This window comes from Nocardiopsis sp. NPDC057823 (assembly GCF_042797335.1).
Lineage (GTDB): Bacteria > Actinomycetota > Actinomycetes > Streptosporangiales > Streptosporangiaceae > Nocardiopsis > Nocardiopsis changdeensis.
Genome location: NZ_JBHVLR010000009.1, coordinates 54,892 through 235,072, shown reverse-complemented (window position 1 = coordinate 235,072; position 180,181 = coordinate 54,892). Strand labels below are relative to the sequence as shown.

At 73.7% G+C, this 180,181-nt stretch carries 135 protein-coding genes and 3 tRNA genes (1 of these 138 cut by a window edge); 66 read left to right on the top strand and 72 right to left on the bottom strand.

The genetic code is table 11. The annotated features are described in order from the left end of the window. The first annotated feature begins 188 nt into the window (after positions 1–188). From ACFVNO_RS17350 to ACFVNO_RS17315, 8 genes are all read left to right on the top strand, one after another. The gene (locus tag ACFVNO_RS17350) at positions 189–800 is read left to right on the top strand and encodes a hypothetical protein (protein WP_378893705.1); all 612 of its coding nucleotides are present in this window, start codon (positions 189–191) and stop codon (positions 798–800) included. Between the two features lie 98 nt (positions 801–898). Next, entirely contained in the window at positions 899–2,737 is a 1,839-nt protein-coding gene (locus ACFVNO_RS17345; protein WP_378893702.1) for a DUF2510 domain-containing protein, read from the top strand. Between the two features lie 85 nt (positions 2,738–2,822). Then, the gene (orn, locus tag ACFVNO_RS17340; protein WP_220562754.1) at positions 2,823–3,461 is read left to right on the top strand and encodes an oligoribonuclease; all 639 of its coding nucleotides are present in this window, start codon (positions 2,823–2,825) and stop codon (positions 3,459–3,461) included. 67 nt (positions 3,462–3,528) lie between these two features. Continuing rightward, a tRNA-His gene (locus tag ACFVNO_RS17335) sits at positions 3,529–3,604 on the top strand. A gap of 210 nt (positions 3,605–3,814) precedes the next feature. Next, on the top strand, positions 3,815–4,189 hold the full coding sequence (locus ACFVNO_RS17330; protein WP_378893698.1) for an ArsR/SmtB family transcription factor: 375 nt from the start codon (positions 3,815–3,817) through the stop codon (positions 4,187–4,189). Further along, complete coding sequence (locus tag ACFVNO_RS17325; protein WP_378893695.1) at positions 4,144–4,629, top strand: SRPBCC domain-containing protein; 486 nt, start codon at positions 4,144–4,146, stop codon at positions 4,627–4,629. Before ACFVNO_RS17330 ends, ACFVNO_RS17325 begins: the two co-directional genes overlap by 46 nt. Continuing rightward, positions 4,626–5,249, top strand: a complete 624-nt coding sequence (locus tag ACFVNO_RS17320) for a dihydrofolate reductase family protein (RefSeq protein WP_378893692.1) — start codon at positions 4,626–4,628, stop codon at positions 5,247–5,249. Before ACFVNO_RS17325 ends, ACFVNO_RS17320 begins: the two co-directional genes overlap by 4 nt. A 124-nt stretch (positions 5,250–5,373) precedes the next feature. After that, positions 5,374–5,799 (top strand): SRPBCC family protein, encoded by a 426-nt coding sequence (locus ACFVNO_RS17315; RefSeq protein WP_378893689.1) that lies wholly within the window; start codon positions 5,374–5,376, stop codon positions 5,797–5,799. A 32-nt stretch (positions 5,800–5,831) separates the two neighbouring features. On the opposite strand, the gene ACFVNO_RS17310 is transcribed toward ACFVNO_RS17315, so the two are convergent. Continuing rightward, positions 5,832–6,092: a hypothetical protein gene (locus ACFVNO_RS17310; protein WP_378893686.1), complete on the bottom strand. Its 261-nt coding sequence runs from the start codon at positions 6,090–6,092 to the stop codon at positions 5,832–5,834. After that, positions 6,089–6,856, bottom strand: a complete 768-nt coding sequence (locus ACFVNO_RS17305) for a thioesterase (RefSeq protein ID WP_378893683.1) — start codon at positions 6,854–6,856, stop codon at positions 6,089–6,091. Before ACFVNO_RS17305 ends, ACFVNO_RS17310 begins: the two co-directional genes overlap by 4 nt. Before the next feature lie 226 nt (positions 6,857–7,082). Between ACFVNO_RS17305 and ACFVNO_RS17300 the strand changes: the two genes are divergently transcribed. Then, positions 7,083–7,952, top strand: a complete 870-nt coding sequence (locus ACFVNO_RS17300) for a DUF3592 domain-containing protein (RefSeq protein ID WP_378893680.1) — start codon at positions 7,083–7,085, stop codon at positions 7,950–7,952. A 166-nt stretch (positions 7,953–8,118) separates the two neighbouring features. On the opposite strand, the gene ACFVNO_RS17295 is transcribed toward ACFVNO_RS17300, so the two are convergent. Beyond that, complete coding sequence (locus ACFVNO_RS17295; protein WP_355265408.1) at positions 8,119–8,880, bottom strand: TetR/AcrR family transcriptional regulator C-terminal domain-containing protein; 762 nt, start codon at positions 8,878–8,880, stop codon at positions 8,119–8,121. A gap of 487 nt (positions 8,881–9,367) precedes the next feature. On the opposite strand from ACFVNO_RS17295, the gene ACFVNO_RS17290 reads away from it, so the two are divergent. Together ACFVNO_RS17290 and ACFVNO_RS17285 are read left to right on the top strand one after the other, a co-directional pair. Continuing rightward, the gene (locus tag ACFVNO_RS17290) at positions 9,368–10,492 is read left to right on the top strand and encodes a hypothetical protein (RefSeq protein WP_355265411.1); all 1,125 of its coding nucleotides are present in this window, start codon (positions 9,368–9,370) and stop codon (positions 10,490–10,492) included. A 422-nt stretch (positions 10,493–10,914) separates the two neighbouring features. Next, complete coding sequence (locus ACFVNO_RS17285) at positions 10,915–14,082, top strand: NB-ARC domain-containing protein (RefSeq protein WP_378893675.1); 3,168 nt, start codon at positions 10,915–10,917, stop codon at positions 14,080–14,082. 87 nt (positions 14,083–14,169) lie between these two features. Here ACFVNO_RS17285 and ACFVNO_RS17280 read toward each other — a convergent pair whose 3' ends face one another. The 5 genes from ACFVNO_RS17280 to ACFVNO_RS17260 form a co-directional block, all read right to left on the bottom strand. Further along, a complete protein-coding gene (locus ACFVNO_RS17280) occupies positions 14,170–14,883 on the bottom strand; it encodes a DUF2071 domain-containing protein (RefSeq protein ID WP_355265417.1) in 714 nt (237 codons plus the stop codon). A 161-nt stretch (positions 14,884–15,044) separates the two neighbouring features. Further along, positions 15,045–15,968: an ornithine cyclodeaminase family protein gene (locus tag ACFVNO_RS17275; RefSeq protein WP_378893672.1), complete on the bottom strand. Its 924-nt coding sequence runs from the start codon at positions 15,966–15,968 to the stop codon at positions 15,045–15,047. Continuing rightward, positions 15,965–17,317, bottom strand: a complete 1,353-nt coding sequence (locus ACFVNO_RS17270) for an MFS transporter (protein ID WP_355265423.1) — start codon at positions 17,315–17,317, stop codon at positions 15,965–15,967. Before ACFVNO_RS17270 ends, ACFVNO_RS17275 begins: the two co-directional genes overlap by 4 nt. 169 nt (positions 17,318–17,486) lie before the next feature. Then, entirely contained in the window at positions 17,487–18,179 is a 693-nt protein-coding gene (locus ACFVNO_RS17265) for a GntR family transcriptional regulator (RefSeq protein WP_378893669.1), read from the bottom strand. Between the two features lie 159 nt (positions 18,180–18,338). Continuing rightward, positions 18,339–19,286 carry a helix-turn-helix domain-containing protein gene (locus ACFVNO_RS17260; RefSeq protein ID WP_378893666.1) on the bottom strand — a complete coding sequence of 316 codons (948 nt, stop codon included), beginning with the start codon at positions 19,284–19,286 and terminating at the stop codon, positions 18,339–18,341. Between the two features lie 646 nt (positions 19,287–19,932). Between ACFVNO_RS17260 and ACFVNO_RS17255 the strand changes: the two genes are divergently transcribed. Then, positions 19,933–20,148: a hypothetical protein gene (locus ACFVNO_RS17255; protein ID WP_220562777.1), complete on the top strand. Its 216-nt coding sequence runs from the start codon at positions 19,933–19,935 to the stop codon at positions 20,146–20,148. Positions 20,149–20,295: 147 nt separating this feature from the next. Here ACFVNO_RS17255 and ACFVNO_RS17250 read toward each other — a convergent pair whose 3' ends face one another. Next, positions 20,296–21,306, bottom strand: a complete 1,011-nt coding sequence (locus tag ACFVNO_RS17250; protein ID WP_378893663.1) for a hypothetical protein — start codon at positions 21,304–21,306, stop codon at positions 20,296–20,298. A 379-nt stretch (positions 21,307–21,685) separates the two neighbouring features. Between ACFVNO_RS17250 and ACFVNO_RS17245 the strand changes: the two genes are divergently transcribed. Both ACFVNO_RS17245 and ACFVNO_RS17240 read left to right on the top strand, forming a co-directional pair. Continuing rightward, positions 21,686–23,707 (top strand): acyltransferase family protein, encoded by a 2,022-nt coding sequence (locus ACFVNO_RS17245; protein WP_378893660.1) that lies wholly within the window; start codon positions 21,686–21,688, stop codon positions 23,705–23,707. A gap of 128 nt (positions 23,708–23,835) precedes the next feature. Beyond that, a complete protein-coding gene (locus ACFVNO_RS17240; RefSeq protein ID WP_378893657.1) occupies positions 23,836–25,104 on the top strand; it encodes a helix-turn-helix domain-containing protein in 1,269 nt (422 codons plus the stop codon). A gap of 125 nt (positions 25,105–25,229) precedes the next feature. On the opposite strand, the gene ACFVNO_RS17235 is transcribed toward ACFVNO_RS17240, so the two are convergent. From ACFVNO_RS17235 to ACFVNO_RS17225, 3 genes are read right to left on the bottom strand one after another with little or no spacing between them, the layout of a single operon-like run. Beyond that, positions 25,230–26,396: a hypothetical protein gene (locus ACFVNO_RS17235; protein ID WP_378893654.1), complete on the bottom strand. Its 1,167-nt coding sequence runs from the start codon at positions 26,394–26,396 to the stop codon at positions 25,230–25,232. Beyond that, positions 26,393–28,405, bottom strand: a complete 2,013-nt coding sequence (locus ACFVNO_RS17230) for a hypothetical protein (protein WP_378893652.1) — start codon at positions 28,403–28,405, stop codon at positions 26,393–26,395. The genes ACFVNO_RS17235 and ACFVNO_RS17230 overlap by 4 nt, the downstream gene beginning before the upstream one ends. Further along, on the bottom strand, positions 28,402–29,109 hold the full coding sequence (locus tag ACFVNO_RS17225; RefSeq protein ID WP_378893650.1) for a toll/interleukin-1 receptor domain-containing protein: 708 nt from the start codon (positions 29,107–29,109) through the stop codon (positions 28,402–28,404). The genes ACFVNO_RS17230 and ACFVNO_RS17225 overlap by 4 nt, the downstream gene beginning before the upstream one ends. A 405-nt stretch (positions 29,110–29,514) precedes the next feature. Here ACFVNO_RS17225 and grpE point away from each other — a divergent pair, with 405 nt between their 5' ends. From grpE to ACFVNO_RS17185, 8 genes are all read left to right on the top strand, one after another. Further along, on the top strand, positions 29,515–30,072 hold the full coding sequence (grpE, locus tag ACFVNO_RS17220; protein ID WP_378893648.1) for a nucleotide exchange factor GrpE: 558 nt from the start codon (positions 29,515–29,517) through the stop codon (positions 30,070–30,072). Then, entirely contained in the window at positions 30,069–31,700 is a 1,632-nt protein-coding gene (locus ACFVNO_RS17215; RefSeq protein WP_220562781.1) for an Hsp70 family protein, read from the top strand. The genes grpE and ACFVNO_RS17215 overlap by 4 nt, the downstream gene beginning before the upstream one ends. 68 nt (positions 31,701–31,768) lie before the next feature. After that, a complete protein-coding gene (locus ACFVNO_RS17210) occupies positions 31,769–34,714 on the top strand; it encodes a fibronectin type III domain-containing protein (RefSeq protein ID WP_355265440.1) in 2,946 nt (981 codons plus the stop codon). Beyond that, positions 34,711–35,916, top strand: coding sequence for a hypothetical protein (locus ACFVNO_RS17205; protein WP_355265443.1), 1,206 nt, complete (start codon positions 34,711–34,713; stop codon positions 35,914–35,916). Before ACFVNO_RS17210 ends, ACFVNO_RS17205 begins: the two co-directional genes overlap by 4 nt. Continuing rightward, positions 35,916–38,330: a GTPase-associated protein 1-related protein gene (locus ACFVNO_RS17200; RefSeq protein ID WP_355265446.1), complete on the top strand. Its 2,415-nt coding sequence runs from the start codon at positions 35,916–35,918 to the stop codon at positions 38,328–38,330. Before ACFVNO_RS17205 ends, ACFVNO_RS17200 begins: the two co-directional genes overlap by 1 nt. Further along, the gene (locus tag ACFVNO_RS17195) at positions 38,327–39,847 is read left to right on the top strand and encodes a hypothetical protein (protein ID WP_355265449.1); all 1,521 of its coding nucleotides are present in this window, start codon (positions 38,327–38,329) and stop codon (positions 39,845–39,847) included. The genes ACFVNO_RS17200 and ACFVNO_RS17195 overlap by 4 nt, the downstream gene beginning before the upstream one ends. Then, complete coding sequence (locus ACFVNO_RS17190) at positions 39,844–40,014, top strand: hypothetical protein (RefSeq protein WP_378893642.1); 171 nt, start codon at positions 39,844–39,846, stop codon at positions 40,012–40,014. The genes ACFVNO_RS17195 and ACFVNO_RS17190 overlap by 4 nt, the downstream gene beginning before the upstream one ends. Before the next feature lie 129 nt (positions 40,015–40,143). Further along, the gene (locus tag ACFVNO_RS17185) at positions 40,144–40,446 is read left to right on the top strand and encodes a YciI family protein (RefSeq protein WP_355265455.1); all 303 of its coding nucleotides are present in this window, start codon (positions 40,144–40,146) and stop codon (positions 40,444–40,446) included. 53 nt (positions 40,447–40,499) lie between these two features. Here the strand turns inward: ACFVNO_RS17185 and ACFVNO_RS17180 are convergent, their stop codons facing one another. Together ACFVNO_RS17180 and ACFVNO_RS17175 are read right to left on the bottom strand one after the other, a co-directional pair. Further along, positions 40,500–40,772, bottom strand: coding sequence for a hypothetical protein (locus ACFVNO_RS17180; RefSeq protein WP_378893638.1), 273 nt, complete (start codon positions 40,770–40,772; stop codon positions 40,500–40,502). Positions 40,773–40,879: 107 nt separating this feature from the next. Next, entirely contained in the window at positions 40,880–41,302 is a 423-nt protein-coding gene (locus ACFVNO_RS17175) for a VOC family protein (RefSeq protein WP_355265461.1), read from the bottom strand. A 111-nt stretch (positions 41,303–41,413) separates the two neighbouring features. Between ACFVNO_RS17175 and ACFVNO_RS17170 the strand changes: the two genes are divergently transcribed. Next, positions 41,414–41,992, top strand: coding sequence for a TetR/AcrR family transcriptional regulator (locus tag ACFVNO_RS17170; RefSeq protein WP_378893634.1), 579 nt, complete (start codon positions 41,414–41,416; stop codon positions 41,990–41,992). Positions 41,993–42,050: 58 nt separating this feature from the next. Here ACFVNO_RS17170 and ACFVNO_RS17165 read toward each other — a convergent pair whose 3' ends face one another. Continuing rightward, the gene (locus ACFVNO_RS17165) at positions 42,051–42,533 is read right to left on the bottom strand and encodes a YkvA family protein (protein ID WP_355265467.1); all 483 of its coding nucleotides are present in this window, start codon (positions 42,531–42,533) and stop codon (positions 42,051–42,053) included. A gap of 649 nt (positions 42,534–43,182) precedes the next feature. On the opposite strand from ACFVNO_RS17165, the gene ACFVNO_RS17160 reads away from it, so the two are divergent. From ACFVNO_RS17160 to ACFVNO_RS17125, 8 genes are all read left to right on the top strand, one after another. Further along, the gene (locus ACFVNO_RS17160; protein WP_378893630.1) at positions 43,183–44,958 is read left to right on the top strand and encodes a hypothetical protein; all 1,776 of its coding nucleotides are present in this window, start codon (positions 43,183–43,185) and stop codon (positions 44,956–44,958) included. Positions 44,959–45,015: 57 nt separating this feature from the next. Beyond that, complete coding sequence (gene cpaB / locus ACFVNO_RS17155) at positions 45,016–45,798, top strand: Flp pilus assembly protein CpaB (RefSeq protein ID WP_220562794.1); 783 nt, start codon at positions 45,016–45,018, stop codon at positions 45,796–45,798. Then, complete coding sequence (locus ACFVNO_RS17150; protein WP_355265473.1) at positions 45,795–47,150, top strand: AAA family ATPase; 1,356 nt, start codon at positions 45,795–45,797, stop codon at positions 47,148–47,150. Before cpaB ends, ACFVNO_RS17150 begins: the two co-directional genes overlap by 4 nt. Before the next feature lie 37 nt (positions 47,151–47,187). After that, a complete protein-coding gene (locus ACFVNO_RS17145) occupies positions 47,188–47,577 on the top strand; it encodes a pilus assembly protein (RefSeq protein ID WP_220565297.1) in 390 nt (129 codons plus the stop codon). 104 nt (positions 47,578–47,681) lie between these two features. Further along, positions 47,682–48,005 (top strand): TadE/TadG family type IV pilus assembly protein, encoded by a 324-nt coding sequence (locus ACFVNO_RS17140; protein WP_220565298.1) that lies wholly within the window; start codon positions 47,682–47,684, stop codon positions 48,003–48,005. Between the two features lie 99 nt (positions 48,006–48,104). Beyond that, positions 48,105–49,427: a CpaF family protein gene (locus ACFVNO_RS17135; RefSeq protein ID WP_355265475.1), complete on the top strand. Its 1,323-nt coding sequence runs from the start codon at positions 48,105–48,107 to the stop codon at positions 49,425–49,427. A 46-nt stretch (positions 49,428–49,473) separates the two neighbouring features. Beyond that, the gene (locus tag ACFVNO_RS17130) at positions 49,474–50,406 is read left to right on the top strand and encodes a type II secretion system F family protein (RefSeq protein ID WP_220562797.1); all 933 of its coding nucleotides are present in this window, start codon (positions 49,474–49,476) and stop codon (positions 50,404–50,406) included. Between the two features lie 11 nt (positions 50,407–50,417). Next, entirely contained in the window at positions 50,418–51,326 is a 909-nt protein-coding gene (locus ACFVNO_RS17125) for a type II secretion system F family protein (RefSeq protein ID WP_378893625.1), read from the top strand. Here ACFVNO_RS17125 and ACFVNO_RS17120 read toward each other — a convergent pair. The 4 genes from ACFVNO_RS17120 to ACFVNO_RS17105 all read right to left on the bottom strand — a co-directional run bounded on the left by ACFVNO_RS17120 (position 51,323) and on the right by ACFVNO_RS17105 (position 57,195). After that, complete coding sequence (locus tag ACFVNO_RS17120; protein ID WP_378893622.1) at positions 51,323–51,970, bottom strand: hypothetical protein; 648 nt, start codon at positions 51,968–51,970, stop codon at positions 51,323–51,325. The genes ACFVNO_RS17125 and ACFVNO_RS17120 overlap by 4 nt on opposite strands. A 147-nt stretch (positions 51,971–52,117) precedes the next feature. Continuing rightward, positions 52,118–53,980, bottom strand: coding sequence for a protein kinase (locus ACFVNO_RS17115; RefSeq protein WP_378893619.1), 1,863 nt, complete (start codon positions 53,978–53,980; stop codon positions 52,118–52,120). Between the two features lie 189 nt (positions 53,981–54,169). After that, the gene (locus ACFVNO_RS17110; RefSeq protein ID WP_355265486.1) at positions 54,170–55,945 is read right to left on the bottom strand and encodes a S8 family serine peptidase; all 1,776 of its coding nucleotides are present in this window, start codon (positions 55,943–55,945) and stop codon (positions 54,170–54,172) included. Positions 55,946–56,214: 269 nt separating this feature from the next. Next, on the bottom strand, positions 56,215–57,195 hold the full coding sequence (locus ACFVNO_RS17105) for a nitroreductase/quinone reductase family protein (protein WP_378893615.1): 981 nt from the start codon (positions 57,193–57,195) through the stop codon (positions 56,215–56,217). Positions 57,196–57,728: 533 nt separating this feature from the next. On the opposite strand from ACFVNO_RS17105, the gene ACFVNO_RS17100 reads away from it, so the two are divergent. Together ACFVNO_RS17100 and ACFVNO_RS17095 are read left to right on the top strand one after the other, a co-directional pair. Continuing rightward, the gene (locus ACFVNO_RS17100) at positions 57,729–58,985 is read left to right on the top strand and encodes a DUF418 domain-containing protein (RefSeq protein ID WP_378893613.1); all 1,257 of its coding nucleotides are present in this window, start codon (positions 57,729–57,731) and stop codon (positions 58,983–58,985) included. 113 nt (positions 58,986–59,098) lie between these two features. Continuing rightward, entirely contained in the window at positions 59,099–59,734 is a 636-nt protein-coding gene (locus ACFVNO_RS17095; RefSeq protein WP_378893611.1) for a DUF998 domain-containing protein, read from the top strand. 48 nt (positions 59,735–59,782) lie between these two features. On the opposite strand, the gene ACFVNO_RS17090 is transcribed toward ACFVNO_RS17095, so the two are convergent. The 3 genes from ACFVNO_RS17090 to ACFVNO_RS17080 form a co-directional block, all read right to left on the bottom strand. Continuing rightward, positions 59,783–61,891, bottom strand: coding sequence for a protein kinase (locus ACFVNO_RS17090; protein WP_378893609.1), 2,109 nt, complete (start codon positions 61,889–61,891; stop codon positions 59,783–59,785). 335 nt (positions 61,892–62,226) lie between these two features. Next, entirely contained in the window at positions 62,227–64,461 is a 2,235-nt protein-coding gene (locus tag ACFVNO_RS17085; RefSeq protein WP_378893607.1) for a protein kinase, read from the bottom strand. Positions 64,462–65,549: 1,088 nt separating this feature from the next. Next, a complete protein-coding gene (locus ACFVNO_RS17080) occupies positions 65,550–65,939 on the bottom strand; it encodes an ArsR/SmtB family transcription factor (protein WP_378893605.1) in 390 nt (129 codons plus the stop codon). A 90-nt stretch (positions 65,940–66,029) separates the two neighbouring features. On the opposite strand from ACFVNO_RS17080, the gene ACFVNO_RS17075 reads away from it, so the two are divergent. The 5 genes from ACFVNO_RS17075 to ACFVNO_RS17055 all read left to right on the top strand — a co-directional run bounded on the left by ACFVNO_RS17075 (position 66,030) and on the right by ACFVNO_RS17055 (position 70,442). After that, on the top strand, positions 66,030–67,019 hold the full coding sequence (locus tag ACFVNO_RS17075; protein ID WP_355265504.1) for an LLM class flavin-dependent oxidoreductase: 990 nt from the start codon (positions 66,030–66,032) through the stop codon (positions 67,017–67,019). Positions 67,020–67,909: 890 nt separating this feature from the next. Beyond that, positions 67,910–68,110 carry a hypothetical protein gene (locus ACFVNO_RS17070; RefSeq protein WP_220562807.1) on the top strand — a complete coding sequence of 67 codons (201 nt, stop codon included), beginning with the start codon at positions 67,910–67,912 and terminating at the stop codon, positions 68,108–68,110. A 68-nt stretch (positions 68,111–68,178) separates the two neighbouring features. Then, complete coding sequence (locus ACFVNO_RS17065) at positions 68,179–69,222, top strand: OmpA family protein (protein ID WP_378893603.1); 1,044 nt, start codon at positions 68,179–68,181, stop codon at positions 69,220–69,222. 45 nt (positions 69,223–69,267) lie between these two features. Further along, entirely contained in the window at positions 69,268–69,759 is a 492-nt protein-coding gene (locus tag ACFVNO_RS17060; RefSeq protein WP_378893601.1) for a hypothetical protein, read from the top strand. Positions 69,760–69,959: 200 nt separating this feature from the next. Further along, positions 69,960–70,442 carry a hypothetical protein gene (locus ACFVNO_RS17055; protein ID WP_355265516.1) on the top strand — a complete coding sequence of 161 codons (483 nt, stop codon included), beginning with the start codon at positions 69,960–69,962 and terminating at the stop codon, positions 70,440–70,442. A gap of 319 nt (positions 70,443–70,761) precedes the next feature. On the opposite strand, the gene ACFVNO_RS17050 is transcribed toward ACFVNO_RS17055, so the two are convergent. From ACFVNO_RS17050 to ACFVNO_RS17035, 4 genes are all read right to left on the bottom strand, one after another. Further along, positions 70,762–72,750, bottom strand: coding sequence for a tetratricopeptide repeat protein (locus tag ACFVNO_RS17050; protein WP_355265519.1), 1,989 nt, complete (start codon positions 72,748–72,750; stop codon positions 70,762–70,764). Between the two features lie 190 nt (positions 72,751–72,940). After that, positions 72,941–73,480, bottom strand: a complete 540-nt coding sequence (locus ACFVNO_RS17045) for a hypothetical protein (protein WP_378893598.1) — start codon at positions 73,478–73,480, stop codon at positions 72,941–72,943. Beyond that, positions 73,470–77,255: a tetratricopeptide repeat protein gene (locus ACFVNO_RS17040; protein WP_378893596.1), complete on the bottom strand. Its 3,786-nt coding sequence runs from the start codon at positions 77,253–77,255 to the stop codon at positions 73,470–73,472. Before ACFVNO_RS17040 ends, ACFVNO_RS17045 begins: the two co-directional genes overlap by 11 nt. Before the next feature lie 160 nt (positions 77,256–77,415). Next, positions 77,416–78,309 (bottom strand): aldo/keto reductase, encoded by an 894-nt coding sequence (locus ACFVNO_RS17035; protein ID WP_355265528.1) that lies wholly within the window; start codon positions 78,307–78,309, stop codon positions 77,416–77,418. A gap of 44 nt (positions 78,310–78,353) precedes the next feature. On the opposite strand from ACFVNO_RS17035, the gene ACFVNO_RS17030 reads away from it, so the two are divergent. Continuing rightward, on the top strand, positions 78,354–78,731 hold the full coding sequence (locus ACFVNO_RS17030) for a MerR family transcriptional regulator (RefSeq protein WP_355265531.1): 378 nt from the start codon (positions 78,354–78,356) through the stop codon (positions 78,729–78,731). 183 nt (positions 78,732–78,914) lie between these two features. On the opposite strand, the gene ACFVNO_RS17025 is transcribed toward ACFVNO_RS17030, so the two are convergent. Further along, positions 78,915–79,358, bottom strand: a complete 444-nt coding sequence (locus ACFVNO_RS17025; protein WP_355265534.1) for a hypothetical protein — start codon at positions 79,356–79,358, stop codon at positions 78,915–78,917. Positions 79,359–79,738: 380 nt separating this feature from the next. Between ACFVNO_RS17025 and ACFVNO_RS17020 the strand changes: the two genes are divergently transcribed. Next, the gene (locus ACFVNO_RS17020; RefSeq protein ID WP_378893593.1) at positions 79,739–82,156 is read left to right on the top strand and encodes a glycosyltransferase family 4 protein; all 2,418 of its coding nucleotides are present in this window, start codon (positions 79,739–79,741) and stop codon (positions 82,154–82,156) included. Here the strand turns inward: ACFVNO_RS17020 and ACFVNO_RS17015 are convergent. After that, a complete protein-coding gene (locus ACFVNO_RS17015; RefSeq protein ID WP_355265539.1) occupies positions 82,137–83,108 on the bottom strand; it encodes a hypothetical protein in 972 nt (323 codons plus the stop codon). The genes ACFVNO_RS17020 and ACFVNO_RS17015 overlap by 20 nt on opposite strands. Positions 83,109–83,481: 373 nt before the next feature. On the opposite strand from ACFVNO_RS17015, the gene ACFVNO_RS17010 reads away from it, so the two are divergent. The 3 genes from ACFVNO_RS17010 (at position 83,482) to ACFVNO_RS17000 (ending at position 86,950) form a co-directional block, all read left to right on the top strand. Continuing rightward, positions 83,482–84,558: a pilus assembly protein TadG-related protein gene (locus tag ACFVNO_RS17010; protein WP_378893590.1), complete on the top strand. Its 1,077-nt coding sequence runs from the start codon at positions 83,482–83,484 to the stop codon at positions 84,556–84,558. Positions 84,559–84,630: 72 nt separating this feature from the next. Further along, positions 84,631–85,521: a hypothetical protein gene (locus ACFVNO_RS17005; protein WP_378893588.1), complete on the top strand. Its 891-nt coding sequence runs from the start codon at positions 84,631–84,633 to the stop codon at positions 85,519–85,521. 646 nt (positions 85,522–86,167) lie between these two features. Further along, the gene (locus ACFVNO_RS17000; RefSeq protein ID WP_378893586.1) at positions 86,168–86,950 is read left to right on the top strand and encodes a hypothetical protein; all 783 of its coding nucleotides are present in this window, start codon (positions 86,168–86,170) and stop codon (positions 86,948–86,950) included. Positions 86,951–87,217: 267 nt separating this feature from the next. On the opposite strand, the gene ACFVNO_RS16995 is transcribed toward ACFVNO_RS17000, so the two are convergent. From ACFVNO_RS16995 to ACFVNO_RS16970, 6 genes are all read right to left on the bottom strand, one after another. Continuing rightward, on the bottom strand, positions 87,218–88,264 hold the full coding sequence (locus ACFVNO_RS16995; RefSeq protein ID WP_378893584.1) for a polysaccharide lyase family 1 protein: 1,047 nt from the start codon (positions 88,262–88,264) through the stop codon (positions 87,218–87,220). A 202-nt stretch (positions 88,265–88,466) separates the two neighbouring features. Continuing rightward, positions 88,467–90,179 carry an ABC transporter family substrate-binding protein gene (locus tag ACFVNO_RS16990; RefSeq protein ID WP_378893582.1) on the bottom strand — a complete coding sequence of 571 codons (1,713 nt, stop codon included), beginning with the start codon at positions 90,177–90,179 and terminating at the stop codon, positions 88,467–88,469. A gap of 77 nt (positions 90,180–90,256) precedes the next feature. Beyond that, positions 90,257–92,458: a dipeptide ABC transporter ATP-binding protein gene (locus tag ACFVNO_RS16985; protein WP_378893579.1), complete on the bottom strand. Its 2,202-nt coding sequence runs from the start codon at positions 92,456–92,458 to the stop codon at positions 90,257–90,259. Positions 92,459–92,471: 13 nt separating this feature from the next. Further along, entirely contained in the window at positions 92,472–93,383 is a 912-nt protein-coding gene (locus ACFVNO_RS16980; RefSeq protein ID WP_378893576.1) for an ABC transporter permease, read from the bottom strand. A gap of 79 nt (positions 93,384–93,462) precedes the next feature. Continuing rightward, the gene (locus tag ACFVNO_RS16975) at positions 93,463–94,443 is read right to left on the bottom strand and encodes an ABC transporter permease (protein WP_378893573.1); all 981 of its coding nucleotides are present in this window, start codon (positions 94,441–94,443) and stop codon (positions 93,463–93,465) included. A gap of 579 nt (positions 94,444–95,022) precedes the next feature. Continuing rightward, entirely contained in the window at positions 95,023–96,660 is a 1,638-nt protein-coding gene (locus tag ACFVNO_RS16970) for a family 2 glycosyl transferase (protein WP_378893570.1), read from the bottom strand. A 600-nt stretch (positions 96,661–97,260) separates the two neighbouring features. On the opposite strand from ACFVNO_RS16970, the gene ACFVNO_RS16965 reads away from it, so the two are divergent. Further along, positions 97,261–97,686: an ATP-binding protein gene (locus ACFVNO_RS16965; protein WP_355265680.1), complete on the top strand. Its 426-nt coding sequence runs from the start codon at positions 97,261–97,263 to the stop codon at positions 97,684–97,686. A gap of 7 nt (positions 97,687–97,693) precedes the next feature. On the opposite strand, the gene ACFVNO_RS16960 is transcribed toward ACFVNO_RS16965, so the two are convergent. From ACFVNO_RS16960 to ACFVNO_RS16950, 3 genes are all read right to left on the bottom strand, one after another. Then, positions 97,694–97,873, bottom strand: a complete 180-nt coding sequence (locus tag ACFVNO_RS16960; RefSeq protein WP_355265567.1) for a hypothetical protein — start codon at positions 97,871–97,873, stop codon at positions 97,694–97,696. Between the two features lie 147 nt (positions 97,874–98,020). Beyond that, a complete protein-coding gene (locus ACFVNO_RS16955) occupies positions 98,021–101,227 on the bottom strand; it encodes an efflux RND transporter permease subunit (RefSeq protein ID WP_378893565.1) in 3,207 nt (1,068 codons plus the stop codon). Between the two features lie 554 nt (positions 101,228–101,781). Further along, the gene (locus tag ACFVNO_RS16950; protein WP_355265573.1) at positions 101,782–102,138 is read right to left on the bottom strand and encodes a metalloregulator ArsR/SmtB family transcription factor; all 357 of its coding nucleotides are present in this window, start codon (positions 102,136–102,138) and stop codon (positions 101,782–101,784) included. Positions 102,139–102,248: 110 nt separating this feature from the next. On the opposite strand from ACFVNO_RS16950, the gene ACFVNO_RS16945 reads away from it, so the two are divergent. From ACFVNO_RS16945 to ACFVNO_RS16925, 5 genes are all read left to right on the top strand, one after another. Continuing rightward, entirely contained in the window at positions 102,249–103,169 is a 921-nt protein-coding gene (locus ACFVNO_RS16945) for a cation diffusion facilitator family transporter (protein WP_355265576.1), read from the top strand. 119 nt (positions 103,170–103,288) lie between these two features. Further along, positions 103,289–104,743 carry a potassium transporter TrkG gene (locus ACFVNO_RS16940; protein ID WP_355265579.1) on the top strand — a complete coding sequence of 485 codons (1,455 nt, stop codon included), beginning with the start codon at positions 103,289–103,291 and terminating at the stop codon, positions 104,741–104,743. Between the two features lie 25 nt (positions 104,744–104,768). Continuing rightward, positions 104,769–105,440, top strand: coding sequence for a TrkA family potassium uptake protein (locus ACFVNO_RS16935; protein ID WP_220562830.1), 672 nt, complete (start codon positions 104,769–104,771; stop codon positions 105,438–105,440). 66 nt (positions 105,441–105,506) lie between these two features. Beyond that, a complete protein-coding gene (locus ACFVNO_RS16930) occupies positions 105,507–106,559 on the top strand; it encodes a metal ABC transporter substrate-binding protein (RefSeq protein WP_355265583.1) in 1,053 nt (350 codons plus the stop codon). A 281-nt stretch (positions 106,560–106,840) separates the two neighbouring features. Further along, positions 106,841–107,074, top strand: coding sequence for a DUF397 domain-containing protein (locus ACFVNO_RS16925; protein WP_220562832.1), 234 nt, complete (start codon positions 106,841–106,843; stop codon positions 107,072–107,074). A 235-nt stretch (positions 107,075–107,309) separates the two neighbouring features. Here ACFVNO_RS16925 and ACFVNO_RS16920 read toward each other — a convergent pair whose 3' ends face one another. Together ACFVNO_RS16920 and ACFVNO_RS16915 are read right to left on the bottom strand one after the other, a co-directional pair. Beyond that, positions 107,310–108,188, bottom strand: coding sequence for a helix-turn-helix transcriptional regulator (locus tag ACFVNO_RS16920; protein ID WP_355265683.1), 879 nt, complete (start codon positions 108,186–108,188; stop codon positions 107,310–107,312). Positions 108,189–108,408: 220 nt separating this feature from the next. Beyond that, positions 108,409–108,906: an ATP-binding protein gene (locus ACFVNO_RS16915; protein WP_220565305.1), complete on the bottom strand. Its 498-nt coding sequence runs from the start codon at positions 108,904–108,906 to the stop codon at positions 108,409–108,411. A gap of 279 nt (positions 108,907–109,185) precedes the next feature. On the opposite strand from ACFVNO_RS16915, the gene ACFVNO_RS16910 reads away from it, so the two are divergent. Continuing rightward, on the top strand, positions 109,186–109,944 hold the full coding sequence (locus ACFVNO_RS16910) for an SDR family NAD(P)-dependent oxidoreductase (RefSeq protein ID WP_355265586.1): 759 nt from the start codon (positions 109,186–109,188) through the stop codon (positions 109,942–109,944). Here ACFVNO_RS16910 and ACFVNO_RS16905 read toward each other — a convergent pair. From ACFVNO_RS16905 to ACFVNO_RS16890, 4 genes are all read right to left on the bottom strand, one after another. Further along, positions 109,941–110,927, bottom strand: a complete 987-nt coding sequence (locus ACFVNO_RS16905) for a serine hydrolase (RefSeq protein ID WP_355265589.1) — start codon at positions 110,925–110,927, stop codon at positions 109,941–109,943. The genes ACFVNO_RS16910 and ACFVNO_RS16905 overlap by 4 nt on opposite strands. A 143-nt stretch (positions 110,928–111,070) precedes the next feature. Beyond that, positions 111,071–111,685 (bottom strand): energy-coupling factor transporter transmembrane protein EcfT, encoded by a 615-nt coding sequence (locus tag ACFVNO_RS16900; RefSeq protein ID WP_355265592.1) that lies wholly within the window; start codon positions 111,683–111,685, stop codon positions 111,071–111,073. Continuing rightward, complete coding sequence (locus ACFVNO_RS16895) at positions 111,682–112,377, bottom strand: energy-coupling factor ABC transporter ATP-binding protein (RefSeq protein ID WP_220562836.1); 696 nt, start codon at positions 112,375–112,377, stop codon at positions 111,682–111,684. Before ACFVNO_RS16895 ends, ACFVNO_RS16900 begins: the two co-directional genes overlap by 4 nt. Further along, complete coding sequence (locus ACFVNO_RS16890; protein WP_220562837.1) at positions 112,377–113,033, bottom strand: biotin transporter BioY; 657 nt, start codon at positions 113,031–113,033, stop codon at positions 112,377–112,379. Before ACFVNO_RS16890 ends, ACFVNO_RS16895 begins: the two co-directional genes overlap by 1 nt. Before the next feature lie 274 nt (positions 113,034–113,307). On the opposite strand from ACFVNO_RS16890, the gene ACFVNO_RS16885 reads away from it, so the two are divergent. Beyond that, complete coding sequence (locus tag ACFVNO_RS16885) at positions 113,308–114,291, top strand: hypothetical protein (protein WP_378893555.1); 984 nt, start codon at positions 113,308–113,310, stop codon at positions 114,289–114,291. Positions 114,292–114,330: 39 nt separating this feature from the next. Here ACFVNO_RS16885 and ACFVNO_RS16880 read toward each other — a convergent pair whose 3' ends face one another. After that, positions 114,331–115,530 carry a lactonase family protein gene (locus tag ACFVNO_RS16880; protein WP_355265600.1) on the bottom strand — a complete coding sequence of 400 codons (1,200 nt, stop codon included), beginning with the start codon at positions 115,528–115,530 and terminating at the stop codon, positions 114,331–114,333. Positions 115,531–115,914: 384 nt separating this feature from the next. Here ACFVNO_RS16880 and ACFVNO_RS16875 point away from each other — a divergent pair, with 384 nt between their 5' ends. Both ACFVNO_RS16875 and ACFVNO_RS16870 read left to right on the top strand, forming a co-directional pair. After that, positions 115,915–116,475, top strand: coding sequence for a globin domain-containing protein (locus tag ACFVNO_RS16875; RefSeq protein ID WP_355265603.1), 561 nt, complete (start codon positions 115,915–115,917; stop codon positions 116,473–116,475). 61 nt (positions 116,476–116,536) lie between these two features. Beyond that, positions 116,537–117,181 carry a pyridoxamine 5'-phosphate oxidase family protein gene (locus ACFVNO_RS16870; protein ID WP_355265606.1) on the top strand — a complete coding sequence of 215 codons (645 nt, stop codon included), beginning with the start codon at positions 116,537–116,539 and terminating at the stop codon, positions 117,179–117,181. Between the two features lie 386 nt (positions 117,182–117,567). Here the strand turns inward: ACFVNO_RS16870 and hrpA are convergent, their stop codons facing one another. Continuing rightward, the gene (gene hrpA, locus ACFVNO_RS16865; protein WP_355265609.1) at positions 117,568–121,512 is read right to left on the bottom strand and encodes an ATP-dependent RNA helicase HrpA; all 3,945 of its coding nucleotides are present in this window, start codon (positions 121,510–121,512) and stop codon (positions 117,568–117,570) included. Between the two features lie 172 nt (positions 121,513–121,684). Between hrpA and ACFVNO_RS16860 the strand changes: the two genes are divergently transcribed. After that, positions 121,685–122,248, top strand: a complete 564-nt coding sequence (locus ACFVNO_RS16860; protein WP_378893549.1) for a TetR/AcrR family transcriptional regulator — start codon at positions 121,685–121,687, stop codon at positions 122,246–122,248. 96 nt (positions 122,249–122,344) lie between these two features. After that, positions 122,345–122,707 (top strand): cupin domain-containing protein, encoded by a 363-nt coding sequence (locus ACFVNO_RS16855; protein ID WP_378893546.1) that lies wholly within the window; start codon positions 122,345–122,347, stop codon positions 122,705–122,707. Here ACFVNO_RS16855 and ACFVNO_RS16850 read toward each other — a convergent pair. The 14 genes from ACFVNO_RS16850 to ACFVNO_RS16785 all read right to left on the bottom strand — a co-directional run bounded on the left by ACFVNO_RS16850 (position 122,694) and on the right by ACFVNO_RS16785 (position 155,549). Further along, the gene (locus ACFVNO_RS16850) at positions 122,694–129,863 is read right to left on the bottom strand and encodes an SDR family NAD(P)-dependent oxidoreductase (RefSeq protein WP_378893543.1); all 7,170 of its coding nucleotides are present in this window, start codon (positions 129,861–129,863) and stop codon (positions 122,694–122,696) included. The genes ACFVNO_RS16855 and ACFVNO_RS16850 overlap by 14 nt on opposite strands. An 83-nt stretch (positions 129,864–129,946) precedes the next feature. Beyond that, positions 129,947–134,686, bottom strand: a complete 4,740-nt coding sequence (locus ACFVNO_RS16845) for an SDR family NAD(P)-dependent oxidoreductase (RefSeq protein ID WP_378893538.1) — start codon at positions 134,684–134,686, stop codon at positions 129,947–129,949. Beyond that, positions 134,673–142,763, bottom strand: a complete 8,091-nt coding sequence (locus ACFVNO_RS16840; RefSeq protein WP_378893708.1) for an SDR family NAD(P)-dependent oxidoreductase — start codon at positions 142,761–142,763, stop codon at positions 134,673–134,675. Before ACFVNO_RS16840 ends, ACFVNO_RS16845 begins: the two co-directional genes overlap by 14 nt. 495 nt (positions 142,764–143,258) lie before the next feature. Then, entirely contained in the window at positions 143,259–144,524 is a 1,266-nt protein-coding gene (locus tag ACFVNO_RS16835) for a styrene monooxygenase/indole monooxygenase family protein (protein ID WP_378893535.1), read from the bottom strand. Positions 144,525–144,591: 67 nt separating this feature from the next. Continuing rightward, entirely contained in the window at positions 144,592–145,149 is a 558-nt protein-coding gene (locus tag ACFVNO_RS16830) for an ATP/GTP-binding protein (RefSeq protein WP_260697157.1), read from the bottom strand. A 22-nt stretch (positions 145,150–145,171) separates the two neighbouring features. Then, positions 145,172–145,531 carry a DUF742 domain-containing protein gene (locus tag ACFVNO_RS16825; RefSeq protein WP_220562849.1) on the bottom strand — a complete coding sequence of 120 codons (360 nt, stop codon included), beginning with the start codon at positions 145,529–145,531 and terminating at the stop codon, positions 145,172–145,174. Positions 145,532–145,577: 46 nt separating this feature from the next. Further along, entirely contained in the window at positions 145,578–146,003 is a 426-nt protein-coding gene (locus tag ACFVNO_RS16820; RefSeq protein ID WP_073375556.1) for a roadblock/LC7 domain-containing protein, read from the bottom strand. Positions 146,004–146,086: 83 nt separating this feature from the next. Further along, positions 146,087–148,663, bottom strand: coding sequence for an ATP-binding protein (locus ACFVNO_RS16815; protein WP_378893530.1), 2,577 nt, complete (start codon positions 148,661–148,663; stop codon positions 146,087–146,089). A gap of 808 nt (positions 148,664–149,471) precedes the next feature. Then, on the bottom strand, positions 149,472–151,283 hold the full coding sequence (locus ACFVNO_RS16810) for an ABC transporter substrate-binding protein (protein WP_355265632.1): 1,812 nt from the start codon (positions 151,281–151,283) through the stop codon (positions 149,472–149,474). Continuing rightward, the gene (locus ACFVNO_RS16805; protein ID WP_220562854.1) at positions 151,280–151,468 is read right to left on the bottom strand and encodes a hypothetical protein; all 189 of its coding nucleotides are present in this window, start codon (positions 151,466–151,468) and stop codon (positions 151,280–151,282) included. The genes ACFVNO_RS16810 and ACFVNO_RS16805 overlap by 4 nt, the downstream gene beginning before the upstream one ends. Before the next feature lie 4 nt (positions 151,469–151,472). After that, positions 151,473–152,510 carry an ABC transporter ATP-binding protein gene (locus ACFVNO_RS16800; protein WP_378893525.1) on the bottom strand — a complete coding sequence of 346 codons (1,038 nt, stop codon included), beginning with the start codon at positions 152,508–152,510 and terminating at the stop codon, positions 151,473–151,475. After that, entirely contained in the window at positions 152,503–153,567 is a 1,065-nt protein-coding gene (locus tag ACFVNO_RS16795) for an ABC transporter ATP-binding protein (RefSeq protein WP_355265638.1), read from the bottom strand. The genes ACFVNO_RS16800 and ACFVNO_RS16795 overlap by 8 nt, the downstream gene beginning before the upstream one ends. A 5-nt stretch (positions 153,568–153,572) precedes the next feature. Next, positions 153,573–154,454 carry an ABC transporter permease gene (locus tag ACFVNO_RS16790; RefSeq protein ID WP_355265641.1) on the bottom strand — a complete coding sequence of 294 codons (882 nt, stop codon included), beginning with the start codon at positions 154,452–154,454 and terminating at the stop codon, positions 153,573–153,575. A gap of 6 nt (positions 154,455–154,460) precedes the next feature. After that, on the bottom strand, positions 154,461–155,549 hold the full coding sequence (locus tag ACFVNO_RS16785) for an ABC transporter permease (protein WP_355265644.1): 1,089 nt from the start codon (positions 155,547–155,549) through the stop codon (positions 154,461–154,463). Positions 155,550–155,955: 406 nt separating this feature from the next. Between ACFVNO_RS16785 and ACFVNO_RS16780 the strand changes: the two genes are divergently transcribed. Further along, complete coding sequence (locus ACFVNO_RS16780) at positions 155,956–157,593, top strand: alpha/beta hydrolase (RefSeq protein ID WP_378893520.1); 1,638 nt, start codon at positions 155,956–155,958, stop codon at positions 157,591–157,593. A gap of 64 nt (positions 157,594–157,657) precedes the next feature. Here the strand turns inward: ACFVNO_RS16780 and ACFVNO_RS16775 are convergent, their stop codons facing one another. From ACFVNO_RS16775 to ACFVNO_RS16755, 5 genes are all read right to left on the bottom strand, one after another. After that, positions 157,658–158,248 (bottom strand): septum formation family protein, encoded by a 591-nt coding sequence (locus ACFVNO_RS16775; RefSeq protein ID WP_355265650.1) that lies wholly within the window; start codon positions 158,246–158,248, stop codon positions 157,658–157,660. A gap of 140 nt (positions 158,249–158,388) precedes the next feature. Then, positions 158,389–158,937: a septum formation family protein gene (locus ACFVNO_RS16770; protein ID WP_378893516.1), complete on the bottom strand. Its 549-nt coding sequence runs from the start codon at positions 158,935–158,937 to the stop codon at positions 158,389–158,391. A 275-nt stretch (positions 158,938–159,212) separates the two neighbouring features. Then, a tRNA-Lys gene (locus tag ACFVNO_RS16765) sits at positions 159,213–159,285 on the bottom strand. A 170-nt stretch (positions 159,286–159,455) separates the two neighbouring features. Beyond that, positions 159,456–159,528, bottom strand: a tRNA-Lys gene (locus ACFVNO_RS16760). Positions 159,529–159,639: 111 nt separating this feature from the next. Next, complete coding sequence (locus ACFVNO_RS16755) at positions 159,640–159,825, bottom strand: hypothetical protein (RefSeq protein WP_220562860.1); 186 nt, start codon at positions 159,823–159,825, stop codon at positions 159,640–159,642. Between the two features lie 416 nt (positions 159,826–160,241). On the opposite strand from ACFVNO_RS16755, the gene ACFVNO_RS16750 reads away from it, so the two are divergent. Then, positions 160,242–161,216, top strand: a complete 975-nt coding sequence (locus tag ACFVNO_RS16750) for a MurR/RpiR family transcriptional regulator (RefSeq protein WP_220562861.1) — start codon at positions 160,242–160,244, stop codon at positions 161,214–161,216. A 106-nt stretch (positions 161,217–161,322) separates the two neighbouring features. Then, the gene (locus tag ACFVNO_RS16745) at positions 161,323–162,306 is read left to right on the top strand and encodes an N-acetylmuramic acid 6-phosphate etherase (protein WP_378893511.1); all 984 of its coding nucleotides are present in this window, start codon (positions 161,323–161,325) and stop codon (positions 162,304–162,306) included. A gap of 82 nt (positions 162,307–162,388) precedes the next feature. On the opposite strand, the gene ACFVNO_RS16740 is transcribed toward ACFVNO_RS16745, so the two are convergent. Beyond that, on the bottom strand, positions 162,389–163,117 hold the full coding sequence (locus tag ACFVNO_RS16740; RefSeq protein ID WP_378893508.1) for a vancomycin high temperature exclusion protein: 729 nt from the start codon (positions 163,115–163,117) through the stop codon (positions 162,389–162,391). An 87-nt stretch (positions 163,118–163,204) separates the two neighbouring features. Between ACFVNO_RS16740 and ACFVNO_RS16735 the strand changes: the two genes are divergently transcribed. Then, the gene (locus tag ACFVNO_RS16735; protein ID WP_378893505.1) at positions 163,205–164,770 is read left to right on the top strand and encodes a DUF885 family protein; all 1,566 of its coding nucleotides are present in this window, start codon (positions 163,205–163,207) and stop codon (positions 164,768–164,770) included. 229 nt (positions 164,771–164,999) lie between these two features. On the opposite strand, the gene ACFVNO_RS16730 is transcribed toward ACFVNO_RS16735, so the two are convergent. From ACFVNO_RS16730 to ACFVNO_RS16720, 3 genes are all read right to left on the bottom strand, one after another. Further along, entirely contained in the window at positions 165,000–166,427 is a 1,428-nt protein-coding gene (locus ACFVNO_RS16730) for a hypothetical protein (protein WP_378893502.1), read from the bottom strand. A gap of 19 nt (positions 166,428–166,446) precedes the next feature. Then, positions 166,447–167,046 carry a vancomycin high temperature exclusion protein gene (locus ACFVNO_RS16725; RefSeq protein ID WP_220562865.1) on the bottom strand — a complete coding sequence of 200 codons (600 nt, stop codon included), beginning with the start codon at positions 167,044–167,046 and terminating at the stop codon, positions 166,447–166,449. Positions 167,047–167,146: 100 nt separating this feature from the next. Continuing rightward, positions 167,147–167,773, bottom strand: a complete 627-nt coding sequence (locus tag ACFVNO_RS16720) for a DUF1707 domain-containing protein (RefSeq protein ID WP_355265669.1) — start codon at positions 167,771–167,773, stop codon at positions 167,147–167,149. Positions 167,774–168,587: 814 nt separating this feature from the next. Here ACFVNO_RS16720 and ACFVNO_RS16715 point away from each other — a divergent pair. Next, a complete protein-coding gene (locus ACFVNO_RS16715; protein ID WP_378893498.1) occupies positions 168,588–170,417 on the top strand; it encodes a UvrD-helicase domain-containing protein in 1,830 nt (609 codons plus the stop codon). A gap of 68 nt (positions 170,418–170,485) precedes the next feature. Here the strand turns inward: ACFVNO_RS16715 and ACFVNO_RS16710 are convergent, their stop codons facing one another. Then, the gene (locus ACFVNO_RS16710; RefSeq protein WP_378893495.1) at positions 170,486–171,829 is read right to left on the bottom strand and encodes a DUF6114 domain-containing protein; all 1,344 of its coding nucleotides are present in this window, start codon (positions 171,827–171,829) and stop codon (positions 170,486–170,488) included. 4 nt (positions 171,830–171,833) lie between these two features. Beyond that, positions 171,834–172,481, bottom strand: a complete 648-nt coding sequence (locus ACFVNO_RS16705; RefSeq protein ID WP_355268972.1) for a DUF6230 family protein — start codon at positions 172,479–172,481, stop codon at positions 171,834–171,836. 219 nt (positions 172,482–172,700) lie between these two features. Between ACFVNO_RS16705 and ACFVNO_RS16700 the strand changes: the two genes are divergently transcribed. Next, positions 172,701–174,560 carry a GMC oxidoreductase gene (locus tag ACFVNO_RS16700; RefSeq protein WP_378893491.1) on the top strand — a complete coding sequence of 620 codons (1,860 nt, stop codon included), beginning with the start codon at positions 172,701–172,703 and terminating at the stop codon, positions 174,558–174,560. 15 nt (positions 174,561–174,575) lie between these two features. Here ACFVNO_RS16700 and ACFVNO_RS16695 read toward each other — a convergent pair whose 3' ends face one another. Then, entirely contained in the window at positions 174,576–175,106 is a 531-nt protein-coding gene (locus tag ACFVNO_RS16695; protein WP_355268974.1) for a MarR family transcriptional regulator, read from the bottom strand. Between the two features lie 84 nt (positions 175,107–175,190). Between ACFVNO_RS16695 and ACFVNO_RS16690 the strand changes: the two genes are divergently transcribed. Next, a complete protein-coding gene (locus ACFVNO_RS16690; protein WP_355268976.1) occupies positions 175,191–175,724 on the top strand; it encodes a cupin domain-containing protein in 534 nt (177 codons plus the stop codon). Beyond that, positions 175,721–176,839: an NAD(P)/FAD-dependent oxidoreductase gene (locus tag ACFVNO_RS16685; protein WP_378893486.1), complete on the top strand. Its 1,119-nt coding sequence runs from the start codon at positions 175,721–175,723 to the stop codon at positions 176,837–176,839. The genes ACFVNO_RS16690 and ACFVNO_RS16685 overlap by 4 nt, the downstream gene beginning before the upstream one ends. Positions 176,840–176,925: 86 nt before the next feature. Here the strand turns inward: ACFVNO_RS16685 and ACFVNO_RS16680 are convergent, their stop codons facing one another. Further along, positions 176,926–177,714 (bottom strand): MerR family transcriptional regulator, encoded by a 789-nt coding sequence (locus ACFVNO_RS16680; RefSeq protein WP_355268980.1) that lies wholly within the window; start codon positions 177,712–177,714, stop codon positions 176,926–176,928. Between the two features lie 380 nt (positions 177,715–178,094). Between ACFVNO_RS16680 and ACFVNO_RS16675 the strand changes: the two genes are divergently transcribed. The 3 genes from ACFVNO_RS16675 to ACFVNO_RS16665 form a co-directional block, all read left to right on the top strand. Beyond that, positions 178,095–178,949 (top strand): SDR family NAD(P)-dependent oxidoreductase, encoded by an 855-nt coding sequence (locus tag ACFVNO_RS16675; RefSeq protein ID WP_355268982.1) that lies wholly within the window; start codon positions 178,095–178,097, stop codon positions 178,947–178,949. Positions 178,950–178,960: 11 nt separating this feature from the next. After that, positions 178,961–179,875 (top strand): diiron oxygenase, encoded by a 915-nt coding sequence (locus ACFVNO_RS16670; RefSeq protein ID WP_378893481.1) that lies wholly within the window; start codon positions 178,961–178,963, stop codon positions 179,873–179,875. Between the two features lie 257 nt (positions 179,876–180,132). Further along, on the top strand, positions 180,133–180,181 hold the 5' end (the start) of the coding sequence (locus ACFVNO_RS16665; protein WP_355268986.1) for an NAD(P)/FAD-dependent oxidoreductase. It continues 1,463 nt past the right edge of the window; the window shows 49 of its 1,512 coding nt (coding positions 1–49); it begins with the start codon at positions 180,133–180,135; its stop codon lies beyond the right edge, outside the window.

Below are 180,181 nucleotides of genomic sequence, written 5' to 3'. Positions count from 1 at the left end.
GTTTTTGTTTAACACCCCCTGCGGCGGGGCTCGGGGGGGGGGCCCCCGGGCCCCGGGCGGGGGGGGGGGGCGGCCGCGGCCCCCCCCCCCCCCTCCGGGCTTCCACGGGTCCGGGGACTCCATGGACTTCTCCGACCGTCCGGCGTACACAGAGAGGGCCGGGAACGACGGACCCCTGGGGGAGTGCGATGCCCGAGGCGTGGATGCCCGAGGCCGAGCGGATCGACGGCGGCCGGGCGCACTCCCCGCCCGGGACCGGCGCCCCGCGCGCCGTGTGGACCGTGACCGGGACGGATCCGGCCGTGCGGTCGGCACGGGCGGAGGCCGGGCTGCTGGTGTCCGCGGGGCGGACCGTGCACCTGGTGTGGAACCCGCTGACGGGCGACACCGTCCAGATCCTGCCCGCGACCCGGCGGGCCTCCCCCTCCCCCGGCTCCACCCACCACTACGGGCTGCGCGTGGACCACGGCGACGAGGGGCGGGTGTGCCTGGTCGTCGCCGTGGTCGCCCACCGGTCCGCGCCCTTCACCCGCGGCCCGATGCGCGGCCGGGCCGCGCTGCTGGCCTGGCTCGGCTCCTGGGGTGTTCCGCGGACCTGGCCCGCGGGAACGCCCGGCGCCGGGGCCGCCCCGCCACCGGAGCGGGAACGGGCCTGGGCCCGGGGCGGCCACTTCGGCCACGACCAGGTACCGGGCTCGGCCGACCCGGGGCCGGGCCGCCTGGACACCGCCCGGCTCCTCGCCGGGGACGACCGGGTCCCCTCCCCGCGACCGGAGCCGGAACACCCGGTCACCGACTGAACACCCGGGGCGATGGCCTGCGGCGGGATGCCCCGGCGGACCCGGGAATCGGGATCCACTGGTCGAGCAGAGTTCCGAAACCCCTTAGTCTGACCCCCATGGGTGGATCTATCGAGCCGGGTTGGTACGCGGACCCGCAGGGCGACGCGCGAACGCTCAGATGGTGGAACGGCGACGAGTGGACGCGGCACACCCGCTCCCTGGATGAACTCCAAGGTGGCGGGGCCGACGACGACGAAGAGGCCGCCACCGCCTACCTCGGCGGGCCCGGCGGCCCCCCGTCCGACGACGAGCCCGGAACCGTGCGCCTGGGCCCCTCCCCCGGGGCCGTCGACGACGATCTCGGCACCATGCGCATCGACCCCTCCTGGGGACGGGACGCGGCGCACCCCCCGGTCGACGACGAGCCCGGAACCGTGCGCCTGGGCCCCTCCACCCCCGTCGGCCCCCCGCCGAGCGCCCCCGTGGACGACGAGCCCGGCACCGTCCGCATCAACCCCGGCCGGCCCTCCACCTCCGACGAGGAGCCCACCGCGGACCTCAGCGACGGCGCGACCATGCGCGTCACCCCCGGCACCGCCTCCCCCCGCCCCCAGGGGGGCGTCAACGACGGCGCCACCATCCGCGTGTCCCCCGGCGACCTGCCCGGCCGCGGTGAGGAGCCCCCCACCGCCGACCTGAGCGACGACCTGCCCACCGCCGACCTCACCGGTTCCGGCGCGGCCCCCGGCACCGGCTCCCCGGGCGGGACCCGGGTCTTCGAGCCCGGGGAGATCGGCGAAGCCCCGGGCACCCGCGTCTTCGACCCGTCCGACGCCGGCGGGACCTCCGGCACCAGGGTGTTCACCCCCGGTGGCGGCGGCGAGCCCGGCGGCACCGCCGTGTTCGACCCCAACGACCCGATGTTCTCCGGCGGCGCCCCCGAGGGCGACGAGGACGAGGGCGGCAAGAAGGGCGGCCGCTTCAACAAGCTGCTGGGCAGCCTCAAGGAGGGCTGGAGCGACCTCTCCGAGGAGCGCCGCGAGCAACGCCGCGTGGCCGAGGAGGAGGCCGCCAAGCGCCGTGAGGAAGAGGCCAAGCGCCAGGCCGAGGAGGCCGCCAAGCGCGCGGAGGAGGACCGCAAGCGCGCCGAGGAGGAGGCCGAGCGCCAGGCCGAGGAGGCCGAGCGCCGCGCGGAGGAGGAGCGCAACCGCCCTCCGGGGGCCGCGCCGGCCGCCCCCGCCGCGGGGACCCCGGGCGTCCCGCTCCCGGGAACCCCGGCCCCCGGGGCGCCCGTTCCGGGAACCCCCGGGCACCCCGCTCCCCCGGCCTCCCCGCCGGCTCCGGCCGAGGGCACCCCGTGGACCCCGGGCCGCCCGGACGCCTCCCGCCAGGCTCCCCCGCCGCACGCCGCACCGCCTTCGGGCCCCCAGCCGGGGTACCCGCCGACCGGCGGCCGCCCGGGCTACCCGCCCTCGGGCCCCCAGCCGGGCCACCCGCGCCAGTCGGGACCCCAGCAGGCGTACCACCGCCCGCCGCAGCCGCCGCCGGGCGGCTACCCGCCGCCGTTCCCGCCGCCCCAGCAGATGAACCGCCCCCCGGGGCGCCCGCCGCAGGGCCCGCCCCCGATGAACCGGCCCGGCCCGCCCCCCGGCTACCCGCCCGCGGGTCCGCGCGCCGGGGTCCCGGGCGGTCCGCCCGCGCCCCACGGCGGCCCCCAGCCCCCCTGGGGCCCGCACCCGGGCGCCCCGGGCCACCAGCCCTACCCGGCCCCGCCGCCCCAGCCCCAGCCGCCCAAGAAGAAGGGCGGCTGCGGATGCGGCTGCTTCACCTTCCTGCTGATCCTGCTGGTGGTCCTGGGCCTGGTCGTCGTCCAGTTCTGGGGCATCTGGGACTGGCTGTACCTCATCGGCGTCGGTGAGCCCCCGGGCGTCTCCGACCCCTTCATCTGGGACTGACCGCGTCCCGCCGCGGGGCGGCCTCCGCCGGAGGCCGCCCCGCGGCGTGTCCGGGCCCCCGCCCCCGAAGCCCTAAGCTGGCCGTATGAACGACAGTTTGGTGTGGATCGACTGCGAGATGACGGGCCTCGACTTCGAGAACGACGCGCTGATCGAGGTGGCCTGTCTGATCACCGACGGGGAGCTCAACATCCTCGACGAGGGCATCGACGTCGTGATCAAACCCCCGCAGGCCGCGCTGGACGCCATGGGCGACTTCGTGCGCGACATGCACACCACCTCCGGGCTGCTCGCCGAGCTCGACAAGGGCGTGACCCTCCAGGAGGCCGAGGACGCCGTCCTGGAGCACATCCGCCGCTACGTCCCCGAGCCGGGCAAGGCCCCGCTGTGCGGCAACTCCATCGCCACCGACCGCACCTTCCTCGCCCGCGACATGAAGCGGATCGACGAGCACCTCCACTACCGCATGGTCGACGTCTCCTCCATCAAGGAGCTGCTGCGCCGCTGGTACCCGCGCGTCTACTACGCGAGCCCGGACAAGAACGGCGGCCACCGCGCCCTCGCCGACATCACCGAGAGCATCCGTGAGCTGCGTTACTATCGCGCCGCCGCGTTCGTCCCCGAGCCGGGCCCGAACTCCGCCACGGCCCGCGCCATCGCCGCCGACGTGGTCGCCGGCGGCACCGGCCGCGTGGAGCCGCGCGAGGACGCTCCGGAAAACTGATCGAAGCACTCCCGGGAATCCGCTAAGATCTCATACGTACGCAGGGCCGCGAGGCCCGGCGCACATGGTGGGTGTAGCTCAGCTGGCAGAGCACTTGGTTGTGGTCCAAGAAGTCGCGGGTTCAAGTCCCGTCACTCACCCCACGAGCGAAAGCCCCTGACCGGCGCGAAAGCGCAAAGGCCAGGGGCTTTCGCGTTCCCGGGGTGCACCGGCGCGCGGGCCTCCATGCCGGGAAGGCCCCGGAGCACCGCCCACCATCCTCCCCGAGTCGGCCTCCGGAACGGAACCGAAGGCCGGCCTCCACGAAAGGTCTCCTCTTGAGCCGGGTCCTCCGTCTTGCAATACTTAGCCACATGGCTAAGTATGGTGCTCTGGACGAGGTCTTCGCGGCACTCTCCGATCCGACCAGGCGTGCCGTGATCCGGCGCCTGGGCCGAGGTCCTGCGAGCGTGGGGGAACTGGCGGAGCCGTTCCCGATGACGCTGCCGTCGTTCACGAAGCACGTGCGCATGCTGGAGAACAGCGGGCTGATCCGCACACACAAATCCGGCAGGGTGCGCACGTGCACACTCGACCGCGACCGCCTGTCACTCGTGGAGGACTGGCTCACCGAACAGCGGGCCCTGTGGGAGCGGCGCACCGACCGCCTCGAACAGTTCGTCACCGACCACCAGGAGGACCGATGCCCCCGATCGACGCCCGGCTCGACCTCGAACTCGACCGGCTGATCCGCGCCCCGCGCGCCGACCTCTGGCGCGCGTGGACCGAACCGGCACGGCTGGAGCGGTGGTGGGTGCCCGCGCCCGCCGTCGCCCGCGTCGACCGCCTCGACGTCCGTCCCGGCGGCGCGTTCGTGACCAGCATGAGCGATGACGGCCGGGCCTTCCTACCGCACACGGACTCGGTCTTCCTCGTCGTCGAACCGCAGGAGCGGCTCGTCTTCACCAATGCGATCACCGGTGCCTGGCGTCCCGCCGCGCCCGCGCCCGTGGCGATGACCGCCGAGATCACGTTCACCGACCATCCCGAGGGCACCGACTACAGAGTGGTCGTGCGGCACGGCGACCCGGCCGACCGCGACCGCCACGAGGAACTCGGCTTCTTCGACGGCTGGGGGTCGGTCACGGACGGACTCGCGGCACTCACGGAGAAGGAGGCGGCGGAATGAGGATCGCCATCACCCAGTTCGTCACCCTCGACGGCGTTTCCCAGGGGCCGGGGTCGGCCGATGAGGACCCCAGCGGCGGGTTCGTCCGCGGCGGCTGGTTCGTTCCCTACCTGGACGAGGCCTTCGTCCGACAGGCCTCGGACTGGCTCGACCTCGCCGACGGGCTGCTGCTCGGCCGCCGCACCTACGAGGCGTTCGCCCGCGACTGGCCCGAGATCGCCGAACCCGACCCGTTCACCGGGCGGATGAACGCCCTGCCCAAGTACGTCGTCAGCAACACCCTCGGCGAGGCGGGGTGGAATCCGACCACCGTCCTGCGCGGCGACATCACCGAGACGGTCGGCGCGCTGAAAGCCGGCCCCGGCCGCGAGGTACAGGTGCACGGCAGTGCCCGCCTGGCCGCCTCCCTCCTCGACGCCGGACTCGTCGACACGCTCCGCCTCGCCGTCGCCCCGGTGGTCATCGGCCAGGGGCGGCGTCTCATCACCGGGGACGCGGACCTCGGCCTCCGGCTGATCGGACAGCGGACCACACCCTCGGGGCTCGTGATCCTCGAATACGAGGTCGCCGGTCGCGCGCCGCTCGCCGACTACCCGGGCGTGGAGCCGCTCACCCGGTAACCGACGGCGGGCCCGGGACCCGCCCCGCCTCGGGCCGGAGATCCCGGTGCCGTCACCCGGACCGGCGTAGGGTCGGTGTACACCGGGTCCGGAGGATGCGGGTCCCCGGCGAGGAGGCTCCGACATGCGGTTCGAGAAGTCCGTCGAGATCCAGGCGCCCCGGCAGCGCGTCTGGGACGTACTGAGCGACATCGAGGCGTGGCCGCGCGTCGTGCGGCTGGTGGAGGTGGCCGAGATCGTGTCACCGCCCCCGCTGGCCAGGGGCGGCACCGTGCGCCTCCGGGAGCACCGGCTGCCCGAGGGCCTGTGGGACGTCACCTCCTGGAACGCCCCCGTCTCCTTCGAGCTGACGCAGCGGGCCGGCGGCGTCACGACCGTCGCCCGCCACCGCGTCGACGCCCTCGGCGCGGACCGCTCCCGCCTGACCCTGGACCTGGAGATGCGCGGGCTGATGGTGTCGATCGTCGGCGTGTTCTTCCGCAAGGCCACCCGGAACCACCTGGACCAGCAGGCCCAGGACCTCAAACGCGCCGCCGAGGTCACCCCCTAGTCACCGCACCGCCGCACCGCGGCGCGGCGGGGCTACCCCTCCGGCGTTTCGGCGGGGTCGGTGAGGCGGGCGGCGAGGCGGTAGTCCACGCGGACGTCGCGGTAGACCGTGCCGGTGCGGACGCCGTACGGGACGCCCGAGCGGTCGCTGCCCGCGGTGCCCTCGCCGTCCGGTTCGGTGCGGGTGCGCGACACGACCTCGGGCACCTCGTGGAAGGTCAGCTCGTCGGCGCGGACGCCGGCGGTGATCTCCACGTCGGGGTCGGGTACGGCGTCTCCGCCCGTGCCGTTCACTTCCGGCCCCCGGAGCCGGAGGACTTCCCGCGGGAGCCGCCCCTGCCGCCCTTGCGGCCGCCCTCCCCGCCGTCCTTGTCGTCCTTGCTGTCCTTGCCGTCGCCGCCGACCGCGTTCCCGGCGGCCCGGCCCGCCTCCTTCAGGGTGTCCCCCGCGTCGTCGCCCACGCCTTCCACGGCCTTCCCGGCCCCGCCGCCCACGTCCCGGACGGCGCCGCCGGCCCCTCGGCCGACGTCCTCCACCGCGTTGCCGGCGCCCTGCCCGACGTCCTCGACCGCGCTCCCGGCGCCCCTGCCCACGGCTCCCACGGCCTCGCCCGCGCCGCCCGCCACCTGTTCGAGCGAGGACCCCACGCCCCGCGTCACCTGTTCCAGGATCTGCGGGTTGGCGTCGATGGTCTCCAGCACGCGCGTGATGATGTCGCGGACGTTGTCGAGCCGGACCTTGAGCAGGGCCTGGGCCTCGACGCCCTTGATGGTGAGGTGGACGCGGCCGAGCCCGACGTCCGCGCCGACCTTGAGTTTGAGCAGGTCCAGCACCTCCGCGTGGAGGGACACCGAGGCCACGAGGTTCTCCACCTCGAGGTCGATCTCGTCGACCTTCACCACCGGGACGTCGAGGAGCACGTCGGTGTCCTCGGGGTCGCGGGCGGTCACGGCGTCCTCCGTGCGGTCGGCGTCCTCCGCCGTGTCGCGTGCGGAGGCCGTCCCCTTCCCGGTGCTCCGACCGCCGCTCTTCCCGCTCCCCTGCGTACTCCGGTTCATCGCTCCCGCACCTCCCGGACGGCCCGGCGCGTTCCCGCGGCCGCCCTCGCCCGAACGGCATCCCGTGTGTTCCGTTCGGCCCCGTGGGCCATGGGCGCCCTCTACCCCCAGCCCTCGGCGGGAAACGAAACCCCAGTTCAGGCCGGACCAAAGGCATACATAGGATGTTTCGGTCCCACTTTCTCGCGGGCGCGGCGCACCGCGTCCGCCCACTGCGGAGGCACCGGTGAGCACCATCGACCCCTCGGCCGCGCGCGAGGACCGCCGGCGCCGCCAGGCCGGGAGCGCGGGCTCCCTGGCGGGCACGGTGGCCGCCGGCGCGTTCCTCACCGCCTCCGGAGCGGTGGCCGGGTACGCCGCCGCGGCGTTCTGCGACCGGTTCCGCGTGATGATGGTCAACAGCGTCTTCTCCGACACCGAGTCGACCATGGCCGTGTGGACCACCCCCTTCGCCGTCGTCGGCTCCCTCGTCGCGTTCGCCCTGTACACGCGCTGGAACCACCGTTACTCGGGGTCGACGGCCGGTTTCGTCGGCGCCGGCCCCGCACCGCTGTGGCTGCTGGGCGCGGCCGCGGCCCTGTGGTGGGCGACCACGGCGGCGTGGGCGCCGGCCGATGTGGTGGGCACCGCCTACGACCCGGTGTTCGGCCGGCACGAGGAGTGGGGCGTCGGAGCCTGGGTCTGGTACACCATGCGGTGGTGGCTCCCGGGGACCGTGACGCTGCTGCTCCTGTCGTCGGCCGCGGTCGGCGTCCGGGCGCGGATGCGCGAGCGCGGCCGCAGCAGGACCCTGGTCCGGATGCTGGCGGAACGGGAGCCCGTGGCGGGCGAGGTCACCGCGGTCCGCGGCCCGGCCTCCTCGAACGCCGAACGCGTCCCGGTGCGCTGGACCTTCGCCTTCACCGACGACCGGGGGCGGCGCCGGTGGGTGGAGCGGTCGGAGGTGTTCCCCCGGAACGCGGCGCCCGTGGCCGGCGCCCCCGTGCGGGTCCTGTTCGACGCGCGGAACCCGGACGACACCTCCCGCATCTTCGCCGCGGTGCGGGGCGGCACCGCGGTCGCGGACTACCTCCGGCCCCGGATGCCGACCGGCTGACGGCCGCGGTCGGCGTGGGCGGGGCGGGCGCCGTCGCCGTCCGCGCGGGCGCTCCCCGCCCGCGGCGAGGCCCGCAGGGCCCGGTCCCGTGTCACGCCGAGGACCCCGCCCCGCCCGGCCGTCCACTCCCGGGCGGGACGGGGGGCTCTGTCCCCGGGTGGCGCCGTCACCGCGTCTCCGCCGCCACGGCCCCCGGACCGGTGTCCCGGCCGGGGGAGGGCACCAGGCCGCCGCGGCGGCCCAGCTCGGCGATGATCTCGTCGACCGGGCGGCCCACGGGGGCGACGGCGACCAGGCCGCCGATGGCCGCGGTGAGCAGGAGGTGGGTGAAGACCTCGCCGGTGACGTAGGGCATCCGCGTGTAGGCGGCGCCCAGGGCGGGGTGTTCGGCGACGATCCGCTCCGCGGCCTCCTCCCGGCGCCTCCGGCCCTCGGGGTGGTCCTCGGCGGAACGGTGGTCCTCGGCCGCGGCCAGACCGATGGTCAGGGCCGCGGCGGCGTTGGTCAGGACCAGCGCGGCAGAGGTGTCGTAGCCGCGCCGTTCCAGCGCCGCCACCTCGGACATCATCAGGGCGGCCCCGGAGTCCCCGCGCGGGAAGACGCTCTGGAGGTAGTCGGCCAGCCCGGGGTGTTCGAGGGTGAAGCGGCGCAGCTGCGCGGAGAACCCGACCAGGTGCGCCTCGACGCCCTCCTGCGGGTCGTCGTCCAGCTCGAGGTCGGCGAGCAGGCTCTCGCCGACCAGCTGCTCCAGGCCCCAGCGGCCGTCGACGTGCCGGTACAGCGCCGCGGGCGTCACGCCCAGCCGGGCGGCGACGGCGCTCAGGCTCAGGTCCCGCATGCCCAGCTCGCGGCCGGCCGCGGCGATGTCGGCGACGTCGATGGTGGCGGGGCGCCCGCCGTTGCGGGCGAGGGGACCGCTACCGCTCACGAGTTCCGCCCTCCTGGCGCACGCCATTAGTGAAGCCCCTTAACAAAAGGGACTCTACCAAGCGCGGAACCCCGCGTCGAGGGCGTCCGGGACGGAACGAACATGAAGGAACCTCATATCCGGGAGGTTCCCGCACATGACGGAACCGGGTGGCCCGCTTCGGGGATCGGCGAACGAGGAAATCGAGAATCTTCCGAGTGCGCCCAAGGCTCCCCCGCTACCCGGGCACCCCCCGGCCCCACCACCCACACACGACCCTGACCTGCGGCGATACACCCGCCGCGCACGGGGCTCCGGATTACCGGGAACGGGCGACCGGTTCCGGACAGGGCCCCTGACCGGCGGATTCGAACTTTGCGTACCCGTACCCTTACAGAATGTCGTAGCCCTCGGGCATACTCCTTACCGTCGGGTCCCCCGTATGAACGAGACTCTCTCCCTCTGAAAGGGTCATGTGACTTCCGCGAGCGCCCTCCCCACATCCGCCGTGTCCGCCGAGTCCCTCGCCTTCCTCGACCGCGAGATCCGGAGGGCTCTCGCCGCCCGCGCGACGAACGGGGAGGAGTTGCGGCTCCAGGACGGACGGCGCATCCGCGGCGGCGAGGGCCCCCACGAGTACGTGTTCACCTGCCACCACTGGCGGGTCTCCCCCGACTCCGCCGGTTTCCTCGTCCGGTCCCCGGGCTCCACGGGGCCCTGGCACCCGGCCGAGGCCGTCCCCGCGCTGGGCGGGAGGGTGCACGTCACGACCACCGCGGACCTGGGCCCGCAGCCCGGTGACCTGCTGCTGCGCGACGCCGCCGTCCCCTCCCCCGGGGGGCCCGCCGAGCAGTCGGCCGAGCGGATCGAGGCGGCCGCCCTGCACCGGCGCTTCGGGGCGCTGGTCCCGCCCGAGACGCTCGCCGAGCGCCTGCACGAGGGGGTGCGCTCCCGCATCGAGGAACTGGACTCGCTGCTGGCCACCGCCCGGGGCCAGGCCGCCGCCCGCGACCGCCTGGCCAGGAAACAGGTCGCCGTCGACCGGGTCCGGTCCCGGCAGGAACGGGCCTCGGCGGAGGTGGCCCTGCGGGAGGCGGAGGCCCGGCGGGCCCGCCGGGCGCTGGAACGGGTGGAGAGGGGGCTGCGCTCGGTGCGCGCGCCCTCCGGTCCGTTCGCGGCGCGCCGGGCCGCCCGGATCGACCGGACGACGGCCCGGGCCCGGGAACTGCGTTCGACGCTGGTCACCGCCCTGCGCGAGTGCGAGACCGCCGTGGAGCGCCTCGCCGAGGCGTCCGGGGCGGTGGCGTTCCGCGTCCGGGAGCGCGACCGCGCGCTGGAGGCGACCCGCGGCCTTCCCCCGGCCCGGGTCCTGGCCGAGCGGATCGCCCGGGTGGAGCTCGAACTCCGGCGCCTGCGGCTCATGGAGGTGCCGCCCGCGCCGCCGCGCCCCCGCCCGCCGCTGGAGGACGCGCCGCGCCGGCCCGCGGTGCCCGAACCCGGCGTCCCGCTGGAGGACTACGCCCCGGTGCCGGCCGCCTACCGCCCGGCCCAGGACCCGCACCCGGTGGGGCACCCGTCCCGGCCGGGGGGCGTCCCGCCCGCGATCGAGGAGGACCCGGCGGCCGCCGCCTGACCCGCCGGGCCCGGACCACGCCCGCCCGTCCCCGGCACGCACCCCGGTGCGGATACGCGGGGACGGTGCCCCGGGCCGCATCCGCCCCTCCGCAGCGCGCACCTCGGTGAGGAGGCGGAGGAACGGCGCTCCGGCCCACGCCCACCCGGCCCCGGCCCGCGTCCGCCCCCGGGAACCTCCGGTGCGCCCCTGCGCCCCTGCGCCCCTGCGCCCCGTGGCCGTCCCGCCCCCGTGCCCGCTCCCGGCCGCCCGGCGCGACCGCACGGTTACCGCGCGGGGACGGGTCGGTGAACACCGCCCGCGCGCCCTTTCCCGCTCTGGACACCGGCCCGCCGAGCGCAGCAGGATCGGTTCCCCGGCGGCCGCCCGGACCCCGCGATCCCCGGCCCACAGAGGAATCCGGTGTCTTCGGGAGGGCGGACGTGGACGGCGAGGACCCCGCGGGCACGGTCGGCGCGCCCGGCCCTCGCCGCTGGCGGCCGATCGGGACCGGCCTGGGCGTCGGCGCCCTGCTGGCCCTGGGCCTGGGCACCGCGCTGCAGGGGTTCCCCGACCTGCTCCCGGACGGCGGGTGGTGGGTGGTGGCGCTCGCCATGGCCGGCAGCGGCGTGGCGGCCTCCGCCCAGGCCCTCCTCGACCGGCGGCCCGCCGCGCTCGAACCGCCCCGGGAGCCACCGGTGCGGCCCCGCCTGCCCGCGCCCGTCGACCACTTCACCGGGCACGCCGACCTCATGAAGAAGGTCCTGGACGCGTTCTCCCGCTTCCCCCGGCGCCGCGGCCGCCTGCGCCGGCGCCGGGGCGGGCCGCTGATCATCGCGATCACCGGGGAGGGCGGCACCGGCAAGAGCCAGTTCGTGTCCCAGGTCGTCTCCCGGGTGAGCGGCCGCTTCCCCGACGGGACCCTGGAGTTCGAGCTCTACGGCCCCGCGACCGAGCACCCGGATCCGGGCGGCGGCCCCGGCAGCGGTCCGGTGGTCCGCCGACCGGCGGAGATCCTCGCCGAGATGCTCCGCAAGGTCGGGGAGCGGGTGCCCGACGGGGCCTCCTCGGAGAGGCTGTCGGGACTGTGGAAGGACGCCTGCGGGCATCGCCGTGTGCTCCTGGTCCTCGACAACGCCAAGGACTTCGCGCAGGTGGAACCGCTTCTGCCCACCGGACCGGGGTGCGCGGTGCTCATCACGAGCCGCCGTGCCTTCCCGTCGTCCCCTCCCGTGGACATCCGGGAGCACCCGATGGGGAAGCTCTCCGACGAGGAGGGGCTGCTGCTGCTCGAACGGCTGGTGTCCGCGCGGTCCCGGCCGCTGTCGGACGAGGACCGCGCGGCGCTGCCGGAGCTGGCGGCCAGGTGCCACGGGTTCCCGTTCGCCCTGTGCCTGGTGGGGGCGCAGGCCACCGAGGCCACGGGGCCCGGCGCCGCCGCCCTGCTCCGCCGGATGAACGACCCGGAGCAGACCCTGACCGTGGCGGGGCCGGAGTCGATCGTCCGGTCGCTGGCGTTCGGCCTGCGCGAGTGCACCGAGGAGCAGCGGCGGCTGCTGTGGCTGCTGGCCGGCACCGGGGCCGCGACGTTCACGCCGTGGGTGGCCGCGGCGCTGCTGGACGTGGGGCCGGGCAGGGCGGTCGGCGTGCTGGACGAGCTGCGGCGCCGGTACCTGGTGACGTACCTGTACTCGGCGGCCGGACACGAGCACTTCCGGCTGCACGAGTACATGCGCGACTTCCTCGTGCGGCAGGGACCCCGGCTGTTCGGGGTGGCGGACGCGGACCGGGCGGCCTGGTCCCGCGCCCGGCGCCGCGAACTGGAGGAGGCGGTGCTGCGGCTGCTGCACGCCTACACGGAGAGGGCCGAGGAGGCCGCGCGGCGGGCCTCCCCGCACGAGTGGTCGTTCGGCCCGCCGCCCGGCCGGGAGGCGCCCGCGCCCGCGCCGGCGCACCCGCCCCTGTCCTGGATCCCGGATCCGCCCCCGCCCCCGGCCTCCCCCGAACCGGTGGCCTGGCTGGAGAGCGAACAGCGCGGCTTCGAGCTCTGCTTCTGGTGGACCGGACAGGGGCGGTTCTCCTCGGACGTCGCCGACCGCCGCGGGATCGCGGCGTACGGATGGCGGCTGCACCGCGCCTTCTCCCTGCTCTGCCGCACCGGCCGGATCCACTGGGATTCGATGCGGGACTCCACCGCCGGGGCGGTCGCCCTGGCTCTGGAGACGGGCGACCCCCTGGCCTGCGCGATCGCCCTGATCGACCGCGCCGAGGTGACCGGCGGGCACGGCGACCACCACACCGGGTACGAGCTCGCCCTGACGGCCTCGATGATCCTGGACTCCCTGGACGGTCCGGGGGTGGACCCGCGCTGGCGGGGCCGGGCCCACCGCGCCGTCGGCGTGAACCTGTACCGGCGCGGCGACCCGGACGACGGCCGGGCGGCGATCGACGCGGCCATCCGGGTCTTCACCGAGCACCGGGACACCTGGTGGCTGGTGCGGTCGCTGTGCAACCTGGCGGAGCTGTACCGCTTCCAGGGGCACCTGGAGGAGGCGCACGGGCGGCTCGCCCTCGCGGAGCGGGAGCTGCGGGGGCGCCCGGAGGACCCGGAGCAGTGGACCCGGGTCCGGCTCCAGCAGGGAGAGGTGCTGCGGCTGCGCGGCTTCGAGCTGCACGCCTGGTTCGTGCTGGAGCGCGGACGCCGCCGGATCGCCGACTCCCCCAACGGGGACTGGTACCACGCCCGCTACCTGCGGGCCCTGGGGCAGCTGCCGTCGCACTCCCTCAACTCCCAGGCCGGGGTGTGCGAGCTGTGGCTCGACCCCCGCCGTGAACGCGAGCGGCGCCGGATGGCCGCGAGGGACGGGCGCCGGCCGCGGGAGCAGGAGAAGCGGGTGTCCGCGCTGTTCTCCGGCGGGGTGCCGCCCGCCGCGGACGGGTCCGCGCAGGAGGGCGGGGCGTCCCTGCGGACGGTGTTGGAGGGGTGGTTCGGCTTCGACCGGGCCGGGCCCGGGGACCGGTCCGGCCCGGTCCGGTGGCTCTCCCGGTTCCGCCGCGGCGAACGGCTGCGGGACTCCTGGCAGGTGTCCGACCAGATCCTCCGGCTGGAGAGGGCCGAGCGGGTGTTCGGGGAGCTCGGCGACACCTGGGGCGTCATGCGCACCCGGCTGGTCCGGGGGCAGGTCCTGATGGAGAGGGACCGGGACGAGGGGAAGGAGGAGATGCTGGAGGCGGCCGAGGGCTTCCGGGAGCTGGGCGACAGGTGGTGGCACGCCCGGGCGCACCGTATGGCGGCCCAGGCGCTGCTCCGGGTCCGCCGGACGGCCGAGGCCGAGGAGTCGGCGCGGGTGGCGGTCGAGGGCTACCGGGGGCTGCGGCACCGCTCGGGGCGGCTGCGGGCCATGAAGGTCCTGGCCCAGTCCCTCGTGGGCCGCGACCCGCTGGCGGCGTGGCGGACCCTGAGGAGGGCCGAGCTGATCGCGGAGGAGGGGGCGCGGCTCGGCCACGCGGTGCCCGAGGGCCTGGTCAGGGAGATCCGGGACATGCTGGACGCCCTGGAGCACGGCTCCGGTCCCGCGCTGGGGAGCGCACCGCCCGACCGGGCCGCCTGACCCGCCGCGGCCCCGCTCCCCGGCCGGCGCCGGCGGCACCGCCCGCAGTGGTCGTGCCCTCTGCGCCGGTGGTTCCCGCCGCGCCGGTCACACCAGCGACACCGTGAACCCCGTGTCCGTGCCCGGCGACCACAGTGCCGAGACCGGCCGCTCGGTGAGCGGCTCCAGGCCCACCGCGCCCAGCAGGTCGCCCTCGTAGTGCAGGAACTCCGCCCGGTGCAGCGTCCAGGGACGGTGGTCGGCGCGCAGCCACCAGGTGCGTCCCAGGTGGCGGGTGTGCAGCCCCCACCGCGCGGTGAGGAAGTGCTCCAGCGGATCGGGCCGTTCCAGCGGTCCCCCCGCCCGGACCGCCCAGCGGCCGCGGGCCCGGCCGGGGGCGCGCCTGCGCACCGCCCCGGCGCGCAGGCCGTCCCGCCCCCGCACCAGGGAGATGTCGGACCACATGTACGGGAGCCCGGTGAGCACCCGCGCCGCCGCGACCGCGTGGGCGGCGTCGGCGTCCATGCTCAGGAACACCACTCCGCGGCGGCCGTGTCGGTCCACCGAGTACACGCGCACGTTCACCTCGTCGAACCCGCCGACGGGCACCGCCCCCGCCACCGAGTTGACGGGCATCCGGAAGGCGACCAGGCCCACGTGTGCGGTCCCGCGGAACAGGTCGGGCCGGGTGCCGGCGGGCAGCAGCGGGGCGACCCGCGCGGGATCCACCGGCCAGTGCAGGAAGACGACGTCGCTCCAGCGCTGGCGCAGCAGGACCGCTCCGGAACGCACCGGCGGGGAGTCCGGCGGCAGCTCCGGCACCCCGGCCGCCGCACCCCGTTCTCCCCGTTCTCCTCCGCCACCGCGCACAGGACCTCCCCGCCTCCAATGTGGCCCCTCCGGGACGCCGCGGCCCCGGACCGCCCCGCCCGGGGACGGCACCGGGACCGTACACCGGACGGCGGCGGGCGGCGCACCGGGGGTCAGAGCGCGGGGGCGACCCCCACCGCGACCGCGAGGTCCTGCCAGGACATCCCGGCGCCCTTGAACACGTTCGGGCGGTCGGTCGCGCGCCGCACCTCGCCCCGCACCAGCGGGGCCAGGCCGACCAGCGCGTCCTTGGAGAGCGCGCCCTCCGCGACGGCCATCACCACGTCGCCGCACTCGCGCATCGCGGTCCCGTGGTCCTCGACCGCCACCAGCGAGCGGCCCATCAGGGCGCCGTCGAGTTCGCGCCGGTCCGGCTCGTGGGAGCCGATGGCGACGACACACGCCCCGTCGCGCACCAGGGCGCCGTCGAACAGGGGCTCGGCCGCGGAGGTCGCGCACACGACGATGTCGGCGTCGGCCACGTCGGCCGCGGTCCCCGGCACCGCCGGGACCCCCCGGCCGACCAGTTCGGCGGCGGCCGCCGCGACCCGGCCGGGGTCGCGGCCCACCAGGCGCACGTCCGCCAGGTCGCGGATGCCCGCCATGGCCACGGCGTGCTCGACCGCCTGGGGCCCGTTGCCGAACACCACCAGCCGGGACGCCCCGGGGGCGGCCAGCCGGTCGGCCGCCACCGCGGAGGTGGCGGGGGTGCGCAGCGAGGTCAGGGCGACGCCGTCGACGAGCGCCCGCGGGGTCAGGGTGCGGGCGTCCATCAGCACGTAGACGGCCTGGATGCGCGGCAGTCCCAGGTCCGGGTTGCCGGGGGCCACGGAGGCCACCTTCACCCCGACCCACTCCCCCAGCGTGGAGGGCATCAGCAGCAGGTGCCCGGAGCCCGCGCCGGTGTTGGAGCGGGCGGGGTCCCCGGCGGGGTCGAACCCGTCCAGCAGGGCCCGCTCCACCAGTTCCCGGGCGCGGTCGGGGCCGATGCGGCGGGCGACCTCGGCGGCGTCGACGAAGGGCAGGCCGGCGGTCATGCCGCGGCCCCCTCTCCCTCGCGGGCCTCCCGCTCCTCGCGGGCGGTGATCGCCGCGGTCTCGCCGCGCACCACGCGGCCGGACACGGACACGGCGGCGATGGAGATGACGGCCAGCACCACCAGGTAGGAGGCGATGGGCCACCAGGCGCCGTCGAACCGGGAGAGCAGCCAGGTGGCCAGCAGCGGCGCGGTGCCGCCGGCCAGGGCGGCGCCGATCTGGTAGCCGAGGGTGACACCGGTGTAGCGGACCCGGGTGGAGAAGATCTCCGACATCAGGGTGCCCAGCGTGGCGGTGACCGGGGGCCACACGACGCCGAGGCTGATGACGACGGCGGCGTACACGGCCCAGTCGACGCGCAGGTCGAGCAGCATGAAGAACGGCGCGGCGAACAGGGCGATCAGCAGCGAGCCGACGAGGAAGACGCCGGGGCGGCCGAACCGGTCCGAGAGCGAGCCCATGAGCAGGATGGACAGGGTGCTGACGAAGGCGCCGACGCTCACCGCGTTCAGGACCGTGGCCTGCTCCATCTGCAGGGTGCCGGTGGCGTAGCTGACGACGAACGTCGCGAAGATGTAGAACGGGGCGGTCTCGACGACCTTGGCGCCGACGGCGACCAGGACGGAGCGCCAGTGGTCGCGCAGGGTGTCCTTGATGGGCAGCTTGGCGACGTTGCCGGTCTCCTTGGCCTCGCGGAAGGCGGGGGTCTCGTCCAGGCCCTTGCGGATCCACAGGCCGACGAACACCAGGATGAGGCTGGCGATGAACGGCAGGCGCCAGCCCCAGGACTCGAAGGCGTCGGCGGGCAGCATGCTGACCAGCGCGAACGCGATGGTGGACAGGAGCATGCCGATGGTGACGCCGGTCTGGGGCACGGAGCCGAAGAAGCCGCGGCGGTTCTTCGGGGCGTACTCGTAGGCGAGCAGCAGGGCGCCGCCCCACTCGCCCCCGATGGCCAGCCCCTGGATGACGCGGCAGGCGATGAGGAGCACCGGGGCCAGCACGCCGACCTGCGCGTAGGTGGGCAGCAGGCCGATGGCGACGGTCGAGGCGCCCATCAGGGAGAGGGTGATGACCAGGGTCTTCTTGCGGCCGATGCGGTCGCCGATGTGGGAGAAGACCACGCCGCCGAAGGGGCGGATGAAGAAGGTCAGGGACAGCGACAGGTACGACAGCAGCAGCGAGATGACGGGGTCGTCGCTGGGGAAGAACTGCTTGTCGAAGATCAGGGCCGCGGCGGTGGCGTACAGGAAGAAGTCGAACCACTCGATCGCGCTGCCGCTGAGGCTGCCGATGAGCACACGGCGGTTGGTGGCGGATCCGCCCACCACGCTCTGTTGTGAGGACACGCGGTCACTCCTCGGGTCGGGGCCCGACGTCGCGTGGGCCGATCAACCTGTGCAACGTACAATTGTACGTTGCACAAACGCAAGACCTGGGCATTCCCGACATGATGACAGTCCTGTGACGGTCGTATGACGGCCCGGCCCCGACCGCCCGGGCCGCGCCGTGCCGCCCTCAGTCCTCGTCGCGCCCGGCCCAGATCCCGCGCACGTGCCCGAGGTGGCGGCGCATCAGGTCCTCGGCACCCGTGCGGTCCCGGGCCTCGACCAGGTCCAGCAGCAGGTGGTGCTCCCGGGCCGTGGCCTCCAGGCGGCCCTCCTCGTACAGCCGGTGCAGCGCCGACAGCCGGGACAGGCCGCGCAGCCGCCGCACCTCCTCCACCAGCCGCCGGTTCCCGGCGATGGACAGCAGCTCCAGGTGGAAGGTCATGTCGGCGGCGATGAACTCCCGCAGCTCCCCGGTCCGGGCGGTCTCGTCCAGCCGGTCGGCGACCGGCCGCAGCGCGGCGACCTGCTCGGGGGCGGCGATCTCGGCGACCCGGCCGACCGTCGGCACTTCGAGGAGGGAGCGCAGCTGGAGGATCTCGTCCAGGTCGACGTCGCCCAGTTCCACCACCCGGTACCCGCGGTGGCGCAGGGTCTCCACCAGGCCCTCCTGGGTGAGCTCCATCATCGCCTCGCGCACCGGCGTCGCCGACACCCCGAGCCGCTCGGCCAGCGCGGGCGCGGAGTAGATCCGGCCCGGCTCCAGCTCTCCGGCCACCATCGCCTCGCGCAGCACGTCGACCACCCGCGAGCGCAGGCTCGGACGCGCGGCGAGCGAGCCCAGGACCGGGTTCCCGCGGCCCTCGGGCAGATCGACGCTCATGCCGTTCCCCTCAACTCGACGTCCGGGCTCCCAGGATGCCACTCCCGGCGGGGCCCCGGTCCGGAGGGGAGGTTCGCGGACCGCCCGGGAGGGCGCACGGGGGCACCGCCGCAAGGGCGGACACGGGCCCCGCGGCACCGCCCGGGGAGCGCGCCGCGCTCAGCCGCCCATCCCGGCCGCGGCCTCCTCGATGAGGGCCAGCGACTCCGCCGGCCCCAGGGCGTGCCCGGCGACGAGGTCGTCGAAGGCCGAGGCGTACTCCGCCACCGGCGCTCCCCCCTCCACGAGGCCGGCCCCGCCCGCGCCCTCCAGGTAGAGGACGTCGTCGAGGGGCCCGTCGAACGACATCAGGGTCATCGGGCCGCGCATCCCCGGGTGCACGCCCCTCCCGAAGGGGACGACCCGGACGTCGACCCCGTCCAGGGCGGCCTCCGCGGCCAGGCGGCGCAGCTGCGCGGGCATCAGGCCGGGGTCGGTGCCGGCGCCGACCCGGCGGCGGATCACCGCTTCGTCCAGCACGTGGACCCGGCGGGGCGCCCGGCCTCCCTCGTCCAGCCGCTCCCGGCGTTCGCGGCACAGGTCGGCGAGCGCGGCGGCGCCGTCCGCGCCGTTCCCGCCGCCGGCCGCGGGGTCCGCCCCGGGGCCGGCGTCGTCGCCTCCCGGGTACAGCAGCGGGGCGACGGCCCGGGCGTAGGCGGGGGTCCGCAGGAGGTCGGGGACGAACGCGTTGTGCGCCTGCCGGATCAGTGCGGCGCCCGCCTCGAAGCCGACCATGCGCAGGTGGTCGGCGGGCACCCCGGCGGCGCGGTACCGGCTCCACCAGCCCTCCCGGCCGGCGCACCGGTTGAGCGCCACGAGCCGACGGACCCGCTCCCCCTCGCCGAGCCCGTACAGCCGGAGCATCGCCTCCAGGTCGGTGCGGCTGATGGACTGCTTACCGCCCTCGATCCGGATGACCTTGGCCTGCGACCAGTCCAGCCGCTCGGCCACCTGCCGCTGCGTGCGCCCGCTCTCCCGGCGCAGGCGCACGAGCTCGCCGACCAGCAGGGCCCGCTGCACGACCGGCCCCTGGTCCGCGCCCGCGGCGCGCGCCGCCTCCTCCGCCACCCGGTGGAACCCACTCCCGAGAAAAGACCGACACCCTCACCGGAACGGGGTCCCCATCCCGTCGACATTGTTAACCGAACAACAAAAGTGACTGATGTCTGATTCTGCGCAAGTCGCCTTCTCCAGAGACATTACCGGACGACATTCACCCATGCCACCCCGCCATCCGCGACCTCGAATAACACTTCCCGGCATATCGGCATCACATGGAGTGATTGCACTCAGTCTGCGGGGTATCAATTTGTCAGCAAACATCACCGGAAGCGAAAATCGGAAAGGAGGTGGGCAGTGGGCCGCCCGACCGCGGCCCGCAGACACAGGAGGGCCGCCCCGGCGGACCCCGCGAACCTCTGCCTGCCCAGCGAAGGGTGTCGCGGTGACCCGCAGCGAAGCGGCCCCGCCGGACCGGTGAGGGTCCGGGTTCTCACAGGTTCCCCGGTCACGGACCGTCTGACAAGGGTGAGGACCGTTCCGCACGAGCGCGTCGGCCGACCGTCGAGGACACCCCCGTGCATTGCCGTGCCTCCAGAGACCGCCCCAGCCCCACCGGCCCCACGGCTCCCGTCGGGATCGAGGACCGTTATCAGTCCCGAACCGAACACGGAGCGCACCCCTGTCCAGCACGAGCAGTCCGAAAGGGGCGACCATGACCGAATCGCCGCCCGTCCCGCCACCCGAGCGGCCCGACTCCGAGGACCGGATCAGCCTCCGCGTCGCCGTCATCGCGACGCTGGGCGTCCTGTCCGGGGCCGTGGCCGGGTCCCTGACCTGGCTCGCCCACGGCAACGTCGCGAACGCCGCCCTCGTGGGCCTGGGCACCGTCGCGGCCGCGTACGTGTTCTTCCAGCGGATCATCCACTGAGGAACCGGAGCGGAGAGCCGGGCCCCGGCGCGGACCGTCCTACGCGCCGGGGCCCCTCCGCGTCCGGGGTCGGGAGCCGGGGGCCGCGGTCGGGGGGACGAGACCGCGGGACGTGAGTCGCGGGGCGGGCTGCGAACGCGGGCGGCCTCAGGGGCCGTCGGCCTCCAGGGACTCCGGGTGCCCGGCCCGGATGCGGCGGGCCACCTCGTCGAACCCGCTCCGCTCCAGGACCGCCACCTGGTCGCGGACGAAAGCGTCGCGCTCGGGCCCCGGGGCGAGGGAGTCGATCATCCCGCGCAGGATGGCCACCTGGACGTCCCGCTCGGCACCGCCGTGGTCGCCGTCCTCCTCGGCCGGCCACCAGTAGCTCTCGTACCCCTCGCCGTCCACGTCGCTGCCCGGTCCGGCGCCCGGGGCGTCCAGGTCCTCGTCGCCGTCGTCCTCCAGGTCCGCGGGCGGGGGCAGGGGCGCGTCGGCGGCGCGGGCGGGACGGACCGCGGGCAGGGGCGCCAGGTCGTCCTCGGCGACCCGGGCGGCCTCGCGCACCACACGGTCCTTGCGCAGGTCGGCCATCCGGCGCAGCCGGCCGGCGTCGCCCTCCGACAGCCGCAGCTCCACCTCGTCGGCCCACACCACGATCCCGCTGCCCAGGACCGCGTGCTCCACCGCCAGCCGGGCGGCCAGCTCGCACTCGGCCATGCCCTCGTCGGCGGGGTCGGTCTCGCGCACCAGCTCGGCGGCGCGGGTGACGACCGCCAGCACCGCCGGGCCCATGGGGTTGCGCAGCCGCAGGTCGACGGTGTTGGACCAGCGCCAGTGGACCACCGCGGAGAAGTGCAGGTCGTAGTCGTCGGCGGCGCTGGGCAGGGCGACCGGGCGGATCCGCCGGCCGTCCCGGGGGCGGGCGGGCGGCGCCGCGGCGGACCGGGTCCGGCCGCCGTCCCCGTCGGGGTCGGCCTCGGGTCCGGCCCCGGGCCCCTCGCCGGAGCGGCGGCCGGGCCGCGCGCCCCGGGCCGGGAGGAGGGCGCGGAGAGAACGGAGGGCGCGCGGTTCGAGGGCGACCGCGACCGCCAGGGACACGGGGATCCACAGCAGGCCCCACAGGCCGGTCAGGGGGTAGAGCGCCGCCGGGACGAGCACCGCGGCGATCGCGAGCACGACGGGACGGACGCGGATGACGGGGGCTACGGTGGGCCTCCTCTCGCACACGGCCGCTGGGAAGGGACGCGGGCCCGGGGGTAGGGTCACGGAACGCGGGCCCCGGGCCGTGCGCGCCGCCGACCGGGGACGTTCTCCGTATCGGACCAGTCTGCCCGAGATCCGGAGCGCGTGCGCCGCCCTCCGGGGTTCCGGCGCGGGTGTGGCGAACATCCGGCCACGGGAGGATGTCGCCGCGACCGACATCGGGGGAACAAGAGGGCGCGTGTCGGCCTTCTGTGATCCGGCCCCTCGCATGACATAACAGAATGCGGACACACCTTCCCCCAACGACCGTTCCCCCGCACCGACCCTGTTCCCGCTCCCGGGGAGTCCCGCGATGTCCTCCGCTCCCGCTTCCACCGCCACGGAACGCCGTTTCCGTCCGGAGGTGCAGGGACTGCGCGCCGTCGCCGTCCTGCTCGTCCTCGTCTACCACCTGGATCCGTCGCTGCTGCCGGGCGGCTACGTCGGCGTCGACGTGTTCTTCGTGATCTCCGGCTTCCTCATCACATCGCTGCTCTACCGCGAGGCGTCCGGGCAGGGCCGGGTCTCCGTGGCCCGGTTCTACGCCCGCCGCGTCCGGCGGCTGCTGCCGGCGGCGACGGTGGTGCTGGTGGCGACGGGGGCCGCGTCGTACTTCCTGCTGCCGGTGACCCGGCTGACCGACACGATGTGGCAGCTGGTCGCCTCGGCCGCGTACGTGGAGAACCTCTACCTGGCGCGGCAGTCGGTGGACTACCTGGCGTCGGAGGTGGCGCCCTCCCCGGTGCAGCACTTCTGGTCGCTGTCGGTGGAGGAGCAGTTCTACCTGGTGTGGCCGCTGCTGTTCATCCTGTGGGCGGCGCTGCGCCGCCGGGGCGCGGGCACCGGGACGCTGGTGGCGCTGCTGGGTTCGCTGCTGGCGGCGTCGCTGCTGTGGTCGGTGGCCACGACGGGCGGGGAGCCGTCGGCGTACTTCCTGCCCACGACCCGCGCCTGGGAGCTGGCGGTGGGCGGCCTGCTGGCCGTCGGCCTGGCCCACGGCCGCCTGTCGGAGCGGGTGCGCCTGCCGCTGGGCTGGGCGGGGCTGGCCGCCATCGTCGCGGCGGCCGTGTTCTACGACGAGGCGACCCCGTTCCCGGGGTGGGCCGCGCTGCTGCCGGTGCTGGGGGCGGCGGCGGTGATCGCCGCCGAGCACGTGCAGGGCCCCCTGTCGGCGTCGGCGCCGCTGAGCACCGCCCCGGCGCGCTGGGTGGGCGACGTGTCGTACTCGCTGTACCTGTGGCACTGGCCGCTGATCGTGCTGACCCTGGCGGTGACCGGCCGCGACGAGCTCGGCTGGGCCCTGGCCGCGGCCGTGGGCGCGGCCTCGCTGCTGCTGGCCTGGGCGACCAAGGTGTGGGTGGAGGACCCGGTGCGGGACCACCGCCTGGTCCGCGGCGGCCGGGGCGCCCTGGCCGCCGCGGTCTCGGGGGTGCTGGTGGTGGCCGCGGTCGGCGCGACCCTGTACGTGCGGGTGGACCGCGTCGAGTCGGTGGAGTTCGACCCCAACGTGCACGTGGGGCCGCAGGCCCTGGGGCAGGCGCCCACCGGCGACCCGGTCTACCCGCCGCCGGTGCGGGCCGAGGACGACGCCCCGGTGCTGTACGACGACGACTGCCAGGCGTCCCAGACGGCGACGGCGCCCGAGGACCCGTGCGTGTACGGCCCCGAGGACGCCGACCGGACGGTGGCGGTGGTCGGGGACTCGCACAGCGCCCAGTGGGTGCCCGCGCTGATGGGCCTGGGCGAGGAGCGCGGCTGGCGGCTGGTGCTGTACACCAAGTCGTCGTGCGCGTTCACCGACACCATGACCAAGGGCCCCGAGGGCGGCCCGTACGAGTCGTGCCAGGAGTGGAACCGGGCCGTGGTCGAGGAGCTGGCCGAGCTGCGGCCCGACCTGGTGGTGACCAGTTCCTCCACCTCGGCGGTCCCGGCGCAGGGCGGCGAGGAGGACCGGGTGCCGATGCTGGCCGAGGGCATGACCCGGCTGTGGGGCGAGCTCGGCGAGGTGTCGGGGCCGATCGTGGCGCTGCGCGACACCCCGCGCCAGCGCCGCGACGTGGTGGAGTGCGTGGCCCGCAACCCCGAGGACCCCGGGGAGTGCACCATCCCCCTCTCGGAGGCGTTCAAGCGCGACGACCCCCAGGAGCGGGCCGTCGACTCCCTGCCCGGCGAGACCGCCCTCGTGGACATGAGCGACCTGTTCTGCGCGGGCGGCGAGTGCCCGGCCGTGATCGGCAACGTGATGGTCTACCGCGACTCGGGGCACATCACCAACACCTACGTCTCGCTGCTCACCGACCACCTCGGCGAACGCCTCGACGAGGCCCTCGCCTGATCCCGACCGACCATGGTCCCGTTTCCCCGCCCGTCGCGTCAGGGCATGTCCGTGAACGCCCCGTTTCCCGTCCTCTTTCCCCGGCGGGGACGGGCGACACGGGTCCCCCCGGGCGAAAGGCGGCGAGAATGTTCGGCGAAGAACTCCGCAGACTCCGTACACAGGCCGGTCTGTCCCTCAACGAACTGGCGGGGAAGGTCCACTACAGCAAGGGCTATCTGAGCCGGTTGGAGAACGGCCGCCAGGCCCCCTCCCGGGACATCGCCCTGGCGTGCGACCACGCGCTGGACGCCGGAGGCGCCCTGGCCCGCCTCGGCCCCCCGCAGACCCGCCGGGCCGAGGACGACATCCCGACGGAGCCGGAGAGGACCGGTCCGGAGGTATGGATCATGGCCATGAACGACGACGGCGGAACACACTTCACCGGGCTCGACCGGAGATCCGCCCTGTCTCTGGGAGGGGGCGTCCTGGCGGGGATCGCCATCCCGCCCCCGGTCGGCAGGGCAGGGTTCTCCGAATCCTCCCTGGCCGGCTTCCGCACCCAGCTCGCCCACCTGCGGGGCCTGGGTCAGCACACACCGCCGGCGATGATGGTCCCCCTCGTCATCGCCCACACCAACGCCCTGCGCCGACTGGCCCGGGACGCCCCCTCCCGGCACCGGGCCCCTGCGATCCGTCTGGCCGCCCGGTTCGCCGAGTACACCGGATGGATGGCCCAGGAGGCCGGGAACGACCAGGCGGCCCTCTGGTGGACCGATACCGCCGCGGCCATGGCCCGCGAGTCGGGGAGCCCCGACTTGGACCGGTACGCGCTGGTTCGCCGGGCGCTCGTCTCCCTGTACGCACAGGACGGGGAACGGACCGTGGAGTTGGCGGCCGCGGCCGACGATCCCGCGGCCTCACCCCGGGTGCGTGCCCTGGCCGCCAAACGGGAGGCCCAGGGGCACGCGCTTCTGGGCGACCGGACGGCATGCGAGCGGGCCCTGAAGCGGGCGCGAGACCTCCTGCCCCCGGTGTCCTCCCCCGACCCCGAGATCCTGGGGTCGTCGCACGTGCCCGACCCGGTCGGGGTGACCTGGGGCTGGTGCCTGGTGGACCTGGCTCTGCCCCGGGAGGCCGCCGAGATCCTGGACCGCGAGACAGCGCTGCTGCCCCCGGATGCCGTCCGATCCCGCCTCCGTTTCGGGGTGCGCAGGGCACTGGCCCATGCCCTGGCCGGCGAGATCGACCACGCCTGCCGGATCACCGGGGAACTCCTGGACACTCCGGGTACGACGATGACCGCGACCGTGGTCGCGGACCTGCGCCGCCTCGTATGGGCGCTGAACCGGCACCGCGGGCACCGGTCCGTCCGCGACCTCTCACCCCGGCTGGCCGCAGCACTGCGACAGGGCTGAGACGAGCCGGGGACCGGAGACCGGCCGGTGGGCGGGAACAGGTCCCGCCCACCGGAGCCGGATGCCGGATCCGGTCGCCGAAGTCGGTCGACGGGATCCGGCCGCCCGGGCTCGGTCGGCGGGGATCAGCGGACCGGTACCCCGTTCACCGGACCCGGCGACGGCACGGTGGGAGCCCCATCCGGATCCCCGCCGGGCGGACCGGCCTCGGGGTCTGGGGCGGGGCCGCCGCCGGGGTCGTAGTGCACGCGCAGACGCGCAGCCAGCGGAGCCTGGGCCGTCTGGGCCAGCACGTCGGAGATGCGGTTCGCCACGGCCAAGCGGATGTGCTCGTCCCCCGCCTCGTCGATAACGGCGGCGAACACGTCCAACGGGTCCTGGTCCCGGTTCTGCTGCCGGAGCCCCTCCCACTCCTCGTCGTCGCCGCCCTCCTCCATCCAGGGGGGAACGACCCTTGAGACCGCGGGCGCGGACCCGAACTCCTGCAGCGCCTCGGCCAGTTCCGGCTCCCACCCGCGCAGCCGTTCCCGCAGGTCTTCCAGGTCCGTTCCCTTCCCCGCCTCTGAAACGTAGGCGAGGATGTCCACCAACCGCGCCGTCCTGGTGACATCGGCGCCGTTGCGCACGAGGTCCCAGATGACGGCGTTCCCGGGGGTGGAGAACACATCGTCGGAGAAGTGTGCGCGTTTGCGGGCCTCCAGTTCGCACTCCATCTCCCACTCGTCGCACTTCTTGCGGAGTTCGGCGAGCCTCGCCAACCGTTCCGCGTCCTCTTCGGTGAGGCGGACGACGACGTCCTCGGCCCACACCTCCATCGTTCCGTCACCGGTGACCAGCGCCGTACCCAAAAGCTCGGCCAGGGTGTGCCGGACGAGGTCGGCCTCCGCGGCGGCGTGGGTTCCGGCGACCCTCCGGGCGGTGGAGACGACCAGGTTCTCCACCCGGCCCGCCGGGTTGCGTACCTCTGGTGCCTCCCCCCGCGTCCACCGCCACCGCACCGTGGCCGAGAAGAGGAACATGTAGTCGGCCTCGGCACTGGTCAGCCGGGCGTCCCGGACCCGCGTCGTCTGCACCGGTCCGGGCTCGCTCCGGGGCGCGGTGCCGTCGGCTCCGACGACCGGCGTCCGCTCCGCGGCGAAGGACGAGGACAGGAGCAGGAGGACTCCCACCAGGGCCCACACCAGGGGCGTCCATACCAGGGTCCACCCCTGGGCGAAGGGGTAGAGGGCGGCAGGGGTGACCACCACAGTCACGGCCATGATGATGACCCGTTTACGGGCGGGACCGCTCATCGTGTCTCCTTTTCTTCTTCTCGGGGGACGCGGATCTCCAGATCCAGGCCCTGGGCCCGGTCGATCCGCCGCAGGAGCTCGCGGGACCGCTCGGAGCGCAGGGAGCTCAGCTCGGTGTCCCGTGCCCGCCCCGGCCAGCGCAGAGCGGTCGCGTAGAGCAGGCAGGCACGGCCGGTGCCGTGAGCGGCCTCGACGAGGAGCCCCGGCATCGGTTCGGGGGCGTCGAACAACCGCTCCGCGTGGGCAGGGGCTTCCTGTGGAGCGTGTGCGAAGATCCCCTCCAGGCCGGCTCTGATCCACGTGCGGACCTTCTGCTCCGCGAGCGGCCCGGACCATGAGGAAACGAGCCGTTCGGGGTCGGTCAGGAGGGCGAACAGCTCCCGGTCGACGGCCCGGTCCCTGCGATCGGATCCGTGGAGCTTTCCCGAGACCCTGCGCAGCAGGGCGCGGTACAGCTGGGGGTCCTCGACGAGGGCGGCGAGCACGTCCACGGCCTCCGCCGCGACGACGGGGTCGCTGTTCTCCGCGAGCAGGTGCAGGCGGACGAGCGCTCCGTCGGGGTGGGTGGCCACTAGGTCCCGGGCGCAGACGGCGATCAGCACTCTGGCCGTATTCCGGTCCAGCCTGGGATTGCGCGCCCACTGGTAGATCGCTCCGCGAGCGGCCGCACCCTGCCAGGCGTCCTTGAGCGCCTCACCCAGAATCAGTGCCGCCTGGGAGGCACGGCGGTCCTGGGACCAGCCGGGCACCCGTGCCAGCAAGGCGTCCGAGCGGCGGGTCCGCAACACCTGGGCGGCCCAGAAGCGGGCCATGTCCTCGCGCTCCGGATCGGACATGCCGGGGTCGGCCGTGCAGGTGTCCACCCAGGCGGCGAACTCCCCCTGGAGGTGGGGGTGTGTGTCCCAGAAAGCGTTCCTGACGGCCTGCGCACGGCCGGGGCTGCGGAAACGGACACGGCGTTCCGCGTCCACGCGGAGCCCCACGCTCTTCAGCTCATCGGTGAAGGAGCGCCGCTCCAAGGGAGGTGTGTCGTCCTCGGGAGAACGGACCTCGGCCATCAAGCGATCCACGGCGGCCACGTGCTGTTCCACCGCGGCGCCTTCCAGGAAGGCTCCGGTGAACAGGACGGCCCGTCTGCGCCCGCTGTATCCGGCGATCTCGCGTATCACGTCGTCCGTGTCGACGCCGAGGGCGGCGAGAAGGCGGTCCGCGCACTCCCCTTCCTCCTGTTCGGCACGCCGTACCAGAGCGGTGATGTCGGCCATGGCCGCGTCCCGCGCCCAGGCGTCCACGGCGTCGGGGATCAGATGGGGCGGGGGTATCCGCGTACCGCGCACATGCCGGAGGATGACGCTGCGCGGTTCGGGTCGGCGTACCCGTACACAGCGGTCCCGCAGCTCACCGGGGAGTTCGGCCTCGTCCTCGGTATCGACGAGGACGATCATCCAGGCCCCGGCCGTGCGGACCTCGGAGACCAGGAACTCCAGTTCGGAGCGAAGGCGTCCCGGACGCGTTCCCGGGGATCCGCCGAGGTCGAGGAGAAGGAGTTCGTCGGGGTCGACCGTTCCAACGGTCAACGCGGGCCGGGGCCATTCCTCGGCGTCGACACGGCGCAGGTCACGGCGTCCCTCATGGCCCGCGGGGATCAGCGTCATGTGCGCGACCGTGCCGAGCCCCGCCCCGGGATCGCCGGACAGCGCGACGGTCCCGTGCCGACGCAACTCCTCCCGTACCTGTTCCTCGTCGTACCCCTGCGGGGCGACGTAGCGGGCTCGCAGCTCGGCCAGCCGGTCTTTGGTGACGGAGATGCGGGGGCGCTTCGCGCGCGTCAGCGGTTCGATCAGCAGCGCGGAGGCCTCGGCTCCCAGGGCGCCGGTGAAGACGTACTGGGCCCCGGAGCCGTGGTGCGCCGCGGAGCCCTCGTAGCTGTCCCGGCCGGCGACCGGCCCTGAGTTCCCGGCGATGAGCGTCCCACCGCCCTCGGTCGTCAGCGGGCCGTCCACGGTCACCGGCGCTCCTCACGGCGGGTGCTGCGGTACTGGGTTCCGAGGATCTGGTCCCCGGAGCCGTGGTGCACGGTGGAGCCGCTGTAGGAGTCCCGCCCGGCGACCGGCCCTGAGTTCCCGGCGATGAGCGTCCCACCGTCGCCGATGTCGCGCACCTGTACCCCCGTTCCCCCCACATCGCGCATGGTGTTGCCGATGTCCTCGGGCCGTGGCTCCTGCGCGGGTCCGGCCCCTTCCTCCAGGCGCGGGACCGCGATGGCGATCGCGTCGGCGATGTCGTCCAGGCCGCTCTGTGAGGTCCGGTGGTGATAGCGGCGGTACTGGCAGCGGGCCAGCCCCTGGATGTCCTCGGGGAGGTCGGCCGCGCGCAGCCGAGGGGCATCGCCGAACAGGACGGGGATCACCGGGGTCCCGGCATCCAGGGCCATGGCGATCTCCCGGCGCGTCCAGTCCGCGGGGTCTGAGAAGGCGGGGGCGGTGCCGCCGGGTCCGGGGACCCGGGTCCACTCGGGTCCGATCACGGCGATGAGAACGTCACAGCGTCGCACCGCGTCGACCAGGGCCCGGGTGAAGTCCTCACCCGCCTCGATCGACTTGCTCGCCAGGAAGACCTCGTGCTCACCGAACCTGCGGGACAGGTCCCGGTCCAACAGGGCGGCGATGTGCTCGCCATCGCCTGTGCGGTAGTTGATGAAGCAGCCTGCCATGGGGGTCCTCTCCGTCACGTGGGGGCGGGGCGGAGATGGACGGGGGCACGGTTCCACCTCCGAGACAGATCCTGTTCCGGACGGACCCGTCAGGAAAGGCCGAATGGTCCTGTTTCCCATCTCCTGTTCCAGGGGACACGGGAAACCGCGCAGTACCACCGGGAACTCCGGGCACCCCGGGGATCACCGCAAATCCATCGGGAAACCAATAAGTCACTCCCGACCGCATTTCGGTCGCATTCCGGAAAAGTTCTCCAGAGAACAAAAGGAGACGAATGTGACCTGGGACGCCACACCCTCCACGGGTTGACGTGTTTCCCTTTTTCCGCCACCTCCGCCGGAGTATCCTCGGCAAAAGGAGACCGGTAACGCCACTCGTGGAAATCGGCGGTGAAAGGCGGCCCGATGACGGCGTCCGACGACACGGCAACCCCCGACTCCCCCCGCCCCCTGGAACAGGTCCTCGCCTCCCTCGACGACCGGCTGGCCGCCCTCGACGAGCGCGCCCGGCACCGGGAGGCGGTCATCGACCGCCTGCACGCCGAGAACCGTGAGCTGCGCGCCGGCCAGGACCGCACCCTCTTCGACCCCGTCGTCACCGACCTCGTCCACCTGCACGACCAGCTCGCCCGCGAGGCCCGCGGCCTGCGCGAACGCGGTGAGGAGCGGCTGGCCGACCTGCTGGCCGGGTTCGCCGACGACACCCTGCTCTCCCTGGAGCGGCTGGGCGTCGAACCCGTCCACGCCGACGTCGGCGACCCCTTCCGCGCCGACCTGCACCGTCCGCTGGCCACCGTCGACCACCCCGACCCGGAGCGCGACGGCACCGTCGCCGAGATCACCGCCCCCGGCTTCCGGGACACCGTCACCGGGCGGATCCGGCGCCGGGTCCACGCCCGCTTCTTCCGCCACGTCGGCCCGGCGTCCCCCGAGGGGGCCGCCACACCTGGGAAAGGCTCATGACCACCTACGGAATCGACCTGGGCACCACCTACTCCTGCACGGCGTTCGTGGACGGCACCGGCCGGGCCACCGTCACCAAGAACGCCATGGGCAACGACACCACCCCCTCCGTCGTGTACTTCGAGTCCGCCCACAACGTCGTGGTCGGCGAGGAGGCCAAGAACACCGCCCTCCTCTTCCCCGACATGGTCGTCTCCCTGGTCAAACGGCAGATGGGCACCGACGCCCGCTACGAGTTCCACGGCCGGGCCCACGACCCGGAGTCGGTCTCGGCGCTGATCCTGCGCGAGCTGGCCCGGGCCGCCGGCGAGCACACCCGGGACAAGGTCGAGGACGTGGTCATCACCGTGCCCGCCTACTTCGGCGTGCACGAGAAGGAGGCCACCCGCCGCGCCGGGCTCATCGCCGGCCTGAACGTGCTGGACGTGGTGCCCGAGCCGGTGGCCGCCGCCCTGCACTACCAGAGCCTGGACTCCGGCTCGGGCGTGCGCCACCTGCTGGTCTTCGACCTGGGCGGCGGCACCTTCGACACCACGGTCATCCGGGTGGAGGACGAGGACGTGCGCGTGGTGTGCACCGACGGCGACCACCGGCTGGGCGGCGCGGACTGGGACCACAAGCTCGCCGACCTGCTGCTGGAGCTGTTCACCGAGCACCACCCGGACCCCGACCCGGCCGGGGACGAGCAGTTCCTGCAGGACGTGGCGTCGGCGGCCGAGCAGATCAAGCGCTCGCTCAGCACCCGCGAGCGCGCCCGGCACAACCTGCGCTTCGCCGGGTCGACGGTGCGCGTGGAGTTCACCCGCGGCGACCTGGAGGCCCTCACCTCCGACCTGCTGGAGCGCACCCTCACCATCACCGAGCGCACCCTGGAGGCGGCCCGCGAGCGCGGGGTGGAGCGGCTGGACGACGTCCTGCTGGTGGGCGGGATGACCCGCATGCCGGTGGTGGCGCGGTCGCTGCGCGAGCGCTTCGGGTTCGAGCCGCACCTGCACGAGCCCGACCTTGCGGTGGCCAAGGGCGCCGCCCTGTTCGCCCTGGTCCGGCAGGTCAAGAACGTCATGGAGGCGCCGGACCGCGACCCCGCCGAGCGCGCCCGCCGGGCCGAGGAGGTGGGCGCCGCCCTGGGCATCACCCGGGAGGAGGTGGAGCGGCTGGCGAACAAGACCGTCACGGGCGTGTCGCCGCGCGCCTTCGGGGTCAAGGCCACCGACGGCTCCGACCCGGTGTTCGCGACCGACCCGGGCCGGGCCCGCCAGTACATCAGCCACCTCATCCGGGCCAACACGCCGCTGCCGGTGACGGTGGAGGACGGGTTCGCGACGGTGTGGCCGGACCAGGAGCAGGTCGAGATCGACGTGTGGGAGCAGGCCGGCTCGGTGGCCTCCGAGGAGCTGGAGCACAACCTCCGGATCGGGGACGCCCTGCTCACCGGGCTGCCCAAGGGTCCGGCGGGGACGCCGTTCCGGATCGAGTTCAGCCTGGGCGCCACCGGGATGCTCGCGGTGCGCGGCTGGGACCCGGCCGGCGGCAGCGAGATCCGGTTCGACATCCGGATCGGCGGGATGGGCGAGGAGGAGGTGCGCCGGGCCCGGGACGCCATCGCGTCGATCCGCACCTCGGGGTGACCCCGGGGCCCGCCGGACGCGGGCGCGGGGACGGTGCGGAGCGGACTGCGGCGAGGGAGCGGACGGCGGTGCCCTGGGACGTACGGGAACGGCGGCGGTACGAGGACGAGGTGCTGGCGGCGGCGCGCACCGGCGGGCCGCCCGCCGACCTGTTCGTGCGCTACGGGGTGGGCCCGGAGCTGGAGCGGCGGCTGGCCGCCGACCCGGGGGCGTTCACCGCGCACGTCGCGGCGGTGTGCACCTACTGGCGGGGGCTCCAGGCGCGGCGCCGCACCCTGCGCCGGGTCCTGGTGGACCTGGTGGCGGCGCACGAGCGGCTGGACCGGGAGGGCGCGCTCACCCACGCGCACTTCTCCCGGGTGCGGGACGAGACCGCGCGGCGGGCGCTGGCGGAGTGGTCCGACATCGTCGACGGGCTCGCCACCTCCCTGGTGGACCGCTGGTCGCTGCGGGCGATGGCCGGGTCGGTGGGCCTGCCCGAGGCCGAGGCCGAGCGCCTGCTGCGGGAGCGGGGCGTGCGGGTGGTGGAGCGCCTGCCGGAGCTGCCGGTGCAGCCGCCGGTGCGGACCTTCCGCAGCCTGCGCGACAACCTGCGCACGCGGGGCGCGGTGTTCTCCCCCGAGGTGGTGTTCGGGGCGGGGCGGCTGGCGGGCGGGTTCACGGTGGTGGACGGGTTCCGGCTGGCGGACGGCGGCGTCCTGGACGACGCGGCGCTGGACGAGGCGGTGGCGCGGGTGCAGGTGGAGCCGCTGACCGAGGGCAAGGCGGCGGCGGAGAGCGTGCTGGGCGTGCTGCGCTCCTGCGGCTCCCGCGCCGGGCGCGACGCCGTGGTGCTGTGGGAGGTCGCCGAGGACCTGCGGGCGCGGCCGGCCGAGGTGGGCGAGGCGGCGCTGGCCCGCCCCTGGGTCCGCCGGGGGCTGCTGGAGTCGGAGGCGGCCCTGCTGGCGGCGGCGGTGCGCCGCCGCCCGGCGGGCTCGGACCGGATCGCCCGCGCCGAACGCGAGGTGCGCGACCTGCTCGCCGACGACCAGCTGCGCCAGGCCCAGGCCGCGGCGGCGGACCTGCCCGCCGACCACGGGCTGGCCGCCCAGGTCCGGGAGCGCGCGGCCCGGGTGGACGAACTGTCGGCCCGGGCGGAGGCGGCGCTGCGCGAGGGCCGCGACGAGGAGGCGGCACGGGCGCTGGCCGACGCCTGCGCGCTGGCCGCCGACGACGAGGCCCTGGTGGCGCGCCTGGGCGAGGTGCCGCCGCTGCCGCCGCGCGAGGTGCGCGCCCGGGTGGAGGGGCGCGGCGCCGTGGTGGTGTGGCGGCCCAGCCCGAGCCTGGTGGGGCGGATCGGCTACCGGGTGCTGCGCCGGGTGGGCCGCGGCGGCCGGGAGGTGCCGGTCGGGGAGGTGAACGGGACGGAGCTCATCGACCCGGGGCTGCCGGTGGGCGCGGAGGTGCGGTACACGGTGGCGGCGGTGCGCGAGGGGCGGGGCCTCTCCGAGCCGGTCGCGACCGACCCGGTGCTGCTCGCCCCGGAGGTCGCGGACCTGTCCGTGCACGCGGGCGAACGGGACGTGTCGGGGTCGTGGCGGGTGCCGCCGGAGGCGGTCCGGGTGGAGGTGGTGCGCGGCGAGGGCGCCCCGCCGCGGGGCGGCGACGGGGTCCGCGTGGCGACCGACGGGATGGGGTTCCGGGATCCGGACGTGCGGCCGGACGTGGAGTACTACTACCGCGTGCGGGCGGTGTACCTGACCTCGGGGGGCTCGGCCTGCGGCTCGGAGGGACTGGTGCGCCGGGTGGTGCCGGGCCCGCCCCCGCCGCCGGTGGAGGACCTGCTGGTGGTGCCGGACGACGAGGGCGGGTTCACCGCCTCCTGGACCCCGCCGGCCCGCGGGCGCGTGTCCCTGCGCACCGCGCCCGCTCCGCCGCCCTGGCCCCCGGGCGCCCGCGTCCCCCCGGCCGACCTCGCCGCGCACGGTGACCCCGTGCCCTTCACCGACCCGCCCGCGCCCCCCGGTCCCGGCGGCGCCGACACCGGTGGTGCCGCCGGGGCCGGAGTGGTCCGCAGCGGACGGCGCACCGGCCGCCCGCCGGCGACCGCAACGGTGACGCCTGTGTCCCCCGAGACCCCTGATGCCCACGAGATACGGGTGACGCCCCCACCGGCGATGCCCGAGCCCTCCTGGGCCGCCGGTGCCCCCGGGACGGCTGGAAGCCGCGAGACGCTCGATGCCCACGAGGCGATCGAGGTATCCGGGACGACCGGGGACCGAACGGCGGCCGAGGGGTCCGGGACGGCCGGCGCCCCCGAGGGAACGGGCACCGCGCGGCCGGAGCGGGTGCGGGTGGGCGTGGCGCTGGGGGCGGGGACGCACCACGTGGTGGCGGTGACCTCGTGCGGCGACCAGGCCGTGGTCGGCGGTTCCGTGCGGGTGGTGGCCGTGCCCTCCGTGACGGGGCTGCACGCACGGCGGTTCGGCGACCTGGTGCGGCTGGGCTGGACCTGGCCCGAGGAGGCGGCCGCCGCCCGGGTGTCCTGGCGCTCCTTCGGCTCCCCGCAGGGCGGCGAGCGCCTGTGCGAGCGCCCCCGGTACGAGGCCGGGGGCGGGTTCGAGGCCCCCATGGGCCCCGGCCCGGTGCGGGTGGCCGTGCGCGCCGTCGTCGGCGGCGTCCCGGGCCCGCCCGCCGCCCTCACCGTCCCCGGCGGCCCCGTGCTCGACTACCACGTCGTCCCCGCCGGGCTGCTGCGCCGCGACCGGCGGGTCACCCTGGCCGCCCGGACCGACTGCACCTCCCCGCGCGTCGCCGTCGTCTACGCCGAGGGCGGGTTCCCGCCGGACCGCGCCGACCAGGGCCGGGTGCTGGCCGTGTTCCCGTCCCAGCGGCTCACCGCGGGCCGGCGGCTGTCCCTGCGGGTCCGCCCGCCCCGGCCCTCCGGCCCCGCCTGGCTGGTGTGCCTCCCCGTGGGGGACGACCCGCACGGCACCCGGCTGTGCCAGCCCTCGGTGAAGGAGCTCCGCCTTTGACCGCTCTCGACCTGCTGCGCCCGGCGCGCGCCGACCGCCTCGTGTGCCCCTACTGCTACACCCGGCTCACCGAACGCCTCATCCTGTTCCGCTGCACCGGCCGCCCCGGCCCCGACGGCTCCCGGTGCGCCCCCGTCGACGACGCCGCGGTCCGCGCCCACCTGGGCCGCCGCGAGCGCCTGCCGCCGGTGTTCGCCGCCGACGGCCGCCGCCCCCGCGCGGTGTGCCCCGACTGCGGCGCCTCCACCGCGACCCGGGTGTGCGTCACCTGCCACGCCCGGCTGCCGGTGAACTTCGGCCGCATCCCCGGCCGCCTCATTGCTCTAGTCGGCGCCCGCGAGTCCGGCAAGACCGTGTTCATGACCGTGCTCATCCACGAGCTGATGCACCGGGTCGGCGCCCGGTTCCAGGCCTCGGTCGGCGGGTCCGACGACCACACCCGGCACCGCTTCCACACCGACTACGAGTCCCCGCTGTACGACGACGCCCGCCTGCTGGCCGCCACCCGCCGCACCGGGGCGGCCCGCGAGCCCCTGGTGTTCCGGTTCACCACCCGCCCGCGCGGCCCGTGGTCGCGCCGCCCCCGGCACACGCTGCTGTCGTTCTTCGACACCGCGGGCGAGGACCTCACCACGCAGGAGAGCGTGGAGACCAACCTGCGCTACCTCGACAACGCCGACGGGGTCATCCTGCTGCTGGACCCGCTGCGGATGCGGGGCGCCCGCGCCGAGGCCGCCCCCGGCACCCCCCTGCCGCCGTCCGAACGCTCCGAGCACCCGCCGCTGGACATGCTGAGCCGGGTCACCGACCTGCTGCTGCACCGGGCGGGCTCACCCTCGCGGCTCATCCCCGTTCCGATGGCGGTGTGCCTGACCAAGCTCGACGTGTTCCACGACGCGCTCGACCCGGGCTCGCCACTGCGCCGCCCCCAGCCCGACGCCCCCTACTTCGACGAGTCCGACAGCCGCGACGTGCACGTCCAGATCCGGCGGCTGCTGCACCGGTGGGACGGCGGCCGCATCGACGCGCACATCACCAACCACTACGCCGACGCCCGGTACTTCGGGGTGTCGGCGCTCGGGCACGCCCCCGACGCCGAGCAGCGCCTGCGGGGCGGGGTGCGCCCCTACCGGGTCGCCGACCCGTTCCTGTGGATGCTCGGCGGCTTCGGGGTGGTCCCGTCCCGCGAAGGGCGGTCCTGATGGGTTTCGCGCAGCTCTACTACACCTCGTGCGAGCACGGGCTGTCGGGGTACGCGGGCTACCAGTTCAACGCGGCCACGCCGGGGGTGGACCAGCGGGTGCTGCAGGAGGTGGAGCGGTTCACCGTGTACGAGCCGCCCGGCGGCCGGGTGGAGGAGCACCCGGTGAACCTGTGCTACTCCCCCGACCTGGGCGGGTACCCGGTGGTGAGCCGGATCGTGTCGTGCGGCCCGGACCCGTCGGGGCGGCCGGGCAACTACTTCGCGCACAGCCTGGTGGGGGCCGGCGGACCGCTGGCGGCCGAGCTGTGGGACGCCGACTTCTGGGTGTCGGCCCCGGTGTCCGACCGCGACCTGCCGGTGCTGGAGGTGCCCGGCGGACCGCTGGGCCGGGCGCGCACCGACTCCTGGGTGCGCCGCCGCCCGCCGGAGCTGGTGGTGCGGCTGCTGGCGGCGGTGGACGCCGCGATCGCCGGGGGGCGGCCGGTGGTACTGGTCGCCGACAGCGCGACGGTGGCGCACTGGGTGGCGGCGCTGGCGCACCTGCTGCCGCCGGACCGGGCCCGGGCCATGGCGTTCTCGACCTACTGCGCCAGCCCCCAGGAGACGTTCGCCCACGTGGTGGGGGTGCCGCCGGGCGTCGACCCGGAACCGCTGCGGGGCCGGTTCACGGTGGTGGACCCGGTGGTGGGCGCTCTGGACGCGCTGCCCGCCCCGCCGCCCGCGAGCGGGGAGGCGGCCGCCCGGGCGGTGGCGGCGGGGACCGCGGGGGCCGAGCGGCTGTGGCGGGCGGCGGAGCGCCGCGCGGGCGGCCGGGAGGCCTCCCTGGCGGACTGGCACCCGGTGCTGGTCGCCACCGAACTGCTCGCCGCCCCGTCCGGCGCTCCCTCCACCGGTGTGACGGCGGCGGAGCTGCGCGCGGTGCGCGCCTGGCTCCCGGCGGCCGTGGAGTGGCTGCCCGCCCGGGACGCCGCGGCGCTGGCCGACCGGGTGGTCGACGACGGGGCGGCCGACGCCCGCGTGCTGGCCGACCTGCAGAGGGTGGCGCACCGGACGGGTTCGCCCGCGCTGATCGGCCGGCTGGACCGGCTGGTGGTCCACCGCTGCCTGGACGGGATCGTGGCGGGGGCGGCGGCCCCGGCCGCGCTGCCGACGCGTTCCGAGCCGGTTCGGGAGGCGGCGCGGGAGCGGATCGCCGACCTGCTCTCGGCGCCGTTCCCCGGATCCGCCGCGCCCGGCCGGGACGGCGTTCCGGAGTGGACGCCGCCGGAGCGGGCGGTGGAGCTGCTGCGCTGGTCCCGTGCCTGCGGTCTGGTCCCGTCGGCCCTGGCGCTGGAGCGGTACGGGCACGGGGTGGTGGGACCGCTGCTGGCGGCCGCCCCGCCGGGGGACGCCCCCGGACCGGCGGTCGAGGCCCTGCTCTCCGCCCACCCGGAGGTGCGGCGCGGGGCTGCGGCCCGGCTGGCCGACCTGCCCCGGGACCGGCTGGGCGAGCTGGCGTGCGGCCCGGTGGGCGCGCTGTTCACCGGGGACCGCGACGGCGGGGCGCTGCTGCGGGAGCTGCGGCGGTTGGGCCTGGACGGGCGGGAGGACCCGGCCCGGCTGCTGGAGGAGGTGGCCGTGATCCGTGTCGGGGGCCGGGCGGCGGGATCCCCCGGGGTGCCGGCGCACGACGTGGACGCGTCGCTGCTGGACGAGGTGTGGGGGCGCGGGCACGGCCCCCGGGCCGCGCTGCGCACGCTGCGGGTCCTGGGGACGGGGGTGCGGACGGCCCCGGACGTGGCGGGGTGGGTGTGCGCGCCGCTGCTGGCCGCTCCCCCGGTGGGCGCCGAACCCGCCTGGCACGCCCTGGCCGAGGAGGTGGCGGGCCACGCGCTGCGCGGGGGGATCCCGGCGGAGGCGGAGCGGGTGCTCGGCGACCGGGCGGCCCTGGAGGCGGCCCTGGACTCCTGGTCGCGGACGGTGGAGTCCGGCGCGGCCGACGCCCCCGGCCCGTGGGCCCTGCTGGCCCGGTCGCACCCCACCCCCGCCGACGTGTCGCTGCGGGCCGTGGCCGCGCTGCTGCTGGACCGGTGGGGGCCGCCGACCGCGGCGCGGGTGCTGCGGGACTGCCCGGAGGAGGTGTTCGTCGCCTACCGGGAGGCGGCCGCCCACCGCCTGTGCGACGACCCGCCGGACACCGGCGCCGCCGCCCGCGTGTACCTGGCGGCGCTGCGGTCGGGGCTGGGCCCCGGGCGGGCGGCGGTCGTGGAACAGGAGGTGCTGCTCCCGGCCCTGGCGGGCTGGGGGCGGCGGAACACCGGACGGGTGCGGCGGCGGCTGCCGCGCGAGGAGGCCGCCGGGTTCGACCTGTGGGTGCGCGGGCACCGGTCCCGGCGCGGCCTGTTCGGGGTCCGGGGAGGTGACCGGGTGTGAGCGGCGTCCGCGGACACGACGGCGGTGCGGCCCGGCCCGAGGCCGCCCTCCTGGGCGTTCTCCTGCTGGTCTCGGTGGGCGCGGTCGTGGTGCTGCTGCGCTGGTGGATCCTGGCGGCGGTGGTGAGCCTGCTGGTCGGCGCGGGGGTGCTGGCCGCGGTGGCGGGCCTGGTCGTCCTGACGTGGCTGTACCTGCGGGAGGTGCACCGGGTCATGCTCGGCGGCGACCACCCCGCCGAGCCCGTGCCCGACGGCCGCGAGGAGCCGGCCCACCGCGGGTACCACGGCGGCCCGGCCTGGTGGGACCTGTGCGCGGCGGTGCGGCGGACCTGGCGGGCGTCCGCGCTGTGGGGCGTGCTGCTGCTCCCCCACGTCACCGCCCACGCCCTGGTGGTGGGCGCCTACCTGGCGGCCGCCTGGTCCCTGGCCGGGGCGCTGCGGCTGGTGGACACGGGGCTGCGGACGGTGCGCCGGATCCGGATGGTGTGCCCGGAGTGCTACCGGCGGCTGCCCTACCCGGCCTACCTGTGCGGCCGCTGCGGGCGGCGGCACGACCGGGTCCGCCCGGGCGCGCGCGGCCTGCTGCGCAGGCGCTGCCGCTGCGACCGCACCCTGCCCACCCTCATCCTGCTGGGCGCGGCCGACCTGGAGACGCTGTGCCCGCACTGCGACCGGCCGCTGGAGCACCGGCCCGGGGAGGCGCGCGAGTTCCTGCTGCCGCTGTTCGGCGGCACGGGGGCGGGCAAGACCCGGCTGGCGGCGGGGCTGCACCTGGCCCTGGAGCAGGCGGCCCGGCACGGGCCGGACTCCTACCTCGAACCGCTCGGCGAGGAGGCGGCGCGGCTCTCCCGCGAGGGCGCGCGCGTGTCGGCCCCCGACCACCGCACCCGCCCCACCCCGCCGGGCCGCAAGGTGCGCGCGGCGACGGCGCGGCTGGGGGCGGGGCGCCGGGCCCTGGTCCTGCAGGTGTTCGACGCCGCCGGGGAGCGGTTCAACCGCTCCGCCACCACCGAGGAGCTCGCCTACCTGGGTGAGGCGTCCACGTTCGTGCTGGTGGTGGACCCGCTGGGGATCCCGGCGGTGTGGCGCTGCCTGACCGCCGCCGAACGCGACCGGCTGGCCGGGGAGCGCTCGCACACCCGCGACCCGGAGCTGGCCTACGGCACGGTGCGCGACGAGGTCGAGCGCGGCCGGCGGTCTCCCGAACGCGGCCCGAGCGGCCGGCTCGCGGTGGTGGTCACCCGCGGCGACCTGGTGCGCGGCACCTCCGTGGACCCGGGCGCGGTCCCGGTGCGCGAGTGGGCCGAGCACCGCCTGGGGCTGGGCAACCTGCTGGCCCGGGCGGAGGCGGACTTCGGGTCGGTGCGGGTGTTCCTGACCTCGGCGGTGGCCGGTCCCGACGGGCGGGCCGACCCCAGCCTGCACGGGCTGGCGGCCTGGCTGCTGCTCCCCGAGGGCCGGGCGTTCGCCGAGCTGGCCTGCGGCCCCGCGCCCGCAGCGGCGGGCGGTGCCCGGTGACCCCGCCGCCGGTCCCGCGCGGCCACCGGGCGGCGCGCCGGGCCATCGCCGCCGCCGTGTACGTGCTGGCCGTCGCCCTCACCCTGGTCCTGGCCGCCGCGCTCGTCCGCTCGGGCGCCGACATGGTCGTGCGCACCTGGGAGTACGCCGCCCACCGCGCCCGCTGACTCAGGCCGTCCCCGGTCCCCGGGCGGTCCGCGGCGCGCAACGGGGTGACCCGGCGCCCCGGCCGCGCGCGGGCGCGGCCGGTCCGGGATCATGGGGCGGTACAACCCAGCCACCAGGAGGGACGCCCCATGGCCGTCTACGCCGTCACCTACATCTACGCCGAGAACAGCACCGCCGCCCGCGACGAGCACCGCCCCGCGCACCGCGAGTACCTGAACGGGCTCTCCGAGCAGGGCGTCAACCTGGTCTCGGGCCCGTTCGGCGCCCAGGACGACCCGGGCGCGCTGCTGCTGTTCCGCGCCGGCTCCGCCGAGGAGGTGCGCGCCCTGCTGGAGAAGGACCCCTTCGTCCTGGAGGGCGTGGTCGCGGAGACCCTGGTCCGCGAGTGGATCGCGGTGCTGGGCCCGCTGGCGGAACACCTCCGGCCGTAGGACGCGGGACCGTCGGGGCGGCGGCGCGTCCCGCGCCGCCGCCCCGGCGCGTGTCAGAGCAGGCCCTGCTCCTCGTAGTAGCCCCGCACCCCGGGGTGCAGCGTGTCGGGGTCGATCCCGACCAGCGCGTTCTCCACCCGGACCCACTCCCCGTGGGCGGCCTCGGCCGGCCCCGCGTACATGGTCTCCACCGGCAGGCGGGCGAGTTCCCCGTCGAGCCCGGGCGGGGCGTAGAGCGTGTCCCAGGTGCTCACCAGGGTGATCTCCTCCTGGCCGAGGTAGGTCCGCGCGTCGACGGCGACCGGGGAGTAGAAGGAGTCCTCCACGGCGACCTCCTCCGCCGGGGAGGACTCCGCGGTGCAACACGTTCGAGGGCACGAGCACCCCGGCCTGGACCGGGGTGCGGACGGGGTTCACGGCGGAGCACCCCGGATCACTCCGGGAGGAACCCGTTGTCCTTCAGCCACTGCGGGTCGGGCTCGACCATCTGGAGGATCTCCACGAACAGCCCCTGCGGCCCGGCGACCTGGAAGCGGTACTGCCCCCAGGGCTCGCGGCTCAGCGGCAGCGTGACCTCCAGCCCGGCCTCGCGCAGGCGCTTCTCCTCCGCCTCCACGTCGGGGACGAGGAAGGCCACGAGGGCTCCGGAGACGGCCCGGCCGCGCAGCCCCTCCGGAGAGGAGTCGTGGTCGCGGGCGACGAAGTCCAGCGAGAAGTTCTTGTGCTGCGGGTGCTGGGTGTTGATGTACCAGCCGATGTCGATGCCGAGCTCGAAGCCGAAGTGCTCGACGAACCAGTCGGCGGCCGCGCGGGGCTCGTCGCACAGGTAGGCGGTGCCGATGAGGTTCACATGCATGGTGTCTCCCTGGGGTAGGCTGTTGACCACTGCATTTAAAGTACTACACCTGAAGTTGTCCGTGCAACACGCTTCCCCACCCCAGGGGAACGCAGAGAGAGGAGGCGGACGATGGTCCGCAGGAACCCCGAGCGCCGCCGCGCCCTGCTGGACGCCGCCATCGACGTGCTCGCCGAGGAGGGCGCGCGCGGGCTGACCTTCCGCGCCGTGGACGCCCGCGCGGGCGTCCCCACCGGCACCGCGTCCAACTACTTCAGCGACCGCGCCCAGCTGCTGCTGCAGGCGGGCGCCCACGTCCACGTGCGGCTGACCCCCACCGAGGAGTTCATGGCGTCGTTCGCCGACACCGCGCCCAGCCGCGAACAGACCCGCGTCGGCATGCACGACCTGCTGCGCCGGATCCGGGGCGACCGCAACGGCTACCTGGCCCTGCTGGAACTGCGCCTGGAGGCCAACCGCCACCCGGGCATCCGCACGGAGCTCACCCGCACCATCCGCGACACCCTGGAGGACAACGTGCGCCTCCACCTGGAGGGCGGCTTCCCCGGGGACCGTTCCACCGTGATCACGCTCTACCTGGCGATGACCGGCCTGTTCCTGGAGTCCCTGACCCTGCCCGACGTGCTCGGCGACGAGGACCCCGGGGTGCTGGTGGACCGGATGATCGACACCATCGTCCCCCCGGGCTGACCGGGGCCGGACGCGCCGAAGGCGGGCCGCGGCCCGCCTTCGGTGTCGTCTCGGGTGTCTAGCGCGGGGCCTTGCCGGGCTCCCGCCGCGGGGCCGTGCGGCCGGCCTCGGCGCCCTGCGGGGGCACGCCCGAACCCTGGGCACCCGCCCCCGGGCCCGCCTGCCCCCGGGCCCCCTGCCAGCCCGCGTTGGCCTGGGAGAAGGCCTGCTGCGCCCGCTCGTCCCGCTCCTTGCGGAGGAAGCGCTCGCTCTCGCCCAGCAGCATGGTGGTCAGCCACACGGCGGCGCCGACGTCGTCGGTGAGGCCGAGCAGCGGCACGAACAGCTCGGGAACGAAGTCGATCGGCGAGACGATGTAGAGCGTCAGGGCGATCATGCCGAGCATCTTGGCCGCGCTCATCTCGGGGTAGCGGCCCCGGACCTTGGCCCACATCATGCGCGGAACGGCTCCGGCCCGCTGCCACACGGAGATGTTGCCGTCCGTGTTCTGGATGACCTGCCAGGCGGCGGCGCCCGCGGCGGCGCGGTTTTCCTTGCGCATCGTTCGTCTCCTCTGGGGGGCGCGTGGCTTCTCAAGATATGACGCGAAACCCGCTCTGATCGTTCCCGGTGGGACGGCCGTCAACCGCGAAGAGACGAATACGACACCCGACCGTGCACCTGGGGCAACACCCACCCCTGCGCCACCACCCTCCACGTCCGCCCCAGGGTGCGGGAAAAACGGGAGTGCGGTTGTCCACAACCGGGCCCTGGTCCCTGGTGACGAAAGAAAAAGGAGGGCATTCTAGGGGGGTCGCCAGAACGCCGCACACACGCGAACGCAGTACCAGAACAACGGACACCAGCCCAAAAAGGGGACACAGCAGACAAAAAGCCCAAGAGTCGACGACCAGCACGGTGACCCGGCGCCCCTCGTGGCCGCACGCGGTCGCCGGGACCCCCGGATCCCCCGCGTACCAGGGCCGCCGGAGAACGACGGCCGCCCCGCGGCCCGCCCCCACGTGCCCCGGGGTCCGACCCCGCCCTCCCCCGAGACCGAGATCAGCGCCCTTCCCCCGTCGATCGCGGAAAAACGCGAGGGCTCCCGCGCCCTGGCACACATTCGTTACGATGCGACCGAGTGGGGCATTCCACACGGAACGCCATCCGGCACATCCCACCCCAGGCGCAGAACCGATGGAGCTTGCCCAGTGTCCACAGCCCTACCTCGGTCGGCGACGGCCGTCGCCCTGTTGGCGGACATCCCCAGCACGGGCCACGTGGGCGAGGTCCGGGCGCAGCGCTTCACGATGCACGGCGACGGCATCGGCGAACGCAGCGCCGCGTTCGTCGCCTTCGCCCGGCAGCAGATCGCCGAGGACCGCAAGGTCGTCGCGCTGTACCCGTCCTGGCGGGAGGACGACGCCCGGCGCGCCGTGAACTTCGCCCGCGGGGCCCTGCGCACCGACCACATCGCCGGCGTCCCGCTGGACCTGGCGCCCCTGGCCCTGTCCCTGGTCGCCGACCAGCTGGCCTACCTGGCGCCGTACCTGCCGCCGGGCATGGTGGCCGCGCTGTCCGCCGAACTGCCCCGCCACCTGCTCGCGGGCGCCTGGCTCAAGACCGTGTCGGGGCTGGAGACCATCCCCACCTCGGTCCGCCAGCACATGGGCTCGTACGCGCCGACCGTGTCGTTCCTGGCGTACTGCGCGCCCATCCTGCGGGTGGAGCGGCTGCGGCCCGCGGAGGTGGCCCGGCGGCTGCCGTTCCGGCCGGTGCAGCCGGTGCAGCTGCTGTGCTCGACGCCCGACCCGGCCATCACGGCGGTGTTCGACGACAACCTCCCGCAGGCGATCCAGCCGGTCGCGACCCGCTCCCTGCCCGCGCAGCCGCTGGGGCCCGTGTACTGGGGCACCTCCAAGTACGTGGAGTTCGTGGCCCTGAGCGCGCACCCGCAGGCGCTCGCCTACGCGGCCGGGGCGGTGCGGGCCTCGGCCTGCTCCTGGTGCGGCGAGCCCATGACGGCGGCCCCCTGCCCGTTCTGCGCCTCCGGCTCGGCCCGCAGCCCCCTGCGGACCCGGATGTCCGGGCCGGCCGACGCGCACCCCCCGGTGACCGACACCGGCACCTGGACCCGCCCCGAACCCCGCCCGAACGGCGGTCGGCAGGCCCCGTCCCCGGACGCGGTCTCCCCCTGGGCCGCTCCCGGCACCGGCGGCCACCGCACCGCCGACCCGGCACCGGACACCCGCGGCGCGGCCGCGCCCCTTCCGGACGCCGGCCTCCCCCCGGCCGCCGCACGCCCGCGCCCGCCGGCCCCCGCCTTCGGCGACCGGCCCACGGGCGCACCGGCCGCGCAGGGCCCGCCGGCGGCACCGGGCACCCCGGCCCCGGCGGCCCCCTCCGGACGTCCGCCCGCCGACACCGCCGCCGCGTGGGCCGCGCGGACCGGCGACGGCCACCGCACCGCCGCCACGGGCCCCGACCCCGTCCGCGCCCCGGGGTCGCAGACCCCGCCGGCGGACGGCCGCCGGCCCGTCCGGGAGCACCGGCCCGCCGACGACGGGGTGTGGGTGCGGGGCGAGCCCGTGCCCGGCGACACCGCGGCGGCGTGGGCGGCCCGGGCCGCCGGATCCCCGCGGGGCGCCCGCGAGGGCATCGCCGCGACCGGGCGGCGCGACGAGCACGACCGGCCCCCGTACGGCGACCAGCACCTGTCCCTGGAGGCCGAGGCCCTGCCGCCGGTCACCGTGGACGAGGACGCCTGGCACTCCACCGTCGACGGCCTCCCCCACGGCGCCCCGCGCCCCACCGCGCCCCGACCACCCGCCGACCCCGACCCCGGGGACCGCGGCGGAGCCCCCGCTGCGGACCCGCGGACCGCCGGCGGCCCCGACCCCCGACCACCCGCCCCCGACCGACCCGAGAACCCTCCGCTCGCGGGACGCGCGCCGCGCCCCGAAATCCCCCGGACCTACTCCCGCTAGGACCCCGGCCCCGGACGGGTCGCCCGCAACGAGCCTGGAAACGGAAACAGACCTCCCATGAACCCCCGTCAGCGACGCGGCGTCCTCCTCATGGTCGTGGCCGCCCTCGGAGCCGTCGCCGTGTTCTTCTCCGTGTTCGCCTACCTCGACTCCAGGGAGTCGCAGCTCGGCGACTTCGAGACGGTGCTGCGCCTGACCGAGGACGTGGACGCCTACCAGCCCCTGGGCCCGGACTCCGTGGAGACCGTGCAGGTGCCGGCCATGTACTTCGACCCCGAGGTGTTCCTCTCCGACCTCTCCGAGATCGAGACGCCCGCCGACCAGGAGCTCGTCGCCGCCTCCCACCTGGAGGCGGGCGTCTACCTGCAACGGGGCATGGTGCAGCCGCAGCCCACCCTCACCACCGGCGAGCGCGAGATCGCGATCATGGTCGACGCCGAGACCGGGGTGGCGGGCAAGGTGCAGCGCGGCTCGTTCGTCGACATCTACGCCACCTTCCAGCCCCGCGACCACGGCGAGGCCTGCGCCGTCCGGATCCTCACCGAGGTCGAGGTCCTCGACATCGGCGAGCTGCGCACCCAGGAGACCGAGGCCGGCGGCGTCGCCGGGGTCGTGCCGGTCACGTTCCGACTGGACCCGCAGGCCGCCCTGCGCCTGGCCTACGCCGAGGACTTCTCCACCAAGATGCGGCTGGCCCTGGTCAGCGCGGCCGGGGGCGGCTCCCCCGGCGAGTCCGAGTTCTGCAGCCAGGACATGGACGACCTCGTCGGCCAGGGTTCCCCCGACGAGGGCAACGAGACCGGCGGGGACACCCGCCGCACCCCCGGAGGCGACCGATGAACTTCCGCGTCCTGGCGGGCATGCCCACCTCCGAGACGGAGATGGTGCTGGCCGCGCGCTTCGACGAGCTCACCTCCGCCGACCTGGTCGCCGTCCGCTCCACCAGCGCGGCGCTGATCGACGCCGCCGGCGAGTTCCCCGACCTCGACGTCGTGCTCATCCACCAGGACCTGGGCCCGGCCCCGGTGTTCGACGCCATCCGCGACCTGTCCCACCGGCACCCGCAGCTGGCGATCCTGCTGGTGTCCTCCGCCATGGACGCCGACACCTTCACCGGGGCCATGGAGGCGGGCGCCCGCGGCGTGCTGGCCGCCGACTCCGGCATCGCCGAGCTGGAGAACCGGATCGCCCGGGCCGCCGACTGGTCGCGCACCCTGCGCCGCCACCTGGAGTCCGCCTCCCTCGACCTGCCCGCCTCGGGTGTGCGCGGGCGGGTGCTGGCGGTCAGCGGCGCCAAGGGAGGGGTGGGCACCACCACCTGCGCCGTGCACCTGGCCTTCACGGCGGCCGCCGCCGGCCGGGTCGTGTGCCTGGTCGACCTGGACCTGCAGACCGGCGACCTGCCCGCGTTCCTCAACCTGCGCCACCGCCGCTCCATCGGCGACCTGGTGGGGGCCGGCGACGAGATCACCCCGGGCATGCTGGCGGAGACCCTGTACGTGGACCCGCGCGGCCCGCACGTCCTGCTCGCCCCCGAGCACGGCGAACGCGGCGAGGACGTCACCGCCCGGGTCGCCCGCCGGGTGCTGACCGCGCTGCGCTCCCGCTACGAGCTGGTGGTGGTGGACTGCGGCACGATCATGAACGAGGCCACCGCCATGGCCGTGGAGCTCGCCGACCGCGCCGTCGTCGCCGTCACCCCCGACGTGCCCTCCCTGCGCGGCGCCCAGCGGCTGATGGGCATGTGGGAACGCCTCCAGGTCCGCTCCCAGCAGGACGTGTACGCGCTGGTCAACCGGCACAGCCGCAAGAACGAGATCCAGCCGGACTTCCTGCGCCACCTGCTGGGCACCCGGGTGCTGCGCACGCCCGTCCCGGCCTCCTACCGGGGGCTGGAGCCGGGCGAGAACAACGGCGACCCCACCCGGGTCACGGACGAGGGGCTGCGCAAGGCGTTCTCCCGGCTGGCCGCCGAACTCGACCTGCTGAGCCCGCCCGCCCAGCCGGGCAACGGCAAGGGCGGGGCGCCCACCCCGCCGGGCGGCCTGGTCTCCGCGCGCACGGTGATGGAGGGCGGCCAGTCCACCCGGGACGTGTCGGGGTTCGTGCACGCCTCGGCCGACCCGCGCCGGTCCGGCGTCCCGGGCGGCCCGTCGCGCGACCCGGGCGGGCACGGTGTTCTCGGTGGCTGACCGCGGGGGCCGGTCGCCGGACCGGGGCGGGGTGATCGTGGAGTTCGCCGCGGTGGTGCCCTTCCTCATGCTGGCGCTGGCCCTGGTGTGGCAGGTGCTGCTGCTCGGCATCACCTCCATGTACGCCTCGCACGGGGCCGCCGAGGCGGCCCGGCAGGCGGCGGTCACCCCCGACGACATGGCCCGCATCGACGAGGAGGCCCGCAAGCGGGTCCGCGCCCCCTGGGACGGAGAGGACGTGATGACCGTGGAGATCGTCGAACGCGACGGTGTCCGCCACGCGCGCGTCACCCTGGCCATGCCGATCTTCCTGCCGGGGGCGTCCGGCCCCTGGGACATCAGCGCCGAGTCGCGGATCGTCACCGAGGTCGCCCCGCGCGGGAGCGTGGGCGACCCGGCCGACCCGCGGGGGGCGGGGTCGAGTTGAGCACCCGCCGCGCCCGCCGCCCCGACCGCCCCGGCCTCCGCGACCGGCTCCGCCGGGGTGCCCGGCACCGCGGCCGGGGGCGCCGCGACGACCGGGGCGGGCCGATGCTGGAGTTCGCCATGGCGTTCCCGGTGCTGCTGCTCACCGCGGTCATCGCCATCGAGGCGTTCCTGGCGTTCGTGGCCGCCGAGCGGCTGGAGTCGGCCGCCCGGGCCGGGGCCCGGGTCGCCGGGCTCCAGGGCCTGGAGGGCGCCGAGGCCACGGCGCGCGAGTCCCTGCCGTCCTGGCTCGACGACGCGACCGTCACCGGGGGCGCCAACGACCACGAGGGCTTCTACGTGGAGGTGTCCCACCCGCTGCCGGTGGTGTTCTCGTCCGCCGGGTTCGGGATCACCGTGACACGACGGGTGGACATGCCGAATGTGTGAGACGCAGGACCCGCGCGCGGGGGCGTACCGGACCGCGGGGGCGCGGACGCGCGCCGCGGCGGCGGGGGGATCCGGGGGAACCGGGGGAAGGAGTCGGCGATGGGCCTGAAGGACCGGCTGGAGGAGGACCGCGCCGCGGAGGCGCGCACCGACCGCGGCAGCGTCACGCACTGGCGGCGGCGCCTGCTGGAGGAGATCAACCTGGAGGACCTGACCCGGCTCACCCTGGCCCAGCGCCGGGTGCGGCTGGAGAAGGTCGTCGGGCACATCCTCACCCGCGAGGGACCGGTGCTGTCGGACCGGGAGCGCTCGGTCCTCATCCGCAGGGTGGTCGACGAGGCGTTGGGGCTGGGTGTCCTCGAACCCCTGCTCGCCGACGAGAGCATCACCGAGATCATGGTCAACGGGCCGGACAACGTGTTCATCGAACGCGGCGGGCGGATGCAGCGCGTCGACGCCGCGTTCAACGGCGAGGAGCAGCTCTACCAGACCATCGACCGCATCGTCTCCCTGGTCAACCGGCGGGTGGACGAGTCGTCGCCCATGGTGGACGCCCGCCTGCCCACCGGCGAGCGGGTCAACGTCATCATCCCGCCGCTGTCGCTGTCGGGGCCGGTGCTCACCATCCGGCGGTTCCCCAAGCCGTACCCGATCGACGAGCTCGTGCGGATGGGCAGCCTGGACCAGGCCACCGGCGTGCTGCTGTCGGCGATGGTGCGCTCCCGGTTCAACCTGGTGGTGTCCGGCGGTACCGGCACCGGCAAGACCACGTTCCTCAACGCCCTGTCGGCGTTCGTGCCGCCCACCGAGCGCATCGTGACCATCGAGGACTCCGCCGAGCTCCAGCTCATGCAGGAGCACGTGGTGCGGCTGGAGTCGCGGCCGCCCAACATCGAGGGCCGGGGCGCCGTCGCCATCCGCGACCTGGTGCGCAACGCGCTGCGGATGCGGCCGGACCGGATCATCGTCGGCGAGGTCCGCGGCGAGGAGACCATCGACATGCTCCAGGCGATGAACACCGGCCACGACGGGTCCCTGGTGACCGTGCACGCCAACTCGGCCGACGACGCCATCCACCGTATCCAGACGCTGGCGACGATCGGCGACGGCCGCATCCCCTACGAGGCGATCCGCGACCAGATCAACAACGCCGTGGACGCCATCGTGCACCTGGGCCGCTGGCCGGACGGGTCGCGGCGGGTCAACGAGATCAGCGTGGTGTCGTCCAAGCGCCGCGAGGAGTTCCGGCTGGAGACGGTCCTGCGGTTCGAGGCGATGCCGCTGGGGGCCAACCGGTCGGTGGAGGGGCGGTTCCGGCACTCCCCGCTGCCCCGGCACATCGCCGAGCGGATCTACCACATGGGCGAGACCGTGCCCGCCGTGTTCGGCGTGGTGCCCGCCGAGGAACGGAACGAGTGGTGAGGGCACCCGCGCCCCGGGTGGCCCCCGCCCCGCGAAAGGAGCCGCGGTGAACTGGCAGATGGCGGCGATCCTCGCCGGTCTGGCGCTGGTGCTGGGCCTCGTGCTGGCGGCGCTGTGGCAGTTCATCGCCAGCGCCGAACAGCGGCGGCTCATCGCCGCCCGCAGCGCCCTGGACCAGGCCGAGTACGCGGCGTCCACCCCCATGGCCCGGCTGGAACGCGCCCTGCACCGGACCCAGTGGGGTTCCCGGCTGGCCCGCCGGATCGCCCGCTCCGGGACCGACATGCGGGTGTCCACGTTCGTGGTCGCCCTGGTCGGCGGCTCCCTGCTGGCGGTGCTCGTGGTGTGGCAGGTGTTGGCGCCGTTCTTCGGCCTGCTGGCCGCCGCGGGGGTGGCGTTCCTGTTCTTCTCCTACCTGAACCGGGCCGAGGCCAAGCGCCGCGAGGAGTTCACCGGCCAGCTCCCCGACCTGGCGCGGGTGCTGAGCAACGCCACCTCCGCGGGGCTGGCGCTGCCGACGGCGGTGGCGATCGCCGCCGACGAGCTGGACGGCCCGGCCGGCGAGGAGCTGCGGCGGATGACCGAGTCCATGAAGCTCGGGGCGTCCTTCGAGGAGGCCGTCGCCGAGCTGCGCGAACGCATGCCGTCCCGGGAGCTGGGGGTGCTGCTGTCGACGCTGCTGGTGGCCTCCCGCTCCGGCGGTTCGCTGGTGACGGCGCTGCGGAACATCTCCACCACCCTGGAGAACCGCAAGGAGACCCGGCGCGAGGTGCAGACCATCCTCAGCGAGACCACCAGCACCGTGTGGGCGCTGGGGTTCATGTCGGTGGGGGCGCTGTTCCTGATCAACGCCATCGAGCCGGGCATCCTGCGCACCATGACCACCTCCCCGGCGGGCATCGGGGTGCTGCTGGTGGTGGCGGCGCTGTTCGTCACCGGTTTCGCGCTGGTCACCCGTATCACCAAGTTCGACCTGTAGGAGTCCGTCCGATGAACCTGGCCTGGGTCGTCCCCGCCGCGCTGTCGGCGGCCGCCGCACTGGTCGTCCTGACCGCCGCGTACGGGGTGTTCCTGATGATGTCGCAGACCCGGGTCCGGGTGGACGAGCCGGCGGGGCCGCCGCCGCGCACCCGGGAGGAGCGCACGTTCGTCCTGCACCGGATCACCGAGGCGCTGGGGCGGCCGTTCTCGGGGATGGTGCTGGAGTCGCTGGGCGAGACGCGGCGGCGCTCCATCGCCCGGCGCATCGAGGCGGCGGGGAGGCCCGACGGGCTGACCCCGGACCGGTACCTGCGGCGCAAGATCGGCGAGATCGCCCTGTACGGGTCGCTGGGGACACTGATGTTCCTCGTGGGGAACCCCCTGCTGGGGGTCATCGTGCTGGCGTTCGCGGGGCTCACCGACCTCAACCTGTACGTGCAGGCGCAGGAGCGCGCCGACCGGGTGCAGTCCCAGCTGCCGGACTTCCTGGACGTGCTCGCGGTGACCGTCAGCGCGGGGCTGTCGTTCCGCGCCGCGGTGGGCCGGGTGGCGGAGTCGATGCCGGGGGTGCTGGCCGACGAGTTCACCCTGGCGCTGCGCCAGATGGAGCTGGGCACCTCCCGCCGGGAGGCGTTCGAGATGCTGCGCCGCCGCAACCGCAACGACTCGCTGAGCAAGTTCGTGACCGCCATCCAGCAGGCGGAGGAGCTGGGCGCCCCGCTCAGCGACACCCTCGTGAACATCAGCCAGGACATGCGCCGCGCCGACGCCCAGTACATGCGCCGCAAGGCGCAGCGGCTGAACCCGCGCGTCACCATGATCACCGCGGTCACCCTGCTGCCGGGGCTGCTGCTGCTCATCGTCGGCTCGATGTTCCTGGGCACCGAGGTCGACCTCGGCACCATCCTCGGGGGCTAGCCCCGGCGGCGCTCCACGAGGATCGCGATCCGGGTGACCGCCACCGGGGCCGCCGACCAGAGGGCGTACCCGGTGTACATCCCGCCGCCCCGGACGATCTCGTCCCACAGGGCGGGCACCGGCTCCGCCCCGGAGCCGAACACGGCGGCGCCGGTCGCCACCAGGGCGACGGGGGCTCCGGCCACGGGGATCAGCCCGGAGAGGTTCGTCTCGACGGCGACGAACAGCAGCGCGGTGAGCAGGACGGGGAGCCCGTAGAGGATCAGGCGGTCGCCGAGCGCCCACTGCGCCAGCGAGGCGGTGTCGATCCGGCCGATGACGGGCAGCAGCGGGTACAGCTCGGCGACGGTGAGGGTGATCATCAGGCCGACGCAGATCAGCAGGGTGGCGCCGGCGGCCAGGAGGACCTTCGCGGCGGACAGGCCCAGGCAGGCGAGGACGACCAGGAGGACGGGGACGAGGGGGGCGGCCAGCCGGGCGCCGGGCATGGGACCCCCGTCGAGCCAGTGGACGCACGCCAGCGCCAGGGTGGCGGCCGCCGCGGCCAGGACGACGCGGCCGCAGAACCCGAGGACCCCCGCCGCGGTCCGGAACGCCCCGGCGGCCGGTGGACGCCGCCGTTCGGCGTGGGGTTCCTCGCTCATGGGGCCTCCTCGGGAGCGCGGAGCGGGGCGGGACGCCGCCGCGGACGGCGACGGCTCTACCTCTCTCGGACGCTCGGCGGAGGAGGCGCGCCGTGCCGGGGGCCGCCGGAGGCGGCGGCCGCCCGGCGTACGCGCGCCGGGCCGGGATCAGAGCACGCCGGTCCGGAACAGCATCACCACCAGCACCCCCAGCAGCACCGCGCCCACCACGGCCGCGTTGACCAGCAGCCCCGCGCGACCGCCCGGGGCCGGCTCGCGCACCATCGTGGCGGTCGTCCCGGCCGCCCCCTGCGGCTCGCCCCACGCCGGGGCCGTGTCGGCCGGGGCGTTAGAGGTCCCGGGCCCGCCGGGGGCCACGGCCGAGCCCTCCGGGGTCGCCGGCTCCGCGTAGATGCCGAAACCCGTCCCCGGCGCGGCGGACGGCACCGCCGGGGCCGACGGCCCGGCGGGGGCCGAGGGCGCGGCGGCCGAACCCTCCGGGGTCACCGGCTCCGTGTAGATCCCGAACCCCGCCCCGGCCCCGGCGGACTCGGAAGGCGCCACGGACGAGCCCTCCGGAGTCACCGGCTCCGCATAGATCCCGGAACCCGCCCCGGACCCGGCGGGCTCGGGAGGCGCGACGGCCGAGCCCTCCAGGGTGACCGGCTCCGTGTAGATCCCGAACCCCAGCGTCCCCGCCGGCTTCACCGGCCCGGCGTCGGCAGCGGCTTCCGCGGCAGGCGCGTCGTCGGAGGCCGCGGTGGCGACCGGGTCGTCCGTGTCCGGTGGAGAGGACGCTCCACCGCCGGCGGAGGCGTCGGCCGCCGCCACGGCGTCGGCAGCGGCCGACGCCATCGAATCGCCCGTGACGACCGTGACATCGGGGTCGTCCGCGGCGGCCGAGGTCTCCGGGGCGTTCGCGGCGGAGTCCGACGAGGCGTCAGAGGCGGCCGCGGCCTCCGGGGCGCCGGGGACCGCCGGGGTCGGTGCCCCTGCCTCGGCTGTGGCACCCGGGGCGGACGCGCCGCCGGGAACGGCCTCGGTCTCCGAGGCGGCGGAGGGCTCCGGGCCGCTCGTGACGGCCGCGGCCGCCGCGGCCTCAGAGGCGGCAGAGCCACCCGGGACGCCTGCGGCGGCCGCGCCGACCGCACCGCCCGGGAGCGCGGCGCGCAGCCGCTCCGCCGCCGGGCCCCCGTCGCGTCCGTCCAGGTGCCGCAGCGCCACCGCCAGCACGTCCTCCGCCGAGGGCCGTTCGCCCGGTTCCGGCGACAGCGCCCGCGCGACCACCTCCCGCAGGCCCGCCGGCACCCCCTCCAGGTCCACGCCGTCCTGCCGGGCGCGCCGCTCCATCTCCACCAGCGCCGCCCGGCGGCCCAGCCGGGAGGCGGGCGACTCGCCGAACGGCTCCCGTCCCGTCGCCGCCAGCACCACCAGGGCCGCCCACCCGAACACGTCCGCGGCGGCCGTCGACCGCCCGTCCTCGTACACCTCCGGGGCCACCCAGCCCGGGACGCCCCGCAGCCCGGGCGCCTCCGGCGCGTCGGCCCTGCGCCCCAGCCCCGTGTCGAGCAGGCGCGGCCCCGCGCCGGTCAGCACCACCGCGTCCGGCCCCACCTGCCCGTGCGCGGTGCCCTCCCCGTGCAGCACCGCCAGCGCCTCGGCCACCGCGGCCGCCAGCACCACCGCGCCCCATTCGGGCAGCGCCCCGTGCGCAGCCACGTGTCCGCGCAGGTCCGGCCCCGGCTGGTCGGGCAGCACCGACCACGGCCGCCCGTCGTGCTCACCGGTCTCGATCGCCCCGACCGCGCACACGCCCCCGGCCTCCGGCTCGGGGAGCGGCTCCCCTGCCTCCCGCCCGCGCGCCAGGCCGAGCAGCACGGGCTCCCCGCCGTCGCGGCGCGCCGCGTACAGCACGCCGCCTCCGCCGTCGGACACCCTTCCCTCGATCCGGTACCCGCCGACCTCGCTCGGGTCTTCGGAGGTGAGGGGTTCGGTGCGCGCGCAGAGGCTCTGCGAGGGGTGCGGCGTCATGAGGGGTGTGCCTCCGTTGTCCTGTTCCGGTACCGGACATCGTCGCGCCTGGCGCGCCCACCGGCAAACCCGTTGGCCACTGGTGGCCGTGCGCCCGCCCCCGCGCGCCCGCGGACCCGTCCCGTGCGCGCGGCCCCTCCCCGGGGGATCGGGGAGGGGCCGCGCAGGGGATGGGTCGTGGGGCGGGTGTTACAGGCGGACCGTCCTGGTCGCCGTCGAGGTCGCCCCGTCGGCGTCCGTGACGGTCAGCGTGACGGTGTAGGTCCCGGGACCGGGGTAGAAGTGCCAGGTGTAGTCACCGCTGCCGGTGGTCCCGTCGCCGAAGTCCCACGCGTAGGACACGATCGGGGCGTCGCCCGCGGTGGAGGAGCCGGCGTCGAACTCGCAGAGGTACCAGAACGAGTAGCACCCGCCGTCGAAGTCGGCCGTGGGCCCGTCGCCTCCGCCGGGGGACCCCACCGACACGGTCGCGGTGGCGCTGTCGGTCGCCCCGGAGTCGTCGGTGACCGTGAGGGTCACGGTGTAGTCGCCCTCGGCGCCGTAGGTGTGCTCCACGGTGGTGCCGCTGTCGCCCGCGCCGTCGCCGAACTCCCACTCCCAGGCGGTGACCTCACCGCTGGAGGTGGAGCCGGAGCCGTCGAAGGAGCAGGTCAGGGTGGTGTCGTCGCAGGCGTGGGTGATCGACGCGACCGGCCCGTCGGGCGGGGTGGTGCCGCCGTCGGCCGGGAAGGTGGCGGGGTCGCCCACGTCCAGCAGCGGCTCGTGGTGGCCGTCGCCGGAGGTGTCGTCCCAGTCCTGGTTGCCGGCCGAGATCAGGGTGTCGTAGATCGCCATGACCCCGTTGCGGTCGGTGGGCTTGGCGTTGCCGACGGCCAGCAGCGCCAGGCCGCCCGCGGCGTGCGGGGAGGCCATGGAGGTGCCGCTGGAGCTGCCGTACCCGCCGCCCGGGACGGTCGAGATGATGCAGGACCCGGGGGCCGCGATCTCGACGACCTGGCCGTAGTTGGAGAAGTAGGACAGGGTGTCGTCGTCGTCCCCGGTGCACCCGAGCGCTCCGCCGTTGCCGCCCGGGGCGCCGTCGGAGTCCGCCATCGAGGACACGGTGAGCACGTCGGGGTGGTTGGCGGGGAAGAAGTTCGCCGCGTCGCGCGAGCTGTTGCCCGCGGCCACCGCGAACGCCACCCCGGAGTCCACGGCCGAGGTGATCGCCTGGCCGAGCGCCTGGTCGGTGCAGCCCTCGCAGCCCAGGCTCATGTTGGCGACGGCGATGTCCCCCGCGTTGGCCGCCACGTAGTCCACGCCGGCGGTGATGCCGGCCAGGCTCCCGCTGCCGCTGGAGTTGAGGACCTGGACGTTCCAGATGTCAGCGCCCGGCGCCATGCCGACGACGCCCTCGCCGTTGTCGATGGCCGCGATGCTGCCCGCGACGTGGGTGCCGTGCCCGTTGCCGTCGGAGGCGGTGTTGGAGACGCAGGTGCCGCTGGTGCAGTTGACGGAGTTCACCACGTTGAGGTCGGGGTGGGCTCCGTCGACACCGGTGTCCAGGACGGCGACGGCCACGTCCGGGACGTAGTCGTCCTGCCCGTTGATCGCGAGGCCGGGGTTGTCGGGGGCGAAGGTGCGGGCGATGCCGTCGGGCACGTCCTGCTCGAAGGTGTGGACCGGCTGGTCCTCCTGGACGTAGGCCACGTCCGAGTCCCGGAGGAGCTCGGCGGCCTCGGCCGCGGTCATCTCGGCCGCGTAGCCGGTGAGCGCGTGCTCGTAGACGCCGATCGGGTCGTCGCCGTGGCGTTCGGCGACGTCCTGCGGGGTGGCGGAGTCGTCCAGGACGACGATGTAGGTCCGCTCGGTGGTGTCGGAGGTGTCGAGGAAGTCGGGGACCTCCTCCGCGAGGGCCGGTGCTGCGAACATGACAGGCAGCAGGGCGACGGCCGCGAGGGCCGCGCCTATCTTGCTCTTGCGCATGATGCGGAGAACCCTTCGGGGGGATGGTGGGGGACGGGGGATGTGGAAGGGTGGCCACCCGGGATCAAGAATCCGTCACGGAGGGCGACCCTGACCATACGTGTTCACTACGTAACTTCGTACACGTCGGGGGGTGCTACGTAGTGCCCCGGCGGCCACTACCTACCCGGCGCCCGCCGACCCCGTGAGCCGGTCGCGGCCTTCGGGGTCGGCGGTGTCCGAGCAGGTCGGCGCGGTCCCGGGCCGGTCTCCGGCCGACCGCGCCGGCGTCAGCCCGGCAGGGGGACCTCCGCGAGCAGGGGCAGCAGCCCTGCCTCCTCCTCGTCGAGGTGGGCCTCCAGCTCCCGGCTCATCCTCTCCAGGTCCGCGCGGAACGCGGCCGGGTCGGCGGTGGCGACCTCCGCCAGCAGCGCCTGGATGCCCTCGCGGATGCGGTCGACCTCGCGGTGCTGCTCCGACAGCCGCTCCAGGGTGCCGGCCAGGTGCGGGTACCGCTCCGCCAGGGAGGGGAACAGCATCTGCTCCTCCCCGTCGTGGTGGAACCGCAGCGACTCGCAGAACGCCAGGCAGTGCTGGCGCAGCTGGAGGCTGAGCCCGGGGGCGGGGACCTCCCCCTCCCGGGCCGCGCGCCCGTCGCGGTCGGCGAGGTAGGCGTCGGTCTCCTCGCGGATCCGGCGCAGGTGCCCGCGCAGCCAGCGGTGGACCTGCACCAGCTTCTCCGCGAGGTTCGCCGCGGCCTCCTCCGCCCCCGGGCCGTCCCCGGCGACCGCCGGTTCCAGCACCACCACGGGCAGGACCCGGTCGGTCCCGGCCTGGTAGTCGCCGTACCCGGGGGCCACCCGAACGGCCTCGGCGAACAGGCGGTCGCGGTCCTCGCCCTCGGCGGGGACGGCGACCGCGGAGAACTCCTCGGTGCCCAGCTCGACCCGGACCATCGGGTGGGCGAGCAGGTTGTGGTACCAGGCGGGGTGCCGGTCCGAGCCCCCGGCGGAGGCGATGACGAACAGCCGCCCGTCCGCCCGGACGTAGCCGAGCGGGCTGGTGGTCTCGCGGCCGCTGCGCGCGCCGACGGTGGTGAGCAGCAGCAGGTCGCCGCCCTCGAACATGCCGCCGACGCGGCCGCCGTTGGCACGGAACTCCGCGACCACGGGCCGGTTGAAGTCGCTCACGTACGGCTCGGGCCGGGCCAGCGGTCCGGGGCCGCCGCCGCGGGCGGCCTGCGAGGTGTCGGTGTCCTGTGTGTTCTGCAAAAGGTCTCCTCTCGGTACGGGGGAATGCGGGTGGGCGGCCGCCCCGAGAGGTCCGTGCGCGCGGGCGCCGCGGACACGGTTTCAGGGAAGAGGGGCATGCCGACGCCGGCGTCCGCGGACACGGGGGAACGCGGACGGAGTCGGGATGCGGGAACGGGGAGGCCGCCGGAGGGCGCGGCTGTACGCCGCACCGGAACGCGGATCAGGCGTGCTGGGTGCTCATGGTCGGCTCTCCCTCGGATCGTGTGCTCGCCCGTCGACCCGACCGGCCCACTGCTCGTGGTCGGGGACACGTGGCACGCGCGACACGGTATGCCATGCCCCGGGGCGCGTCAACCGCCGGGGCCGGGACACGGCGGGGGCGCGTCCCCCGCTCTCCGAGCGGCGTCCGGCCGCGGAGCCCGGTCCGGTAGGGCCCGCCCCACCCCCCATCGACGGGACCGCCCCAGCGACCGCGGCACCCCGCCCTCCGTAGTTTCGAAGGCCTCGGCGCCTCGGCGGAAACGGCCGATACCACGGAACAGGAGACACCGATGGCTTCGCACACCCCCCGGGACCGGACGGGGTCCGCACGGGCGGACGGCCCCGGACCGGCACGGCGCTCACTGGCCCCGGACCTCGCCCGCGGGTTCATGCTGCTGTTCATCGCACTGGTGAACGCCGGCTTCTTCCTCACCGGCCCGGAGACGGTGCGCACCCTGGCCGACCAGGTGGTGACGTTCGTCCAGCTCACCCTGGTGTCGGGGCGCGCGATCCCGCTGTTCGCCCTGCTGTTCGGCTACGGCGCGGTGATGATCGCGCGCCGGGTGCGGGCCTCCGGCGGGGGCTGGGTGCAGGCGCGCATCCTGCTGCGGCGGCGCGGGTGGGTGCTGCTGGCGCTGGGGGCCGCGCACGGCGTCCTGCTGCTGCCGGTGGACATCCTGGGCGCGTACGGGCTGGCGCTGCTGCTGTTCGTCGGCCTGGTGCGGGCGCGCGACGTGACGCTGTGGTGGACCGCCGGGGTGCTCGCCGCCGCGTCGGCGGCCGTCCACACGGTGTGGGCGCTGTCGCTCCCGGTCGACGGCGGGGACTCCTCGGTGGCCGCGCCGTCCCTGGTGGAGCCGTCCTTCGTCGCGGCGTCCGTCGAACGGTTCAACGAGTGGACCCTCTACACGCCGATCACGATGCTGCTGGTGGCGATGCCCACGATCGTCCTGGGCGTCTGGGCGGGGCACCGGCGCCTCCTGGAGGAGCCCGGGGCGCACCGGCCGCTGCTGCGGTCCGCCGCCGCCTGGGGGCTGGGCGCCGGTGTGCTGACGGGGCTGCCCAGCGCCCTGGTGACGGCCGGATGGGTGCCCGCGGGGCCGCGTCTGGACGGCGCGCTGGCGGTCCTGCACGAACTCGGCGGCTGGGCGGGCGGCATCGGCTGGGCCGCGCTGATCGCCCTCCTCGCGGCCCGCTGGGAATCCCGCCCCGCGCGCACGTCCCCGTACGACGGCACCCGGGCGCCCGTGCCCGCCCCCGGGCCGGCGGTGGCGGCCGTCGCCGCCGTGGGCGAGCGCTCCCTGAGCTGCTACCTCCTGCAATCGCTGGTGTTCACGGCGGTGTTCGCCCCCTACGGCCTGGGCCTGGGGGCCTCCCTCGGCGCGGCGGGCGCGGCCGCCGTGGCGGTCGCGACCTGGCTGGCGTCCGTCGCGGCCGCCGAGGCCCTGCGCAGGGCGGGCCGCCGCGGTCCCGCCGAGGTGCTGGTGCGCCGTCTCACCCGGCGCCGCGAACCCCTGGTCGCGCCCCCGCTGCCCCGCGCGGAGTAGGGCGTCTGCTCCCCGGGGAGCAGGCGCCGTGCTCCCCGGGCGGTGCCGGACCGCCCCGGGGTGCCTCCCGGCGGGGGACGCGGCGGCCGGCACCCGCTCCGTACCTTTCCCCCATGACCTTCTCCCCCTTGAACACGCGGACCGCGATCCTCGCCGGGAGCGGCCTGTGCGCCGCCGCCTTCATCCTCTCCGACCTCGTCAACCGTGAGATGAGCCCGGTCGCCGAGACCGTCAGCCGGTTCGTCAACACCGGCCACGGCTGGCTGGTCACCGTGGGCCTGGTCGGCCTCGCCTTGGCCGGGGCCGCCTCGGCCGTGCGGGTGGCCGACCGGCCCGGCCGGGTCCTGCTCTGGATCTGGGCCGCGGGGATCGCGGTCTCCGCGGTCTTCCCGGCCGACCCGCCCGGCAACTGGGCGGCCCCCTCCGTCTCCGAGACCGTCCACGGCCTGGCCGCCTGGGTGGCCCTGGGCTCCTTCACCGCCGCCGCGGTCGTGCTCGCCCGCCGGTGGCGCGGCCTGCCCGGCACCCCGCGGGCGCTCGCCCCGGTCACCGCCGGCCTGGCCGCCTCCATGGTCCTGTTCGTGGTCACCCTGGTGGACGCCATGGCGTTCCGGGAGCTCCCGGCGCTGCTCGGCGTGACCGAGCGCGCCGTCATCGCCGCGGACCTGGTCTGGATGTGCGTCGCCGCCTTCCGCGTCCCGGCCGCCCCCGCCGCACCGGTGCCGGACCGCGTCCCGGCGCGCGCCTGATCCCGTGCACGGGCGGGGCCGCCCCGCCCGGGGCGGCCCCGCCCGCCGTCACCTCTGGATCTCCTCCGGCGCCGGGACCCCCACCTCCAGGTCCCCGTCCAGCCCCGCGAACGTGTACCGCGTGTACCAGTACTCCGGCGCCGGGACCGGTTCCGCGAAGGCCGCCGGGACCGCCTGCGCCACCGGCCGCCCGTTGAGCACGTACCCGCCCTGCGGCGGCCCCTCGGTGGAGAACGCCAGGGGCTCCCCGTCCTCGGTCGCCACCAGCGTGAACGCCGACTCCTGCGGCGACTCCTCCGAGGGCCTGAACGTCCCCTCCACCAGCACCGCCGGGACCCCGTCGGGCGGGTCCTCCCCCGCCAGGTGCCCGTAGGCGTCCTCCGTCGGCCCGGGCGCGTCGAACACCGTCTCCTCCTCCGAGGTGACGGTGCCGGTCTCCACCACCCGGGCCATCGGCTCCAGGATCCGCTCGGGATCGAACACCGCCTCCGACGCGCCCAGCTCCTCGGGGACGGCCGGCCGCCACACGGCGGGCCCGTTCCAGGCGGTGGTGTCGCTGTACAGCAGTTCTCCGTCCACCAGCATCAGGTCGCTGGCGCGGGCCCCGCTGACGGTGCTGGTCCAGCGCACCGCCTCGGGGTCGGCCTGGTACAGCACCCGGTCGAACAGGGTGGGCTCGGCCGCGGTGTCCGCGGGCAGCGGCTGCCCGTACCCCTCGCCGTTCCCGGCGTGGGTGAGGATGGTCAGCTCCAGGGTGCGCGCCCGCGTCAGCCGGTCGAGCGAGGCGGACACCAGGTCGATGCCCGTGGGTGCGGCGCTCTCCCCCGGGCCGTCCGGGCCGCCGGGGTTCTCGGAGACGGGCTCGGCGTCCTGGGCCAGGGCGTCGAACAGCACGTATCCGCCGCCCCCGGCCACCGCCAGCGCGAAGCAGCAGGCGGCGCCGACGGCCAGGATCCGCCCGGCACCGCCGCGCCGTTCGCGGCGCCGACGGCGGGAGCGCCCGCCCCGGCCGCCGGCCGCGCCCTCCGGGACGCCCCGCCCGCCGCCATCGGGTTCGGGCCCGGAGCCGCCGTGCGCCTCCCCCGGCCCGTCGTCGGGGGCGGGCACCATGATCAGCTCCCCCGTGATGGGGTCGCGGGTGCTGACCAGCCGCCGCGCGTTCCGCACCCTGGTCCCGGGCGTCCAGGTGCGCCGTCCCGAGGCGGCCGCCTCCTCGTCCAGCCCGCGGGCCGCCTGCGTCCACAGCTCGGGCCGGTGCCAGGACACGTCCACGTACGGCCAGTGCGTGCGCGCCGCCCCGTGGAGCCGGTCGCTCCACTCCTCGCGGACCGTGTCCTCGGGGACCCCCAGCAGTGCCAGGCACTCCAGGTAGACGTCCTCGGCGGAGGGCCGCCGGGCCGGGTCACGCTCCAGGGCCCGTTCCAGGACGCGCGCCAGCTCGGGCCGGAGCGTGGACAGGTCCACGTACCCGCGTGCCCGGACGGCGGCGTCGGCCTGCGAGACCACGGTGCCGAACGGCGGCAGGCCGGTGCCCGCGAAGACCACCGTGCACGCCCACGCGAACACGTCGGACGCCTCGTCGGGGCGGCTGCCCGCATAGCGTTCGGGCGCCATCCAGCCGAGGCTGCCGACGGTGGTGTGCGAGTCGCCGTCGTCCACCTGGCGGGCCAGCCCGAAGTCGACCAGGCGCGGCCCGGTGGCCGTGACCAGCACGTTCCCAGGTTTGACGTCGCCGTGCGGGACCCGGCCGTCGTGCACGTCCATCAGCGCCTCGGCGACCCCGGCGGCCAGCACCAGCAGCGCGGCGCCGCCCATCGGGCCGCGCACCCCGGTGTGGCGCCCCAGGTCGAGGGCGGGCAGGTACTCCACTGCGGACCACGGGCGGTTGCGGTGGACGCCGCTGTCGAGCACCCCGAGCGCGCACGAGCCGGGCACCCGGCGCAGGTGCACGACCTTGTCGTCGGGATCGGCCGCGGACACCCACTCCTCGCCCATGACCTTGAGCGCCAGCGGATGCCCCTCGGGGGTCAGCGCGGCGTAGACGGCACCCAGGGCGGAGTCGCCGAGCCGGCCGATCAGCCGGTGCGCGCCCACCCAGGGCGGGTCGTCGGGCACGAGGGGCCGGACGTTCGGTGGTAAGACGACTGTCGGTGCCATGGGGGGTTCGCTTCCACTCTCCTGGGACCAGGGGTTCGGGAATATCGGGACACGGCGCTCGCATTCGGTGGATACCGAACGTACATTCCCCGATGCTCCGGGGCCAATGGTGCGCACGGGTCGCGGGCCGTGCACCGGGTGAGAACCTCGGGCGGGCGCCCGCGGTTCACTTCATGACCGATTCTTCACCGAACTTCGCACGAAAAAGGATATGCGCAGCGGCCCTCCGAGCACCGGTCCGGACCCGTCCCGTGGCCGCTCACGGCCACGGTCGGCGAATAAGGACACCGCCGGAAAAGCGGGTTCTCGGATGTTCCGTAACGTTTTCCCGATGATCACCCGAACGTACCGGAAAAGGTCGAGGACGGGCCTTCTTCCCCGGCCCGGCCGCCCACGCGCCGCAGGGCCTGCTCGAGCACCGGCAGTGCCGCGGACGCGTCGCCCTCCACCGGCCCGGGTTCCCCGGCGGCCGGCGGCACCCCCGGCGGGGTGTCCCGCGCACGGTCCCGCCGGGCCTGCCGGCTCCTGAGCGACCTCGCCGACATGGTCGCCGCCCCCGCCCCGGCGGCGACCGCGGCGACCGCGCCCAGCACCGCCGCCACCCCGGTCCGGTCCAGCAGCAGCGCGACCCCGGCGAAGACGAACAGCAGCACGGACATGCCCGCGTAGAAGAACACGTTGTCGTCCCGGGCGTCCCGGGCTGCCGGGGAGTCCGGGGAGTCCGGGTCGCTCCGGACGAGTCCCCCCTCCCGCGGGACCCCGCCGGCCCCCTCCTCCGGGGCGGCGGGGGCACGCATCCCGCGCACGGTCCGCGCCGCGAGGTTCAGCTGCGGGGACGCCTCGCGCAGGGTGACGGCCAGCGCCCACTGCGCCTCGGGGGCGGCCATCAGGACGGCCTCCCGCACCGCGACGCGCAGTTCCGCGTTCTCCGGGTCCAGGTCCCGCGCCGCCAGGGCGGCCAGTTCGCCGCGATCGGTGACCGGGGCCGCGGCGGCCCCGTGCGCCAGCGCGACCAGGCGCGGGAGCGGCGGGGAGAAGAGCAGCCCGCCGTCGGGGAAGGCGTCGGCGAACGGGGCGTTCCACTCACGCTGGGCGTCGACGGCCTCCATGAGCAGGTGCAGGTTCTCCGCCGTGCGCGCGTACCGGGCGCAGGGGGTGCCCCGGCCGCATCCGTGCGCCTCGGGGGTGCGGCAGTGGTGCCTGCTCAGGGTGCGCAGCAGCCCGGCGCGGATCGCCCCGGCGATGCCCGCCAGGAACGGCACCGGGTCCCCGGCCCCGTCCACCAGCAGGTGCAAGGACAGGTCCTCGCCCCGGTAGGAGGGCCGCAGGGCGGGCGCCATCCGGGCCACGACCCGGGCGAGGAGGAGTTCGTCCCCCGCGCCGTCCCCGGAGGAGGCGGGGGCGTCGGCTAGCAGGTCACGGGCCGCGGCGTCCAGCGGCGGCCACTGCGCCAGCCTGCGGCGCTGCTCCGGTGAGCGCAGGAACCCGACGGCGGTGTCCCACCGCTCCTGGAAGGCGTACGCCAGGGACACCGGCGAGGTGTGGTCGACACCGTCGAACCGGAAGGGGGGCTCCTTGCGGATCTCGGCCGCGGCCGCGGCGATCTCTTCCACGGGCACCCTGATCGTGGTGGTGTCCCCGCCGTCGGCGTCCACCGCCCCCCGTTCCGCCTCCCTCTCCGCGCCCAGGACGGCGGCGATCTCCTCGGCGGACATCAGCCGGGTGGCGGGCCGGGCGGCGTCGGGCCCGGCGCCCGGGCCCTCCTCCCCCGCACCGGGGTCGTGCCGGTGCCCCAGCAGCGCCATCAGCACGTCCCGGGCGGTCGGGCGGTTGCGCGGTTCCCTGTCCAGGCAGCGCCGCACCAGCGGCAGCAGCGTTTCCGGCACCCCGTCCAGGTCGGGTTCCCCGGTGGTCACCCGCATCAGCAGCGCCGGCATGTTCGGCGCCTCGAAGGCGCCCCGCCCGGTGGCCGCGAACACCATGACCAGGCCCCAGGCGAACATGTCGATCGCGGTGGTGACCTCTCCGCCCCCGAACTGCTCGGGGGCCATGTACTTCGGTGTGCCCAGAATGGCGCTCGCGCTCGTCCCGGTCCCCTCCAGCGCGCGGGAGATGCCGAAGTCGATGACCCTGACCCCGTCTCGCCCCAGCAGGATGTTGTCGGGTTTGAAGTCCCGGTGCACCACCCCCGCCCGATGGATGGCCACCAGCGCCGTGGCGGTGGACACCGCGAGCCGGTACAGGTCCCCGTCCGAGCCCGGCCCCCTCCCCCGGATGTAGCCCTCCAGGGGCGTCCCCTCCACATACTCGGTGGCGATCCACGGCGGATCCCCGCCGGGGTCGGCGTCCAGCACCCGGGCGGTGCAGAACGGCAGCACCGACTTGATCAGCCCGATCTCGCGGTCGAACCGCTCCCGGAAGTCGGCGTCCCCCCGGTGGCGGACGTGCAGCACCTTGACGGCGGCGCGGTGGCCGTCCCGGTGCTCTCCCAGGTACACGGTGCCGAAACCGCCCGCGCCCAGGAGGCGGCGCAGGCGGTATCCGCCGACCTCGGAACCGATGTCGACCACGGGGGACTCCTTGTCGCTCTCTGCTCGGGCGCCGCTCCCCACCGCGCACCGGGAACGCACCGTAGCACCGCGGGGTGAACGGGACACGCGGCGTGCCGCGCCCATCCTTCTCCGCAGGGGCGGGGGTTCCGAGGACGCTGACCGCATGTGGCCACGACGCCCCACGGGCGGTCAGGGCTCCGGGTGCCGGGGCGGAGACACGGCCCCGCCCCACCCGGCGGCGGACCGCCCCGGGAGGGCGGTCGGCCGGGACTCCAGGTGCCTGGACGGAACACAGCCCCACCCCACCGGGCGCCCGTCCCACGGAACAGACGGCGACCGGGACGACAAAAAGGGAAACCCACACCGAGGTAATACCGGAATTCCGGAAATGGCGAAGAAGAACAGCAAGAGCGCTTGTGAGGCGTGACGACATCCCCGGGCGTTCCGTGCCGGTTCATCCCCGGAGAACATCCGCCGGGCGCGCGCGATCACCGCCTTCCACGTCTCCACCGGGTAGAAATCCCGCGGCCGTTCCACCGATCCATCCCGTGGAACGGCTGGGGGCGCGTTCTCCGAAACGGCATCGCACCCGCGCGTTCCCGTGCATGCGTAGGGCAACGACTCCGGGCAGGGGCAGCGAACGGGCACGACGCACCCGACGAGAGGGGCACACTCGTGTGCGCATGCCGGGGGTCGTCAGCGGCCGCGGTCGGACACCTCATTCGCGCAGGGTTCATGCGAAGCGGCACAACGCGTACAGGGACCGGTGGGAAAACTCCGTTTTCCGCGTCCGCCCCCATATGCCATAACACTCAGGGGATGGCGCTCCGACCCGACCCCCGGGGGATAAAACGGACCTACCTGCCACTTATTCGCGAGAAACGGCATGTTTTCTCGAATACGTCCGGGCCTTCGCCCTTTCCCCTAAAGTGGGGGGCCGGGGCCGCCACCCGGCCCCTGGGGCGGGCGGCGCCCCGCGCTCCCGTTCACTCCTACTCCCGGGGGCGCGGGGTTCCGCTCGCCTCGTCGCCCCGGCACACCGGAGCGCGGGCGGGAACGGGAGACTCGGGCGAGACCCGAAGAGGTTCCCGGCCGCCCCGGGCCGACTAGACCGACCGGACCGCCGCCTCCGCGGCCGCGTCCGCGTCTCCGTTCGCGGGCACCGTGTCCCCGCAGGCGAGCGCGCCCCGCTCACACGAGAGCACCGTCTCCAGCAGCCCCGGGAACCGCTCGGACACGTCCCCGTCCCGCAGCGAGATGAAGCACCGGGTGCCCTCCGTACGGCTCTGCACCAGACCCGCGTTGCGCAGGATCTTCAGGTGATGGCTCAGCGTGGACTGCGCGATCGGCAGGTCGATGTCCTTCCAGGCGCGTTCGCCGTCCCTGGCCGCGAGCATGCGCACGATCTTCAGCCGGGTGGGTTCGGCCAGCGCGGCCAGCACCGTCACCAGCTCGACCCCGTCGAGCGGTGGATGGTGTTGCTCCCTCGCCGCCACGCGAACCTCCTCACACCGGCGTTTCGCACCAGCATAGTGGGACGGGTGTATCTTCGATATTCGACGATCATCGAACACCAAGGGACAAGCATGCCCATCACCCTGTCCGTGCTCGACCATGCCGGCATCTCCGAGGGGTCCACACCCGGGCAGGCCCTGCGCGACGCCCGCGACCTGGCCCGACACGTGGAATCGCTCGGCTACCGGCGCTTCTGGCTGTCCGAGCACCACAACATGCGGGCGATCGCCAGCGCCGCCACCTCCGTCTCCCTCGGCTTCATCGCCGAGGGCACCTCGACCATCCGCATCGGCGCCGGCGGCGTCATGCTGCCCAACCACTCGCCGCTGGTCATCGCCGAACAGTTCGGCACCCTGGAGTCCCTCTACCCGGGCCGCGTGGACCTGGGCCTGGGCCGGGCCCCGGGCACCGACCCGCGCACCATGATGGCGCTGCGCCGCGACCACTCCGCCGCCTCCGCGTTCCCGCACGACGTGCAGGAGCTCCAGTCCTACTTCGAGCCCGCCGACCCCGGCCAGCCTGTGCGCGCCATCCCGGGCGAGGGGCTGCGGGTGCCGCTGTGGATCCTGGGGTCGAGCCTGTTCGGCGCCCAGCTGGCCGCGCAGCTGGGGCTGCCGTACGCGTTCGCCTCCCACTTCGCGCCCGATGCCCTGTACGAGGCGCTCAAGGCGTACCGAGAGAACTTCACCCCCTCGCGCCAGCAGGAGACGCCGTACGCGATGGCGGGGGTGAACGCGTTCGTCGCCGACACCGACGAGGAGGCCCGGCGCCTGTTCAGCACCATGCAGCAGGCCTTCCTCGGAACACTGCGCGGGGCGCGCGGGCTGCTGCGCCCGCCGGTGGACTCTCTCGACACCATGTGGCGTCCCGGGGAGCGGGAACGCCTGGACCACATGCTTCGTTACTCGTTCGTGGGTTCCCCGGAAACGGTGCGCCGCAAGCTCGAGCTGTTCGTCACCGACACCGGTGTGGACGAGCTGATGGTGTCGTCGATGATCTACGACAAGGAGGCTCGCCTGCGCTCTTTCGAGCTGCTGGCGGAGGTCGCCGGTCTGGGCTGAGTCCCGTCCCCGCCCCGGGGGGCACCGGGCAAGGGTGGCGGCCATCGGGCGCTGTTGGCAGGCGGCGCCGGCCGCCTCCCCCGGGTGGGGAAGACGAAGGGCCGGGCACCCCGCGGGTGGGTGCCCGGCCCTTCGGTGTACCCGGACCGGCCCCGGGCCCGTTCGGCGACGCCTCGACAGAGCTCGGTGCCCCGCCCCTCCGAAGGTTCCTTCTCCCGAAGCCGCGGCCGGCCCGGACTCGCCCCTGTGAGCGTCCCGCCCCGGTGCCGACCGTGAGCATCCCACCGGAGCGGGGCACCCTTCCAGGACGTGAACTCTTGTCGTCCCCCGACCCAGAGCCGGGTGAAGAAGACACCCCCGAATCCCCGCCGCGCACGCGGATGAACGCATTCGCACCGGTCGTAGGCACGATCGCCCACCGATCACCGGACAAGTAGTGACGCCTCACGTGTCGGCTGAGAAGATGGTGACCCGTCGGGCACCGACCGTTATACGTGTTCATGGGCGCTCCACCCGAATGCGGTTCCGCCCCCGGAAGGGCGGACGGAACCGCGAGAGGCGCCCCCACCTGCGTTTTCAACGGAGCCGAGAGGGCCTGTGGACAAGGTGTGGTGGCCGGGATCGACGGGCATCGTGAAGGAGGATGACCTCTTCTGGACAGGTACAGGGCGTATGCCCGGGACGTGTGCAGGATAGTGAGAACCCCGAGGCGACTGTGCGAGCAGGAGCCTCGCTCCGTAGCCGAGTCGTTGACACCGGTGAATCCTTACCCTTGGTTCACCTTGATGAAGGCCACCAGGCCGAAGAGATGCCCGGCCGCGGGCCACGAGGACGTGGCCCGTCGCCCCGGATCTCCTCCCCCAAGGAGCTGACCCCTTGTGAAGACGCCAATGAGCAAGCTGTGGGCGACCCTGAGCGCCCTGATCGTCCCCCCGTCCAAGAAGAACGACACCGGCGCCACCATCATCGAGTACGCGGCCATCCTCCTTCTCATCGCCGCCGCCGCCACCCTCATCTGGGGCCTCGGCATTCCCGAGAACATCAGCGGGTCGATCGGTACGGCCGTCTCCGAGATCCTCAGCGGCCCCTGACCCGGACAGAAGAACAAAGAACGAAGGCCCCCATAGGCCGGGCGAAGCATCGAACAAACGAGAACCGCTTGCTTTCCAAAACCTCCACCCCGAAAAAAAGAAGACAGGCATTCTCTTCCGGGGTAACAGCAACACTTCTCCTGACGCTGACCGCATGTGTGGTGTCCCCAGAAGACGGAAGCACCCCACGACCAGAGGACACCGGAACCCTAGAAAGCAATCCACCCGATGAGCAGGGAGGGGACACCGAGGGGAACCCGATCGCCCACGCGGCGACGACCACCACACCCCTGGGCCAAGACCTCGAGATCGGCGTTGTAGCCCTAGAGCGACTGGAAAGCGAAGCACTAAGACTTCGCCTACAGGTGTCCAATAAATCCACGGAAAGCATATCACTTTTCGACGGGCTATCCGAGCCGAACGACCCGAACACAGCAAGCCTGGTATCCCTGGTCGACGCAAGCAATCAAAAAAGATACCTCAGCTACGACCAGAGCAATGGACAATGTTTCTGCTCCCCACCCCTGGAAGGTCCCATACCGGCAGGGGAAAGCGAGGAGATCTGGGTTATATACCCAGAACCCCCGGATGACCTGGAACAGATGACGGTCGTGGTTCCACTGGCGCCACCGATCATGGACGTACCCATCAGTGACTCTACGGAAAGAATGGATAATATAAGCCTGGCGGATGCCCAGATACTCAACCTGACAATGATATCGGACAATCTGGAGGATCAAACCGGTCGCACCGAGAGCGGCGAGGAAGTGAGCATCATCCTGTCCTCCGACGTGCTTTTCGAGACCAACAGCTCCGATCTGAACTCTGAAGCAGAAGAGATACTGGAGCAGGTCGCCCTGGAGATCGACGACTCGTCGGCCACGACCGTGAAAATCGACGGCCACGCCGACAACACGGGAAGCGATGCGACAAACGTCCCGCTCTCCGAGGAACGAGCCGAGTCGGTCAAGGAGGCACTGGCGGATCTCCTGACACGATCTGGGATCGATTTCGAAGTCGCCGGCCATGGATCGAGCGACCCGATCGCCGACAACAGCACGGAAGAAGGACGAGAGAGAAATCGCCGTGTCAGCGTGACGTTCGAAAAGTAGGCGACCATGAAGCAAAAAAGAAAAAAAGCAGCAAGCACCCTCTGCATGGCTGTTCTCGTAGCCGCCACCATGTCAGCTGGAATCAGCTCGGCAGCTCCCGCTTCAAAGCCGAGAGATCTCGAATCCCTTGGGTCTGCCACTGGAAATGAAACCCAGTCGAGCAACCTCATCGCAGAAGCAAACATTGCAGAGAGGAACGAGGCCGGAAATATACTGTCCATCACATGGAGCATTGAGAACACAGGGAGCGATCGAGTCACTCTGACCTGGCTCGCCGGGAGGTCATATCTTTACTCAGGCGCCAACTACGCCGGAGTGACAGCCATGGCCACAGACGGATCGTCCAGATTCCATCCCATCATGGACGAATCCGGTTCCTGCCTGTGCTCAGGAGACAGCTCGTCGGCCTTCAAAGAGTGGGTGAGTCCCGGAGAAAAGGTCTCATACTGGTCGATGTTCTCTGTCCCCTCCGATGTCGAGAGCATCACCTTGGAGATCCCCGGGTTCGAGCCGATCGAGAACATCCCCATTTCTTGACAGCCCCCGACCAAAACCTTCTGGAGAATGATTTGTCTGGCTCCCGGCACACGAACTTCGGGGAACCGCGGAGGCCATCGCCTTCGCGGCCTGCGGGGCGTGCGGGGGAACGCAGTGGACCCCCGCGCTTCTGGCGTTGGCTGTGGCCCTCGGACCCCCATGGCGGAGACCGGGGCGCGGCACTGACCGAGACGGCGGCCGTGCTCATCCTCGTCGCCGCCGTCATGGTCGCGGTGTACCAGCTGGAGCTGAGCAGGACCTTCAACGAAGGCGTGCGGCAGATGGTGTGCCTGGTGCGCGGCCCCTCCTGCGGGGAGACCTGGACCGAGGCCGATCGGCCGGAGGCGCCGGAGTCGTACGAGTGGGGCCAGGGCAACCCGAACCGGGTCGACAACCAGAACATCGCCCGATCCCTCGCCGAGGGCTACGGCTGGCAGGACGCCGAGTGGCAGTGCCTGAGCAACCTCTGGGGGGCGATGTCCCACTGGGACCACACGGTCACCGACCCGGAGACGGGGGCGGTCGGCATTTCGGGGTTCGTCCCGGGGGTGCACGGCAGCCTGCCATCCGGGTTCCGGGACAGTGCCCAGGCCCAGGTCGAGTGGGGGCTCGGGCACATCAGGGACACCCACGGAACCCCGTGTGTGGCCTGGTCCTACTGGCAGGGCAGCGGCTCCTACTGACCGGGGCCGCCCGGCACGCCCGCTCCGACCGTCGCCGTGGCCCCTGCCGGATCCATCCGTTCGCGGCGGTGGCGGGAGCCCATGCGCTTCCAGCACGTCGCGAAGCCGGGTCCGGCCCGCCCCGTCCCCCGGGCAGGCCGAGTACCCCTCGGTTCAAGGAGTCGCGCAACAGAACTCCGTGACTTCCGACGCCTCCGCGCACTCACCACCGTGGGTGCCGTGGCCGCTCCTATCGACGGAGCCGCCCCCGCTCCCGTCCACCCATGGCCGTGCCCCTGCCCCACGCGCGACGCGTGCACCCCCCACCCGGGAACACCGGTCAGGGCTGGGTCTCCTCCCGCTCGGCCTGCTCCTCGATGAAGCCGATGACCTCGGCCAGGTGCTGCTCCACGTCCAGGGTCTCCTGGGCCTCCGGTCCCGCGACGCGGCGCAGCGCCGCCAGCACCTCCCGGTACTCGGCCTCCGCCTCCTCCAGGAGGCCCAGGCTCGCCCACGTCGCCGCCATGCGGCTGCGGACCCGCAGGGTCTCCGAGTGGTCGGCGCCCAGCGCCCGGGTCTGGGCCGACACCAGGTCACCGAGTTCCGCGGCGGCGCCCTCCAGGTTCTCCCGGCCGCCCGCCCGGACCAGCGTCACCACCAGCGCCTGCCAGACCCGCCAGGTGTCCGGGTCCCGCTCGCCGTGCCGCAGCAGGTAGCCCCGCACGATCGCCCGCAGTCCCAGCACCGCTTCGTCGTGGACCCCCATGTCGCTCAGCGTCCAGGCGGCGACGAACAGCAGGTCCAGGCGTTCCTGGTCGCCGGGCTCCCGCCCCGGCAGCCGGCCGGCCTCGGTCAGCGCCCGCACGGTCTCCGACGCGGCGGCGCGGTAGGCCTCCAGGCGCCGCACCATCGTCTCCGCCTCGTCCGCATCCGACGCAGCCTCCGGGCCCGCGTCCGGCGTCACTCCCGGCGGGTCGGTGGCCTCCAGGGCGCGCCGGTGCGACTCCATCGCGCCGGTGAGCCCGGCCTCCTGCCGTGCCGGGTCCCACCGCAGCGCGCGCAGCAGCTCGGTCCGCATCGCCAGGGTGTGCGGGTGGTCCTCACCCAGCGCCCCCTCGAGCCTCCGCACCAGGGCCTGGACGAGGTCGGCGACCGCGGCCCGGTGCTCGGGGTGCCGCGCGGCCACGTCGCGCAGGCCGGCCGTCCACTCCCGGTGGTAGCGCCGCACCTGCCGGTGTCCCTCCCCCAGGACGCGTTCGGCGGTCTCGACCACCGGGGCGAGCTCGAACGCCGACTCCGCCTCGGCCCCGCGCCACCGGGGCATCCGGCCCAGGTCCCAGCGGCGGGCCAGGGTGTCCGGGTGGTCCGGGCCCAGCACCCGGCAGGAGGCCACCACCAGGGAGAGCAGTCCCGATTCCAGATCCGGGAGCCGGTCCGGCTCCCGGTCGGGCATCGTTCCCGGCCCGGTGCCGCGGTCCCGCGCGCCCCGCCGCATCAGGTCCTCGTCGACCCGGCAGGCCAGCTCCCAGGCCTTGAGGGTGTCCGGATGGTCCGCACCCTGGACCCGCCGCCGGTCCCGCAGGACCTCGCCGATCTCGGCCCCGGCCTCCTCCGGACGGGCGAGCGCGCGCAGCGTCAGGGCCAGGCTCTGGCGGGCGGCCAGGGTGTCCGGGTGGTCGGGGCCGAGGGCGCGCATTCGCCCCTGCCACACCGCCCGGTACTCCGGGACGGCGGATTCGCGCCGGTGCTCCCACAGCAGTGCGGCCAGTTCCTCCCGGGCCGCCAGGGTCTCGGGGGCCTCCGGGCCCAGCGTCCGGGCCCGTTGCCGGGCCCGGTCCTGCAACCGCTCCCGCTGCGGGGCGAACCCGGCCCTGCGCTCGTCGCGGCGGGCGCGGCCCCGGAGCCTGCGCACCCGCCGGTAGGCGGACTCCGCCTGCCGCAGGGCGCCGTCGGCGAGCTGCGTGCGGGCGATGTGCAGGGCCTCCTCCCGCGAGGAGCATCCCAGGAGCACCTGGAACTCCGCGTCCGGGACCTGGTCGGTGTACCCGCGGGGCGGCTCCGGATCCATGCCGGTGACCGTGTCGGCGGTGAGGAACAGCCGCGGCATCCGCGCCCGGGGGGCGGTCAGCCACTCCCACGCCTCGGCGAGGGGCTCCGGTTCCCTGGACAGGGCGTCGTCCCCGGCCCCGGGATCCGCGTCCTCGGGCAGGTAGCGGGTGTGCAGCTCCTCCACGGCCGCGCGGCGCAGCGGCCACGGGTAGCCGCAGCGGCGCATGCCCATGACCGCTCCCAGCAGCGCGGCGGCCCGCAGCGGCATCACGATCCCCACCGTCCTCTCCGCGGGCCGCCCCGGTCGGGGACCCGCTCCGGTCTCCCCGGAGGAGGCCCCGCGGCCGCCTCCGGCCGTCCCGGCCCGCGCACCGTCGCCGCCCCCGCGCCGCGGACGCCCGGGACGCAGGACGAGGCTACCGCCCGGTCCCCGGCCGCGGTGGACGTTCGCCCGGGAGGGCCGGATGCGGTCACGGCCCGCCCCACTCCGGCGGGCAGGCCGCCTCCCCGGCGCGGGCGAGTTCCCCCTCGACCTCCTCCCGTGCGGCCGGGACGTCGGCGCCCTGGTGGATGCCCGCCGGGAGCCCGGCCGACCGGGGCACCGTGACGAACACGTCCGTCCCCACGGCGAGCGCCCCCAGCGGGTCCGCGTAGGCGGGGTCCGGGACGGTCACCCGCGCCATCTCCCCTCCGGAGGCGGGCTTGACCCACTCCCGCACGGCGATGGTCACCTCCACCAGGGGCTCCTCCGCCGCCCTGGGCCCTTCCCCTCGTGGGTCCGTCACCGCCTCCACCGAGCTGACCTCGCCCTCCACGATCACGTCGGCGCAGGCGATCTGCTCCGCCAGGGTCTGCCCCCGGTCCACGGCGGGGCCGGTCCCGTCTCCGCCGAGCGGCACCACCAGGACCGCCGTCAGGGCGCCCGCGGCCGAGACCCCCGCGATCCCCCACAGGGCGGGGTGCCCGCGTCGGCGCCCTGCCGCCCCGGGTGCACCGGCCTCACGCCTCACCCCCGACCCCCCGCCCGGAGTCGGGGGAGTCCGCTCCGCCGTCGGCGGCTTCGGTCGCGGCCGCCCGGAGCGCCTCGTTCATCCGCTGCTCGCTGCGCAGGGTGTCCTCGTGGTCGGGCCCCAGCACCCGGACCCTGATCTCCCACACCGCCCGGTACTCGGCGGCCGCCTCCTCGTACCACTCCAGCCCCTTCCAGGCCAGGGCCAGCCTGCTCCGGGCCCAGAGGGTGTCGGCGTGCTCGGGACCCGACACACGGGTCCGGACCTCCAGCATCTCGCGGAGTCCGGCTTCGGCCTCCGCGAGCCGACCCGCCTCGTGCAGCACCAGCACCTGCCTCTCCCAGGCCCAGAGGGTTTTCTCGTGTTCCGCGCCCAGGACCCGCGCCGAGGCCTCCCGCATCGCCCGGTACTCGGTCAGCGCCTCCTCGTACCGGCCCAGATCCTCCAGTGCCAGGGCCAGTCCGCTCCAGTCGGCCAGCGCCTCCTCGTTCTCGGGGCCCGCCGCCCGGGCCCGGACCTCCAGAAGCCCCCGGTACTCGACCGCCGCCTCCTCGTGCCGCTCCAAGCGCCCCAGGAGGTGGGCGACCCACCTCCGCCCCTGGAGAACCTTCGAGGCCTCCTCGCCCGAAACCCGGGCCCAGGCCTGCGTCAGCTCCCGGTACTCGGCCAGCGCCTCCTCGTACCGTTTCAGATTCACCAGTACACCGGCCGACCACTCCAGCATCTTGAGCGCCTCTTCATGGTCGGGCCCCGAGAGGCGGTTCCGCGCCTCACGCACCGCCCGGAACTCGACCAGCGCCTCCTCGTACCGGCCCGAGGAGGACAGTGCGTGCCCGTACCACTCCCGGGTATTCAACGTGGTCGGATGCTCCTCCCCCAGCAGGCGCCGCCGTACCTCCAGCGCCGCGCCGAACTCGGGAACGGCCTCCTCCCCCCGCCCCGTGTCGGACAGTGTCCGGCCCAGCTTGTCCCGTGCCTCCAGGGTCTCCCGGTGCTCCTCCCCCAATACGCGCCGCGTGTCCTCCACCAGTGCGCGGAGTTCGGCCTCGGCCTCCTCGTAGCGCTCCTGCACCCGGTGCAGTTCGGCCAGCCGGCTGCGGAGCCCGAGCGTGGACTCGTGCTCCTCCCCGGAGATCCGACGCCGCATCCGGAGGGCCTTCAGAAACCCGGTCTCCGCCTCGTCCATGCGCCCCAGCCACCAGGACGTCGCCGCGAGGTCCTGGTGGTAGGCCACCAGGTCCGGGTGGTCCTCCCCGAGGTCGCGGATGAGGTCGTCGCGAGCCGCGGCGGCCTCGGTGTAGTGCTCCTCATAGCACCCGGCGTCCCGCAACGCCGTGGTCATGGCGTACCGGGAGGCCAGGGTGTCCGGGTGGTCGGCGCCCAGCACTCGGGCGCGGTCCTGGTACACCGCACGCCATTCGGCGAGGGCCTCCTCCTTCCGGTCCAGGGCCGACAGCACCCGGCCGAGCCAGTGGCGGTCCGCCAACACGAGGGGGTCGTCGGGGCCCGACATCCGTGAGCGGATCTCGTACAGCGAGCGCGCCTCGGGCTCGGCCTCCGACCAGCGTCCCGCGTTGACCAGTACCGTCACCAGGGTGTTCCGGGCCCTCACTTCGAGGGGATCGGCGGCATCGGGCCGGCGGTCCAGGACGGCCACGATGTCCCGCAGTTCCGCCTCCAGTCCGATCCGGTCGACGTCACCGCCTTCGCTCTGTTCGGCCGCGTAGCCGGCCATCAACGTTTCGAACCGGGCCTTCTGGGTGTCCGGGTGCTCCTCACCCATCGTGCGGCGTCGCAGCTCCCACAGGGCCCGGAACCCGGCCTCGGCCTCCCGGTGCAGACCTTCGCGCGAGGAGACCACCGCCAGCTCCCACATGGCCGCCGGGATGAGCGGGTGTTCTTCGCCCAGGGCGTGCACCGCCGTGTCGAGGATCTCCCGCAGTTGAGCACGTGCGGTGGACAGCCGCTTCAGGCCCACGTTGGACTGCGCGAGGCGGAAGCGGGTCCACAGGGTGTTCTCAGCGTCCTCGCCCGCGCTCCGGCGCAGCACTTCCACAGTGGCCTCGAACTCGGCCCGAGCCCGTCCGTGCTGCCCGAGCAGGGCCAGGGTCATGCCCAGCCGGTTCCTGGCCTCCACCGTGTCCGGGTGGTCCTGGCCCAAGAGGTGCAGACGCGCCTCCCGCACCGCTTCGGCCTCGGGAAGGGCCTCTTCCAGGCGGCCCGCCCGGTGCAGCGCCAGCGCCAGGAAATACCGGGTCGACAACGTGTCCTCATGGGCTTCTCCCAGGATTCGGAGCCGTGCGCGGGCGACCCCCTCCAGCTCGGCCACGGCCTCGGTGAGACGCCCCCCGAAGGTCAGCACCGTTCCCAGGGACTCCCGGAGTTCCAGGAGCACCGGCTCGTCCGGGGCCACGGTGGCCGCGCGCAGTTCGACCGCCTTACGGTAGGCGCGTTCCGCCAAGTCGTAACGCGAACGCCCCGAGGCGTCGCGCCCCAGGCCGGAGGCCGAGCCGATGGTGGACGCGTACCCCAGGATGCGGTCGAACTCCTCGTCCGTGATCGGGATGTCGTCCGGGTACAGGCTCCAGACCTCGTTCAGCACCCGTGGGGATATGCCGACGCCGTCGCTTTCGAAGGGGATCAACAGGGCCTCGAACATCGCCATCGGCCCGGACGAGAACGAGAGCTGGGCCATGGGCGAGGACTCGGCCACGGCCTCGGTCGCCCAGGCCCACGCCTCCTCCAGCGTTTCGGGGATCGGACCCGACCCGCCCGGCCGTTCCTCCAGGAACCTCGTGTGCAGGTGCTCCACCAGTTCCCGGGGAACGGTCCCCTGGAAGCCGCGGCTGTACACCAGGGCCGTGGCGGTGACCAGGGCGACGCCCCGGGGGCGGGGTGTCCCGCCGGCGGCCGGGTCGGCGGACCGGGCCCGGTCCCAGCGGTCGGCCAGCAGGTCGGTGTTCTCGATGCAGGAGGCGAAGCCGTAGCGGCCGCCGTTCTTGAGGACCCGGTCGAACCGGTCGTCCCCCGACCAGGATCGCACCTCCCGCACGCGGTCGCGCTCGGCCTCCGACAGGGCCCGGGGCACCATCACCTCGACCGCCCGGTCCAGTTCTGCTTCCACGGCCCGACCGGGAAAGGAGCGTATGAGGGTGCCCATGTACTCCTTCAGGTCCTCCTCCTCACCCTCCTCCAGTCCCGCCAGCCGCGTGGCGGTCCGAACCGCGTACGAGGGCAATGTCGTGCTCCCCGCCCTGGCCAGCAGGGCCCGCTCGTCCTGGGAGAGCATCCCCACCAGCAGGCGGTGGCCGCCCGGCGGGGCGTCGAGGAAGCGGGCGAGCTCCTCCGCGGGGTTCGCCGGATCCATGCCGAGCCACAGCCACTGGATGCCGCCGTCCAGCCACAGCACGCACCGGGGGTGCCGGGCCGCCTCCCGCCACAGTCGCGTGAGCCCGGTCCCGGGGCGGGGGATGAGGAGGGTGTGGTCGGTCAGGTGCGACACGGCCTCGTAAGCGCTGCGGGACCGGCCCGCGGTCCTCTCACCCGTCAGGAGGACGAGCCCGCCCGCGTCCACGGCCGCCCGGAGCCGGCCGTCGAAGTCGCGGGGGACGTAGGGCGGGACCACCGCCGTTCCGTCGGCGGTGACGACGGGGCGGCGCACCCCCCAATTCGTCGGGTCGCCCCACTGACCGACGGTCGGGGGCGTGCCGTCGGCCAGCGTCTCGTACGCCGCGCTCTTCCAGCGTTCGATGTCCTCGCTCCACTGAGCGGGCATACCCCCGAGCCCCCTGCGTCTCCCGGACGACTCCGACATGTGCGACCTCCGTCGTGTTCTCCTCGGCAACACCTCTAGGACGCCAGGGGGGACACGGACGGTGCCGGGGCTCCGGCCCCGTGGCCGGGAGCGGCCACGGGACACGGGCGGCGGCGGGCGGTCAGCCCGCCTCCGCCGGCGGGGCGTCGAGGCGGCGGACCTGGTCGTCGGTCAGCTCCAGCCGCGCGGCCGCGGCGTTCTCCTCCAGGTGGCCGACCGAGGTCGTCCCCGGGATCGGCAGGATGTGGGCGCCCCGGCGCAGCAGCCAGGCCAGCTGCACCTGGACGGGGCTCGCCCCCGTCTCGGCGGCGACCTCCGCCACCGGCGAGGCGGCCACCGCCTCCCCCATCGCCACCGGGAAGAACGGCACGAACGCGATGCCCAGCTCGGCGGTGCGGTCCACCACCGGGTCGTGGTCGCGGGCCGCGTGGTTGTACAGGTTCTGGACGGCCGAGATCGGGGCGACCGCGTGCGCGCGCTCCAGGGTGGCGACGTCCACCTCCGACAGCCCGATCGCCCGCGCCTTCCCCTCCCGCTGCGCCTGTGCCAGGGCTCCCACCTGGTCCTCGATCGGGACGGCCGGGTCGACGCGGTGCAGGTAGAGCAGGTCGATCGTGTCGGTGCCCAGGCGGCGCAGGCTCGCCTCGACCTGCTGGCGCAGGTAGGCGGGGTGGCCCAGCGGCACCCATTCCTCCGGGCCCGGCCGGGTGACGCCGACCTTGGTGGCGATGGTGGCGCCCGTGCCGCGCAGCGCCTCCCCGAGCAGCCGCTCGCCCTCGCCCAGGGCGTAGGCGTCGGCGGTGTCGAAGTGGTCGATGCCCAGTTCCAGGGCCCGGTGCAGCAGGGCGATGAGGTCGTCCCGGTCGGTGGGGGCGCTCCAGACGGGGGCCGTGGCCCCGGACCGCCGGTGCGGGGCGTCGGCGAAGCGCATGGTCCCCAGGCCGATCCGGGAGGTGGAGAGGGAGTGCGCGGGGGCGGTGTTCCGCTCGAGGGTGCCCGTGGTGTTCTCTGTCATGCGAGGACGTTAAGAGCTGACATCGGTGAGAGGGGCAAGGGGACGTGGCACGGATCACCGGAATGCGGATCGGGGACCTGGCCGCGCGGACGGGTGTCGGCGTGCGGCTGCTCCGGTACTACGAGGAGCAGGGGCTGCTGGCGCCGCGGCGCACGGCGGCGGGCCAGCGGGTGTACGAGCCCGGTGACGTGGAGACGGTGCACCGGATCCGCCGCCTGTTGGAGGCGGGGCTGGGCACCAAGGTCATCCGCACCGTTCTGGAGTGCGCGTGCGGCGGCGGGGGCGACGTGGAGCCCTGCCTGGACCCGCTGCTGGCGCGGGAGCTGGAGCGCATGGACGACGAGCTGGCCCGGCTCGCCCGGCACCGGAGGGCCGTCGCGGAGCTGCGCCCGGGGGCGCGGGCCGACGCCGCGGCGGGCTGAGCGCGCACGGCGGGCCGTCGCCGCGGGGTCCGTCCTCCCCGGGAGCACCTGCGCGGCGAACAGACCCGGCGCGCAGGCGAGGGGCCTGCGGGCCCGGTACTGACCCCGGAGGCACGGGCGGCACCGCGCACGCGCCCCGGGTCCCGGCCGCCCGCCATCGGCCGCCCCGGGCCGGCGCGCGGGTCAGAAGAGGAAGTGCCCGGCGAAGCCGGCCAGGGGCAGGGCGCGGTCGTCCGCGGCCCTGCGCAGGGTGCCCAGGCCCTGGTCATGGCGGGTGCCCGCCAGGTGGACCACCGCCACGACCAGGAGGAAGACGGCGACCCCCGCCCAGGAGTAGGTCAGCGAGATGTTCGGGAAGGCCGCCGCGGCGGCGGCCAGGAGCGCGACCGCCAGGGCGAGCAGCGCGCCGCCCCGCACCAGGCGCCTGGGGCGCACGCGGTCCCTGATCGACTCCAGGCTGTGGACCTCGACGGTGAACTCCTCCTTGCAGGTCGGGCAGACCACCGGGTGGATCACCGCCCCCGTGGCCGGGCGCCGCACCTTGACGGTCACCGACTGACCGGTGTGGTTCCGGCGCCTGCTGTGGGCCAGGCGGACGGTGGCGACGGGCGAGGGGCGTTCGGGCATGGGCCGGTCCTTCGTGCGACGGGGGTGCGGACCAGGTTAGGGCACCGTGGTCCGGGGGCGGTCCCGACGGATAGGGGTCCGCGGCGGACGAGCGCGGGCCGGAGCGGCGGCACGGGCCCGGAGCGGCCCCGGGACCGCCCTCCGTGTCGTACGGACCCGCGCCGGCGGCCCTGTGAACAGCATGCAAAACACCGACATACCGTGGCAAACCTTCCGGCAGGAGTTCACAGGACCGCACGTCGGGGGTGGCCGCCGCTCTTAGCCTGTTCATTCCCGCACCGCTCCGCCCGCCCCGGCGGCGGGGCGTCCGGTGCGGGTGGGCGACGACCGGGGCCGGTCCGTGCGGGGGCGCGGACCGGCCCCGAGAACACGGGGGCCAGGTGAAGATCGCTTATCTGATCAACGACATGTACGGCATCGGTGGCACCATCCGTACCGTCGCCAACCAGGCGGCGGCCCTGGCCGCCCGGCACGAGGTGGAGATCGTCTCGGTGTTCCGCCACCGCGACGAGCCCGCCCTGCCCGTGCCCCCGGGGGTGGCCCTGCGCCCGCTCGTCGACGTGCGCGACCACGACGGTTCCACCGGGGTGGGCGGCCGGCCGCTGTACGAGGGATCGGAGCGGGCCGGCCTCCCCCCCGTCCTCTTCCCGCCCGAGGACTCCCGGGGCTCGACCCACAGCAGGCTCACCGACGACCGGCTCGAGCAGTACCTGTCCACCACCGACGCCGACGTCGTCGTCGGCACCCGGCCCGGGCTCAACGTCGTCATCGCCCGGTGCGCCCCCGACCGCGTGGTCAAGGTCGGGCAGGAGCACCTCACCTACGAGCAGCACTCCGGATCGCTGCGGCGCGTCATGGCCGAGGAGTACCCGGGCCTGGACGCCTTCGTGACCGTCACCGAGGCCGACGCCCGCACCTACGCCCGGAACATGCCGCTGCCGGGCGTGCGGGTGCTGTCCATCCCCAACTCGGTCCCGGCCCCGCCGTTCACCACCAACGGGCACAACAGCCGCACCATCGTCTCCGCCGGGCGGCTGGCCCCCAGCAAGCGGCACGACCTGCTGGTGAAGGCGTTCGCGTCGCTGGCCGAGGAGTACCCCGACTGGACGCTGCGCATCTACGGCCGCGGCGACCGGCGCAAGACTCTGGCCCGGCTGGTCGGCTCCCTGGGGCTGCACGACCGGGTGTGGCTCATGGGGCCGCACACGCACGTGGAGGAGGCGTGGGCGCAGGGGGCGTTCGCCGCGGTGACCTCCAGCGAGGAGCCGTTCGGGATGACCATCGTGGAGGCGATGCGCTCGGGCCTGCCGGTGGTGAGCACCGACTGCCCGCACGGGCCCGCCTCCATCATCCGCGACCAGGAGGACGGCTTCCTGGTGCCCAACAAGTCCGTGCAGGGCATCGCCGAGGGCATGTCCCGGCTCATGGCCGACGACCGGCTGCGGCAGCGCATGTCGGCGGCGGCGCTGGCCGACTCCGAGCGGTTCGACCCGGCGAACGTGGTGCGCCTGCACGAGGGCCTGTTCTCCGACCTGGCCGGGGCGCCGCTGACCGCCTCCGACGTCGCTCCCCCGGTCCCGGTCCCGGCGCCGCGCACCGAGCCCCCCGTCTCCTGCCGGGTGCGCGCCGGCGGCGACGGGCTGGTGACGCTGTCGTTCACCGACCCGCCCGACCTGGTCGAGCTGGTGCGCCCCGGGCAGCGCGTCACCCTGGCCCCGGACTGGCGGGGGCAGGTGGTGGTGGACCCGGCCAGGGAGCGGCTGGCCGCCGTCACCTGGGAGGTGACCCGGGTCGACGGCGACGCCATCACCCCGGTGCGGGACCTGGAGATCCACCAGCAGGGCTACCCGTTGGCGCCCAAGCGGACGCCGGAGCTGTCCCTGGTGATCCCGACCCGCTCGGCCAAGGGCGGCCTGCTGCTGCACGTGCGCCGGTCGGCCCACCACGCGGAGGTCGAGCACGTGGAGGTCGCCGAGGGGCTCATCACCGTCCAGGGCCGGGTGCTGGGGCACGACGAGGCCGACGCCCGCGCCCGCATGGTGGTGCGGCTGCGCAACTCGCCCCGGACCCTGCGGGAGTTCTCGTCCCCGGTGGCGATCGGCGGCCTGTTCACCGCCGTCATCGACCCGGCGGCGGTGGTGCGCGGCCGCCACGGCGACTCCGAGACCTGGGAGATGCGGCTGGTGCTGTCCAACGGCACCGAGTGCAGTGTGGGCCGCCACCTGCCCGGGGTCGTCGGGTACAAGAAGATCATCGAGTACCCGGCCCAGGACGTGCGCCCCGCCCGCGGGCCGGGGTCGCGGGTGCGCCCCTACTACACGGTCAACGACCGGCTGGGGCTGCGGACCTCGCCGCTGGCGCCCACTGTGGAGGTCGAGGACGTGCGGGTGCGCGCCACCGCCCGGGGCGACCGGCTCCGGTTCGCGGTCCGGCTCACCGACGCCCTGCCCGAGGGGGTCGCGGCGGCGGTGGAGGTGGTGCGGGGCTCCGACGCCGGGCAGCGGTACCCGTTGGACGTGGAGGGCCGCCTGCTGACCGGGACGCCGCCCCTGCTGGCCCGCCCCGAGTACACCGGCACCGACGGCCTGCGGGCGACCTGGCAGGTGCGGCTGCTGGTCGGCCCGGCCGGGGCGCTGAGCCGGATCGGCGCCGGGAGCGTGCTCGGGCACACCGCCCGGCGCTGGAACCACGGCCCCTACGTGCGCTCGGTGACCGCGTCGCCGCTGGCCAACGGCGACCTGAAGGTCACCGTGGCCGACGTGCACCTGTGGTCGGCGATCAACCGGCGGCTCCGGTGAACGGGTCGCCCCCGCCGTTCGCGGTGCGGATCATGCGCTGGGCGCGGCCGAGCCGCTCCAGCAGCCAGTCGGGCATGTGGTCGGCGCTGCGGGGGAAGCGCACCGCGTCCCGGTAGAAGTCGCGGGGGTCGGGTTCGGCGTCGAACTCCGGCGGGTTGCCGTGGTCGAAGTGGACGCCGATCTCGCGGGACTCCTTGACGGTGAGCCTGGCGGTGAACCAGGTGCCCTTGCCCGGCTGGTACATGCCGGTGCGCAGCCGGTCCAGCAGCCGGGCCGCCTCCGGCGGCAGCAGGTCCCATTCGCGGCCGTCCTCGCGGGCGACCTCCACCCGGGTGGAGGCCACGCCGACCAGCGCCTTGTGGTCGATGACGATCTGCCTCCACTCGCCCCAGACCGCCGCGACGGTGCGGTCGGCGATCTCTTGGACGGTGTCCATCATCTCCTCCGGGGTCATGTCGCCCGGGTCGATGCGGCCCTCGCGCGAGGCCCCGGGGGCGGCCAGCGCCATCCACGGCGACACGGTCTCCGGGACCAGGTCGCCCTCCAGGCGTTCCAGCAGCCAGTCCGGCATGTGGGCGCGGTCCCGGGGGAAGTGCTCCAGGTCCAGCAGGTAGCTGTCGTTGTCGCGGGGCTCGTCGAAGTGGGGCTCGTTGTCGTGGTCGTAGCGGACCCGGTAGCGGGCCGGGCGCTCCAGGTCGTAGTAGACCGTGTACCAGGTCCCGGTGCGGGGGCGGGCCATCCCCGCCCGCAGCTCCCGGAGTTCGTCGAGCAGCGCCAGGGGCGGGACCCGGCCGACACGGCCGCCGTCGGGGAGCAGGGCCTCCAGGTGGATGGACTCGCAGTCGACCAGGCCCGCGTACACCAGGCGGAGTTTGATCCAGTCCTGCGGGGCGGCCTCCAGGAGCACCGACCCGATCCGGCGCAGGGACCGGTCCTGCTCTACCGCTGTCATCGGAGTACGGGGATTCATACTCTCGCCTTCTGGTCACCGGGCCACCGCCGGCCGGGCGGTGGATCTGCTGATACGGAATGTGTCGGACAGCGTCCATCCTCTCCGCTGGAGTCGGTTTTTGTCGGACACACGCGCTGGAAAGCCGGGTGTGTCACGGAAACGATGCCGAACACACCCTTCCCGTGTTCCCGGGCGGGCGCACCCCGGCGACCGCACCCGGCCACGGGCCGCCCTTCCACAGGGAACCCCGGCCCCCTACCGATCGCCGTGGCCTCGGGGTAGGCTGCGCCCGGTGGCCCCAACGTGGTCGGGTGCTCACCCCGTGCCATTCGCGGCCTTCCCCGCCCGCCCCCTTCACCCCTCGGACGACAGCATGGGATCGCCGACCCCCGCCCCCCGACGACGCCACCTGCTCGGTCACCGCGACGACGGGCAGGCCAACATCCTGCTCCTGTTCGGGCTGACCCTGGCCCTGCTCGCGCTGACGCTGCTGTTCGTGCGCGTGGGGGCGGCCGGGGACCAGCGTTCGCGGGTGCAGACGGCCGCGGACGCCGCCGCGCTGGCCGCGGTGAGCGCCCTGCAGGAGTCGGCGGCCGAGGACCTGGTGGAGGGGCGCTTCCCCATGCCCCTGTTCGACGAGGAGGTCGCCCGGGAGCGCGCCGAGGAGTACGCCCGCGCCAACGACGCGGTGGTCACCGACCTCCGGGCCAGCGACAACGTCATGGGCCGCAACGGCAACATCGTGCGGGTCGAGGTGCGCGGGGCCATCTGCCAGAAGGAGCTGGAGGAGGACGGCTCACGGCACTGGGGCGACGTGACGTGCGACGGCGAGGAGGACGGGAGCACGCGGGTGGGGACGGCCGCGGCGATCGCGATCGCGGAGTTCCCCGAGTGCGGGCGCGACGACGGCGGGATCTACTGCTCGGGCGCCGAGGTCACCAGCCTGGACCAGGCCCGCCGGGTGGTGAGCGTGCACCTGGTCGACCAGGAGGGGCGCTACGAGTTCGACCCGAGCCGGGTGGTGTTCGGTGCCGGGGCGATCGTCGACTGCGCCTCGCTGGGGCAGCTGCACCCGACCATGTGCCAGGTGCACGAGACCCTCCAGCAGGAGTTCGGCGGGTTCTACCTGACCGCGGGCGGCTACCGCAGCGAGCCCACCAGCGACCACGGCTACGGCATGGCCGTGGACTACATGATGGCGCCCATCGGGACCGTCCCCACGCCGCAGATGCACGACAGCGCGGTGGGCGTGATCGACTGGATCATCCAGAACGCCCACCGGCTGGGCGTCAAGGGCCTGATCTACGACCACCACATCTGGAACGCGACCAGGGGCGACCCGGTGGGCCCCTGGATGGAGGTGCGGCGCTTCCACCAGGACACCGGGAACCTCACCCAGGACCACGTGGACCACATCCACCTGGCGGCGGGGCCGGGGAACATGCGGTAGCGGCGCGCGAGGGTTGTCCACAGGTCCGGAGAAGGGCTTGTCCGGGCCCGGGCCCGCACCGAACCTGGATCCATGACCCGTGACCCCCTGGACACCGAGAGTCCCCCCGCGCCGACGCACGAGCCCCTGCCGGACCGGGGGCTGCTGCTGCGGACGCTGCGGCCGATCGTGCCCGTGCTGTCGCCCCACGCGGTGGTGCGCGACCTGACCGCCGCCTACCTGTGGGGCGTCGACCTGACCGGCCCCGAGGAGCACATCACCCGGTCACCGCCCCGGGTGGCGCTGCCGCCGGGCACACCCCTGCGGGGCCTGCCGGTGGCGGTGCGCCGGGAGGTGGTGCCGGCCGCCGACCGGGTGGTGGTGGAGGGGATCCCCGTCACCTCCGCGGCGCGCACCGCCGCCGAGGTCACCGCCCGGGCCCCGTCGGTGCCGATGGCGACCGCGCGCATCGACGCCTTCCTCTCCCGGGGGCTGGCCGACCCGGAGCGGGTCCTGGGATACCGGCACCTGTTCACCGAGGCGCACTTCCGGCGGCTGCGCACGGCGGTGGGCTACGCGTCGCCGCTGAGCCGGTCCCCCGCCGAGTCGTGGCTGCGCGCGGTGATCCTGCAGGCGGGCCTGCCCCCGCCGCAGGCGCAGTGCCCGGTCCGGGTGCACCACCGGACGCTCCACGCCGACCTGGGGTGGCCCCGGTACCGGCTGGCGGTGGAGTACGACAGCCTGCTGCACCACAGCGGCCCGCGGATGGAGCGCCGCGACCGGGCCCGGTACACGCTGATGCGCGCGGCGGACTGGCAGGTCGTGCCGGTGACGATCCACATGCTCCAGTGCCACGCCCCGAAGCTGCTGACCCGGATCCGCGACGAACTGGCCGCCCGGGGCTGGGAGTGCCCGCACGGGGAGCGGGAGCGGATCCGGCGGCGTATCCGGGGCTTCGAGCGCCGACCGCCCCGGCTTCGGTGAGGGGGCGCCGTGGACCGCGGACACGCGCTGGCGGAGTACGCGGCCGTGCTGGCCCTGGTGGCGGTACTGGTCGTCGCGGTGCTCCCCGCCCGCCCGGCCTGGGAGGGGGTGGAGCGGTCGCTGGACCGGGTGGTGCAGGGCCCCGGCTCGGCCCCGGACTGGACCCTCGACCCGGTGGCCGCGGCGGACGTGCTGCTGCGCTGCGGGCGCGGACTGCCGCGCCCCGACCCGGTGGGCAGGGTGGACTGCGCCCTGGCCGTGCTGGCGCTGCTGGACTCGGAGGTGCTGGAGGCGACCGTGCTGCGGCTGGAGGCGGAGGAGCTGTACGAGCTCTTCTCCAGCCGCTCCTTCTCGGAGGTGCCGGCCGCCCGGATCGCCGTCCGGCTGCTGTGGGAGCACGCCGCGGAGGAGGTGCTGCGCCGGCTGGCGCGGACCGAGACGTTCGGGTTCCTGGAACAGGCCCTGGACTCCCCCGCCGGGGACTGGGTCCTGAGGTTCGTGGGCACGGGTGGTGATCGCGTGTACGCGATCCTCGAACAGAACGCTGCGTCACCGCGTCGTACCTTGGGCACGCACAACACCGCGATGTCGTCCGGACGCCCCGGGCGACGACCCCCCGTACCCCCCGCGATCCGCGCGTGGTCGCGTGAACCGCAGAATCGAGGTCGAGGCCGTGTCGTCGATGTCGTCGTTGCCCGACACCGCGCCCGAGGACGAGTCGGCCGCCCCGGTCGGGCGGCCCGGGTGGCCGATGACCCTGGCGATCCTCGCCGTGTGCCTGGCCGTGGTCGCCAGCGGCTGGTGGGTGGCCCGGGTGGTCCTCAAGGAGCCCGAACCCGAACGGCCCTCCCCCGAGGACGCCGCGGCGTTCGTGCTGGACGCCGCCGAGCGGATGGAGGCGGCCGACTCCTACGCGCTGACCTTCACCCGGCTCCGGGAGGGGCGGCCGGTGGGCGAGGGCACCGCGTCCTACGACGTGTCCGGGAACCCGCGGTTCGAGCTGTCCTTCACCTACGCGGACGGCCCGGAGGTGTACCACTACGACCTGGGGGACGGTGTTCCGATCACCACGGCGGGGCACGGGCTGCAGATCCCGGAGGAGCCCTCCGAAGCGGACCGGTACCTGTGCTCGGCGATGTTCGGCTCGGCCAAGCTGCGCGAGATCGCCGAGTCCTCCGAGGACCTGGAACTCGCGTCCCGGGAGGAGCTCGACACCGGTGCGGGCGACGTCACCGCCCTGCGCTACGAGGGGACGTTCACCGCGTGGGTCGGCGGCTACGACTCCGGCACCGGGACCAACACCGTGGAGTCGCTGGAGGGGGTGCCGTTCACCCTGTGGCTCACGCCCGACGGGGACCCCCTGCGCCTGGCCTACGGCACCTCGACCGGTCTGGAGGAGCTCTACGAGTACGGCCCTCCGCCCTCCTGAGGCCCAGCCGGGGACCGGCCCGGCCCGCCCGCGGGACCGCCGGGACCCGGTCGCCCTACCGGGACCCGCCCGGCCGGGCGCCGCCGAGGGACGGCGGGCCCGGAGCACCGTGCCAGGGTCACGGGGCGGGACCCGGACGGGCCCGCTCACGCCGACGGCGGACCGGGACGCCGCGCCGGTCCCGGGCGCCGACGGCAGGGAGTGGAGACGGATACGGCGGCGCGGTCGCTGCTCAGGGCCGGGGCGCGCTCACGTTGGCGGCGCGGGTCAGTGGGGGGCGCCGGCGGTGGCGGAGACGATGTCGGGGACGTCGGCGGTGTCGTCGAGCTCGTAGGCGTAGGGAGGGTCGTCGACCGAGCCGAAGAGCTCGGGCTGGGCGGTGTCCACCAGGAGGTTGTCGCGGGTGAGGGTGGCGCCGGGCTCCTCCGGGTCGATCCGGACGGAGATCCCGAAGCCGTCGAAGTAGTTGCCCTCGACCAGGACGGCGGCGCCGTACCCCGACTCCACCCCGTACTCGGCGTCGCCCCGGTACAGGTTGTTGAACACGTGCACCTCGCCGCCGCGGACCCGGGGGCTGCGGGTCTCGGTGCCGTCGAAGAGGTTGTGGTGGACGCTGACCCGCAGCGCCCCCGGCTCCTCCTCGCGGCCGCCGATGCTCAGCGCCGCGTCGGCGTCGCGGAAGTGGTTGCGGGAGACGGTCACGTGGTCGGCGCCGCCGGTGACGGACACGAGCGGGTCGCCGCCGCCGTCCCACAGGGTGTTGCCGTCGATCCACACGTGGTGGGCTCCGCCGCTCACCGACACCGCTGTGCCGTCGGTGTCCAGGGTCAGGCCGCTGACGATGACGTTGGCCGCCCCGTCCACGGCCAGGCGCCCCCCGGTCAGCTCGGCGCCCTCGCCCGCGGCGGCGACGAGGGTCTTGTCGGAGCCGATCTCGACGGTCCCGTCCAGGTCGATGCCGCCCGAGACCTCGATCACGAGCGGCTCCTCGGCGCTCAGGTGCCGGGCGAGCTCGTCGGCGCCGGTGGCGGTGACGGTCTCGCCGGCGGCGCCGCCGGTGACCGCGGGGAACTCCTCGCCGTCCCGTTCCAGCGGCTGGGCGGCCCAGCCGACGGGGGCGGCCGCCCCGTCGTCGGAGGCCGGGGCCGAGGGGCCCGCGCTCTCGTCGCCCGTGTCGGGCGCCGGGGAGGCCGCCCCGGCCTGGGCGGGCTCTGAGGCGGGTGCGGGAGCGGGGTCCTCCCCACCGGAACAGGCGGCCAGGGCGGCGCCGAGCGCCAGGGCCGTCGCGACGGCGAGGAGCGAACGTGCGGTCATGGGGAGCTTTCCAGCGAGCGGGGCGGGGGGTGGAGGGGGGATCCGATCCACACCTTGCCACAGCACGGGCCGCGGTCCCAACCCGGCCCGCACGGGCCCCGGAACGCAGGAGGGCGCCGGCCCCGCGAGGGGGCCGGCGCCCGGAGGACGTTCACCGGCGGCGGGTCAGGGCCGCCCGTGACCGTTTCTCACAGAGGGAGGACTACTCCGCGGCCCAGCCGATGTCCTCGTAGACGTAGTCGCCCGCGAGGCCGACCTCGCCCCAGTTGTGGAGGTTGTCCTTGAGGACGTACTGGCCGGGGCGCTCGAACATCGGGATGGTCAGCACCTCGTCCCAGATGGCGGCGTCGATCTGGTTGGCGATCTCCGCGTACCGGTCGGGGTCGGTCTCCTGGCCCAGCTCCTCGAACAGGTCGTTGATCTCCGGGGTGGAGTGGAAGCTGGTGTTGTTGCCCCAGTCCTCGCCGGCCTCGTCGTACGGGCCGCCGAAGTTGCCGGCGCTGCTGGTGGCGTACGGGTTGGTGCCGGTGAGCACGAACGCGGCCAGCTCGTAGTTGCCCGGGATGATGTAGTCCGAGAACAGGGCGTTGCCCGGCACGTGCTGGACGTCGACCTCGATGCCGATCTCCGCGAGCATCTCGCGGGTGATGTCGGCCTCGTCCTTGGCCAGCTGCATGTCGTCGGAGGCGACGTAGCTGAGGGTCAGGGTCTCACCGTCGGCGTTGGTGCGGAACTCCGCACCCTCCTCCAGGGTCCAGCCGGCCTCGTCGAGGAGCTCGCGGGCCCGCTCCGGGTTGTACTCGCCCAGCTCGCCGCTGTTGTCCTGGTAGCCGTGCTGGCTGGAGCGCAGGAGGCGGTTGACCTCGCCGGTGATCGGCCAGTCGACCGGGCTCAGGGCGACCTCGGCGAGGGTGTCGCGGTTGATGCCCATGGCGAGGGCGTGGCGGACGTTCTTGTCGGCCAGGATCTCGCTGCCGGCGTTCACCGAGACGAAGCGGTGGCCGTTGTTGACGGCGCGGGTGAAGTACGCGCCCTCCTTGCCCTCGAGGAGCTGGTAGCCCGCGGAGTCGTAGCCGAGGTAGAAGCCGTCGATCTCACCGTTGTTGAACGCGGTGGCCTGGCCGTCGATCGCCACGTTCACGAAGATGATCTCGTCGAGCAGCGCCGGGTTGCCCCACCAGTCCTCGTTGCGGCTGACGGTGATGCGCTGGGTGACCTCGTCGAACTCGGGGTTCGCGAACGGGCCCGCGGTGATGAACTCCTCGCCCTCGGTGTAGCCCTCGGCGAACAGCTCCTCGTCCTCCATGTACTCCTTGGGGTACACAATGTCGAAGAGGGCCGGCCAGTCGGAGTACGGCTGGGAGAACTCCAGGGTGAAGGAGAACTCGTCCTCGCCCTGGACGACCTCCTCGATGTACTTGTAGCCGTCGTCGCCCTGGATCTCGAACTCGCCCTCGACGTCACCGTTGATGACGGCGACCATGGCGGCGTAGTCCTCCCAGGTCACGGGCTCGCCGTTGGACCAGGTGGCCTCGGGGTTGAGGGTGAAGTCGACCGTGAGGCCGTCCTCGCTCACCCCGTAGTCGAGCACGTACTCCTCGCGCGGCTCGTAGGTGCCGTCGGGCTGGAAGCGCGTGATCGAGGGCATCATCGCGCCCATGACGCGGCGGACGTCGGCCTTGTTGCCCTGGATGTGGACCATGTTGTACTGGTCCTCGTACTCGCTGAGGGCCCAGACGAACTGGCCGCCCTCCTGCAGCTCCTCGCGGGGCGCCGGGTTCAGGTCGGTCGCCTCGAGGGAGGCGTTCTCCTGCTGGGCCTCCTCGGGCGACTGCTCGTCGCCGCTGCTGCACGCGCTGGCCGCAACGACCAGTGCCGCGACGGGGGCGAGATAACGCGCCTTCCCGATTCGCATGGGGATTCCTCCTCTGGGGATGGGTAGGCCGACGCGCGGGGCGGCGTCGGCCCGTGCCGTATCGAAACCGGACGGGTCTAGAGGACCGACCGCCGCTCCGCGAAGTGGCAGGCGGTCGCCTGGTCGCCACCATTGGTGGCCTCCAGCGCCGGTTCGACGCTCATGCACCGCTCCTGTTCGGGTTCGGAGAGGGTGACGAACTTCTGGCACCTGGTCCGGAACCTGCAACCCGATGGCGGGTTGGCGGGGCTGGGCAGGTCGCCGTCCAAGACGATGTGCGTGCGCGCGCGCTCCTTCTCCGGGTCGGGGATGGGGATCGCGGACAGCAGCGCCTGGGTGTAGGGGTGTGCGGGCCGGGTGTACACCGAGTCGGTGTCGCCGATCTCGACGATCCGGCCCAGGTACATGACGGCCACGCGGTCGGCGATGTGCCGGACCACGGACAGGTCGTGCGCGACGAAGAGGTACGACAGGCCCAGCCGGGCCTGGAGCTCCTCCAGGAGGTTGACCACGCCCGCCTGGATGGACACGTCCAGGGCGGACACCGGCTCGTCGAGCACCAGGAGCTTGGGCTCCAGGGCCAGGGCTCGGGCGATGCCGATGCGCTGGCGCTGGCCGCCGGAGAACTCCGAGGGGTAGCGGGTGGCGTGTTCGAGGTTGAGGCCCACCAGCTCCAGCAGCTCGTAGACGCGGGCGGTGGTGTCGGCCTCGCTGTACCGGTGGGTGCGCAGCGGCTCGGCGATGATGTCGAAGACCGGCATGCGCGGGTCCAGCGAGCTCATCGGGTCCTGGAACACGATCTGCATGTCGCGGCGGAGGGCGAACCGGTCGGCGCCGCTGATCTTGGAGGTCTCGCGCCCCATCACGGTGACGGATCCGCCCTGAGGCTTGGCCAGCCCCATGATCTCCATGAGGGTGGTGGACTTGCCGCAGCCGGACTCGCCGACCAGGGCCAGGGTCTCGCCCTCGCGGATGTCGAAGTCGATGCCGTCGACCGCGTAGACGGTGCCGACCCGGCGCTTGAACACCGCACCCTTGGTGAGCGGGTGGTGCTTGATCAGCGACTCGACCCGCAGCATCTCGGTCCGGTCCTCGCGGCGCACCGCGGCGGCGGGGACCTCGGGGATCTCCGGGATGGGGTAGATGTCCTGGGCGGTCCAGCCGTTCTCGGCGATCTCGCCGGAGCGAATGCAGGCCACCCGCTGGACGCCCGTGTCGCCGACGGCGGCGGCCTCGGCGGGGGCGCCCGCCTCCTGGGCGGCCCGGATCTGCGCCTCGGAGGGCTGCTCGCCCACCGGGAGCAGGTCGGGTTCGGCCAGCGAGCACTCGGGCTCGGCGATGGGGCAGCGCGGCGCGAAGGGGCAGCCGGGCGGCAGCGCGGTCAGCGAGGGCGGGGTCCCCTTGATGGGGACGAGGGCGCCCTGGCGCTCCAGGTCCATGCGGGGCACGGCGCCGAGCAGGCCCATGGTGTAGGGCATGCGGCTGCCGTAGTAGATCTCGTCGACGGTGCCCATCTCGACGGGGCGGCCCGCGTACATGACGAGCACCCGGTCGACGAACCCGGCGACGACGCCGAGGTCGTGGGTGATCATGACGATCGCCGCGCCGGTCTCCTCGCGGGCGGTGCGCAGCAGGTCCAGGATCTGCGCCTGGATGGTGACGTCCAGGGCGGTGGTCGGCTCGTCGCAGATGATGACGTCGGGGTCGTTGGCCATCGCCATGGCGATCATGACGCGCTGGCGCATACCGCCGGAGAACTCGTGCGGGAACGAGCGGTAGCGGCCCTCGGGGTTGGGGATGCCGACCAGGTCCAGCAGGTGGACGGCCCGCTTGCGGGCCTCCTCCTTGGACGCCTTGGGGTTGTGGATCAGGACGGCCTCGGACAGCTGGTCGCCCACGGTGTAGACGGGGGTCAGACCCGACAGCGGGTCCTGGAACACCATGGAGATGACCTTGCCGCGGCGGGTGGCCATCTCGCGGTCGTCCAGGCCCAGGATCTCCTCGCCGTGCAGCTTGACCGAGCCGGTGATGACGGCGTGGTCGGGCAGCAGGCCCATGGCCGCCATGGACGACACGGACTTGCCCGAGCCGGACTCGCCGACGATGCCGAGCACCTCGCCGCGGCGGACCGCGTAGCTGACGCCGCGCACGGCGTTCACGTCCGGGTTGCCGTTGAACCCCCGGAAGGTGACGTGGAGGTCCCTGACCTCCAGGACCGGGGTCTCGTCGCCCTGGCGTTCCGAGGCGGCCTCGGTGTTCTCGATGGTCTGTGCGCTCATGTGTGCTTCCCCCCTAGGACCGGCGCGACTTGGACTGCGGGTCCAGGGCGTCACGCAGCCCGTCCCCGATCATGTTCACCGCGAGCACCAGGATCACCAGGAGCACCGTGGGGAACGCGAAGATCCACCAGCTGGTGTTGGCGTAGCTGGACCCGTCGGCGATCACCACGCCGAGGCTGATGTCCGGCATCTGGACGCCGAAGCCGAAGTAGCTCAGCGAGGTCTCGCCGATGATCGCGGTGCTGACCGCGATGGTGGCGTCCGCGATGAGGAGCGACGACATGTTGGGCAGGATGTGCCGGAGGATGATCTTGTGCGAGGGGACGCCCATGAACCGGGCCGCGTGGATGTACTCCCGCTCCCGCAGGGAGATGGTCATGCCGCGGATCATCTTGGAGGTGACCATCCAGCTGAACGCGGCCAGCAGGACCACCAGCATGATCCAGCCCCCGTTGCCGCCGAACTGCTCGGCGAGGATGGCCAGGATGACGAAGCTGGGCAGCACCAGGGCCAGGTCGGCGATCCACATCAGGGCGCGGTCGGTGATGCCGCCGAAGTAGCCGGCGAAGGCGCCGACCAGGGCCGCGATGCCGGTGGACATCAGCGCCACCAGCAGGCCGATGAGCAGCGACTTCTGCAGGCCGGCGGTGGACTGCGTCCAGACGTCCTGGCCGGTCTTGTTGGTGCCCATCCAGTGCTCGGCCGAGGGCCCGTCCAGGAAGGCGGTGTAGTCGCGCTCGCCGACCTCCCAGCCGCTGATGGCCGGGCCGACGAAGGCGAGGATCGCGAGCAGGGCCAGCAGGACCAGCCCGATGATCACCCGGGGGGTGCCCAGGAGCTGGCCGACGATGGCCTTGGCCCGGTTGGGCGCCGGCGGTACGGTCGGGGCCTTTCCGAGCTCCGTGCTCGTTTCGGTGGTGCTCATGACCGGATCTCCAGCTCGATGGCAGCGGGGGCGTACTGGCGGGGCGGGGTGTGCGCGGACGCGCGGTTCCTTGTCACGGTCACACCCGCACCCTCGGGTCGAGCCAGGCGTAGAGGATGTCCGAGAGGAACGACGCCACCATGATCGTCACGGCCATGAAGCAGGAGGCCGCGGCCACGATGTGGACGTCCTGCTGGAAGATCGCGTCGATCAGCCAGGCCCCCATCCCGTGCCATCCGAAGATCTTCTCGGTGAAGGTCGCGCCGGAGACCATCACGCCGAAGGTGAAGGTGAAGTACGTGATGGTCGGGATCAGCGCGGTGCGCAGGGCGTGCTTGAACAGCGCCTTGCGCCGGGTGAGCCCCTTGGCCATCGCGGTGCGCACGAAGTCCGAGCCCAGGACGTCCAGCATCATGTTGCGCTGGTAGCGGGCGAAGGCGGCGAAGAGCGCGACGGCGAGCACGAAGGTCGGCAGGATCGCGTGGTGGATCCGGTTGAGCAGGAGTTCCCATGCGTTGCCGCGGAAGCCCGCCGAGTACTCGCCGGAGAACAGGAAGAGCTGGAAGCCGACGGCCTCGTTGATCCCGGTGGCGAACACCTGCACGCTGAGCGCGATGACGACGGTGGGGATGGCCAGCACGAAGAACGAGGCGACGGTCGCCGCCTTGTCGAACATCCGGTACTGGCGCACGGCCGCGTAGGCGCCGATGGCGATGCCCAGGGCGCTGCCCAGGAGGGTGGCCACCGTGATCAGCCGCAGGGTGACACCGGCCTTGAGCCAGATCTGCGGGGTGACGTCCCTGCCCTGGATGGTCTGTCCGAAGTCGCCCTGGGCGACACCGCTCAGCCAGGTCACGTACCGCTGCGCCAGGGGCGTCTGGTCGTTCAGGTTGAGGGTGTCGAGCTGAGCATTGATCACCGCGTCCGTCGGCGGCGGCTGCATCTGCTCGAAGTAGCCGCGCGGGTACAGATTGGCGGCGGCGAGCAGGTACGCGAAGCTCGTCGCGAGGAAGATCAGTACGACGTAGTTCAACAGTCGTCTGACCAGGAACTTGCCCAAAACTCTCTCCGAACCTCACAGCCGAGCCCGGCGCGGCGGTCTGCTGACAGGGCGGTCGTAGCCAAGAGCGCCGGTGGAGGAGGCACGGATCCGCGAGGCTGGTGGCCTGTTAAGCATCCGTGATCCCACTACCACCGGCGGGGGTCACTCCCGGTGACTGCCGAAACACAATTGCGTCCGATTCACGATCAGTGACCGGAATGTCAAGAGTCTGGGGCATCGCTAGACACTCGACGGTAACCAGTGCATCAAGAAAAGACAACGGAGCCCTTTTGCCCGGTGAACTCGTGGCGATTTGTCAATCTTTGCACAGAAAGTCACGAGTGCGTCACCCGCAGCTAGAAAAGCGCGCTGAGCTGCGGAGACGCACCCGCCGAACCGGGCGATACGTCATCACTGTTTACATGAAACCCGACAAACCCGGCAATCATACGACCAAAAGACAGCAAGTTGTCACCCCGGGGAAACACGCTTCCGCTCCGCCGGACCACCGCCGCCTGTTCGCCTCCGGGAGCGCCCGGACCCGCGAAAGGGGTTCCGATGCCCCGGACCGGCGGACATCACCCAGTGTGAGTGGACTTAACCGGACCTAACGAGGGTGCGTGAGCCCTCCTCAGCCCGAGCGGGGTCCCGTGCGCGGGCCGCCTGCGCCACGGCGAAGTCCGGACGGCGCACCCGGGGCAGGAGCGGGGCCGCGCTGCGCGACCGCGCCATCCCCCACCAGGTCCCCAGGCCCCGGGCCGCGTCACCCGCGATCCCCAGCGCGGTCCAGGTGAGCGGGTCGACCGGGGCGGCGCCCCGTGCGGTCCGCCAGGCCGCCGGATGCGGCGCCACCAGGGCCGCGGCGGTGGCCGCCGTGGCCAGCACCGTCGCCGCCGCGGGCCTGCGGCCGCACCGCAGGTCCCGGGTGATCCGCACGGCGCCCAGGGTCAGGGCCGCAGCGGCCGGGGGCCACCAGGCGCCCCTCAGGGCCCGGGACGCGGCGCGGGTCTGGCGCACCAGCCCGGCCGCGACCGCCGGGGCGGTCCGGTCCGCGGGCACGCCGGTGGCGGCCAGGGCCGCCACCCGCACCCCGCCCCCGGCGACGGCCAGGGCGGCGGCCGACAGCGGTCGGCCGGCCAGCAGCGCGGCCAGGACCGCGACGCCGGTCGGGGAGAGTTCGGGGCCGGCCGCGCGGGTGCCGCGCAGGCGGGCCAGCCGGGCCGCGGCAGCGCCGGTCCCGGCGCAGGCCCGCAGGTAGCCGCCGAGGTCGGCGAGCGGCGGGACCCGTACCCGGGACCGGGGCTCGTGGCGCACGGTGAGCCCCCGGTCGGCCAGGGACCACAGCAGCGCGGGCTCGGCGGCCGCGCCCAGGGCCGGGTCGAGGAGGGAGGGGTCCACCGCGGAGCGGCGCAGGACCAGGGCGGTGACCGGGCCCAGCGGGTCGCCGGTGTCGGCTCCGGCCGGGCGGGCGAGGCCGGGGGCGGCGTGCCCCCAGGGCAGCACGGGGGCCGGGTCGGGTCCGCGGTCGGGTCCCACCCGGGCCGCGGCGACGGCGGCGACGGCCGCGGAGCCCTCCCCGCCGGAGGCCGGGAGGTCGACGAGCGTGCGCGGCAGCACGGCGGCGACGGCGGGATCGGCGAAGTGCCCGGTGCACGCCTCCAGCCAGCCCGGCCGCGGCAGGTGGCCGGCGTCGACCAGGGCGACGAGCTCGGCGTCGGAGACGGTGAGGGCGAGCGCGCGGGCCGCGGCGCCGCCCACGGGGATGGGCAGCACCCGGGCGCCGCGCTCCCGGGCGGCCCGGGCGGCGGGCCCGGTGGCGCCCACGACGATCGGCTCCGCTCCGGGGTGGAGCCGGGTGAGCCGGTCCAGGGTCGCGGTCAGTCCGCCCGCCGCGCCCCGGTCGATCACGACGATGTCCACCGTGGGACCGCCCCGCTCCCCCACCGGACGCGAGGACGGGTGGGAAGGGCCGCCCCGAAGGCGTCCGTTGAGGATGGTGGCGGGCGACGGGTGGGCGAGCCCGGCCGCGATGAGGTCGGCGGCGGTCGCGCCCTCTTCGGCGTCGCGCACCGGTGCCCCGCTGATCCACCTGATGAGTCCGCTGACCTGTCGCGACGTCAGGCGGACGGCGCGGGTGGGGTCGCCGCCGACGAGGAGGTGCCCTTCGTCGGCGAGGCGCACGGCGCGGTCGAGTTCGACGCCGAGGCCGGTCGGCAGGGGGGAGCGGGAGGCCATGTCCCTTACCTTGACGGGTAGTCCCCGAAGTGCGCAAGACCCCGGTATGGGACGAAAAGCGCAACTACGTTACCGCATCGTTACTCATTCCCTTGAGTCACACCAGTCACGGAACCTCGGCCTTGACCGGTCGCATACCCTGACCGAACACCCTCTTTAACCAGGTCAAGAGGGGTCGTTCCGACACGGCCAGGTCGGCCGGGTCCCCGGAAGAGCACGGAGCGTATGCTATGCGCGAATACGCCCTTCAGTGTCGTGGGGCACATCCGATACCAGACACGACCATTCGCCCCGGACCTCCCCCGCACCCCGTCCGCCGCCCTCCCGCCGCGCGCCCGGTCGTGCGGCACCGCACCCCTCCCTGTACCCGGGGGCCTCGACCCGTGTGTCCGCCCCGCGCCGTGACCCGTTCCGGGCATGGACGCGACACCGAGGGGCAGGCGCTGCTCCGCCCTGTCCTCCGAGAACACACCGTGGAGTGAACAGCACATGACCGCAGCAGCACCCCACGACCCCCTCGTCCACCTCGGTGTGCGCGGTGCGCCCGTCCCGGAGCGGGCCGCGAGCGTCGACTCCTCTCCTCCCGTATGTGGTCCGGCAATGGAAGAGCACAACAGATCCGCCAGACGCCGCTTCCCCGGTCTGCCGAGCCAGATCGCGTACGCGCGCAGGTTCGTCGCCCGACAGCTGGCCGACTGCCCCGATCCCACCACCGCCACGCTGTTGACCAGCGAACTGGCGACCAACGCCATCACACACAGCGCCTCGGGGCGCTCCACCGGCAAGTTCGAGGTCAGCGTCCACCGCGCCCCGGGCTGGGCCCGGGTGGAGGTGCGCGACCTGGGGAACCTGAACGAGACGCCCCGACCCCAGCACCGGGACCCCTACGACACGGCCGAGCACGGCCGGGGCCTGGACCTGGTCGAGGCGCTCTCCAGCAAGTGGGGCAGCGAGCCCCGCGGCGACGGCATGGGCCGCCAGGTCTGGTTCGAGCTGGTGTGGGACGAGACCGCCGAGGACGGGTGACCCGGGGTCACCCGCCCGTCGCGGTGTCCTCCTCGGGGGCCGTCCCCTCCCCCGCGGCCGCGGGCGCCTCCGGCAGCCGGTAGCGCTCGTAGAGGAGGCGGGCGTAGTCCTTCGCCTCCTGGGAGGGCTCGGCGCCCAGTTCCTCCCGAACGAGATCGTCGAGTGACTTCTTCTGCGTTTCCGTCATGTATCGCAGCCTGCCGTTCCCGCGCCGATGACACAAACCAACGCTCCGGTCACAGCATGCCACCGCTGCCCCGTCCCCGGGGCCGGAACGGCGACGGGCGCCCCGCGCCGGAGCACGGGACGCCCTCTCACCTGGAGATTCCCAGCGTCAGCCGACGGTCTCCTTCTCGCGCGCCAACGCGGAGGCGGCCGCGCGCTTGGAGCGGCGCAGCTCCTCGCGGGAGGCCCTGCGGGCCGCCCGGCGCTGCTTGCCCCACTCCACCAGCTGGTAGAGGACGGGGACCAGGATCAGCGTCAGCAGGGTCGAGGTCACCAGGCCGCCGATCACCACGAGCGCCAGCGGGGCCGAGATGAACGCGCCGCCGCCGGTGATGCCCAGCGCCATCGGGGTCAGGGCCGCGACGGTGGCCAGGGCCGTCATGAGGATCGGGCGCAGACGGTGCCGGGCACCCTCCACGATCGCCTCCGTGAGCGGCATCCCCCGGTTCTGGTTCTGGTTGATGAGGTCCATCAGGACGATGGCGTTGGTGATGACCACACCGATGAGCATCAGCATGCCGACCAGGCCGGCGATTCCCAGCGCCGTGTCGGTGACGAGCAGCAGTGCCAGCGAGCCGGTGATCGCGAACGGGATCGAGATCAGCAGCATGAACGGCTGGAGCAGGCTCTTGAAGGTCGCGACCATGATGAGGTAGCAGATGACCACGGCGGCCAGCATGGCCAGGGCCATCTGCATGAAGCCCTCGCTCTGCTCCTGGCTGACACCGCCCAGCGTGGCGGTGGCGCCCTGGGGCAGGTCCATCGTGTCGAGCGCCTGGGTGATCTCGGCGCTGACCGCGCCCAGGTCGGAGGCGGTGACACTGGCCTCGACGGTGGTGCTGGTGATGCCGTCGATGCGGGTGAGCTGCGGCGGCTGCTCCACCTCGACCACGTCGGCGACCTCGGACAGCTCCACCGGCCCGGCGGTCGGCGAGACGACCACCAGCTCCTCGAGCTCCTCGACGGTGGTCGGGGCCTCGACGGCGCGGACCACGATGTCGCGGCGGCTGTCGTCGACGGTGACGGTCCCGGTGTTCTGCCCGTTGAACGCGGCGCTCACCTGGCCGCCCACGGCGGCCTCGGTCAGGCCCAGTTCGGCGGCCTTCTCACCGTCGACGCGGACCTCCATGGCGGGCTGGGTGGCGGAGATGCCGTTGACGACGTCGGCGGCGCCGTCGATCCCCCGCAGCTCCTCCTCCACCAGGTCCGCGGCCTCGGCCAGGACCTCCTGGTCGTCGGCGGTCACCCGGACCTCGATGCCGGAGCCGGCGCCCATCGCGCCCATGGCGCTCATGGTCGGCTCGTAGTCGGTGTCCAGGTCCTCCAGGGAGTCGCGCAGGACCTCGCGGTTGCGCTCCTGGTCGGTGTCGGGGTCCGCGGTGATCGTGTAGTCGATCTGCGAGGCGCCGCCACCGCCGAACGGGCCGGCCATCGCGTTGCCGCCCACGTTGGTCTGGTACGACTCCACCCACGCGAACCCGGCGAGCATCTCCTCGACCTTGACGGCCTCGGCGTCGGCCTCCTCCAGGGAGGTGCCCGGGGGCAGCTCCTGGCTGAGGGCGTAGGTGTTCTCCTCCGACTGGCCCATCCAGTCGGTCTCCAGCTGGCCGGCCATGTAGACCGTGCCGCCGAAGATGACCGCGGAGGCGACCAGGGTGACGATCGTGGCCTGCTTGCGCTTGGTGGTGATCCACCGGATGACCGGCATGTAGGCGCGCTGCAGCGGGCTGCGCAGCTCGCGCTCGGTCTCCTCGCGCTCGATCTCCTCCTGGGTGGCGTCGCCGATGTCGCGCGGCTTGAGGAACCAGTAGCAGAGCACCGGGATGATGGTGATCGACACGATCAGCGAGGCGAGCAGGGCGAGGCTGGCGGTGACCGCGAACGGCATGAAGAGCTCGCCGACCATGCCGCCGACGAAGGCCAGCGGCAGGAACACCGCGACGGTGGCGAGGGTGGAGGAGACCACCGCGCCCGCGACCTCGCGGACACCGGTCTTGACCGCCTCCATCTTCTCCTTGCCGTAGTCCAGGTGCCTGCGGATGTTCTCCAGGACCACGATGGAGTCGTCGACGACGCGGCCGATGGAGATCGTGATGGCCGCGAGGGTGAGCATGTTCAGGGTGAAGCCGAACGCCTGCATGCCCAGGAAGGCGATCAGCACCGACACCGGGATGGACACCGCGGTGACCAGGGTGGAGCGGATCGACAGCAGGAAGACGAGGATGACGATCACGGCGGCCGCCAGGCCCATGCCGCCCTCTTCGAGCATCGCGAGGATGGACTCGTTGATGTAGGGGGCCTGGTCGAAGACCACGCTGATCTCGATGTCGTCGCCGAGGACGTCGGCCTGCTCGTCGAGGACGCGCTGGACGCCCTCGGAGACCTCGACGGTGTTGCCGTCGGGGGTCTTCATGATCATGACGCCGACGCTCGGGTCGCCGTTGACACGGGCCAGGGTGGTGGCCTCGTCGCGGACCAGCTCGACGTCGGCGACCTCGGAGAGGCGGACGGGCTCGGGCTGGGCGGCCGGGGGCGCGCCGGGCATGGCCGAGGTGGCGCCGGCCTCCGGGGCGGCCGGCCGGATCCAGATGTCCTCGACCTGCTCGACCGAGGTGAACTGGGCGCCGGTGGTGACGTTGAGCGTGCGGCCGTCGGAGTCGACGTCGCCGCCGGGCACCAGCTGCCCGCTGCCCTGGAGGGCCTGGGTGATGTCCTGCGCGGTGAGGCCCGCCTCGGCCATCTCGTCCTCGTCCGGGGTGATGACCAGGTCGGAGGAGATCGCACCGGTGATCGTGGCCGAGCGGACGCCCTCGACGGACTCCAACTCGGGGATGAGGTGGGTCTCCAGCGGCTCGACCATGCCCTGGTCGTCGCCGTTCTCGGCACCCGCGGCGAGCATGACGACGGGCATCATGTCGAGGCTGAAGGACATGACGCTGGTCTCGACGTCCTCGGGCAGCATGCCCGCGACCTGGTCGACCGCGATCTGGGTCTGGCGGACCAGGTCGTCCTGGTCGGCGCCGTAGTCGAACTCGACGGTGACCTGGGCGGTCCCGCTGCTGGAGGTCGAGGTGACGGTGGTGGCCCCCGCGACGCTCTGGACGGCCTGCTCCAGCGGCACGGTGACCTGGTTCTCCACGACCTGCGGGGAGGCGCCCTGGTAGGTGCCGGTGACCATCACCATCGGCAGGGACATCTGCGGGAAGAGCTCCCGCTTGGCGGCTCCGGCGGCGAGCACGCCGAAGAAGAGCACGGCCAGGGTGATGAGCAGTACCAGCGCCCGGTTCTTGAGCGACATGACCGCGAGGCGGTTCATCCGGTCGCCCCTTCCGTGCGGGGGGAGCCCGCGTGCGGGGTCCTGAAAGCCGATCTGGACATGAGAGGTTCTCGCTCCTACTCGCTGCGGACGTTGGACCGGTCGGCGCGGTGTGCGCCGGGTCGTCGCCGCCGGGCGGCGGTCGGTCCTCGAAGTCGTGTGGTGGGGATGCCGTCGAAGGCGTGCCGCCCTCGTCCGGGCGGGATCCGCCCGCGGGACCGTCCCGTCCCCCGGGTGCTCCGCCGGGCATTGCATCCGCCGGGCGCCTCCCCACGATACGTCGCGTTATATCGGGACTTCTCGTCCTCGGACGCGGATCGGGGGGCTTTCAGGGACGCGTCAGTCTTCTGTCAGGGTCGGCCCCTGACCAAAGTTAGGGACATCCGACAGAAGTCGGAGATTCCCCGGCGGGACATGGGACTTCATCACGCTCCACCACCCCCGGACCCCTGTAACGGGCATCACAGTGGCAGGTTCCGGTCATCCGCAACAACGGCGGCGGGAACGCGCTATGGGGGAGCCGGGCAACGCGGGAGGCGGGTGCGCCGGACGGGTCAGCCCGCGCGGCGCTCGGCCCCGGCGTCCCGCCCGGCGTCGTCGCCGGGGGCCTCGTGGGGGCGCCCGGTGCCCCAGACGACGCGCAGCAGGTCCTCCAGGGCGTGGGCGAGGGAGGAGTCGACCAGTTCGTAGGCGACCCGGCGGCCGTGGGCGTGGGTGCGCACCAGTCCGCAGTCGCGCAGGCAGGCCAGGTGGTTGGAGACGTTCTGGCGGGTCAGGCCCAGGTGCTCGGCCAGGTCGGCGGGGTAGCCGGGCCCCTCGAGCAGGGCCAGCAGGAGGCGGCAGCGGGTCGGGTCGGACAGGGCGCGGCCGAGCCGGTGGATGGCGGAGAGGCGCTGCTCGGAGGTCAACATGAAAACCATTGTACATAGCTTGCTGTATAGACAGCGCAGACTGTATAAACAGTGGTGACTGAACCGACGTGCGCACGCACGCGGGAGCACGCACACGAGAAGGGGGACCCATGGGCGCCGGACACGGCCACGGCCATGGCCACGGACACACCGCGGGCGCGGCCAACCGGGGACGGCTCGCGCTCGTCCTCGCGCTCATGCTCGGCGTCGCCGTCGTCCAGGTCGCGGGCGCAGCGTTCAGCGGCAGCCTCGCCCTGCTCGCCGACGCCGGGCACACCGTCACCGACTCCTTCGGGGTGGCGCTGGCCCTGGTCGCCGTGTGGATCGCCGCCCGCCCCGCCCGGGGGCGCAGCACCTTCGGCCACCAGCGGGCCGAGATCCTCGCCGCCGCCGTCAACGCCCTGGTGCTGTTCGTCCTGTGCGCGTTCATCGTCGTGGAGGCCGTCGAGCGGCTGCGCTCCCCCGCCGAGGTGTCCGGCCCCGGCATGGTCGTGGTCGCCGCCGTCGGCCTGGTCGCCAACATCGTCGGCGCGCTGGTGCTGCGCTCGGGCGCCAAGGAGAGCCTCAACGTCAAGGGCGCCTACCTGGAGGTCGTCAGCGACGCCCTGGCCTCGGTCGGCGTCATCGTCGGCGGCCTCGTCGTCTGGCTCACCGGCTGGACGCAGGCCGACACCGTCGTCTCGCTGCTCATCGCCGCGATCATCGTGCCCCGCGCCTGGTCGCTGCTGCGCGAGGCCGTGCACATCCTGCTGGAGTCCGCGCCGCGCGGCATGGACCTGGACGAGGTGCGCGGACACCTGCTCGACCACCCGGCCGTGGTCGACGTGCACGACCTGCACGTGTGGACCATCACCTCCGGGGTACCGGTGATGTCGGCGCACGTGGTGGTCCCCGAGGAACGGCTGCGCGACTGCGGGCGCACCCTGGACGAACTCCACGCCTGCCTGGCCGGGCACTTCGACGTCGAGCACTCCACCCTCCAACTGGAGCCGCCCGGGCACGCCGACCACGAGGGCGCACGCCACGACTGACGGGGAACGGCGACACATCCTCGCCCGTCCCACCCTGGGACGGACCGGTCGCCCCCTGCTGGCACAATCGTTCGGGTCGAACGACGGTGACCTGCACGAAGCGGTGGAATGACGAGGACATGAGGCAAGCCCTGAGAGCCTTCACGACCCGGATGTCCCGGAGCGCCGCCGCGCTGCGGGACCTCCGCGTGCGGCTGACTCCGCGCCGGCGCCACACCGGCTTCGACAGCGGGCCCGTCCACCACCGCAAGAACGCCTGGGGCAAGCCCGCCCGGGCATTCGTCCTGATCTTCTTCGTCGTGGACCTGCTCGGGACGCTCCTGCTCATGACCCCGTTCGCGGCCACGGGCGAGCCCCTCACCTTCACCGAGGCCCTGTTCACCGCGACGTCGGCCCTGGCCGTGTGCGGCCTGAGCGTCATCGACATCGGCGACCAGCTCTCGTTCTTCGGCCACCTCGTCATCCTTGTGATGATCCAGACCGGCGGACTGGGGATCATGACCCTGGCCTCGCTGATGGGCGTGGCCATCATCCACAGGTTCAGCCTGCGCATGGAGCTGAACGTGCAGGCGGAGAACCGGGCCCTGGCGGTCGGGGACGTCCGGGGCATCGCGACCCGGGTGCTGAAGGTGAGCCTGATCCTGGAGGGCGCCGTCCTGGCGCTCGTCCTCCCGAGGATGTGGCTCGGCTACGACATGGCCTTCTGGGAGGCCCTCTACTCGGGCGTCTTCCACTCGGTCTCGGCCTTCAACAACGCCGGGCTGTCCCTGTACGGGGACAGCCTGACGCGCTTCTCCGGGGACGCGTTCATCCTGTTCCCCCTCGCCTCCGCGGTCATCCTCGGCGGCGTCGGGTTCCCCGTGCTGATCGAGCTGCGCCGCCGCTACCGGACCCCGCAGACCTGGAGCCTGCACACCAAGATCACCGTCACCACCAGCGCGGCCCTCTTCCTCATCACCATCGTGCTGGTGATCGTCATGGAGTGGAACAACCCGCTCACCCTGGGCCGTTTGGACTGGTGGGCCAAGATCACCGACGGGGTCTTCCACGGGGTGATGCCGCGCAGCGGCGGGTTCAACGTCACGGACACCGGTTCGATGTACGACTCGACCCTGCTGCTCACCGTCATGATGATGTTCGTGGGCAACGGCAGCGCCGGGACCGCGGGCGGGATCAAGGTCGCCACCCTGGCCGTCCTCTTCCTGGTGGTGTGGTCCGAGGTCCGGGCGCACGACCGGGTCCACGTGTTCGGCCGCCGGCTGGCGCCCGAGGTCATCCGGCAGGCGCTGAGCCTGACGTTCCTGTCGATGACCGTGGTCGCGGTGAGCACGGTGATCCTCCTGCACACCACACCCTTCAGCTTCATGGACACCCTCTTCGAGGTCGTGTCGGCCGTCGGGGTGGTCGGGCTCTCCACGGGGATCACCCCTCAGCTGGACCCGTGGGCCCAGATCTTCGTCACCTTCCTCATGGCCGCGGGCCGCATCGGACCGGTCACCTTCGCCACGGCGATCGCCTTCCGCGAACGCAAGCGCCGCTACGATCTCGCCGAGGCCCGCCCGATCATCGGCTGACCACGAATCCTCTAGGAGCACCCACATGCCCCAACAGACGAAACTCAGGGACAAGCGCATTCTGGTCATCGGGCTGGGCCGCTTCGGCAGCTCCCTCGCACTGGAACTGGTCAACCACGGCTGGGAGGTGCTGGGCGTCGACTCCAACCCCCGCCTCGTCCAGGCCTACGCCGACGCCCTGACCCACACCGTGATCGCCGACGCCACCGACGACGAGGCGCTGCGGCAGGTCGGCGCGCCCCAGTTCCAGCGCGCGGTGGTGGCCATCGGCACCCACCTGGAGGAGAGCATCCTGGCCACGTCGCAGCTCGTCGACATGGGCGTGCCCGACATCTGGGCCAAGGCGATCAGCAGGCGCCACGGCCGCATCCTCGAACAGGTGGGGGCCCACCACGTGGTCCTGCCCGAGCACGACATGGGCGAGCGCGTCGCCCACCTGGTGTCGGGCCGCATGCTGGACTACGTGGAGCTCGAGGAGGGGTTCTCCCTGGGCAAGACGAAGGCGCCCAAGGAGCTGCTGGGCAAGCCGCTGCGCGAGACGAAGGTGCGCCAGAAGTACGGGATCACGGTGGTGTCCGTGAAGCGCCTCCACTCGGCCTTCACCTACGCCACCGAGGAGACCGTGCTGCAGAAGGGCGACGTGATCGTGGTGGCCGGGCGGACCGACGACGTGGAGCGCTTCGCCGAGGTCACCTGAGCGGGGACCGGGGCCGGACATAAGGGTCAAATTGACAACCATTTTCATTTTCCCGATGATGGTCCCATGCGTACGATCCTGCGAACCGCCGCCCTGTCCGCGGTGGCACTGATGACGGCCACCGCCTGCGGTGGCCAGGGTTCCCCCGCCGGCGGGGAGGGCCCCGACCCCGCCGACGCCGACCTGACCGTGGTCACCGGGGTCTACCCCCTGGAGTGGCTGGCCCGCGAGGTCGGCGGGGACGGCGTGGCGGTGGTCCAGCTGACCGAACCCGGCATGGAGCCCCACGACCTGGAGCTGACCGGCCGCCAGATCGGCGAGCTCACCGAGGCCGACCTCGCGTTCTACGTGGCCGGGCTACAGCCCGCGGTGGACGAGGCCGTCGAGCAGGAGGCGTCCGACCGCGCCCTGGACGTGGCCGACGTGGTCGAGCTGCACCCGGCCGGGGAGGGCGGGCACGAGCACGGGGAGGACGACGGGCACGGGGGCGAGGAGGCCCACGGGCACGAGGAGGACGCGCACGGGCACGAGGAGGACGCCCACGCCGAGGAGGAGCACGCCGAGGAGGGGGCCGGGGGCGACGGCCACGACCACGGCGACCTCGACCCGCACTTCTGGCTCGACGTGGACCTCATGTCCCAGGTCGCCGGCGCCCTGGGCGAGCGGCTGGGAGAGCTGAACCCCGAGGCCGCCGCCGAGTACACCGCCAACGCGGAGGCGGTGACCGCCGAACTGGAGGCGATCGGCCAGGAGTACGAGGACGGCCTGGCCTCCTGCGAGCACAACGAGGTCGTGGTGGGCCACACCGCCTTCTCGTACCTGACCGAGCACTACGGCCTGGAGCAGGTGGGCATCTCCGGGGTCGACCCCGACAGCGAGCCCTCCCCCACCCAGATCGCGGAGATCGCCGACTTCGTCAAGGAGCACGGGGTCACCACGATCTTCACCGAGCCGCTCATGCCCGAGGAGACCGCTCAGACCATCGCCGGCGAGACCGGCGCGGCGGTCGAGGTGCTCGACCCGCTGGAGGGGGTCACCGACGCCTCCCCCGGCGACGACTACCCATCGATCATGCGCGGGAACCTGGAGGCGCTCCGGGCCGCCCTGGTCTGCTCCTGACCCCTGCTCTCCGCGCGGCCCCGCCGGACACGCCCCCGAGGCGTCCGGCGGGGCCGCGTCGTGCTGCGCGCCGGGGAGCCGTGTCCGTGTTCGCACGGTTCGCCATGGAGAAGACCCCTGGTCGGGCGCCCCGTGTATCACGTGGGACTCAGGATGGCTAACTCTCGGACAAGTGGCGAGGGTCACGCTATGCTTATGAACGTGCCAATGCTCTTGCACGTGCATTTGGCAGTGCAGGCGCACGGCACATCCCCTCGAGTGACTCCGAAGGAGAAGTGGGCATGACCCCGTACAACGGCATCAACGCGACCGAGCTGACCGAGGCCGCCTGGCAGAAGGCCAAGCGCAGCAACTCCCAGGGCGCCTGCGTCGAGATGGCCCGCCTGGCCGACGGCTCCATCGCCGTCCGCAATTCCCGTTTCCCGGCCGGCCCGGCCCTGGTCTACACCCAGGAGGAGATCGACTGCCTCATCCTGGGCGCCAAGGACGGGGACTTCGACAACCTGTTGGGCTGAGGCCGCACCGCTCTCCCTCCAGGCCACGGGCGGGGGGTCGCACCCCAGGGGTGGGACCCCCCGCGCAGGCGTGGAACGGCCCCGTCCGGAGAGCGGCGGACGCCCCGGGCACACCGCGAAAGAGACCGCGCGGAACGCCGAAGGACCCCGTCGGGGGACGGGGTCCTTCGGCCGTGTGCCGTTCCGGCCGCTTCGGCGGGCCGGCTCGGGGGTGCCGCTGCGGGGTCCGACGGGGTCAGCCCAGGCCGGCCGCCTCGCCGTCGGGGCCTTCGTCGGCCTCGGTGAAGTCGGCGAGGATGGACCGGAGCATCTCCAGGCTCTCGTCGGGGGTGGCCGCCGAGACGCTCAGCCTGGTCATCGCCTTGGTGTAGGCCTCGACCACGTTCGGGCGGTCGTTGAGCTCGCCGTCGTGCAGCTGCTCCAGGTACACCATGTCGGCGAGCTCGTAGTCGGAGTAGCGCAGCAGCGTGAACGAGCCCGCCTCGGCGGCGTGCGCGCCCACCGAGAAGGGGATGATCTGGATGGTGATGTTGTCCTTCTCCGTGCTGAGCCGGATCAGGTGCTCGATCTGGCGGCGCATCACGCCCAGGCCCCGGATGCCCACGCCGATGGGGCGGCGGACCGCCGCCTCGTCGAGGACGACCCACATGCGCATGCCCTCGTCCGTCTCGACCCGCTTCTGTCTCTTGAGCCGCGCCGCCAGCCGCTGCTCGGCGACCGTGTCGGGGGCGTCGACGCCGCCGAAGATGATCTCGCGGGCGTACTCCTCCGTCTGCAGCAGGCCCGGGACGAATTGCGACTCGTAGATGCGGATCTGGTCGGCGGCCTCCTCGAACCCGATGTACTGGGTCAGCCACTTGTGGAGGGAGTCGCCGTAGTCCTTCCACCATCCGGGCTTGTTGGATTCCTTCGCGACTTCGAGCATTTCCTTGATCGTGCGGCGGTCGGTGCCGTACAACTTCAGGAGGTCCTCGATATCGCGCAGCTTGAAACCGACCCGGCCGAGTTCCATGCGACTGATCTTCGACGCCGAAGCCCGAATCCGCGCCCCGGCGTCCTCCCGGCTGATACCACGCTGTTCGCGTCGGCTGCGCAGTTCCTGGCCGAGCAGCATGCGACGCACGGTGGGGCCGCTCCCCTTGCGCAATCGAGCGATATCCACGTTCGCCGCCTCCCTGTCATTCCCGCAACGGGCGTCCGCTGCGCGGGACACCCGGGTACACGATATAGCCGATGTGATCGCGGTACCGGGGTCGGCTCCTCCGGTCCCCGCCACTCCGCGGATCCGGTCCGCTCGGGGGCGGTGCGAAGGACGCCGGCCCGGCACCGGCGGTTCACACGAATTGCGCCCAAACGAACTTTCCCCCGGGGGGAGTGGGAATCACACCCCACTCTCGCGCGAAGGCGCTCACCAAGGCAAGTCCCCGGCCACCCTCCATGGTCGGGTCGGACCTCCTTCTGCGCGGCAGCCGATCTCCGCCGTCGCGAACCGCGCAGATGAATTCACGGCCGCTTCTCATCAGGGAGAGTTGAATACCCCCGCCGCCCGGCCCGGTCGAGACCAGCGGCCCGCCATGGCGTACCGCATTGGTGACCAATTCCGAAACGACCACGGAGACATCGGGGGACAAGTGCCCCATACCCCATTCCCGGAGCAGGGCGTCGGAAATCTCGCGTGCGGCCGACACGGAGTGGGGGCGCGGCGCGAAGGTCCACGTGACGGCGTCGTGCCGGTCCCCGCACAGGGGCGTGTTCCAGCGCCGGGAGCCGTGGGTGAGGACCCTGAGCCACCAACCTCCGGCGGGCTCCATGACCGCCTCCGCACACTCCATGCCTTCCACTCCTCCCCGAGCAGGTCGGGCGCGTGCTGCTGCACGGATCGAATGCACGTGCATCCTGGCCTTGCAGACATCGTAGGCCAAGCGGGGGCGGTGTGCAGGAAAACGGGGGGACCCGATGGCGCACTTCTTTCCGCGGCTCGGGGACGCCCAGGTGGCGGCGTGCGGGCCCGTCCGGGAAGGGACCGGATAAGGCCCCCCGGCCGCTTACCGACCGGTAGGAATGTCGATAGGATTCCCCCGCGCCCACCACGTGAATTCTGGAGGTAACCCATGTCCGCAACGCCTCGTGTGGCCATTGTGACCGGAGCGGCCCGTGGTATCGGCGCCGCCACCGCCGAGCGCCTGGCGGCCGACGGCCGGGCCGTCGCCGTGCTGGACCTGAAGGAGTCCGACGCCCAGGAGGTCGTCGACCGCATCACCGCCGCCGGGGGCACCGCCCTGGCCGTCGGCTGCGACGTCGCCGACGAGGACCAGGTCACCGCGGCCGTCGACACCGTCGCCGAGCGCCTGGGCGCACCGTCGATCCTGGTGAACAACGCCGGTGTGCTGCGCGACAACCTGCTGTTCAAGATGTCCGCCTCGGACTGGGACACCGTCATGAACGTGCACCTGCGCGGCTCCTTCCTGATGAGCCGCGCCGCCCAGGCGCACATGACCGCGCAGAACTGGGGCCGGATCGTCAACCTGTCCAGCTCCTCGGCGCTGGGCAACCGCGGCCAGGCCAACTACTCCGCCGCCAAGGCGGGCCTGCAGGGCTTCACCAAGACCCTGGCGATCGAGCTGGGCAAGTTCGGCGTCACCGTCAACGCGGTCGCCCCGGGCTTCGTGGAGACCGCGATGACCCGCGCCACCGCCGAGCGGATCGGCATCTCCTACGACGACATGAAGAAGTTCAAGGAGGCGGAGATCCCGGTCCGGCGGGTGGGCCTGCCCGAGGACATCGCCAACGCGGTGGCCTTCTTCACCTCCGAGGACTCCGGGTTCGTCTCCGGCCAGGTCCTCTACGTGGCCGGCGGCCCCCTCGACTAGCGTCCCGGTCGGCCCGCCGGGTGTCCGCCCGGCGGGTCCTCCAGGGCCGAGGTGACCGTGGTGACCAGCTCCTCGGTCAGGGCCACGCCCGAGGTGTAGTCGCGGCTGCCCTCGGACATGACCGCGATGAGGTACTGGCGGTCGGGCCCGGCCACGTAGCCGACGCTGTTGACCAGCCAGCGGCCGCCGTCGGACTCGCGGGGCGTCCAGCCGTTCTTCAGGCCCACGACGTCCCCGGGTCCGGCCGCGGCGGACACGCCCCAGGCCTGTTCCGGGGCGACCGTCTCCATCAGGCCGCGGATGTGGGCGCGCTCGTCGGCGGTGAGCGGCCCCTCCTCGGTGTACAGGGCGCGCAGCAGCCGGATCTGGTCGGCGGGCGTGGTCAGGGTGCCGCCCCACACGCCGTTCGGGTGGGGCTCGGTCCCGGTGAACCCGAGCCGCTCGGCCCCCTCGGCGAAGCCCGGGTTGTAGCCGATCCTCTCGTAGAGCCCGTTGGCGACGTCGTTGTCGCTGTAGCGGATCATGGCCTCGACCTGGGACCGCTCGGCCGCGGTGAGCTCGCGCCCCTCGTCCCGGGCGTGCAGCACCAGCATGGCGGTGATCATCAGCTTGGCCACGCTCGCGGTGGCGAAGCCCTCCTGGGCGCCGTGGCTGAACGTCGCGCCGGTGCGCAGGTCCTGGACGGCGATCCCGGCGCGGGCCCCGCTGTCGGCGATGGTCCGCGCCACGCGGGCGTCCAGCTCCTCGTAGCGCTCCGGGGTGAGCACGGCCCCGCCGGTGGCGGGCGCGGTCACGAGCGGGAGGAGGGCCTGCGGCCGCAGGCCCCCGGCCGGCACCGCGCGCGCGAGCGCCGGGGCCGCCTCGGGCAGGACCCCGGAGGGAGCGGACGGGGACACGGCCAGGAGGAGGGCGAGGGCGGCCACCAGGAGGGTGCTCAGGCCGCGGGGGAACGGGGGGATGTCGGCGGGGAGGCGCCGGGGCACACGATCACCGGTTCATCGAACGTCGCTCAGTGACTTGGTGCACCCATTATCCCGCTCGAATCCCTCTGTCCCGAGGGCCGATACGGAATCGGTACGGACGTAACACGGCCGTGAGACGGCGTTTCCTCGGCGGGAACGCGGGCTCAGGCACCGGCGTCCTCGTCGATGCCGCGGGCCACCAGGGCCTCGCCCGTGGCCTCGGCCATCCGGAACAGCTGGACGATCAGCGGGGTGACCAGCAGGTACGGGCGCCCCGACAGGCCCCGGGCGCGGTAGCCCTCGACGGCGGCGCGCCAGGCGGCGGCGACCATGGGGATGGAGCGGATCGTCAGCGCCAGCACCAGGGCCACGCGTTCGGGGGCGACGCCGAACCGGGCCAGCGGCCGGGCCAGGCGCTCGAACAGGTCGAGCATCTCGCGGACCCGGGTGGTGAGGGTGACCGCGTTGGCCAGCACCACCAGCCCCAGCAGCTGGGAGCACAGCCGGACCGCGGTCAGGGGGTCGCCGAAGACCGCCTGGAACAGCCCGATCGCCAGCAGGAACGGCCACAGTCCGCGCAGCACCCCGAGGACCCGCCGGAAGGGCAGCCCCACCGCGGGGTACAGCAGGACCGCGCCCGCCAGGAGCCCCACCGACACCCACGGGTGCGCCAGGGCGATGACCGCGACGCAGACGGCGAGCAGCCCGGCGAGCTTGGTGCCCGCGCTCAACCGGTACAGCAGGCCGTCGCCGGGGATGTAGAGGCCGAGCGTGTTCACCGGTCGTCCAGGAGGCGGTCGTCCATGAGCTTCACGTAGTGGTCGACGGCGTCGGCGGGCGGGCCGTCGAAGACGATCCGGCCCTCGTCGACCACCAGGACCCGGTCGAAGGAGCCGAGCAGGTCGAGGTCGTGGGTGAACAGGACGACCTGCTGCTCCAGGGTGTCGAGCACCCGGTGGACCATGCGGGTGTTGCGCAGGTCGAGCAGGGTGGTGGGCTCGTCGCAGACGAGGATCTCGGGTTCGGTGGCCAGGACCGAGGCCAGGGCCAGCAGCTGCTTCTGGCCGCCGGAGAGCAGGTGGCCGGGGTGGTCGCGGTGCCCGGCCAGGCCGTAGCGCTCCAGCAGGGCGTCGACCCGCCGGGCCGTCTCCTCGCGCCCCAGCCTGCGGGAGCGCAGCCCGATCTCCACGTCCTCGGCGACCGTGGGCATGATGATCTGGTTGGCGGCGTCGGAGAAGACGAACCCGACCCTGCGGCGGATGTGCCTGGCGTGGCGCCGGGTGTCCCACTCCCCCAGCGTCACCCGGCCTGCGTCGGGGACGACGAGGCCGTTGAGGGTGCGGGCGAGCGTGGACTTGCCCGATCCGTTCGCCCCGATCACGCCGATGCGGTGCTCGGCGAGGTCCAGGGTGATGTCGCGCAGCACCGGCCGCGCCTCGTAGGAGTGGGAGACACCCTCCAGGCGGAGCATCAGGCGCCCTCGCCCCTGGCCGCACCGTCCCCCTTGTCCCCGGTCCCGGCCTCCTCGATCACCGGGCGCCCGGCGGGCGGGATCGGGTAGGCGCGGTAGACGGCGGCGGCGATGAGGGAGGCGATGACGGCCTTGGCCAGGTCGCCGGGCAGGTAGGCGACCATGGCCACCAGCGCGGCCAGGTGGTCGTTGCCCATGGCGACGCCCAGCCAGGGGACGCCGACGGCGTAGACGACGAGGACGCCGCCGAGGACGTTGACGGCCAGGCCCGCCCAGAACCGGTACCGGCCGCCGCGGACCATGAGGTCGGTGAGGAACCCGATGACCAGGGCGGCCGGAATCCAGCTGACGATGAACCCGGCGGAGGGCCCGGCCAGGACGCCCAGGCCGCCGGCGCCGCCCGCGAACAGGGGCAGGCCCGCCAGGCCCAGGACGAGGAAGACCGCGACGGCGAGGGTGCCGCGCTTCCACCCCAGCAGGGCGGGGGCCAGCATGATGCCCAGGGTCTGGAGCGTGATCGGCACCGGGGACAGCGGCACGGTGATCTGGCCGGAGATGCTGAGCACGGCGATGAACGCGGCGAACACGGCGATGAGCGCCAGGTCGCGCGCGGTGAGGCCGCGGTAGCGGATGCCGGCGGTCCGGGTCGTGGGCATGGGCTTCCCCTCGGGAGGCTGAACAGGAGTGGAACAGCACCCATTGTCCGTTATCGGGGTCCGTCGGCGGGATGGCGGGGATGCACAGAACCGCCCCGGCGGGAATTGTCGACCTCCCCCTGAGACGCACCTCACACCCCTGGCCTCCACGGGCCCCGGCCCGTGCCGCGGGCACCGGGGCGGGCGTGAGTGTCGCGGACGGGCGGTACGCTCCGGGTCTCCCCGTCCCGCCGCCGCGGTCCCCGGGCCCGGCGCCCACTGGAAAGACCTCCCCATGGAACCCGTCTACGCCGACCTGTCCGTCGAGCCGGCGCGCCTGGCCAACACCGCCGTGGAGTACGAGCACTGCTCGTTCGGCGGTAACCACCTCGCGCTGAACGCCGGGGGCGCCGTCAGGGCCGACTTCGATCTGGACGCCGCCGAGAGGATCGCCGAGGGGATCCTGACGGTGACGGCGCTCGTCTCCAAGAGCGGCCGCTCCGCCGGGTACGCCCCCCTGACCGTTCTGGTCAACGGCGAGCCCGTGGCGTCGCGGATGACCGTCCCCGGCGGCGGCGACCTGCCGCAGGACTGCGTGTTCTCCGTCCCGGGCGCGCTGCTGCGGCCGGGCCGCAACCGGGTGACCGTGCGCAGCGGCGCCGACGCCCGCACCCTGCTGTGGCTGTACCGGATCACGTTCGACTCGGTCCACGAGCGGGGCCTCTCGGCGCGGGCGATGCTCGCGGCCGCCGACGAGCGGTCGGTGCTGCGCTACGCGACCCGCACGCTGGTCCACGATCCGGAGGGCGGACCGCACCGCTGGGAGGACGCCGGGACGCTGGTGGTCCACGTGGACCGGGGCGAGCGGGCCCCGATCGCCCAGCTCTCCTGGCGCCGCGCGGACGGGTCGGAGGCCTCGGTGTCCTTCCAGTCGGCGCTGGAGGAGTTCCACGGCTTCCACCGGGCCGCGGACGGCGGCGTGGCCGAGTACCGCGGCCGCCTGCGGGACCGCCGGGCCCGCCCCGGGGGCACGGAGGGGGTGACCGTGCACCGCTTCCGGACCGAGGAGGGCTGGGGCGGGGGCTGGCACTCCTCCGGGGAGCTGAGGCTGGCCGTCGACGACGGCGGCGCCCCGCTGGAGCGGGTGACCTGGCGCGACCAGCGGGAGAACACCGGCTCCGTGGCGTTCGGGGAGGGGGCCGCGGGGTTCCTCGGCTACTACCAGCGCGCCGGTGAGGGGCCCATCGGGTTCAGGGGCACGGCGGTCGCCGGGGGGTGACCGCCGGGCCGCGCCCCCGGCCCCGGGCCGTGCCCGGGTTCAGGGGCGGTCGCAGGTGCGGCGGATGCGGTTGATGGGGACCGGCAGGACGCAGACCGGGACCGGGATCTCCAGGCGGTGGCCGGTGTCGGCGGGGACGCCGGTGTCGGGGTCGATGCGCAGCGAGCGGAGCTCGTCGCCGTTCTGGGCGGCGACGACCAGGTGGTCCGGCTCGTCGCGGTGGCCGCGGATGACCGCGAAGTGGCGGGGCCAGTCCCCCACCGGGGTGTCGGCCAGGTGCTCCAGCCGGGCGCCCTCGTCGCGGACGGCGAAGGTGGAGACGGCGTTCGCGCCGCGGTTGGACACGTACACCCGGCCCTCGTAGGTGGTGGTCATCGGCAGGGCGTCGCCGTCGGCGATGTCGCGGCCGTCGACCTTGAGGCGGTGCAGGGCGATCTCCGCCGGGAAGTTGGCCTCGTGCAGGCCCCCCAGGGAGGGGACCGACCCCAGGTGCTCGCCGGTGCCGCGGCGCGGGTTCCAGCGGACGACGTGGACCCGGGAGTCGAGCTCCCCGGCGACGTAGACGTGGTCGCCGTTGACGGCCATGTGGCGGGGGCCGGTGCCGGCGGGCAGCTTCACCGTGCCGAACAGGCCCTCCTCCGGGCGCGCGGGCTCCTCGTCCTCGACCGGCACGGCGTACTGGTACACGCGCAGCTCGTCGGCGCCCAGGTCGGCGGCGAGCAGGTAGCGCAGGCGGCGCTCGTGGGAGTTCATGACCACGGCGGTGCTGTGCGCGTGCGGGCCCTCCTGGCGGTCGGAGACCGGGCCGTGCCCCCGGTGGCCGAGCTCGCGGCCGGACGGGTGCGGGCGGCCCTCGGCGTCGGTGGGCACGAAGCTCACCACGCCGTCGGCGTAGTTGGCGACGGCCACCTGCTCGGGGCCCAGGTAGCGGACGTGGCAGGGCGAGCCGCCGCCGGTGGGGACCTCTCCGATCCCGGTGAGGCCGGCGTCGCCGTCGACGCGGAAGGCCGCCAGGGTGCCCTCGGCCCGCTCGTTCACCGCGTAGACCGTCGGCGGCTCGGGCCGGTAGGCCAGGAACGAGGGACCGGGGGTCTCGGCCGCGACGCCCTGGTCGAACAGCTCCCCCGTCACCGGGTCGAAGCCGACCCGGTGGATGCCCCGGCCCGCGCCCGGGGGGTCGGAGTCCGGGGTGTAGGTGCCCACGAGCAGGAGCCGTCGTCCGCTTGCCCAGTCGCCCACCGGGGACCTCGTTTCTCACGCGTCTGCACGAACCGTGGCCTGCGCCACCGCCGCATGCTACCGTCCCGCGCTCCGGGCGGGAGAACCGGCGCTGGACCTCGCGGAGGGTTCCTCCACGTAGCGGATCTGTTACAGTCCTCCCCAAAAGGCCACAAAAGCAACAAGGAACACTGACACCCCACGCGTCCGTTCGCTTCCCTCGGAGCCCAGGTGGAACGACCTCTGGGCCCGCGGACGGACTCACGGCCCCGGGCCCGCGCGAGACGCGCCGCACCCGCCGAGAAACGCCGGTGCAGGCCCCTCCGACCCCGGTGACCGTGAGTGCGCGCCGCCTCGTGCGCTCACCAGCCGTGGTTCCCCGCTCATTCGAACCTTGGACCGTCCTTGACCCTTCGCCGTGTATCCGAAGTGCCGCTTCCCGACCGGGAGACCATCGAACTGGTCCGCCTCTCGTCCGTGGACATCCCCGAGGGCTCGGCCCGCCTGGCCAGGAGTTTCTACGACAACCTGTTCGAGATGGTGCCCTCCGTGCGGAGCATGTTCGCCGACGACATCAGGCCGCAGCAGCAGCGGATGGCCGACGCGCTCCTGTCCGTGGTCCGCCACCTCGACGACCCCGACGAGGTGGCCCACCACCTCAGGAGGCTGGGCCGCCAGCACCACCGGGAGCTGGGCGTGGTGCCCGAGCACTACCCGTACGTCGGGCGCGCCCTGGTCCGCGCCGTCAGCGAGGTCTCGCCCACCTGGACCTCCTCCATGAGCTCCGCCTGGGTGCTGGTCTACCAGTGGATCACCGCCCAGATGATCGCCGGGGCCGAGGGCGATGACACGCCGCCCGCGCCGCCCCGCGCCCGGGGCCTGGGCGAGGACCGGATCCCGAACGGACCCCAGTACCAGGTTCCGGGGCGGGCTCCGGCCGGGACCCCGGGCCGGCACTCACGCTGACGGGGCGCTCGCCCGGCCCCTCCCCGAACGCACGCACGTCCACCGTCGAAAGCCCGGTTTCATGACTCAGACCAGCCACAACACCGCGACCGGCACCGAGGGCGAACGGTACGTCCAGCAGGTCATGGGGACGTCCGATCGCGCGGCGCGCTTCTACCGCGACCAGATGCTGAACCACCTCAACAGCGACATGCGGGCCTTCATCGCCCGCCAGGAGATGCTCTTCATCGCCACGGCCGACGACCGGGGCGAGTGCGACTCCAGCTTCCGGGCCGGGCCCCCCGGGTTCGTGCACGTCATCGACGAGCGCACCCTGGCCTTCCCCGAGTACCGCGGCAACGGCGTGTTCGCCAGCGCGGGCAACATCGCCGAGAACCCGCACATCGGGCTGATGTTCCTCGACTTCCAGCGCGACCGGATCGGCCTGCACGTGAACGGCCGCGTGAAGATCATGGAGGACGACCGCCTGCGCGCGCACGTGCGGGACCTGCCCCTGCCGCAGGTCCCGGGCCAGCGGGCGCAGATGTGGCTGCTGGTGCAGGTCGAGGAGGCCTACATCCACTGCCGCAAGCACATCCCCCACCTGCGCAAGGTCGGTCCGGAGGAGGACTGGGGCACCGACGACACCCTGCGCAAGGGCGGGGACTTCTTCCGCGCCAAGCAGGAGAACGACGCGCGGCGCGGCGGGGACGTCCTCGGGATCTGAGCCGGGCGCCGGGCCGCCCGTCCGGGGGGCCGTGTCGCGGCCCCCGGACGGCCCCTCCCGGGGCGTGCTCGGCGGATGCTCCCGTGCGGTCCGGCGCTCGCGCCGAAGGAGCACGGGCGGCCTCCCGGCGACCTCCTGCGGGACGACGAACACGGGCGGCCTCCCGCAAGGCGTCGGGCGCGGAGCGGCCCGGGGCCGTCCGTCCGGGCGGAGGCGGCGCCGCGGGAGGCTGCCCGCGGGTGTGAGGCGGGCGTCGACGCGGGTGGTGCGAGGCATCGAGGGCCTCCCGGCGGCCGGTGGGACGTCGCCGATCCACACCGGTACCGGAGGCCCTCCCGGTTCGTGTCAGGCGGGGCCGGTGTCACCGACCTCCATGGTCAGTACACCTAGGCGGCCTTGACCGCCTCGACGGCCTTCATGATCCGCTTGTCGGACACCGGGTAGGCGGTGCGGATCGCCCCCTGCGCGAACAGGCTCACCCGGTACTCCTCCAGCATCCAGCGCAGCTCGGCCACATCGGGGTCGGCGGCACGGCCGGGCTTGAGCGCCCCCGTGGCCCGGGCGACGGCCTGGCGCATCTGCTCGACCTTGGACATGCCGACCTGGTCGCGGCGCGGGTTCTCCGGCAGCTTCTCCAGCCGGTACTCGACCCCGCGCAGGTAGCGGTGCAGGTCGTCGAGGCGCCCGACCCCGGCGGCGCTGATGAACCCGTCGCCGACCAGCGAGCCCAGCTGCCCCTGGACGTCGTTGAGCGAGGGCAGCACCGCCAGCGACGTGGTGCCCTTGACCTTCTTGGTGACCTTGCGCCACAGCGCCAGGACCCGGGCCGCCCTGGGCAGGATCTCCGCGACGGTGTCCCCCAGGTCGGCGCGGACGCGCTCGGCCAGGGCCGCGAAGTCGTCGCCGTTCCACACCGGCCCGCCCTCGCGGACGAGCAGGTGGTCGACGGCGGCCGCCTCGGCGTCGGCGAGGAGCTTCTTGACGGACCCGTACGGGCTGTCGGCCAGGGCCAGCTTGTCGGGGTTGTTGAGCCCCTTGCTGACCGCGGCCGCCGGGGAGGGCAGGTTGAGCAGCAGGAGCCTGCGGGTGCCGAGCCGCATGGCGGCCCGCTGTTCGGCCTCGGTGTCGAAGATGCGCACGGCGACGCTGTCGCCCTCGTCGACCAGCGCCGGGTACCCCTTGACCTTGGGGCCCAGCGCCTTGCGCTCCAGGGTGCGCTCCAGCGGCCCGAAGTCCCAGGCGGTCAGCCCCTTCTTCTCCACGCCCTTGGCCTCGGCGGAGATGGCCTCGCGCAGGCGCGGCTTGAGCTTGGCCCGGAGCCGCTCCAGGTCCTTGTCCTCGGCCAGGGAACGCTGCCGGTCGTCCACCGCGCGGAAGGTGATGCGCAGGTGGTCGGGCACGCGGCTCAGGTCGAAGGCGTCGGCCGGGATCCGCTCCCCCGACATGCGGGTCAGCTCGGCGGCCAGCGCCGCGGTGAGCGCCCCCTCGTAGGGGGTGAGCCCGCCCAGGGCGCGGTCGGCGTTGTCCGGCACGGGGACGAAGTTGCGGCGCAGCGGCTTGGGCAGCGACCGGATGAGCGCGGTGACCAGCTCGGCGCGCAGGCCCGGGATCTGCCAGTCGAAGCCGTCGGCCTCCACCTGGTTGAGGACCTTGAGCGGGATGTGCGCGGTGACGCCGTCGGAGTCGCTGCCCGGCTCGAACTGGTAGGTGAGCGGGAAGACCAGCGCCCCCTGCCGCCAGGTGTCGGGGTAGTCGTCCTCGCTGACGGCGGCGACCCCGTCGTTGATGAGGTCCTCGCGGGTGAAGTCGAGGAGCTCCGGCTGCTCGTGCCGGGCCTTCTTCCACCAGGCGTCGAAGTGGGCGGCCGAGACGACGTCCGCGGGGACGCGCGCGTCGTAGAACCGGAACAGGGTCTCGTCGTCCACCACGATGTCGCGGCGGCGGGCCCGGTGCTCCAGGTCCTCGACCTCGTCCAGCAGGGCGCGGTTGTCGCGGAAGAAGTGGTGGCGGGTGTCCCAGTCGCCCTCCACCAGGGCGCGGCGGATGAACAGGTCCCGGGACATCTCCGGGTCGATCCTCCCGTAGGACACCTTGCGCTGCACGACGATGGGCACCCCGTAGAGGGTGACCCGCTCGTAGGCCATGACGGCGCCGCGCTTGCGCTCCCAGTGGGGCTCGCTGTAAGTGCGCTTGACGATGTCCCCGGCCAGCTCCTCGGCCCACTCCGGCTCGATGCGGGCGACCATGCGCCCCCACAGCTTGGAGGTCTCGACCAGCTCGCCGGCCATGACGAACCGGGGCTGCTTCTTGAACAGCGCCGAACCGGGGAAGATCGCGAACCGGGCGCCGCGGCCGCCGAGGTACTCGTGCTTCTCGGGGTCCTTGAGGCCGACGTGGGACAGCAGCCCGGACAGCAGGGACATGTGGACGGCGCGCGGGTCGGCGGCCTCGGGCCGCAGCGGCGGGACCTCCACGTCCATCTGCCGCAGCACCTGCTTGAGCTGCCCGTGGATGTCCTGCCACTCGCGCACGCGCAGGTAGTTGAGGAACTCCTCCCGGCACATGCGGCGGAACTGGTTGCCCGACAGCTCCTTCTGTCTGTCGCGCAGGTGGTTCCACAGGTTCAGGTACGCCAGGAAGTCCGACTCCTTGTCGGTGAACCGGGCGTGCATCTGCTGGGCCTGCTGCTGCTTGTCCGTGGGGCGCTCGCGCGGGTCCTGGATGGACAGCGCGGAGGTGATGACCAGGACCTCGGCCAGGCAGTCGCGCTTCTCGGCCTCCAGGACCATGCGGCCCAGGCGCGGGTCGACCGGCAGCTGGGCCAGCCTGCGGCCCAGCGGGGTGAGGCGGCGCTTGGCCCCGGAGGGGTCCGGGTGCAGGGCGCCCAGCTCGGTGAGGAGGTTGACGCCGTCCTTGATCTGGCGGTGGTCGGGGCCGTCCACGAACGGGAAGGCGGCGACGTCGCCCAGGCCCAGGGCGGCCATCTGGAGGATGACCGAGGCGAGGTTGGTGCGCAGGATCTCGGGGTCGGTGTACTCGGGGCGGGACAGGAAGTCCTCTTCGGAGTACAGCCGGATGCAGATGCCCTCGGAGACGCGGCCGGAGCGGCCCTTGCGCTGGTTGGCGGAGGCCTGGGAGATCGCCTCGATGGGCAGGCGCTGCACCTTGGTGCGGTGCGAGTAGCGGGAGATGCGCGCGGTGCCCGGGTCGATGACGTACTTGATGCCGGGGACCGTCAGGGAGGTCTCGGCGACGTTGGTGGCCAGGACGATGCGGCGGCCGGAGTGGGAGGACCACACCCGCTTCTGCTCGGCGACCGAGAGCCGGGCGTACAGCGGCAGGATCTCGGTGTTGCGGAGCTTCTGCTTCTCCAGCGCCTCGGCGGTGTCGCGGATCTCGCGCTCGCCGCTGAGGAAGACCAGGACGTCGCCGGGCTCCTCGCGGGAGAGCTCGTCGACGGCGTCGAGGATGGCCTGGGTCTGGTCGCGGTCGGTCCCGCCCCCCGGGTTCTTCTCCTCGGGGTCGAGGATGTCCTCGGAGATGGGCCGGTAGCGGACCTCGACCGGGTAGGTGCGGCCGGAGACCTCGACGATGGGGGCGTCGTCGAAGTGGCGCGAGAACCGCTCGGGGTCGATGGTCGCCGAGGTGATGACGACCTTCAGGTCGGGGCGCTTGGGCAGCAGCTGCTTGAGGTAGCCCAGCAGGAAGTCGACGTTGAGGCTGCGCTCGTGGGCCTCGTCGATGATGAGCGTGTCGTAGGCGCGCAGCATCCGGTCGTGCTGGATCTCGGCCAGCAGGATGCCGTCGGTCATCAGCTTGACGAGGGTGTCCTCGCCGGAGGTGTCGGTGAAGCGCACCTTGTATCCGACGGTGGCGCCCAGCGGGGTGCCGACCTCCTCGGCGATGCGCTCGGCGACGGTGCGGGCGGCCAGCCGGCGGGGCTGGGTGTGGCCGATGGTGCCCATGACGCCGCGGCCCAGCTCCAGGCAGATCTTGGGCAGCTGGGTGGTCTTGCCCGAACCGGTCTCGCCCGCGACGATGACGACCTGGTTGTCGCGGATGGCCTCGGCGATGTCGTCGCGCCGGGCGCTGACCGGCAGCGACTCCGGGTAGGTCAGCTCGGGGACGGCCTCGCGGCGCAGGTCCACGCGCAGGCGCGCCTCGTCGACGTCCCTGGCGATCTGGGCCAGGACCGAGGCGCGGCGGCGCTCGTCGCGCATCTTGGCGAGGCCGTCGATACGGCGGCGCAGCCGGTGCCGGTCCACGGGCATGAGGTCGCGGAGCCGGGAACGGAGATGGTCCGCGGTGGGCGCGGGCGTGGTGGTGCTCATCAATAGTCAAGGGTAGGAGGGGCGGCAACCGGTTTTCCCGGGGGCCGCACGGAAACGGGCGCGGACGGGGTCCTCGCGGGCCCTCGGCTCAACACCCGGGCGGTCCCCGTTGTTCCGGTCTCCGTCGGGTAACGGCCGCGGTCTGTACCGCCTCACGGCCTAGCATGGAGGGATGCCCCACGACACACGTACCGTGCTGTTGGCCTCGGCCACCGCCCTCCTGGACGGCGGCGGCGTCGAGGCGGTGACACTCCGGGAGGTCGGTCGCCTGAGCGGAGTGTCCCACATGGCCCCCTACAAACACTTCCAGGACAAGGAGTCCCTGCTGGCGGTGATCGCCACCCGGGAGCTCGACCGGCTGGCGGACATGATCGACCGCGCCGCCGACACCCCCTACGACCCCGGCGGGACGCTCCGGTCCGTCCTGCACGCCTACGTCTCCTGGGCCCTGGAGCACCCGGTGCGGTTCCGGCTGATCTACGGGGGGCCGTGGACCTGCCCCCGGCCCGAACTGGAGAAGGCGGCCGAGCGCACGGCCGAGCTGATGTCGGACGTGGTGCGCCGGTGCCAGAACAGCGGCGAGATGCCCGACCGGGACCCCCAGCGGTGCACCTGCCTGCTGCTGGCCGCGGTGCACGGCGCCGTCCAGTTGCAGCTGGCCGGACACCTCACCTCCGGGACCGAACCGGACGCCATCGTCGACGACCTGCTGGACCTGCTGCGCTCCACCCGCTAGGGAGCGCAGCCGGACCGGTCACCCTGTCAGGATCCGGCCCCCGGCGGGAACACCGTGAACGTTCCCGCCGGGGGCCCTCGCGTCCATCATCGGGGTATGGACCCCTTCTCAGGCACCGCCCCCTTCGCCGCCCGCGTCGCCGACGTGGAGCTGGAACCCGAACCCCTGGACCCCGAGCAGATCGAGGCGGGCGACCCGCGCGTCTCCTCCCGCACCCTGTGGGAGTCGGCCGACGGCTCCCAGAGCCGCGGCGTCTGGCAGATCACTCCGGGCACCGTCACCGACACCGAGGCCGACGAGGTCTTCGTGGTGGTGAGCGGGCGCGCGACCGTGGAGGTGGAGGGCGGCCCGGTCCTGGAGGTCGGCCCGGGCGACGTGTGCCTGCTGCGCGCGGGCGACCGGACCCGCTGGACGGTCCACGAGACCCTGCGCAAGGTCTACCACGTCACCTCCTCCTGAGCCCGGCTGCCCACCACCGGCGGCGGCCGCTCCGCTCCGGACCGTCGGTCACGGCCGCGTCGACGGCCTCGGCCGTGGTGGACGCGTGCGCTTCCATCATGGAGAGGTGGTCGCCGGGCACTTCGATGCGGCGGTGATCACCCGGCCAGGTCCAGCCCAGCCCCGCGCCCTCTCCCGTGGAGACGCGGACCGGGTCGGTCGGCCGTATCTGGAAGGTCGGAACGTCCAGGGGACCGGGCCTCCAGCGGGCGAACAGCTCCAGATAACCGCCCATCGCGCTCAGCCCGGCCGTGTCCAGCAGTTCGAACTCACCGGCGCGCGCGGTGACCGCCTCCGTGACGATGGGCAGCACACCGGGAGCGTCCGGCAGCGGGGTATCGAGCAGGACCAGGTCCGACGGGGCGTGTCCTCGGCGGCTCAGCTCCTCGGCGGCCGCGTGCGCCGCCCACCCTCCGGACGAGCGCCCGACGAGGGAGAACGGGGAACCGTCCGCCGCGGCGAGTACCGCGTCGGCCAGCGCCCGGGAGAACTCCGAGAGGTCGTCGGGGAGCTCCTCACCGTCGAGGAAACCCGGCAGGGCCAGCGCCCGGACCGAACGACTGCCACGGAAGTGCGCGGCGAACCGGGAGAACTCCTGCGCCCCGGAGATCATGACGAGCGAGGGGACACAGACCAGGAGGGGTGTCCGCGCGCCCGTGGCGAGCGAGGTCGGCCCGGTCGGCCAGGACCACCCGGGGGGCGGGGCCTGCCTGGTACGTGCGGCGGCGCGGGCGAGATCGACCGCGGCTTCGGGCCGTCCGGCCCGGCATGCCTCACGGAACAGGTCGACGAGCCCTCCCGAGGGCTCCCTCGCTGCGGAGGGCCCGGGGTCCCCGGTTCCTTCCCCCGCCAGAACGTCGTCCACATGGGCCGCCAGTTCCCGCGGGGTCCGATGGGAGAAGACGACCGCGGGGGGCAGCCGCACCCCCGCGATCTCCCGCAGGTGGTTGCGGAGCTCGACCGCGGTGAGCGAGTCGAAGCCCGACTCCAGGAAGTCCTCGTCCTCCCCCACCCCGGATCCGGCGGGGCGGCCGAGGATCTCCGACGCCCTGGTGCGGATCAGTTCCACGAGCAGGGCACGCCGCCGGGCCCCCGGCTCGGCCGCCCGGACACGGGCCGCCGGGTCCGGGACGGAGGAGCGGCCGGCCCCGGACGGTGCGCCGGCCAGGCCGCGCAGCAGTGCGGGCACCGTCTCGGACCGCATGGCACGCGTCCGCAGTCCGGCCAGGTCCAAAGGAACAGGGATGAGGTGGGGGGCGTCCAGGGCCGCGGCCGCGTCCATGAGCGCGCACCCCTCGTCGGCCCCGATGGCCTCCGCCAACCCCCAGTCCCGGGCCATGCGGGCCTTCTCCGCGTCCCCGAGGCGGGCGGTCATCGCACTCTCGTCCGCCCACAGGCCCCAGGACAGGGACTGCGCGGGCAGACCCGAGGAGCGGCGGTAGTGGGCGAGGGCGTCCAGATAGGAGTTGGCCGCGGCGTAGCCGCCCTGGCCCGATGCGCCGAACACCCCCGCCGCGGAGGAGAACAGCACGAAGAAGTCCAGATCGAGGCCGGCGGTGGCCGTGTGCAGGTTCCATGCCCCGTCGACCTTGGGGCGCAGGACCCGGTCCAGGGTCCGGGGGTCGAGACCGGCGACGGTGGCGTCGTCCGTCACTCCGGCCGCGTGGACGACACCGACGAGCGGCCGCTCGTCGGGCACCTGGCGCAGGAGTTCGTCCACCTCGTCCGGGTCGGCGACGTCGCAGGCGGCGACGCGCACCTCGGCCCCCAGGGCGGACAGCTCCGCCGCGAGCCCGACCGTCCGGGGGCCGGCTCCCCTGCGGCCCGCGAGCAGGATCCCGGTGACACCGTGCCGCACGACCAGGTGGCGTGCGATCAGGGCTCCCAGGGTCCCGGTGCCTCCGGTGATGAGGACGGTGCCGTCGCGGCGGTACCTCGAGGCCGTGTCGAGGACCACCTTGCCGACGTTGCGCCCCTGTTGCATGAGGCGGAATGCCTCCTCCGCCCGTTCGACGGGGAACCGGGTGACACCGATGCCGGGCAGTTCCCCCTTCTCCAGGAGGGGGACGAGAACGGAGAAGGCGTGCCGGATCCTCTCCGGGCCGACGGTCGAGAGGTCGAACGGACGGTATTCCACTCCCTGGCCGGTGCGGACGTGATCGGGGTCGCGGATGTCGTTGCGGCCCAGCTCCACGAAGCGCCCGCCGGGCGCCGTCAAACGCAGCGAGGCGTCGATCGCCTTTCCGGTGAGGGAGTTGAGGACGACGTCGACCGGGGGTGAGACCTTGCGGAACCGGTCCTCGAAACCGAGGTCCCGGGAATGGGCGAGGTGCTCTTCCGCGATCCCCAGACCGCGGAGCAGCCCCCACTTCTCCGGGCTGGCGGTGGCCAGCACCTCCGCTCCCAGGTAACGGGCCAGGTGCACGGCGGCCTGGCCGACTCCGCCCGCGGCCGAGTGGACGAGCACCCGTTGGCCGCGACGCAGGTCCGCCTCCTCCACGAGCGCGAGGTAGGCGGTCAGGTAGGCGGCGGGCACCGCCGCGGCCGCGGCGTCGTCCCAGTCGGCGGGCACACGGGCGACCAGCTCGCGGCGGGCGACGGCGGTCGGAGCGAAGGCGCCGGGGAAAATCCCCATGACCCGGTCCCCCGGCGCGAGGTCGGTCACGCCCGGCCCGGTCTCGATGACGACGCCTGCTCCCTCGTTGCCGATCATCCCCGGCTCGGGGTACATGCCGACGGTGATGAGCACGTCGCGGAAATTGACGCCCGCGGCGCGCACCGCGATCCGGATCTCGCCGGGCTCCAGCGGGCGGTCCTGCCCGGGGTCGGGCACCAGGGCCAGGCCGTCGACCCGCCCGGGCCGGACCGCGTCCAGCCGCCAGGCGGTATGCCGCTGCGGGGCGTGCAGACCGGAGGCCGGGGCCGCGGCCCCGGCCAGGCGGGGGGCGTACGGTCGTCCGTCCCGGACGGCCACCCGGGGCTCCCCTGTTCGCAGCGCCGCGGCGAGGGCGTCCGTGCCGGGACGGTCCGTGTCCACCAACAGGAAGCGTCCGGGGTCCTCGCTCTCGGCGGAGGAGACCAGGCCCCAGACGGCGGCGCCCGCCAGGTCCAGGCGGTCCGGATCACCGGGGTGTTCCGGAACCCGTACGGCGCCCGTGGTGACGACGGCGACACGGGAGTCCCTGAGCCGCACGTCGTCCTGAAGTCCGTGGACGGTCTGCAGGATCCGGCGCAGTTCGGCGTGGACCCTCTCCGGTTCGCTCCCTCCCCCGGCGGGGACCACCAGCAGCTCCGGTACAGGTGCGCCCTCGTCCAGCGCGGCCGTCAGAGCCACCGGGTCGGTGTACCCGGGAACGCCCTCGGGGCCGCCTCCGCCGACGGCGGCCCAGGAGAGGGCGGTGGGTGCCGCGTCCCCGGGCGCGGGAGCCTCCGTCCACTCCTGGTGGAACAGGGCCCCGGGCTCGGTGCCGGGCACGGGCGCGGCCTCGCGCACGGTGAGTCGGTCGATGGACAGGACCGGTGTCCCGTCGGAGTCGCCGAAGGCCACGGCCCAGGTGTCGGAACCGGTCCGGCTCATCCGCACGCGCAGGCGCGACGGCGTCCCGGTCCCGTGGCGGCGGACCCCGTTCCAGGCGAACGGCAGGACCGGGCGCGCCGTGCCCTCCCCCGACAGGTGGTGCAGGAGCAGCGCGTGGAGCGCCGCGTCGACCGACGCCGGATGCGGTCCCGGCACGGTACCCGGCTGCGGCGCCACCGCCGCCTCGGCCCCGATGCCGTCCCGGTCCACCCAGGCGGCGGCCAGTCCCCGGAAGGCCGGACCGTAGTGGTATCCGTGCGCTGCGAACAGTTCGTAGGCATCCGCGACGGGCAGCGGGACCGCGTCGGTCCCGGCCGCGGTGACCGGGGCGGCGTCCCGTCCGCCCTCCGGTGCCAGCTCCCCCCGGGCGTGCACGGTCCATGCGCCGCCGTCCGGGGCGAGCGTGCTCAGCCGGACGGCCCGGCGCCCCTGCTCGTCGGGAGCGTCGACCAGCACCTGCAACCGTGTCGCCGGCCCGTCTCCGGGGATCTCGACGGGTGCCGTCACGGTGAGGTCGGCGATCTCGGGGCAGCCGCACACGTGCCCCGTGTGGAGCAGCAGCTCCAGGATCGCGGTCCCGGGCAGCAGGGGGCGCCCGCCGACGACGTGTTCGGTGAGCCAGGGGTGCCGGTCGGTGTCGAGCACTCCGGTGAACAGCGTCTGGCCGGTGCCGGCGATGGGCGTGTGCGCGCGCAGGAGGGGGTGCCCGGTGTCCGCCACCCCCAGGGCGGCGGGCTCGGCGGCCGGGCGGAGGTCGGGCAGCCGGTGGGGGCGGTGCTGGAAGGGGTAGGTCGGCAGGACGATGCGGGCCCGGCCGCCGCCGGTGACGCGCGCCCAGTCGACACCCACCCCCCGGCAGTGGGCCTCCGCCAGTGCGGTGATGAAGCGCACGGCGGAGTCCTCGCCCCGCCGCAGCGTCGTCAGGACCGCCGGTTCGGGTCCGCTCCCGGACTCCAGTGTGCGTTCGACCGCCGAGGAGAGCACCGGATGCGGACCGACCTCGACGAACGCCCCGGACCGCTCGGCGAGCCGGTCGACCACGGGGGCCAGGAGAACGGGGTTGCGGAGGTTGCGGTACCAGTACTCGGCGTCGAGCCGCTCCCCCCGCACGGGCTCCGCTGCGGGCGGGGAGTCCGTCGACCAGCCGGGGTGGGGAGAGACCGTGGAGTGGAACGGCACTCGTGTCGGCCCGGGGCGGATGCCCGCGAGGTCCGCGAGCAACTCCTCCCGGACCCGTTCGACGTGTGCGGAGTGCGAGGCGTAGTCCACGTCGACCCGACGCACGTGCACCCCCGACCCCTCACAGGCGGCGACCAGCTCGGTGATCGCGTCCTGGTCGCCGGACACGACGGTCGACTCGGGGCCGTTCACCGCGGCCACTCCGATCCGGCCCGCCCAGCGGGAGGCGAGGGCCGCCGCTCGCTCGGGTCCGACCGCGACCGCAGCCATACCGCCGAGCCCGGCCAGGGACCGCAGGATGCGACTGCGCACCGCCACGATCCGGGCCCCGTCCTCCAGGGAGAGCGCGCCCGCCACGCAGGCGGCGGCGATCTCCCCCTGGGAGTGGCCCACCACCGCGGCGGGCTCCACCCCTGCCTCCCGCCACAGTCGCGCCAGTGACACCATGACCGCCCACAGTGCCGGCTGCACCACGTCCACACGGGCGTCCCCCCCGGTGACGGCGGGGGCCCCAGGCGCGCCGCGCAGCACCTCTTCCAGGGACCAGTCGACGAAGGGGTCCAGGGCCCTCGCGCACTCGGCCACCGACGCGGCGAACCGGGGCGAGGAGGCCATCAGTCCGGCGGCCATCCCCTCCCACTGTCCCCCTTGTCCGGGGAAGACGAACACGGGGGCGGAGGCCCGGCCGCCCCGGGGCGCCGCTCCGGCCACGACGTTCTCGGCGCTCCGGCCGTCCGCGAGCGCGCGCAGACCCTCTGCGAGTTCCGCGGTGTCACCCCCCAGCACCACCGCGCGGTGGGCGAAGACACTCCTGGTCGTGGCCAGGGCCCGGGCGACGTCGGCCGGGTCGTCCGCGCCCGTCTCCTCCAAATGGGGGCCCAGCCGTGCCGCCTGGTCGGCCAGGGCCCCGCCCGTACGGGCCGACAGCACCCAGGGCACGGGACCGGACACGAGAGCGGGCGCCTCCCCCTCCTGGTCGGAGGTGTCCTGCGGGGCTTCTTCGAGGACCACGTGCGCGTTGGTCCCGCTGATCCCGAAGGAGGACACCCCGGCCCGCCGCGGCCGCTCGCCCCGGGGCCAGTCGCGCGCGCGGGACAGCACCCGCACCCGTCCCGCGGACCAGTCCACCAGGGGAGTGGGGGTGTCGGCGTGCAGCGACGCCGGGAGGACACCACGGTCCAGTGCCAGCACCATCTTCATGAGTCCGGCCACCCCGGAGGCCGCCTGGGTGTGGCCGATGTTCGACTTCAGCGAGCCGATGCCGACCTCCCGGCCCCCCGTGGAACCGAACACCTCGATCAGCGCCTGGGCCTCGATCGGGTCTCCCAGCCGCGTCCCCGTCCCGTGCGCCTCCACCGCGTCGATGTCCGCGCCGTCCAGTCCCGCGTCGGCCAGTGCCGACCTCACCACCCGCACCTGGGCCGGACCGCTGGGGGCGGTCAGCCCGTTGGAGGCTCCGTCCTGGTTGATCGCGGTCCCCCGGATCAGCGCCAGTACGCGGTGTCCGTTGCGACGGGCGTCCGAAAGCCGCTCCAGCACCACGGCCCCGGCACCCTCTGAGAAGCCCGCCCCGTCCGCGGACGCGCCGAACGCCTTGCAGCGGCCGTCCGCGGCCAGACCGCCCTGACGGGCGAACTCCGTGAACAGGGCCGGGCCCGACATCACCGTGGCTCCCCCGGCCAGGGCCAGGTCGCACTCGCCGCTGCGCAGCGACCGGACCGCCAGGTGTACGGCCACCAGTGAGGAGGAACAGGCCGTGTCGACCGTCAGGGCGGGCCCTGACAGTCCCAGCGTGTACGCCACCCGCCCGGAGGCGACGCCGGTGGAGGTCCCCGTCAACAGGTACCCCTGCGCCTCCTCCGGAACCGGGAGCGCGCCGGCGGTGGCGGCGCCTCCGTAGTCGCTCACGCTGATCCCCGTGAACACACCAGTGGAGCTGTCCGCCAGGGAGGTCGGGTCGATCCCCGCCCGTTCCAGCGCTTCCCATGACACTTCGAGCATGAGCCGGTGCTGGGGGTCCATGGCCGCGGCCTCGCGCGCCGAGATGCCGAAGAACTCCGCGTCGAATCCGGTCACGTCGTCCAGGAAGCCTCCCGCGCCCGTCCCTCCGGGGAGGGCGGTCAGCGACGCGACGTCCCACCCCCGGTCGTCCGGTATGCCGCCGATCGCGTCCCCCCGGCCCTCCACCAGGCGCCACAGCGCCTCGGGGGTGTCGGTGCCGCCGGGGAAACGGCACCCCATGCCCACGATCGCGATCGGCTCGGTCCCACGAGAGCGCAGGCCGTCCAGTTCGGCGCGCGTGCGGCGCAGGTCGGCTGTCACCCGTTTGAGGTAGTCGAGGAGTCGGGCGTCGTCCGTCATAGGTCTTGCCTCACCGATTCACGTTGTCCGTGTCCGTGGCCGGACACGGGAGGGGCCGGGTTCCGGGTGCCGGGGTGCGCCGATCAGTCGCGCAGCGCATCGTCGATGAACGCGAAGAGCTCCTCCCGGCTCGCGGATTCCAGATCCCGGTCGTCCGCGGTGCCGGGCGCCGGGGGCGACAGCCGGTCCAACAGGACGCGCAGCCGCCGGGCGACGGCGTCGCGGTCCAGGTCGGGACCCTCGTGCTCGGCCAGGGCGGCCTCGATGCCGTCGATCCGAGTCATGATGGCCTGCTCGGTGCCGCCGAACATCCTCTCCTCCAGATGGCGGGCGAGCGCCGCGCACGTCGGGTGGGCGAAGGCCAGCCCGGAGGGCAGCTTCAGCCCGGTGAGCACGGCGAGCCGGTTGCGGAGTCCGACCGCCGTGACCGAGTCCATCCCCAGGTCCCGCAGTCCGCGATCGGCGTCGATCGCGGCACCGGAGGGGTGTCCCAGGAGGACGGCCGCCTCTTCGCACACGTGCTCGGTGAGCACCGCGCGCCGTCGGGCCCGGTCGAGGCCGGCCAACCGCTCCGCGAGCCCGGCGGTGCCGGGCTCGGCCCCGGTGGAAGGTGCGCCCAGTTCCCCGATCAGCGGGCTCGGCCGGTTCGCGGTGAACGCGGTGCGGAACCGCGGCCAGTCGATGTCGGCGACGGCGAGCGCGGTCAGGTCCCGGTCGAGCGCCTGCTCCAGAACGGCGAGGGCGTCCTCGGGGTCCATGCCCGGCAGCCCGTGGCGGTTCAGGAGTTCGGAGACGACCGTGTCCTGGGCCATCCCGTTCCCGGACCAGGCGCCCCACGCCACCGACGTTGCGGGCAGTCCGAGCGAGCGGCGGTGATGGGCGAGGGCCTCGCAGAAGGCGTTGCCCGGTGCGTAGTTGCCCTGCCCGGCCACCCCGAACACCGAGGAGACCGAGGAGTACAGCACGAACGCCGACAGGTCGCGCCCGCGCGTCAGTTCGTGCAGGTGCACGGCTGCGTCGGCTTTGGCGCGCAGGGCGGCGGCCACCTGGCCGGGGCGCAGGTCCGCGATCGCGGCGTCGTCCAAGGCGGCCGCGGTGTGCACCACCGCCCGCAGGGGGTACTCGTCGGGGATCCGGTCGAGGAGCCGTTCCAGAGCGGACCGGTCGGCGACATCGCACGCGGCGATCGTCACGCGTGCCCCCGATCCGCGCAGTTCCTCCTCCAGTTCCGCCGCGCCCGGGGCCTGCGGTCCGCTCCGGCTCACCAGGAGCAGGTGCTCGGCGCCGCGCCGGGCGAGACGGCGCGCGGTGTGCGCGCCCAGAGCCCCGGTCCCGCCGGTGATCAGCACGGTTCCGCGTGGTTCCCAGCGGCGCACGGCCTGGATCCGGTCCATCGGCGCCCGAACGATCCGGCGGGCCAGGACACCGCCGGAGCGGACCGTGAGCTGGTCCTCCCCCGCGGCCGTCTCTCCCGCCAGGACGGCGGCGAGCGCCTCCCCCGTGTCCGGCTCCCACTCGGCGGGCAGATCGACGAGGCCGCCCCACCGATCCGTGTGCTCCTGGGCCGCGACCCGGCCGAGTCCCCAGACGAGTGCGCCGGAGGGGTCGGTCACCGGCCCGGAGGCGGGTACGGCGCCCCGTGTCAGGCACCACAGGGGCGCGTCCACACCGGCGTCGCCCAGGGCCTGGATCAGCGCGACCGTGTCCCGTTGCCCGGCCGCCTCCGTGGGCAGGGCGGCCCCCGGGGTACCGGGAGGATGCAGGAAGGCCGATACGACGCCGACCACGGGTGCGGCACCCTCTCCCGCCCGGGCCGCGATCGACGCCAGGGCCCGGCGGTCGGCGGACGGGGGGACGTCCACGATACGGACGTGGTGGCCCCGGCGTTCCAGAGCCGCGACGCAGTCCATGACCTCGCGGGGAGGGGTCCCGCGGCCGAACAGCAACCACGCCCCGGTCGGCACGGACTCTCCGCCGAAGGCCCCGGCGGGCCGCCACTCCTCTCGGTAGGTCCATCCCCGCGCGGGAGGGGCACCGGTGCCGGATCCGTCGCGGGCGGGGCGGACCCCGGCCCGGGAACCGTCGCCCCCTCCCGACCGCCAGAAACGCTGTCGGTGGAAGGCGTAGGTGGGCAGGTCGACGACACGGGCATCGTCGCCGAACACCCCCGCCCAGTCCGGGTCGACCCCGTGGGTCCACGCCTGGGCCACCGCGGCCAGGAACCGGTCGGCACCGCCCTCGCCGCGGCGGAGGGTGCCCAGCACGGCTGCACCCGGTGCATCGGCGGAGTCCACGGTGTCCTGAAGGGCTTCGGCCAGCACGGGGTGCGGACCCGCCTCGATGAAAACGTCGTACCCGTCCTCCAGCAGGGCGCGCGTCACCTTGTCGAACTCGACCGGTTCCGCCAGGTTGCGGTACCAGTGCCCGGCGTCGAGAGGGGCGCCCACCAACCGCCCACCGGTGACGGCGGAGTACATCGGGATCTCGGGTTCGCGGGAGGCGATACCCGCCAGGGCGGTTTCCAGGGAGCCGCGCAGGGCCGCCACGTGCGGCGTGTGCGAGGCGTAGTCCACCGCGATCATCCGGGCCCGGACCCCTGCCGCCTCGTACTCCGCGACCAGGGAGCGCACCGCCCCGGGGTCGCCCGCGACGACCGTGGTACCGGGGCCGTTGACGACCGCGACGTACACGCCGGCCGCTCCGGCGACGCGCTCCCGGACGGTGTCCACGGGCAGGGAGACCGATGCCATCGCCCCGGTGCCCGACAGTTCCAGCAGCGCCCTGCTGCGCGTTGCCACGACCTTGGCGGCGTCCTCGAGGGACAGCGCGCCCGCCACGCAGGCGGCGGCGATCTCCCCCTGGGAGTGGCCCACCACGGCGGCCGGGCGCAGCCCGTGGGAGCGCCACAGCTCGGCCAGGGAGACCATGACGGCCCACAGCACCGGCTGGACGACGTCCACGCGGTCCAGGGCCTCCGTGCCGTCCCCGTAGCGCCGCAGTGTCTCCGACAGCGGCCGGTCGATATAGGGGGCCAGGGCCTTCTCGCACTCGGCCATCCGCCCGGCGAACACCGGCGAGGTCTCCAGGAGTTCGACGGCCATGCCGGCCCATTGGCCGCCCTGTCCGGGGAAGACGAGGACGGGCCTGCGGTCGCCCGAGGCGCGTCCCGTCACGGCGCGGGGGTGCGGCCTTCCCTCCGCCAAGGCGTCCAAGGCGTCGAGGAACCCGGTCCGCTCCCCGGCCACGATCGCGGCCCGGTGCTCCAGAGCGGACCGGGCGGTGGCCAGGGTCCAGCCGACGTCGACGGGGTCGGCCCCCGGGTCGCCGCGCAGGTGGTCGCGCAACCGGGCCGCCTGCCCCCGCAGAGCCTCGCCGTCACGGGCCGACAGCACCCAGGGCAGGATCCGTCCGGGCCTGTCGCGCCGTTCGCCCGGCTCCCGGTCCCCGTCGTCCGCCGGGGCCTGCTCGACGATCAGGTGGGCGTTGGTACCGCTCACTCCGAAGGAGGAGATGCCCGCCCGGCGGGGGGCTCCGGTGCTCGGCCAGGGCCGCGCGCCGGTCAGCAGGCGCACCGCACCCGAACTCCAGTCCACGTACGGGGTCGGCTCGTCGGCGTGCAGGGTCTTGGGCAGCACGCCGTAACGCAGGGCCTGGACCAGTTTGATCAGGCCCGCGACGCCGGCCGCCGCCTGGGTGTGGCCCAGGTTGGACTTGAGGGAGCCCAGCCACAGGGGCCGGTCCGCCGGGCGCTGCCCGTAGGCCTCCAGGAGTGCCTGTGCCTCGATGGGGTCGCCGAGCCGGGTGCCGGTACCGTGTGCCTCCGCGAGGTCGATGTCCCCGGGGGTCAGCCCGGCGTCCTCGAGCGCCGCGCGGATCACCTTGACCTGCGAGGGTCCGTTGGGTGCGGTGAGCCCGTTGGAGGCGCCGTCCTGGTTGACGGCCCCGCCCCGGATGACCGCCAGGACCCGGTGGCCGCGGCGGCGCGCGTCGGACAGGCGTTCCAGCGCCACCAGGCCCACGCCCTCCGAGAAGCCGGCGCCGTCCGCGTCCGCCCCGAACGCCTTGCAGCGGCCGTCGGCCGCCAGCCCCTGCAGGTGGGTGAACTCCGTGAGCGGGCCCGGGGACGACATCACCGTCGCCCCGCCGGCCAGGGCCAGTGAGCACTCCCCCGACCGGAGCGCACGCACGGCCAGGTGCACGGCCACCAGGGAGGAGGAGCAGGCGGTGTCCACGGTGATCGCGGGGCCGGTGAGCCCCAGGCTGTAGGAGATCCGCCCGGAGGCCACGCTGAGCGCGGTCCCCGTCATGGTCAGCCCGTCGTCCGGGGCCTCGGACAGCCGGGGGCCGTACTCCGGGGTGAGGGTGCCGACGTAGACACCCGTGTCACCGCCCGCCAGCGAGAGAGGGGCGATCCCGGAGTTCTCCAGGGTCTCCCACGCCACCTCCAACAGCAGCCGCTGCTGCGGATCCATGGCCTCGGCCTCACGGGGGGAGATGCCGAAGAGCCCGGGGTCGAAGTCGGCCGCCGCCTGGAGGAAGGAGCCCTGCCGCATCCTCGACCGCGGTTCCGTTCCCTCCTCGCCCAGCAGACCGGGGAGGTCCCACCCGCGGTCGTCGGGCAACGGGCCGACCGTCTCACGGCCCTCCTCGACCAGTTCCCACAGCTCTCCCGGGGAGTCGATGCCTCCGGGAAGGCGGCACCCCATCCCCACGATGGCGATCGGCTCGCCGGGGGCCGCCCGGTCGAGTTCCTGCCGCAGTCGGGCGTTCTCCTTCAGAGCCGACCGGAGTGCCTCGATCAGGCGGTCGTCACCGGAAGCCATCTGCCCTCTCCTGTCCGCGTACGAGTGAGGGGGTCTCCCCCTGCAAAGCGAGATTCACGAGTTCGTCGACCCCCATGGCGTCGATACCGCCCTCGGGGGTGCCGGCGCCGTCCCGGGGTTCGGGGGGGCGGGTGGCGTGCTGTCCCCCACCGTCCGGCGCCGTCGGCGCGGGCACCAACAGGCCGTCGAGGAACCGCGCCAGGGCGCGGGGGGTCGGATGGTCGAAGACCGCGGTGGCCGGTATCCGTACCCCGGCCGAGGACGCGAGCCGGTTGCGCAGCTCCAGGCCTGTGAGCGAGTCCAGGCCCAGCGCGCTGAAGGGCCGGTCGACCGCGACGCGCGAGGCGTCGGCCCCCGGGCCGTGGCCGAGCACGACGGCCGTGTGCACGGACACCTCCTTGAGCAGGGCGCGCTCGCGTTCCTCCGGGTCCATCCCTCGGAAGCGGGCGGCGGGGTCGGCCTCCCCGGACGGCCCGCCGGACCGGCCGGGGGCCCCGTCGTGGTCCGCTCCGTTCTCCTCCACGGATTCGACCAGGCCGCGCAGGACGCCGATGCCGGCGGCCCCGGCCGGGTCCAACAGTGCGGGAACGCTGTTGGCCAGGTTCCACGCCAGCACGGTATCGAACGCGGCCAGCGCGTCCTCGGGCGCCATCGGCAGCAGACCTCCGCGCCCCAGGGTCGCCAGGTCGGCCCCGTCCAGGTGGTCCGTCATACCGCTCCCTCCGGCCCACAGGCCCCAGGCCAGGGAGACCCCGGGCAGACCGCGTTCCCGGCGGTGGTGGGCCAGCGCGTCACAGAAGACGTTGGCGGCGGCGTAGTTGCCCTGGCCGGGGTTGCCCAGCACTCCGGCGGCGGAGGAGAACAGCACGAACGAGGCCAGATCGGTGCCGGCGGTCAGTTCGTGCAGATTCCAGGCGGCGTCGACCTTGGGACGGAGCACCCGTTCGAGCCCCTCCGGGGTGAGCGAGGTGACGGTGGCGTCGTCGAGCGCACCGGCGGCGTGCACCACCGCGCCCAGGGGGCGGTCCCCCGGGATACCGCCGAGCAGGTCGGCCAGCGCCTTCCGGTCGGCGGCGTCGCAGGCCTCGACCCGGACGCGTGCGCCCAGTTCCTCCAGCTCCGCGGTGCGCTCGTCCTGTCCCTCGGCCCGCGGACCGCTGCGGCTGGTCAGCAGCAGGTAGCGCACCCCGTAGCCGGTGACCAGGTGACGGGCGATCCGGTGTCCCAGTGTGCCGGTGCCGCCGGTGATCAGGACCGTGCGCTCCTGGGGGAAGGGAGCGGGCACGGTCAGCACCAGCTTGCCGATGTTGTCGCCGCGCTGCAGGGAGCGCAGGGCGTCCTGGGCCTCGCTCAGTTCGTGAACGGTCACGGGCGGCGGCGCGACGGTGCCGCCCGCCAAGAGCTCCAGGATCCGCCTCAGCATCTGACCGATCCGTTGGGGGTCCACATCGGGCAGGTTGAACGACTGGTACTCGCGGCCGGGATAGGCGGCGGCGACGTCCTCCACCTCGCGGATGTCGGTCTTGCCCATCTCCACGAAGCGGCCGCCGGGCCCGCCGCCGTCGGCCGGGGAGCGCAGCAGCCGCAGGGAGGCGTCCACGAACTCTCCACTGAGGGAGTTGAGGACCACGTCCATGCCGCGCCCGCCGCTGGCCGCGCGCAGGAGCCGTTCGAAATCCAGGTCGCGGGAGGAGGCCAGCCGGTCCTCGGTGAGTCCGTAGGGGGCCAGGCCCGCCCACTTGTGCGGACTGGCCGTCCCGAACACGCGCGCGCCCATGTGCCGGGCGAGCTGCACGGCGGCCGTTCCCACGCCGCCCGCCGCCGCGTGCACCAGGACGTTGTCCCCGGGGCGCACACCGGCGAGATCCACCAGCGCGTAGTAGGCGGTCAGGAAGACGACGGGGACGGCCGCGGCCTGCTCGAACGTCCAGTCGTCGGGGAAGCGGGCGAGCCTGCGGGCGTCGGCGACCGCCACAGGACCGAACGCGCCGTCGAACAGGCCGGTCACCCGGTCACCCGGCTCCAGGTCCGCCACCTCGGAACCGGTCTCCAGAACGATCCCGGCTCCCTCGATGCCCATACCCGTCTCGCCCTCGACCAGGCCGAGGGCGACCACGACGTCGCGGAAGTTCACTCCCGCGGCACGCACGGCGATCCGGACCTCATGCGGCCCGGGCCTCCGGGCGGCATCCTGTGCCTGTACCGGCACCAGGTCCTCCAGGGACCCCGGCCCCCGGGTGTCCAAGCGCCACGGCGCTCCCGGCGGAGCCGGGTCCCGTCCGGCGTCCGCCGCCTTCACCAGCCTGGGCACCAGTACGGTGCCCGTGCGCAGGGCCAACTGGGGCTCGCCCGAACCGACGGCCTCCGCCATGACACGGTGGGACTCCTCGGAGCCGTCGGAGTCCACGATGACCAGGCGTCCCGGATGCTCGCGCTGGGCCGCCCGCAGCAGCCCCCACACCGGGGACGCGGCCAGACCCGCGATCCGGTTCCCGGGGTCGGTGGCCACCGCCCGCCAGGTCACCACGGCCAGGCGCGCGTGCTCGGTCCGGGGGTCGGCCAGCCAGGACCGGACGGCTTCCAGGGCCGATTCCAGTCCCCTGCGGACGGCGTCGGGGACCGGGTCGCCGGAGTAGACGAGACCCGCGGGCAGTTCGGTGTAGACCACAGGCGGTACGGGCAGGTCCGGGTCCAGCGCGTCCAGGCCCGGGGTGTCGGCGGGGACCGTCGTACCCGGGGCCGGGACAGGGGCCTTCTCCCACACCGTCTCGTACAGGCCGGGGACCTCGGCGGGGTCGCGCGGCGGCAGGGCGCTCTCGTGCAGCGGCCTCAGGGTGAGCTCGTCGACGGTCACCACGGGGGTGCCGTCCCCCTCGCTCAGGCGCACGCGGTAGCGGTCGGGGCCGATCTCGGAGATGCGGGCGCGCAGGGGGGCTCCCGGAGTCCCCTTCCCACCCGGGGAGTGGACGCGCACCCCCGACCAGGAGAAGGGGACCAGCGGGACTTCCCCGCCCGTCCGCCCGTACAGCAGGACGGCGTGCAGCGCGGCGTCCAGCAGGGCCGGGTGGGGGCCGGGGAAGCCCGCGGCGTCGGCCCCGGGCGGAGCCACCGAGGCCAGGAGGTCACCGCCGTGCCGCCACACCTCCCGCAGCCCCCGGAAGGAGGGGCCGTAGTAATGTCCCCGTCCTGCCAGGAGCGCGTAGTCGGGACGGGCGGCCGCGGGTTCGGCGTCGGCGGGGGGCCACGGGGCGGTATCGACGGGCTCGGAGGCGGGCTCGCCGCCGGACTCCAGGGCCCCGGAGGCGTGCCGGGTCCACGGGGCGTTCGCGGCACCGTCCGGGCGCGCGTGGACGCTCACCCGGCGCAGCCCGTCCTTTTCCCCGTCCACTGTGACCTGGATTCGGAGGCCCGTGCCCCGGTGCAGGACCAGCGGTGCCTCCAGGGCCAGTTCGGCCACGGTCGCGGCGCCGGTGTGCGCGGCCGCGTGCGCGACCAGCCCTACCACCGCGGTGCCCGGGAGGACCGTCCGTCCCCACAGACCGTGGTCGCGGGCCCACGGGTGTTCGGCGAGGACGAGGCGCCCGCCGAACACCGTCCGCCCGTCGGCCAGCTCGAGCCCTCCGTCGAGCAGGGCCCCGGGCGCGGTCGGCGGCCCGGCCGGAGCCGCCGACGGCTCCGTGCCCGCCCAATGGCGTTCGCGCCGGAAGGGGTCCTCGGGCGCGACGACGGGCGCTCCCTCGTCGGCGACGCCCTCCAGTACCACGTGCGCGTTGGTGCCGCTGATACCGAAGGAGGACACCGCCGCTCTACGGGGCCTGCCCGTGTCCGGCCATTCCTCGGCCTCGCGCAGCAGACGCACACCGCTGCCGTCCCACTCCACCTTGTCGGTGGGCCGGTCGGCGTGCAGGGTGCGGGGCAGCCGCCCGTGCCGCAACGCCTCCACCATCTTGATCACCCCGGCCACACCGGCCGCGGCCTGGGCGTGCCCGATGTTGGACTTGAGCGAACCCAGCCGCAGGTCCTCGCCGGAGTCACCGCGCGCCCGCCCGTACACCGCGATCAGCGCCTTGGCCTCGATCGGGTCCCCCAACCGTGTACCGGTGCCGTGCGCCTCTACGGCGTCGACCTCCTCCGGCGCCACTCCGGCCGCCGCCAGCGCGCTGCGGATCACACTCTCCTGGGCCTCCCGAGAGGGTGCGGTGAGCCCGTTGCTCGCCCCGTCGGAGTTGACCGCGCTACCCCTGACCAGGGCCAGGACGGGACGGCCCGCCCGGCGGGCGCTGGAGGCGCGCTCCAGCAGGAGCATGCCGGCCCCCTCGGCCCAGGCGGTGCCGTCCGCCCCGGCTCCGAAGGCGCGGCAGCGGCCGTCCGGGGACAGGCCGCGCTGCGCGGAGAACTCGAGGAACATGCCGGGGGTGGACATCACGGTGACGCCCCCGGCCAGGGCCATCTCGCACTCGCCCCGGCGGATCGCCCCCGCCGCCTGGTGCAGCGCGACGAGCGAGGAAGAGCAGGCGGTGTCGATGGTCAGCGCCGGGCCGTGCAGTCCGAGGTAGTAGGCGATGCGTCCCGATGCCACGCTCAGGGTGCTGCCCGTCAGGCGGTAACCGCCGTCGGTGCCGGCGCCCGGGTCCGCCAGGCGCGGCCCGTAGTCCCCGGGCATGGCGCCGACGAACACTCCGACCTGCCGGTCGCGCAGGTCGTCCGTGCTCAGCCCGGACCGGCGGACCGCTTCCCAGGAGACCTCGAGCAGCAGGCGCTGCTGCGGGTCCATGGCGTCGGCCTCGCGCGGGCTGATACCGAAGAAGCCGGGGTCGAACAGGGGAGCGTCGTAGAGGAACCCGCCCGACCGCGTGTACGTGCGGCCGGGGGTCCCCGGGTCGGGATGGTAGATACCCTCCAGATCCCATCCCCGGTCGTCGGGGAAGTCGCCGATGGCGTCCACCCCTTCCTCGACGAGCCGCCACAGCTGTTCGGGGGAGCGCACGCCTCCCGGCAGCCGGCAGGACATGGCGGTGATGGCGATCGGGTCGTCCTCCGGCTCCGGGGCGGCGGAGAGCGCGGGAGCCGGGATCGCGGAGGGCGCGGGCACGGGGTCGGCGGGGGCGGGCTGCGCGCCCCCGTCTCCGGACGGCTCGGGTGCCCGGTCCCCGATCTCTGTGACCAGGAACTCCGTCAGGGCCGCGGGAGTGGGCAGGTCGAACAGGACGGTGTCGTGGAGGTGGACTCCGGTCTCAGCGGTGATCAGGGCCGCGAGCTCGCGCAACATGATCGAGTCGAAGCCGAGGTCGCGGAAGGCCCTGCGCTCGTCGTCGGCGGCCAGGGAAGCCCGTTCCAGCACGCGCGCCGTGAGCGCCGTGACCAGCTCCGCGGTACTGTTCCCCGCGCGTGCGGCTCCTCCGCGGGAGGCGGCCCCGGTCCCGGGCACCGCCTCCCCCGGCCAGAAGCGGGTGCGCTGGAAAGGGTAGGTGGGCAGGTCGATCGGGCGCGCGCCGGTCCCGCGGAACAGGCCCCCCCAGTCCACGTCCACTCCGGCGGTGAAGGCCAGGGCGGCGGACGCGAGCATCTGTGCCTGGTCCCCGCGGTCGCGCTTCAAGGTCTTGAGGGCCACCCCTTCGACCCCCGCCTCCGCCAGGGTGCTCGTGATGCCGAAGGACAGGACCGGATGCGGCCCGACCTCCAGGAAGGCCCTGTGTCCGTCCTCCACCGCCGCCCGCACGGCGTCGGCGAAGCGGACGGTACCGCGCAGGTTCCGGTACCAGTACCCGGCGTCCAGGGCCGGCGCCTGCGGGTCCAGGGCGCGACCCGTCAGAGTGGAGAAGAACGGCACCCGCGCCGGCCGGGTCTCGACCTCTCCGAGCAGTTCGGCCAGGTCTCGGCGGATCCGCTCCACGTGGGCGGAGTGGGAGGCGTAGTCGACGTCGACCAGGGAGCCGTGCGCCCCGGCGTCGACGCAGTGCTCCACGGCCCGGCGGACCGCCTCCCGGCCGCCCGAGACGACGACCGACGAGGGGCCGTTGACGGCGGCCAGGTACAGGTCCGGCACGCTCTCGACCAGGCGGGCCGCGCGTTCGGGGGACACCCCGAGCGAGGCCATGCCGCCGCTCCCGGCCAGGGCCCGCAGCGCACGGCTGCGCAGGGCCACCACACGCGCCCCGTCCTCCGGCGACAGGATCCCGGCCACGCACGCGGCCGCGATCTCGCCCTGCGAGTGCCCGATCACCGCGGCGGGCTCGACTCCCAGGTCGGACCACACCCCGGCCAGGGACACCATCACCGCCCACAGCACCGGCTGCACCACGTCCACCCGGGCTTCCGGACCGGTGAGCGCCGGGGACTGGGGGTCTCCGCGCAGCACCTGCGCCACCGACCAGTCCACGAAGGGCTCCAGGGCCCTCTCGCACTCCTGCAGCCGCCGTGTGAACCCCGCCGCGAGGACACCGTCGCCGTCCAGCAGGTCGCGGGCCATCCCCTCCCATTGCCCGCCCTGTCCGGGGAAGACCAGTACCGGCCGGGAACGTGAGCCTTCGACCGGTACCGGTGCGGGCGGGATCGATTCCGGTTCGCGCGATCCGTCGTCCACCGGGGCGAAGATGACGGCGCGGTGCTCGAACACGGTGCGGGTCGTGGCCAGGGACAGGCCCACGTCCTGCGCCCGCAGTCCGGGCCGGGACGAGACGAAGAAGTGCAGTGCCGAAGCCTGCGCGCGCAGCGCCTCCTCCGAACGGGCGGACAGCACCCAGGGGACAGGGGACAGCGCCCCCTCCCCCGCGGCCGGGCCGGAGCGGTCGGACTTGGCCGGCGGGGGCGGTCCGAGGACCAGGTGACAGTTGGTGCCTCCCACACCGAAGGAGGACACACCCGCGAGCGGGGCGTCCACCGGCCAGGGCTCACGCCGGGTCTGAGGGCTGAGCCGCAGGGCCTCCAGGTCGATGTCGGGGTGGGGTTCGGAGAAGTTCCGGGTGGGCGGCAGTTGACCGTGGGACAGGCTCAACACCGTCTTGACCAGGCCGACGATGCCCGCGGCGCCCTCTAGGTGGCCGACATTGGTCTTGGCCGATCCCACGTGCAGGGGGTCCTCACGGCCGGGGGAGAACACCGAGCCCAGGGCCCGGGCCTCCACGGGGTCCCCCGCGGGGGTGCCCGTGCCGTGCAGCTCGACGTAGCCCACCTGCGACGGTTCGGCCTGCGCCCGCCGCAGGGCCGCGCGCAGGACCGCCTCCTGCCCGGGCGCCTCGGGGCGCGCCAGGTAGGAGGTCTGGCCCGAGTTGTTGACGGCGCCGCCGCGCAGGACGGCGTGGACGGGGTCGCCGTCGGCCAGGGCCCGCTCCAACGGTTTGAGCACGACCACTGCCCCGCCCTCACCCCGGGCGTAGCCGTTGGCACGCGCGTCGAAGGTGTAGCACCGGGCGTCCGGGGACAGTGCGCCGAACAGGGCCGCGTCCTCGGTGCTCTCCGGGGCCAGAATGAGGTTGACGCCTCCGGCCAGTGCCAGGGAGCATTCGCCCCGGCGCAGGCTCTCCGCGGCCATGTGCACGGCGACCAGGGACGACGACTGGCCGCTGTCCACCGTGAGGCTGGGGCCGGACAGGCCGAGGGTGTAGGAGACCCGGTTCGCGATCATGCCGCGCTGGGTGCCGGTCATCGTGTGATGGGCGCCGCCGTCGGACCGGCTCCGCAGGAGCGAGTAGTCGGAGGAGATGGCGCCGGTGAACACACCCGTCTCGGAGCCGCGCAGGGAGTCCGGCGCCGTCCGGGCGCTCTCCAGGGCCTCCCAGCTCAGCTCGAGCATGATGCGCTGCTGGGGGTCCATCGCCAGGGCCTCACGGGGGGAGATCCCGAAGAAGGCGGCGTCGAACTCCTCCGGCCGGTCGAGATAGCCGCCCCAGTAGTGGTCGCGGTTCGCGGAGGACACGCCCAGGCGTTCCGGGGGTGCGGTGATCGACTCGCGTCCTTCGCACAGCATCCGCCAGAACGCTTCGGGGGTGGAGGCGCCGGGGAGGCGGAGCGCGAGTCCCACCACTGCGATCGGGGAGTCGGAATCCCTCAGCCGACCGGACGGACCGTCACTGCTCATCTCGTTCGCTCCGATCACGCTTCACGTTCTCGTCCTGCCCGTGCATGGGATCGTGCGGGGGCACACAGTGCATGTAATGCGCACATGCACGGGCAGTTGTAAGTTTTCACAGGTCAGGGTGGTTGTTCGGAGAGCGGGTGAATCAAATCGCCAGGGGCTCAGCGAGGAAGAGGGGCGCGGCGGACACGAATGGGAAGAGAGGGTCGGGTGTGGTCGCTCCGCCGGAAGAAGCCGAACAGGTACAGGCAAATGCGCATGCGACATGCGCAATATGACTAAAAAGGCACATAGAACCCAATCATATACACATGTCACTTACAGCTACAGACCTCTAGATCAGGGATCATAACCGCTGCTCACGATGCATGCCAATGAATCTCCCGATTTCGGTCGGGCAAGATGGTCATTGTGTTGACGGCGTAACCCGAAGACCCGTCCGAAACAGGAAAAGCCCGATGCCGGCAAGGGCATCGGGCGGGAGCGCCACGCGCGGGGTCAAGCCCCGTGCCGCGCTCGGACCTCCGCGAGATAGGCCAGGGCCTTCTCCGGGTCGAGCAGCCATTTCCCGTAGTCCGGCGGGTAGTCCCACCCCTGGATCCACCGGTCCGCCACTTCGGGGTACCGCTGGGCGCCGTCGAGGAGTTCGCCGAAGTGCGGAGGGAGGTCACCGGCATCCCACATGGTGGAATTCATTTCGGACCAGAGCTGGTTGTGCAGACCGAACTCCCAGAACCGGTCGAAGGTCCGTACGAGGAACTCCTCGTCGAACTCCCGGTCGCCGTGCTCGATGATGCTCTCCAGGTAGGCCTTGGCGCACCGGGTGGAGTTGTTCCAGCTCTGCCCCACGTACGGGTCCATCGTGACTACCACGTCGGCCATGCCCAGCACCTTGCCCCCGGAGGGCAGGGTGCCCACCGGGTTGCGGACCTGCGGGGTCAGATCCTCGATCAGGGCGCTGTTCTTGCCGTCGATCAGGACGGCGTCCTTGATCCGCTCGAAGTACTCGGGCGTGTACTGGCGCGTCAGGTCCTTCATCCGGCGCAGCTGCTCCTCCGCCCCCGGACGGTCGGGCCAGGCGTCCATCGGGCCGCCCCGCTTGTCGACCATGACCAGGACGTGGCAGGGCCCCTCCTGGCTGAGGACCGGCATGAAGATGATGTTCCCGGCCTCCGCCGCCGACGCCGCCCAGCCGATGTTCTCGTCCGCTCCCTCCTCGGGCCAGACGTCGTAGATGTACGCCTGGGCGATGGAGCGCGGCCGGGCCCCGCTGAACCGGCTCTCGTCCCGGTCGAAGAGCTGTCCCAGCTCGCCGTGGCCGACGGCCACGACGATCAGGTCGAACATCCGGGAGAAGTAGTCGAGGTCGGTGACGGTGACACCGTGGATGACGACCTTGCCGCCCCGGTCCTCGAAGTACTCCAGCCAGTCCGCCATCTTCACACGGCGGTCGACCGAGACCATGTAGTCGTTGCCGGTGCCGGTCCGGCCGGAGAAGGACATGACCGGGTTCCCGGCCCCTGGGTACAGGTGCACCCGCTGGTCCCTGATCTGCGGCGACAGGGCACTCCAGAAGTCGAGGTTGTGCCCTCTCTCGTAGTTCAGGGCCGTCGGGAAGGTGAGCTGCGAGATCGACGCCCTTCCGGTGCGGATCTCCATGGAGGACTGCCCCGTGATCACCGTGACGTCGTAGCCTTCGGTCAGCAGGCCGTGAGCCAAGTGCAGACCGGCATGGCCTGCACCGATGATGAGGATCTTGCGCATCTGTCGCTAACTTTCCTGGGGGACCAACGGGGTCGGTGGGGACCCGTGCGTCACGGCTCCCCGCCCGTCAGGCGACGGGCTCGCTGGCGCGGTTGTGCTCCAGGGCGTACCGCAGGAGGGCCTTGAGGACCTCTCCCCCGGACAGCCGCTGGCGGGCGTCGAAGTCGATGATGGGGACCTCCGGGCTGACCTCCAGGGCCTCCCGGACCTGTTCGGCCGTGTAGTCCAGCTGCCCCTCGAACCGGTTCAGCGCCACGATGTAGGGGATGCGCTTGTTCGTCTCGAAGTAGTCGACGGCGTCGAAGGAGTCCGCCAGCCGACGGCAGTCGACCACGACGACGGCGCCCACGGCGCCCCTGACGAGATCGTCCCACATGAACCAGAACCGCGCCTGGCCCGGTGTGCCGAACATGTACATGACGAGTTCGTCGTCGATGGTGATGCGGCCGAAGTCCATCGCGACGGTGGTGGTCGTCTTGTCGGGGGTGATCGAGGTGTCGTCGTGACCGATGCTCGCCTCGGTCATGATCGCCTCGGTTGTGACGGGCGGGATCTCCGACACCGAGCGCACCAGAGTCGTCTTGCCGGCGCCGAAGCCGCCGGCGATGACGATCTTGCTCGACATCTTCTTGCGATTGGACCGCTTGTCACTGGAAAAGTCGTTCGAGACCACGAAGAGCCCTCTCCAGAACCTGGTTTTCCGATGGACTGCTGCCGGTGATGGTCGGGTGGATGTACACCAGATCCTGCTCGGCCAGGTCACTGACCAGGACCTGGGTGACGCCCAGGGGGATGCCCAACTCGGCCGAGATCTCGGCCAGCGACCGGGTCTCCCGGCACAGCTTGTAAATACTGATCGACTCCGGCATGAGGGTGCCAGGGGGCTCCTGCCCGGGCTCGGAGGTCGAGACCAGGGTCTGCACCATCAGCGGATGCCGAGACCGCGTCCGCCCACCGGTGAAGGTGAACGGGCGAACGCGGTTACTCCTTCGCCTGCGGAAGCTCATTGACGTGGCAACCTCATTCCTGCTGAACCGTAACGGGTCACCGTCGTCAGTTCTGGATGACTTCGCGCAGCTGCGAGCGCAGCTGCGGCGTGAGGACGTGGGCGACGTTCTCGACGAGCTTGGCCATCTGGAAGCCCACGATCTTCAGCTCGGTCCCGGGGGCGGTGAGCACCGCCATGCAGGAGCCGTCGCTGATCGCCATGATGAACAGGTGTCCGTGGTTGAAGCGCACGAGCAGCTGCTCGCACTCCCCGCGCTGGAACAGGCTCGCCCCGCCCACGGCCAGGCTGTGCAGCCCGCTGGCGATGGCGGCGAGCTGCTCGGCGTGCTCCTCGGGGAAGTCGCTGGAGTGGGTGAGGACCAGGCCGTCGGAGGAGACCACGACGGCGTGCTCGACACCGCGCACGTCGCGGACGAACCGGTCGATGAGCCACGAGAAGTTCTCAACACTGTCGTTCACGGGTTCAGTCATGCTCTACCTGCCTCGGCCGAGTGTCTTAGGGGTTCGGGGGATCTGCGCGGACACCGGGGTGCGCGCGCCGGGGGTGCGGCCGGTCATTCGTCGGCCTTCCCGCCCGTGTCGTCCGTGGTCGCGTCCAGTTCCTCACCCTCAAGGGCGGCGCGTTCGCCTTCGAGGAAGTCACCCAGTTCGTCCCGGATCTGTTCGGCCCGGGCCTCTCCGGTGAGCTTGGGGGGCGTGTCCCCGCGCGCCGGGGGGGTCGCGCCGGGGTCGGGGCGCGGCATCATGCGCAGCGGGGAGCCGTGCGGGGTGGCGCTGCGCCGGGGCAGTCCCGCGGCGGTGACCGCGGAGGTGCCGCCCGACGCGCCGGAGGCGCTCTTGGGAGTGCCGTTGGGCGAGCCCTGGGCCGGCGCGGCGGCCGGGGGCGCGGAGGCCGGGGCCGGGCGGACGGCGGGGACCGTCGAGGCGGGGACCGTGGAGGTGCGCGCCTGTCCCGGGGTCCGCGGCGTGGCCACCCGCAGCAGCTCCTTGGGGACGATCACGTAGGCGCTCACCCCGCGGAAGGCGCGGGATTCGAGCTTGGCCGACAGGCCGTGCTTCTTGGCGATGCGGCTGGCGACGTACAGGCCCATGTGCCGGGGCGCCTCCTCGTCCAGCACCGGCTCGCCGGACAGCCGCTCGTTGAGCTCGGCCAGCTGCTTGTCCGGGATGCCCACGCCCTCGTCCTCGACGACGATCATGAGGTCGTCGCCGTCCAGGGTCTGGCCGCTGATGACGACCTGGGAGTGCTCCGGGGAGTTGGCTGTGGCGTTGTCGAGGAGTTCGGCCAGCAGGTGGCTGATGTCGTCGGCCGCCATACCGGTGATGGAGGTCTGCGGGAGCTTGCCCAGCTTGACGCGGGGGTAGTCCTTGATCTCCGACACCGCGGCGCGGGCCACGTCGAGCAGGGGGACGATCTCGTCGTGGGCGTCGGACTCGCCGCCGTCATGTCCGGTGAGCACCAGGAAGTTCTCCCCGTTGCGCCGCATCCGGGTCGCGAAGTTGTCGATCTGGAAGAGCTTGTCGAGCAGGTCGGGGTCCTGTGCGTCGGACTCCAGCTCCTCGACCATCTCCAGCAGCGCGTCGACGAGGGAGAGGTCGCGCATGGCCAGGCCCGCCAGCGCCTCGTTGAGCAGGCCCTTGCCGTCCTCCCGCACCAGCGGGGTGTCCGGCGCCGGCGGCGCGGCCGCCTCGGGCTCCGGCCCGGCGGCAGGGACCGTGGGGGCCGGGGCGGGCGCGGCCTCGGCGACCGGCTCGGTGACGGAGGCGGCCTCGGCCTCGGGCTCGGCGGCCGGCGCGGCGGCGGTGTCCTCCTCCTCGGCGGGCTCCTCCTGCCGCGGCTCGGCGCGGGTCAGCGCCTTGTCCTCCTCGCGGACCTCGGCGGCCGACGCCTGCTCGGCGAACAGGGTGGCGGCGGTGTCGGCGGTGATCACCTGCGGCGGCTGCCCCGCGGTGAACACGATGACGTGCTGGACCGGCTGGCCGTAGGGGTTGGCCTGCCCCGGGTAGAACACCGGCTGGCCCTGGACCATGTAGCCGGGCGGCTGGAAGGGCGCCGGGTACACGTTGGGGTAGGCCATCGGCGGCGGCACCGGGGCCGGGTACACCGGGTACGGGTAGGCCATGTGCGGCTGCGGGTAGGGGTACTCGCCCCGCGGGTGGGCGGGCGGCGGGTTCCGGTAGGCCTCCGGCCGCGGCGCGCGGGGGTCGGGCCCGTACCGGTGGTCGTCGCCGTAGGGGTCGTGCGGGGCCCCGCGGTGGTCGTGCACCGGGTAGGGCTCGCGGTAGGGGTTGCCGCGCGGGGCGCGGCGGGGGTCCTCGTAGCGGTGCCCGTCCGCGCCGTACTCCGGCCGGGGCGCGCCGTACTCCGGCTCCGGCCGGGACGCGTAGTCGGCGCGGCCGGAGACCCGGTCGGCGTAACCGGGGTCGTAGGGGTTGCCGCGCGGGGCGCGGCGGGGCTCCTCGTAGCGGTCGGGTTCGGCGCGCTGGTCGCGCCAGGCCTCCTGGCGGTGCCGCCCGTCGGTGGCGGGCTCGGCCGCGGCGCGGGGCTCGCGGTAGGGGGTGCCGCCCTCGGGCCGGTGGCCGCGGCGGTCGCCCCGGGGGGAGTCCCGGCGCGCGGGCTCGGGCAGCGGTGACTCCGCGGAGGAGGATGCAGGGGTGAATGACACAGGGGCCTCGAATTGCTCCGTGTGGGGGGGCTCCGACGCGGCGGCGGCGGGGGGCGGTCCCGGTTCCTCGGACGCGGGCGGGGTCTGGTGCACCGGGGCCTCCTCCTCGGACGCGGTGTGCTCCGGCGGAGCGGTGACTTCGGGTGTGCGCGGCTCGGGCTCGTCGAGGCCGGCGCCGCGCCATTGGCCGACGGGAACGGCATCGGGTGCGACGTCGTCGACCTCGACGCGTCGGACCGAAGTGTAGGGGTTGGGGGCGCCGGCGCGCGGGGTCGGCCGGTAGCCGTTCTCGGCGGAGCCGGAGAAGGGGCCGACGGGTCGTTCCACCGAGGGGACGTCCGCGGGGGCGCTCTCGCCTCCGCCCGCCGTCGTCTCCCCCGCACGGGGGGAGGCGGTGTGCCGGCCGCCGTCCCGGTCCGCGGGGCGGCCGGGTTCCTGCGAGTGCGGATGCACGGGCTGATGCACGGGATTTCCTTGCTCGGTCTCCATGGAGCGGGTTTCCTGGATACGGACCATACGGTAGATGGCCCGGCGGAAACGCCCCTCACGCCTGTCTGCGGGCTCCTGCGCCGACGCCTTCGCCCCGCCCTCGGGGGATCGGGGGACGGAGCCCTCTGCCGGCGGCGGCGCCTGTGCCACTGTCTCGTCTCCTCGGCTCGGGGGCGGTCCGGCCCCGCTCGCGCGGGGCGGGGATGGGGCCCGCTTGACGGGGGACAAGCACCCACGGCCCGCACAATTCCTGCACTTCCACCGGTAATCGTCGTTCGGTTCGCCAGACTAACAAAGGCGGACCGGCTTGGCAGAAGAATCGGAGAAGCATCGGAAAAGGGCTTCCATCATCCCTCTTGACCAGGGACGACAGGGGAGAGCGGAGAACTGCTCAGGCGACCCTTTGGCCACTTATGTCAGGTTATGACCGACGATGGACCAGGGTCGCCCTCCGGACACGGCCCCGGGCCGCATTCCCCTTCGGATCCGCGTTCCCGGCGGGCGCGCATGTTCCGCGGAGGGTGTCGCGCCGGGGCGGACGGAACTGCGTCCATGGCTGGGGACCTTCCACATCCGGGGGCCGGGGGCTGCGGGGGACGCCGGGAACGCCGTGACTTCCCGGTGTCTTCGGAGACTACATCCACAAAAGCCCCACTGCGGACATGACACCCCTTTCCGTGTCCAAGGTCGGGACTTTGGTCCCGACATCGGAGCGAAAACGGGGCGGGCCCGCGCAGGGCCCGCCCCGGGTGCCCCGGAGGTCACTCCCACCTCCGGCGGGCGGCTACTCGACCGGCTTCAGGTCGCCCTGGATGAGCGACAGGATGACGTGGTTGTCCATGTAGATCTGGTTCTGCGACGCCGGGTGGTCGTCGTCGAACTTCGCCACACGGACCCCCTCCAGGGCGGGGGCCAGGTACTTGTAGGTCCAGACGGGGATGCGCGGCAGCAGCTCGTTGAAGACGATCGCCATCGTCCTCACCGCCTCGATCTGCTCCTCCTCGGTGGGCGCGGTCTTGGCGACCTCCACCAGGGCCTCCAGGTCCACCTCGCCCTGGCTGGGGCTGTCCACCTTGAGGTCGAAGTCCTGGCCCGGGGTGTCCCCGGTGCGCGCGTTCTCCACCAGGAAGTTCATCTGGAAGGCGCCCCAGTAGGACGGGATCTCCGGGTTGCCCCAGTGGCGCACGGCCACCTCGAAGTCGCCGGCGGCCCAGATGCCCCAGGGGTTGTCGGCGGGGACGTTGGACGCCGTGGTCTGGATGCCGAAGTCGTTCCACGCCTCCTCGACCTGGGTGGCGGTGAGCTCGAAGTCGCCCCAGCCGACCACGCCGACGACCTCGAAGGAGGCCGGCTCGCCGTCCGGCAGGTGCCAGATCCCGTCCTGCTTGGTCCAGCCCGCCTCCTCCAGCAGCTCGGTGGCCTTGTCGTGGTCCAGGTCGTAGGTCGCGAACCCGGCCAGCTCCTCCTGGCTGAAGACCTGCTCGGCCTGCATGTCCACCAGGCCGGCGTAGTAGTTGACGCGGGTGTAGGCCTCGCCGCGCGCGACCTGGCCGATCTGGTCGCTGTCCAGCAGGTGGGCCAGCGCCTTGCGGACGCGCACGTCCTTCAGCTCCGGCTTCTTCTGGTAGTTGAACATCAGGCCGCAGCCGTCGTAGCCGGGGTGCTCGATCCAGCGCAGGCCCTCCACACTCTGGAACGCCTGCTGGTCCGCGGCGGAGGTCGCCAGGGTGGAGTAGTCCACCTCGCCCTGCTGGATGAGCAGGGAGGCCTGCCGGTTGTCCCCCTTGTGGATGACGACCTCGTCGAAGGCGACCTCGGTGCCCTGGTACCCGTCCTCGTTGCGCACCAGGGTGATGCGCGCGTCGGCGGTCTGGGCCGGGTCGAACTTGTACGGGCCGCTGCAGATGACGTCGGTGGGGTTGAACGCGATGAACTCGGCGTTGAACTCGTTGTGCTCGTCGTCGCCCTGGCGGACCCCGTCGGCGACCATCGCGATGGCGCGCTCGCCGAAGTCGCCGTAGGTGGACTTGGAGAAGAGGCGGTGGTCGATGACCTGGAGCTCGATGCCGGGGAACGGGTTGTCGAAGCGGGCCCGGACGCTGAGGTCGTCCAGCTTCTCCAGCTCGGTGATCTGCGGGAAGCCGATGGACCAGGCCGGGGCCTCCAGAACGCGGATGGCGAAGTTCTGGTGCAGGTCGTCGGCGTTCAGGTCGGTGCCGTCGCTCCACTTCAGGCCGGGGCGCAGGCTGACGATGAGGTCGTCGCCCTCCCAGACCGCGTTCTCCATGAGCAGGTAGTCCCACTCGTGGGTCTTCCAGTTGTAGAACCCGCCCGCGGGCAGGAACAGGTCGGCGTAGACCGAGTTCATGAGCAGCGCGCCGTCCTCCACGGCGACGTTGCGGGTCTGTGCGTCGATGTCGTAGTCGTAGACGCCGGTGAACTGGCCCGGGACGGCGTTGGACGCGTTGTCTCCGCCGGCGCAGGCCGCCAGGACGTTGGCTCCGGCGACGCCGACCGCGCCGAAGCCGACGGCCTTGAGGAGTCTCCTGCGGCTGAGATCCTGTAGGAGTGTGTTGCGGTCGGGGGTGGGGGTCATTCCTGGCGCTTCCTTTCGATGAGGACGGCGAGCAGTCCGAGGGAGAGCACGGTCAGGCCGATCACGACGGTGACGACGCTGATCACGAACTCGGCTGTGCCGGGGGGATTCAGCAGGGCCGTGAGGCCGGCGGCCAGGGCGAGGAAGGCTCCGACGAGGAGGCCGAAACGGCCGATGAGGAGCATCCGCTCACCCCTGGCCGGCCACGTGGCAGGCGAGCAGTCGGTCATGGCCGCGCACCAGTGGCGGTCGGCGGGTGTCGCACTCCCCCGGGGCGTAGAGGGGGCAGCGCGGGTGGAAGTCGCACCCGGGGGGCAGGGCCGTCAGGTCGGGGATGTCCGCGCTGCGCAGCCGGATCCGCTCCTTGGTCCGGGCCAGGTCGGGGTCGGGTTCGCAGACCGCCGAGATCAGCGCCCGGGTGTAGGGGTGCCGCGGATCGTTGACCACCCGGGGCGTGGGGCCGTGTTCGACGACCTTGCCCAGGTACATGACGGCGATCTCGCCCTCCCAGGCGAAGTACTTGGCCACCGCCAGGTCGTGGGTGATGAACAGGAAGCCGACGCCCAGGTCGTCGCGCAGCCGGCCCAGGGTGTTGAGCAGGCTGACCCGGATGGAGACGTCGAGCATGGAGGTGGACTCGTCGGCGATGATCACCTCGGGGTTCATCGCCAGGGCCCGGGCGATGGCGACGCGCTGGCGCTGGCCGCCGGACATCTGGTGGGGGTACTTGTCGATGAAGTCCGCGGCCGGGGTGAGGTCGACCCGTTCCAGGAGTTCGGCGGTGACCCTGCGGGCCTCCCTGTGGTCGGCGACCATGCGGTGGCGGCGCAGCCCGGCGGAGACCGTGGAGTAGACGGTGCGCACCGGGTTGAGGGAGGCGTAGGGGTCCTGGTGAATGTACTGGACCGCGCGCCGGAACCCCGAGCGCTCCTTCTTGTCCATGGCGGTGATGTCGCGGCCGCGGAACAGCACCGACCCGGCGGTGGGGTCGGCCAGCCCGGCGGCCATCCGGGCGGTGGTGGTCTTGCCGCAGCCGGACTCCCCCACCAGGCACAGGGCCTTGCCCGGGCGGACCTCCAGGTCGACCCCCGCGACGGCGGGCACGTCGCCGCGCGCGCTGGGGAAGACCTGGTGCACGCCGCGCAGGCTCAGCACCGGGGCGGGGTCGGGGCCGGGGGCGGCCGCCCCGGCGGCCGGGGCGGGCGCGGGCACGGAACGGTCAATCACGGGTGACCCCCTCGGCGGCGAGTTCGCGGGTGCGCAGGCAGGCGGCGGCGTGGCTGAGGCCGTCGCCGCGGGTGTGCAGGACCTCCAGCTCCGGGCGGGTCTCGCGGCACCGCTCGGCGGCGTGCCTGCAGCGGGGGGCGAAGGAGCAGCCCGGGGGCAGGGAGGAGAGGCCGGGCGGGCCGCCGGGCAGGGACTCGGGGACGACCAGGTCGCCGCTGACCGGGGGCACGGAGTTGATCAGCGCCGAGGTGTAGGGGTGGCGCGGCCGGTAGAAGATGTCGCGCGTGGTGCCGGTCTCGATGAGGCGGCCCGCGTACATCGTCCCGACGCGGTCGGCGAGTTCGGCGGCCAGTCCCAGGTCGTGGGTGATGAAGACCATCGAGAAGCGCAGCTCCTCGCGCAGTTCGGACAGGCGCTCGACGATGGCCCGCTGGGTGAGCAGGTCCAGGGCCGTGGTGGGCTCGTCCAGGATGAGCAGCTGCGGTTTCAGCGCCAGGGCCAGGGCGATGAGGGCGCGCTGGCGCATGCCGCCGGACAGCTCGTGCGGGAAGGCGTCCAGGACCCGGGCCGGGTCCAGCCGGACCATCTCCAGCAGGGCGGCCGACTCCTCGCGGACCGCGGAGCGGCGGCGGGCGCGGCCGGTCTCGTGCGCGCGGAAGGTGTCGAGGAAGTGGTCCTCGATCTTGAGCACCGGGTTGAAGGCGTTCATCGCGCCCTGGAAGACCATGGCGGCCTCACTCCAGCGGAACCGGCGCAGGTCCTCCCTGGCCAGGGAGCGGACGTCGACGGTGCGCCCGTCCTTGCGGCGGAAGAGGATCTCCCCGGCCGAGACGACGCCGGTGCGCGGCAGCAGGCGCAGCAGCCCCAGGCCCAGGGTGGTCTTGCCGCAGCCGGACTCCCCCACCAGGGCCATGGACTGGCCGGGGTAGAGGTCGAAGGAGACGCCGTGGACGGCGGTCACCTGTGTGCGCCGACCGGTGCGGTAGCCGACGTCGACGCCGCGGACGGAGAGCAGCGGCCCCTCGGCCGGGGCCGGCGCTGCGTGGGAAGCGGTCACGTGGCTCACCTGTCCCGGAGTCGTGGGTTGAGGGCCTGTTCCAGGGACCGGGTCATGGTGACCAGGCCGATCTGGAAGAGCATGATCATCACCATCGGGGCGACCAGGAACGGCGCGGCCGTGGGGACCAGGAAGGCGTTGTTGTCCCAGGCCTGCTGGATCATCAGCCCCCAGTTGGCGGCGGTGCTGGGCAGCAGCCCCAGCAGGTACATGCCGACGACGGCGTAGATCGCGTTGGTGATCGCGATGATGAAGTTGACGAAGATGTAGCCGGCCATGTTGGGCAGCACCTCGGCGAAGAGGATGCGCGCGGTGCCCAGGTCCTGGAGCCGGGCCGCCTCGACGAACTCGCGTTCGCGCAGGGTGAGCACCTGGGCTCGGATGGAGCGCATGAGGTAGGGCCAGGTGACCAGGCCGATGATGAAGGCGACGACCATCGGCGAGGCGGTGCGGTAGAAGGACGCCACGACCAGCATCAGGACGATGAACGGGATGGTCATCGTGATGTCGGTGAGCTGGAGCAGGAAGTGGTCGATCCGGCCGCGCACGTAGCCGGCGATCCCGCCCAGGACGACGGCGATGGCGACGGTGATCAGCGCGGCGACGATGCCCACCCAGATGGGTTCGCGGCCGCCCAGGACCAGCTGGACGAAGGTGTCCTTGCCCTCGTGGTTGGTGCCGAGCCAGTGCTCGGCGGTGATCGGGCCCCAGATCTTGGTGACGTCGGTCGGGTTGTCGGTGTCGACGAAGAAGGGGCCGACGAAGGCGAACAGGAGGACGCCGACGACGATGCACAGCCCGACGAATCCGCTGGTGCTGCGGGTGACGCCGTGCCAGATGGCGCCCCAGACCCCGGCTCCGCCGGGGGCGGCGGTACTGACTGCCATGGTCTCCTACTTCCGGATGCGCGGGTCGAGCCTGCTGTAGAGCAGGTCGGCGATGAGGTTGGCGGCCACCACGCAGGTGGTGAGGACGACCAGGAGGCCCTGGAGGAGCGGGTAGTCGCGGTAGTTGACCGCGTCCAGCAGCAGGCCGCCGACCCCCTTGTAGACCAGGACCTGCTCGACGAAGATCGCGCCGCCGACGAGGGTCCCGAAGGAGATGGCGATCTGCGCGACCAGCGGCAGGATGGCGTTGCGCCCGACGTAGGACGTCGCGATGCGGCGGTCGCGCAGGCCCCGGGCCCGGGCGACGGTCACGTAGTCCTCACTCAGGACCTCGGTGGTGGAGGCCTTCATGACGAGCATCCAGGTGCCGATGATGGCCAGCACGTAGGTGAAGATCGGCAGTCCGGCGTGGTACAGGGCGTCGCCGACGAACTCCGCGCTGAACCCGGGCTCGACCCCGGGGCTGAGGGTGCCGCGCAGCGCGATGGGGTTGAACCAGCTCAGGTACATGCCGCCGCCGACGACCAGCAGCATCGCGATGAGGTAGTTGGGGATGGCGCCCAGCACGGAGGCGACGACGCTGAGGACGTGGTCCAGCAGGCGGTTGCGGCGGTAGGCCATCACCATGCCCAGCGCCAGGCCCAGGGTGATGGAGACGAGGGTGCCCACGCCGATGCTGAACAGGGTCCAGGGCAGGTAGGCGCCGATGGACTCGGCGACGGTGAACCCGGGCCGGTTGATGGTCATGCCCATGTCGAAGGTGACCAGGCCGACGATGAAGTCCCACCACTGCGACCACAGGGGCGCGTCGGGGTCGTAGGCCAGGGAGTTGGCGGCGATGATCCGCGCCTCCTCCAGGCTCATCCCGCCCTGGGTGAGGCGGCCGGCCATGACGTCGATGGGGTCTCCGGGCATGGCGCGGCCGAGGAAGAAGGTCACGTTGGCGACGACGAAGACGACGACGACCGCTTTGCGGACCTTGACCAGGGCGTAGTGGCGCCAGATCCGGAGGGGCAGGGAGAGGGGGGCGCCGCCGGGCGGCGCCGTGGTCCCGGCTTCCGGCGGCGGTGGCGATGCCGCGATTTCGGTGGCCACGAGTCTCCTTCGAGCGGGAGGGGGGCTGTCGGAGGGGAGCGGGGGCTCGTCGGTAACGGGGGTCGGAAGATACGGGGGGAAGGGCCGGGGTGCGCGGAATGCGCCCGGCCTGTTCTATTAGGAAAGTTTCCTAATAGAACGACAAGGTAGCCCGCGGGGTGTGGCGGATACCACCCCCGTGACCAAATGGCGTCCTTTGTGCGATGTGATCGGCATCGCAAAAGTCACGAAACGTACATATGGGGATGAACCCCCGTTCACTTCATGGCCGGATCAGGCCACGTTCCGCGATACATGACTTTCGTCGGTGTTCTACGCGAACCGGAAATACATACGGTTACCGGGCCGATGCACGCTCCCTCGGCGCCGCCCCCGCGGCCCGGGCCGGAACAGCAAGGGAACCCCCGTGCGCAGAGCACACCCACCGATCGCCGTGGGCACCCTGGTGTCCGCTCTGACCCTGTCGCTCGCCGCGGCCGCCCCGGCCGCCGCCGAGCCCGCCGACCCCCTGGCCGCGTTCCACGAGCAGGAGGTCGAGTGGGCCCCCTGTGAGGAACGGCTCCTGGAGGGGCTGGACTGCGCCTGGATCGAGGTGCCCCTCGACTACGCCGACCCCGGCGGCGAGCGGGCGTCCATCGCGATCAGCCGCCACCGCGCCACCGACCCCGATCGGCGGCGCGGCATCCTGCTGACCAACCCCGGCGGGCCCGGGGGCTCGGGCCGCTACATGCCCATCGAGCCCCGCCCCGACCTCGGGTTCGGCTACGGGCTGGGCACCCAGCGCATCGCCGAGGTGTACGACATCATCGGGATGGACCCGCGCGGCAGCGGCGCCTCCACCCCCTACCTCGACTGCGGCGCGGACCTCCCCCTCCCGCCCTCGCGTCCCGACGACGACGAGTTCTCGGCCGTCACCCGGGCGGCCGTCTCCGTCCAGCGATCGTGTGAGAGCGCCCACGGCGACCTCATCCCGCTCATGACCACGGCGAACACCGCGCGCGACATGGACGTGATCCGCGCCGCCCTGGGCGAGGAGCGGACCTCCTACTACGGGGTGTCCTACGGCACCTACCTGGGAGCGGTGTACGGGAGCCTGTTCCCCGAGAGGCTGGACCTCAGCGTGCTGGACTCCTCGGTCCTGCCCGACGGCATGTGGCGGGAGCTCTTCCGCACCCAGAACCGGGGCTACAAGGCCAACGTGGACCGGTACACCGCGTGGGTCGCCGAGCGCCACGACGAGTACGGGTTCGGGTCCACCCCCGAGGAGGTGCTGGCCACCGTCGAGGAGACCCGCGCCCGGTTGGAGGAGGAGCCCCGCGACGACGTCCCCGGCATGCCCGAGGGGACGCCCTTCACCGCCGACGACTTCGACTTCTACATCGGCTCGGCGTCGCGGAACCAGATGTACTGGGACCTGATCTCGGTCGAGCTCGGGTTCTTCGTGAACGACGTGCCCTTCCCCGGGTACGAGCTGCCCGAGTACCCCGACCCGGAGGTGGAGCTCTCCAACGACTCCCTGCTCATGGCGGTGAGCTGCGAGGCCGAGTGGCCGTCGCGCCTGTCGGGCTACTACCGGGACATGCGCGAGGCGCGCGAGTACAACCCGTACGGCATCGGGGCGATCTGGGACTCGCCGCAGCCCTGCGCGTTCGCCTCGCGGGCGCCGGCCGAACCGCTGGTGGAGCTGGAGCGCGAGGGCTACGCCCCCGGCCTGGTGATCGCGGCGGAGTTCGACGCCAACACCGTCTACGAGGGCGGGCCGCGGATGGCCGACCGGCTCGGCAACGCCCTGGTCACCGTCACCGACGAGGGCGGGCACGGGTTCTACGGGATGCCCGGCCACGACTGCGTGACCGCGGCCGTGGACGCCTACCTGGTGGACGGCGCGGCCCCGCGGGACGCGACCTGCGCCGGGCTGCCCCGGCCGCAGGACGCGCCGTCGGCCCTGAGGACACAGGAGGCGGAGGCGGCCGGCGCGGTCGTCGCCGGGATCATGTCCGAGCGCGGTAACCCGCTCGCGGCCCGGCCGGCCGGGATCGGCTGACCCCCGCACGGGAACGGCCCGCACCGCCGGTGGGCGGTGCGGGCCGTACGCCGGAACGGGTGTCCTACCGGTTGGCGCCCGCCAGGGTGCCGGTGGTGTCGCCCGCGGGGTCGTAGATCAGGCACAGGACCTCGCGGTCGCCCGCGGCCCAGCCGTCCGCCGTCGGGAAGAGCGGCGTGTAGTAGAGGGCCGAGTCGTAGTACCCGGTGCCGACGAAGGGCTCGAACGCCGCCTCGCACAGCTCGTTGGCCGAGTCGGAGACGGAGGTCTCACCGGGGTAGTCGCCGGACTCGTTGATGTTCTCGACGTGGTAGACCTCGTAGACGTGCGGCTCCGCGCAGTCGATCTTGGGCACCGAGGAGATCGAGTCCTCGTCCGAGCCGAACTCGGTCAGGCAGTCGCCGAGGTAGATGTCGAAGACATCGGTGTCCTCGGGGTCCATGGGGGTTTCCACCGGGGTCTCCGCGGGGGTCTCCACCGGAGTCTCCGCGGGGGTCTCGGTCGTTTCGGGGGACGGCGCCACCTCCGCTCCCGGGCGCAGCGCCGGAGGCAGCAGCATTTCGGGGCTGCACGCCGTCAGCGACAGTGCCGCGCCGACGACCAGGGGGCCGAGCACGAGGCGCCCATAGGGCGAACGGCGCAATTCCGACAACATGGCGACTCCAACAGGGGTTCTTCGTTACCTGTCGCCGACGGACCCGGCGACACTTATCCAGATGCGCGGAGAACGGCCGTGGTTCCCGGTCCGGACGGAAAAATACCGGTCCGCCCGATAGGGGCGGACCGGTAGGGAACCTAGCGGGCGGCGCCGGCGAGGGTGCCGGTGACCATCTCGCCGCTGGTGACGATGTAGCAGACGATCTCGCGGTCGTCGATGGTGTTCCAGCCGTCCTCGGTCGGGGTCAGGTAGCTGTAGTACAGCTCCGACTCCAGGTAGGGAACGCCGATGAACGTCTCGAAGTTGGTCTCGCAGGCCTCCGTGGCGGAGGACTCGATGGCCGTCTCACCCGGGAACGCGCCCTCGGGCAGCGTCTCGATGTGGTAGACCTCCGCGTCGTGCTCCTCGGCGCAGTCGAGCGTCGGGACCTCGCTGACCTCGTCGCCGGTGAAGGAGGTGTTGAACTCGGCCTCGGTGAAGCAGTCGCCGACGGCCAGGGTGAAGACGTCGTCGTTCTCCGGCAGGAGGGAGGTCTCCTCGGAGCCGCCGGCGGCGCCGTCCGGGGCGGTCTCGGCGGGGGCGCCGCCCAGGAGGTTGTTCACGATGGCGCCGCAGCCGGTGAGGGAGAGGGCGGCGCCGCAGGCCAGAGCGGACAGGGCCAGCGCGCGGAAGGGGGACAGGGACATGGGGATACTCCGGAAGTGGTTCAGGGGAAGGGCCGGCCCGAAACGGCGGCGAGACAACATTTCACCAGGTCGGGGCCGGTGTCAATCCGTTTGTGGGATATGCCCGGAAAGCGGTGGGGGCCGAGGGGTCCGGCCGGCCTGCTTCCTTCGGGCGCGTGGGGGATGCGGTACAGCACAGCACGGGGCCATGACATTTCCCGTGCCCCCGGAGCGGGGTCCGGGACCCCGGGGATGCGGAAGGCCCCCGGTACCCGACCGGGGGCCTTCCCGCAGTGTGCGTCATCAGGGACTCGAACCCCGAACCCGCTGATTAAGAGTCAGCTGCTCTGCCAATTGAGCTAATGACGCCCGTCGTCGCGCGGACCGCCGTCCGCACCGCGACCCGGTCGATCCTACCCGACCCCTCGGGGGCCGCCGCACCGCCCGGCCCGTGATACGGGCCACTGCGGAGCGGTCGGAGGACCGCGACGTGATCGACCCCGGTGGAAGGCCGAGCCTTCTGCCGGGGCCGTTCGCCGTGCGTCATCAGGGACTCGAACCCCGAACCCGCTGATTAAGAGTCAGCTGCTCTGCCAATTGAGCTAATGACGCCGGTCGTTCCCGGGGATCCGGGCCCTGTGGGCCGTGCTCCCCGGCGACGTCGTTAACTCTAGCAGGACTCGCGGAGTGGTCGCGAACCGTTTGTCCGGTCGCCCGCGCGGGTCAGGAGAAGGCCAGGACCAGCGCGACGACGACCGCGACGGCCGCGATCACGCCGACGCCCGCGAGGACGATCGGCAGGACGGGGCGGCGCTCGGGCGCCTCAGGTTCGGGGTTCTCGTCGACGAAACGCTGGAAGTGCTGTGTGGCCCCGGCGGGGTCCTGATTCGGATCGTTGTTCTGTGTCATGGGGTCGACACTAGCGACTCATGTGACCCATGAGCACCGCTGCAAACGAATTCGGGCGATATCACAAGACCCCGCGACCGTTCACTCCGGTGAAAGGCGAACGTAAGAGCCCGCCGCCAGACTCGTCACCGGCGGGCCGGAACGACCGGTACTTCCCCGCGGCCGCGATGGCCCTCCCGGGCCCGGCGCGCGAGTGCGCGGTGGACACCGCGCACGGGCCGTGTGCCGGGTCCGCCCGCGCCGCTCCCCCGGCCGCGCCGGCCGCCTTCCGGCGCCTTCTCCCACTTCAGCCGGGAAACCCGAGGTCCGGGGACTTCGGTACTTGCCGCGGGGCCGACCGCTTGGAATCCTGGATTCTCCCGCTTTTTCCCTTCCGCGCGTTGACTCTGCCCCGAGACCGAAAGAAACTTTCCTCCATGGCGCACATTCCGAAGCCCACGGAAGGCCGGGTGGAACCGGGGATCCCACAGGTCCCCACCACCGTGCTCCGCATCCGTTCGCTGCTGCCCTCGCTGGCACCGGCCGAGCGGCGGGTCGCCCAGCGCATCATCGACGACCCGGAGCGGGCGGCGGCCTCCTCCATCACACAACTGGCGAAGGACTGCGCGACCTCTGAAGCCACGGTCATCCGCTTCTGCCGGACCATCGACTTCAGCGGGTACCGGGAGCTGCGCCTGGCGCTGGCCACCGAGGCCGGCCAGGCGCGCGGGGCCCGCACCACCGGGGCCCCCGAGCCCGACGGGGACATCAACCCCGACGACACCCTGGTGACGGTGGTCCAGAAGATCGCCTACACCGACGCCCGGGCGGTCGAGGAGACCGGCGCGGCCCTGGACGTCGACGTCCTGCGCACCGTCATCGACACGATGTCGTCCGCCCGGCGGATCGACGTCTACGGGGTGGGGGCCAGCGCGTTCGTGGGCGCCGACCTCCAGCAGAAGCTGCACCGGATCGGGCTCACGTCGTTCGCCTGGTCGGACGCGCACGTGATGCTCACCAGCGCGGCCCTGCTGGACGAGCGCGACGTGGCCATCGGCATCTCGCACAGCGGCGCCACCATCGACACCGTGCAGGCCCTGACCGAGGCCGGGCGCCGGGGCGCGCGCACCGTGGCCATCACCAACTTCCCGCGCTCCGCCATCGGGTTCGCCGACCACGTGCTGACCACGGCGGCCCGGGAGACCACCTTCCGGTCCGGGGCGACCGCCAGCAGGCTGGCCCAGCTGACCGTGGTGGACTGCCTGTTCGTGGGGCTGGCCCAGAGCCGGTACGCCGACAGCAGGGCGGCCCTGGAGACCACCGCCGAGGCGGTGCGGGGGCTGCGCATCAGCGACGACCGCAAGCGTCGCCGGGGCCGGCCCGACGACAGGGCCGCCGACGACCGGCCGTGAGGCGCGGGCGGGATTCCCCGGGTCCGGAGCACACGCCCGGGGGCGGCGGATGACGGGCGGGGCCGAGGCGGCGGACCGGGGACCGACCGGAAAGGAACGACAGCGGGTGCGGACCGAACAGGAGAGCGCTGTGGAACACTACGGCGGGGAACGGACCCCGGACGGCCCGTCGGACCCCGGGGCGCCCCCGGGCGAGACGGTGATCGTGCGCGCCCCCACCGAGGCCCGCAACCCCCGCACCCTGGACATCGACCGGTTGTCGGTCCTGGACGTCCTGCGGCGGATCAACGCGGAGGACGCCACCGTGCCCGCCGCGGTGGAGGCGGCGCTGCCGGAGCTGGCGCGGGCCGTGGAGCTGGGGGTGGCCGCCCTGGAGAGCGGGGCGGCCATCCACTACTTCGGCGCGGGGACCTCCGGGCGCATCGCCGCCCAGGACGCCGCCGAGCTGCCCCCCACCTACGGGGTGCCCCCCGAATGGGTGGTGTCCCACCACGCGGGCGGCGGGGCGGCCCTGGTCCGCGCGGTGGAGGGCATCGAGGACGACTGGGAGTCCGGGCGCGCGGACGCCTCGGGGCTGATCCCCGGTTCGCTGGCGGTCGGGCTGGCGGCCAGCGGCCGCACCCCGTACGTGGGCGGCGCGCTGGAGGCGGCCCGGGAGCGGTCCGCCGCGACCGTGCTCATCAGCGCCAACCCGGACGCCCCGCTGGCGGAGCACGTGGACGTGCACGTGGGCGTGGACACCGGTGCCGAGGTGATCGCCGGGTCGACCCGGATGAAGGCGGGCACCGCCCAGAAACTGGCGCTGAACGCGTTCTCCACCGCCGTGATGGTCCGGATGGGGCGCACCTACTCCAACCTCATGGTGGGCGTGGACGCCAGCAACGGGAAGCTCCGCGGCCGGGTGGTGACCATCCTGGCCCAGGCCTCCGGCGCCGGCGAGGAGGACTGCGCGCGGGCGCTCACCGAGGCCGGCGGCGACACCCGCACGGCCCTGGTGTCGCTGCTGGCCGGGGTGCCGGCCGCCGAGGCCCGGGAGGCGCTGGCCGGGGCCCGGGGCCGGGTCCGCGACGCCCTGGCCGGGCTGTCCTAGGCGTGTTCGGCGGCTGCCCCCGCGCGGCCCGGCGCTCGCGCCGGGCGCCGGGAGCGGCCGCCGGGAGCGGCCCGGACCCCGGCTACTCCTCGTCCTTCCGGGCGGCGGCGAGCGCGTCGTCGACGGCGGTCTCGTAGCGGCCCAGGAAGGTGGGGTCGGGGCGGAACACCACGGTGCCCAGGGCCGCCACCGCCGCGGGGACCTCCCGCGCCCAGCCGTAGCGGGTGGCCCAGACCCGCTCCTGGGCGGCGGCGTCGGCGACGCCGACCGCGTCGATGCCGGCCGCACGGCACAGGCGCACCGCCCGGGGCAGGTGGAAGTCCTGGGTGACCACCGTCGCCTCGGTCACCCCGAACACCTCGCGGGCGCGCACGCACGACTCCCAGGTGGAGAACCCGGCGTAGTCGGCCGCGATGTGCTCGGCCGGGACCCCGGCGGCCACCAGGTGGTCGCGCATGGTGTCGGTCTCGTTGTAGTGCTCCACGCTGTTGTCGCCGCTCACCAGCAGCACCTCGGCCTTGCCGGCGAAGTACAGGTCGGCGGCCAGCTCCAGCCGCCGGGCCAGCACCCGGGTGGGGAGCCCGTCCTCGCGCACCCCGGCGCCCAGGACCAGCGCCACCGGCCGCTCGGGCACGTCGGCGACGGTGGCGTGGCGGTACCCGGAGGTCCCGGCGACCACCCACACGAAGGGGGCGAACGCCGCCACCAGGGCGAGCGCGAACAGCGGAAGCAGGAGGAGCCGGCGGCGGCGCGGCCGTTTCCCGGCCGTTGCGTCGGAGGACTCGGCGGAGGCTTCTTCGGAGGTCGTCACATCCGGGGAGACGACTGGGAGGGGCCCGGGGTTCCGCCCTCCGCACAGCGGGGTGTGCTTTCGCGGCCCGCGCTCTAAGGTCGGGGCATGCCACACCCCGAGAACCATGAAATCCCGGCCCGGCTGCGGGCCCTGGCCGACCTCATGCCCGGCACCATGCGCGACGGAGCGGGCATGCACGAGTACGACGGCCGCATCGCCGACCTCTCCCCCGCCGGCGTCGAGGCCGCCCTGGCGGCGCTGGGCGGCGCGCCGCTGGACGATCCCCACGACGAAGCGCACCTGGCCGCGTTCGAGGCCGAGGCCCGGTACGCGCTGGGCGAGGCGCTGCAGTACCGCGCCAACCCCCTGTACCACCTGGGCGAGCTCGACGTCTCCGGCTACGACCGGGACTACGCCCCCGAGGCCGAGCGCCGCAGGGCCCGGGACGCCCACCTGGCGCAGTGGCCGCGCGGCGTGGACAACGCGATCGCCGCCCTGGACCGGATGCCCGCACCGGTGGCGCGCTCCCTGGTCGGCGCCGTCCGCGGGCTGGCCGAGGGGCTGCCCGAGGACGTGCCCGCCCCGCTGCGCGAGACCGCGCTGGCCGCGCACGCCCGCCTGGTCGCCCATGTGGAGCGGGCCGCCGAGGAGGGGCCCGAGGACGCCTCGCTGGGCGCCGAGGGGCTGGCCCGGCTCATGGGCACCGGGGAGGCCCTGGAGGTCGACCCCGCGGAGCTGGCGGAGCGGGCACGGGCCGAACGCGACCGGCTGCGGGCGCGGCTGGCCGAGGCGGTCGGCCGGATCGCCCCCGGCGAGGACGTCATGACCGCGGTCAGGAAGCTGACCGCGCAGGGCCCGGACGGCGACGGGGTGCTCGACGCCGCCCGCCGCTGGACGGAGCTGGCACTGGAGTTCACCGCCGAGCGCGGCCTGGCCCCCTACGGCGACGGCGAGTGCCGGGTGGACCTGTCCCCGCCCGCCCACCGCTGGGCCACCGCGATGATGGCCTGGTCCGGGCCGTGGGAGGCCGACACCCCGTCGTTCTACTACATCACCCCGCCCGACCCCGCCTGGGACGCGGCGGAGACCGCCGAGTGGCTGGAGATGTTCAGCGACACCACGCTGCCGGCGGTGAGCGTGCACGAGGTGGCCCCCGGGCACTTCTCGCACGGGCGGGCGCTGCGGCGCGCCCCCGGCCCGGTGCGGCGGGCGCTGCACTCGATGGCGTTCGCCGAGGGCTGGGCGCACTACGCCGAGGAGATGATGCTGGAGGAGGGCTTCGGGGACTACGCCGCCGAGCGCTGCGGCGTCGGGGGGTGGACCGCCGACCACTACGAGGCGGGCGTGTGGGTGGAGGCCCTCATCCGGGTGACCCGGCTGTCGGTGGCCATCGGCATGCACACCGGGACCATGACGGTGGAGGAGGCGGCGGCGCTGTTCTCCGAGGACACCCCGCTCCAGGGCCCGGCGGCGCTGTCGGAGGCGCGGCGGGCCACGTTCGACCCCACCTACGGCCGGTACACGTGGGGCAAGCTGGAGATCCTGCGGCTGCGCGAGCGGGCCCGCGAGCGGTGGGGGTCTGAGTTCTCCCTGGGCCGGTTCCACCGGGCCCTGCTGGACCTGGGCTCCCCGCCGCTGGGGCTGATCGGCACCGCCCTCGAACGGGGCTGAGCGCCCGGGGCGGGACTCCCCATCCCGGGGGCGGTGGCAGCCGCCCCCGGGGCCGGACGCGGCTCCGGTCCGGAGGGGGCCCGCGGCCCCGCGGGGACCCGTCGGCCGCGGCCCCGAGGGGCGGCGGCGGACGGCGGGGGGCCGCCGGACGGCCGGGGCGTCCCCGCTCCGGCCGTGCCGGTTTCGACGGGGGCCGCCGCGACGCGGTTCCCGCGGGGTCCGGCGGAGGTCAGCGGCCGCCGAACAGGCGGCCGAAGAGCCCGCCCTGCTGCTGCGGCGGCTCGGGGGCGGCGGGGGCCTGCGGCTCCACCACCTCGGGCTCCAGCTCCACGCCCACCGAGGTGCGGAACTCCTCGGGGTCCTCCGGCAGCCTCCAGGCGGCCAGGACCTCCCGGAACTCCGCGTCCTCCCAGGCCTGGGCGGGCAGCTCGGCGATCGCCCACATCACCTTGAGGGTCTCCTCGTCGTACTCGGCGTTGAGGTGGTCCTCGAGGGTGAACCCCTGGGTGCGCGGCCCCAGGACCAGCTCCAGCCCCGCGGCGGTGACCAGGGCGCGCGAGTCCTCCTCGCCCTTGATCAGGCCGGGCAGGATGTCCAGGCGCAGGCGGCGGGCGCGGCTCCCCGCCCGTCCCAGGGCCAGGAAGCCCAGCACCTGCGGCGAGCGCTCGCCGCAGTGCGGCCACGACTCGTTGAACAGGCCCTCGTAGCCGCTGGTGGTGCCGCCGCCGCGGCCGATCCGGCGCAGTGCCTCGCGCGGGGTGTTGCCGCCGTGGATCATCACCAGCGCCACCGACGCGGCGAAGGAGTTGTACAGGTTGCCGCCGGCCATCTGGTGGGTGAGGGCGACGGTGAGGTCGATGTCGTCCGGCCCGGCCAGCGCGCCCAGCGCGAACAGTTCCGCGGGCAGCGGCTCGGACCCCCCGGCCAGGGCCTGGTCCATCATGTCGCGCAGGCTGGAGGGCGCCTGGCGGGTGGGGCGCAGGTCCTTGGCGAGCAGGATCTGGGAGGCACCGGTGATGCCCGCGACGATCCGGTCGGCGTCGGGGGTGAGGAAGGCCAGCAGGTAGGAGACCCACTCCCCGGCCCGGTCCATGCCGCCGCGGTTCGCCGCGCCCTTGAGCAGCTCCAGCAGGTCGGGGACGCGGGCGCGGATCGCCTCGAAGGTGTCCAGCTCGGCCTGGAGCAGGGCGGGGCCGTCGGGCAGCTCCAGGACGGCGAGCCGGTTGCGCATCCTGCGCCGCTGCTGCTCGTCGGGGGCCTCCTCCACCCAGGTCCGGTACTGCTCGACGGCCTTCCCGGTGTCGGTGGAGGTGATCCAGGCCACCTCGTCGCGCCACTGCGCCAGATCGCGGGGCTCGGGGAAGTGGTCCTCGGCGTGCGCGGAGACCAGCTCCAGCAGCAGGCTCAGGGGGCGCCACCGGTCGGTGGCGGGGGTCTGCTCGGAGCAGGCCGCGTCGACGAGGAAGTCCACCGCCCTGGGGGCCGCCCGGTGGCCGGGGGCGGGGAACTCGATGATGTCGTGCAGTTCGGACAGGGCCGTGTCGCTGCCGGTGACCTCGGCCAGCAGGGAGGCGATGCGCTCGCCGCCCTCCGGGGCCAGGGCCGTCCAGTCCACGCTCTCGGGACCGGTGTGCGCGTCGTTCGGGGTCGCGTTCATGCCCCCAGTATCGCCGGGTTCAGGGGCCGGTCCGGGCGGGGGCGGGCCGCAGCACGGCGTCGCGCAGGGCCTTGACCGCGGCCCCGGCCTCGCGGGCGTACCCGATGACGGTGGAGCGGCGGCGGGCCCCCATGCTGGGATCGCCCACGCCCACGGCGTCGATCCCGGCGGCCCGGGCCAGTGCGACGGTGCGGGGCAGGTGGAACGACTGGGTGACCATGGTCGCGGAGCGGACCCCGAACAGGTCGCGGACCCGCACGCAGGTGTCCCAGGTGCGGTAGCCGTGGGGGTCGGCGTCGATCCGGTCCGCGGGGACCCCGTGGGCGACGAGGTAGGCGGCCATGGTGTCGGTCTCGCGGCGCGAGACCTCACGGTTGTCGCCCGAGACGATGACGCGCTCCACCCTGCCGCCGAGGTACAGGCGCACGGCCAGGTCCAGGCGGCGGGCCAGCAGGGGCGAGGGGCCGTCGGCCCAGGCGGCCGCGCCCAGGACGACCGCCACCGGCCGGTCCGGGACGGTCTCCACCGTCCGGAGGCGGCCGACGGAGGCGGCCGTCAGCCAGATGTAGGGGCTCAACGCGGCCGCGCACACCCCGGCCGCCACGATCCACACCGACACCGTCGGCCCTCCGTCCGTTCCCGCGCCCCCGCGCGGGGGCGCACCCCATGATGGCAGCCCGCGGGCCCCCGCGGTCCGCGGCCCGTGGGGGCCGGGGCGGTCACACGCCGAAGAGGGAGGACCAGGAGAAGGGGCGGCGGTGGCCGACCTGGAGGGTTCCGCCGTGGCAGGTGCCGGTGATGACGAAGTGCGGGGCGGGCGGGCGGGGGATGGCGTCGGCGTCCACCTTCAGGCTGCCCAGCCAGGAGGTGTCCACGTCGACCTCGGCGGTGGCCCGCTCGGGCAGGATCACCTCGGCGCCTCCCCAGGACACCTCCAGGTGGACCTCGATACGGTCGTGGGGGATGTCCGCCTCGCGGAAGTCGAGCCGGGTGCCCCCGTACTTGTTGCGGACCTCGATGCGGCGGGGCACCTGCCAGCGGCCCTTGCGGACGACGGTGTCGCCGTCGGACCGGACGACCATGATGTCCTCGGGGTGGACGCGGCCGGCCGGCCGGTCGTCCGCAGCGACGGGGACGGGGCCGGTGGCCGCCCCGGGCGCGCCGGGCAGGTCGGCGGTGATGGGCTCGAAGTCGGCGTAGGTCTTGGCGTTGAAGGCGGCCTCGAGCCGCTCGTCGAGTTCGTCGAGGGTGATGCGCCCCTCGGCCGCGGCGTCCCTGAGCACCTCCGCCACCTGCTGGCGTTCGGCGTCGGAGACCCGCATACGGGCGCTTTCGTCGGAGACCACGACCGCACCGTTCCCTTCGTCGTCCTGGTGACCACCACCGTAGAGCACGGCCGCCTCGCGAAGGGAATGGGAATGCCCCGCCCTGCGTGCTTTGGGGCGGGCGGGGCCGGGGTACCGGTGAGGGTGGTGGCGGGCGCTCCAGGGCGCCGCGCCGCAGAGTGGGCACCCGCGGCGCACGCCCGCGGGTGGTCAGGACTCTGCCGGGGTAGGACGGACCCCGGCAGAGTCCTGGACCGCACGGATGGCACGCGGCCGTCTCCCCTGTGCGTTACACGATCTCGTGCCCGGACGGCTCTGCACAGAGCGTGTCCGAAACCGGCCACTGCGTGAAATGCCACCAGAAGACACGTCTGTACACATGCAGTACCTGATGACCGTTCTTCCGTTCGATTTTCGGTCCGCCGGTTCTCATCGGCCCATCCCGCACCGGCCTTCCCATGACCCCCGCCCGGATCAGGCATTGTCGCCCTGCGTCGCCGAATTTCGGACAGCACCTAAACACCTTTGAGGACACTGCGGGACACCACGGAACCGCAGGTCAGCGGACGCGCCTCCGCGCACCCCGGAAATGTTCAGAACGGCACTCGAACAGGCTTCCGTAGAACCCCCTCCCACCTGGGACGACGCCTCACCCGAAAAGCCCCGGAAACCTGACGGGAATCGGCCCGCGAGCGGCGTTTGCCGGAATTCCGCAGAGAGCATGTTCACAGGGGAGAGGGATCGCCGGCCCGGCCCCTCCGCCCCGACACCGCCCGCTCCGAACGCCTCAGACCCCGAGCCATCACCTGGTCGAAGACCGGAGGAGACCCACGACGTGTCCGCCCTTGCGATCGCCCCGACCTTCCTCAGCGACTTCACCCGCCTCACGCCCGACGTCCAGCTCAACACCCTGGCCGTGATGCGCGCCTACCAGGCCGGGGAACGGCCCGACCTGGAGCCCGTCGCGGACGCCGCCGACCCGCGGGTCCGGATCGTCGGCATCGACCCCGACTGGTCCGGCGTCGTCGTCCCGGCACCCGCCGGCGACGAGCCCGACGACGGGTCCGGGGACGACCCCGCCGAGCACCCGCGGACCCGCTACCGCCTGCTCACCGTGCTGCCGCGCGAGGAGGCGCTGCGCTTCGCCCGCCGCCTGGTCCCGGTGTCCCCGGAGATCGTCCCGCTCGGCGGCGGCGCCCCGGCCGACCCCCGCCCCAGCGGCCCGCCCGAGCTGGCCGGCGCCCTGCGCGCGCCCTTCCGGCAGTGGCAGGTCACGCTCCACCCCGACCAGCACCGGATCACCGAGGCCCACTACAACGGCGCCGTGCAGATCACCGGCGGCCCCGGAACCGGCAAGACCGTCATCGCCCTGCACCGGGCCGCCCACCTGGCCGAGCGCGACGCCGCCGCCCACCCCGAGGACCACCGCGAGTCGGTCCTGCTGACCACCTACAACCGGGCCCTGGCCCAGTCCCTGTCCGACCGCCTCGACCAGCTGCTGCCCGATCCCGGGGTGCGCGCCCGGGTCCGGGTGGCGACCATCGACAGCCTCGCCCGTTCCGTGGTGCAGGCCCACGGCGTCCCGCCGCGCCTCATCGGCAAGGACGACCTGGCCCGCCGCTGGCGCGCGCTGGCGCTGGCCGACGGGCTGCCCTTCTCCGGCCGCTTCCTGGTCGACGAGTGGGAGCAGGTCATCCTCGCCAAGGGGATGGAGCTGCTGCCCGAGTACATCCGCTGCGAGCGCAGCGGGCGTGTCCAGCACCTGGCGCCCGAGCACCGGCGCCAGGTGTGGGAGACCATCCGGCGCTACGTCGGCGCCATGCGGGTGGAGGGGCTGTGGTCCTACCCGCAGCTGGCCGCGGAGGCCGCCCGTGTCCTGGGCCGCGGGGCGCCGCTGTTCCGGCACGCGGTGGTCGACGAGGCGCAGGACCTGCACCCGGCCCAGTGGCGGATGCTGCGCGCCGCCGTCCCCGAGGGCCCCGACGACCTGTTCATCGTGGGCGACCCGCACCAGCGGGTGTCCGACAACCGGGTCTCGCTGGCCTCGCTCGGCATCAACGTGCGCGGGCGCGGCCACCGGCTCCGGGTGGGCTACCGGGTCACCCAGGAGATCCTCGACTGGAGCATGCCCATCCTGGGCCGCAGGGCGGCGCTGGGCATGGACGACGACGCCGACACCCTGGCCGGCTACCGCTCGCTGCTGCGCGGCCCCGCGCCGGTGGTCCGCGGCTGCGCCGACCGCGCCGAGGAGCTCGCCGCCCTGGGCGACTGGGTGCGGGTGTGGCTGGAGGCGGGGGTCGACCCGACCGAGATCGCGGTGGCCGGGCGCAACCACTGGGTGGTGCGCGGGATCGCCAAGGAGCTGACGGCCCGGGGCATCCCGACCGCGCCGCTGGAGGAGTCCGGCGGCACGGGGGCGGTGCGCGTGGGCACGCTGCACCGGCTCAAGGGCCAGGAGTTCCGCTGCGTGGCCCTGGTGGGGGTCGCCGACCACCTGCTGCCGCCCAAGGCCGCGATCGAGGCCGCCGACGGCGACCAGGTCGCCCTGGAGCACGCCTTCCAGCAGGAGCGGACGCTGCTGTTCACCGCCTGCACGCGGGCGCGCGACGCCCTGTACGTGTCGCACGTGGGGCGGCCGAGCCGGCTGATCGCCGAGGGCCGCTGACCCGGGCCCGGAACACGACAGGGGGCGCCGCGCGGTCCGCGCGGCGCCCCCGCCGTGTCGTGCGGGCCTCAACCCGCGAAGCGGCCGTTCAGGCCGGTGATGTTCATCCGGTCGGTGCCCGCCATCGGGCTGGAGACGTCGACCTCGGTCACGAACATGTACGGCAGCAGCAGCGGCGGCGGGAAGTCCGGGGTGAAGGTGATCGGGAGGGGGATCCCGAAGATGTTGACCTTCATCCGGGTGACGTGCATGACGACGTCGCCGTCCAGGGTCATGGACGGCAGGCCCAGGCTCATCCGGGTGCCGTGCTCCTCGAACCACAGGTCCCCGCCGGTGACCTCGGCCCGGTCCATGGTGAGCCGGATGTAGCGCTGGGGTCCGTTCGCGGTCGGGCACTCCACGACGCCGTCGTAGCGGGCGCCGCTCATGGTCAGCACGTCGGCGGTCAGCCCGGAGGTGCGGACCGAGCCGCGGGAGCAGTCGTAGTCGGCGTCGGCGGGGACCTCGGGGAGCTCGTCGGCCTCCCGCGCGGCCTGGCAGGCCAGGACCGCTTCGACGAACTCGTCCTCGCTCCGGGCCAGCGCCCCCTCGCCGGTGCGGAACTCGCACTCGGCCGGGTCGGCTTCGGTCTCCTCGCCGGCCTCCTCTTCCCCTTCCTCCTCGCCGGGCTCCTCCCCCGGGTCCTCGGTGCCGGGCTCCTCCGGGGCGGGGTCGCCGCCCGGGTCGCCGGGCGAGGGGGACGGTGACGGTGACGGGGAGGGTGAGGGTGAGGCGGAGGGGTCGTCGGCGGGCTGCTCCTCGCCCCCGCCGCCCGGGAAGAGCCAGTCCCAGGGCCAGCCCAGGGTGGGGGCGGGGGCCGAGGCCAGGACGACGGCGGCGGCCAGGGGCAGGGCGAGGGCGGCCAGCGGCCGGGTCCCGGCCTCGGGCCCCCCGGCCGCGGGCAGTTCGTCATCGGGAGCGGCCGCGCCCCCGTTCGCGGCGCCGTCCGCCGGCGCCCCGGCCCGTCGGCGCCCGCGCGGGCGCCGACGGGTCCTGGGACCCCACGCGAACACGAGCGACCCGCCGACGATGCCGAGCAGCATGCCGATGACGAACCCGCCGAAGTTGGAGGTCACGAAGGTCACCAGGGCGAGCAGGACCCCGACCACTCCGAAGAACGTGTTCTGGGCCGGCTGGAGCCAGCTCAGCACGCCGAGCACGATCAAGAGCGCCGCGATGAGGGTGCCGGAGACGCCGGCGATGCCGGCGTAGATGATCAGGTCGATCGGGAGGACGAGGGTCTGGGCGGCCGGGGCGACCAGCAGCTCGACCCCGGCCGCGATGAGGATGACGCCGCCCCAGAACGGGCGGCCGTGCCGCCACTCGCGGAACCGTCCCCATCCCGAGCGCAGGAGGGTCAGTGCACGGGTCATGGGATCAGAAGCACTCGTGGTTTCCGGGCTTGACCGCCAGCCCCAGCCCGGACAGGCGCAGGGAGCCGGAGGTGACGGCCCAGGTGGTCAGTTCCATGTCGGAGATCGTGATGCTCTCGGACTGGAGGCCGAAGCCGCCCGCGGGGCCCTGGCCGCCCTCGGCCCTGTCGAGGGTGCTGGCGTCCCGGCCGATCTCGATCTCGCCGAACTCGGCGTTGCCCTGGAGCTGCTCGATGTCGATGACCAGGTTGGTGCCCTCGACCGGGGTGGCCTCCCCCGCGGTGATGACCAGGGTGGCCTCGCCGATCGGCAGGTCCCAGAGCGAGGACAGGCAGAGATTGTCGATCTCGGCGGTGTTGATCGCCGACAGGCCCACCGGGCGCCCGGTGCCGTCCACGGAGGTGGCGACGTCGCCGTACTGGGTGAAGCCGTTGCCGACCAGGCTGTCGGCGGAGAGCTTGAAGCTGTCGCCGGAGACGGCGAACGAGGCGGCGAGCAGGCCCTGCGTGGTCATCCCGCCGAGCACGGCCGCGGCGGCGAAGCCGGGCACCGCCACGAGGGCGAAGCGGCGCCAGCGGGTGCCACGCGGGCCTTCGTGCTGCTCAGGCGCGTCCTGGGACACCTCAGGCGTCTCCTCGGAAGCCTTGGGCATGGAAACCTCCAGTGGTCCGCCGCCCCGGGAGGCGGCGTGGGGGAGAGGAACTTGCGCCGATGCACGCCTCGCGTGTTACATGGAACACACCTTACTCGGCGGTAGTGACGAACATTACAATAGTTATTGTCACAATTCTAGATGGCGCAAAGAATGTTGCGGACCCGTGGCCGGCGCACCTCGGGCCGACCGCAACCGACCTGATAGCGAGACCAGCACGTGCCCCGAGAGCGCAACGCGGACTCCCCCGCCACCCCCGACAAGGCCACCGGACCGACCGAGGACGACCGCTTCGACTACGACGTCGTGGTGATCGGATCCGGCTTCGGCGGATCGGTCAGTGCCCTCCGCCTCACCGAGAAGGGCTACCGTGTCGGCGTCCTGGAAGCAGGGCGCCGTTTCACCCCCGAGACCCTGCCGTCCTCGTCCTGGGACGTGAAGAACTTCCTCTGGGCTCCGCGGGCCGGGCTCTACGGCATCCAGCGGATCCACCTGCTGCGCGACGTGATGATCCTGGCCGGCGCCGGGGTCGGCGGCGGTTCCCTCAACTACGCCAACACGCTGTACCACCCGCTGGACCCGTTCTTCGAGGACCCGCAGTGGCGCCACATCACCGACTGGAAGTCGGAGCTGGCGCCCTTCTACGACCAGGCCCGGCGCATGCTGGGCGTGCGCACCAACCCCACCGTCACCGCCTCCGACCGCCACCTCAAGGCGGTCGCCGACGAGATCGGCGTGGGCCACACCTTCCGGCTGACCCCGGTCGGCGTCTGCTTCGGCGACGGCGAGGACGGTTCGGGGGCCGAGGCCGCCCCGGGCGAGTCCGTGGGCGACCCGTACTTCGGCGGGGCCGGACCGGAGCGCAGGGCCTGCCTGGAGTGCGGCGAGTGCATGACCGGCTGCCGGCACGGTGCCAAGAACACGCTGACCGAGAACTACCTGTACTTCGCGGAGCGCGGGGGCGCCGAGGTGCACCCCCTGACCACGGTGGAGCGCATCCGCCCCCTGGCCGACGGCGGGTACGCCGTCGACGCCCTGCGCACCGACGCACCCCGGCGCCGGGAGAACGCCCGCACGTTCACCGCCCGCCAGGTCGTCGTCGCGGCCGGGACCTACAACACCCAGACCCTCCTGCACCGGATGAAGGACGCCGGGCTGCTGCCCCGGCTGTCGGACCGGCTGGGCACGCTCACCCGCACCAACTCCGAGGCCCTGGTGGGGGCGATGAGCCGCCACGTGCCGTGGCGGGAGGACCTGACCCACGGCGTGGCCATCACCTCCTCCATCCACCCCGACGAGAACACCCACATCGAACCGGTCCGCTACGGCAAGGGCTCCAACGCGATGGGCCTGCTCACCGCCATCCAGGTGCCGGGCGGCGGCCGCGTCCCCCGCTGGGCGCGGTTCCTGGGCCGGGCGGTCCGCCACCCGGTGGTGTTCGCCCGCAGCTTCTCCAACCGGCGCTGGTCGGAGCGGATCATCATCGGCCTGGTGATGCAGTCGCTGGACAACTCGCTCACCACGTCGGTCAAGAAGGGGCTGTTCGGCGGGGGGAAGAAGCTCACCTCCCGGCAGGGGCACGGCGAGCCCAACCCCACCTGGATCCCGGCGGGGCAGGACGTGGCCACCCGGCTGGCCGAGCGGATCGACGGCTACCCGGGCGGCACCGTCGGCGACGTCTTCAACATCCCGATGACCGCGCACTTCCTGGGCGGCTGCCCGATCGGCGACAGCGCCGAGAACGGTGTCATCGACCCGTACCACCGCCTGTTCGGGTACCCGGACCTGCACGTGGTGGACGGGGCGGCGGTCACCGCGAACCTGGGCGTGAACCCGTCGCTGACGATCACCGCGCAGGCCGAGCGCGCGCTGTCGATGTGGCCCAACAAGGGCGAGGAGGACGCCCGCCCGGCCCAGGGGGAGGGCTACCGCCGGGTGAAGCCGGTGTTCCCGCGCTCCCCCGCGGTGCCCGCGGGCGCCTTCGCGGAGCTGCGGTACACCACCCCGCTACCGCTGACCGTCGTCGAGCCCGCCCCCGTGGAGAAGTCGGCCGGGGACGCCCGGGCCGCCGGCTCCTGAGCGCCTCCCCCGGGGTCACCCGGCCCCGGGGGAGCCCTCCAGCCCGCGCAGCATCAGGCGCAGGGCCCGGTCGAGCCCGTCCGCGGTCTCCGGGTCCAGTACACCGGTGATCCGCGCCAGGTTGTCGGCGTGGTCGGCCAGCACCCCGTCGATCGCCCGCAGGCCCTCGGCGGTGAGCGCGACCAGGAAGCTGCGCCGGTCGGCGGGGTCGATCCGCCGCTCCACCAGCCCGGCCCGCTCCAGGCGGTCGATCCGCCCGGTCATGCCCGCCCGGGTCATCATCAGGGTGTCCGCCAGCTCCGAGGGGATGAGCGTGTAGGGCTCCCCCGCCCGGCGCAGGGCCGCCAGGACGTCGAACTCGCCTCCGCGGAGGCCGTGCTCGGCCAGGACGGCGTCGACCCGCTCGGAGACGAGGGCGGCGGCCCGGGACAGCCGCCCCAGCACCCCCAGCGCGGAGAGGTCCAGGTCGGGGCGCTCACGCCGCCACTGCGCGGCGATGGTGTCCATGGGGTCGGCGGGGCCGTCGGCTACGGGGCGATCGTTCATGGGGGGATTTTATTGACCTCTGATAGTTAGCTGACTTACTATCAATTCGCTTACTATAAGGCGACAAACCAAAAGGAGCGAGCCATGCCCCTTCCCACCCGCCCCCTGCTGGTGCGGGGCGCCGAGGCCGAGACCCTCGGAGCCGGAGCCGACACGACCACCCTGCTGCTGGACGCGCACCATACGGGCTCGGCCCTGAACGCCGTGCGCACCCGCCTGTCCCCCGGGACCGCCGGGCCGCCCCCGCACTACCACCGCCGCGCCCCCGAGACCTTCTTCCTGCTGGACGGGGCGCTGGACGTCCTGGTCGACGAGGAGGTCGTCGCCCTGGCCGCGGGCGACGTGCTCCTGGTCCCGGCGGGGGCGGTGCACGCCTGGGCCACCCCGGCCGACGCCCCCGCGGACGTCCTGATCGCCAAGAGCCCGGCCACCGACCGGTTCGACTACTTCCGCATCGCCGACCGGGTACGGCGCGGGCTGGAGGATCCGCAGCGGATCCTGGACACCCGGGAGAGGTTCGACAACCACTTCACGGTGAGCACCGTGTGGAAGGAACACCTGGTCGCGGCCGGGCACCCTGCTCCCCTGGTGGTGTTCCCGGCGGGGAGCGGCCGATGAGCACCCACGTCGTCGTCCTGGGTGCCGGGTACACCGGCCTGGTCGCCGCCAAGCTGGCCGACCGCCTGCCCGGAGTGCGGGTGACCCTGGTCAACGAGCGCGACCGGTTCGTGGAACGCGTCCGCCTGCACCAGTGGGCGAGCGGGCAGGCCCTGCCGCCCCGCCCGCTGTCCGCCCTGCTCGCGGGCACCGGGGTCGACCTGGTCGTGGACCGGGTGGAGTCCCTGGACCCGGACCGGCGCACCGTGTCCCTGCGCGGCGCGGGCCCGCTCGGCTACGACCTCCTGGTCAACGCCCTGGGCAGCCGGTCCGGGCGCCCGCCGGGGGTGGGCCCCGGCCCGCTTCCCGACCACCTGCACTCCGTCAACGAGGCCGACCACGGGGACCGGTTGCGCGCCCGGCTGGCGGGCGCCCGGTCGGTGGCCGTCGTCGGCGGCGGGCTGACCGGGCTGGAGGCCGTCACCGAACTCGCCGAGACCCGCCCGGAGCTGGAGGTCCACCTGGTCACCGGGCGCGCCGCGGGCGCGGACCTGTCCGCCCGGGGCGCCCGCTACCTGCGGAGCGTCCTCGCCGACCTGGGGGTGCGCGTCCACGAGGGCTCCCCGGTGGCGGAGGTCCCACCCGAGGGGCCGGTGCGCGCCGACGGGCGGCTCGTGCCCGCCGACACCACGGTGTGGACGGCCGGGTTCCGGGTCCCGGAACTGGCCGGCGCGGCCGGGCTGGAGGTCACCGGGACCGGGCGGATGGTGGTGGACGAGGGGCTCCGCTCGGTCTCCCACCCCGAGGTCTACGGGGTCGGGGACGCGGCCGCCGCCCGCCGGTCCGACGGCCGGGAGCTGCGCATGGCCTGCGCCACGGGCATCCCGGGGGCGCAGCACGCCGTGCGGTCGATGGCCGCGCGCCTGGCGGGGCGGCCGGTGCGGCCGATGCGGTTCCGCTACTTCAACCAGTGCCTCAGCCTGGGGCGGCGGCGGGGGCTCATCCAGTTCGTGCGCGCGGACGACTCGCCGGTCGAACGGATCCTGACCGGGCGTGCGGCCGCCGTCTACAAGGAGGCGATGGTCCGGGGGGCGTACCTGGCCCAGCGGCATCCCTGGATCCCGGTCTCGGCCTGAGGAGGGTGCGGGCCCGGCCGCGGACGGGGAGCGTCCGCGGCCGGGCCGGCGGGGTCTGCGCGGAGGGGGTCGGCGCGGGGCGGGGGTCAGCCCTGCGCGTCGGGGGCGGGGGCGGGGACGGGGAGCCGGTCGCGCTCGTTGTTGAGCAGCTCCATGGCGTCGGCGAAGTGCTCGCCCATGACGTTGGTGAGCTGGACGGCCATCTCCTGGGCCAGCACCGCGTCCACGGCCTGCTGGGCCAGGGGGCGGACCTTGCGGATGACCTCGGCGACCTCGGCCGGGTCCTCGGTGCGCAGCACCGTGCCGGGGGCGTACTCGGCGATGATGTGGTCGGCGACCAGGCGCGTCATGTGCTCGGCGACGTGGCCGATCTTGTCGCGCAGGTTCTCGGCGATGTCGAGCACGGAGCCCACGGTCATGCCCATGCGCACCAGCTCGACGCCGGCGTGCAGCAGGCGGGGGCTGGGCACCCGGAAGCGCAGGCCGTCGCGCTCGATCACCCCCAGGTCCAGTGCGCGCTTTATGGTCTTGGGGTTCACCCCCTTGCCGAACAGTTCGCGCAGGTCGCCCAGGGTGAGGTAGTCGGCGATCTCGTCGCTCCAGGCGTCGCCGATCGCCGACTCGAAGCCGAGGATGTCGGAGAGGTCGCCGCCGCGCTCCCAGACCTGGAACATCTCGCCGATGTTGGCGAAGGTGTACCCGCGCCGCAGCAGCTGGCCGATCAGCCGCAGACGTGCCAGGTGCGCCTCGGAGTAGATGCCCACGCGGCCCTCACGGCGGGGCGGGGCGAGCAGCCCCCGGTCCTGGTACACCCGGACGTTGCGCACCGTCGTATCGGCCAGCCGGGCGAGTTCGTCTATACGGTATTCGGCCATGGCTCCAGCCTAGAGACACCCTCGAACGTTACTTGTCAGTATCTTCCCGGTGCGGGCGCTAACGACCATGACAACAGACGTTGTCAGGTTTGCGACACGAGTGCAAGAACCCGCACATCCACCCCGAGGGGGAACATCCCTCCGCCGAATCGGATCGCGGTTCCGCAGCACACCGCGTTCCTTCGGCCACGCGAGGACTTCCCCAATCCCTCTTCTCGGCCACCCGAAACCCTCCACCACGACACCCCGACCTCCGGCACGCCACGCACACCGGGGGCGACGGACGGTGAACCTACTCGCGAGTAAATTTCCGGCTTCACCCCATTGCATTGTGACAATGCTCGTTGTAACGTTCCGGCAATGACTGTGGAGGAGATCACATGACGACCCCCTTGCCGCGCCATCTGCGCAGGCTGCCAGGCCTGAACGCCATCGTCACCGGCGCCTCCGGGGCCTTCGGCAGCGCCACGGTGGCCGTCCTGCGGCACCTCGGCGTGAACGTCATCGGCATCGACCGCAAGCCCGCCCCCGGCGTCATCGGCTGCGACATCACCGACGACGAGCAGGTGCGCCAGGGCATCGCCGAGGCCCTCGAACGCCTCGACGGCCGGCTGGACCTGCTCATCCACTACGCGGGCGTCGGCCCGGCCGTCGACGTCGGCCAGGCCCCGGACGTCCACGTCCACCAGGCCCTGGAGGTCAACCTGCTGGGCACCTGGCGGGTCACCGCGGCCGCCGTGCCCGCCCTCCTCCGCAGCCGCGGCCGCGTCGTCATCACCGCGTCCCTGCTCGCCAACCTCCAGTTGCCGTTCGCCGGCGCCTACACGGTGTCCAAGCGCGCCGTCACCGCCTACGCGGACTGCCTGCGCGCCGAGTACGGCTCCCACATCGGGGTCACCACCGTCTACCCCGGCTACGTGGACACCCCGATCCACAACAGCTCCCGTGCCACCGGCGTCGCGCTCGACGGCCTCGTCCCCGCCGAGACCGAACGCGACACCGTCATGGCCGTGGTCCGGGCCGCCGGGGCCAGGCACGCACCGCGCGACGTGGCCTCCACCGCGCTCGGAACCGCCGGACTGCACCTGTTCCGGCACTTCCCCGGCACCACGGAGCAGATCGTCGACTTGCGGATCGGTCTGCTCCTCGCCGGCGGCGCCTTCGCCGACGCGGAGATCGCCCGGGGACTCCACGCACGTCACGGCAGCCCCGTACCCCAGCCGACGGCGTCCTGAGGAGGACGAGAATGACCGCAGAGATCACCACCAAGCCCAAGATCACCGACCGGGAGGACATCGCCAAGCGCCTCCTGCGCGGATCGGCCAAGGCCTCCTTCGACCCGCTGGTCGAGATCGACTGGGACGCCCCGGTCGACCCCGACATGTGGGCCATCCGCCCCGAGCGGATCTCCATCTACGGGACCCCGCTGTGGGACTCCCTGAGCGAGGAGAAGCGCAAGGAGCTCAGCCGCCTGGAGGTCGCCAGCGTCGCGACCATCGGCATCTGGTTCGAGACCATCCTCATGCAGATGCTGGTGCGGCACGCGTACCGCAACGACCCCACCACGCTGCACGTCCAGTACGCCTACACCGAGATCGCCGACGAGTGCCGCCACACGGTCATGTTCGCGAAGATGGTGGAGAAGCTCGGCTGGCACACCCACCGGCTCGACCCGGTCGCCTACCACCTGGGCCGCCTCTTCAAGGCGATCGCCCACGGCCCGCTGATCTTCGCCGGCGCCCTGTTCGTCGAGGAGGTCCTGGACCAGCTCCAGCGGGAGGCGATCCCGGACGAGCAGATCCTGCCCCTGGTCCGCTCGGTCGCGCGCATCCACGTGACCGAGGAGGCGCGGCACATGCGCTACGCCCGCGAGGAGTTCCAGCGCGACTGGGTCCGGCGCGGCACCCTCAACAAGGCCTACAGCAAGGTCGTGCTGGGCCTGGTCACCTACTACTCGGCGACCCGCCTGATCAACCCCAAGGTCTACGAGCAGGTCGGGCTGGACCCCCGCGAGGCCTACAGGGCCGCGCACGCCAACCCGCACTGGACCGACACCAAGACCTGGGCGGCCCGCAAGGTCGTCGGCACGCTCGACACCGCCGGGGCCATCACCGGCCTGGGCCGCTACTTCTGGAAGAAGGCCGGCCTGCTGGGCCGCTGACCTCCCCGGGCGCCCCGGCGCCCACCCCAGACCCCGCCGTCGGAAGGCGAACGCGCCACGCCTTCCGACGGCGGACCCGGCCTCCCGGGGGCGTACGCGCCACGCTCCCGGGAGTCGGCTCCCCGGAGGGCGGAACGCGCCACCTCCCTCCGGGGCGGCACTCCCCCGGGGGCGTAACGCGCCACGCCCCCGGGGGACCACACCCCCCGGCCCGCAGCGGACCCCTCGCGCGGGCCGGTCGCACGAAGGGATCGACAGTGACCGACGCACCACCGCACTTCCGGGTGGCCATCATCGGGTCCGGGT

Excerpts from the sequence above, each read along its gene's own strand:
- ACFVNO_RS16920 (WP_355265683.1), bottom strand. The coding sequence starts at position 108,188 with ATGCTGCTCGGCCAGGAACTGCGCAGCCGACGCGAACAGCGTGGTATC.
- ACFVNO_RS16955 (WP_378893565.1), bottom strand. The coding sequence starts at position 101,227 with ATGAACCGCCTCGCGGTCATGTCGCTCAAGAACCGGGCGCTGGTACTG.
- ACFVNO_RS16860 (WP_378893549.1), top strand. The coding sequence starts at position 121,685 with ATGCCCCACGACACACGTACCGTGCTGTTGGCCTCGGCCACCGCCCTC.
- ACFVNO_RS17255 (WP_220562777.1), top strand. The coding sequence starts at position 19,933 with ATGACCGAATCGCCGCCCGTCCCGCCACCCGAGCGGCCCGACTCCGAG.
- ACFVNO_RS16685 (WP_378893486.1), top strand. The coding sequence starts at position 175,721 with ATGAGCACCCACGTCGTCGTCCTGGGTGCCGGGTACACCGGCCTGGTC.
- ACFVNO_RS16735 (WP_378893505.1), top strand. The coding sequence starts at position 163,205 with ATGCCACACCCCGAGAACCATGAAATCCCGGCCCGGCTGCGGGCCCTG.
- ACFVNO_RS16680 (WP_355268980.1), bottom strand. The coding sequence starts at position 177,714 with ATGGCCGAATACCGTATAGACGAACTCGCCCGGCTGGCCGATACGACG.
- ACFVNO_RS16850 (WP_378893543.1), bottom strand. The coding sequence starts at position 129,863 with ATGACGGACGACGCCCGACTCCTCGACTACCTCAAACGGGTGACAGCC.
- ACFVNO_RS16890 (WP_220562837.1), bottom strand. The coding sequence starts at position 113,033 with ATGCCCACGACCCGGACCGCCGGCATCCGCTACCGCGGCCTCACCGCG.
- ACFVNO_RS17265 (WP_378893669.1), bottom strand. The coding sequence starts at position 18,179 with ATGAGCGTCGATCTGCCCGAGGGCCGCGGGAACCCGGTCCTGGGCTCG.
- hrpA (WP_355265609.1), bottom strand. The coding sequence starts at position 121,512 with ATGAGCACCACCACGCCCGCGCCCACCGCGGACCATCTCCGTTCCCGG.
- ACFVNO_RS16670 (WP_378893481.1), top strand. The coding sequence starts at position 178,961 with ATGACCGCAGAGATCACCACCAAGCCCAAGATCACCGACCGGGAGGAC.
- ACFVNO_RS17320 (WP_378893692.1), top strand. The coding sequence starts at position 4,626 with ATGAGGATCGCCATCACCCAGTTCGTCACCCTCGACGGCGTTTCCCAG.
- ACFVNO_RS17305 (WP_378893683.1), bottom strand. The coding sequence starts at position 6,856 with ATGAACCGGAGTACGCAGGGGAGCGGGAAGAGCGGCGGTCGGAGCACC.
- ACFVNO_RS16770 (WP_378893516.1), bottom strand. The coding sequence starts at position 158,937 with ATGTCCCTGTCCCCCTTCCGCGCGCTGGCCCTGTCCGCTCTGGCCTGC.
- grpE (WP_378893648.1), top strand. The coding sequence starts at position 29,515 with ATGACGGCGTCCGACGACACGGCAACCCCCGACTCCCCCCGCCCCCTG.
- ACFVNO_RS17035 (WP_355265528.1), bottom strand. The coding sequence starts at position 78,309 with ATGACAGAGAACACCACGGGCACCCTCGAGCGGAACACCGCCCCCGCG.
- ACFVNO_RS17150 (WP_355265473.1), top strand. The coding sequence starts at position 45,795 with ATGAACTTCCGCGTCCTGGCGGGCATGCCCACCTCCGAGACGGAGATG.
- ACFVNO_RS16855 (WP_378893546.1), top strand. The coding sequence starts at position 122,345 with ATGGACCCCTTCTCAGGCACCGCCCCCTTCGCCGCCCGCGTCGCCGAC.
- ACFVNO_RS17095 (WP_378893611.1), top strand. The coding sequence starts at position 59,099 with ATGACCTTCTCCCCCTTGAACACGCGGACCGCGATCCTCGCCGGGAGC.
- ACFVNO_RS17200 (WP_355265446.1), top strand. The coding sequence starts at position 35,916 with ATGGGTTTCGCGCAGCTCTACTACACCTCGTGCGAGCACGGGCTGTCG.
- ACFVNO_RS16835 (WP_378893535.1), bottom strand. The coding sequence starts at position 144,524 with ATGCGCAAGATCCTCATCATCGGTGCAGGCCATGCCGGTCTGCACTTG.
- ACFVNO_RS17215 (WP_220562781.1), top strand. The coding sequence starts at position 30,069 with ATGACCACCTACGGAATCGACCTGGGCACCACCTACTCCTGCACGGCG.
- ACFVNO_RS16830 (WP_260697157.1), bottom strand. The coding sequence starts at position 145,149 with ATGTCGAGCAAGATCGTCATCGCCGGCGGCTTCGGCGCCGGCAAGACG.
- ACFVNO_RS17125 (WP_378893625.1), top strand. The coding sequence starts at position 50,418 with ATGAACCTGGCCTGGGTCGTCCCCGCCGCGCTGTCGGCGGCCGCCGCA.
- ACFVNO_RS16985 (WP_378893579.1), bottom strand. The coding sequence starts at position 92,458 with ATGAGCGCACAGACCATCGAGAACACCGAGGCCGCCTCGGAACGCCAG.
- ACFVNO_RS17060 (WP_378893601.1), top strand. The coding sequence starts at position 69,268 with ATGGCTGTTCTCGTAGCCGCCACCATGTCAGCTGGAATCAGCTCGGCA.
- ACFVNO_RS17010 (WP_378893590.1), top strand. The coding sequence starts at position 83,482 with ATGGGATCGCCGACCCCCGCCCCCCGACGACGCCACCTGCTCGGTCAC.
- ACFVNO_RS16825 (WP_220562849.1), bottom strand. The coding sequence starts at position 145,531 with ATGAGCTTCCGCAGGCGAAGGAGTAACCGCGTTCGCCCGTTCACCTTC.
- ACFVNO_RS17135 (WP_355265475.1), top strand. The coding sequence starts at position 48,105 with ATGGGCCTGAAGGACCGGCTGGAGGAGGACCGCGCCGCGGAGGCGCGC.
- ACFVNO_RS16995 (WP_378893584.1), bottom strand. The coding sequence starts at position 88,264 with ATGACCGCACGTTCGCTCCTCGCCGTCGCGACGGCCCTGGCGCTCGGC.
- ACFVNO_RS17350 (WP_378893705.1), top strand. The coding sequence starts at position 189 with ATGCCCGAGGCGTGGATGCCCGAGGCCGAGCGGATCGACGGCGGCCGG.
- ACFVNO_RS16960 (WP_355265567.1), bottom strand. The coding sequence starts at position 97,873 with ATGACGGAAACGCAGAAGAAGTCACTCGACGATCTCGTTCGGGAGGAA.
- ACFVNO_RS17120 (WP_378893622.1), bottom strand. The coding sequence starts at position 51,970 with ATGAGCGAGGAACCCCACGCCGAACGGCGGCGTCCACCGGCCGCCGGG.
- ACFVNO_RS16925 (WP_220562832.1), top strand. The coding sequence starts at position 106,841 with ATGACCCCGTACAACGGCATCAACGCGACCGAGCTGACCGAGGCCGCC.
- ACFVNO_RS17245 (WP_378893660.1), top strand. The coding sequence starts at position 21,686 with ATGTCCTCCGCTCCCGCTTCCACCGCCACGGAACGCCGTTTCCGTCCG.
- orn (WP_220562754.1), top strand. The coding sequence starts at position 2,823 with ATGAACGACAGTTTGGTGTGGATCGACTGCGAGATGACGGGCCTCGAC.
- ACFVNO_RS17165 (WP_355265467.1), bottom strand. The coding sequence starts at position 42,533 with ATGCGCAAGGAAAACCGCGCCGCCGCGGGCGCCGCCGCCTGGCAGGTC.
- ACFVNO_RS16915 (WP_220565305.1), bottom strand. The coding sequence starts at position 108,906 with ATGGAGTGTGCGGAGGCGGTCATGGAGCCCGCCGGAGGTTGGTGGCTC.
- ACFVNO_RS16675 (WP_355268982.1), top strand. The coding sequence starts at position 178,095 with ATGACGACCCCCTTGCCGCGCCATCTGCGCAGGCTGCCAGGCCTGAAC.
- ACFVNO_RS16840 (WP_378893708.1), bottom strand. The coding sequence starts at position 142,763 with ATGAGCAGTGACGGTCCGTCCGGTCGGCTGAGGGATTCCGACTCCCCG.
- ACFVNO_RS17140 (WP_220565298.1), top strand. The coding sequence starts at position 47,682 with ATGCTGGAGTTCGCCATGGCGTTCCCGGTGCTGCTGCTCACCGCGGTC.
- ACFVNO_RS16705 (WP_355268972.1), bottom strand. The coding sequence starts at position 172,481 with ATGCCCAAGGCTTCCGAGGAGACGCCTGAGGTGTCCCAGGACGCGCCT.
- ACFVNO_RS16930 (WP_355265583.1), top strand. The coding sequence starts at position 105,507 with ATGCGTACGATCCTGCGAACCGCCGCCCTGTCCGCGGTGGCACTGATG.
- ACFVNO_RS17170 (WP_378893634.1), top strand. The coding sequence starts at position 41,414 with ATGGTCCGCAGGAACCCCGAGCGCCGCCGCGCCCTGCTGGACGCCGCC.
- ACFVNO_RS16810 (WP_355265632.1), bottom strand. The coding sequence starts at position 151,283 with ATGACCCCCACCCCCGACCGCAACACACTCCTACAGGATCTCAGCCGC.
- ACFVNO_RS16845 (WP_378893538.1), bottom strand. The coding sequence starts at position 134,686 with ATGGCTTCCGGTGACGACCGCCTGATCGAGGCACTCCGGTCGGCTCTG.
- ACFVNO_RS16945 (WP_355265576.1), top strand. The coding sequence starts at position 102,249 with ATGGGCGCCGGACACGGCCACGGCCATGGCCACGGACACACCGCGGGC.
- ACFVNO_RS16950 (WP_355265573.1), bottom strand. The coding sequence starts at position 102,138 with ATGTTGACCTCCGAGCAGCGCCTCTCCGCCATCCACCGGCTCGGCCGC.
- ACFVNO_RS17025 (WP_355265534.1), bottom strand. The coding sequence starts at position 79,358 with ATGCCCGAACGCCCCTCGCCCGTCGCCACCGTCCGCCTGGCCCACAGC.
- ACFVNO_RS17225 (WP_378893650.1), bottom strand. The coding sequence starts at position 29,109 with ATGGCAGGCTGCTTCATCAACTACCGCACAGGCGATGGCGAGCACATC.
- ACFVNO_RS16965 (WP_355265680.1), top strand. The coding sequence starts at position 97,261 with ATGGAAGAGCACAACAGATCCGCCAGACGCCGCTTCCCCGGTCTGCCG.
- ACFVNO_RS17240 (WP_378893657.1), top strand. The coding sequence starts at position 23,836 with ATGTTCGGCGAAGAACTCCGCAGACTCCGTACACAGGCCGGTCTGTCC.
- ACFVNO_RS16935 (WP_220562830.1), top strand. The coding sequence starts at position 104,769 with ATGCCCCAACAGACGAAACTCAGGGACAAGCGCATTCTGGTCATCGGG.
- ACFVNO_RS17110 (WP_355265486.1), bottom strand. The coding sequence starts at position 55,945 with ATGCGCAAGAGCAAGATAGGCGCGGCCCTCGCGGCCGTCGCCCTGCTG.
- ACFVNO_RS16755 (WP_220562860.1), bottom strand. The coding sequence starts at position 159,825 with ATGACACAGAACAACGATCCGAATCAGGACCCCGCCGGGGCCACACAG.
- ACFVNO_RS17090 (WP_378893609.1), bottom strand. The coding sequence starts at position 61,891 with ATGGCACCGACAGTCGTCTTACCACCGAACGTCCGGCCCCTCGTGCCC.
- ACFVNO_RS17185 (WP_355265455.1), top strand. The coding sequence starts at position 40,144 with ATGGCCGTCTACGCCGTCACCTACATCTACGCCGAGAACAGCACCGCC.
- ACFVNO_RS16820 (WP_073375556.1), bottom strand. The coding sequence starts at position 146,003 with ATGACTGAACCCGTGAACGACAGTGTTGAGAACTTCTCGTGGCTCATC.
- ACFVNO_RS16885 (WP_378893555.1), top strand. The coding sequence starts at position 113,308 with ATGGAACCCGTCTACGCCGACCTGTCCGTCGAGCCGGCGCGCCTGGCC.
- ACFVNO_RS17040 (WP_378893596.1), bottom strand. The coding sequence starts at position 77,255 with ATGCCCGCTCAGTGGAGCGAGGACATCGAACGCTGGAAGAGCGCGGCG.
- ACFVNO_RS17345 (WP_378893702.1), top strand. The coding sequence starts at position 899 with ATGGGTGGATCTATCGAGCCGGGTTGGTACGCGGACCCGCAGGGCGAC.
- ACFVNO_RS16990 (WP_378893582.1), bottom strand. The coding sequence starts at position 90,179 with ATGCGAATCGGGAAGGCGCGTTATCTCGCCCCCGTCGCGGCACTGGTC.
- cpaB (WP_220562794.1), top strand. The coding sequence starts at position 45,016 with ATGAACCCCCGTCAGCGACGCGGCGTCCTCCTCATGGTCGTGGCCGCC.
- ACFVNO_RS17325 (WP_378893695.1), top strand. The coding sequence starts at position 4,144 with ATGCCCCCGATCGACGCCCGGCTCGACCTCGAACTCGACCGGCTGATC.
- ACFVNO_RS16750 (WP_220562861.1), top strand. The coding sequence starts at position 160,242 with ATGGCGCACATTCCGAAGCCCACGGAAGGCCGGGTGGAACCGGGGATC.
- ACFVNO_RS17015 (WP_355265539.1), bottom strand. The coding sequence starts at position 83,108 with ATGACAGCGGTAGAGCAGGACCGGTCCCTGCGCCGGATCGGGTCGGTG.
- ACFVNO_RS16805 (WP_220562854.1), bottom strand. The coding sequence starts at position 151,468 with ATGCTCCTCATCGGCCGTTTCGGCCTCCTCGTCGGAGCCTTCCTCGCC.
- ACFVNO_RS16775 (WP_355265650.1), bottom strand. The coding sequence starts at position 158,248 with ATGTTGTCGGAATTGCGCCGTTCGCCCTATGGGCGCCTCGTGCTCGGC.
- ACFVNO_RS16910 (WP_355265586.1), top strand. The coding sequence starts at position 109,186 with ATGTCCGCAACGCCTCGTGTGGCCATTGTGACCGGAGCGGCCCGTGGT.
- ACFVNO_RS17100 (WP_378893613.1), top strand. The coding sequence starts at position 57,729 with ATGGCTTCGCACACCCCCCGGGACCGGACGGGGTCCGCACGGGCGGAC.
- ACFVNO_RS16895 (WP_220562836.1), bottom strand. The coding sequence starts at position 112,377 with ATGCTCCGCCTGGAGGGTGTCTCCCACTCCTACGAGGCGCGGCCGGTG.
- ACFVNO_RS17070 (WP_220562807.1), top strand. The coding sequence starts at position 67,910 with ATGAGCAAGCTGTGGGCGACCCTGAGCGCCCTGATCGTCCCCCCGTCC.
- ACFVNO_RS16730 (WP_378893502.1), bottom strand. The coding sequence starts at position 166,427 with ATGAACGCGACCCCGAACGACGCGCACACCGGTCCCGAGAGCGTGGAC.
- ACFVNO_RS16870 (WP_355265606.1), top strand. The coding sequence starts at position 116,537 with ATGACTCAGACCAGCCACAACACCGCGACCGGCACCGAGGGCGAACGG.
- ACFVNO_RS16690 (WP_355268976.1), top strand. The coding sequence starts at position 175,191 with ATGCCCCTTCCCACCCGCCCCCTGCTGGTGCGGGGCGCCGAGGCCGAG.
- ACFVNO_RS16980 (WP_378893576.1), bottom strand. The coding sequence starts at position 93,383 with ATGAGCACCACCGAAACGAGCACGGAGCTCGGAAAGGCCCCGACCGTA.
- ACFVNO_RS16695 (WP_355268974.1), bottom strand. The coding sequence starts at position 175,106 with ATGAACGATCGCCCCGTAGCCGACGGCCCCGCCGACCCCATGGACACC.
- ACFVNO_RS16970 (WP_378893570.1), bottom strand. The coding sequence starts at position 96,660 with ATGGCCTCCCGCTCCCCCCTGCCGACCGGCCTCGGCGTCGAACTCGAC.
- ACFVNO_RS17235 (WP_378893654.1), bottom strand. The coding sequence starts at position 26,396 with ATGAGCGGTCCCGCCCGTAAACGGGTCATCATCATGGCCGTGACTGTG.
- ACFVNO_RS16710 (WP_378893495.1), bottom strand. The coding sequence starts at position 171,829 with ATGACCCGTGCACTGACCCTCCTGCGCTCGGGATGGGGACGGTTCCGC.
- ACFVNO_RS17315 (WP_378893689.1), top strand. The coding sequence starts at position 5,374 with ATGCGGTTCGAGAAGTCCGTCGAGATCCAGGCGCCCCGGCAGCGCGTC.
- ACFVNO_RS16790 (WP_355265641.1), bottom strand. The coding sequence starts at position 154,454 with ATGGCAGTCAGTACCGCCGCCCCCGGCGGAGCCGGGGTCTGGGGCGCC.
- ACFVNO_RS17115 (WP_378893619.1), bottom strand. The coding sequence starts at position 53,980 with ATGACGCCGCACCCCTCGCAGAGCCTCTGCGCGCGCACCGAACCCCTC.
- ACFVNO_RS16940 (WP_355265579.1), top strand. The coding sequence starts at position 103,289 with ATGAGGCAAGCCCTGAGAGCCTTCACGACCCGGATGTCCCGGAGCGCC.
- ACFVNO_RS17330 (WP_378893698.1), top strand. The coding sequence starts at position 3,815 with ATGGCTAAGTATGGTGCTCTGGACGAGGTCTTCGCGGCACTCTCCGAT.
- ACFVNO_RS17075 (WP_355265504.1), top strand. The coding sequence starts at position 66,030 with ATGCCCATCACCCTGTCCGTGCTCGACCATGCCGGCATCTCCGAGGGG.
- ACFVNO_RS17175 (WP_355265461.1), bottom strand. The coding sequence starts at position 41,302 with ATGCATGTGAACCTCATCGGCACCGCCTACCTGTGCGACGAGCCCCGC.
- ACFVNO_RS17275 (WP_378893672.1), bottom strand. The coding sequence starts at position 15,968 with ATGACCGCCGGCCTGCCCTTCGTCGACGCCGCCGAGGTCGCCCGCCGC.
- ACFVNO_RS17005 (WP_378893588.1), top strand. The coding sequence starts at position 84,631 with ATGACCCGTGACCCCCTGGACACCGAGAGTCCCCCCGCGCCGACGCAC.